The sequence below is a fragment of the Microbacterium sp. BG28 genome (assembly GCF_034044005.1).
Classification (GTDB): Bacteria; Actinomycetota; Actinomycetes; order Actinomycetales; family Microbacteriaceae; genus Microbacterium.
Genome location: NZ_JAXCHA010000001.1, coordinates 170,439 through 395,670 on the forward strand (window position 1 = coordinate 170,439; position 225,232 = coordinate 395,670).

Here is a 225,232-nt window from a genome sequence, read left to right on the forward strand (position 1 = left end):
CAGATCGCCCTGCAGATCGCCCTCCTCGTCGTGCTGTGGACGCCGTTGGGTTCGCGCTACTTCCGCTCGCGGGACACCGCGCCGGACCCCTTCGCCCCCTGAGAGCGGGCGAGCGAGGCGCGCACGAACCGTACGTGGAACACGCGCACGATCTCGATCGCACCGATGGCGCCGATCACGAACAGCGTCAGGGCGTACGCTCCCTCGCGGCCGGGATCGACCAGCTGGAAGAACTCGATCGACAACGGCACCGTGAACAGCGTGATCAGGGCGAGGAACATGACACCGATCACGATCACCTTGAAGCGGTTGAGCGGTCGCGACAGGATCGACAGGATCCAGATGCCGACGACGGCGAGGATGATCGTCGAGCCCGTGCGCAGCTGGTCTTCTCCGACGCCGATCGACCGGGCGACGAGCGCGTATCCGGTGAGTGTGAGCGCCACGATGAGCCCCGACGGAAGGGCGAAGGCCAGTGAGCGCGGCAGAAAGCCGGGGATGTACCGCCGGGCATTCGGCATGAGCGCGAGGAAGAACGCGGGGATGCCGATGGTCAGCCCGTCGGTGATGGACAGCTGGCGCGGCAGGAACGGGAACGACAGGACGAGCGTGCCGAACAGGATGGCCAACGCCGTCGCGTAGGCGGTCTTGGTGAGAAAGAGCATCGAGACGCGCTCGATGTTCGCGATGACCTGACGACCCTCGGCGACGACGTCCGGCAGGTGCGAGAACCTGCCGTCCAGCAGCACGAGGCGTGCGACGGCTTTCGTGGCAGCGGCACCGGAGTTCATCGCGATCCCCATGTCGGCGCTCTTGATGGCGAGCGCGTCGTTGACGCCGTCTCCCGTCATCGCAACGGTGTGGCCGCGGCTCTGCAGGGCGAGCACCATCGCCTTCTTCTGCTCGGGGGTGACCCGCCCGAACACGGTGTGCGTCTCGAGAATCTCGGCCAGCGCCTCCTGCTCGTCGGGGAGCGTGCGCGCGTCGTAACCCTCGGCGACATCGAGCCCCACATCGCGGGCGATGGCGGCGACCGTGCGCGGGTTGTCGCCCGAGATGATGCGCACCCCGACGCCCTGCGCGTGGAAGTACGAGAGGGTCTGCGCCGCATCCGCACGCACGCGCTCCCGGAACGTGACGACCGCGACGGGGCGGAGCGGGGTCGGAAGCCGTTCCTCCGTCACGTCTTGGTCGTCGAGTTCGACCGGCGCCTGCGCCAGCACCAGTGTGCGCAGTCCCCGCGAGGCGAGTCCGGTCACGAGCGCACCGAGGACGGATGCCGCATCGGTCGCCTCCTCGGGGAAGACCATCTCGGGGGCGCCGAGCACCCAGGTGTCGCCGGCCAGCGAAACCGCGCTCCACTTGCGGGCGGACGAGAAGCCGATCCGCGCGGTCGGCGCCGTGTCGGGCGCGTTCGGGTAGGGCTCCCGCAGACACCGCGCCGTCGCGTTGGCATCGGGAGCCGCGCCGTACCAGGCGAGCGCGTCCTCCCAGCCACCCGGGCCATCCGGCAGCGGATGCGCGGCGTCGAAGGTGATCTCCCCCTCGGTGAGGGTGCCGGTCTTGTCGAGGCAGATGACGTCGACCCTCGCGAGGCCCTCGACGGCCGGCAACTCGTTGACGAGCACCTGCTTGCCGGCGAGCTTGGCCGCCCCGACCGCGAAGGCGATGGAGGTCATGAGCACGAGACCCAACGGGATCATCGCCGTGAGCGAGGCGATGGTGTTGACGACCGCCTGCTCCCAGCGCCCCTCGGAGAAGATCACCGACCAGCCGCCCGCGACCATGACCTGCGCATTGAGCACGAGCAGCCCGATCGGGCCGATCCCCCAGCTCACCCACCTCAGCACGCGGTCGATGCCGGTGCGCAGCTCGCTGCGCACCATCGAGAAGCGCTTGGCCTCGGACTGGAAGCGATTCGCGTAGGAGTCCGCACCGACCTTGTCGACCCGCGCGTCGCCCTCCCCGCCCACGACGATCGATCCCGAGAGCACCTCATCACCGGGACGCTTGTCGACCGCATCCGATTCGCCGGTCAGCATCGACTCGTCGACCTGCAACGCGACGGAGCGCTCAAGCACGGCGTCCGCAGCGATCTGATCGCCCGCTCGCAGCACGAGCATGTCGCCGAGCACGACCTCCGCCGGCGCGATCTCCACCTCCCGACCCTCGCGTCGCACGCGGGCGCGCGGCGCGTTCAGCAGGGCGAGACGGTCGAGGGCGACCTTGGCGCGGAACTCCTGCACCGTGCCGATGATCGCGTTGGCGAAGGCGGCCAGTCCGAACAGGGCGTCCTGCCACCGGCCCACCAGCAGCAGCACGAGGAAGCAGGCGCCGACGATGCCGTTGAAGAGGGTGAACACGTTGGCGCGCACGATGTTCCAGACGCTGCGCGACGTGTCGGCATCGACCGTGTTACCGAGCCCCGCGGCGAGACGTCGGGCGGCCTCCTGCGCGTCGAGGCCGGTGTCCGGATCGGCGATCGACAGTGCCTGCTCGGATGGGCCCGCCCCCTGGTGCATGCGCTCACCCTATCCGCCTGCCGCGTGAACGCATCAGGGGGCCGCACCCTCTCGGATGCGGCCCCCTGATCTGCGTCGCGCGAGGCGTCAGCCCTTCGTCGCGCCGGCCAGCAGGCCGCGCACGAAGAACCGCTGCAGGGCGAAGAACACGATCAACGGAACGATGATCGAGATGAACGTACCCGCCGACTGGAGGTACCAGCGGTCGCCCCACGATCCGGACAGCGAGTTCAACGTCTGCGTCAGCGGCAGCGATGAGCTCGGCGCGAAGATCGTGGCCACCAGCAGGTCGTTCCACACCCACAGGAACTGGAAGATCGCGAACGACGCGATCGCCGGCATCGCCAGGGGCAGGATCATCCGGAAGAAGATCTGCCCGTGACCGGCCCCGTCGACGCGTGCCGCCTCGATCACCTCGCTCGGGATCTCCGAGATGAAGTTGTGCAGGAGGAAGATGGCCAGCGGCATGGCGAAGATCGCGTGAGCGATCCACACCGTCGCGAAGCTGTGCTCCACTCCGCGCAGCTCGAAGCCGGGGAAGACAGCGACACCGTTGATCTCGAGGCCGCGCGAGAACAGGCTGAGCAGCGGCACGAGGGCCATCTGGATCGGCACGATCTGCAGCGCGAAGACGAAGATGAACAGGCCGTTCTTGCCCTTGAAGTCGATCCAGGCGAACGCGTACGCCGCCAGCGATGCCAGCGCGATCGGGATGGCGGTGGCGGGGATGGCGATGGCGAGCGAGTTGAGGAAGGACTCTCCCAGCGTCAACGCGGTACCACCGGAGGTGAGCGCGTCGAAGTAGTTGTTGAGCGTGAACGCGGGGTCGACGAAGACCGTCCACCATCCGCTCGTCTGGGAGTCGGCACCAGGGCGGAACGAGGTGACGAAGAGGCTGAAGGTCGGGATGGTCCAGAAGATCGCGATGATGATCGCGATCAGCGTGGCCGTCTTCGACGTCATCCGCTTCTGCGCCGTCTTCTCGTTGCGGCGTGTGTCACGCGCGACCTTGCGCGCAGCCTTGGCGTCGAACGCCGGCGTGGTCGGGGCGGCGGCGCTCATCGGATCTCCTTCTGCTTGCGCATCTGACGCGCGTTGTAGATGATCAGCGGGAGCACGAACAGGAAGAGCACGACGGCGAGCGCCGAGGAGTGCCCGTAGCTCTGGAACCGCTGCTGCTGGTTGACCATCTCGAAGCCCAGCACCGACGTGTTCGACCGACCGCCGGTCATGACGGCGACGATGTCGTAGACCTTCAGCGAGGCGATCGTGATCGTCGTGAGGACGACGATCAGCGAGGAGCGGATGCCGGGAACGGTCACGTTCCTGAACCGCTGCCAGGCCGACGCGCCGTCGAGCTGCGCGGCCTCAAGCTGCTCCGTCGGGATGGCCTTGATGGCGGCCGAGAGGATGACCATCGCGAAGCCGGTCTGCGTCCACACGAACACGGCCAGCAGCGCGAAGGTGTTGACGAGCGGCTGCGCGTCCAGCCAGCCGACGGGCTGCCCGCCGAACATGGTCACGATCGCGTTGAGCAGACCGATCTGCTCGCCCTGGCGGTAGTCGTAGACGAACTTCCAGATGATGCCGGCGCCGACGAACGAGATCGCGACCGGCATGAACACGAGCACCTTCAGGATCTTCTCCCCGCGCGCGCGGTCGATGAACGCGGCGTACGCGAGGCCGATGATGGTCGACAGCGTCGGGGCGAACAACGCCCAGATGACCGTGTTGATGACCGACCAGAAGCCCTCGGGGTTCGTGAAGGTCCAGATGTAGTTCTCGAGGCCGACGAAGTTGTCACCCGTCTTGTCGAAGAACGACTGGAAGAACGTCGAGATCGCCGGGTAGATGAGTCCCAGCAGGAGCAGCAGCATCGCCGGGGCGAGGAACACGACGAGCTGGAACACGTATCCCGCGCCTTCGCGGGATCGATAGTCGGCGAAGAAGAGCAGGGCGCCAACGCCCAGTGCGATGGCCAGCACGTAGACGAGCGCGTTCTGGTAGGGACGCAGCAGCATGAAGGCGAGCAGCGGAATCGCGAAGCACGCGACGACGCGCAGCCACATGTACCCGCGTCCGCGACGGGGCGCGAACTCGATGAGCAGCAGGACGAGCCCGACCACGGCGCCGAACACGATCAGCACGATCGGGATCTGCACGATGGGGTTCAGACCGCCGAGCCAGATGAAGAAGCTGTTGAGGGAGAAGCCGAGCGAGGTCGGCGGTGCGTCGTCGACCTTCGGGCTCAGCCACAGAAGAAGGGCCGCCACAACGGCGAGAGCCGCGGCGGCGATGGCGATGATCGTGGCGATCTTGCGCGCACGGGGCGATTTCGGAGGCTGGAGCTCGTCATGGAAGACGAGCGGCTCCGTCGTTTTCGTCTGGGACATCTGGGTCCTTGTCCTCCGGGCGGCCGCCCGCGGGCGGGGCCGCGGGGCCGCCCGGCACAAGAACCGGACGACCCCGCGGTCGCGAGCGAGCCGACGGGATTAGTTGTCGTATCCCGCCTGGATGTCGCTGAGCACCTGGTCGACCGGACGACCGTCGATCCAGTTGACCATGCCCTTCCAGAACGAGCCCTGACCCACCGTGGCCGGCATCAGGTCGGAGGCGTCGAAGCGCACGACCGTGGACGGGTCCTGCAGCGTCTTCATGGCATCCGTCAGGAACTCGCTGGAGGCGAGCGACGGGTCGGCGCCCTTGTTGGCGGAGATGACGCCGCCGAGCTTGACGCGCGCGTCGGCGAACTCGGGAGTCGACATGTACTCCACGACCTTCTGCACGGCCTCGTCGTCGCTGAACGCGGTCACGAACTCGCCACCGGCCTCGACGTACTGCTCGCCGTCGGCGGTGATGCCGGGCAGCAGGAACGCGTAGACGTCACCGTCGGGCGCAACGGTCGGCGTGGCACCGGAGGCGGTCTTGGCCTCGAGGAAGTTCGCCGACAGGAACGATGCCTGGTGCGTCAGAGCGCAACGCCCGTCGGCGACCGCGGCCGCGACGTCACCGAAAGCGGTGGAGTTGATGCTCTTGACATCGCCGTAGCCCGCGTTCACGTAGTCGGGGTTCAGCAGGATCTTGCCGACGGCGTCGAACGCGTCCTTGATCTGCGGGTCGGTGAACTTGACCTCGTTGGCGACCCACTGGTCATACACGTCGGCACCGGACTGGCGCAGCACGAGGTCCTCGATCCAGTCCGTCCCCGGCCAACCGGATGCGGCGTCGGATGCGAAGCCTGCGCACCACGGGGCGGCACCGGTCTTGTCGCGGATGGTCTGGGTGAGCGTCAGCAGGTCGTCCCACGTCTTGGGAGCCTCGACACCCCACTCCTTGAAGCTGGCGGGCGAGTACCAGACGTAGCCCTTGACGTTGCCGAGCATCGGCGCCGCGTAGAAGGTGCCGTCGAGGCTGCCGTAGTTCTTCCAGTCCGCGGACCAGTACTCGTCGACGTTCTTGGAGACCGCGTCGGAGCCCTTCTTGACCTCACCGGTCTCGATGAGGGACTTGAGCAGACCCGGCTGCGGGACGATCGCGATGTCGGGGGCCGAGCCACCCGTCACCTTCGTCACGATGTTGCCCTCGAAGCTCTTGTCGCCCGTGTAGACGACCTTGATGCCGGTGTCGGCGGTGAACTGCTCGAAGGACTTGTTGAGCGCATCCGCCTCTCCACCGGTGATACCGCCGGCGATCTGGACCGTCGCGCCCTCGACCGAGCCGCCACCCTGGGACGAACTGGTCTCGGCACAGCCTGCGAGCGCAAGGCCGGCGACTCCCAACAGAGCCATCGGGACGAGCACCCGACGTCGCTGTGACCTGGTCATGTGATTCCTCCTCTTTGAGCACGCAGGAGCATCTTGCCCCGCGTATCGGCTTCACTCAGGAACCGATTCCACGCCACCGTAATCCAATCCCGCATCCGACACAACAGCGAACGATCACAACTCGATAACCTGCTATGGGAGCGCTCCCGAATTGATCCGAGGGGGTCATGGGAGCGCTCCCGCGTCTCTGGCACTATGTGGAACCGGTTCCCTATCGCCGCGAATTTGCCCTACCATGTGGAACGTCCCCACATCACCCGTCGAGGAAGAGGGTGGCTCTCATGAGCGGAATTGCCGACGTCGCGCGTCAGGCCGGTGTTTCCAAGTCCACGGCGTCACGCGCGCTCAGCGGTTCCGGCTACGTCTCTCAGGAAACGAGAGACCGGGTCACTCGTGCGGCCGAGATGCTGGGCTACGTCCCGTCGACCAACGCGCAGAGCCTGTCGACCGGGCGCACCCAGAACATCGGCGTGGTCATGCCCTACGTCAACAGGTGGTTCTTCGCTGAGGTGCTGGAGGGCATCCAGGCCGCACTTCTGGAGCGCGGCCTGGATCTGACCCTCTACGACGCCAAGCCCGGCAGCGACACCCGCGAGCGGATCTTCGAGAGCTTCCTCACGCGCAAACGGTTCGACGGACTGATCGCCGTCGGGCTCGAGCCCGAGGAGAACGAGCTGGACAGCATGCTCGCACTCGGCAAGCCCGTCGTGAGCGTCGTCGGCAACCACGAGCGCACCAGTGTCGTGACCCTCGACGATGCGCTGACCGCTCGGCGCGCCACCGAGCATCTGATCGAGCTCGGGCACCGCCGCATCGCCTTCCTGGGGGCGGGCTCGCGCACCCGCTGGCCGCACGTGGAGTCGTCGCGACTCGACGGCTACATGCAGTCCATGGCGGATGCGGGTTTGGCGGAGGAAGCCACCCACACCGAGTCGGAGCTCACACTGCCCGCCGGCTACGACGCCGCCGTCGAGCTGCTCAGCGACGCGCGCACGCGTCCCACCGCGATCGTCGCCGCCTGCGACGAGGTCGCCATCGGCGCCATCATCGCAGCCAGACGTCTCGGCCTGCACGTTCCGGCGGCGCTGAGCGTCATCGGCATCGACGACCACGAGTTCGCCGAGATGTTCGCGCTGACCACGTTTCGCCAGGTGCCGCGGGAGCAGGGTGCCGCGGCGGTCGAATTGCTCATGCGACAGATCCAGGACCCGACACTCGCTCCCGTCATCCAGCGCCTCAAGCCGCGACTGATCGTGCGCAGCTCCACCGGCCCGCTGCGCTCGGATCGCGCCACGGCCGACGCCACGGTGTGAACGAGGGCGCCGGCGCCGAAGCGCCGACGCCCTCGCGTCATCCGTCGTCGATCAGCTGCGTCGACGCACCGGCACGGCCCGCCCGACGATACCGAGCGCGATCAGCAGCGATGCGGCGAGCAATGCAGCCGCGATCCACTGCGTCTGGGCGCCGGTGGCGGCCAACGCTCCCGACCTGGGCGCGATGGAGACCGCCTGCCAGCCGATGACCTGACCGTTCTCGTCGAGCACCACGAGCCGGTGATCGCCCGTGAGTTCGGCGGGCAGGGTGACCGTGACGTTGCCCGCCGCATCCACCTGGTGCCATCCACCGAGCTGGCGCGGCGTCGAGTACAGCCAGACCGTCACCCAGTCGCCCGCGTACTGCGTACCGACGTGGATCGTGATCGTGGCTCCGGCGCGCAGCTCACCCGTGATGACCTTGATGAGATCCTGCAGCGCGGGCACGAGCTGGCTCGGGTCCACAGGCTGCGGCGTCGTGGTCGGCGGGGTGTCAGAGGTCACCTTCAGCGGCAGGCGCAGCTCCGTCCCCGTCTGCGGCGCCTGGAGGACGATCGTGCTGCCTGCCGGAGCGTCGGCGGGCACCGTGAAGGCGACCGTTGCCGCTCCGTTCTCTACGGCGACCGGATCGATGACGGCCGTGCTGCCCTCGATGCTCACCAGCAGCGAGGTCGTCTCCGGGCTGCCGAGCGAGGTGAGGTTCAGACCGCCCACCTGGAACGAGACCTGCGCACCGCGGGCGACGGATGCGGGAAGCCCCGTCACCTCGGCGCTGCGCGTTGCGTAGCTCGGCGAGACCGGGCTGTTCGCGGTCAGGTACGAGATCCAGGCGTCCCGGTCGATGAGACCCGAATCGCGCGTGTCGGTGCCCTCCTTGAAAGTGCGGAAGTTGTCGCCGCCGGTCAGCAGGAAGTTGAACGAGCCGATCCGGTACGAGCCCTTCGGATCGATCGGCTTCCCGTCGATCCAGACGCCCGTGATGTGGGATCCCTGCGGCGCATCCGCGTCGTAGGTGTAGGTCACGTTCTTCGACAGACCGAGAGCCAGGTAGGGACGAGACGGGATGGACCCGTCCGCGTTCGTCTGCCATTGCTCCTCGAGCACCTGCGTGAACTGGGCCCCCGTGAGGGTCGTCGTCCAGAGGTTGTTCACGAAGGGCAGCACCGCGTTCGCCTCGGCGAACGTGATCACGCCATCGTCGCCGCGCAGGAGCTCGGCACGAAGACCACCGGGGTTCACCACGCCGATCTCGGCGCCGCCGCGAAGCGGGTCGGACAGCGTCGCCACGAGCGAGTCGGCGACGAGGTTGCCGAGCGTCGACTGCGCCGCGCGGTTGTCGCGCGTGCCACCGGCGTAGACGCCACCCGTGTAGGCACCGCCCGTGAACGCGCTGGTGATGTCGGCGTTCACCGAACCGATCGGCTTGTCGCCGACGACCTTCGCGCGGGCGAGAGCTCCGTCCACGATCTTCTTGACCTCCGCCACCCGCGGGTAGGTGGCAACCAGCTGCGCGTCATCGGTCTTCGTCCGCTCGACGTTCTCCGCCTCGTACGAGACGACGTCGCCGCTGTCCGCGTCGACGTTGAGCACGACGTGTCCGATGTTCTCGCCGTAGCTTCCGGTCTGGACGACGGGACGGGTCTTTCCGGGCTCACCGGGAATCGGCGCGTTCCACGCGTACTTCATGTGCGTGTGACCCGTGAAGATCGCGTCGACGGATGCCGAGGTCTTCTGCACGATGTCCGTGAATGCCTTCCCCTCTTCGAGCTTCTCCGGCAGAGTCGCGACATCGACCTGACTGAAAGCCGCGCCCTCGTGGTACTCGGCCACGATCACGTCGACGTCGCCTTCTGCCTCGAGCTTCGCTGCGACGCGGTTGACCGCATCCACCGGGTCTCCGAACTCGATGTCCGTGATGCCTGCCGGCGTGACCAGCGTCGGCGTCTCCTCGGTGACGGCGCCGATGACCGCGACCGTGAGCCCGTCGACCTCGAAGGTGGCGTACTCGGGAAGCGCCGGCGTCATCGTGCCCTTCTTGTAGACGTTCGCGCCCAGGTACGTGAAGTCGGCGGCGGGCTGCACACGGTTCTTCAGATCCGCGAAGCCCTTGTCGAACTCGTGGTTGCCGACCGTCGATGCCTTCAGCTCGAGGGCGTTCAGCACATCGATCGTGGGCTGGTCGTCCTCGAAGGAGGAGGCGAACAGCGAGGCGCCGATGTTGTCACCGCTGGAGAGGAACAGCGTGTTGTCGTCGCCGTACTCGGCGCGCAGCTGCTCGACGGTGCCGGCGAACTTCACCGTGTTGGCGTCGATCCGACCGTGGAAGTCGTTGATGTTCAGCAGGTTGATCGGCACCGTCGGGTTCCACGCGACGCCCACCACGACGGGGTCGTGATCGCTGGAGCGATAGGGCGACACCTTGTAGAAGTTCGTCGCGTTGTAGTTGTACCGGCTGTACTCGAGCGCGATCGACTCCCCCGCGTTGATGTTCCACACATCTACGCCGGTGACCATCTTGGCCGCGGCGGGCGAGGCCAGCACGTGGTCGAGCGAGCCGCTGGCGCCCTCGAACGAGTACGTGTGCTTGCCCGTGCGCGAACCGAGGTCGGTGTACCCGGCCTCGTAGAGGACCTGCATCGGGTCTTCCTGCGTGTACGAGTTGAAGTCACCGAGCAGGAACACCCGGTCGGTTCCCGCGGCGGTCTTCTGCTCGGCGGCGAAGTCCACGAGCGCCTTGGCCTGGCGGACGCGGTCGCCGTTGAAGGCGCCCTGCTCGCCGTCGGCGTTGTCACCCGTCTGCTTCGGGTCGCTGTCGCCCTTCGACTTGAAGTGGTTCACGATCGCCAGGAACGCCGCATCCGTCTCGCCCTTCGGCGCGAAGGCCTGCGCGAGCGGACGGCGCGCGTTGACGAAGGCGTCGTCCAGATCGATGACCGACGGCCCGACCGGAGAGACGGCGGCCGCCTTGTAGATGAACGCGGTGCGGATGACGTCCTCACCCGAAGGCACCTGGGTCGGCGAGGGGACGAAGGCCCACTCGTCAGCGCCGAGATCCGCGTTCAGCGCGTCGACCAGGGTCGAGAGGGCCGCATCGCGGTTCTCGCCGAAGGCCGCCGAGTTCTCGATCTCTTCGAGCGAGATGACCTCGGTGCCGAGCGCGTTGATCGCGTCGACGATCTTGTCCTGCTGACGCTTCAGGCTGACCTCGGTCGCGGCGCCGCGCGGGCCGTTGTTCGGGCAGCGATTGGCCGTGATCGGGTCGCCGTCGCGGTCGGTGTAGACCGAGGTGCAGCCCACGTCCGCGGCCGTCGTCGTGAAGTAGTTCAGCACGTTGAAGCTGGCGATCGAGATGTCGCCGCCGACCGCGTCAGGGCCGGATGCGGCGCGCGCCGAGCCGATCGTCACGGGCAGCGGACCGCCTGCCTTGACCTGAGTGGTCGGCTGCAACTTCCAGGCGCCGTTGCGGTAGTCCAGGATCACCGGCTGCGTGAACGAGACCGCTCCACCGACGGTGACGTCGACGTCGGTCAGGTACGGCAGCGGAACGGCCTTGTTGGTGGTTCCACCCAGGAAGTTGATCGACGCGCCGTCGTCCAGCACGACACCGCGCGCGGCGTTGTCGGCCTCGACGGCTGCGGCCTCCGGCGTGCCCGGACGCGCGACGTCCGTCGGCGTGATCAGCGGCTTCTCGCCCGAGGCGAGCCCGATCTCCGCGAACTGGTTCGTCGTGTAGGTGTTGCTCACCGTGAACTGACCCTGCGGGGCGACGAGCATGCTCTCGAACTTCTCGCGGTCCGCCGGCGCGATGGGCCAGGCCAGCGGAACCGGGGTGACGGCCGCGACCTGCTCGTCGATCGTCGTGACGGATCCCGCCGAGACGTTGATCTGCGTGAGACCGCCGAACTCGCCGGCGACACCGGTCACCTCGACGTAGGCGCCCATCGGGGCCTTCGCGGCGATGGCCGCTCCGGCCTCTCCGCTTCCGCCGTAGACGAAAACGGCGTCGGATGCGGTGTGCGAGGCGTCGACCGCGCCGCCCGTGCCGGGCGTCTGGATCGTGAAGCCGTTGAAGCCGCCGGTCGCGTATGCGCCCGTGACGACGCCGCGGGTGGTGACGGCCTGGCCCGACAGCGGCGTCGCGTCACCCGTGCCCTGGATGTCGGCGATCGCCGTGACCGCGGGAGTGCCGGGGTCCGGGTCCGTGCCGGGATCGGGGTCGGTTCCCGGGTCGGGATCGGTGCCGGACGTCGCGGATGCCTGCGGAGTGATCTGCGCCGGGTGGCTGAAGTCGGCCACGTTGTCGTCGGAGTCGACGAAGTTCGTGCGCGCGAGCGAGTTGGGAACGCTGTTCGCACCGGCGACGGGGACCACATTCGTCTCGAAGGTCTTCGAGGCGCCGTAGCCCAGAAGATCGACGACGTGCGGCTGGCCCACGACGGAGCCCGTCGGAAGGGTCAGCGCCTCAGTGACATCGGCGAGGTAGATCGTGCCCGTCGTGCCGGAGGCGTTGAAGCCCTTGTCGAACGACAGGTCGGGGGTGACGGGGAGCGCGGCGCCCACGGCGCCGTTGCCGTTCCACGCGATCAGGTAGTAGTCGTCCGGCTCGATGACGCCGCTCAGCGGCTCGGTGACCGACGGCCCGCCGGTTCCATCGGCGGAACGGTACTGGAGCGACCAGCCGTCCAGGCTCTGCGCGGTCTCGCCGGCGTTGTACAGCTCGACGAACTTCTTGTTGAACGGAGCGTTGGCGCTTCCGCCCTTGAGGTACACCTCGTTGATGATGACGTCAGCGGGCTCGGCGGCGACGGCGACGGCGGGCACGAACATGCCTGCGACGACCGCGGTTCCGATCCCGAAGGCGAGCGCCGCGAGAGGACGCCTCGGCTGGGAGGGGGACATGGATCTCCTGAGGTTTTGCTGGGGGGACATTCAGGAGACTACGAAGAGAGGACCCCTCCGCGGCTTACGAGAAGATGACGGTTCGATGAGATTGCTCTCATCCGCGGGTGCTATGCGCGCGGACGCACGAAGGCCCCGGATGCGGCGAACGCATCCGGGGCCTTCGTGAAGAAGGTGTGGAACCTTACTTGAGGGTGACCGTCGCGCCGGCCTCTTCGAGAGCGGCCTTCGCCTTCTCGGCGGTCTCCTTGTTCGCGCCTTCAAGCACGGCCTTGGGGGCACCGTCGACGACGGCCTTGGCCTCGCCGAGGCCGAGCGAGGTGAGCTCGCGGACCGTCTTGATGACCTGGATCTTCTTGTCGCCAGCGGCCTCGAGGATGACGTCGAAGGAGTCCTTCTCCTCGACCTCTTCCGCGCCACCAGCAGCACCCGCAGCGCCGGCAACGGCGACGGGGGCGGCAGCGGTGACGTCGAACTTCTCCTCGAACGCCTTCACGAACTCGCTGAGCTCGACGAGGGTCAGGCCGGCAAACTGCTCGAGCAGCTCCTCAGTGGTGAGCTTCGCCATGATGTATCTCCTAGATAGGTGGGGGTGTGTGGGAAAGAGCTCGCCGGACGCTTACGCGGCCTCGGCGGTCTCCAGCTTTTCGCGAAGCGCGTCGATGGTGGCCGCAGCCTTGCCCATCGTCGCCTTCATCATGCCCGCGGCCTTCGCCAGCAGAACCTCACGGCTCTCCAGGGAGGCGTACTTGTTGACCTCGTCGGCACTCAGGGCGTTGCCCTCGAAGATGCCGCCCTTGATCACGAGAAGCGGGTTGGCCTTGGCGAAGTCACGCAGAGCCTTGGCGGTGGCGACGAAGTCACCGTGCACGAACGCCACGGCCGAGGGACCCTTGAGGTCCTCGTCCAGCGCCGTGATCCCCGCGTTGTTGGCGGCGATCTTGGTCAGCGTGTTCTTCACCACGGCGTAGCTCGCGTCCTGACGGATGCTGTTGCGCAGCTGCTTGAGCTGGGCAACCGTCAGACCGCGGTACTCGGTCAGCAGAACGGCAGTCGAGTCCTCGAAGTTCTTCGTGAGCTCGGCGACCGATGCATCCTTCTGCGCCATGGTCACTCCTTGATGTGAACGTGACACCCCGCGGTGGCGGAGCGTCGGCCTCGACCACCCGCACATGACAAAAGCTCCGGCGCAAGCGCACGGAGCTCGATTCCCGAAGGAGGAAGTTCAGTGTCACCTGCGCGGGCCCCTGCGTTGCAGAGCTTCGATCGCGGCACGTTTGCACGCACGGCGATGACCAGCGGTCTTTGGCTTATCACCAGAGTACGCCACGTCGCCCGTTGCCCCAAATCGCAGGCAGGCCGGCGCACCCGCGGCGCATGTCGCTCTCGGAGAGGTCGGCGACCGGGCGTACCCTCGAGAGGTGACACCCGAACTCGCCGCTCGCATCGTCGCGGACTCCCGCGATCGGGTGGCGTGGATCCGGGCGCGCTCACGCGGCATCACGGCGACGGATGTGGCGTCACTCACAAGTGAGCGGGCGATCGCGAAGGCCGCCGACCAGAAGCTGGGCGGCTCGAGATTCTCCGGCAACGCCTACACCGACCACGGCCGGCGGCGCGAGCCCGAGATCGCCGCCTGGGTCGCGGCGACCCACGGCATCCAGCCCTCGTCCGCACTGTTCCACGCGGTCGTGGAGAAACGGCACCTCGCGACCCCCGACGGCATCGCGGTCGACGCCGAGGGGCGGGTGACGCTGGCGGAGATCAAGACGACCAACAAGTCGTGGCGATCGATCCCCCGCGGTTACCTCCGCCAGGTGTGGTGGCAGCAGCACGTGCTCGGAGCCGACCGCACCCTCGTCGCCTGGGAGCAGCACGACGGCTTCGTTCCGGTCGACGACGAGCCGCGGTGCGCATGGGTCGAGCGCGACGAGGTCGAGATCGGCAAGCTCGTGCGCCTTGCGACCGCCCTGATCGACGAGCTGCACCTGCGCACCACACGCGGTCGCGCGCCCGCCCCGGTCCCGGAGGCTCCGCAGCGTCGCGAGTATCGCGCGCTCGTCTTCAGCGACTGACCCCGGCCGCCGGAACTCCCGCGCGCCCTCGCCCCCACCCCTCGCCGCCCCCCCGCTCCTCGCCGCCCCCCGCCCTCGTATCCGGGTTCGAGGGACGCGAAACGTTGCCGCGACCGCCGATTCGAGGCAATTCGGGTCCCTTGGACGCACAGCATCCGGGTTCGAGGGACGCGAAACGTCGCCCCGGAGGCCCACGCACCGCATCTCGGGTCCCTCGAACAGTTGGGGAATCCGTCGAGACGGATGGGAATAGTTGACGCGTCTCAACGATTGACCATATAGTTGACCCAACTCAATCGTTGACATACATCAACTTACTGCGCCGACGACGCCGCACCCGCCACCGAAGGATGCCGCTGTGACCACCTCCATCTCCCGACCGACGGACGCGTCGAGCAAGACCTCGCGTCGTCACGTCCTCGAAGCCCTGTCCGGCCTGCTGCTGGGCATGTTCGTGTCGATGCTCGCCTCGACCGTCGTCTCGACCTCGCTCCCCGTGATCATCCACGACCTCTCCGGGGACCAGAGCTCCTTCACCTGGGTCGTCACCGCGACCCTGCTGACCACCGCGATCACGACTCCCATCTGGGGCAAGCTCGCGGACCTCACCAACCGCAAGGTGCTGTACCAGCTGGCCATCGCGATCTTCGTGCTGGCCACCGCAGCCGCCGGGTTCTCGCAGAGCCCCGAGATGCTGATCGCGTTCCGCGCTGTGCAGGGCATCGGCGCCGGCGGCCTGGCGGCGCTCAGCCAGGTCATCATGTCGGACATCATCAGCCCGCGTGAGCGCGGGCGCTACATGGGCCTGTTCGGCGCCGTGATGGCGGTCGCGACCGTCGGCGGCCCCCTGCTCGGCGGCGTGATCACGGATGCCTGGGGCTGGCGCTGGAACTTCTTCGTCGCGCTCCCCTTCGCCGTCGCGGCTCTGCTCATCGTGCAGCGCACCCTCCACCTGCCCCAGCGCACACCGCGCAAGGTGTCGATCGACTACACGGGCATCGTTCTGCTGGCGACCGCCGTCTCGCTTCTGCTCATCTGGATCACCCTCGCCGGTAAGGACTTCGAGTGGTGGAGCCCGAACACGCTGTTCATGGTCGGCGGCGCGATCCTCGCAACGGTGCTGTTCATCGTCGTCGAACTGCGGGTGCGCGAACCCCTCATCCCGCTGACGCTCTTCCGCAACCGCACCTTCACCCTGGCCGTGATCGCATCGATCGCCACCGGTATCGCGATGTTCGGTGCGTCCGTGTACCTGAGCCAGTACATGCAGTCGGCTCGTGGGGCCACGCCGACCGAAGCCGGCGTCATGACCATCCCGATGATCGCGGGACTGCTCGTCGCATCGATGGGCGTTGGAGCACTCATCACCCGGTTCGGTCACTGGAAGCCCTACCTCATCGCGGGCGGGGTGCTTCTGACGGCGGGCTCCGCGCTGCTGTCGACGATCCACTACGACACGCCTTTCGCCCTCGTGTCGGTGTACATGTTCCTGTTGGGCGCCGGTGTCGGCATGACCATGCAGAACCTCGTGCTCGTCGTGCAGAACACCTCGCACCCCAGCGAGATCGGCGCCTCGAGCTCTGGAGTCACCTTCTTCCGCAGCCTCGGCGGCACGATCGGCGTCTCTGTGATGGGCGCCGCTCTGGCGACCCGCGTGACGGACCTGCTCACCGATCGCGCGGACGAGGTCCGCACGGTGCTGGCCGGGCTCGGCAAGGAGGGCGCAGCGTGGGCCACGCAGCTGAACTCGGGCACCCTGCCGCAGGTTGCGGCGATGCCCGAGCCGCTGCGGGTCATCTTCGAGGATGTGTACGCGAACGGCATCTCGCACGCGTTCCTCATCGCGGTGCCCGTCGCCGTCCTGAGCGTGCTGGCGATCGTCTTCCTCCCGAACACGCCCCTGACGCGGATGACGACGGCGGAGCGGGCGCACGCCTCCGAGGCGGATCTGGCGACGGTCTCGGTTCCCGAGGCCATGGCCACGCTGACCGCGACCGGCGCCATCACGACGCCGTCGGGCACGCCGGATGCGGACGACGAGCGCAAGTAGAGTGATGACGATGTCCGAGAAGTCGAGCGACGAGGAGCGCACCGAAGCCGTGCGTGCACTCGAGGCCCAGTTCAGCGACCTCATCGGACAGTTCCGTCGCGTCATCAGCGAGAACGCGCATCGCGTCAGCCCGGGACTCCTCCCCGGGGCGTACAAGGTCTTCACGACCATCGCCCGTCACGAGACCGTGACGCAGGCGACGCTGGCGGATCACCTGCTGCTGGACAAGGGGCAGCTGAGCCGGACGGTACGGGAGCTCGAGGCCCTCGGTCTCATCACACGTTCCCCGGATCCTGCCGATGGTCGCTCGAGCCTGCTCTCGCCCACCGCGTACGGGCTCGAGCGGCTCGCCGCCGCGCGCGCTCCGCAGGAGGGGGTGCTCGTGCGCGCACTGGAGAGCTGGGATGTCTCCGACATCGACAACCTTCGCCGCCTCCTCCAAGCGCTGATGGCCGGCATCAACCCCGACACGGTCTCCTGACGATCAGCAGGAGACCCCGCACCGGGATCCGGTGCGGGGGCTCCTGCTTCGTGGGCGAGGTCAGCCGGCGTGCACGGCGATCTCGTGCACGCGGGCGATCTTCGCTTCCGTCGTCGATGCGGACGGGTTGGTCACCACGAGCCTCAGCTGGTCGACGCCGGCGACGCCGACGGCGATCTCCCGCGCGCCCTGCGTGTTACCGGTGACCGTGGCCGCCGTCTGCCATCCGGCGCTCGTGTGGACCTCGACCGTGAAATCCACCAGCACCGTGCCGACGCTGCTGCCGTATCCGCTGTACAGCCCCACCGAAGCCACATCGAGCGGCTGGGCGAAGGTGAGTGTGGCCGTGGGGGTCGTGTCCCCCACCGCGGAGAGCCAGCGCCCCACGTCCGAGCAGTCGCCGTCGACCAGCTTCGTACCCGGTGTAGACGCGCTGTACTGCGAGGACACCTGCACACTCGCGCTGATCGCATCGTGATCCGCGCACGGGGACGTGTTGGGTGCGCCCGCCAGCCAGTCCTTCACGAACTGCCCCTGATGCTCGCCCGCGAGGATGTTCCAGTCGTAGTCGAACATCTGAGGCTTCCAGAAGTTGTCGAGGATCCAGGCCTGCCATCCGATCCAGGGACGCGCGTCCATGTACGAGCGGAACGGCACGCCCCAGTTCGTCGTGGTGCCCGCAGTGATCGAGTCCGAGAACTCACCCGGCGGGTTCCAGCCGAACTCGCTGACCACGACGGGCAACGTCTGGGCAGCGGTGCCGAACTTCTGGTCCAGCAGCGCTGTCGTCGGCGCCCCCTGGTTCGGGTAGAGGTGGTAGACGTAGGCGATGTTCCCACCGACGATGGGGTCGGTCAGCGCACCGTTGAGCATCGTGCTCCACTGCGGCGAGCCCATGAGCAAGAGGGTGTTCGGTGCGACATCGCGGATGCCGTCCACGACCGGCTGGATGTAGTCCTTCCAGGTCGTCCAGCTCGCCGGAGAGATCGGCTCGTTGAACACCTCGAACACCACGTTGGGATTCGAGCCGTAGAGGGGCGCGATGTAGTCCCAGAACCTCTCGACCGTCGAACGCGGCACGGCGCCGGCCGCATCCCCGTAGTTGCGCACGAGGTGCAGGTCGATGATGAGGTAGACACCGCGCTCCACCGCCTGAGCCACATAGGGGGCGATGTACTGGGCGTCGTAAGCGGCGAGATCCGTCGTCGCGCCGATCTCGGTGACCGGGAGTCGGACGACCCGTGAGTTCCAGTCCACCGCCACATCGATGAGCTCGGATGTGGGGCGCGCGTTGCAGTACTCGCACAGGTCGTTCTGCTCCGGCGCGAGAACGGAGACGCCGCGGAGGGCGACATCCTCGCCGTTCGCGTCGACGATGCGGTTTCCTTCGACCTGCAGTGCGGGCAGCGTCGCCGCCGCATCCGCCGCTGCGGCTTCGGACTCCGTGACCGCGTGCGCGGCGAGCGGTACGGACAGCACCGCGGCGGCGAGCGCCGCGGCGAATCCGAACGCCCAGCGCCGAGGGGCGCGTGAGGAGGATCGGTGCATGGTGTGTTCCCTTTCCTGTTCGTCGCGGGCCTCGTTGCCTACGACGCTTCCGGCCGGAGCCGGGAAGACCCTTCAGCCGGTGGGCACCGCCGCATCCCGCGACGCGGACTCCGGCTTCCAGTGATGCGTGCGCACCTCCTCGGGCCAACGCAGGCTGATCCCGAGCGTCCGGGTGAGCAGGCTCTGGTACTCCTCGAGCAGCCGCGGCTCGGCGCGGACGGCACGGGGCGGTCTGGCTCGCTGCAGGCTGAACGCGGCGAGCGCACCCACGGCCTCACCGATCGCCCACTCCACCGGGTGCAGTCGGTAGCACCCGTTCGTGATGTGGGTGGTTCCGATGTTCTTGCCCGCCGGAAGAAGATTGTCGACGCGCACCGGCAGGAGAGCGCCGAGGGGGATCTGGAACGGATACGACTCGATGTCGACATAGGTGCGACCGGCAGTGCTGGGATGCAGGTCGATCCGGTAGTGGCCGAGGCCGACACTGTCGGCGAAGAGCTCGCTGCCGACGCCCGCCCCGCGCGCCTCGACGCCGACATGCTGCTCCAACACGCGGAACTCGGTGAGCGCCCGCCGCGCTTCACGGATGTACGGCGCCTTCGCGTACCCGTCGGCCGTGCCGGTCACGTCGCCGCGCAGGCGCAGCCCCGGGTACCCCTCACCGCCGTCCTCGCGGGGAGCTTCCGTCTGCATCCAGTACAGGAATGACGCCGAGAGATCCCGGCTGGCGGCGAGCGCGCGCTCGCGCTGTTGCTCCCCTACGCCCAGCAGCGGAGCCTCCCAGTAGTCGATCTGCGGCCAGTTGACGAGTGAGACATCGGAGTCGATGGTGCCGTCGCGGAAGTTCTCCGCCGCCACCACCCGACGAAAGCGCCAGAGGTCGAACGGCACGTCGGGAGTCGGTCGCAGCTGAAAGATCGGCCGGGTGCGCACGCGCAAGCCGATGGGCTCGACGTCGACCCACGACAGCTGCGGTCCCGGCCAGAACGGATCCACGTGTGTGCGCCAGTGGTCGTATCGCGCGGGTTTGTCGCCCGTGTGGTCCTCCCCCGGTCGGTGCTCGAGCGCGAAACACCATGAGACAGCCTGCTGGTCCATCGGGTCCGCGGTCTCGGGCGCGTGCAGCTCGCCCGTATCGTCACGGCCCTCGGCGCCGATCACGTGCTCTACGCCGCCGAGTTCCAGCAGGTCACCCAATTCCGTGGCGTCGACGACGATCGGCGCCCGCAGCTCCTTCTCCGCCCCGTCGGCAGCGCGCACGGTGACCGAGCGGATGCGGTCGGCCACAAGCTCCACGGCGACGGGTCGATGCTCGAACAGCACGCGTAGCCGACCCGAAGCCAGCCACGGCGCGACCATCTCATCGATCACCGCAGCGGCGACCCGCGGCTCGTGGCAGAGGCGACTGACGATCCCCAGCCCAGGATCCAGCAGCGGGTCCGCCGCGACCTTCGGGGTCAGCGGGTAATTGCGGCGGTAGTACGCGCGCACCCGCTGCCGGAATTCGGCGTAGCCGGGCGACGCGTGCGGCCCCTCGATCCAGGCGTTCTCGTCCGGCGGCACGGCCTGGGCCGTGAGCTGCCCGCCGAGCCAGTCCGTCTCCTCGGTGAGCAGCACCCGAAGCCCCAATCGCAGCGCCGTCAGGGCCGCAGCGACACCACCGCATCCGCCGCCGACGATGAGCAGATCCGCGCCCGCGTCGCTCATGCGCCACGCTCCGTGCGCGCCTCGGCGACCGTGCCGCCCGCGACGAGGTCGCACCGCACCAACACACTCTCCCGGGGCGCCGTAGGGTCCTCGACCATGGCGATGAGCCGGTCGACGGCGATGCGGCCGATCTCCTTCCGCGGGATGCGCAGATCGCTCCAGCCTGCGCCGGTCGCCGCGGTGTCCTCCAGGACGGCGACCGACACGTCCCGCGGAACGGAGACCCCCCGCTCGGCGAGTCGCGCTCGCAGTGTTTCGGCGATCCGCTCCGATTCCACGACGACAGCGGTCGCGCGGCCGGTTGCGAGCGCATCGACGACGACGTCGGGAAGCCCCGCGACCTCGTCGGTGTAGCCCGGCGAGTCGTCGCGGAGCTTCAAGTGCTCCACGGCCTCCCGGTAGCCGGCGCGGCGGTCGTCGTAGGGCTCACCGCCGATGGAGTCCCTTACGTACGCGATGCTGCGGTGCCCGAGCGCATGCAGCCGCTCGACGATCTCGGCGGCGGCGCTCCAGTAGTCGGGCACGATGCAGGGGAACGGCGCGCCCGGAACGTCACGGCGGCCGATGTGGACGAAGGGATATCCGTCCTGCCAGAGCCTGGCGAGTTCCGCGCGGTCGGGGGTCATGCCGAGCAGGATGCTGCCGTCGGCGATGGTGAGTCGGTTGGTCTCGGCGCGATAGATGCGGCGGGTGCCCGAGCCGTCGCCCGTAGAGCTGAAGAGGACGAGGTCGTGTCCGCTCTCCTCCGCCCGCTCCTCGATGCCGAGCAGGAACTCGAAGTAGAAGGACTCGCGCGCGTGCGGGAACAACGGCTCGAACGTGTGGACGCCGAGCAGCTGGGTGCGCTTGCCGCGGAGGTTCCGCGCCACCGGGTTGGGCACGTATCCCAACTGCGCGATCGCCTCCTGCACCCGACGCCGCGTCTCCTCAGGGATTCGGGACGACGACGCGTCGCCGCTGATGACCCGGGATACGGCGGACTGCGAGACCCCCGCGAGGCGCGCGACATCGGCCTGGCGCGCGACGCGCCCACGAGGGGGGAGCGAGGAGTGATCGGTCATGCGGATGCCTCCGTCGGCGTCTCGAGGGTGGGGGCGGTCATCGAGGTGTCATCGATCAGGTCGGCGCGGCCGACCTGATGCAGCCAGCAGTCGGCCCAGTGCCCGTCCGGCTGCACCGTGCGCGGCGGCGCCTCGGTGCGGCAGCGCTCCATCGCGAACGGGCACCGCGGATGGAACCGGCACCCCTCGGGCGGCTCGATCAGGCTGGGGGGCTCGCCGAGGTCGTCGGCCGTCCCGAACAGCTCGTCGCGGTCGAGGACCGTGGCGCGGTGCGGATCGGGAGAGGACTCGACGAGCAGCTTCGTGTACGGGTGCTGGGGACGGGAGATGACCTCGTCCTTGGGCCCCGCCTCGACCATCTGCCCGGCGTACATGACGACGATGTCGTCGCACAGGTAGCGGGCGCTCGCGATGTCGTGCGTGATGTACAGCATCGCGAGACCGTCTTCGCGGCACAGGCGGTTCAGCAGGTTGAGCATCTCGAGCCGGATCGACACGTCGAGCATCGAGATCGGTTCGTCGCCGAGCAGCACGCGCGGTCTCACGGCGAGTGCCCGCGCGATCACCACGCGCTGGCGCTGCCCGCCGGAGAGCTCATGCGGGAACTTGTCCAGGAAATCGCGGGCGGGGCTGAGACTGACCCGTTCGAGCAGGGCGATCATCTGCTGCTCGCGCTCGGCACGCGTGGTCGCGCTCTGGTGCAGCCGGAGCGCCCGGTCGAGGTTGTGCCGCACTCGGTGAAGCGGGTTGAGCGAGCCGAAAGGGTCCTGGAAGATCAGCTGCACGGCCTTGCGGTAGGCCTTGTCCACGTTTCGTCCGGTCGCCACCGGCCGCCCGTCGAGCAGGATCTCGCCCGAGGTCGGCTCATAGAAGCGGGCCAGCATCCGAGCGAGCGTGGTCTTGCCGCTGCCGCTCTCGCCCACCACCGCGGTGACGCGCCCCGGGACGAGGCGGATACTCGCCCCCTCGACGGCGCGCACGATCGCGGAGCGGCCCACGGCGCCGGTCACCGTGAAGTGCTTGGAGACATCGATGGCCTCCAGAACCGCCTCGCTCATGCGGGGACCTCCTCATCGTGCAGGTGACAGGCGACCTCGCGGTCGCCACGCGTGCGCGGCAGCGGCAGTTCGCGCGCACACCGATCGAACGCGCGCGGACACCGCGGGGCGAACGAGCACCCGGCAGGCAGCGCCCGCAGATCCGGCGGCGTTCCGGGGATCCCCTCGAGCCGCGTGGCCGTCGCGTGCAGTGGCGGGAACGAGTCGCGCAGCCCCTTCGTGTAGGGGTGCAACGGCGAACGGTAGATCTCGGATGCGGCGGCCAGCTCCACCACCCTGCCCGCATACATCACGGCGATGCGATCCGCGAGCTCCAGCAGCAGCGAAAGGTCGTGGGTGACGAACACGACCGCGAAGCCGAACTCCCGGCGCAGACGCAGCACCTGCGCCAGGATCTGCCGCTGCATCACGACATCCACCGCCGTCGTGGGCTCGTCCATGACGATCAGCTCGGGACGGCACGCGAGCGCCAGGGCGATGGTGGCCCGCTGCCGCATCCCGCCGGAGAGCTCGTGCGGATAGCTGCGCACGCGGTCGGCGGAGATGCCGACGAGCGACAGCAGGTGGCGCGCCTGATCCCAGGCCGCCGCCTTCGAGAGGGAACGGTCGTGGGTGCGCAGCACATCCACGAACTGCGCACCCAGCCTCATGACGGGATTCAACGCATCCATCGCGCTCTGCAGCACGATCGACAGACGCGTCCAGCGCAGCTCCCGCAGTCTCTTGGGCGTGAGGGTCACGAGATCGATGACCTCACCGCCCTCACGCGGGTGGTACATGATGCGCCCGGCGGTCGTGACGGCCGGCGGACGCTGGAGGCGCGTGAGGGCCGTGATCAACGTCGACTTGCCCGATCCGGACTCCCCCACGACCCCGAGGATCTCGCCGCGGTGCAGGGAGAACGTCACGTCGGCGCAAGCGCGGGTGGGAGCGCCGAGGGAGGCGTACTCCACGCTGAGCTGGTCGACCTCCAGCAGGACCTCGTCATCGCGCTCGGACACGGACGCGGCCTCCGCACGGCTCTCGGCGGTGATGGTCATCTCAGGCTCCTTCCACGGCGACCGCGGCCCGACGCACGCGCGCCGTGCGCTTGGCGACGAGGCGCGATGCCGAACGCAGCTTGGGGTTGGCGAGCTCGTCCACGCCGAAGTTGATGAGGGCGGCGGCCGTGCCGACCAGTGCGATGCACAGCCCCGGCGGCACCAGCCACCACCAGAGTCCGCGGAGCACGGCGCTCTGTTGCTGAGCGGCTTGGATCATGGTCCCCCAGCTCACGGCGGAGGAGTCGGATACGCCGAGGAAGGCCAGACCTGCCTCGGCCATCACGCCGCCGATGAGACCGCCGAGGAACATCGACGCGATCCAGCCGTACAGATGCGGGAGCACCTCGGTGAAGATGAGGCGCGTGTGGGACTCTCCCATCATCCGCATCGCCTGCACGAAATCACGGCTGCTCACGCTCATCGCCTGCGCACGGAGGGTTCGGGCGCCGCCGGCCCAGCCGAAGACACCGATGATGACGGCGATCATGACGAGGCCGGTGCCCTGCAGGTATCCCGCCACCACGAAGATCAGCGGCAGCACGGGCATCACGAGGAAGAGGTTGGTCACGAAGTTCAGGGCCTGACCCGTGACACCGCGGAAGTAACCGGACGGCACGCCGACGAGGATGGCGAGGAGGGTGCCGATCGCCGCCGACAGGAAACCGACGAACATCGAGCCGCGCGCACCCTCGACGACCTGGGCGAGCACGTCCTGGCCGAACTGCGTGGTGCCCAGCAGGTGCTGGGGGCTCGGCGGCTGCGAGATGGCGGAGATGTCGTTGGCGCGCGCATCCAGTCCGAAGATGTCCAGCAGCAGTTGGCCGAACAGCGCCAGCAGGACGAAGAAGGCCAGCACGACGACACCGAAGGTCACCTTGCCGTTCGCGAAGAGACGGTACTTCACGTCACTTCTCCTCTCGCACACGCGGGTCGAGCCAGGCGTAGACGGAGTCCGCGATGAGGTTGGCCAACAGAACGGTGAGCGTCACGAGGAGGAAGACGCCCTGCATGACGGGGTAGTCGCGCTTCTGCAGCGCGGAGAAGAGCAGGTAGCCGATGCCGGGGTAGCTGAAGACGATCTCCGTCAGCAGCGCGCCGCCGACGACTCCGCCGAGCGCCATCGCGAAGCCCGTGAACTGCGGCAGCATGGCGTTGCGGGCGGCGTAGCGCCAGCGCACGCGCGACGACGACAACCCCTTCGCCTGGGCGAGCAGCACGTAGTCCTCACCGACCGTCGTGACGGTCATGTTGCGCATTCCGAGCATCCAGCCGCCGAAGGCGGAGAACACGATCGTCGCCGCCGGCAATGCGCCGTACTGCAGCGCGCTCAGAATGAAAGGCAGGTTGAACCCGATCGGAAGGTTGGGGTCGTAGCCGCCCGCGAGCGGGAACCACCCGAGGATGAAGCCGAAGTACCAGACGGCGAGCAGCGCGATCCAGAAGTACGGCACCGAGGACAGGAAGGTGGTGAGCGGGGTGACGATCGAGTCGAATCGCGATCCCGCCCTCCACCCGGCGGCGACGCCGAGGGCCGTGCCCAACAGGAAAGCGGCGATCGTCGTCGTGCCCACCAGCAGGAGGGTCCACGGCAGGCCCGTGGCCACGAGGTCCGCGACCGGCACGGGGAAGTTCACGATCGAGACGCCGAGGTCGAACCGCGACAGCTGCACGAGGTATGCGCCGTACTGCTCGAAGAGGTTCTCCTGCGGGTTGCCGAACAGGCCCTGGATGGATTGCAGCGTGGCCGGGGGCAGCGCCTGCCCGCTCACACGCTCCAGCTGATCGATGATCGCCGCCGAGGGGTCACCGGGCATCAGGCGCGGAATGACGAAGTTGAGCGTGATCGCTGCCCATGCTGCGGCCAGATAGAAGCCGAACCGGCGCAGCAGGAACATGCTCCGGCCGCGCCGGGGCCTCTTCTTGGCCGTCACCTGCGCCACGCTGACCGTGGCGGAGGTGACGGCGCCCGGTGCCAGGCTCATGATGCGGGAGTGAGCGAGAGGAGGGTGCGGATGGTGTCGGGCCCGAGGCTCGGGAAGGGCACCGCATCGAAGTCGTCCGGCGTCGGCCAACCCTTCCAGTGCGAGGCGTTCACATCGACGAACCAGTACGAGTTGTACAGCGGCGAGAACGGCACCTCGTCCACCACGATGCGCTGCATCTGCATCCCGAGGTCCTTCATCGTCGCCTCGTCCGCCGCCCGCGTCATCTGGCCGAGCACCTCATCGGTCTCGGAGTCGTTCCAGCGGCCGATGTTGGTGGCCGCGGCCGTACCGAGCGGCTCGACGTAACGGCTGTCGAGGAAGCTGTACACGCCGTACACGCCCGCTCCGCCGGTCGTCGCGATGGTCAGATCGAAGTCGCCGGTCTTCTGCTGGTCGTACAGGGTCGCACCCGGTGCGCCCGCGGGGGCGACGGTGACCCCGAGAACCTTCTTCCAGCTGTTGATCATGATGTCGGCGTACGCGTTCCAGCCGAAGTCCTGGTTGAACGAGAGTCGCGGCGTGAAGGTCTTGCCGTCCTTGACCAGCGCCCCGTCGACCACCTCGTAGCCGCTCGCCGCGAGGGCGGCGACCGCTGCGTCGGCGTCGACCTCCTGCACCATCCCCTGATATTCCGGGGCGATCCAGTCCGAGTAGATCTGGTCGACGAGGCCCGTGGGGCCGGCCTCGGTGCCCGGGCGATTCAGGGTGGCGGTGATGTCCGACCGAGGGATCGACATCGCGAAGGCGCGCCGCACGTTGACGTCGTCGAACGGCGCCTGCGCGGTGTTGTACATCATCGAGTACGCCCCGCCCGTGGCGTAGAGCTGGTAGAGGTTCGTTTCGGGGTTCTGGGCCACGAACTCCTGCTCGGCGTTGGGCCAGCCGGTCGGGGCCCAGTCGACGTCGCCGCGCAGCAGCTGAGCCTTCACGGTCTCGCCGCTGGTCGCGAGGATCTTCATGTAGGCCATGGGGAGCTTGCCACCCCAGTAGTCCTCGCGCGCCTTGAGGGTGACCTGCTGCGCGGCGAAGGCGTCGAGGGTGAAGGGACCCGTGCCCACCGGGTCGGGGTTGGTCCAGGTGGTCAGGTCCTGGTCTTTCCAGATGTGCTCGGGCACCATCGGCAGCGAGCTGGATGCGAACTGGTTCAGAGCGGCGAACGACGGTTCGTCGAAGGAGACCTGCACGGTGTCGTCGTCGACCTTCTCGACACCGGCGTACGTGACGCCGGCGAGGTTGAGTTCCGGACGCTCGAGCGGAAGCGAGAGGGAGTAGGCCACGTCATCGGCCGTCAGCGCCTCGCCGTCGGAGAAGGTCACGTCGTCGCGGATGTCGATCGTGAGCTGAGTGCCGGACTCGTCGAAATCGAGCGAGGCGGCAAGCCACGGTTCGACGACGGCGCCGTTGGCATAGTCGATGCGCGCGAGCGGCTCGTAGATGAGCTCCGCGTTCGGCGCCTTCTCGGTCGCGGGGCCGAGGACGTTGTAGTTGCGGACGTAGGTGGTGCCGCCATCCGACTTGCCGAAGATGATGGTGTCGGCTCTGGTTCCGCCCGCGGAGGTCGTGCCGGCCGTGCAGCCGGCGACGGCCACGAGTGCGGATGCCGCGAGGGCTACGGCGAGGACTCGTCTGGTGGTGCGCATTCCTGTCTCCTTCGACTGGATGTTCTCGGGGTGTCACCGCGGCGACGAGCCACGATGCTCTGATGCGGGAAGCACGCTGTTGTGCTCCGAAGGCCACCTCGTGTTCATTCGTATGAGCACCTGATTCATCGATCAGGAATGGATGCTTCTACGTATGAGCACGAGGCTATGAAGAAGACTGGACGAAGTCAAGACCTCGGCCGGGCTTCTTCGGTACTACTGGTTGCGGAAGGCGTCGTCGAAGGAGGCGGTGGGAGTGGGCCAGAGCAGGCTCCGGACGAACTCGACCGCTTGGGCGGCGCCGTGGCGGCGGTCCATGCCCGCGTCCTCCCACTCGATGGAGATGGGGCCGTCGTAGCCGATGGCTTCGAGGGCGCGGAAGGAGTCCTCCCAGGGCACGTCGCCGTGACCGGTGGAGACGAAGTCCCACCCCCGGCGAGGATCCCCCCACGGCAGGTGCGAACCCAACACTCCCGCCCGACCGTTACGGGGCCGCATCCTGGTGTCCTTGCAGTCCACGTGATAGATCCGGTCCTGGAAGTCCCAGATGAACCCGACCGGATCGATGTTCTGCCACATCATGTGCGACGGATCCCAATTGAACCCGAACGCGTCGCGGTGATCGATCGCCTCCAGCGCGCGCACAGAACTCCAATAGTCGTACGCGATCTCACCCGGATGCACCTCGTGCGCGAACCGCACCCCCTCCGAATCGAACACGTCGAGGATCGGATTCCACCGCGCCGCGAAATCCTCGAACCCACCCTCGATCACCGAGGCCGCAACCGGCGGGAACATCGCCACATACGGCCAGATCGACGACCCGGTGAACCCGACGACCGTGTCCACACCGAGCTTGCGGGCCACCCGCGCCGCCCGCTTCATGTCCTCCGCCGCCCGCTGACGCACACCCTCCGCGTCACCATCACCCCACACGTACTCGCGCACGATCGCCTCATGACGAAAATCGATCGGCGCATCACACACCGCCTGACCCGCCAGATGATTCGAGATCGCGAACACCCGAAGTCCGTACCGGTCGAGAATCTCCCGCCGCGACGCGACATACGCATCATCCACATCCGCACGACACAGATCCAGATGATCACCCGACGCCGCGATCTCCAACCCGTCAAACCCCCAAGACGCCGCCAAACCCGCCACCTCCTCGAACGGAAGATCCGCCCACTGCCCCGTAAACAAAGTGACGGGATGCGTGTTGGTCATAGCGACTCCTTCGATTTGAGCGAGGAGGCCCCTCGCGCGGTGACGGGGGCGACGTCGACCCAGCGACGCTCCCGGGCGGACGTGAGCACGGCGTCGGTGATCTCGGCGGCCCGCAGACCGTCGGCGAAGGTGGGCAGGCCGTCCGGGCTCGCACCCTCGAGCACCGCGTACGCGTCGGCGACGAAGGCGTTGAACGCGTCCTGGTAACCCATCGGGTGACCCGCCGGCACGAGCGAGAGCCCACGGTCACCTGGCGCATCCGGATCCCTGAGAACGAGCTGCGATCCCTCGCGGGAGCCGATCCACAGCTGCTCCGACCGCTCCTGAGCGAAGCGGAGGCTGCGCGACGAGCCGTGCAGCTCGAGAACGAGCCCGTTCTTGCGACCGGGGGCGAGCTGGCTGACCAGCAGCGTCCCCAGCGCCCCGCCCTCGAGTTCGACCATTACGGCAGCGATGTCCTCGTTGCCGACCGCCGCACCCGCCCGCGTCTCGAACACCGTCGAGGTGCGCGCCGAGAGAGCGACGATCCGTCGACCGGTGACGAACTCGAGCAGATCGCAGAGGTGGGAGCCGATGTCGGCGAAGGCGCGGGAGGCCCCGCCGGCGACCGCATCCACCCGCCAGTCGGTGTCGCCCGCATCCAGCAACCAGTCCTGAAGATACGCACCGTCGATCGTGAGGATGCGCCCGACAGCCCCCGTGGCGACGAGTTCACGCGCCTGGCGCACCACGGGGTGGTACCGGTACACGAACGGTACGGCCCCCGCGACGCCGGCCTCCTCGGCGGCGACGACGACCGCGCGCGCATCGTCCACCGAGGTGGCGAGGGGTTTCTCGCAGATCACGTGCTTGCCCGCGGCGAGCGCGGCCAGCGTCTGCTCCGCGTGGTCGCGGTTGGGGGTGCACACGTGCACCACATCGATGTCGTGCGCAGCGATGAGCTCTGCTGCATCCCTGGCCGGACGTCCGATCCCCAGGCGATCCGCGGCCTGGGCTGCGCGCTCGGGCGACGAGCTGGCGAGGGCGACCAGCCGCGCACCGGCGGCGCGCGCTGCACGAGAGTGCACGGCCGCCATGAAGCCGCCGCCCAGAAACCCGGCGCGCACCGGAGCGAACCCGGTCACAGCGTCGCCTGCCGCGGGTCACGGTCCTCTGGCACGAGGGGCAGGGCGTCGACGGTGCTCGCAACGGCCACCGCCGCCCCCGTCTGCACGGATTCGTCGATCGCCACCAGGGTGTCGAGCACGTGATAGCCCAGGCGGCCCGTGGCGATATGCGCGCCGCCGGTGCGAATGGCCCGTGCCATGTCCAGCACGCCGAGCCCTCGGCCCGCCTCAACGCCGACGGGCGCGACCGTCTCCCAGACCGGATCCGCGCCGCCGCGCGCGCGCCCCACGCGCACCTCGCCCCCGAAGGTATTGGGATCGGGCACGATGAGCGCTCCCTCCGTGCCGTTGATCTCGATGACTCCGCTGCGGGCCAGCACGGCGTCGAAGCTGAAGACGCTGTCGGCGGCCGCGCCGCTCTCGAAGCGGGTCAGCGCCTGGACGTGTGTCGGCACCTCGACGGGGAAGGTCTCTCCCACCCGGTTCCCCACTCGGATCTCGCGAGCGGTGCGGGAACGGGTTCCGAGCGCCATCACCCGATCGACCGCGCCGAAGACGCTCACGAGAGCCGAGACGTAGTACGGGCCCATGTCGAAGAGGGGCCCGGCGCCGCGGGCGAAGAGGAACTCCGGGTTGGGATGGAAGGTGTCGGGGCCGATGTACTGCATGGTCGTGTGCGCCGAGAGGGGGACGCCGATGTCGCCGCGCAGCACGGCGCGGCGCGCGGTCTGCATCCCCGGGCCGAGGATCGTATCCGGAGCGACGCCTACGCGTAGGCCCGCGGCATCAGCGGCGGCGAGCAGGGCGAGCGCACTCTCCCGGTCGATCCCGAGGGGCTTCTCCGACCAGACATGCTTGCCGGCGGCGATGGCCGCCGCGCTGACCGCGGCGTGCGCGGCGGGGATCGTGAGGTTGACGACGATCTCGACGTCGGAGTGGGCGAGCACATCCTCGGGCGCACCGGCGTGCGGCACCCCGTGGCGGGCCGCCTGGGCTGCCGCGCGAGCCGTGTCGAGGTCGCCGATCGCCGTCACGCGGACGTCCGGGAACGAGCCGAGGTTCTCGAGATAGGTGTCGCTGATCATGCCGGCGCCGATGACGCCGATGCCGACGGGCCCCGTGCCGGTCATCGGATGCCCGCTTCTGCGAGGAACGCGATGCCCGCCGCGAGGGCATCGAAGAGGTCGCCGTCGTACTCGTCGAACTCGAGCACGGCGAGTTCGAGCGAGCTCGCCGCCGCCAACGTCGCGGCGAGCGGTACCTCGCCCTGTCCCGCCGGCACCTGATCGAGGACACCCGGAGGCGAGTCCGGGAGGAAGGGATCGAACGCCGTGCTGCCGTCCTTGATGTGCAGGGCCCGCACCCGCCGCCCGAGTCGGGTGACCAGCGCGGGAACGTCCTGCCGCCCGACAGCGGCCCAGTATGCGTCGACCTCGAGGACGACGTCCTCTCGCAGGAGCGAGACGAAGAACTCGTAGGCGCTCCGGCCGTCGATCACGTGATGGAACTCCTGCGAGTGGTTGTGGTACCCGACGCGCAGACCTCGGGATGCGGCGACCGACGCCGCGTGATTCAGCCGGTCGGCCGTACGGCGCACCGCATCCTCGTCGCGCCAGTACTCGGCCCACACCATCGGCTCGAACACCGTGTGCGCCCCGAGCCGGTGCGCCGCATCGAACACCTCGTCCAGCGTCGCCGCGCTCCCCTCGCCCGCGCCCACCAGGGAAGCGTGGACGCTCGGGCTGCGCAGGCCGTGACGCGCGAGGGATTCCGCCAGCGCCGCACCCCCGCCGACGATGTCGTAGGCCTCCACCCGACGCACCCCGAGCCGGGCGAGGTGTGCGAAGGTCTCCTCCCGGTCAGCGGCCAGGTCGTCGCGCAGAGAGTACAGCTGAACAGCGAGTGCGGGTTCGGTCATGGGGAGGATCCTCGATTCTCTGACGCGACGGTGCGTCTGGGCGGGCGGCGATGCCACGCGATGGAGTTGACGAAAACCGACAGTAGTGCCGGTTTTGAAATTCGTCCACCCCCGCTAGGGTCATCCCCATGCCCGACACCCCGCCGCGCGGCTACGCCAGCGGCCGCAGACGCCGCGACCAGGTGGTGTCCGCCGCCTTCGCCGCGTTCGGAACCGTCGGATACCGGCAGACGAGCATGAGTCAGATCGCCGCGGACTGCGGCGTCTCACGCGCCGGGCTCGCGCACCATTTCCCCACCAAGGAGTCCCTCCTCGAGGCGGTGCTCGACGAACGGGATCGGCGCCACTCGCTGCGCTTCTTCGAGGGCGCACCCGGCCCGGGCCGCGACGGACTCGATCACTTCGCCCGACTCGTCGCACTCACCCGAGCCAATGCCACGACACCGGGAATCGTGAGTCTGTACGCCGCCCTCTCGGCCGAGGCGACCGATCCCACCCACCCCGCGCACTCCTACTTCGCGCGTCGATACAAGAACTCGAGGGAGCACCTCGCGCTCGCGGTGGATGACCTGCGTTCTCGCGGACTGCTGCGAGACAGCGCCGTCGACAGCTTTCGGCTGGCAGAGGAGATCATCGCGATCATGGATGGCCTGCAGATCCAGTGGCTCTACTCCCCCCGCACCGTCGACATGGCCGGCCGTCTGCGTGACCGTCTGAGCGAGATCATCCGCGTGGAGCTGCCGCCGGCGTCTCCCGCATCCTCCACGGCGCTGTGAGGTTCTCCGCACGGTGACACCGGGGTAACGCCCCCGAGACAAAGCCGCGATTGACTGAGGACAGTCACCGCATCGCATGGCCGATGCCTTCCGCAGCGAAAGGAGCGGCCGATGATCCCCCGACCGCTGAGACATGACGCCCCCTCCCCCGCGCCGATGCGGGCCGAGGACGTCCCGGCCCAGATGCGCGCCGCCGTCATCGACGCGACCGGAGCGCCGGAGCTCCTCCACGAGACCCAGCTGCCGGTTCCCCAGCCTGTCCTCGGCGAGCTGCTCGTGCGCGTGGTCGCCGCCGGAGTGAATCCCATCGACGCGAAGACGCGCGCGGGGCAGGGCGTGAGCGGAGCCATCGCGGCCTACCCCGCCGCGCTGGGTTTCGACTTCAGCGGCGTCGTGGTCGCGTCTCCGTTCGAGGCGCACCCGTTCCCCGCCGGCACGGAGGTCTTCGGAATGGTGCCCTTCCCCCGCACCGGCGGGACCTACGCCGAGTACGCGGTCGTGCCGTCCCAGTCCGTCGCCCGCAAGCCCGCATCGCTTTCGCACGTCGAGGCCGCCGGCATCCCCCTCGCCGCACTCACCGCGTGGGGCGTGGTCGTCGAGACCGCACACGCTCACGAGGGTCAGCGCGTGCTGATCCACGCCGGCAGCGGCGGCGTGGGCCACTTCGCCGTGCAGCTCGCCGCCTACTTCGGCGCGCACGTGACGGTCACCTCCTCCGCCCGCAACGCCGCGTGGCTCCGTGAGCTCGGCGCGTCCGTGGTCATCGATTACGCCACCACACGTTTCGAGGACGTCGTGGCGGACATGGACGTCGTGATCGACCTCGTCGCCAACACCGAGGACGAGGTCGGAACGCGCTCGCTCGGCGTCATTCGGCCCGGCGGCCTGTACATCATGGTGCCCAGCGGCGGCTGGCCCGGTTTCGCCGAGGCTGCGGCGGAGGCCGGGGTGCGCGCCACCGGCTACAAGGTCATCCCCGACGGCGACGTTCTCGCGACCCTCGCGCGGCTGCTCGACACCGGATCGATCCAGGTCTACGTCGACACCGTGTACGAGCTCGCGGATGCGGCCGAGGCTCACCGCGCGCTGGAGCGCGGCCGCACGCGGGGCAAGTCGGTGTTGCGCATCAGCGAGGCGTGATCGTCAGCGCCCTGCTCGCGGTCTCCGCCACTGCGTCTGCGACCGCATCCAGCAGCGAGGACGTCAGGTTCCACTGCTGCCAGTACAGCGGAACGTCGACAGGCGACCCGGGAAGCAGCACGAGCGAGCCGTCGGCGAGGTCCGATTCCGTCTGGAGATCGGGCAGCATCCCCCATCCGAGACCGCCGCGGACCGCGTCGGCGAACGCGTGCGAACCGGGCACGAAGTTGCGGGGCGGGGACGCGGGATCGACGCCCCGCTCGCGCAACCACCTGGTCTGCAGTTCGTCGCGGCGATCGTAGTCGACAACCCGGGCGTGCTCCGGCCCCAGATGCTCGAGCTCCCGCGCGCATGCCGGCGTTGCCACGGCACGGTAGCGCATCGCCCCGAGGGGACGCGCCCGGCATCCGGCCACGGGGTCGGCCCGGGACGTGACCGCGGCGACCACCCGCCCCGATGCGAGGAGCTCCGCGGTGAAGTCCTGATCGTCCCGGTGGAGATCGAAAACCGCGTCGCCCAGCGCGGCGACCTGCGACAGCGCGGCGACGAACCAGGTCGACAGCGAATCCGCGTTGACGGCGAGCGGCAGACTGACCGCCACCCGACTCTCCCCCTCGCCCGGCTCGCCCAGCTCTCGCAGCACATCGTGCGAGAGCAGCGCATACTGCCGAGCCAGACGCACCACAAGTTCACCGTCCGCGGTCGCGCGGGCGGGCTTCGACCGCACGAGCAGGACACGACCCAACCGCTCCTCGAGCGCACGGATGCGCTGACTGACCGCCGAGGGCGTGATGCGCAGTCGGCGAGCCGCCGCATCCATCGTGCCCGTGTCGACCACGGCCGCGAGCGTCGCCGCGAGGTCGGCGGGAAGATCCGTCATGAGCACAGCTTACGGCGGTGAAGTAATCCGAACTGGTGCTCATGCAGTGCCGAACATAACGTCGGAGTGTGTTCCCTTCGCTCGCCGCGGGCCTCGGCCTCGGCCTCTCGCTCATCGTCGCCATCGGCGCGCAGAACCTGTTCGTGCTGCGCCAAGGCATCCGGCGAGAGCACGTCCTCACCGTCGCACTCGTCTGCTCCGCCTCGGATGCGGCGCTCATCGCCGTCGGGGTGTCGGGCCTCGGGCTCGCACTCGAGGCCGCCCCGTGGGCGGTGCAGGTCGCGCGATGGGTGGGGGCAGCGTTCCTGCTCGCGTACGCCTTACTCGCCGCGCGCAGGGCATGGCAAGGCGGCGGTCTGCCCTCCGTCGACGCGACATCTGCACGAGAGGTGGTGACCACGGTGACGGATAGGGCAGACGAGGCGAGCGACGATGGTGCCACTGTGCAGACATCGCGCGCCGCCCCGCCCGTGGCGACCGCATCCATCCCGGACCGCACCTCGCGCACCGGGGCACTGCTCACATGCCTGGCGCTGACCTGGCTCAATCCGCACGTGTACCTCGACACCGTCTTCCTGCTCGGGTCCGTGGCGAGCACGCATGGCCACACCCGGTGGTGGTTCGCGGCTGGCGCGATGTTGGCGAGCCTGGCGTGGTTCTTCTCCCTCGCCTACGGCGCCCGGCTGCTCGGCCGGATGTTCACGTCGCCGAACGCGTGGCGGGTTCTCGACGGCATCATCGCCGTCGTGATGGCGCTGCTCGCGCTCAGCCTCATCCTCGGCGGCTGATCCGGGCGCAAGCCACGGCATCCTGCCACCCGCTCGTCATTCGCAACAGCCCGCAGCGTCGCCGGCCCATCCGCGGCACAATGTGCGCATGCGTCATGTCCGAGTGATCGTCAGCGGCGCCGTGCAGGGCGTCGGCTTCCGCTATTCCGCCCACGATGCCGCCGCTCGCCTCGGCGTCGCCGGATGGGTGAGGAACCGTCACGACGGCACGGTCGAGGCCGAGCTCCACGGCGAGGAAGGACGCGTGGATCGGATGATCGATTGGCTTCGCAAGGGGCCGCCTGCAGCGCACGTCGAGCGCGTGGAGGTCTCGGAGACCACTCCTACCGGGCCGCTCAGTTTCGACATCCGAGAAGACGCCTGAACATGCACGAAGGGCCCCGTCCGAAGACGGGGCCCTTCGTGTGAGACGTGTCTCAGACCAGTGCGTTGACGTCCAGCGGGATACCGGGGCCGAACGTGGTCGACACCGCACCCTTCTGGATGTAACGACCCTTGGAGCTGGACGGCTTCAGACGGACGATCTCCTCGAGAGCGGCCTTCAGGTTCTCGTCGAGCTGGTCGGCCGAGAACGAAGCCTTACCCACGACGAAGTGCACGTTGGCGTGCTTGTCGACGCGGAACTCGATCTTTCCGCCCTTGATCTCCTCGACGGCCTTGGCCGGGTTCGGGGTGACCGTGCCGGTCTTCGGGTTCGGCATGAGGCCACGGGGACCCAGGACCTTACCGAGGCGACCGACCTGGCCCATGAGCTCGGGGGTCGAGACGGCGGCGTCGAACGACGTGTAGCCGCCCGCGACCTTCTCGATCAGCTCGGCGCCGCCGACCTCGTCAGCGCCCGCAGCGAGAGCGGCCTCGGCGGCCGGGCCCGTCGCGAACACGATGACGCGGGCGGTCTTGCCCGTGCCGTGCGGGAGGATGACGGTGCCGCGCACCATCTGGTCCGCCTTGCGGGGGTCGACCGACAGCTTGAGGGCGACCTCGACGGTCGAGTCGAACTTCTTCGACCCGGTCTCCTTCGCGAGGGTCACAGCCTCGGTCGGGGTGTAGAACTTGTCGGCCTCGATCTTCTCGGCGGCCGCGCGGAATGCCTTGGACTTGGTAGCCATGTTCGTTATCTCCCTCAGTCCTCGACCGTGATGCCCATGGAGCGGGCGGTGCCGGCGATGATCAGCGAGGCAGCCTCGATGTCGTTCGCGTTCAGGTCGGGCATCTTCGTCTCGGCGATCTGGCGCACCTGGTCCTTGGTGAGCTTCGCAACCTTGACGGTGTGGGGGGTCTTCGATCCCTTGGCGACGCCTGCGGCCTTCTTGATGAGCTCCGCGGCAGGCGGGGTCTTCAGGATGAAGGTGAAGCTGCGGTCCTCGTAGACGGTGATCTCCACGGGGATGACGTTGCCGCGCTGCGACTCGGTCGCGGCGTTGTACGCCTTGCAGAACTCCATGATGTTGACGCCATGCTGACCGAGCGCGGGGCCGATCGGCGGCGCCGGGTTGGCTGCACCGGCGTTGATCTGAAGCTTGATCAGGCCGGTCACCTTCTTCTTCGGTGCCATTCTTCTTTCCTTTCATCGAGCGGATGCCGGATGCATCGGCTCTCCCGCATCCCATCGAGAGAAGCGGTTGTGGCAGCGCGCCGAAGCGGCACGCAAACCACAACACTCTACCGCATCACCGGGCGTGTCGCGGCATCCACCGGGACGACGAACGCCCCGCCGGCAGAGCCGGGCGGGGCGTTCGAGGAGCCGCCTACTTCAGCGCGCCGAAGATGCGCGGCGAGGTGCGAGCGTGCGTGACCTGCTCGTAGCTGTACGCCAGTCCGATCAACGTGCCCTCGGAGAAGTCCCGTCCGAGGAACTCGATGTTCGTTCCGACCGTCTGCCCACCTTCGCCCGTGCCCGATGCGCTCATCGGCACGGTCACCGCGGGAAGCCCGGTGTTCGGGCTCAGTCGCATGTACTTGGTGTCGATCGTGCCGTAGGCGTGCGTGCTGGGGTAGATGATCGCGTCGAGGTCGGCGTCGTCCATCATCTTCGTGACGAGCGCCTTGCCGGCCGCGATCTGGCGCGTGTGCGAGCCCTCGGCGCCGGCCCAGGCCTCGTACGTCTCGGGGGTGATGGCGTTGCGGGAGACGTAGGTGCTGCGGTAGCCGGGCACGAAGCTTCCGCTGTCGATGATGCCCTGCAGGCTGCGGGCGGTGACGTTTGGGTTCAGGTAGGACGCGATGTACTGGTCGAGGTCATGCTTGAACTCGTTGGTCGAGCCCGACCCCTCGCCGGTGACGGCGGTGAACTCGGCCGGAGGAGTGATCGTGACGACGGTCGCCCCCTGCGCGGTGAGCAGGTCGCGAGCCGCCGCGAAGCGCGTCGCGGTGTCGCCCGTGCCGCTCAGCGAACCGATCACACCGATCCGTGCGCCCTTGAGAGCGCCCGGGTCGAGGAACGACGCGTAGGACTCCGGAACCTTGCCGACCTGGCGTTGAGTGACGGCGTCGTTCTCATCCACGCCGACGACGGCGTCGAGCGCCAGCGCCGCATCCGTCACGCTGCGCGCGATCGGGCCGCCGGTGTCCTGCGAAAGGGCGAGGGGAATGATGCCGTCGCGGCTTGCGAGACCCACCGTGGGCCGGATGCCGACGAGCTGGTTGTAGGAGGAGGGCACGCGGATGGAGCCGCCCGTGTCGGTGCCGAAGCCGATGCCGGCGAGGTTCGCGGCGATGGCAGCTCCTGTCCCACCCGACGAACCGCCCGCCGTCTTGGTCGTGTCGTAGGGGCTTGCGACATACAGCGAGGAACCTGCCGGCTGGAAGGCGGAGAACTGCGAGCTGAACCCGTAGGCGAACTCGTCGAGGCTCGCCTTGGCGATGATGATCGCCCCGTCGGCCCGGAGTCCCTCGACCATGTGGGCGTCACCGGCGGTCTGGTTCCCGTTCCAGCAGCCGCAACCGCCGGTGGTGACCATGTCCTTCGTGTTGTAGTTGTCCTTGACCGCGACCGGCACGCCCAGCAGCATGCTGGTCATCCCGTGCGCGGCGCGCTCTGCATCGGCGGCTGCCGCCGCCTCGAGGGCGGTGCTGCTCGTCGTGATGATCGCGTTCAGGGGACGGGCGGTGTTCGTCGTGATGGCGGGGGCGGCGGGATCGACGGGGTACGGGATCACCGTGTCGTCGTAAGCCTTGATGCGCTTCAGGTAGGCCGTGGTGAGTTCCACCGAGGTGATCACGCCGGCGTTCATCGCCGCCTGCATGTCGACGGTAGAGGCCTCGATCAGCTCGAACGGGCCGTCGTCGTAGATCATGCGCTGCGACAGGGCGGCGAGGTCCGCGATCGTGATCGCACCGTCCACGTCCGTGTCGATTACGGCGATCTCCGGCCACGCGGCGTCGGCGGCCGTCACGCCGAGATAGCGCGCGGCGACGGCGAGGTCGTCGGCATCGACCTGACGGTCACCGGTGAGATCGAGTTCGGTGTAGTACGGAGCGAGCATCGCGGCGGATGCGGCGGGCTCCGGCTCGGCGAAGGCGGGCGCCACGGCCATGACGGCGGTGACGGTACCCAGTGCCGCTGCGGCGGCGATCGTGCGGGTCGTACGGGTGGACATGGACGCTCTCCTGGAAAACGCGAAGGTTGCGGGAACGACTGCGCGGCGACGGCTCATCGGGTGACCGCCCTGCGGCGGATGAGCAGCACGACGCCGAGCGCGACGACGGCGAGTGCGATCGCACCGACGACGAACCACGGCGTGGCGTCGACACCGGTGGTGGGCAGCGATTCGCTCGTGCCTGCGGCGGGCAGAGCGGCGGGCGTCGACGTGCCCGGCGACGGCGTCGTCGACGGCGGAGACGCGACGGCGGTGATGGCTGTGGTGGCCGGATCGATCGCTGTCACGTCGAGCGAGGCGGTGTCGCGCGCCGCACCGACGAGGTCGGCCGATACCAGCTCGATCACCGCGTCGCCTGCCGCGAGCGCCGTGAACGTGAGCGAGACGAGCGGCTGCGCGCCGACGAGTCCGGGCGAGGTGCCCAGGCGGCTGTGTGCGAGGTAGGCGACGCCACCGTCGGCATCCGCTGTCGCGTCACCGAAGCCGCCCTCAGGGAAGGTAGCGCTGCCTTCGTCGAACGAGAGCAGCTCGACGTCGTAGCCGAGCGCGAGGTCGTAGGCGTAGAGGTCTTCGACGTTGGCTGCGGCGATCGTGACGGTCACCGTGTCGCCGACCTCGGCGGCACTGGTCGCGGTGATCGTGACGCCTGCCGCGGTGGGAGCGGCATGGGCGGCGGGTGCGACGAGCAGCGTCGCGCCGAGCAGCGCCGCTGCGGCGGCCGTGGCCGCCGCGAGGCGGCGCGGGATGAATCTGGGCATGCGGGAGCGGATCCTTCCTGAGGGCCCGCGAAGCGCTCGGGTGCGCTGACGCGGAGGATGTCTGGTGCTCCTGCAGCGTCACAGGCCCGGATTTCCCGCTCGGGCTCTGGAGTGTTTCCACCAGGTAAAAGATGTACCGATCGGTTCACACCCTGGAGGCGCCGTGCACACCTGCCACCCCGCGGCGGAATGACGAACGCCCCGCCGGCAGAACCGGCGGGGCGTTCGAGGGGTCTGCGGGTCAGACCATCTTCGAGACCTGGTCGAACGACAGCTCGACCGGCGTCTCGCGCTCGAAGAGCGAGACGAGGACCGTGAGCTTGCCGCTCTCGGGCTTGATCTCGCTGATCGAGCCGGGAAGACCCGCGAACGAGCCCTCCTTGATGGTGATGGTCTCACCGATCTCGTAGTCGACCTCCGCCGCGATGACGCGGGCGGCCGCCGGGGCGGAGCTGCCGCCACCGGACTTCGCCGGGGCGACGTCCTTGATCTCGACGAGGCTCTTCAGCATGTTGAACGCCTCTTCGAAGCGCAGCGGCGTCGGGTTGTGGGCGTTGCCGACGAAGCCGGTGACGCCGGGCGTGTGGCGGACGACCGACCAGGTGTCCTCGTTGAGTTCCATGCGCACGAGCACGTAGCCCGGGATGCGCACGCGGGTGACCATCTTGCGCTGGCCGTTCTTGATCTCGACGACGTCTTCCATCGGGACCTCGACCTGATAGATGTCGTCCTCGACCTCGAGCGTCGACTTGCGCTGCTCGATGTTGGCCTTCACCTTGCGCTCGAAGCCGGCGTAGGAGTGGATGACATACCACTTGCCCTCGAGCGAGCGCAGTTCCTGACGGAACGCCTCGTAGGGATCGGCGTCCGCGTCGACCTCTTCCTCGACCTCGTCCACGGCGGCGGCCGCGTCATCGATCTCGGCCACGAACTCGGGGTCGAGCACGGGAGCGTCCGGCTCGCCGTTGATGTCGGGTCCGTCGTAGGGCGTCACTTCGTCGGCCTCCTCGGCTGCGCGCTCTGCTTCTTCTTCGGCGAGCGATTCGGTCAGCACCTCGGCTGCCGCTTCGGCCTCGGCGGCTTCGTCGATCTCCAGCGCGTCGTTCACGATCGCGTCGGCCTCGGGGTCTTCCACGTCGGCATCCGCGTCGTAACCGGTGTCGGAGTCCTCATCCTCGTCGTCGCCCTCGATGTGCAGCGCAACGTGCTCCGCAGCCTCGACGGAGCGCTCTTCGGCGGCGAGGGTGTTGCCCTCCTGCGCCTCGTCGTCCTCGCTGGACTGCTCGGCGGCGGTCGCCCAATCGGCGTCGTCGGTGTATTTCTCAGACACTTACGTACTCTCTCGTTCTGGTCTGCGGGTGGCGACACCCGCGCCTCGCGATGTCAGGCTCCGGGGACTCCGAAGACGACTGTCGTCAGCCAGACGAACACGACATCAAGTCCGTAGACCACCGCCATCATCACGATAACGAAGCCCAGGACGACGCCGGTGAACTTCACCAGCTCCTTGCGCGTCGGGGTGACGACCTTGCGAAGCTCCGCGAAGACCTGGCGGATGAAAATGACGATGCGCAGGAAGAAGTTGGGCTTCTTCTCGCGCACGGCACCGCCAGCGGCGACGACCTCGCCCTTCGGCTCGTCCTGGATCATGCACCCACCTGAATCGCTTACGTCGTGCCAGCATGCGCTGGCGCGCAGGGCGGACAGGAATCGAACCTGCAACCTGCGGTTTTGGAGACCGCTGCTCTGCCAATTGAGCTACCGCCCTAGAGACCCGGAGGTCTCGCGCCCGCACTCCTGCCGCGACCTGATCCGAAGGGATGTGTCGTCCCGATGACGGGCACGGCGAAAGAATGCAGACTTCAACTGCACGCTCAAGTGTACGGCATGGCACACGAGGGCGCGAACGCGCTCATCCCGGAAGGCAGGGCGAGAAGACCGCGATCACCACCGCGGGGCCCTCCGAGGCGAGGCTCACGGTAACGCCCTCCTCCGAGATCCAGCCCTGCCTTTCCGGGGAAGGGTCGGCGTCGGCGAGAGGTCGCCACACATCGGGATCCAGGCTTTCGCCGAGGTCGTCACGCACGCCTTCCGCCTCCGAGACGTCGGCCGCGACCGCGAGCACCCCGGTCGCCGTCAGCACGACCTGCTCGGTGTCGGCGGGACGCGAGCACGCCTGTGTGCGCGGCTCGGCGGTTTCCAGCGTTCGCAGCACCTGCGGGTCCACAGCCGATGCCTGAGCGACGAGATCGTCGAACACCTCGTTCATCCGGCGATCCGCCGCATCCGCATCCATCGACGAGCACGCGCTCAGCGCGAACACGGCGAGCAACGAGGCGGCGGCGAGGCCCGAGCGCGCCCTCACGGTCTCATCACCTCCAGCACCTCGTAATCCGCCGCCACGGGCTCCGTGACCTGGACGCCGAGCGACGCGAGATGATCCAGCAGCCACCCGTCGTACCAGCCCTCGACATCGCAGGGCGAGGAGGTGTCGACGTAGTCGGATGCCGGGATGCCGTAGACGTACACGGCGCGACAACTCGCGTCGGCCTCCAGTTCGGGGCCGTACTGGTCGTCGGTGACCCCGGCCCGATCAGCCGCGAGGAAGGCCGGATAGTAGTTCTGGTACTGGTACCAGTGCATGGCCTCGTGCACGAACACGGGCCAGACGGACGACTCCATGCCCGGATCCCATGCCAGGAACAACCAGCTCGGATACCGGGTGGAATAGCAGCCGCCGACGACGATCTCGTACCCGGTGCGTTCGGAGAGGTGATAACCGCAGTTCTCGTCCCCCGCATCGAAAGCGACCTGGACACGGTCCGCGCCGATCGAGGCCAGGAACGCACGCCCGTCCGGATCCGGCCCGGGCATCGCGCTCCCGCCGGGGTTCGGCACGGCCAGCAGCGGCGATTCGGTCCCCGTCTTCCACTCCTCGACCTGCGCGTGCTCGTCGTCCCAGGCACGACGATCGCTCTCGTAGTCGGCCGTCGCCTGCTGGGTGGCGCTCACCTTCTCGGAGGCTGCGGCGAACGTGTCGGCGATCGCCGACTCCTGCTCGGGGCTCATCACGCGCGAGGCGAGCAGTCGCTCCCGCTGCTGCCAGATGAGCCATGCTCCCCCCGCGCCGGCAGCGAGCAGGATGATGAGGACGAGACTCAGCGAGAGACCGACGATCCAGCCCGCGCCGCGACGGCGGCGCGGCGCGGCGGCAGGGACGGTCTGCGGAAGGACGGGCGGCGATCCGGCCTCCGGCGGGGCCGGATCGAACGTCACGCCATCGCCCCTTCGGTGGGCTCTGCGGCTCGCCGTTCGAAGGCGCGTCCGGTGGTGACCGATGGCGTGATGCGCACCAGGACGTCCTTGACGGTGGGAGCCCAGGGCGCCGAGGCGAGCGCTTCGAGCGCCGCGATCTCATCGGAGTGGTCGACGGCCGCTGCCGTTCCGCGCACGACCACGCTCCAGGCATCGTGCGCACTGTGGTCGTCGACCTCGAACAGCACCTCGTCACGGGCGGTGAGCTCGAGCAGTTTCGTACCCGGCGCGGTGCGGAACAGGATGCTGCGCCCGTCGAGCGCGTAGCCGACCGGGAACACGTCGATGCGCTCACCGATCCTGGTCACCAGGCGGCCGACCTCCTGCGTAGCGAGCAGGCGCCACATCGCCTCCTCGTCCAGCACCCGTACCCCATCCGCCTGCGTCGTGTCGCTCATGAGCCCATCCTGGCCCAACCGGCCCCCGCGCGCACGAGATCGTTCTCTCCCCAGGCGCTCAGATGCGCTCATGCTCCCGGAGTACGCTGAACCGGTCGCCGCCCACCACCCGATGGGCGGCGCTGTGACGAGGTTCGAGGAGCGACGGTGAACGAGGTGCCGGCCCCCCAGCAGTTCCAGGTGGATCTTCGCGGGGTGATCGATCTGCTCAGTCGGCACATCTACTCGAGCCCCCGTGTCTTCCTGCGCGAGCTCCTGCAGAACGCCGTCGACGCGATCGCCGCGCGTCGCGCGCTCGATGGCGGCGGCGGTCGCATCCGCATCACCCCGGCAGGGCTCGAAGCACCCGAGTTCATCATCCGCGACGACGGCATCGGCCTCACCGAGAGCGAGGTCGCCGATCTGCTGGCGACGGTGGGGCGCAGCTCCAAGCGCGACATCTTCGACCTTCCGCGCAGCGACTTCCTCGGTCAGTTCGGCATCGGGATGCTGTCGTGCTTCATGGTGTGCGACACCATCGTGATCCGCTCGCGAAGCGCCGCCGGAGGACCCGCCGTCGAGTGGGTCGGGCGTTCGGACGGGACCTTCGCCGTGCAGCCGTTCGACGGCGAGATGCCGGTCGGCACCAGCGTGCACCTGACCCCGCGCAGCGACAGCGTGTCGCTGCTCACGGCTGCGACGGTGTCGGAGCTCGCCGAGACGTTCGGCCGCTACCTGCCGGTTACGGTCGTGGTGGATCTGCCCGGCGGCGGCGAGACCACCGTGACCGAGCCCGCCCCCTTCCTCGACGGCGATCTGGAGACGCGGCTGGCATACGGCCGCGAACTGATCGGCGTCGAGCCGCTGGACGCGATCGAGCTGACGGTCGCCGCGACCCAGACCCGCGGCGTCGCCTACGTGCTGCCGTTCGCCCCGCCCCCCTCTGCACGTCAGAGCACCCGCGTATACCTGCGCCGGATGCTGCTGGCCGAGCGTGCCGACGACCTGCTCCCGGACTGGGCGTTCTTCGCGCGGGCGGTCATCGACTCAGGCGGGCTGCACCCGACCGCCAGCCGCGAGGCGCTCGTCGACGACGACGCGCTCGAGCAGACCCGCAGCGAGATCGGCGACGCGATCCGGCGATGGATCCTGGAGCTGGCGTTGCGCGAGCCGGCGCGGCTCGCGCAGTTCGTCGCCGTCCACGAGGTCGCCCTGAAATCGCTCGTCCGCCACGACGACGAGCTGGCCCGCTTCATCGTGCGCTGGCTCTCGGTCGAGACGACCGCGGGGCGCGTGCGGATCGAAGAGCTCGTGCGCCGCTCGCCGGAGGTGCGTTACGCCGAGACCGTCGACGAGTTCCGTCAGCTGGCGAGCATCGTGCCGCCCGGGACGCTTCTGGTCGACGGCGGCTACCTCTACGACGCCGAGCTCGTCCGCTTGCTGCCCGAGATCTTCCCCGAAGTCACCGTGGAGCGCGTCGAGGTCGGTGCCGAGATGGACCGGCTTGATCTGCCGCCGCTCGACGACCGCAACGCCGCCCTCGATCTCGAGCGCCGCGCTCGTGCTGCCCTCGGCGACGTCGACGTCTCCGTGCGCTCGTTCGAGCGTCGCGAGCTGCCCGGCCTGTTCGTCGCGGATCCGCAGGCGCTCCGGGCTCTCGACCGGGGGCGCGCCCGCGGCGCCGCAGGCTCGCTGTGGTCAGGCGTCCTCGACCGCGCCGAGAAGGCCGTCTCCGCAGCGGACGCGGATGCGGCACCGCCCGCCGCCAGGTTGTGCCTGAACTGGGGCAATCAGACCGTCCGCGCCCTCGCCGCGGCCGGCGACGCGGCCGTCTTCGACAGCGGCATCCGTCTGCTGCACGTGCAGTCGCTCCTCGCCGGCCATCACCCGCTCAGCCCGCGCGATCGCGCCGTGATGAGCACCTCACTCGCGGAGCTGCTCGACAGGGCACTCGCCGCCAGCCACGACCCGGAAGGAGCAACATGACCGGTTACGCGACCCGCATCCGATCGCTGTTCGACGAGATCGACCGCACGCCCTGGGGGCCCGCCGAGCGGGCATTGGTCGCCCAGGCGGTGGCGCTGGCGCAGGAGAGCGGCGACGAGCGCCTCGAGTACGAGGCGCGGATGCGGCAGACCGCCAGCGCCAACATGGGCGGCGACACGGATCTGATGCTCACCTCGTTCGCGTGGTGCCTGGGGCACCACGACGCCGACCCCGAGCGCTTCCCCGCCGAGCTGGAGCCGGCCGGCGACCTCATGTGGCACTACAAGTGGATGGCGGGCGCGCTCCGCGGCTCGCCCGAGTTCTCGTCCGAGCAGATCACGGCCGTGCTCGATGACATGCAGACGCATTACGAGCGCGCCGGTCACGGCATGAGCGGCGTGCTGATGGCGCGCTTCGAGGACGCGTGGTCGGCGGGACGCATCGACGAGGCGGCCGAGCTGCGACGTCGACTCGACGCCACGCCCCGCGACGAGTACAGCCACTGCGACGCCTGCACGCGCAGCCAGTTCGCCGGATTCTTCGCGGAGACCGGCGACGAGGCGGAGGCGATCCGTCTCGTCGAGGAGCTCGTGGAGGGCGGCTTCACCTGCGGCGAGGAGCCCGAGCACGCCCTCGCCCGCTCCCTCCTGCCCTACCTGCACGCCGGGCGCCCGGATGAGGCCCGGGCCGCGCATCTGCGCAGCTACCGCCTCGCGAAGGACAACGCCGACAACCTCTCGATCGTCGCGAAGAACATCGTCTTCTGCGCCATCACGGGCAACGAGGCACGCGCCCTCGCGCTCGTCGAGCGTCACCTGCCGTGGCTCACCCACGACGGACTGAATGCCAGCGCGCACCTGGAGGCGCTCGCGGCCTTCGCCGTTGCGTTGGATGCGGTCGCCGCCGCGGGGCATCCCGACGCCGCGGTGCGCGGCTCCGACGCCGAGGCGCTCGTCCCTCTCATCGGCGCTCACGAGGGTGTCTGGCCGGCCGCCGAGCTCGCCGCGCGCATGTGGGACGCCGCCGCCAGCATCGCGCAGGCCTTCGACGCTCGGAACGCGACCGACGCCCAGAGCGCCTGGCTCGCCGGACAGCGCGCGGTCGGCGCCGAGCGCTACGAGGTGCCGATCAGCTCCCACGACTTCGCCGCCCGGTCCTCCGTTCCCGCTCCCCGCACACCCGCGGAGCGCGTCGAGCGCGCGCTGACCCTGCACCAGCTGGGCTCGATCGCCTCCCTCGAGGCGATCGTCGAGGCGCTGGACGACGCGGACGTCGAGCAGCGGGTTGCGCTCACGCACGGGCTGCTCGCGGTGCTCATCGCGCTCGGTCGCCTCGACGAGGCCCAGGCCGCGCTACCGACGCGCATCGCCGCCCTCCGCGCGGCAGAACGCGTCGCGCAAGCGGAGCTGGAGGAGGAGCTGGGGCTCCTGCTCTACGGCGCCGACGCCGACGACGCGCCGGAGACTCTCCAGCGAGAGCTCGACGAGCGCCACGAGGCACCCGCCGGGGTGCGCGCGGACCTCCTCGCTACGATCGCCTTCCTCCGGCTCAAGGATCAGACGGCCACCGAGCCCGACGATCGTCGACGCACCGCGGAGATGTTCGCCGAGGCGGCGGAGCTGTTCGCCGAGGCCGGGGAGGCCGGCCCCTCGCACTCGCAGCGCTGGATGCAGGCGGACATGACGGCGGCGGCGGGAGACCTCCCCGAGGCCATGGCCCTGCTGGAGGCTCTCCTCGCGGAACACGACCTCAGCGACGCGCGTCGTGCGCGGGCCCTGCTGCTGCGCGCCCGCACCCGCGGCGCACTGACCGAGTACGCCGCGGGCGCCGCCGACGCCGACGAGGCGATACGCATCCATCTGCTGGCCGGTGCCGACGACCGGCTCGTGAGCGATGTCTTCTTCCTCGCGGGCGCACTGCACGAGGATGCGGGCGCCATGGTCGAGGCTGTCTCTCGCTACCGTGTCGCCACCGAGCGCCGGGAGGCCACGGGCGCTCCGGCGACGGACCTGCGCTTCCGGCTCGGCCGCGCCCTGTTGGGCGCGGGTCTCAGCGAGGAGGCCATCGAGGTGCTCGATCAGGTGCTGCAGGAGGAGACGGCCGCGGAGGAGCCCGCCGGCTCGCGTGCGATCACCGTCGGGCTGCTGACCCGTGCGTTCGAGCAGGCGGGACAGTTCGGCAACGCGCTGGGCGGCTGGGAGTTCGTCGCACAGCTGCACGAGGAGGCGGATGAGCCCGCCGCCCGTGCCTACGCCCTGAAGGAGCACGGACGGCTGCTCGGCCGCTTCGGCGAGATCGACGACGCGATCGACTCGTTGACGCAGGCCGTGGAGATCGTGCGCGGGGACGAGGAGCAGGTGGGCCTGCTGGCCGACGGCCTCCACACACTCGCGCAGGCGCACCAGCAGCGGGGAGAACTCGAGAAGGTGTTCTGCCTTTTGGACGAGGCCGTCGAGCTCGGACGGGCGAACGACGCCGCGTGGTTCGTCGCCGATGTGCTCGACACGCGCGCACGCGCTCTCGCCGCCGCCGAGCGCACGGACGAGGCCGTGGCCACCGCGCTGCAGGCGGCCGACGGCTTCGTCCAGGCCGGTGACGCGATGTCCGCCGGCCGCTCCGAGTTCGTTGCCGCGCGCATCCTGATGGGCGCGGAGCGCGCCGCGGATGCGGTCCCGCTCTACCGCGCGGCGATGGAGCACGCCGGTGACGACGAGGCACTGCGCCAGACCGCCGCCCTCGAGCTCGGTGACGTGCTGGAGAGCCTCGGCCGGCCGGCCGAGGCGGCCGAGGTCCGCGCGACGCTTCCGGCATGACGATGGTGGCGCGAGATCCTCGCCCCACCATCGTTCCGGCTCAGGCCGCGATGCGGATGAGCTTCTTGTTGACGAACTCGTCCGCCGCCAGCAGTCCCATCTCGCGGCCGGTACCCGACCGCTTGACGCCACCGAACGGCAACTCGGGGGAATCGGCCAGCACGCAGTTGACGTAGACCATGCCGGCCTCGATCCGATCCGCCACACGTTCCGCCTGCGCGGGGTCCGTCGTGTAGACGTAGGAGCCGAGCCCGAAGCTCGTATCGTTCGCCACGCGCACCGCATCCTCCTCACCCGAGACGCGGTAGACCACGCCTGCGGGCCCGAAGAGCTCCTCGCGGTAGACGTCCATCTCGGGCGTGACATCCGTGAGTACGGTGGGCGCATAGAACGCGCCCTCACGGGTGCCGCCGGTCACCAGGCGCGCACCCTGCGCGACGGCCGTGTCGACCTGCGCCTCGAGCCGCTCGGCGGCCGCGAGAGAAGAGAGGGGCCCGAGCAGGGTCTCTTCGGCGAAAGGATCGCCCATGGGCGTCTCTGCCATCGCGGCGGTGAACTTCTCGAGGAAGGCGTCATACAGCTCGTCGACCACGATGAAGCGCTTGGGCGCGTTGCAGGACTGCCCGTTGTTGTCCATGCGCGCCTCGACCGCGGCGGCGACCGTGGCATCCAGATCCGGGGTGGAGAGCACGATGAACGGGTCGGATCCGCCGAGCTCCAGCGCGACCTTCTTGAGGTTGCGACCGGCGATCTCCGCGACGGCGGCGCCGGCACGCTCCGAACCGGTGACCGAGACCCCCTGCACCCGCGGATCGGCGATGACGGTCGCCGCCTGCTCGTTGCTCGCGTAGAGGTTGAGGTACGCGCCCTCAGGCAGACCCGCATCCCGGTAGATCGACTCGATCGCCGCGGACGACTCCGGGCACTGCGGCGCGTGCTTGAGCAGGATGGTGTTGCCGAGCACCAGGTTCGGGGCCGCGAAGCGGGCAACCTGGTAGTAGGGGAAGTTCCACGGCATGATGCCCAGCAGCACCCCGAGCGAGGTCGGGCGGATCACGGCGGAGCCCTCGCCGAGGATGTCGATCGGCCGATCCGACGTGATCTGCTCGGCGTGGTCGGCGTAGAACTCGGTGATGTCGGCGGCGAAGTCCACCTCACCCAGGGCAGCGGCCAGGGGCTTGCCCATCTCCCGCACGGCGCTCGCGGCGAGCTCGTCGCGGCGCTCGCGGTGGAGTTCGGCCGCGCGCCGCACCAGCGCGGCGCGCTCGGCGACCGGCATCTCGCGCCAACGTCGGTAGGCACTCTCGGATGCGGCGAGCTTCTGTTCGAGTTCGACGTCGCTGAGGGCGGGGTAGGTGGCCAGCCGCTCACCGGTGGCCGGGTTCACGACCGCGTATTCGCTGCTCATTCGTCCTCCTTGGTTGTGGTCACAGTCTGCCCTCACCGCCGGCGGCGGCGCAGGCTCTCGGGCGCATCCAGGCTCAGCGTGCGTCCGCGGAAGAAGTCGGGACGCTTGACCGCCTGCCAGATCATGATCACGACACCCAGCAGAATGACGGTCACCCCCAGCACGAAGACGAGTCCCAGACCGAAGATCTGCGAGCCCGAGCCGTAGTCGGGATCCATCGAGTCGACCAGCGTCGTCACGAACAGCACCGCGAGGATGGCCCCGCCCACGAGAGGGAAGAGGAAGGTGAAGACGAAGGTGCGCACCGAGTCGAACCACTGCTTGCGGAAGTACCAGACGCACGCGAAGGCCGTCAGACCGTAGTAGAAGCAGATCATCATGCCGAGGGCGGTGATGGTGTCCCACAGCACGTTCTCGCTCACGAAGCGCATGACCGCGTAGAACACCGACGCCACGACGGACGCGACGATCGTCGCGAACCCCGGGGTGAAGAAGCGCGGACTCACCTTCGCGAACCGCTCCGGCAGTGCGCCGTAGTGCCCCATGGCAAGCAGTGTGCGCGCCGGCGATACGAACGTCGACTGCAGTGAGGAGGCGGAGCTGGTGAGCACCGCGAGCGACACGAGGGCGGCGAGCGGTCCGAGCACCGGACCCGACAGGTGGAAGAACACGTTGTCCTGGATGTCGGGGTTGCCGAGCCCGAACTCCCCGGTGCCGACACCGGCGAACATGATGAGCGAGACGGCGAGCAGCAGGTAGAGCGCGACGATGACGAGCACGGTGATGGTCGCCGCCCGTCCCGGCGTCTTGTCGGGGTCCTTGGTCTCCTCGTTCATGGTGAGGGTGACGTCCCAGCCCCAGAAGATGAAGATCGACAGCGAAAGGCCCGCGGCGAAGGAGCTGAACGACGAGACGGCGAACGGGTCGAACCACGACCAGTCGAACGGCGTCGCATCGAAGCCGTTGCCGTTGACCGTCTCGATGATCGCCGCGATCGCGAAGACGACCAGGACGACGACCTGGAATCCGACCAGCACGTACTGCAGCTTCTGCGTCGTCTGCATGTCGCGGTACGAGACGAAGGTCGCCGCCGCCATGAACGCGAGGCACACCAGGACGTTCACCCCCGGTTGCGCCGCGATGTCGGCGATCGAGGGATTCTGGGTGATCTGGGCGATGAGCAGGAACAGGAAGTCGACGGCGATTCCGGCGAGGTTGGAGAGCACGAGGATGGTGGCGGCCACCAGCCCCCACCCGGCCATCCAGCCGATCCACGGTCCGAAGGCGCGCGTGGCCCACGTGAACGATGTGCCGGAGTCCGGCATGCGCCGGTTCAACTCGCGGTAGCCGAACGCCACCAGCAGCATCGGGATGAAGCCGACCAGGATGATCGCCGGGACCTGCACGCCCACCGCCGAGACCGTGGGTCCCAGCGCCGCGGTCAGGGTGTAGGCGGGCGCGATGCAGGAGATGCCGATGACCACGGCGCCGATCAGGCCGACCGTTCCCGCGGAGAGCCCCTTCTTGGAGAGTCCGCCGGTCTCGGCAGCGACGGCCTGCGATTCGGGTGCGCTCATCATCGAGCCCCTTCTGCGTTGCGGGTGCGTGGCACCACGATCATGGGAACGGGCAGCACGTGCAGCATCTTCGCCGCCGTCGAGCCCAGGAACAGCCGACGCGGCTGCGCGAGCCGGCTCGAACCGACCATGGCGATCTCGCCCGGGAGCCATTGGATCTGCGACACCGCATCCTCGATGTCGGCGCCCTGCGCGCTGACGACGTCGGCGACGGATCCTTCGCCGAGCGAGGCGCGCGCCTGGGCGAGCACCGCCTCGGCATGCGTCGCCTCGGTGAGCCGAATGACGCCGGTGTCGACGCCCGCGGGCAGATCGACCGTTGCGAGCGACAACAGGCGCAGGGGCGCACCCGACGCGCTGGCCAGCCCCGCTGCCTCGGCCAGGAGCACGTCGCCGCCCGGCCGCGTGCCGATCGCGGCGGTGACCCGCTCGATGCCCACGGATGCGGCGATCTCGCGGGCACCCTCCGGAGCGAGGACGACCGGGACGTCGGAGGAGTGCATGAGCTCGTTGGCGACGGTACCCAGGCGGTGGCGTCCGCGGAGTCCGCCGTTCGCGGCGCCCACCACGATCATGCCGGCTCCGAACTCGGCAGCGGCAGCGATGAGGCCCTCGGCGAAGGACTCGCCGTAGCGGACGTGACGACCGTGGGCGACGGTGTCCTTGAGCGTCTCGGATGCTCGGGCCAGCCACTCCCGTGCCCGTTCCCGCACGAGCCGGTCGTACCCCGCGTCGGGCGGCGTGATGACCGAGCGCTCCCCCGGCAAGACCATCACGATCTCCAGCACCGATCCGGTCGCCGCCGCGAGCCGTGCCCCCAGCGCGAGCGCGTCGGCGCCCGCATCCGTCGCGGTGTAGCCGACGACCACCGGGGCGGCCATCAGCGCAGCTCCTCGAGGATCTCGGATGCGGCGCGGTGCCCCATCCGGATGGCGCCGTCGACGTGCTGGTAGCCGGCGCCGGCCATGTCGCTGCAGGCCAGGTGGATGGGCCCGACCGCCGTACGCAGGTCGGCGCCGTAGCGGTGGAGGCCGCCCAGGTCGAAGCTCGCCGCGTACGCGCCGCGGGTCCACTCCTCGCTGCCCCAGTCGCTCTCGTAGTAGACGATCGGGTTCTTGGCCTCGGCACCGTAGTAGTGCGACAGCGATTCGAGGATGCGTTCCTTGCGCTCGGCGGCGTCGAGGCGGAACAGATCGTCGGCGTTGCGGTCGGAGACGAAGCCGACGAGCGTGCCGCGCTCGTCGCCGTGGTTCGTGTTGTCGTACGCCTCGTGCGAGAGCTCGTACGGGCTGAATGCCGTGCCGGACAGCCCCTGCTCCCGCCAGAACGGACGGTCGTAGACGGCGTGCACCTTGATGACGAAGCCCATCGAGATGTGCTGGTGCATCTGCTGCTGCAGGCGCGGCAGCGGCGGCACGAAGGAGATGCGGGGGTACAGCACGGGCGCGAGGGCGAGGATGGCGCGGCGCGCGCGGACCGTGACGGATGCGGCCTCGGCCACGACCCCGCCCTCGTCCCAGGCCAGCGAGCGCACCGGCTGTTCCAGCAGCACGTCCTCGCCCAGGCGCTCCGCGAGCAGCAGCGGCACCTGCTGGAGTCCGCCCACGACGCGCTTGTCGAGGATGAAGTCCGCGTCGACGAGGTGTGAGTAGCTCCCGGCGCTGGCCGCCATGAGCAGCGACTGCAGGAGGGAGAAGGCGTGCGTCGGCTTGGTGAGCATCGCCGAGCCGGTCGCGAAGGCGAGGTTGCGCACCGCCTCGTCGTCGTCGGTCTGCGAACGCAGCCACGCGTCCCACGAGATGGTGTCCCACTCGGCGGCCTTCGGGTGAGCCCACGGACGGTCGGGGTCGATCTCGGCGACCATCGCGTCGAGGTCGGCGGTGATGCGTTCGATCTCGGCGGCCGTGTCGGGCGCGACCGGGAAGACGTCTCCCGTGAACCGCGTCACCGTGCCGTCGGGGCCGACGTAGACACTGTCGCCCTCGCGATAGCGCGAGAAGGTCGAGAGGCCGAGTTCTGCGACCGTGTCGATGAGCGCCTGCTGATCGGGCGACACCCACTGACCGCCGATCTCGAGCATCGCTCCCTCGATCGTGTCGGTCCACAGACGCCCGCCGACGCGATCACGCGCCTCGAGCACGGCGACCGACAGCCCGGCCTTGCGGAGGTCGTTCGCGGCGGTCAGCCCGGCAGCTCCCGCGCCGATGACGACGACGTCCCTGATGATCTCGGTGGTGCTCATCTCACTCCTTCGTGGTGCTCGGGTGTTGTGTCTCAGACGGCGGCGAGGGATGCGGCGAGGACGTCGAGTCCCTCGCCGAGGAGGTCGTCGTCGATAGAGAGGGGCGGCAGGAATCGGATCACGTTGCCGTAGGTGCCGCAGGTCAGCAGGATCACGCCCTCGGCGATGGCGGCCTTCGCGACCGCGGCGGCGAGCGCCGCATCCGGAGCCCCCGTCGCCGGGTCGACGAACTCGACCGCCACCATCGCGCCGCGGCCGCGGACGTCGCCGACGCGCGGGTCTGCCTTCTGGAGCGTCTCGAGGCGGGCGGTGAGGATCGCGCCGATCTCACGGGCTCGCTCGACGAGACCCTCGTGTTCGTACGCGTCGATCGCCGCGAGCGCTGCGGCGCAGGCGATCGGGTTGCCGCCGTAGGTGCCGCCGAGCCCGCCGGCGTGGGAGGCGTCCATGATCTCCGCCCGACCGGTGACGGCGGCGAGCGGCAGTCCGCCCGCAAGACCCTTGGCGGTCGTGACCAGGTCGGGCACGATGCCGAACCCGGCGCTCGCGAACATCTCGCCGGTGCGGGCGAAGCCGGTCTGCACCTCGTCCGCGATGAAGACGACGTTGTTCGCGCGGCACCAGTCCACGAGCGCTCTGAGGAACCCGTCGGCCGGAACGATGAAGCCGCCTTCTCCCTGGATGGGCTCGATGACGAGCGCCGCGAGGTTGTCCGCGCCGACCTGCTTCTCGATCATCGAGATCGCGCGCGCGGCCGCATCCGCGCCGCTCAGGCCGTCTCGGAAGGGGTACGACAGCGGGGCGCGGTAGATCTCGCCGGCGAAGGGGCCGAAGCCGCTCTTGTACGGCATCGCCTTCGCGGTGAGGGCCATCGTGAGGTTCGTGCGGCCGTGGTAGCCATGATCGAATGCGACGATCGCGGGCTTGCCGGTGTACTTGCGTGCGATCTTGACGGCGTTCTCCACGGCCTCGGCACCGGAGTTGAACAGTGCGGTGCGCTTGTCGTGATCGCCCGGAGTCAGCCGATTCAGGGCCTCGGCGACCGCGACGTACGAGTCGTAAGGCGAGATCATGAAGCAGGTGTGCGTGAACTGGGCCGCCTGCGCCCGCACGGCCGCCACGACGCCGGGGTGCGCATTGCCGACCGAGGTGACGGCGATACCGGAGCCGAGGTCGATGAGCGAGTTCCCGTCGGCGTCGACGACCACCCCACCGCCCGCGGCCACCGCCTGGATGGGCACCGTGTGACCGACGCCGGCGGGAACCGCCGCGGCCTTGCGCGCCAGGAGCTCCAGGGAGCGCGGGCCGGGGATGGCGGTGACGAGGCGCCGCTCCTGCGGCAGCGAGGGTCCGCCCAGGGGCGCGGTGGTGACGTCGGCGATGCTCATGGCCGCGAGCGTAGGGCGAACGCGGAGCGCGCCGCACTCGCCTGCCCGTACACGTGCGCGCACGAGATGCGCCACGATGTACAACATGAGTACGTCCCTCGGCGACAGCCCGACCCTCGGCTCCCTCCTCGCCCGGCGGGATCTGGACCTGCGTGCGGCGAGGGAGTTCGACGGCGCCACGCTCGCTGCGCGGGTGCAGGGCGTCCACAGCTCGGACCTCGCCGACCCGACGCCGTTCCTGGCGGAGGGGCTCGTGCTGCTCACGACCGGCACGCAGTTCCTCGGCTCCGACGACGATTCGTCCGACTTCGACGCCTACGTCGCCCGCCTCCGCGGACGCGGCATCACGGCCCTCGGCTTCGGCACCGAGGTGGTCCGCGAGGGCATCCCTCGCGGACTGGATGCGGCGTGCCGATCCCACGGACTCCCGCTGTTCGAGGTGCCCTACCGCACTCCGTTCATCGCCGTCGCCCGCGCCAACGCGCAGTCGATCGCCGCAGAGGAGTACGCGAGGCGCAGTTGGGCGCTCGCTGCGGGGCGCGCACTCTCGCTGGCGGCGCTGCGTGCCGATGGGCTCGCCGCGACCCTGGACGAGCTCGCGCGACAGCTGGGCGGCTGGGTCGGCATGTTCGATGCCGCAGGCGCCCTGACCCACGAGCATCCGGCGGCGACTTTGGATGCGGCCACGCGCGACGACCTGCGCGACGAGGTGTCGGCGCTGCTTCGCCGCGGCGCGCGGGCGGGGTCCTCGCTGCATATCGGTTCCACCCCGTTCCACGTGCAGACCCTCGGCCGCGGCGGGCGTCTGCGCGGCGCGATCGCCGTGTCGGCCGAGGTGTTCGACCGCGAGGCACGCGGGGTCGTGACGACGGCCGTCGCGATGGCGGGGCTCGCGCTCGAGCAGCGACAGACGCTCGCTCAGGCCACGACGGTGCTCCGAGCCGGGCTTGCCGAGGCGCTGCTGGCCGGCGACGGCGCACTCGTGCGGCGCGTGTCGAAGCCGCTGTGGGGGACGCTCGGCACGGGGGCGATCGCGATCGGTCTGACGAATGCCGAGGCCGCCCGCCGCGAAGACGTCCGCGAGTGGCTGGAGAGCGCCGTGGCCGCCCGAGGCGGCTCGTTGTTCTTCGGTCGGATCGAGGACGGACTGCTGCTGGCGGCGCCCGTGCGAGACGGGGTGTTCGCCGAACTCGCCGCGAAACTCGGCCTGCGAGTGGGCGTCTCCGCTCCCGCGACGCTCGACACGGTCGGCGTGGGCCTCTCGCAGGCCCGGGTCGCGCGGGAGCGCGCCTCGGCGGGATCGGCCGCGGCGTTCGCGGAAGTGCGCGGCGGCCTGCTCTCCTTTCTCGACGACGAGCGCGTCGGCGCGATCGCCCGCGCGGAGCTGGAACCTCTGCTGCGCCACGACGCTGAGCATGCGACCGCTCTCGTGGCCACCCTCGACGCATGGCTCGCAGCGGACACCGCCCACGAAGCCGCCGCCCGGGCGCTCGGCGTGCATCGGCACACCGTGCGGGCCCGTCTCGCCCTCACCGAACGCGTGCTCGGCGTCGACCTGTCCTCGTTCGCGGTGCGCGCGCAGCTCTGGCTCGCCCTCCGCGCGCTGGACTGACCGCCCCGACCGGGCCGAACGTCAGCCGCAGCCGCAGCTGGCGCGCACGAAGAGCGCCGGGGCGAACACTGCGTCGAAGGGCGAACCGTCCTCGGGGAGCGGACCGGCCGTCCCCGCGAGGATGCGGGCCGCGGCGCGCCCCATCGCCTCCATCGGCTGACGCACGGTGGTGAGCGCCGGCGTGCTCAGCCGCCCGGCGAGGATGCCGTCGAACCCGGTCACGATCACATCGTCGGGCACGCGGAAGCCCAGCTCGCGCACCACGTCCATGGCGGCCAGCGCGTTCTGATCCGTGGAGCACACGAGTGCCCGCGGCATCCGGCCGGCCGCAGCGAGCGCGTGCAGCTGCTCGGCCATCCGGTCGGGTCCACGCACCGTGGCATCGACCGGTTCGTCCTCCGGGGCGAGCCCCGCCTGGATGAGACTCTCCCGGTACTGGGCGAAGCGCTCCTCGCCGTCCCAGGAGTCCAGCCTCCCGACGAACGCGAACGAGCGCACGCCGTGCACGTCGAGCAGGTGCGCCATGATCTCGCGCATCCCCCCCGTGTTGTCGACACGCACGCGATGGTGGCCGTCCGCGGCGGGCGCGGCGGAGAACAGCACGATCGGTATCGATGAGGAGAATCGCGACAGCGCCGCCGCGGACCCCTCGGACGGGAAGATCGCGAGTCCGTCCACACGCCCAGCCGTGTCGGCGACCGAGACGTCGTTGTCGGAGCCGCTGCTGAGCATGACGGGCCTGCCCATCACCCAGCACTCCAGCGCGAATCCCCGCTGGACCTCATCCACGTACAGCGGGAACGCTCTCGGGTCGGCCAGCAGTTCGTCGTCGGTCTCGGTCCACGCAATGGTGCGCGGCCCCTCGAGATCGGGGCTGTGCAGGTCGCGCAGCGCCCGCACCCGCGCCTCCGGCTCGTGGGCCCGCTCGAGCATCAGGTCGAACGCGTGCAGGCCGAGGATGCCGGTGCGTCCGCGCGCGAGTCCCCGCGCCGACGCGCTGGGCGCGTAGCCGAGCCGCCTGGCCGCCTCCAGCACGCGCTCGCGCGTCGCATCGCTGAGCTGCTCGGGCCTGCGGAACGCGAAGGAGACGGAGGCGATGGACACACCCGCCTCCTGGGCGACGTCGTAGACCGTCGTGCGGCGCGTCCGCGGGCGTTCACTCACGCGTGCGACATCCTTCCCTGCGACAGGCCGTGCGTGCCCTAGGCGAGTCGCAGCCCGTGACGCACCGGGAACAGCGGGTCCCCCGTATCCGACGGTACATCCTCCCTCGACGCACGCACGGCTGCCATCGATCGCGGCAGCTCCACGGGCAGCCGCCCCTCGGGCCGCACGCGACCGGTCAGGGCGTCGATCACCGCGCGGGGAGAGCTGCCGTAGTCGACGACGATCGCCGCCGCATCCGCTACGAGCGGGGTGAGGATCGCGGGGCGGTCGATCGTGACCACCAGCACCAGCGGGCACTGCCTCGCGATCTGCTGCAGGCGATAGACGAGCCCGGGCGGGAAGTCCAGGGAGCCCTGGTGGAACCATGCCTCGAGGAACAGGTCGTCGCGCGCATCGAACGGCGCCTTGATCCGCACGATCGCGAGATCGGCGGATGCGGGATCCGCGACCGTCGGTCCGAGCTCGGCGACATCCGCGTCGGCGAACCCCTCGACGTACATCGCCGCCACCTTCGTCAGCGGAAGGGTCGCCCCCTCGGCTCCCTCGCGGTTGAGCAGGACGGTCAACGAGCGCGCCTGCGCCCGTTCCCCCGCAGCACGGAAGTCGGCGTTGCCGACGATCCGCTCAGCCGCGTCGACGTCGACGTAGGGGTCGTCGAACAGGCCGAGGGCGAACTTGACCCGGAGAAGCCGTCGCGCCGACTCGTCGATGCGCTCCTCGCTCACGCGACCCGAGCGCACGAGCTCCAGCAGCAGCTCGACGCACTCCTCGCCGCCGAACTGGTCGGCGCCCGCATCCAGGATCTTCGCCATGCGCTCGATCGGCGTGAGCGTCTCGACCCCCCACGCCCGCGCAGGCAGCACCTGGTCGCCGACGTGGTTGTCGTTCACGAGCTCCCAGTCCGTCACGACGACGCCGTCGTAGCCGAGTTCGCCGCGCAGCAGGTCGGTCACGATCTGCCGGTTGTAGCCGAACCCGACCTCCTCGATCTGCTCGCCGCCGCGCTCGAGGCCGACCGGCATCCCGTAGTACGGCATCATCCCCGCCGTCCCGCGTCGAATGGCCTCGCGGAACGGCTCGAGGTGGTATTCGAACATGCCCCCCGGGTAGACCTGCTCCCGGCCGTACGGGAAGTGGGCGTCCTCGCCGTCCTTCTGCGGGCCGCCGCCCGGGAAGTGCTTCGTCGTGCAGGCGACGCTTTCCGGCCCCAACCGGTCGCCCTGGAAGCCCTGGAGATAGGCTGCGGTGAACTCGGCGACGCGCTGCGCATCCTGGCCCAGCGTCTGCGCCTGACGTCCCCAGCGCGGTTCTGTCGCGAGATCGATCTGCGGGTGCAGCGCGGCGCGGATGCCGACGGCCACGTACTCCTGCCGCGCGATGTCGGCGAAGGCGCGCACCGTCTCGACGTCGTCGATGGCGGCGAGGCCGAGGCCCTCCGGCCATTGCGAGAACGGGCCGGCCGAGAAGGCGACCCCCGTGTTCTCCACGAATGCGTGGCGCGGATCCGTGCTGATGGTGACGGGTATGCCGTGCGGCGTCTGCTCCGCGAGCGCCTGGAGGGCGTTGTTCCACGTGGCCGCCTGCCGGGCGGTGCGGATGGCATGCACGTTGAAGTGGTTCATGTGCTTGTCCCGCACGACGGTCGTCGTCGGCGACTTGGAGATGCGCCCCGGGTGCTCGAGGAGCGCGCCGTCCTCGCCGACCTCGATGACCGTCTGGAACATGAGGCCGCACTTCTCCTCGAGGCTCAGTCGCCCGAGCAGGTCTTCCGTGCGCTCCTCGGGCGTCAATCGCGGATCCTCGTACGGATCCATGACTCCGTTGCCGTTCAGGTCGCGGTAGCGGGTGCCGTCGGGGGCGGTCGAGAAGGTCGCGGACATGGGGGCCTTTCTGGGGTGCGTGTCGACGATGCTCACTTGAGTCCCGTCGTCGCGACGCCCTGGATGAAGTAGCGCTGCAGGAACACGAACAGGAGGATGATCGGGGCGATCACCAGCACGGAGCCCGCGAGCAGCAGGCCGTAGTCGGTCGCGTTCTGCCCCGTCGCATAAAGAGAGATGGCGACGGGAAGGGTGTACATGTCCTCGCTCTGGGCGGCCACGAGCGGCCAGAGGAAGTTGTTCCAGGATGCGAGGAAGGTGAGGATGCCGAGCGTCGCCAGCGGCGGTCCGCACAGCGGCATCACGACGCGGGCGAAGATACGCAGCTCTCCCGCGCCGTCGATGCGCGCCGCCTCGAGCAGTTCGTCGGGGATGCCCAGCATGAACTGGCGCATGAGGAACACGCCCAGCGGCGTCGTGACGAACGGCAGGATCAGCGCGGCGTAACTGCTGGTGAGCCCGAACGAGGACACCATCACGAACAGCGGCACGAAGGTCACGATGCCCGGCACCATGAGCGTGATGAGCACGACGGCGAACAGCACCTTCTTGCCGGGGAAGTCCATCTTCGCCAGCGCATAGCCGACCATCGAGCAGAAGACGAGGTTGCCGAGCACGGTCAGCAGCGCCACGACGATGCTGTTCGTGAAGAACCGGCCGATGTCGAGCGGGCCGAACCACTGGGCGAAGTTGTCCCACGTGACCTGCTGCGGCAGCCAGGTCGGCGGGCGCTGCAGGATCTCGCTCTGCGTCTTGACAGAGCCCAGCAGCATCCAGACGAACGGGAGAACCCACACGATGAGGCCCGCGACCAGCACGGTGTAGGTGAGGGCACGCCCGGTGAGCGCGCGGCGAGCGCGGCGGGAGGCCATCGTCGTCGAGGTCATGATCTCCTCCTTCAGTCCTTCGAGCGCAGCAGCCGGAACTGCACGAGGCTCACGAGCGCGATCGCGAGGAACAGGATGTAGCTCGCAGCGGATGCGGTGCCGTACTCGCCGAAACCGAACTGCTTGAACGTGTAGTAGGCGACCGACAGCGTCGAGTCGAGCGGTCCGCCCTGGGTCATCACGAAGGCCTCCTCGAAGAACTGCAGGAAGCCGACCGAGATGAGCACCGCGCCCAGCAGCAGCGTCGGACGCAGCAGCGGCAAGGTGATCGCGGTGAGGCGGCGCCAGGCGGAGGCCCCGTCCATGACGGCCGCCTCCTTGACGTCGGTCGGGATCGCCTGGAGCCCGGCGAGGAAGATCACCATGAGCGTTCCGACGTTTCGCCAGACCGCCATCGCGATGAGCGAGGGCAGGGCCCAGGTGGTGTCGTTGAGCCAGTCGGGCCCCTGGATCCCCACCACGGCGAGTGCCGCGTTCAGCAGCCCCTCCGGCTGCAGGATGTACCGCCACACGACCGAGACCGCGACGATGCTCGTGACCACCGGCGCGTAGAACCCCACGCGGAGGAAGGAGACGATCCGCCCACCGCCGGAGTTCAGCGCCAGGGCCAGCGCGAGCGCCACGGCCATGGTCACCGGGATGCCGATCACCACGAAGGTCGCCGTGACGCCGGCCGACTTCAGGAAGGTGGGGTCTCCCAGCACGGCCAGGTACTGGTCGAGGCCGACGAAGTTGACCGCGAAGGGCGAGCGGATGTCCTGCGCGCGGAAGTCGGTGAACGACATCGCGAACGAGCCGACGATCGGCACGACCATGAAGGCCGCGAAGACGAGGACGAACGGGAGCGCGAACCCCCAGGCGATGAGGCCCTGACGCCGGCGACGGCTCGAGCGGCGGCCACCGCCGGCGCGACCGGAGCCGGCGACGGCCGCCCCGGTCGCGGCCAGTGATGTCTGCGTCATGGGATCAGTCCAGCCCCACCGCGTCGGCCTTGCTCTGCAGCTCCTTCATCGCATCGGCGGGGGTCATGGCTCCCAGACGCACCTTCTCGAGCACGGCGTCTCCGGCGGCGGCCACCTTCACCCATGTCGTCGTCGCCGGGACGGACTTCGCCGTCTCGAGCTGCGTGCCGAAGGCGGCGAGCGTCGGCTGCGAGGCGAGGGCGTCGTCCTTCCACGCCGCCTGAACGGCGGGGAGGTCGCCGGTCTGGTCGTACCAGCGCGCCTGCGTCTCGGGCTCGCTCAGCCACTGGGCGAGCTTCCACGCGGAGTTCGCGTTGTCGGAATCGTCGAACACGACGAGGTTCGAGCCGCCGCTGAACGAGGTGGAGGATTCCTTCGTCGGGAGCACCGCCGTCGCGAACTTCGAGGAGAAGTCCGCACCGCCGAGTTTCTCGAGCGAGCCGATCATGAAGGGCCCGTCGATGAGCATCGGGGTCCGGCCGGCGACGAAGTCCGCCTCCTGCGCCCCCGAGGACCGGTCCGCCGACGGGTTGGCGAGTCCGTCCGTGAAGAAGCTCTGGTAGTACTCGTACGCCTCGACCATCTCCGGGGTATCGAGCGTCCATTTCGAGCCGTCCTCGAGCGAGGCGCCGTTGGACCAGGGCATCCAGAGCGTCCCCTGGAAGGAGTCGTTCCCGGCAGGCAGGCGGATGCCGTACTCCGCCCCCGCCTTGGACTTCATGTCGGCGGCCATCTGGCTGAGCTCGTCCCATGTGGTGGGCGCGCTCGTCCAGCCGGCCTGCTCGGCCATGTCGGTGCGGTAGTAGAGCACGCGCGTGTCGACGTACCACGGCACGCCCGCCGCGCGATCTCCGACCTTGTTGGACTCGACGGCACCCGGGAAGGCGCCAGACGTGTCGAGATCGGTGGGGACGGTCTGGAACGCGTCGGCGAAGTCGGCCATCCAGGTCGAGCCCATCATGGCGATGTCGGGGGTGTTGCCGCTTGCGATCGCGGTCTGGAACTTGCTGTATGCGGAATCCCACGGGATGGCGGTGACGTCGACCTCGACGCCGGGGTTGGCCTCTTCGAACGTCTTGACGAAGTCAGGGAGAGCTTCGCCCTCCGTCCCCATCGCCCACATCGTGATCTTGCCCGTCGCGGGCTCGCTTCCGATGGTGGTCGCTTCCTGGGCCGCCGTTCCTGCGTCATCCGCTCGTCCGCATCCCGCCAGGCTGAGGGCGGCGACGGCGAGCAGCGCGACGGCGCCGAGCCGAACATGTTTCATGGTTCCTCCTTGAACGAGACACACCTGATGGCGTGGTCACTACGGTACTTAAGCGCTTAAGAGAGCGCAACCCCTGTCGACGGAAGGTGGACGGCACCCTCAGAGGGGACGCAGATAGCCGCGGACGAACTCGTCGAACAGAGCGACCATGTCGACCTCCTCGTCGAGGAGGAACTGCTGCTGGAGCCCGTCCATCACGGCGCTGATGAGCCGGCCGGCGCGGGCGGGATCGACGTCGGCGCGGATCTCCCCCGCGGCCTGCCCCGCTGCGATGATGCGCTCGGCGGATGCCGCCGAGTCTCGATAGCGGTCGACGAACTCCGCGTGCGCGGGATGGGCGGGATCGATCGCGTCCGCGGCCACCGTGGTGTACAGGGCGGAGAGACCACGGGGTGCGCTCTGGTTGTAGGCGACCACGTCCGCACTCTGCTCGATGAGCCTGTGCTCGGCGGGATCTCCGACCGCCGCTCGGATGCGCTCGTCGCGCTGCCGGAGCACCTCGACGAAGAGTTCCTCCTTGCTCGAGAAGTGGTGCAGCAGCCCCGCCGGCGTCACCCCCACCCCCCGTGCGATCGCCCGCAGCGAGCCCGCGTCGAACCCGCTGCGGGCGAACACGACGAGGGCCTCCTCGACGATCTGCTGGCGACGGGCTTGCCCCTTCGCGTAGCTGCCGCGCTTGCCGCGGGGCAGGGAGGAGACGGCGTCCTGCGCCGCCTCCTCCCGACTCGCGTCATCGGGTGTGCTCACCGCATCCCTCTCGTCATCGACCGCCGGACTCCCCCCAGCTCGAGCTGAAGACCTGCGCCCGCATCGCGGGCCGGAGCGTGCGCTCCATGTCACGATCCACGACGTAGTCCTTGAGGCTATCGCCGGTCAGCTCGTTCCCGATGGCGGCCATGATCATGGACTGGTCCAGTGAGAGGTAGCGCTCGGCGATCGTGCCGCTGTGCACTGCGACCGCGTCGTAGAAGCCGCCGGGCCCGTACGCGCCGAGGTCGTCCTCGATGCGCGAAAGGTTGTCGAGGGCGCCTTCACGGTCGTAGGGAAGGGCGAGGAAGCTCGCGTGCGGGGTCACCACGCCGTCGCCGAACTGCGGGTCGGGGTTGGTGCCCACCGAGCAGCCGGGCCGGTCGATGTCGACGTCGGTCTTCTCCCGATCGGAGGTGTAGCCGTCCGAGCGCATCCCCGCGAGGTCGACGCCGTACTCGGCATAGCCGCCGAACGGATCGCTGGCGGGCGAGAAGCCCCAGTAGCCGTAGCCGGCGTCCTGCCCGTGGCGCTCCTGCACCGCGACGGTGATCGGATGATTCAGCGCCCACGAGTTCTCTCCCCACTCGCTCTCGGGAATGAGCAGATCGGGCATGAGCGCCTCGAACATGCTGCCTCCCCAGCTGGGCACGAAGCTCATGCCGTCGTAGGAGTAGACCCCCTCCCAGACGTCGAAGCCGGCGTACGTGCGCGTGGTGCCGGTGGGCAGTTGCTCCTGCCAGGCCCAGTCGCAGCCCGGCGGCATCGTGCGATGCGTGCCGTACAGCGCCGTCGGCGGGATCTGCCCGTTCGCGATGCCCAGATACGTCGCGATGCGGCTCTCACTCACGGTCGTGTCGTAGTGGTGGCAGGTGTAGTACGCGGTCTCGCCCGAGCCGTTGTACATGGGCGCTTCGACGCTGCAACCCGTGGGCGGCGAGTCCCAGAACCCGCCGCGGTTCGTTCCGGCCGGAAGCCCGGCCGCACCCGCGGGATCGAAGAAGGCGCCGAAGTCCATCGACCGGTAAAGGGCGTCCGCCTGGCGGGCCAGGCTCGGCTCCGCCTCGCGCACGATGCGCAGGGATGCGGCGAGCCAGCCGTTGTCGACCGTGGACAGGAAGGGCTCGACGGGGTCGCCCGAATCGGGCCACGTCGTCAGCTTGACACCGGAAGCCGGGTCGTACCAGTTGTAGAACATGCCGCTGGCGTCGTTGCGCTCCAGATGGTCGAGCGTGTCGAGGGTCGCCCGCATGCGGTCACGGGCCTCCCGTCGATCGATCAGCCCGATGTCGCGGGCGGTCACCGTCGACCACAGATAGCCGCCGATGTTCGTCGGCGAGGTGTAGGCGCCCGCGCTCTGCAGCGCGCCGTCGATGTTGTCCGACGGCAGGCCGGTGTCAGGGTCCGTCATCGCGACCAGCGATGCCCAGGTGTCGGCGGCGTAGCGCTCCAATGTGCGGGTCTCGCTGGTGTCGTGGCCGTGGCCGTGGCCGTGACCTGTGGGCACCGCATCCGCCAGCGCGGGCGCCGCGGTCGTCACCGCCAGCACCGCCGCGGATGCGGTGGCCAGCACGAAACGGGTCGTCTTTCTCATCGTCGCTCTCCTCATCGAAAGCGGCTCCGGGGGGAACCGAGTCCCAAAACCCTTACACGTGATTGGTTTTCATTCAAGACCCCCGGACACCGGCGGCCGACCCCGGCGAGTGAGCACCCGCTCACTCGGCGGGGTCGGCGAGGTTCTCGGAGAGGATCTCGAGCACCTGGGCGCGGACGCGGGGCGAGCGCTCCCCCAGCTCCGCCGCGACGGCGTCCACGAGCACCTCGCCGAAGACGGCGTGCACGGCGCGGGATGTGTGCTCCAGCTCGTCGCGGAACGTCGCACCCGCCGGCGCCAGGACGAGGGAGAGGCCGGCGATCTCGGTCAGCGTGGACGCGACGAACGAGGTGATGAGAAGCACGGCCGCGCCGGCGGCGTCGGCGGCGCGGGCGGCGCGCACGCTCGCCTCGTTCGCCCCCGAGCCGCTGATCACGAGGCAGACGTCGTCGCTCGTGAGCTGACGGGCGGAGATCTGCTGTGCGATCGGGTCGGCGACGATCTCGGCGGGACGACCGACCGCGGTCAGCCGCATCGCGAGATCGCTCGCGAGCGGGGACGACAGGCCGTTGGCGACGACCAGCACCCGCCGGGCGCGGGCGATGCGCGACACGGCGGCGGCGACCGCATCCTCGGTCAGGAGTCCGGCCGACCCGACGAGCGCCTGCGCCGCACGGTCCATCGCCGTGCGCATGCGACCGAGGACGCCCACGCCGTGATCGGTCGCCGCATCCGGCTGCGCACCGAGCTCCGCGGCGAGGGCGACCCGCAGCTGGGGATACCCGCGGTAGCCGAGGCGCTGACACGCCCGCACGACGGAGGAGCGCGCGACGCCCGCCCGATCCGCGAGCTGCTGCGCCGTCAGTTCCACGACGACCTCCGGCTCCGACATGATCAGGTCGGCCACCCGCCGTTCGGTGGGTTGCAGGACGTTGCGCAGCGCGGCGATGCGCACGGTCGTGGCAGCGTCAGCGGACACGCGCACCCTCCATGATCCTGCGGCGGACCGCACCGCTGATCGCGTCGATCGTCATCGTCACCGCGATGACCACGATCAGCAGCATCCCCACCGTCGACCACTCACGGTACTGGGTGTACGTGGTCAGCATGTCGCCGATTCCGCCCACGCCGATCAGGCCCAGGACGGCGGACGAGCGGACGTTGATCTCGAACCGGTAGAGCCAGAACGACAGGAACGCCGGGACGGCCTGCGGCCACGCACCCCACCGCAGCACCTGCAGCGTGCTCCCGCCGGCGGCACGCGCCGCCTCGATCGGCCCCTGCGGCACCGCCTCGACCGCCTCGTATCCCCACTTGCCGAGCGTGCCGACGCCGTTGATCGCGAGAGCGAGGGCGCCTGTGAGCGGCGTGAGTCCCGTCATCGACAGGATGATGATCGCGAAGATGATCTCCGGAACCGCACGGATGACGGAGAAGACGAGGCGCAGCACCTCGCGCAGCCACACCGGTCCGAACCCGCGGGAGGCGAGCAGGCTCAGCGGCGTCGCGACGATCACGCCGAGCACGGTGCCGACCCAGGCCATCTCGACGCTGCGCCAGGTCTGCCAGAGAGCCTCGGGAAGCTTCGACCAGTCCGGGGCCGAGAACATGAGCCAGATGTAGCGCACGATCGCGGCGGGAAGCTCCCCCAGCCGCGACCATGTGATGTCGACGGACCAGAAGGCGGCGACGACGATCACCGTCACGCCGACGCCGACGCCGATCACGAGAGGTCGACGCGGTCGCTCGGGCAGCGCGAAGGCGGGCGCGGTGCGCGCCGGCGAGGTGTCGACCGCGCTCATACGAGCCTCCGTCGCACGGCGGCGCTCAGGGCGTCGAGAAGGACGACGAGCACGAGGATCTCCAAGATGATGAGCGAGAGCTGGTCGTAGCGGTAGTACGTGCGCACGGCGTCGATGAGCAGGCCGAGCCCGCCGGCACCGACGAGTCCCAGCACCGACGAGGCGCGGACGTTGAGCTCGAACACGTAGAGCGTCTGGGCGACGAACGCCGGCCAGGTATCCGGCAGGGCGAGGGTGCGGTTGATCTGCAGCTGGGTGCCGCCGGCCGCGCGGCCCGCCTCGATCGGGCCCGCATCCATCGCGTCGATCGACTCGGAGACGAGCTTGACGATGATCCCGACGTTGAAGAGCACGAGAGCGAGGATGCCGGGAAGCGCACCGACGCCGACCATGGCCACGAGCACGGCGGCCGACAGCAGGTCGGGGACGGCACGCACGACGTTCAGCACGGTGCGCACGGCGCCGCGCAGCCACGGATGCGGATTGGTCGGGCGGGCGGCGAGGAAGCTGAGCGGAAGCGAGACGAGCGCGCCGACGGCGGTTCCGATGACGGCCATCTGCAGCGTCTCCAGGAGCGGTCCGATCGTGCGCGGGAAGAACGACCAGTCGGGCTGCAACAGTCCCAGGACCTTGCTCGCGCCGTGCTGCCAGTTGCGGGCGATGCCGCTCAGGTCGAAGTCGATCCCGACGACGGGCAGGCACGTGAACACGGTGACCGCGGCGATGACGGCGGCGATCACCCAGCCCCGCCACCTGCCGCCGGGCCTGGGCGGCAGCTCGAGCGACGACGTGCTCACGAGCCCAGCCGATCCTCGGCCGTGACCGACCGGCCGTAGATCCCGGCGAAGTCGGCATCCGTGGCGTCGGCGGCGGAGCCGTCGTAGACGAGCTCGCCCGCCCGCATCCCGATCAGCCGTGTGCCGTACTCGCGTGCGAGGTCGAGAAGGTGGAGGTTCACCAGCACCGTCATGCCGAGCTCGCGGTTGATGCGGCGGAGGTCGCCCATCACGCCGTGCGCCGTGGGCGGGTCGAGGCTCGCGACGGGTTCGTCGGCGAGCACGATCCGCGGCTGCTGCGCGAGGGCGCGGGCGATCGCGACGCGCTGCTGCTGACCGCCCGAGAGCGCCGAGGCGCGGTCGTAGACCTTCGCCAGGATGCCGACGCGCTCGAGCGCCTCGTAGGCGAGCTGCTTGTCGGCCGTCGTGTAGGCGCCGAGGAGCGTGCGCCAGGTGGGGGTGTGCGTGAGTCGTCCGACGAGCACGTTGTTCAGGACGCTCGTGCGCCCGACGAGGTTGAAGCCCTGGAACACCATCCCGATGCCGCCGCGCAGACGCCGGAGCGTGCGGGGCCTCGCGCCCGCGAGTTCGGTGTCTCCGACCGTCAGCGAACCCGCGGAGATGGGGACGAGTCCGTTGATCGTGCGGATGAGGGTGGACTTGCCCGATCCGGAGAGCCCGACGATCGCCACCATCTCGCCGGCGGCGATGTCCAGGCTCACACCCCGCAGTCCCATCGTGCCGTTCGGGTAGCGCACCTGGACGTCGCGTAGGCGGATGGGCCAGGAGGCCGAGGCCGCGGCCCCGGCCTCCCGGTGGGGAGACGACGTCACTGCAGCCCCAGCTGCTGCGCCGCGCGGGCGACCACGTCGAGCGACGACGGGTCGGCGGGAGCGAGCTTGGTGATGGAGTAGATGCTCTGGAGCACCTTCGAGCCCTCGTCGGAGCTCGAGTACTCCTCGAGTGCGTCGGTGATCTTCTGCTGCAGTTCCGGCGAGAGGTCGGAGGTGAGGGCGACGCCGTCGTTGGGGATCTCGTCCGTCATCGCGAACACGACGACCTTCTGACCCACATCCGGGACGTCCTTCTTCACGATCGTGCGCGCGTCCCAGAAGCTGAAGCCGACCTCGGCGTCGCCGTTGTAGACCGCGAGGACGGATGCGTCGTTCGCGGTGACGGGGAGCTTCTCGATGTCGCTGTCGGTGTTGATGCCGGCCTCCTGCAGCGCCAGCACCGGATAGATGTAGCCGGCGGGAGACCCGGGACCGAGCATCGCGACCTTCGCACCCTTCACCTTGGTGATGGAGTCGAGACCGGCAGGCCCCGTCATCGCGTCGGCGCCGTTGCAGAAGAGCATCCCGTCGCGCTCGACGGGAGTGTCCTCGCAGTACTTGTCGGGGTTGTTCGTCATGAACTGCGCCGGGTAGGTGATGTTGCCGTTGCGCTCGGTCTGCAGCACGACCTTGGCGCCGTACTTGTCGCTCGCCTGCCAGAGCTGCAGCGAAGGCAGGAAGCCGATCTGGGCCTGGCCCGCACCCATCGCCTCGACCGCCGCCTGGTAGTCCTTCGCGACGACGCCCGTGACCGGGATGCCGAGCTTCTCGGTGAGCATGTCGGTCAGGGGCTTCGCGGTGTCGACGAGACCGTTCTGGTCCTGCGAGGGAACGAGCGCCAGCACGAGGGAGTCGGGGTCGGCCGCGGCACCGCTCGTTCCGGGGTCGGCCGAGCCGGCACAGCCGGCCAGGAGCAGGGATGCGGCCGCCACGAGGGCGGCTGCGGCGCCGAGGCGCAGGCGGGTGATGTTCATGTGGTGTCCTTCGGATCGGGGTGGTGTGCGGGTCGGTGGGCTCAGTCGACGCGGGCGGCGAGCGCCCAGCGGGAGATGTCGTCGAGGAGGTCGTCCAGGCGCGCGGCGCGATAGGTCGGTCGGGCGTCGGGAGCGGCGGATGCGCCCACGAGCGCCGTGGCGTGGCCGCGGGCGTGAACGGGGGCGAGGTCGTTGCGCCAGATGTCGCCGACGCTCAGGACGGGCCGGGCGGGGTCGAGCTCGTCGAGGAGCGCTTCCAGTCCCGCGGGCTTGGCCGCATCCGTGACGATCCGGTCGAAGCGCCCGGCGAGCCCCACCGCCGCGAGCGCTTCGGCCAGTCGCACATCGGGCGCGTTCGTGAGGAGGATCCGCTCCGCGTCGACCTCGTCGAGCAGCCGCGCGAGGCCCGCGGGCGTGCCGATCGGGGCGGCGGAGGTGGCCAGCATCCCGCGGCTCGCGCGGTAGCCGAACGCCAGGTGCGTCTCGTCGGCGCCTGCGCGCAGGGCGAGGATGCGGACGAGGTCGTAGCCGTCGACGGCGTCGTGCGCACTCGGGTCGCCGAGCCCCCGACGCACCTCGGCGACGAAGCTCTCCGGCAGACGACCGGCCGCGGCCACGGATGCGGCGTAGGCCAGCACGGGTCCGTCGCCGAGGGCGACGGTACCGTCGAAGTCGAAGATGAGAACAGGACGTGGCACGGGGCTCCTTCAGCTGGACGCTTCGTCCATGGTGAAGGAGGATTGTGGACGCAATGACCACGCCCGATGAACAGCCGGTTAAATCATCGACCGATCACGTGGATGCGGCGGCCCGCCGCGCCATCGACGACCCCAGCGCGGCACTCGCGCTCCTGCCCGGCGTCGCCGCATCCATTCGCCAGGATGCCGCGGGCGGCCTGTTCGACGCGTGGGAGCTCTCCTCGGTGGTGGATGAGAACACCCGGGAGCCGGTCGTGCCCGAGGCCCTCTTCCACCACCTGCACGCCGCGGCCGGTCTGGATGCGACCTGGCCCGCAGGCAACGCGGGCCTCGTGCACGTCTACGGGTACCTCTTCTCCCTCGCCGAGACGCCCTACGGACTCAAGCGCGAGCGGTGGCTGGATGCGGGGCTGGCCGCTGCCTACGGCGAGCGCACGCTCTTCCACGCCGAGGCCCTGATCGGCGGAGCCGTCTCCGTCACGCCGCTCGCGCGCATCACGGATGCCGCGCGCGCCCTGCTGGCCGAGCACACGGTGCGCGAGGAGCGGATCGGACCGGTACGCGCGCGGATCGCCATCGGGCGGCGCAGTGCATCCGGGCCCTTCGCCCTCGCCTACGCGATCGATCGCGGGGCAGGCGAGCGCCTCGTGACGACGTTCCCGATCTCCACCCCCGCCGAGACTCTCGCCGCCATCGACGCGGGGCCTCCCCGACTGCGCTGGAACGCGGTCGAATGAGGACCCCGCTCCCTCAGCCCGGTGAGTGCGCCTCGAGGAACTCGTAGACCTCGGTGGTGTCGACGCCGGGGAAGGCTCCGGTGGGCAGGGTCGCGAGCAGGGTGCGGGGCGTACGGACGTTGGGCCAGGAGTTCTCGCGCCAGGCACTCTCAAGCTCGGCCGGCGCGCGCCGGCAGCACACCTCGACCGAGTGCCGTGAGACTCCGCGGTTGGCGGTGTCTCGCCCCAGGAACCACTTCGTGTCCTCGAAGCGCACGCCGACGCTGATCGAGTGCGCCCCCTCGCTCGAGTGCTCGACACGGGCCGTGCACCAGTACGTGCCGTTGCCCGTGTCGGTGTACTGGTAGTAGGGGTTGAAGCGATCGTCGACATCGAAGACCACTCGGCTGGTCCACCGCCGGCAGCACATCTGCCCTTCGATCGCGCCGAGTCGGTCGGCCGGGAAGTTCACGTCGTCGTTCTCGTACGCCTTCGTGATGGTGCCCGACTCATGCACCTTGAGGAAGTGCACCGGGATGCCGAGGTGCACCGTCGCGAGGTTCGTGAAGCGGTGGGCGGCGGTCTCGTACGAGACCGAGTAGAGATCGCGCAGATCCTCGATCGAGATCGCCCTGTCGCCCTTGGCATCGGTGAGCACCGGGACGACGTGCGCTTCGGGGACGAGCAGGGCGCCCGTCAGGTAGTTGGTCTCGACCCGCTGGCGCAGGAACTCGGCGTAACTGGTGGGTTCGCGATGCCCGAGGATGCGGCTGGACAGCGCCTGCAGCACCGCCGTGCGCGCATCGCCCTTCGCGGCGACCCGGCTCGAGAGGTAGAGGCGCCCGTGCTTGAGGTCGGCGACGCTGCGAGTGGTCTGCGGCAGGTCGGGCACGTAGTGCAGCGTGAAGCCCAGGTGCGCCGCGATGTCGCTCGCCGATCGCTGCGTGAGCGGACCGCCGGGGTGCGCCACCGCATCCAGGATCGCCCGCGCTTCGGTCTCGAGGTCGGCGAAGTAGTTGTTCTGCTCGCGCATGAGATCGCGCAACTCGACGTTCGCGCGCCGCGCCTCCTCGGGCGTCGCGGAGCGCTCGTCGCGCAGTCGGTCGATCTCGCCGTGCAGAGCCAGCATCGCCCGCAGCGCCTCGTCGGGCACCGCCTTGCCGATGCGGAACGCGTCGATGCCGAGCGCCTGGAAGGTCTGCCCCTTCATCGCCCGCTGCAGAGCGATCTCCATGGCGGCGCGCTCGTCGAGCGGCTCGGCCTCCAGCAGCGCGTCGACCGTCGTCCCGAGCGCCTTCGCGATGGCCCGCAGCAGCGTGAGACGGGGCTCGCGCTTGCCGTTCTCGATCATCGACAGCTGGCTCGGTGCGCGCTCGACAGCGGACGCGAGCGCGTCGAGCGTCATGCCCTGCGCCGTGCGCAGTTGGCGGATGCGGCGCCCGATCGTCAGGGCGTCGGCATCGTCGGTCATCGGATCTTCTTCGATCGTCATGGATCGGGATTGTGTCACAAGAACAGAAGAACGAGCAATCTTCTCCCCGAAAACCTCGGTTCGAGTCCGCAATCTTCACCCACAGTGGTCACACGCCTCGGGACGACGACCGTCCCTTCGATCACAGGAGACCGACATGACCAGCACCGCCCCCTTCGCCCAGGGCCCGCTGCGCGCGGGTGACATGACGCAGACCGCCGCCGAGCTGCAGGAGATCTGGAACACGGATCCGCGCTGGGACGGCGTCGAGCGCACCTACTCGGCCGAGGACGTCATCCGCCTGCGCGGCTCGGTGCGCGAGGAGAACACGCTCGCCCGCCGCGGCGCGGAGAACCTCTGGAACCTGCTGCACACGGAGGACTACATCCGCGCACTCGGCGCCTACACCGGCGGACAGGCCGTGCAGCAGGTGCGCGCGGGCCTGAAAGCGATCTACCTGTCGGGATGGCAGGTCGCCGCCGACGGCAACCTCGCCGGCCAGACCTACCCCGATCAGAGCCTCTACCCCGCCAACTCGGTGCCGGCGGTCGTGCGCCGCATCAACAACGCGCTCATCCGCCAAGACCAGATCGAGCACGCCGAGGGCGAGATCACGCAGGACTGGCTCGCCCCCATCGTCGCCGACGCCGAGGCCGGCTTCGGCGGGCCGCTCAACGCCTACGAGCTCGCGCAGTCGCTCATCTCGGCCGGCGCCGCCGGCATCCACTGGGAGGACCAGCTCGCGAGCGAGAAGAAATGCGGCCACCTCGGCGGCAAGGTGCTCGTTCCCACGCAGCAGCACATCCGCACCCTCAACGCCGCGCGCCTGGCGGCGGATGTGGCGGGCGTCCCGACGGTCATCATCGCCCGCACCGACGCGCTCGCCGCCGACCTGCTCACGAGCGACGTCGATCCGCGCGATCAGGAGTTCACCACCGGCGAGCGCACCTCCGAGGGCTTCTACCGGGTGCGTCCCGGCATCGACGCGGTCATCAGCCGCGGCCTCGCCTTCGCGCCGTACGCCGACCTCATCTGGGTCGAGACCGGCGAGCCCGACATCGAGCTCGCCCGCGCGTTCGCCGCCGCCATCCACGAGCGCTACCCCGGCAAGCTCCTCGCCTACAACTGCTCGCCCAGCTTCAACTGGAAGCGGCACCTGAGCGACGAGCAGATCGCGACGTTCCAGCAGGACCTCGCCGACCTCGGCTACAAGTTCCAGTTCATCACCCTGGCCGGATTCCACGCCGTCAACTACGCCATGTTCGACCTCGCCGCCGGTTACGCCCAGCGCGCCATGAGCGCCTACGTCGAGCTGCAGGAGGCCGAGTTCGCCGCAGAGGCGCGCGGCTACACCGCCACCCGCCACCAGCGCGAAGCGGGCACCGGCTACTTCGACCACGTCTCGACCGCGCTCAACCCCGACAGCGCGACCCTGGCACTGGCCGGCTCCACCGAGACCGCCCAGTTCCACTGACCCCTCTTCCCTTTCCTCCCGCCTTCGAAAGGCAGTGCCATGACCCCCACCGCCACGGGCCTCGCGCCCGAGAGCACCCGCATCCGCGGCGACGAACGCCACCCCGGCACCGGCCCGATCGCCACCGGATCCCACCTCCCCGCCATCGAGGTCCGCGGCCCCCTCCGCGAGCGGTACGACGAGATCCTCACCCCCGAAGCCCTCGGCTTCCTGGCCGAGCTGCACGACCGCTTCGCCGGGCGCCGGCACGACCGGCTCGCGGACCGGATGCGGCGCCGCTACGAGATCGGCAACGGGCACGACCCTCGTTTCCGCGACGACACGGCCCGCATCCGCGATGACGCCTCCTGGCGCGTCGCCGGCGCCGGTCCCGGTCTCGAGGACCGCCGGGTCGAGATCACCGGCCCGACCGATCCGAAGATGACGATCAACGCCCTCAACTCCGGAGCGAAGGTCTGGCTGGCCGACCAGGAGGACGCCACGAGCCCCACCTGGCGCAACGTCATCGAGGGGCAGCTGTCGCTCTTCGACGCGATCCGCGGGCAGCTGTCGTTCACGAGCGCAGAGGGCAAGCGCTACGAGGTGACGGCCACCGAGACCCCGACGATCGTGATGCGCCCGCGCGGCTGGCACCTGGTCGAGGAGCACCTCGGGTTCACCGACCGCTCGGGCCGCACGCTCGCCGCATCCGGCTCGCTCGTGGACTTCGGCCTGTACGCGTTCCACAACGCGCATCGGCTGATCGAGAACGGCGCGGGCCCCTATTTCTACATCGCGAAGCTCGAGTCGAGCGAGGAGGCGAAGCTGTGGGACGACGTCTTCAGCTTCACCGAGCGACGGCTGGGTATCGCACACGGGACGATCCGCGCGACCGTGCTGATCGAGACGCTGCCGGCCGCGTTCGAGATGGAGGAGATCCTGTACGAACTGCGCGACCACTGCGCGGGGCTCAACGCCGGACGCTGGGACTACATCTTCTCGATCATCAAGAACTACCGCGGCCGCGGGGCGCGCTTCGTGCTCCCCGACCGCAGCGAGGTCACGATGACGGTGCCGTTCATGCGGGCGTACACCGAGCTGCTGGTGAAGACGTGCCACAAGCGCGGAGCCTTCGCCATCGGCGGCATGAGCGCCTTCATCCCGAATCGCCGCGACCCCGAGGTCACCGAGCGCGCCTTCGAGAAGGTCGCCGCCGACAAGAAGCGCGAGGCCGGCGACGGCTTCGACGGCACGTGGGTGGCGCATCCGGATCTGATCCCCGTGGCTCGCGCGGAGTTCGACGCCGTGCTCGGCGACCGGCCGAACCAGCTGGATCGTCAGCGTGACGACGTCGAGGTGACCGCCGCGCAGCTCATCGACGTGCACATCGGCCGCCCCATCACGGCGGCGGGCGTGCACGGGAACGTCTCGGTCGCCATCCGCTACATGGAGGCCTGGCTCCGAGGACTCGGCGCCGTCGCGATCGACAATCTGATGGAGGATGCGGCGACCGCCGAGATCAGCCGCTCGCAGGTGTGGCAGTGGATCCACCAGGACCGCTCGACGGAGGAGGGCACCCGCATCACCCGCGAGTACATCGAGGAGCTGATCGCGCAGGTGCTCGGCGAGGTGGAACGGCGTGACGGCGACCGGTTCGACGACGCGGCCGAGGTGTTCCGCGACGTCGCCCTGGGCGCGGAGTTCCCGTCGTTCCTGACGCTCGGCGCGTACTCGCGGTTCCTCGTCGAACGCTGATCGCTCCACAATCCCCGGCCGCTTCGCTCCTCGCGGGGCGGCCGGGGATTCTGCGTGCTCACGCCCGAACTCCTGCAAAAGACGACCGGACCGCCGTCGGTGCCGCCGAGCCGGCGGATCTGCAGGAGTTCGGGCGTCGACAGCACCCGCACCGCTCGCGCGGGCGCCATGGAAGTCAGGGCGCAAGGAGGGCGAGCATCTCCTCCGGAGCGACAGCGGCCCGCAGATCCGGACCCACGAGACGCCCGCATCCGTCGAGTTCCACTGTCGCCGTCGGGCCTCCCGGTGCCATCGGCAGCGGATGCAGGACCACCGTCGATGTGGCCTCCACCTCGCACGTCCCCGCGGGACCCGCCTCGCCGATGAGGGCGAGCACTCGCGCGGCGCCCTCGCGGTCGAGGTCGTCGACACCCGCGTACGGGAGCACCCCCTGGATGCTCACCACGGCCCCGTCGGCGGAAAGCGACGCCGGGGCGTATCGACAGACCCGCATCCCGGTCACCTCGTCAGCGGAGGGTAGCGGGGGCAGCGGCACGGGGACGGCCGTCGCGCCGGCCTCCGGGAGGACCCGATCGTGGTCGATGTCCACGCGCGGAAGCGTCTGGGCCACCACCAGGAGACTCGCCGTCGATGCGCACCCCGCGGCCGTCGCCTCGGCGGACTCGATGAGGCTGCCGCGCTGGAAACGCGACTCGACCAGGGCGAGCGCGGCGACCGCTTCCTCGATGCGCTCGAGCACATCGGGACGCGGCTTCGCGCATCCGTTACTCGGGTACGGCGCTCGCACGTAACGACTCTCGGCGTCGGCGAGCCACAGTTCCGGCCCGATCCACATGTCCGCGGTGCACGCGCCGAGACTCGGCGGGTCATCCGGCTCGGCGAGGGCCGCGAGCAGCTCGCTCAGATCGCCCTCGAACCGCTCGATCCGCGAACCCGCCCAGATGCCCTCCGCATCCGTCTCGGTGGCGAACGCTTCGCACCGGTAGAACGCCACCGGCACGAAGTCGTCGGGCACGGCGCCTGAGACCACGTCCGGATCCACTGCGCCGAACCCGTCGCCGCAGCGCAGCTCGTCGATAGGGACCGCGTCGGCGCGCGGCTCGCCCGACACGAACGGCAGCGCCCCCGCGCAGCCGGTCAGCGTCGCCGCCAGCAGCACCGCGATGATGGCCCCCGTCTTCCGCATCCCTCCACGCTAGGCACGCGGCAGGCCTCCCCGCGCAACGAAGCGCTAACGATCAGGGCACCGGACTCCTGCAGGATCGCCCCGATCAGCCGGCCGCCCCGCGGCGAACGCCCGTCCTGCAGGAGTTCGGGCTCAGCCGCGCGATGCGCGCCCGGCGGCGAACCCATCGGCGTAGCCGACCTGGCGCCCCATGGCGATCGCCTCGTCGGTGCCGAGGCGGAACATGTCGTGCTCGCCCGTGCGCGGCAGCGTGCGTGCGCCGGGGGTGTCGACCTCGTCGGTGACGTAGCGCGACAACCCACGGACGACAGCGACCGGCCGACCGGTGGCCTTCCCTTTGACGAGGTCGCCCGCCGAGGCGATCTCGTCGGCGACGACGGGCACCGTCACCACGAGGGGCCTGCCCTGCGCGTCGGTCCCGCCGCGCAGATCGTCGACGACCCGCATCCCCGCCGCGCCGATCGCGATGTCGGTCTGTCCGATACGCCAGGCGCGTCCCAGGGTGTCGCTCACGACGATGCCCATCCGTACCCCGAAGCGCTCCCTGAGCGCGGCGCACAGCGCGCGAGCCGACGCATCCGGATCGATCGGCAGCAGCAAGATCGTCCCCTCGGGAGTGTTGGACGCGTCCACGCCGGCCGCTGCTCCCACGACGCCGAGTCGGTTCTCCACGATCCGGGTGGTGCCACGCACCGCGACGACCCGTACGGTCTCCGCCGTGATCGCGTCCTCGCGATCGGATGCGGCCAGCTGGCGTCCCTCCGCCTTCGAGACGATCTTGGAGGTCACGACGAGGATGTCACCGTCGGCGATGCCGTCCGCATCCGCCGCGAGCGCGTCTCCGATGATCGTGGCGAGGTCGTCGCCTGCGGCGACCTCGGCGATACCGTCGAGGGCCCAGACCTGCATGCGGGGTGCGCTCACCCGATCATGTTTCCACACCCGCCCGGGGCGTTCGGCCCTGCTGCGGCGGACACTCCCCCGCTAGGCTCGAAGGGTGACCGAACGCGCTCCCGTCTCCCGCAAGCTCTCCGCCATCGCCGAATCCGCGACCCTCAAGGTCGATGCGAAGGCGAAGGCCCTGCAGGCCGCCGGACGCCCCGTCATCTCCTATGCCGCGGGCGAGCCCGACTTCCCGACGCCGCAGTTCATCGTGGATGCGGCCGCGGAGGCGCTGAAGGACCCGGCGAACTTCCGCTACACGCCCGCCGTCGGTCTGCCGGCGCTGCGTGAGGCGATCGCGGCGAAGACGCTCCGCGACTCCGGCCTCGAGGTCTCCCCCTCGCAGATCATCGTGACCAACGGCGGCAAGCAGTCCGTCTACCAGGCATTCCAGGCTGTCGTGAACCCGGGCGACGAGGTCCTGCTGCCCGCGCCGTACTGGACGACCTACCCCGAGACCATCCGCCTCGCCGACGGCGTGCCCGTCGAGGTGTTCGCCGGTGCGGACCAGGACTACAAGGTCACGGTCGACCAGCTCGAGGCCGCCCGTACCGAACGCACCACCGTGCTCGTTTTCGTCTCGCCGTCCAACCCCACCGGCAGCGTCTACACGCCGGAAGAGACGCGCGCGATCGGCGAGTGGGCCCTCGCGCACGGCATCTGGGTCATCACCGACGAGATCTACCAGAACCTCGTCTACGAAGGCGCCCGCGCGGTGTCCATCGTCGAGGCCGTGCCGGAGCTGGCCGGACAGACGATCCTCGTCAACGGTGTCGCGAAGACGTACGCGATGACCGGTTGGCGTGTGGGCTGGATGGTGGGCCCCGCCGACGCGATCAAGGTCGCCGGAAACCTCCAGTCGCACCTGACGAGCAACGTGAACAACATCGCGCAGCGCGCCGCACTCGCGGCTCTCACGGGCCCGCAGGACGAGGCCGAGACGATGCGGGTTGCGTTCGATCGTCGCCGCCGCCTCATCGTCGACGAGCTGTCGAAGATCGACGGGGTCACGGTTCCGAACCCGCTCGGCGCGTTCTACGTCTACCCCGACGTCCAGGGGCTGCTGGGCCGCGAATGGGAGGGCGTGACCCCGACGACGACGCTCGAGCTCGCGGACCTCATCCTGGAGAAGGCCGAGGTCGCCGTCGTTCCGGGCGAGGCGTTCGGACCATCCGGCTACCTGCGCCTCTCGTACGCGCTCGGCGACGACGCGCTGCTCGAGGGCGTGCGACGCCTGCAGCGCCTGTTCGCCTGACGCGGGGCCGGCGTCCTCAGCTTCTTCCGAGCGCAGCCGTGAGCTCGACCATCAGACCACGAGCGGCCTCTCGGCTGGATGCGGTCGTCTCGGCCTCGGCGGAGATCAGTCGAGTGAGCACCCACCGCGCTCCCATGAGCGCCTCCGACCCCGTGCTCGCGTACCGCGTGACGCCGTCGAGCTCGTCGGCCCAGCCGAGCATTCCCTCGATCCGCAGCCGTTCGGCGAAGGCGCTCAGCTGTCCCCAGAGATCGTCAGCCATCCGTCGTGTCCGTCGGGCGCGGTGCACCAGAGGAGGCTCCCGGAACCTCGATCGTGATCCGCGAGCCGCCCTCGATCACGCCGTGGCCCTTGTCGGGCGTGGGCGCGGGAACCGGGATCTCCTGCTCCGCCTCCCACACGAGCCGCGCCTCGTGCGCAGACGGATGGAAGAGCTCGTCGAATCCGAGCAGCCCGCCTGACGAGCCCGCATCCGCGCCGTCCGATCTCTGCCGGCGATGGGTGGAAACGCTCACGAGCACGAAGAGCAGCGGGATGCTCAGCACGAGGACGATGGTCCCCCACCCCAGCACGTCGCTCATGTCGGAGGAGTCAGTGCTGGTACGTGCCGTGGATGATGGCGCGGCCGAGGGTCTTGAACGCGAGGTTGAACGAGACCACGGCGGGTGAGGCGTCCGCATCCACCCCGAGCGTCGGCTCGGACACGGCGTGCACGACGAAGTAGTACCGGTGCACCTGGTCGCCCTCGGGCGGTGCGGCGCCCATGAAGCCCGCCTGTCCGCCGTCATTGCGCACGTGGAAGGCGCCGGCGGGAAGCTCGGCCGCGGCGGCTCCGGTGTCGAGGGACGTGATGGATGCGGGAACGTCGACGAGCACCCAGTGCCAGAAGCCGCTGGGGGTCGGAGCGTCGGGGTCGAAGCACGTGATGACGTAGGACTGCGTCCCCTCGGGAGCGCCCGACCACGACAGCTGCGGCGAGGTGTTGCCGAGGGCGGCGACCTGGTCGTCCTTCAGCGATGCGCCGTCGGTGACGTCGTCGCTGGTGACGGTGAACGAGGCCACCGCGGGAAGAAGCGGATAGGGGTCCGGCGTCTGGGGGCGGGTGAGATCGGTCATGGCACCGAGCCTACGCACGGGTCGTATGACTGCACAGGGAGTTGCGGGCTACGCGCGAGAGCCCTCGGCGCAGAGGGCGTCGCCGGCGGCGCTGCGGTAGTAGAGCACGGCGCGGCCGTAGCGGGCGCGATTGAGCAGCCCCGCCCGCGCCATCACCCGCAGGTGCTGGTTCACGGCGGAGGTCGACACCCCGAGCCGAAGCGCCAGGTCGGTCGAGGATGCGGGCTCGCCGAGCTCGGTGAGCAGCACGGCGCGCGTGCGGCCGAGCAGGTCGGTGACGGCCGCGGCATCCGGACCGACGGCGGTGGACCACATGGCTCCCTGACCGCGCGCGGGGTACATCACCGTCGGCGGCAGATCGTCGTCGATCGGGGTCGATACGCGCGCCGTGAAGATCGACGGCACGAGCGTCAGGCCGTCGCCCAGGACGGGACGATGACGCACAGCCGGGTTCCAGAGCCGCACATCCAGGTGCCGGCCGTCGTAACGCACCGCATCCGAGAGCCCGTTGAGCACCACCCCGATACCGGCCTGGGCGGCGATGCGTCCGCGGTAGGCGATGTCGGCCTGCATGACGGCGTGCATGCGCGCCCAGTGCGGGGCGAAGCAGAGATCCCACGCCGTCGCGAGCGCGCGCTGCAGCCGGGAGACGACGACGTCGTGACGCCCCTGGAACACGCGCGGAACGCTCCCGTGCACCTTCTCCAGATCCGCGTACAGGTGCGCCCGGCTGATCCGGCCGAGGTCGGCGAGCTCGTCTTCCAGAGACGTCAACGGCGACGAGGGGTGGGGGTTCACGAAGTCCGCGACCCACCGCTTGTCGTTCACGAGCGCCAGCAGCATCTCCTCGTCGAGCAGCGAGCGCACACCGGCGATGCGCTGGAGCCAGGGGCGCTGCAGCGGAAACCACTCCGGCTCGTACAGGGCGCGCAGCGCCAGGCCGAGCTCGGACAGCGGCGAGACGCCGAAGCGGATGGCGGACACATCCGCCGCTTCCATCTCGTACCGAATCATGAAGCCATAATCTACATCGATTGCACGATTACCCACCCGCTGCGGGAATGGAGAGGTGACGAGCACCACCCCCACCGTTCCCCTGCGCACACTCATCGCCGACGACCAGACCCTGCGTCGCCTGCTGACGATCACGCTCGTCGACACCCTCGGCCGAGGCGCCTTCTTCACGCTCACGACGCTCTATCTGACCCTCATCGTCGGAGTTCCCGCCTTGTCCGTGGGCATCGGGCTGACCATCGCCGGCGCCGTCGGCGTCGCGAGCTCGCTCGTCTTCGGGCACCTGGCCGACCGCTTCAGCGCCCGTCGGATGCTCCTCTGGCTGCATCTGCTGCAGGGGACGGCCCTCATCGGATACGTCCTCGTGCACGATCTGCTGACCCTCGTGATCGCCGCATCTCTGGTGACCCTCGCGCAGCAGGGCAACGCCAGCGTGCGTTCAGCCGTCGTCGGGCGGGCTTTCCTCGGCGAGGACCGTGTCCGCATCCGCGCGACGATGCGCACCGTCACCAACGTCGGCATCGGCGTGGGAACCGCGGTCGCCGCGATCCCCCTCGCGCTCGGCACGGCTTTCGCCTTTCAGCTCACGATGTCCATCGCGGGCGCCCTGTTCGTCGTGTCCGCGGTGCTGGTCACGGGCCTGTCCGCCGACCGCGTCGACGTGCGGCGCAGGTCGCCCGGCGAGGCGGATGCGGACACGGCAACCCAGAAGGGGCCGAGCCCGTACCGCGATGCGCGCTTCCTGTCGCTCACCGCGTTCATGGGCGTCTTCGGCATCCAGTTCGGGCTCTTCGAGGTCGGCGTGCCGCTGTGGGTCGTCGGGCACACCGTCGCCCCCGACGTGCTCGTGAGCCCGCTCCTGCTCGTGAACACGGTCGTGGTGGTCCTGCTGCAGGTGCGCATGAGCCGCGGCACCGGCACCTTCGCGGGGGCGGGGCGCGCCATGCGCAACGCGGGTGTGCTGATGGTGCTCGCTTGCGCCCTCTGGGCGGGCGGCGGCTGGGTCGGCGGCGACGGGTGGGGGCCGATCGCCGTCGCCGCCGTCATCCTGCTGGCGGCGGCTCTCGTGCACTCGCTCGCCGAGATCACCTCGAGCGCCGCCGGCTGGAGCCTGAGCTTCGACCTGGCCTCGCAGGATCGGATGGGCAGCTACCAGGGCGTCTACGGCACCGGCTACGCCCTCGGCGCGATGATCGCGCCCGCCGTCGTGACGATGACGGCGATCAATCTGGGCACGGCCGGATGGGCGATCCTGGCGGTGATGTTCGGCGGCGCGGCCGCGGGAGTGGTGGTCATCGCCCGCCGTGCCGCGCGCGATGCGGTGACGATCGGTTAGAGCTCGACGCCGACCAGCACGGGTTCGGGCTGGAGGATCAGGCCGAACTCCTGCTGCACCCGCTGCTGGATGAAGCGCGCGAGCTCGGCGATCTCGCCCGCCGTCGCCCCGCCGCGGTTCGTCAGCGCCAGGGCGTGCTTGCTCGACACCGCGGCGCGCGAGCGGCCGATGCGGAAGCCCTTGCCGATCCCCGCGTGCTCGATGAGCCACGCGGCGCTGACCTTCACGTCGATCGAACGCACCGGGGCCGGGGGGACGTAGCCGTCGAACTGGTCGAGCGGGATGACACGCACCGGTTCGATCTCGGGCTCGAGCGGCCATCTCGGACACTCCGCCGGAAGGGTGCGCGCGAACTCCTGCGAGACCACGGCGTTCTGGAAGAACGAGCCCGCGGAGCGCGTGTCGGCATCATCCGCATCGAGCACCATACCCTTGCTGCGGCGGGTGGCGAGCACGGTGTCGCGCACCTCGGCGAGCGAGACGACCGCATCCGCTCCCAGTCCCAGCGCCCGGCGCAGCTGCTCGCCGCGCACAGGCCCTGCGCCGTGACCGACCTGCTGCAGCTCGAGTGTGACCGAGAGGATCACGGCCCGACGGGCGGCGACGGATCCGTAGTGCTGCTTGAGCACCGAGGTGCGGAAGCCGAGATTCAAGTCGGTGGCGGGGACCGTGACGACATCGCCGGTGGACTCGTCGATGAGCTCGACGTCGACGAGGGTCTGCGAGATGTCCTGCCCGTACGCTCCGACGTTCTGCACGGGAGCCGCACCGACGGTGCCGGGGATGCCGCTCATCGCCTCGATGCCGGCGAGCCCCGCCGTCACGGTGTCGGCGACCAGCGCGTCCCAGTCGTGCCCCGCCTGCACCCGCAGACGCACGAAGCCCGCCCGAGGCGAGGCCAGCCGTTCGATGCCCCGGGTCAGCACACGCACCACGGTGCCGTCGAAGGGCTCGTCGCCGACCAGGAGGTTCGATCCGCCGCCGAGCACGAACCAGTCGTCGCCGTCGGCCCAGACCTCGCGCAGCGCGGCGATCAGCTCGTCCCGGGACCGCGCCTCGCGCATCCGCGCGGGGGCAGCGCCCGTGGCCAGCGTGGTCAGCTGCGCGAGCGGCAGCGGTTCTACGGCGGTCATGCCTCGCGGGTCACCCGCACCTGCGCCTTGCCCAGCACGGTCGTGTCGGCGTGGGTCACCGTGAGGTCGATGCGCAGCGTCTCGTCGTCGATCTGACCGACGGTGGCGACGACGCGCACGTCGGCTCCCGTCTCGGCATCGACGACGACGGGTCGCGTGAAGCGCACGCCGTACTCGCGGATGCGGCCGGAGTCTCCGAGCCACGGCACGATCGTCTCGACCGACAGGCCCATCGTGAGCATGCCGTGGGCGAGGACGCCGGGCAGCCCCACGCGGGCGGCGACGTCGTCGCGGAAGTGGATGGGGTTGAAGTCGCCCGACGCGCCCGCGTACCGCACGAGCGATTCGCGGGTCAGGTGCACGTCGCGCTCGGCGACGACCTGGCCGATCTCGTACGCGGTCATTCCTCGCCTCCGATCAGCAGGATGGAGGTGGCGGTCACGACGTGCGCGCCGGCCGCATCCGTCACCTCGGCCTCGCTCGTGACCATGGCGCCCTTGCCCACGGCGCGCACGCCCGTCACGCGCAGCTGCGCGGTGAGCTCGTCGCCGGCAATGATGGGGCGCGAGTAGCGGAAGCGCTGCTCGGCGTGGATCGTGCGCTCGAGAGCGATCCCCGAGTCGGGCTCTGCCAGCAGCTGTTGCAGCGTGAGGTCCTGGATCACCATCGCGAAGGTCGGCGGCGCGACGACGTCGGCGTAGCCGAGCGCCCGGGCAGCAGCCGGATCGGTGTGCTGCGGATCGGTGGCGAAGACGGCGCGGGCGAACTCGCGCACCTTCTCACGGCCGACGAGATAGGGCGGTGTCGGCTCGAAGGCGCGCTCGACGAGGGTGGGATTCACGGGCACAGCCCCATCCTACCGAGCGGCCTGCGAGCGGCCGCCGTCAGAAATCGCTCAGCGCTTGCGCCCGCGGACGGCCTTCATCGCCATCTGCGTGCCGATGAACACGAGGAACGCCGCGAACAGGACGTTGGCGACGAAGGGGTCGAGCAGCGTCGCGATCCACGCGCCGAGGGCCGTGGTCGTGCAGGCGGCGACGCCGACGAGGGCCGCGGCGACCAGGTCGACGTTCTTGCGACGCAGGTTCCCGATGGTCCCCGACAGGGCGGTCGGGATCATGAACAGCAGCGAGGTCCCCTTCGCCTCCAGGTCACTGGCGCCGAAGAGGAGTACGAGGATCGGGACGACGATCACGCCGCCGCCGACGCCGATGAGACCCGCCATGATGCCCGTGAACACACCCACCACGACGAGGGCGATGCCGGTGACGACCGTCACCTCGATGTGCGCATCACGGGAGGGGATGACGAAGAACAGGCTCGCGATCACCACGACGATGAAGGCCACGAAGCCCCACCGCAGCGCCGTCTGCGAGATCTTGGGCAGCAGCCACGTGCCGATCTGCGCGCCGACGACCGCTCCGACGGCGAGGAGGATGGCCGGCACGAGCGCGACCGAGCCGTGCACCGCGTACGAGATGACGCCGACGGCGGCGGTCGGCACGATGGCCGCGAGCGAGGTTCCTGCGGCCAGCCGCTGGTCGAACTTCAGGAACAGGACCAGCAGCGGGACGATCACCGTGCCGCCACCCACGCCGAACAGTCCGGACAGCAGGCCGGCCAGCAGCCCGGTCGCGATGCAGGTGAGGATGAAGGCCGGGGTGCGCGGGCGGAGCAGGCGTGCGGGGGCGTCGGTCACCGGGAGAGCCTACCGTCGCCCCCGTCGCGTCACTGCACCGACCACCCTCCGTCGGACGCGAGGATCACGCCGTTGATGTTGGCCGCGTCGTCCGAGAGCAGGAAGGTGATGGATGCGGCGAGTTGCTCCGCCGTGGCCACCGTAGGGATGAGCTGTTCGAACGGCGACACGCGGGCGCGGCCGGTCTCGGAGAGGTGCGGCGGCAGAGCGATGCCGGTGGCGACGGCACCCGGCGCCACGGCGTTGACGCGGATCCCGGCGGGGCCGTACATGAAGGCCGCCGACCTGGTGAGCCCGATCACGGCGTGCTTCGAGACGGTGTACGCGTTGCCTGCGGCATTGCCGCGCAACCCCGCTTCCGAGGTGACGTTGACGATCGCCCCGGTCCCGGCCGCGGTCATCCCGGGGATCACCGCACGCGACAGCTTGAAGGTGCCGGTGACGTTGACCGACATGACGCGCTCCCACACCGCATCCGTCGTCTCGCCGAGCGGCGAGAAGTCGTCCATGATCCCGGCGACGTTCGCCAGCCCGTCGATGCGCTCTCCGGCGGTCGCGACGATCCGGTCGACGGCGCCCTGGTCGGTGATGTCGCCGGCCACCGCCACGAGCTTCTCCCCGCCATGCGCCGCCACCAGCTCGTCCAGACGATCGGCGGAGATGTCGACGGCGACGACGCGGCCGTCCTCGCGGAGCACCCGCGACGCCACGGCGCGCCCGATCCCGGATGCGGCGCCCGTGACGATCACGGTGCGACCGGCGAAGCGGCCCGCGACCACGCGCTCGACCCACGGTGCAGGGCCCGTCTGCTCCGGCATCGTGCCTCCGTTCGCCTGACGGACGAGATCGTCGACGACCGACTGCGGCAGCTGCCCCTGACTCAGCGCGACGAGCTGTTGGAGCGGCTGCGATCGGACGGGGCCCAGCGCGTCCTCCGTCGTGCCCGATGCGGCGAGCAGCCCGCGGATGAGGTCGCCCCCGACGGGGTGATCCAGCCATTGCGCGATCGTGCTGTTCGCGGTCAACACCACACTCTCCGACATTGCAGAGCCCTTCTCTCGAGCGGGCCGTCGCCGTTCGACGGATAATCCCGCACGGGAAATACTACGCTCGTCGGGACCGGTACGCCCGGGCAAGATCGAGGAGACGGAGCCGACGTGACGCCAGAATCCCCCTCACGTCGAGGACGCGGCGAACGCGCGGGCCTGGACCGCGCCGCGATCCTCGACGCGGCACGGACGCTGCCCTCGGGGCAGCTCACGATGCAGGGCGTCGCCGACGCGCTCGGGGTCGACCGCAAGGCGCTCCATCACCACGTCCACGGACGCGAGGGCCTGCTCGAGCTTCTCGCCGAAGACGTGTTCCTCACCCGTATCGCGGCGCTCGAGATCCCCGCCGACGCCCCCTGGCCCGACGCCTGCCGCGCGTTCGCCGAGGGGATGCGGCAGTCATTGGTCGCTTCGGGCGCCCTCGTCGAGCACTTCCGCACGCTGTCGCGGGCGACGCTCGCCGCCGTCCGGCCGGCCGAGGTCGTGCTGGAGCGGCTGCTCGCCGGCGGGCTCGACGAGGTCGCCGCCGGACGAACCCTCCTGCTGTTGACGACCGTCGCCACGGGCTTCGCGCGAGAGGAGATCGCGGCAGCGGGGGCGGGCGGGCACCCACAGGTCGCGCAGTTCCGCGGGATGCTCCGCGAGACGGGCGCCGCGGAGCTCAGCGTGCTGCGCCGGCTCGACGGGAGCGGCTTCGACGCCTACGGCGACGCGCAGTTCGCCTTCGACGTCGACGCCGTCATCGCCGCCGTCGAGGTCCGCCTCGCCGGCTGAGCACCCGAACGCCAGCTACTCGCGCCCGGGGTCGACGGGTGTGAAGCCGGCGAGACCACCGCGCTTGAGCAGGCCCGCGACCGCCAGCGAGCCGGCGACCGCGAGGAAGATCGGCAGCAGCAGAGAGAACCCGGTGTCGGTGAACTCGATGATCAGGGCGATCGCGGTGAACGGGGCGCGCATGTTCGCGGCGAGGAAGGCGGCCGCGGCGACCACGGCGAGTCCCGTGCCGCTCGCCCCGGGCCAGAGCAGTGCCCACCCCGCTGCCGCAGCCGCCCCCAGCGCGGCACCGATCGCGACGGAGGGCTGCAGCGTTCCGCCGATGGCGCCCGCTCCGAGCGAGAGCGTGGTCGCGACGTACTTCAGCACCGCGAGGATGAGCAGGAACACGACCGGCTCGCTCAGCTCGAAGCCGGCGGTCGCCAATGCGCGGCCATTGCCGAGGATGAGCGGGAAGAACATGCCGACGGCGCCCACGGCGGCGAACACGAGCGGGAGCACGACGAGCAGCTTCCAGCCGGTGGGCCGGAAGGCGCTCAGTCGTTTGGTCGCCGCCACGAAACTGGTGGCGACGACTCCCATCACGGGTCCGACGACCACAGCCGCGACGAGCAGCGACGCGTTGACCTCGATCGATCCGAGGTCGTACAGCGACTGGTCGCCGACGAGCGGTCGCGCGACCAGGGTCGCGATCGCGCTGACCGCCAGCGCGGTCACAGCGGCGGCGATCGAGAACTCGCCGAGGAGGATCTCGACCGCGAACACCGCCCCGCCCAACGGCACGTTGTAGACGGCCGCGAGACCGGCCCCCGCGGCCGAGGCGATCAGGATGCGGCGCCAGCGCGGCGTCAGACGGAACCAGCCGACGACCTTCGACGATGCCATCGCGGCGAGCTCGCGCGGGGCCACCTCTTTGCCGATCGAGGCACCGAGCGCGACCGAGACGACCTGCAGGACGGTGTCGACGAAGGTCTCCAGCACGGGCATCGGTCGCCCCGCGACGCCCTGCTCGACGCTCGAGACCGGCCGCCCGAAGCGGCGGATGAGGTACCAGCCGGCGGCCGCGATGACGCCGGCAGCGCTGACCGTCACCAGCGGCAGCCAGAACTCGGATGGCGCAGCGAGACCGTCGAGGAAGGGGCCTCGACCCTCACCCCAGACGAGATGCTCGATCGAGTGGACGATCCAGACCAGCAGCAGCACGGCGAGACCGGTGCCGACGCCCGCGAGGACGGTCGCCGCGCCGATCCGCGTGAGGTGGCCGACGGCCGGGCGGAACCGCGTCGCGCTCACCGCAGCGTACGCCGGGAGCTGATCTGGCCGGTGTCGAACCCCATGAGGTGCAGGCCGCCGTGGAAGCGCGCGTGCTCGATCTTGATGCAGCGGTCCATGACGACGGTCAGGCCCTTGCTCTCACCGTAGCGCGCCGCATCCTCGTTCCAGATCCCGAGCTGCACCCACACGGCGGGCGCGCCGACCGCGAGGGCGTCGTCGATGACCGAGGGGATGTCGTCGGCGCGGCGGAAGACGTCCACGATGTCGGGCACCTCCGGCAACGAAGCGAGGTCGGGGTAGGCCGGCTGACCGAGGATCTCGGTGGCGTTCGGGTTCACGAAATACACCCGGTAGTCGCCGGACTGCAGAAGGTACGTGCCGACGAAGTAGCTGGAGCGCGCGGGGTTCGCCGAGGCGCCGACGATCGCGATGCTCTTCGCGGCGCGGAGGATCGCGAGGCGTTCCTTCGCGCCCGGCCCCTCCCACGTGCGCTGCGAGCGCAGCAGCTTGGCGAGGGGCGAACTGGCGGGCAGGGCGCACGTCAGTCCGTTGGGGAGGCGGGTCTCGACGGTCTCCTCGACGGCGGTCACGTCGTTCATCATGCCCCCTGCGCGGCGGCGAGGGCCTGGTCGAGGTCGTAGATGATGTCATCGACGTCTTCGATGCCGACGCTGATGCGCACGAGCCCCGGCAGCACGCCGCCGTCGATGAGCTGCTGCTCGGTCAGCTGCGCGTGGGTCGTGGACGCGGGGTGGATGACGAGCGTCTTCGCGTCGCCGATGTTGGCGAGGTGGCTGGCGAGATCGACCGACTCGATGAAGGTGCGCCCGGCCGCACGTCCACCCTTGACCCCGAAGCTGAAGACGGCGCCGGGCCCCTCCGGCAGGTACTTCTTGGCGCGGTCGTGATGGATGTGACCCGGAAGCCCGGCCCAGGTGACGTACTCGACGCGCGGGTCGGCGTCGAGCCATTCGGCCACGGCGCGCGCGTTCTCGACGTGCGCCTTCATGCGATACGGCAGCGTCTCCACGCCCTGCGCCAGCAGGAACGCCGAGTGCGGCGCGAGCGCCGGGCCGATGTCGCGCAGCTGTTCGGCGCGCAGGCGCGTGAGGAAGGCGTACTCGCCGAAGTTGCCCGACCACTCGAGCCCGCCGTAGCTCGGCACCGGCTCGGTGAACAGGGGGAAGCGCTCGCTCGACCAGTCGAAGCGGCCCGACTCGACGACGACGCCGCCGAGGGAGGTGCCGTGGCCGCCGAGGAACTTGGTGGCGGAGTGCACGACGATGTCGGCGCCCCACTCGATCGGACGACACAGATAGGGGGTGGCCACCGTCGAGTCGATGACGAGTGGAACACCGGCGGCGTGCGCCACGGCCGCGAGGCCTTCGATGTCGGCGACCTCGCCCGAGGGGTTGGCCACGGTCTCCGCGAAGACCGCCTTGGTGCGGTCGGTGATGGCGGCGGCGTAGTCGGCGGGATCCGCCGAGGCCACGAACGTCGTCTCCACGCCGAAGCGGCGCAGCGTCACGTCGAGCTGGGTGATGGAGCCGCCGTAGAGGTTGGCGCTGGCCACGATGTGATCGCCCGCCCCCGCGAGCGAGGCGAACGTGATGAACTGCGCCGAGAGCCCGCTCGAGGTGGCGACGGCGCCGAGACCCTGCTCGAGCGAGGCGATGCGTTCCTCGAACGACGCCGTCGTCGGGTTCGCCAGGCGACTGTAGATGTTGCCGTACTTCTGCAGCGCGAAGCGCGCAGCGGCATCCTCCGTGTCGTCGAAGACGAACGCCGAGGACTGGTAGATCGGCAGCGCACGGGCGCCGGTGACGGCGTCGGGGATGTTGCCGGCGTGGATGGCGCGCGTGCGGAAGCCGTATTCGCGATCGGCCATGAGGGCCCTTTCGAGGGGGGTGCGGGTTTCCCGCAGCCTACCGGCCGCTTCTCGCGGCCCCCATTCGTGTGTCGGCGTGCGTCGGCGCATACGCATCGGTCGCTATCGTCGGTGGCATGGAGGACTGGACCGAGCAGGCAGCCGAGGCGCTGGACAGGCTGACCGAGTCGGGGCTCGGCTCGCCCTGGATCGGCACCGCCCGCATCCTGTCGGCGACCCCGCCCTCTTCTCGGCGGCGCCACCAGAGCTGCACGGTCGAGTTGGCTCTCGCCGCGGAGGGTTTCGAGGGCGCGACGACATCGGCAGAGGTCGTCATCGACACCAGGTATTGGCCGGAGCCCGGCACGGTTCTGCCGGCGCGGTTCTCTCGCGCGCTGCCGCGCACGATCGACGTGGACTGGGAACAGCTGCGCTCAGCGCGGTGACAGCGACGGCGCCACCGGGATGCCGAAGACATGCCGGAGCGCGCTCTGCGCCGCCCACCATCCGCCGAGGCCGTGAACTCCGGGGCCGGGCGAGGTCGACGCCGAGCACAGGTAGACCCCCGGAAGCGGCGTGCGCCAGGGGTCGCTGCGCAGCACGGGGCGCTTGAGCAGCTGCGCGACGTCAGGAGTGCCTGCGGCGATGTCGCCGCCGGGGTAGTTCGGATTGTGCCGGGCAAGGTCCACGGCGGTGCGCGAGCGGGCGGCGAGGATCGTGTCGCGGAAGCCGGGTGCGAACCGTTCGATCTGGGCGACGACGACCTCCTCCCGGTCGACGTCGCTGCCGGCGGGCACGTGGGTATAGGCCCACAGGGTGTGGGCGCCGTCGGGAGCGCGCGTGCGGTCGAACAGCGAGGGCTGCGAGATGAGCACGTACGGACGCTCCGGCATCCGCCCGTGGACGACGTCGTTCTCGGCGGCGGCGATCTCGGCACGGGTACCGCCCAGGTGCACCGTGCCGGCCTGCGCCACCGCCGGATCCGCCCACGGGACGGGAGCGGAGAGCGCGAAGTCGACCTTGGCGACGCCGGCGCCGTAACGGAACCGGTCGAGTGCGGCCCGGTATGAGGGCGGCAGGTCGTCGCCTGCGATGCGCAGAAGCGCCGCAGGGGTGACGTCCAGCAGCACCGCGCGGGCCGGAGGCAGCTCCGCGAGCGAGCGCACCTCGTGATCGCGCACGACCTCGACCCCGTGATCACGCAGGTCCCCCACCATCGCGTCGATGATCGCCTGGCTGCCGCCGATCGGGATCGGCCAGCCGTGCGCGTGTGCGTAGGCGCCCAGCGCGAGCCCGGCCCCGGATGCGGCGAGGCTCGGCTGCGGCAGGATCGAGTGCGAGGCGACACCGGTGACGAGGGCGGGCGCCGCATCCTCACGGAACCTCCATCCCCACAGCGGCGATCCCTGATCGAGCACGCGCATGCCGAATCGCGCGGCGAACACGGGATCGGCGGGAAAGCGCAGCAGCGGCCCACCGGTCAGCTCGGCGAGTCGCGCGGTGTTCTCGGCGAGAGGGCGCATGAGCCGCGCATAGGCGGCGCCGTCGCGCCCCAGCTCCTCACTCGTGCGGTCGAGATCACGGTAGGCGAGCGCGGCACGCCGGCCGTCGAGCGGATGCGCGAACGAAACCTCGGGAACGACGAAGTCGACGCGCTCGGTGAGACCGAACGCCTGGAAGAACGCGGACTCGAAGGCGAGCGGATGCACGGCGGAGCACACGTCGTGGAGGAAGCCGGGCAGCGTCAGGCCCGCCGAGGACGCGCCGCCGCCGAGGGTCGCGGCGCGCTCGTAGACACGGACGGAGAGTCCGGCTCTGGCGAGGGTCACAGCAGCGGCGAGTCCGTTCGGACCCGATCCGACCACGATGACGTCGAGATCGCTCACTCTTCGATCATCCCCCTCTCGCGGCCCGACCCTCCGCCAGGAACGCCAATCGCTGCAGAGTCTCGGCGTTGCGCAGATGCAGCGGCGGGTTCAGGATCCAGCGCGGGATCCATGCTCCGGGGCCGGCGACCGCATCCTCCGTGATGCGCACCACGCATCCGTCCTCGCTCGGTCGAACCTCGATGACCACGCGCGCTTCACCCATCGGCCATCCGCGCGCACGGAGCACGATCCGCCGCGGCGCGTCGTACTCGCGCACCTCGGTGGTGTCGTCGATCAGCACGGGCCAGACGCCGAACGAGTGGTGCAGATGCGCCCCTTCGGCCGGCCAGGCATCGTCGACCGACCGCATCCGCGAGGCGCCCACGACCCACGAAGGGTACAGCCAGCCATCCGCCATCACGGCGAAGACTTCTTCGGGCGTGCAGGACATGCGACGGACATTGCGTGACATGGGCGGCCTCCGATCGTCGTTGCGCCACGCTAAGCGCGTCTGCTGCGAGCTCCGACGGGGTTGCCCTCCGCGGCTGCGGCCGCTATCCGGCTCGCCCTGTGGCACGCTGGAGACATGCGGATCGCAGTGACGGGATCATCGGGAAAGCTCGGACGCGTCGTCGTTCGCGAACTGGCCGCGGCCGGACACGAGGTCATCGGCCTCGACGTCGTCGGCGAGCGCGGACCCGGGTTCGTGCAGGTGGATCTGACCGATTACGGCCAGGTCGTCGACGCGCTCGGGTCGGTGAACGACCAGCACGACGGCGTCGACGCGCTCGTACATCTGGCCGCGGTTCCCGCGCCAGGCCTGCGCGCGGACGTCGCCGTCTTCCACAACAACATGACGGTGTCGTTCAATGTGCTGCACGCGGCGACCCGGCTCGGCATCCGCCGGATCGTCACCGCGTCGAGCGAGACCGTCCAGGGGCTCCCCTTCGACGTCCCGCCGCCCTACATCCCGGTCGACGAGGATTACCCCGCGCGGCCCGAGTCGGTGTACTCCCTCGTCAAGCACCTCGAGGAGCGGATGGCGATCGAGCTGGTGCGCTGGCATCCTGAGCTGTCGATCACGGCGCTGCGCTTCTCGAACGTCATGGTTCCCGAGGACTACGCCGAGTTCCCCTCCTTCAACGGGGACGCACGGGTGCGCAAGTGGAACCTGTGGAGCTACATCGACGCCCGCGACGGTGCCCAGGCCGTGCTCCGCGCGCTCGAGACGGCTCCGACCGGCTTCGATCACTTCCTGATCGCCGCGGCCGACACGGTCATGACGCGCCCCAACGCCGAGCTGATCGCCGAGGTGTTCCCGGACACCGAGGTGCGGGGCGAGGTCGGCGTGAACGACAGCTTGTTCTCCACGGCGAAGGCGCAGCGCCTGCTCGGCTACGCGCCGCGGCATTCCTGGCGCGATCACGCCTGAGGCTCAGGCGTCCGGCCGCACGGGCTTGCTCATCTGCACCGCCGTCACGCCGAACCCGAGCGACTCGTAGAGGCGGCGAGCCCGCTCGTTGAAGCCGAAGACGTTGAGCGCGAGCTCTCGCCCTCCCCGCTCGGCGACATACCGCTCGGCCAGGAGCATCGCCGCCCGGCCGTAGCCGCGCCCGCGATACGGTTCGTCGATCTCGACGTCCCACACCCACCACACGCCCTCATTGCCGCGCGGATGCGGGCCCAGCCACATCACCCCGACGGCGCGTCCCGCCGCCTCGACGTGGAGCACGTCGTGTCCCGCCGCGGGAAGCCCACCGGGGAAGAGCTCGGTGTACGACTCGGCGGCGATGCGCTCGGCGGTGGCACGGTCATCGCCGGCGCGCACGCGTTCCTCCGCGTACGCGCGATGCTGAACGGCGATCCACGCGGGGAACTCGTCGTCCGAGAAGCGGCGGAAGGTGACGTCGACCATGACTCCATCATCGCCGCAGCGGTCTTCGTAAGCTGGGCAGATGGACGATCACTCCGAACCCCGCTGGACAGTGATCGGTCGTTCCGTCGCGTACGACGGGCGGGTGACGCTGGTTGACCACACCGTCCTCCTCCCGGACGGTTCCCAGAGCTCCTATGAAGTCGACGAGAGTGTGCCCTTCTCCGTCGCCACTCTCGTCGTCGACGGCGCGGACGTTCTCCTCTCTCGTCAGTACCGCTACGCCATCGACCGCTGGATCTACGACCTTCCAGGCGGCGGCGGCCAGGCGGACGAGGACCCTCGCACAGCGGCACAGCGCGAGCTCGAAGAAGAGCTCGGCATCGTGCCCGATGATCTTCGGCACCTGCACACGTTCTTCATGAACCCTGGCCGCGCCGCCTGGCCGACTCATCTGTTCATTTCCACAGCCGGGTTCACCTGGGCTCGCCCCGATGCGTCGGATCCCGCCGAGCAGGTAAGGCTGGTGCGAATGCGGCTCGTGGAGCTCGATGCGCTGATCTCTCGGGGCCTCGTTGTCGATCCGCCGCTGATCGTTGCACGAGCGCTGGGTGCAGCGACTGGCTATCTGCCCCCGCTACGGCCCGTTGGAACGCGGTGAGATGCACGGCGCGTTCTCGATCATCGAGCACGGCGGCGATGTCGGAGGCCCTGCCTACGGTGAAGGTATGTTCAACGATGCGCCCCTCTTCGAAGAGGACCCCGACGCGGCGTTCGCGCGCGCTGCGGAGAGGGCCCCGGTCGAGCCCGAAGACGCGGTGGATCGTGTCGTCGAAGTCTCCGCGATGCTGTCCGTCTTCGCCGCCGAGCAGGTGTGGGCGATCGCCCAGATGCGCGCCGATGCGCACGCGGACGCGAAGCGCGCGGGCCGTCACGATCGCGGCATCGTCGAACGGTCGCTGCGCCTCGAGCTCGCGCAGGCGATCGGAGCCACCGAGGCTGCAGCAGACCGCCTGATCGCCCACGCCGTGGCGCTCGTCGAGCGGTACCCCGAGACCCTCGCCGCGCTGAGCCGTGCGCAGATCACCCAGCGGCACGCCGAGGCTCTCGTCGACGCCGTCGATCGCGCCGAGCCGTGGCTGCGCGAAGAGCTGGCCCCGCTCGCGCTCGAGCTCGCCGTGCGCCTGCCCATCGGTGTCTTCCGGCACGCCGTGCGCCGTCTCGTCGACGATGCCCGCGCCGTCACGCTGACCGAGCGGCAGCGCGAGGCTCTCGAAACGCGCCGGGTCGCGGTCGACGACGACCGCGACGGGATGGCGTGGCTCACCGTGTATCTGCCGACCGTCGAGGCGAGGGCGATCTTCGACCGCCTCACACGCACCGCCGCAGCCCTCATCGCCGCAGAGCCGACCGCATCCCACAGTCCCGAATGCTCCGTGGGTGACGAGGCGAACCGGCAGCGCACACTCGATCAGGCACGCGCCGATGTCGCGGCCGACCTCCTGATCGATGGTGAGGTGCCGCAACACGGCGAGCAGGCGCGCGGCATCCGCGCGACAGTCGCGGTCACGGTGCCCGTGCTCACCCTCCTCGGCAAGGGTGACAGTCCGGCCGTCGTCGACGGCGTCGGTCCCATCCCCCTCGCGACGGCTCGCGAGCTGTGCGGCGGGGCAGACGGATGGATGCGCGTGCTGACCCACCCCGAGACGGGCCTCGTCCTGTCGGTCGGGCGCACGCAGTACCGACCGCCGGCGAGCCTGCGACGGCTCGCACGGTGGCGCAGCGCGCGGTGCAGCGCCCCGGCTGCATGGTGCCGGCGAATCGGTGCGAGATCGACCACACCATCGCCTGGGAGCACGGCGGTTCGACCGCCGCCGACAACCTCACCCCGCTCTGCAAGGGCCACCACACTGTCAAACACCACGGCGGATGGAAGGTGCGGCAACTCGCGGATGCGTCCATCGAGTGGACGAGCCCGACGGGGCGCATGTACACCGTCGCGCCCGAGCGACGCACGCCCACGTTCATCGCAGACGCATCGCCACCCGGCGATCCGCCGTTCTGACCGGTCCGCCCGAATGTGCCGCGTTGCTCACAGCTGCAGGCCGGCCGCCAGTCTGCGCCCGTAGTCGGCGATCCACCGCCCCACGGGGAGCCGAGCCGCGTCGTACGAACGCAGCGCCTCGACGGGCGCCCGCTCGGCGAGCAGGCGCGCCAGCGTCAGCGCATCGGCGGCCGCCTTCGCCGCACCCATCGCGGTGTGAGGCCGCACCACGACGGCTGCGTCGCCCAGGAGGGCGACACGGCCGGCGGACATCCGTGGCGGGACGTAGTCGTAGATGGCCTGCAGGAAGGGATGCGGCTCCGCAGCCACCGCGTCGGCGAACGGTGGCGGGAGCAGCCGTGCCGCGTCATCCACGAGACCCTCGCGCAGGCCGGCCGGGAGCTGGCCCGGAGCCAGTGAGCCCGCATCCCGGCGCCGGCCCGATGCGTCCAGGAGGTCGTTCAACGCGCCGGCGGTCAGCGTGCGGTACCAGACCCAGTTGTAGCGGCGCCGACCCGGCTCGGTCTCGCCGCGCGGCCCGGGCACGAGGTAGCCGAGCACGTGTCCGCCACGCCCCGTGAAGAAGGCGAACCGTCCGGTCAACACCTCGGCGGCCTCCGACGGCAGCGCCGTCTCGGGAAGGAGTCCGCGCCAGGTGACGTAGCCGCTGTACGCGTTCGTCTTCTCCTCAGGTGCCACGAATCCGCGTACCGCCGAATGCAGGCCGTCGGCCCCGACGACGACATCGAACTCGCGCCGACCCCTCGGGCCGAGATCGAGGTACGCAACGCCCTGGGAGCATCCCGCCCCTGCGACGCGCGTCCCCGTGAGGTAGGCCGCATCCGGAAGCGTGGAGCGCAGGGTCTCGTAGAGCACATCCCACGAGAGCTGTGTCTGCGGCGTGGGATCACGGGAGACGATCCGCCCCGCGGGATCGAGAACGATGCGTTCGGAAGTCATGGTGCCGCGCGCCGCATCCGGGCGACCCACCGCTCGCAGGAGCGCGAGGATCTCGTCCTGCGCGACGAGCCCCGCCCCCCGGCCCGAGAGCCCGCTCGCCGAACGCTCGAAGACGGTGACGTCGTGACCAGCCCGAGTGAGCAGCGCCGCAACGCCGAGTCCACCGAGCGATCCGCCCGCGATGCCGATCCGCAGTCGCTCGTCCATCTGCACTGTCCTTCCTGAGATCCGTGGGATGAGGTCCGTGCGACGACGATAGGAACGGATACGGCCGCGCTGCTCCGACACGTGTCGAGGTCTCCTCCACGCGGATGGCCCGGTGCGGATGGCATGCTCGAATCACGGATGCGGCCACGAAGGCCGTATCCGTGGCGAGAAGAGGTCCGCATGCTCGAGACACGTCTGCCGTACGAGGATTGGCAGCCGACGAAGGAGACCCTGCACCGGTTCGTGCAGCTCGTCGGCAAACTTCGGCTCGCGCGCAGCGTGCGGCGCAACCACTGGTGGAACGTGCCGTTCCATCTCACCGGCGCCGGGATCACGACGCGTCCGATGGGTGCGGACCCGACATTCGCGGTCGACTTCGACTTCATCGATCACCGCCTGAGCGTGGTCACGAGCGACGGCGTCCGCACGTCGTTCTCGTTGCGGGGACTGTCCGTCGCAGACTTCCATGCGCACCTCGTCCGCGCCCTCGAGGGTGCCGATCTCGACGCCGCTCCGATCCTCGAGGCGAAGCCGTTCGACCTGCCCGACGCAGCCCGCCCGTTCCGCGACGACACCGAACACGACGTCTACGACCCCGCATCCGTCACTGCCTACTGGCGGCTGCTGTCGGATGCGGGGCTCGTGCTCGAGGAGTTCTGCGGTCGCTTCAGCGGCAAGACGAGCCCCGTGCATCACTTCTGGCACACGTTCGACATCGCCGCCACGCGCTTCTCCGACACCGTCGTGCCACACACCGACCAGGCCGACAGCGTCACGCGCGAGGCCTACTCGCGAGAGGTCGTCTCGTCGGGGTTCTGGTTCGGCGATGCGAGCGTGCCGGAGCCCGCGTTCTACTCCTACACGTCACCGGAGCCGGCAGGCATCGCACAGCGCCCGCTCCCCGATGGAGCGCTGTGGCTGGACCGCGGCAGGTCGCACCTCGCCGTGTACCCGCTCGCGCGCGCCCAGGCGACGGGCGACCCGCGGAGGGCGGCGCTCGACTTCTTCGAGGCCGCGTATCGCGCCGGAGCGGAGCTGGCCGGATGGGAGATCGCGCGCTACGCCTGCGTCGACGGTGTGACCGATCCCCTGCACGCCGCCGTCCGCAGCTGAGTGCGCGCCACCGCTCCCGCGCCGGATGCGGCAGGATGGTGCTGCGCGTGAGGGATGGGGGCCCGAGATGACGACGCACGACGACCCGACCGATCAACTGGTCCCGTTCGCCGACCTGCTCGACACCGGCGGAGACGACCCGCCGCCCGTCGATCGACGCGTGCGTCGTCGGCGCCGCTGGATCGTGGCGATCGTGCTGCTGGTCCTCGTGGCGCTCCCCCTCGCGGCGGGAGGCGGCTACACGGTCTGGGCGCTGAACGCCCCCTTGCCCTCCCCGGTGATGACCGCGGAGCAGCCGTCGGTTTCGACGCCCGGAGCGGTCGGCATCGCGATGCCGACCGAGGGCGCGTCGGCGCTCAGTGTGTCAGGCGGAGAGGCCTACCTCGGCGCGGGAGCCAGCGGCATCTGGACCTCGAGCGGCGGCGATGAGGCCCGCCCGCTGGCGAGCATCAGCAAACTCATCACGGCGCTCGTCGTGCTCGACGCGTCACCGCTGAGCGGCCCGGACGACCCCGGGCCCACGATCACGTTCTCGAAGACCGACCACGACCTGTACGACGAGTACTACGTCCAGGGCGCGACGATCCTCGCCATGCCGACCGGAAGTTCGATGTCGCTGCGCGACGCGTTGACGGCGATGCTGCTTCCCTCCGCGAGCAACTACGCGGATGCCGTCTCCACCTGGGCCTTCGGCTCGCGCAGCGGGTTCCTCGCGGCCGCACGCACCTGGCTCGACGCGCACGGAATGATGGGCACCACGATCGTGGAGCCCACGGGCATCAGCGCGCGCAACACCGGTACGCCCGGGGACCTGATCACCCTCGGCAAGCTGGCCGCATCCGAGCCGACGATCGCCGCGATCGCCGCGATGCCGTCCGCGCCGCTGGGAGATCTCGGCACCGTGAGCAACACGAACAACCTCTTGGGCGTCGACGGGATCACCGGTCTCAAGACGGGGAACCTCGGACCCGACAACTACAACCTGCTGTACACCTCGACGCTGGATGTGGGCATCGGCGAGCCGTTGCACATCACCGGCGTCGTGCTCGGGGTGTACTCCCGCAGCACCGTGGACAGCGTCGTGCGTGCGCAGCTGCAGAGCATCCGCGATGGGTTCCACGCGGTGCAGCTCGCCGAACAGGGGCAGCAGATCGGCTCCCTGTCGACCCGCTGGGGTTCACGTGCGGCCCTTGTCGTCGCTTCGGCACCCAGCATCCTGACCTGGTCGGACACCCCGATCACGGTCGCCATGGACGTCTCGGAACCCGCGACGTACACCGACGGCGAGGTCGTCGGCACGATCACGTGGACCGCGGGGCCGAACAGCACGACGGCCGATGTCGTCGTCTCGGGCGGCATCGAGCCGCCGACCGAGTGGTGGCGGCTCACCCACCCGGGACAGCTCGGCGGCGACTAGGCCACGATCTCTCGGAGCGCGTCCACGATCCGGGTCGCTCGGTGATCATCGACGGCCTCCATCCAGTTCGTGACGAACGAGAAGCCGACCCTGCTGTCGCGATCGGCGAACGCGACCTGCCCGCCCGCGCCGTCGTGGCCGAAGCTCGACGGTCCGAGATACCGCCGCGCCTCGGAGTCGAGCTGGAACCCCGCGCCCCAGCGCGGCCACGGCGGCGGCGCGTCGAAGAACGGCGCCCCCACCGTACGCTCGCGTGTAGCGGCGGCGACGGTGTCGTCGTCGAGCAGCCTCACTCCGTCTGTCTCGGCCACGGTCGCCGACCACATCGCGGCGACGGCGCGCGCCGTCGCGACGACCCCGGCGCCCGGAATAACGGCGGCCTGCACCGCCGGCGTGTTGAAGCCCTCCGCCTCACCCACGAGAGTGGGCGGCAACGCGCCGCCCAGGGTCATGGCGCGGTCGCCCCAGTCGATGACTCCGGATACGCGCTGAGTGGCCTGCTGCGCCACGAGCCCCTGGAGCGTGGGCCCCACGAACAGGTGCGCCGCAGAACCGGCGCGTTCGGCCGGCAGCCCGAGCCACGCATCCGCACCGAGCAGATCGGCCATCTCGCGGAACGCCGCAGCGGGGGCGACACCGCTCGCACGGCGCACGATCTCACCCGAGATCCAGCCGTGCGTCAACGCGTGGTACGCCCACGCCTCCCCCGGCTTCCACAGCGGCTCCTGCGCCGCGAGCAGCGCGGCGACGCGGTCGAAGTCGAGCAGATCGTCGGTCGCGAGGTCGACGCTCAGCGCCGGCACCCCCGCACGGTGGGCCAGCGCGTCTCCGACCGTCACCTCGTGCTTGCCGTGCCGGCCGAACTCGGGCCACAGCGCGGCCAGGGGACTGTCCAGATCGACACGTCCGGATGCCGCGAGCCGGGCGACGAGGATCGACATCAGGCCCTTCGAGCAGGAGAAGACCACCGACGGGGTGTCGCTCTCCCAGGGGCGGTCGATGCGCGCATCCGCGGAACCGGCCCAGAGGTCGACGACGCTGCGGCCCTCGACGCGGATCGCCAGCGCTCCGCCCATCCGCGGAAGCCCCTCGAACGCCGCCGCGAAGGCGTCGCCGACCGCCTCGAAGCCCGGGGCGATGTGGCCGTTGATCCCGATCATGCTGCGACCTCCTCGACGACGAGACGGTCGTTCTCCCACCGCACCGGAAGGGGATCCGACAGCGCGCCCACGAAGGCGCCGTCCGTCCCGATGTTCTCGAACGCGAGCATCACGTCGCGCCCGGCCGCATCCCGCGTGATGCGACCGCTGTAGAGCTTCTCGCTCGCGACGAGGACGGCCCGGTCGACCGGGTAGGGCCCGAGCGGGTCCTCGAGGGCCACCGCCCAGATCCCGCCCCGCGCACCGGTCCGCGCGCCGGCCAGGTGCGCGGAGTCGCAGGAGAAGATGAGCGCCCATCGGCCGTCGATCTGCACGAGCTGCGGGACTTCAAGGTGCGCGAAACCCGCACCGGGGAGGCTGAGCGGCGGACGCACCTCCCAGTGCGACAGGTCGCCCGAGCGGGCGTGTCCGATCACCCCGGTGTCGCGGTCACCATCTCCCACGACGCGCGCGGTGACGAGCATGTGCCACCCCTCCCCGGCGGGATCGGCGAAGACCCACGGGTCGCGCCACGCCTGTTCGTGCCAGGTGCCGTCATCGAGCGTCTCGTACCACCGCGGGTCCGCGGCGACGACGACGGAGGCATCCTTCGTCCAAGCGCCCGGCTCCGACGCGGACGCGGCCAGCACCGTCTCCACGTTCGTGTGCGCCGCGGGGTCGAGGAACCGCGAACCCGTATAGAACATCCGCCATGTCTGCGCCTCGCGGACGACGCTGCCCGTCCACGTGGCCGTCGCATCCGGCGCCTCCCCGCCCGACGGCTGGAGAACCGTGCCGTGCACGGTCCACGTGCGCAGGTCGGTGGAGGTGGCGTGACCGATCGTCGCGTTGCGATGGCGCAGATCGGGGTCTCCGAGCGAGGTCGGCGCCTGCAGGTAGTACATGTGATGGGTGTCGCCGTCGCGGGCGAACCAGAAGTCCCAGACCCAGTGGTCGGGCAGCGTGAACGTCACAGAGTTCTCCTCGTGAATGGGGAAGGGCGGCTCAGCCCTTGACGGCGCCTTGCACCAGCGCGCGGATGAACTGCCGCTGGAAGATGAGGAAGAGCACGACCGCAGGCGTGATGATGATCAGCGCTCCCGCGTTCAGCAGCGGGATGCTGAGCGAATACTGCCCCTGGAAGAAGGTCAGCGCACCCGCGACCGTCCGCTGCAGCGGGTCGGCGATGAGCACGACCGGCAGCAGGAACTGGTTCCACGTCCAGATGAACAACAGGATCGCCAGGGCGGAGAGCGCGGGCATCGCGAGAGGAAGCTGGATGCTGCGGAACTCGCGCCAGAGCGACGCTCCGTCGACCCGGGCCGCCTCGGAGAGCTCCCTGGGCACATTGATGAAGTGGGCCCGCATCCAGAACACGCCGAACGGCATGTACAGCCCGATGAGAGGGAAGATGACGGCCCACGGGGTGTTCACGGTACCGAGCGACTGCGCCTGGTAGTAGAGCGGGATGATGAGGGCCTCGAACGGGATCGTCAGGCCCAGGATGAAGAACACGAGCACTCCGCGGCCGAACCGGACCTGGAGCGATCCGAGCGCGAACCCGGCGAGGGTGGCGGCGATGAGGCTCGCCGGCACGACGCCGAGCACGATGAGCATGCTGGAGCCCATCAGCTGCCACACGTGGCCGGTCTCGAACGCGGTGGCGAAGTTGCCCCACTGCGGGTCGGTCGGCCAGGTGAGGCCGGTCGGGTTGCGGTCGGCGGGCTGCAGGGCGGCCGAGAACATGCTGACCAGCGGCAGCACGGTGACGATCACCGCCACGCTGAGCAGGAGGTAGCCGAGCACACGCTCGGTGCGGCTGGCGATCACGAGTCGCTCGCTCTCGAGAGTCGTTGGATGGGCAGGACGACGACGAGCACGAGCACCATCAGCACGATGCCGAAGGCGGATGCGAGACCGACGTCGCTCTGGGTGAACCCGATGCGGAAGATGGACAGGCCCGGCACGAGGGTGGCCCGGCCGGGCCCGCCCTGCGTCGAGGTGTAGATGATGTCGAAGCTGGACAGCGCGGCGATGACCGTGACGGTCACGAGCACGGCGATCTCCTGACGCAGCCCGGGGAGGGTGATGGTGAAGAACTCGCGCCACCACCCGGCGCCGTCGAGCCGGACCGCCTCGTAGAGCGAGACGTCGATCTTGCCGAGACCGGTGAGCAGCAGTACGGTGCACAGCCCCGTCAGCACCCAGGACCCGATGAGACCGACAGCGGGAAGAGCGGTGCCGTAGTCGGCGAGCCAGGGGCGAGTGATCCACCCGAGGCCCAGCCATCCCAGGATCTGGTTCACCGCGCCGGTCTGCGCGTACATCCACGACCAGGCGATACCCGCCGCGGCCAGCGGGATGATCTGCGGGAGGAAGAGCACCGTCTGCGCCGAGGCGGCGAACGCCTTCGACCGCAGTCCGCGGATGAGGGTCGCGAGCACCAGCCCCGCACCCACGGGGATGATCGTGAAGAACGCGATCAGCACGAAGGCGTTGCGGATGGCACCGAGCAGGTCGGGGTCGGTGAAGACGGTCAGGTAGTTGTCCACTCCCACCCAGCGAGCGACGCCGATCCCGTTCCAGTCGTAGAACGAGTACTGCACCCCCTGGATGAGGGGCCAGACGACGAAGGACACGTAAGCCGCGAGCGCCGGAACGAGCAGGAGCCAACCGGCGAGCGTCCCGCGCCGGGCGGCCGCTTTGGCGGCTGCCCGGCGCGGGGGTGCGGTCGTCGCCGCGGCGGTGCCGTCGGGTCGGGGTGCCGCTACAGCGGCGACCGCACGGTCGGTCATTTGCCGCCGACCTCCTTCTCGTAGAACGCCTGCACGCGGTCCACGAACTCCTTGCCGGTGATCTGGCTCGTCACCAGCAGCTGGGACTCGGGGATGATCGATCCGGCGTAGATACCGGCGGTCGTGTTGGCCATGAAGTCGACCTGGCCGTTCTCGGCGCCGATCTGCGCGGACATCGCGAGGGCATCCTCGATGAGCGAGCCGGACTCGACCTTCGGCTGCTCGAGCGACGGGTCGCCGCCGGGCGAGGCGCCGGTGACGTCGACGATGATCTGGCGCGCGGTCGGGTCGGTGTGCACCCAGTTGAGGAAGTACACGATCTCGTTCAGGTGCGCAGACCCTGCCGCCACCGAGAACGAGTTCGCCGCGCCCATGGCCACGTGGTCGCCTCCGGCCTCCACGGGCGGGACGAGGAAGAACGACACGTCGGAGCCGAGAGCCTTCTGGTAGTTCGCCGCCTCCCAGTTGCCGTTGAAGGTGAACAGACCCTCTCCCTCGCCGAACCGGCTCGTGAAGGTGAAGTAGTCGATCGCGTTGATGTCGGACGGGAAGTAGCCCGCATCCGCCCACTTGCGCACGAGCTCGGCGCCCTTGACGTTGCCCTCTTCGTCGTAGCGGGCGCCCGGCTCGTTGAACATCCATGACAGGAACTGGTCCTTGTCGACGTACTGGTTCATCGCCGCCTGCACGACGAAGTTGACGACGCCGTCCTTGTCGCCGGCCATGATCGGCAGGATGCCGGCGGCCTTGGCCTTGGCCATGTCGTCCTCGAGCTCGGCGAGCGTCTGCGGCGGTGCGTCGATCCCGAGCTGGGCGGCGAGCTTGTCGTTCATGTAGATGCCGGTGATGCTGTAGCCGAGCCCGAGCTGGTACAGCGAGCCCGAGCCGCGGATACCGTCCTCGCTCATCCGCAGCGGCGCGAGCTGCGAGGCGGGCCACGCATCCCAGCCGTAGGCGTCGAAGTACGGGTCGAGGTTGGCGACCAGGCCGTCGCGCACCGTGTCGCCCAGGGTGGGGAGGCGGATGAGGTCGGGCGGCGTCGCGCTCGCGAGCAGCTTCGGGGCGTTGGCCGTCAGGTTCTGGAACGTGTCACGGGTGATGGTGAAGGTCACGTTCGGGTGCTGCTTGGTGAACTCCTCGGTCAGCTTGTCGGTGACCGGGAACCCCGTCTCATCGGCGATCGTCAGCTCGACCGGGTCGGAGGTGAGCTCGGTCGAGACGGTGACGTCGTTCTGGGCGGCCGGCGCGGCGGCTCCCGGCGCGCAGGCCGTCAGCGCTGCTGCGGCGAGCCCGGTGATCGCCAGCAGGGCGACCGGCCCTGAGCGACGCAGGCGGCGGTGCGGTGTCGTGGTCATGGGGCGACTCCTTTGTCTGTGGTGCAAAAAACGGCTGCGGATGACGGGAACATCGGGTCATGTTCTCGCCGATCCGCGTGCTGAATGGATTTAGCACGCACATTGTGCGCATACTGGGTCCCCAGTGTCAATGTCCGCTCCGCGTACGCTGGGGGAGCATTCGAGGAGGTGTGCGTGGGCAAGCGAGTCACCCTTGCTGACGTCGCGCGCAAGGCCGGGCTGTCGCCGTCCGCGGCGTCGATGATCCTGAACGGCCGCCCCGACACCCGCTTGTCGGCCGACGCCCATGAGCGCGTGCACGCCGCCGCCTCCGAGCTCGGGTACCGGCCGAACGTCGCCGCCAGGGCGTTGCGCACCGACACGACCCACACGATCGGCTTCGTCTCCGATCACGTCGCCACGACCCGCTTCGCGAGCGGACTCATCAAGGGCTCCCTCGAAGCGGCGGAGGCGGCGGGGCACGTTGTGCTGGTCGCCGAGACCGGCGGCGAGCCCGAGCGCGAGGTCGAAGCCGTCTCGGCGCTCCTGGATCGTCAGGTCGACGGCATCATCTTCGCTTCCATGAGGGCCAGAGAGACCTTCGTGCCGCCCTTGCCCTCCCGCACGCGCATCGTGATGCTCAACGCGACGAACGACGTGCACACCTGCAGCGTGCTCCCCGACGAAGAGACCGGCGGCCGACGGGCGGTCGAGCTGCTCGCCGACGCCGGCATCACCGAGGGCATCGTGCTGCTCGGCTACGACGCCGAGGCGGAACGCGATGTGTTCCGCTCCGAGACGGTCGCCTCCCGCATCCGCGGCATGTCCGAGACCCTCCGCGAGCGCGGCATGACCCTCGCGCGCTCGGAGTCCATCTGGCTCTGGGAGCCCGCAAGTGGTCACGAGGTGATCTCACGGCTGCTGGCCGAGGGCGAGCGGCCGAAAGCGATCATCTGCCTCAACGACCGGCTCGCCTTCGGCGCCTCGCAGGCGCTGGCCGAGGCCGGCCTCGGCATCCCGGACGACGTGTCGCTCGTCTCCTTCGACAACGACGAGCTCGCGGCCTACCTGCGACCGGGCCTCACCACCATCGGGTTGCCGCACGAGGAGATGGGCCGCCGCGCGGTCGAACTCCTGCTCGAGCCGGACGGCCCGCCGCCCGGCATCCACCTCGTGGAGATGCCGGTGGTGGTGCGCGCGTCTATCCGGCCGGCCTGAACTAGGCGACGGGCGAGTACCCGATCAGCCAGGTCACCCCGAACGCGTCGCGGACCTGTCCGTCGACATCGCCCCAGGGACGCTCCCCCATGGCCTCGATGACGGTTCCCGTCGCGGCGAGCGCGTCGAACCATCGCCGGGACGTCGCCGCGTCGCCGGCACCCAGCAGCGCGAAAAGCACGCCGTGCACCTGGACGGATGCGGCGCCGTCGGCCGCATCCGAACCGAACAGGTCGACGGGGCCGCGCAGCTCGCCGTGCGCGATCCACGACGGCGCACCGTCCTGGCGGCCGAACTCGGCGAAGGTGTGAAGCTCCAGCTCACCGCCGAAGACGTCGCGGTAGGTCTTCAGCGCGTCCGCGGCGATGCCGGCGAACTGCAGGTACGGGACGGGGGCGGCCATTCCGGCAGGCTACCGCTCACCCCCGACCCGCGACGCGATCAGACCAGCCAGGCGCGCTCGTCGCCGCTGAAGCGGTTGACGGCGCCCGGGGTGGACGTCGCCCGCTCGTACATGCGTGAGAGACCGGGGATCACCGCCTGGTTGCGCTCGTCGAGGCGGTCCTGGCGCTCGATGATCTCGTCGAGGCGCTCGGCGAGCTCGGCCCGCGCGGCGCGCTCGTCGACCGTGATCACCTCGCCGCCGGCGACGACCACGCGACCCTGCACCATGACGATGTCGATCGAGGAGCCGTTCTCCGAGTAGACGAGTTGCAGGTCCAGCTTCTGACGGGGCGTGAAGGCCATGGTCTCCAGGTCGTAGATCACCAGGTCGGCCTGCTTGCCGACTTCGATCGAGCCGACGACGTCATCGAGCACGGCGCTGCGCGCTCCCCCGATCGTCGCGGCGGCCAGCACCTCTGCGACGGTGGGCCACTGGTCGATGGCCGGCTCGGTCACCTTGTGCAGCAGAGCGGCGGTCTTGACGACATCGAGCATCCGCGGTGAATCGCTGCTCGAGCAGCCGTCCGTACCCAGCCCGAGGTTGACTCCGGCGTTCTGGAGCTTTCGCCACGCGGCGATCCCCGAGCCGAGCTTGAGGTTGGAGATGGGGTTGTGGGAGATCGAGGTTCCCGCCGCAGCGACCGTCTGCATGTCGGCATCCGTGAGCCAGATCCCGTGGGCGAGCGTCGTGTTCGGCGAGAGCGCACCGATCGACGCCATGTAGGAGACGAGGCTCCCGCCGTACGACTCGTCTCCGGTGACCAGCTGCGTCTTGGTCTCGAGTACGTGGATGTGGCACTCCGCCGCGAACTCGAGCGCCATCTCGGTCGCCCCGGTCAGCAGCGCGGGCTCGCACCGCTGCGGGGCGGAGGGTGCGACCATGAACCGCAGCCGGCCGTTCGCGCGGCCGTGGTGGGCGGCGAAGGCCTCGCGGGCGAACCTCAGATACTCCTCGGTGGACGGCACATGCGCGGAGCGGATCTCGCGCACCACGTCGGCGGGCAGATACTCCTCGGCGAAGGGAACCGTGTCGAGGAAGGGGCGGTTGATGACGTGTCCCGAGACGTTCGCGCGCACGCCCAGCTGCTCGTAGGCGTCGAAGACCGCGGCGAGCTGCTCGTGATCCTGCCCCGGCGTCTCGAGAACGTCGTCGACGAGCGTCGTCACCCCGGCCTTGAGCGATTCGATGCCGAAGAGAGTCGTGCGAAGACGCACGAGGTCCGGCGCGACGCGGCTGTCGCCGAGGAGCGGATACGACATCGCCATCCACATCTCCAGCGGCAGATTGTCGTAGCGGCCCTTGTAGAACATCTCCCACGAGTGGGTGTGCGCGTTCACGAAACCGGGTGCGACCAGGCGGTCGCGACCCTCGATGATCTCGTCGCCGGGCTCGGGCGCCAGGTGCTCGCCGATCGCGACGATGACGCCGTCGGCGATCCGGATGCTGCGCACGAGCGGGGTGCTGCCCGAGATCGGATCCATGGTGATGACGTGGGCGTCGCGGATGAAGGTACTCATGGTGGTTCTCCGTCGAGGTGTGGGGCGGGTGCTGCGGGGATCCTCAGCGGGCGGATACGGTCTCGCGGGGCTCCGGGGTCGCCGCGAACTGCTGCGCCTCGACCCAGCGCCTGTGGCTGGTGCGGGCCAGCAGCCAGTAGGTGAGACCGGCGGCGACGCCGCCCGTGAGCCAGGAGATGTCGAGGCCGCCGAGCGCCTGCGACCCGAGGCCCTGCAGCGCCGGAACCATGCCGTTCAGGAACAGCCAGGTGAAGACGATCCCGACGAAGAAGGCGATCAATGCGCGCGGGTTGACGTCGGGCAGACGCTTCGATCCGACGGCGTCGAACAGGTGGTCGAACCGGCGCGATCGGCGCTCGAAGATGCCGTAGTGCACGAGCATGATGGCGCCCCACGTGGCGACCCAGCCGACCACGCCGACCAGCCACGCGTCGAGGGTCTGGGCCGCATCCTCCTGGAAGATGAAGAAGACGGCGGCCGCGAGCGAGAGCACTCCGACGAGGATGTTGAGCGCCTTGCGGCCGACCTTGAGATCGAGCGCCTGGGCGGCGACGCTGAAGCTGTAGATGTTGAGCACGTTGGTCGCGATGGGCCCGTGCAGCACGAGAAGCAGGACCGGGATGGCGAGGGCGCCGAAGTTCTCGACGATGAGCTGGCCGGGATCGACCGTGCCGTTCTTCGTGGCGAGGGAGGCTCCGAGCAGACCAAGCCAGATGACGGGGATGAACTGGCCCAGTGCGCTCGCGAGATAGAGCTTGCGGCGGGGCACGCTCGTGCTGATGAAGCGCGAGTAGTCCGCCGCGTAGGTCAGCCAGGTGATGCCCCAGCCGATGCCGATGGCGGTCATCACCGCCGACATCGCGACGATGCGGTCGCCACCGGCAAGCTGTGCGCCGGCGGGGCCCGCGTAGCCCCAGTCGATGTCGAGGAAGAACCACGCGACGATCGACATGATCACCAGCACGAGCACGGTCGGGGGCACCGTCCACCGCTCGAACGCCGCGATCGCCTTGTATCCGGCGAGCGCCACGCCCACCTGGATCGCCATGATGAGGGCGGCGATACCGATCTTCCAGCCGATGTTCGCCTGGGTCGGATCCAGCCATCCCAGTTCGCCGAGCAGGGCCGTCACGAGGTCGAGCACGATCCACGTGTTGACGGCGCACCATCCGATGACCACGACCGCCTGGATCACCGAGGGCAGGTAGTTGCCGCGGCGGCCGAACACGGCGCGGCCGAGGAGCATGCCGGTGACGCCGGTCTTCTGGCCGAACAGCACGAAGATGCCGAACAGGCCCATGCCGATCAGGTTGCCGATCACGAGCACGAGCATCGTGTCGAGCAGACTGAGACCCATGCTGATGCCGAGGGCTCCCAGCACCCAGTTGATGGGAGCGATGTTGGCCCCCATCCAGATCCAGAACTGACCCGAGACGCGGGACGTACGGGCGGACTCGGGGATCGGCTGGAGCGTCTCTTCGATGTCGTGCGGGCTGGCAGAAGACATGGGCGGTGTCCTTCTCGCGAGGTGGAGCGATCAGTGGAGCGGGTCGCCACCCAGCATGCGGCGGCGGTGTTTCCGCGCTCGCGGCGCTCTGTAAACTCGCGGTCACGGCGAATGGACAGAATGTATGCCCCTCCTGCTCGATCAGATCCTCGCGGACGCCGTCGTCCAGAAGACCGAACCCGAACTCGTCTGCGGCATCGCATCCGAGGTGGATGTGCGCTGGGTGCACGCGAGCGAACAGCTCGACATCGCCCCGCTCCTGCGCGGCGGGGAGCTCATCCTCATGGAGGGGGTCAACCTCGTCACGGCGGATGCGGCCCAGCTGCGGACCTACGTCGACACCCTGGTCGCACGCGACATCGCCGCGCTCGCCGTGGAGACGACACCCCGCCTCCCCCGCATCCCCGAGACGCTCGTGAAGCACGCGGAGGCGAGCGGCCTGCCGGTGATCCACCTGCGACGCCGGGTGCCGTTCGTGCAGATCTGCGAGAGCATCAACAGCCAGCTCGCCGACGTGAGCCTGCGGCGCCTGCGCATCGCCGATCAGATCTCCCTCGCCCTCTCCGAGGCGATCGAGAATCTGGCGAGCATCGACCAGCTTCTCGCTCTCATCCGCGATCGGGCGAACTCGTCCGCGCAGCTCACGTCGCTGTCCGGCCAGACCCTCGGCGTCGCGCTCGCCGACGCCGATACGCCGTCGCTCGGCATCGAGTACACCGCACCGGTGTCGTTCGGCGGCACGGTCGTCGCGACGCTCACGCTCCGGCCGGCGGCGGACGCCGACATCCACCTCATCTCGGGCGCGCTCTCACGGGCGCCCGAGATCCTCGCCATCGCGCTGCTGCGCACGCATCCGCTCTCTCCCCACGACCGGCGACGCAGCCGTTTCATCTCGCTGCTCGCGTCGAGCGGCCCGCGCACCTCCGCCGCCGAGCACGCGCGCGAGCTCACGACGCTGGCCGTGCGGCTGGGATTCGAGCCCGACGATCGGTTCATCCCGTTCGTCGTCGAACTCGACGACGCCTCGAACGTCGCGGCCGTGCAGGAGGCGATCGCCGCGATCTCGCCACGTTCGACCGGGCAGTTCACCGACGGCCAGTACGTCGGCATCGTGGGATTCGCGCCGTCATGGGACGCGCAGGACGTGCGCTGTGCGGTGACGGATGCGCTGCGCCACCTCGCCGCTCGCGGCGGAGTGCGCGCCGCGGTCGGACCCACCAGCGCGAGCGTGGACCGGGCCGTGCGCGCTGTGCGCTCCGCGAGGGAGAGCGTGCCGTACACGTCGGATGCGGACCCGGTGGTGGATGCGGCGAGCATCGCCGTGACGCGGCTCTGGCCGCTGCTGTCGCAGATCGAGCCGGTGGCGGAGTTCATCGACGAGCAGATCGGCGCCCTGCTCGATCGGGACGCCGTGTCGCACGGCGAGCTGTTCGACACGCTGCGCGCATTGGCGGCGAACCTCGGCAGCAAGACGGATGCGGCCGCATCCCTCGGCATCCATCGACAGACCTTCTACCAGCGCTTCGAGCGCATCACCGCCGTCCTCGGCCCTCTCGAGCCGGGATCGGCGCGGATCGGCGCCGTGCTCACCGCCGTGTTCCTCGAACAGGCACGGCGACAGGCGGCCGCTGCCGCCGACGCGAAGCAGGACGCTGCGAACCGCGCGAACGCGTGACGGCGCGGGTCAGGTCCGCTCCTCGCGCACGATGGCGGCGCCGGCGGTCAGCGCGCTGAGCTTTGAGAGCGCCACCTCCCGCGACAGCGGCGCCATGCCGCAGTTGGTGCTGGGCATCAGCTTGTCGGCGTCGACGTAGCGAAGCGCGTCGCGGAGGGTGCCGGCTACTTCGGCGGGCGTCTCGATCTCGTCGGTGGCGACGTCGATGGCGCCGAGCATGACCTTCTTGCCGCGCAGCAGCTCGATGAGCTCCATCGGCACGCGGGAGCCGTGGCTCTCGAGGGAGACGATGTCGATGGCCGAGCGCTGCAGGAGCGGGAAGGACTCCTCGTACTGGCGCCACTCGGACCCCAGCGTCTGCTTCCACCGGGTGTTCGCCTCGATCCCGTAGCCGTAGCAGATGTGCACGACGGTCTCGGCCTTCAGCCCCTGGGCTGCACGCTCCAGTGTGGCGACTCCCCAGTCACGCATCTCGTCGAAGAAGACGTTGAAGGCGGGCTCGTCGAACTGGATGACGTCGATGCCCGCCGCCTCCAGCTCCTTCGCCTCCTCGTTGAGGATGACGGCGAACTCCCACGCCAGCTTCTCGCGGCTCCGGTAATGGCGGTCGGCGAGCGTGTCGATCATCGTCATGGGGCCGGGAAGAGCCCACTTCAGAGGGCGATCCGTCTGCTGGCGGAGGAACCGCGCGTCGTCGACGAAGACGGGCTTCGTTCGGCTGACGGCGCCGACGACGGTCGGCACGCTGGCGTCGTAACGATCGCGGATGCGCACCGTCTCCCGCCGCGCGAAGTCGACCCCGTCGAGGTGCTCGATGAACGTCGTCACGAAGTGCTGCCGAGTCTGCTCGCCGTCACTGATGACGTCGATGCCTCGGCGCTGCTGCTCCTGCACGGCGATGCGCAGCGCATCCTGCTTGCCCTCGACGAGGGCCGCGCCCTCCAGCTCCCACGGCGACCAGAGCACCTCGGGCTTCGCGAGCCACGAGGGCTTGGGCAGGCTCCCGACGATCGCGGTCGGCAGCAGCGCGGGCGCCTGCGCGCGGGTCATCGCGCGAGCGCCGGCTCGAGACCGGCCCATCGTGCGAGCACCTCGCCGTAGGGCGTCAGGAAGTGCTCGGCCGCGTACGTGCCCTGGGTGATCGCCAGCTGCGCGCGCTCGACGCGGTCGTAGTCGACCTGCGTGCGCGAGAAGTCGCCGTGCTCCAGGCTCGGGCGGTAGACGCTGCCCGCGGCCGCGTTCGCGTTGTAGATCTCCGGGCGGTAGATCTTCTGGAAGCTCTCCATCGTGCTGATCGTGCCGACCAGCTGCAGGTTCGTGTAATCGTTGGCCAGGTCGCCGCGGAAGTAGAACGCGAGCGGCGCCGCGGCGCCCGCGGGCATGAAGTAGCGCACTCGCAGCCCCATCCGGGCGAAGTACTCGTCGGTCAGCGAGTACTCGCTCTGGAGGTATTCGACACCGAGCACCGGATGCGTGTTGTCGGTGCGACGGTAGGTCTTGCTCGTCGAGACACTGATGCAGATCACCGGCGGCGCCTCGAAGCGCGCACGGTAGGCGTCCGAGTTCAGGAACGCCTGGAACAGCGCACCGTGCAGGGCGCCGAAGTCGTCGGGGACGGTGAAGGCACCGGCATCCGCGTTGACGGCGGGCAAGCGCACGCTGAAGTCGAAGTCGCGGACGTAGGACGAGAAGTTGTTGCCGACGATCCCGTGATGGCGGATGCCGGTGTGCGAGTCGCGGATGTGGACGTCGAGCACTTCGAGCAGCGGGAAGTGGCGCTGTTCACCGTCGGCGGTCAACGCCGCGTCCACCGACACGATCTCGAGCTCGAGGGTGTAGCGGTCGCCGTTCGGGTTGTCCCACCGCGCGAGGTCGTTGCACCGGCGATCGATCATCGTCAGCACGTTGCGGAGGTTCTGCTGCCGGCCCTCTCCGCGCGCGAGGTTGGCGAAGTTCGTCGTGGCGCGGGAGTCGGCGGAGGGCGAGTAGTCCTCGTCGAACGGTGTCGTGGAGATACGGAACGTGAGCTCGTTCGTCATGCGCAGCCAATCTGGGTCTCGCGCGGCGGGTGGGTCGCGGGGTGTCGTGCCATCGTGCCGAGAATCTGCGCCCATCGGGTAATTCGGGGTGACTATGCGCTCCTATAGTCTTCGGCTATGGCAAAGACCACCGCCAGCATCTCGCTGCAGCAGCTCCATTACTTCGTGGAGGTGGCGGCGGAGGGCTCCATCTCGGCCGCGGCCGATCTGCTCTACGTCTCGCAGCCCACGATGTCGGCGGCGATGAAGGACCTCGAGACCCGGGTGGGGCGAGCCCTCCTCATCCGGTCGGCGCGCGGTGTGACGCTCACGGCCGACGGCACCGAGTTCCTCGGCTACGCCCGGCAGGTCGTCGAGCAGGTCGCGCTCCTCGAACAGCGCTACCTCGGCCGGCCCCCCGCCCGGCGCCTGCTCGGGGTCTCGACGCAGCACTACTCGTTCGCCGTGGACGCGTTCGTGCGGATGGTGCGGAGTTTCGGCGCCGCGGAGTACGAGTTCTCGCTCCGCGAGACGCGCACCTGGGACATCATCGAGGACGTCCGCACCCTGCGCAGCGAGATCGGCATCCTGTACCGCGACGACGTCAACCGGAACGTGATCAACAAGCTGCTCCGCGACGCGGGGCTCGCCTTCCATCCGCTGTTCTTCGCCGAGCCGCACATCTTCCTCGCCCGGAAGAACCCGCTCGCCGCACGGGGTCGCGCGACACTCGACGACCTCGCCGACCTGCCACGGCTCACCTTCGACCAGGGCGCGAACAACTCGTTCTACCTCGCCGAGGAGATCCTCTCGACCCTCTCCGCGAAGCAGGAGATCCGGGTGTCCGACCGCGCGACCATCTTCAACCTCATGATCGGTCTCGGCGGCTACACGATCTCCACCGGCATCATCAGCGACGACCTCGATCCCGAGATCGTCGCCGTCCCCCTCGAGGTCGACGAGAGGATCGAGATCGGCTGGATCGGCCAGGCCGCCCTCGGACTCACCGAGCAGGCGCAGCGCTACCTCGACGAGGTGCGGGCCGTGGTGTCGGGCTTCGGTGTGGAAGTGTTGGGGTAGGGGGGACGTGGTGACGGAAGTCGTCGAAGTCGAGGAGGCGCCGTACTCGCGTGAGCCTCGTGCCTGCGAGCGTCTGGCTCGAAGACGACCTCTGCGAGCAGGGGATGCACTTCAGCGCCCCGCGGCCCGTTCATCTCATGAGTCAGGCCTACATCGACGGCAAGAGCGACGACCCGGTCGGCGATACGGACTACTGGATTGCCGCGGCGTATGACCAGAACAGCCAGGTCCTCGGCACGGTCGCCGCACGCCCGGCCAATGATGCGTGGCAGCTCTATCCGCTCGATACTCGTGAGTCCGTCACTAACGGCATCGTGACGCACCCCGCTGCTGACCTGGTCGAACTGCGAATGACAGGCGGCGCCTTCTACGCCGTCGCGAACGACACCATCATCGGCCTCAACGAACCGGCGCTGACGATTGCCGCCACACCTCGTCCAGTCGCGGACGCTCAGCCCGACATCGCCGCCGCCTTCGCTCGCTCGTCGGGCGGCGGTGGAGCCGTGCCTGCGACCAATGCAGGCACGGTCCCAGTGATCGGATTCTCGGTCTTCGCGGCGCTCATCATCGGTGCTTCCGCGGTCTTCGGCGCATGTGACCGACGTGGCGGCCGAGGGGCAGTTCGCACGCAGGTCTAGCGGACGTAATAGACGGCTGCACCTCGATCCCCCCGAACGCGTTTTGCCCCCGGATGGACGTGTTTACGATCGTTGCTGGCATCCAAATATGGCGTGGGCATCAGGGGGCAAAACCCCCACTCAATTCGTGCAGAATTAGCGGGATTCCGCCTGCGATCTAATCGCTGCCGCCAATTGACATCGGTTGGTAGTTCCTACGGTTCTTTGATCCTCCGTCCGATTCGGTACGACACGCCGAGCATTTCGACGCGCGACTCGTCTCGTGGCTCTGCTCGCGCGAATACAGCGGATGCCGTTGCCACTGTCCGCGGTGCGACTCCCCAGCCGTAGGCTCGGTGTGCTTCCGGAGGGCCTGACCATCCCAGCAGTACACGATTCGGTGGGCAACTCGCTAGCGTTTTCGAAAATCACGACAATCATAGACACGGCACGGATCCCCTCCGATTATGAAACTGCTATGTGTCATAGCGTCCGAACAGAATGCGCAAAGATTGGATGAGGATGTCACGGAAAGTTGCAAGAAACGTCGCCACCGCGCTGTTCGCCGCCATTTTGGTCGCCGGAGTTGCTGGCCCCGCGGTAGCAGACGACAATCCCGATGCCGATCACGGGCAGGGGGATCCTGGCACCGTCGTCATCGACGGCCGCACCTTCGGGCCAGAGGACGGCGTGCAAGTCACCGAAGAATGGCTTCCGCTCCCGGAGCCCGGCTCTGGAGAAACCGTGGGCGTCGAGTGGGGAACGACCCCACCCTCCGGCACCATTACACCGATGGTGTACTGGGGTACGAGCTACGCGTACTCTGTTGAGACTGCCTTCGTGTGGTATTCGGGCTACGCAAAGGCTGCCGCAAACGTCTACCAAGGAGAGCGGATCATCCAGGTCTGCATCCAGTTCCAGCGTGGCGGTAAGGGTATCGCTGACCAGAGGTGCTCGACCGCGAGCAGTAACGGGTCCAGCTGGTCGGCAGGAGCAGAGGCGGTGTCCTACGCGACTGATTCTCTCGGACTCAACGATCCGCAGACGGTCATGTACATCAAGACTACGCGCATCAACCCTGGGATCATCTAGTCAGGCGATGAGCGGCTCAGGTCGCCCCGGCGGGTTCCGCTCATAGGCCCGCCGCGACCACAGTTCGTTGTGGCAGTTCGCCCAGGCGACGAGACGGGAGAGACTCACGCTTCGTCGTCTGGGCGATGTCGTAGGATGTCGCCAGGCTGGCAATTGAGTACTTGGCAAATGGCGTTGAGCGTTGTGAAGCGCACCGCCTTCGCGCGGCCGTTCTTGAGAACAAATACGTTGGCAGGCGTGATGCCTATCGCGGTGGCAAGATCAGCGACCGTGATGTTCGACTTCTTCAGCTGATCGTCGAGATGGACATCAATCGGCACTAGATCACTTCCTCCAGCTCCTCTTGGAAGCGTGTCGATTTGCGCAAGAGTCCACGCATCGCCCCCACTGCCAATGCGAACGCCGCCAGAAGCAGACCGGTTCCAATCAGTCCGTACATGATCAACGGTGGCGTGTATTCCTTGACAGTTAGCACTATGAAGGCCAAGACGACTAGCCCAAGAGCAACGAGAGCTGTTGCAATCAGGGCTCGAACCCACGACAACGCGCTTGTTGAGAATATTCTCTCCTGTTCGATAAGTGACACAAGGCGCCAGACGACTACTAGAGCCACTTGCGCGCACCCGATGAACAGAACGGACCAGAGCAGCGCCGGGACGAACATATCCCGAGCTTCAGGGTTGGCCTGAATGACCTCAAGCCCGAGAACTGGTACGAAGTAGGCCTCGATCAGAAGCGAGAAGACGAGCAGCAGAGCAAGGAACAAACGTATCGCCCAAAGGCCGACGAGTGGCATGCGAACTCCATCTGTATCGAAAAACGAGATATCGAATAACGATAGTGAATCATGCGGCACAGCTTCGTGCAACCGCAACCTCTCTACAACGCCCTGACCGCTCGCCCGTCAACGCTCCTCACCTGATCCTCAGGTCATCGAGGAGGCCGTGATCACGAGCGTCAAATGATCTCTCTTCGGCCCGTGTCCGCGACTTCGTACCGGTTCTGGCCGAACGATCGGCAAAGCAGAAGCTTGCCACGCGCGGAGCCCCCAGGCCCTGAACACTAGCGCGGGTGCGATTCGGTGGGAACGGTGCACGTCAAGATCTCAGCTGCGTGCGGACTGCTCGGCATCCTTCATGAGTGGCGCCCGGAGCGGGCTATCTATCTCCTGTGATGCGCGTATGAACGTTGGGAGAATATCCGTCCCAGTTTCCGTTCGCCGAGCTCCTTCTCTGGAACTCTGGGCGGGTTGTGTCGACGACACTGTGGAGGCTCTTATGAAACGGCCCGCGATCCGCATGCTTGTGCTCGCGTCGAGTCTGTGCGCCGTGGTGGCGCCGCTTCTCCTGAATGGACCCGCTGTGGCGGCTTCCCCGGAGAGGGCAGCCGAAGAACCGCGCCTTGCGGAAGAGGCGTTGCCGAGCTTTGACGTAACCTTTGATGCCGCGAATGGGCCGGTCGGCTTCGACGATGTGCAGGGCTTCTCAACCGCGCTGGGGGCGGAGCTGAAGGCGATCTCGTTCAGCGGGGCTGCTGGCATGGGAGAGCTGAGCGTTCTGGAGACCGACACGCCTGAGACGCTTGAGTACGAAGCTGAAGCGCTCTTTCGCAGCGTGAACGCTGACGTTCCCCCGGTCATCGGAGCAACCATCGAGGCGGCTCGTCCACTTGGCGGCGCGCGAGTCGACGTCGAAGGGATCACGGCGACCATCGTGGAGGCTCCTGAGCCGGCCCTTTCTCAGGAACGCACATTCCCCTCTAACTCGTCCAGACTTCCCGGTGAGGAGCTGTCAGTCGACACGTCTCCCAGCTCTCTCAGCGCGAGTGTGGTCAACGACTGGCCGCGGTGGTTTCCGTCTGATTGGCGGGCGGAAGGCTACAACCTAAATCGATGTACGCACCTCTCGAACGGTATCTGCGTCGGCTCGCAGCGCGTTGCAGCCCTGACTCAATCAGTTGTGTGGATGGACGACCACACACCCACTGCATGGCCCAGCCCCGACTGGGGGTTGGAGTTCGGAGTTGCGCTCTACAACTACTCGCGCTGTCCCAACAGCACAACGGTGAATTACGGCGAGAAATGGTGGCTCAACCCGGACTATGTTGACTGGTCGACGAACTTGCTGGAGAGCGCTAGCCCGGGCGCGGAAATCCAGGAGGTGTACCTCGACGACAATCGCTGGTTCGACGACTGCGCCGTCCTGACGCATGAGATAGGTGTCCGTCGCCCCGCCAGCTTGACCGCCGGCTACACGTACTCCTTCACTGTTCGGGCACCTCGCAACACGATGAGTCCGGATTCGTCGTTCTCGGCAGCATTCCAAGCGGTGCACGACGACTGCATTGGCGAGTGGAGCAACCGCTCAGACTGCATGGGACTTTGGAACACACCCTGGCCGTACTCGGGCCCCCAGGCCGTCACCGTCGTGAATGCCAGCCGACACCTGCTGTTCCCGAACTGCCATCGGATGCATGACAAGTGGGACGCACCTCTTTCCTGGGTCAACGGCGGGAACCGATTCATGCCGGCCCCGCTGAACTATTGGGACACGTGCTTCTACAACGACTGGAACTAACCCAATGAGGTATCGGACGACGGTGGCCGTCATTGGGCTCATCGCGCTCGCAGTCATGCCGGGGTGTTCTGCGACGCCGTCCGACTCGTGGCACCTGCGGCCGCTGAGTCTGAGCCGCGCTGCCGACGTTGTGCCTGCGACGGCGAGCGACCTGTTTGTTCCGGTGTCACTGGCGGCGGACGCTGCCGGCGGCGTATGGGCCACCAGTGGAAGCACGTGGACACACATCGACGCGGCAGGAGACGTCGATCGACAGTTCAGCTACGAGCCGTTCGAGCCCCCTTGGGTCATCGGCGCTGTCGATGTGGTCACTCCGACGCAACTCATCGCAGGCCGCACGTGGAGCGACGGCGGTTACTTCGGCGATCTCGTGCTCATCGACACGGTGACGCTCACGACGACGGAGCTCTCACACACCGAGCAGGCCGTCGGAGATCTGGTGGTGACAGGCCGTGAAGTGGTCTTCGTGAGCTACAAACAGGGCGAGACTGACACATTCGTGCTGAGGGCCGCGAACCTCGATGACGGGTCAGTAAGGGACGTGGTCTCTGTGCGCGGTGACGGCGCGACTGCCTCGATCGCCGACGATCCGGCCGGGAACGTCTACGTCGCCACTCGCGAGGCGGTCTACTCGCTCTCGCCGGACGCCGAAGCAGTCGAGACACTCGTCACGTACGTCAGTCCCGCACCGCAGGTCGTTGCAAGCTCGTCTGGCACCTTGGCCTGGGTTGCGATGCCGGGTGCCCAGGAGGAGACCTCCTACGTCATTGACGGCGGCTCGAGTCGTGCCCGTGAAATCATCGAGGCCCAAGCGGGCTGCGACACTTCGCGCCTGATGATCGGAAGGCCTAATGCTGAAGTGAGTCTCGGCGCGCTCTGCAATCCGAGCAGCATGGCGTGGCTGTCAGACGGCCGCCTCGTCGTCTCTGTCGGATCTGAAGGCGGAGCACCGATCGTCGTCGTTGCTCCTCCCGATCTCTAGGGGTGCGTGCGCTGCCCAACTGTCGAGCTGGCTGTCGTCAACAGCGGCCACTCGAGACGATGAGCTAAGCGACGTCGCCTAGCGCACGAGTCGACGGATCCTCACTCGCCGAACGACTCGGTGTCGCTGTCGGTCGTTTGGGGGACGCCCGCTGCGGGCTAGGTGAACAGTTGGTGAAGCCTCCCGTTTGCGTCAACATGCGAACTTCGCTCGCTGGATATCGTCAGAGGCGCACGAACGTGCATCTTCATATTTGGGGGAATGACAACATGAACGGAAACCGTACGCGTCGCAGTTGGTCGGTGAAGATCGCCGCAGGCTTCGCTATTGCAGCGGGAGTGGTTGCACTCTCGGTGACGCCCGCGACCGCAGTGGAAGTGCTGACGGGCGGCGCCAACTGCGGCAACTACTACGCAAACATCACGTCCACAAGTACGGGTCAGACGGAGCAGCGTCACTTCGGTGTTGGAGGCGCGGTGGCGTCGGCCTATTGGTACAACCCGACTTCAACGTTCCGCATCTCCGCCAAGTTCACGAACCTGACGCAGGGGCGCGTGTACTCCGACATGGTGATTGCGTCGGCCGGCCGGTCCTGCGACTACTAAGCACGGTGTCTGGCTTCACTACCGTACGGTCGCTGGGTCGTGGCGCTCTGCTGGCGGTTGCATCGACGGTTCTTGTACTGAATCTCGGCGCCTGCTCCGCGCCCGCTTCCGACCCGGCGCCGTCTCCATCGGGGCACGGGGCCCCGGAGGCGTCGTGGGCGGATCAGCAGTGGGAGCGTGCCGTTCAATCTGCCCCTGACCTGACGGACGGCGAAAGGCCCGACGTCGTCGAGGTTCGCACGATTGAGCCCAGCGAGGTGGGACGGGTGATGACGGAGTGCCTGCATGCCGCTGGCTTCCTGGACGTCGAGCTCACTCCTGATGGAGAGGGCTACACGACCTCGGCCGCTAACGCAGCCGAGGCCAAGGCTCTGGCGGTCGCGCAGTATGCATGTTGGGTGCAGTACCCGATCGACCCGAAGTACACGAAGCCGCTTACCGACGATCAGGTCAAGGCGCTCTTCGCGTACTTCGCCGGACCGTTGAGTGATTGCCTTCGCGAGCAGGGGTACGTACCTTCAACGCCGCCGAGCGAAGCCTCGTTCGTGGAAGCGTACAGTTCGGGCAACGCCTGGAATCCTCTGAATGAGGTGCTTGCTTCGCTTAGCCAGCAGGGTGAGATCCTGGCGCTCTCGCAGGCGTGCCCCAGTGTTCCCGAAGGACTGTATGGGTGAAGCAACCACGGTGAGCACGCGTCGTCCTTGGGCGCGCGTGCTCACCGTGGTTCTCGTCGTGGTGGTCGCCTCCGCTGCGGCATTCGCGGGTGGGTGGGCGCTCCGCGAGCTCGCAGCCCCCGTCGTCGTGGACGCTGCGGCGCCCGTCGTCTACGTGCCGATAGCAGAGGGCGAGGTGAAGTCCACGGTCACACTTGGCGCCACCAGCGCGTGGACTCGATCCGCCCTTGCCCCCAATAGTGCGGTTGGCGTCCTTACGTCGCTGCCAGAGGAAGGGCAGGAAGTGGCGGAGGGGAGCGTCCTGTACACCGTCGACCTTCGGCCGATCGTACTGGGCGTCGGCAGCATTCCGATGTTTCGGGACCTCGTTGAGGGTGCCTCGGGTGACGACGTTGAGCAGCTTCAAGCATTCCTGAGCAGACTCGGTTACTTCAACGCAACTCCGGACGGCGAGTTCGGAGGGCTTACCACTCGTGCAGTATCAATGTGGCAGCACGACCTCGGTGTTGAACGCACCTCGACCGTCAGGCGTGGTGACATCTTGTTCACCTCAGACGCGACTCTGCGTGTGGTGCGGACTGCGGACATGTCGGTGGGCGCCAATCTCTCGGGCGGCGAGGCGGTGCTGGAACGTCTCTCCCCGCAGCCCGAGATCTACTTGACGCTCACCGAGTCGCAGAAGTCCGTCGTGGCAGCGGGCATGCGAGTGATGATCGCCGACGCTGCCGGCGGGCAACGAGAGGGCACGGTGGGTGAGATCCGACCGGATCTGACCGATCCGACCAGAAGCCGCGCAATCCTGCTATCTGCAGACGGTGGACCGCTGTGCGCCGACTTCTGCGGAGCCCCCGGCACGGAGTCCTCATTCCTTGTCCAGGTGTACCAGGCGGGGCCGGTTTCTGGTCTCACAGTGCCCTCGACCGTGATCCGCACCAGTGGAACCGGGGAGACATTCGTTGTCGGCGAGGCGGGCCAGGACTTGCCGGTCACCGTTCTGCTGGCTGCGTCCGGTACCGCGGTGATTGAAGGCGATGGGCTCAGCGTCGGAATGCAGATCGCGGTGCCCGATGGGCGATGAGGTACTCGTCGCCCACGATGTCCGGTTCGCGTATCGGCCAAGCCTTCCACCCGTCATCGACGGCTTCAACGCGTCCTTCCGTCGAGGGAGCATGACGGCTGTTACCGGGAGAAGCGGGGTCGGGAAGTCGTCGCTTCTGTTCTTGCTTGGTCTCATGCTGTCGCCGGACAGCGGGGAGCTCACGATTCTGGGTGAACCGACGTCCACCACTTCCGACGCGTACCGCGCTCGCTTACGAGCGAGCCGCTTCGGGTTCGTCTTCCAAGACAGCTGCCTCGACCCTCGTCGCACGGTTTTGGACAACGTCCTTCAACCACTGGCCTTCCGTGGCGCGCGTCGAGCTGAGTGGAAGACGCGTGCGAGAGACCTGCTGGATCGGGTGGGCGTCAGCGTTCCCGTGGATAGGCGGCCTGGGGAGGTCTCTGGAGGCCAAGCGCAACGAATCGCACTGTGTCGCGCACTGTTGGCCGAGCCCGACATTGTTCTTGCCGACGAGCCCACAGGTAATCTCGACGCACGATCGGCCGCCGACGTCATGGGTGCGCTCAGATCCCGCGCGGAGGCCGGCTCCGCGGTCGTGATAGTCACGCATAGCGCGGAGGTGGAAGGACTCTGCGACGAGACGATCCATCTGGGCGGAGCGATGACGTGAGGGCTCTGCTCGGTGAGGCCGTACGCGATCTGCGATCACATGCAGGAACCGCCCTTGCCAGTGCTTTGGTCATTGCTGGGGTCGTTTTCGTAGTCTGTCTCACGTATGGCCGCGCTGTCGTTGCAGCACAGGACGCGCTTGCTATCGCCGATTCCGCTGCCACGCGAACGATCGCCGTTCAGGTTTCGCCGGGCACCGCCGTTCCCCTGAGCCAGGTGCGCAGTCTCGCGTCAGCATCGTCTGTAGGCACTGCACTCCTGCTGGGGCCTACACGCGACGTTCGTAGCGCATCTGCTGCCGGAACTCCGGTCGCGATGCGTGACTGTCTCCACGCAGTGGGCATGAGCTGCGATAACGACGCCGCCATCCCCATTGCCGTCGCATCCGCAGAAACCATCAAGGAGATGGGGTACGTGGACGGATTCGGCCCGATCGCTGACGGCGTGACGACCTTCAATCTGGAACCGAGTGACAGCACGCTCTTCGGTGTTGGGGGCCCGCTCGAAGGACAGATCGTGGCAGCGACCGCATCCGGCGCATCGAACTCTACCGACCCGTCCGTCGCGCTCATCGTGCTGCGGACAGTGTCAGCAACGGCAGTTGAACCCACTCTCTCCCTCGTGAGAGGCGCCTTCTCGGGTGTCGACCCGACCAGTTACACGATCGATGCACGCACCGACGTCATCGAGGCCGCCCAATCGGTCGATCAGAGCTTGCTTCAGAACACGCGCACTCAAGCTGCGCTGGCGCTCGGCGTGGCTGCGGCGATGGTCGCAGTATCCGAGTTCTCGGTGGCGCGGTCTCGCCGCAAACTAACCGGCCTTAAGCGGGCGCTGGGGGCAACACGCCTGCAGATCGCGGCTAGTGCCTGTTTCTCTGCTGCAATCTACGCACTGGCCGGCGTCTTGGCGGGGTGTGCGACAGCGGTGCTCTACAGCCTCCTCTCGGAGACTCCGCTACCCCCGATCTCGTTCATCGCCGCGACGTGCATCGTCGCCGTCCTGACTGTCGTTTCAGCTGCGCTGCTTCCTGCCATCTACTCGAGCGCGCGCCAACCGGCACGCGAACTGCGCACACCATGAAGCACGCCCCGGCTTGGCCCGAACGACCTACAGAACGTCTGTCTCCCAGCCCGCGAGCCTCAGCAAGGACTCCGCGTTGAACTCGGCTTCACCGTGGGTGATCCGCTGGCCATAGCGGTCGGTGTATGCACGTATGAGGACCTTCACGTTCTCCACTTCCTTCGCGCGGCGCGCGGTCGCTCGCGCCAGTTTCTGCTCGCTCAGCGCCGCGTCGGTGGGGTCGTAAGGCCAGTGTCGGAGTCGTTCGACCCGGAGAATCTCCGCGCGCAGGGCGTAGACGTGGGCCCAGAGTCGGGAGAGGAGCTCTTCGTGCTCAGCAGCATCCTTGCTTGAGACATCACCGACTCGGATAACCGGTGTATCACCACTCGCCTCCAAGGGAGGCGGAGCCGCACGATCGCGAGGGATGTAGTTCTGCGAATCGCGATGCAGCTGCCAGGCTAGTGCCGCGAGGATTTCGGGTTCTACTTGCTTTCGGAAATGCTCGGCGCCGCGGTCAATGACAGTGGCTGCGGCCTGTCGGCGTTTCGTGAGGTTCAGACCCCTGGTCCCGGGGGCGAGGCCAAACACGATCCTTGCCGCCGGTGCGAGTTTGTCGTCTGGGTAGTGAACGAGGAGACGGGCGAGGAGCTCGTCGAGCGCCTTCACACGGCTGAGTCGGTCGGACGGATCGACGCTACGTGCAGCGACGCCGCGAAGCCCAAGCAACGTGTCGTCCGCGAACGACGGCCCGACGGGAAGCCCGTCGGCGGCAATCTGTCGAAGCGCCTCCGCGATCTCGCCGACCTCCGGAGGAACGTCGTGTGTAATCACCCTGCTCCGTTCGATCCGGCCTGAAGCGAGCGTAGCCAGAGACTGCCCACATTCTGACCTCTCAAATGCCCACAGTTCCAGCGGAGACTCCTACCCGCGGCTCGGACCCGAGTCGCGAAACCCTAGGAGAGAGGCTCCGGTATGAACATCACGGAACTGATGCCGACTCGCAGCGCCCCGCTGTCGGGCGGAGCAGGCGGACTTACTCAGATGAGCATCGGTATGCAGAAGCTGACCCGCCGCGAGGTCGAGCACGTCCAGTCGCGGGCGATGGTCGCGAAGCTCGTCGAGGATGGGCGGGCATACCTCGCAAACACCATGCTCGAGCACGTGGGCGCCTTGACAGCGCTCGAGCAGCACCTGATCACCGTGGCGCCGCTCGGCGAGGCGCGGTATCGCGAGATCGTTGACAGCTACACGATCGGGGCAGGCGCGGCGCTCCGGCGGTGGGGTCAGTGATCATCGGCATCCTGGCGCTCACTGCACTGTTGCTCCTCCTCGTCGCCTGCACGGTGTACTACATCGGTATCGGAATCTGGAACGGCTGGGCCTGGCTCGTGGACTGGATCATGGCGCGCCGCCGGGCGCGGATCGAAGCAGAACTCGACCGGAAGCAGGAGGAGCTTCGCGAAGCAGTTCTGCGCCTCGCTGGAGCTCTCAGCACCGAGGCGCACGATGCCCGTCGGGCGCTGATCCGCGAGTCTTACCTCGCCTCCGGGCGTCTGCCGGAGCAGAAGTAGGCGACCGTCAACGTGGGGGCCGCCGCCCTCGCCGCTACGCGGCCCCCACGTTGATTTCTTCAACCTCACTTAACAACCCCGAACATGCACGATCGGACGGTTTACGTCCGGTCCCTCGTCCGTCATAACTCAGGGCAGCAGTCTCGGGCTCCGTTCGCGCCATGACGTCTTCGTCATGCATCGACGTTCGTCGCGCCCACAAAAGAGGCGGCTGCCAAAAGGAGGACTCAAATGACCAACAACACCAACACCACGCCGGACCCCGACCCGCCGGTCGAATCGCCGCGCAAGAGGTACCAAGCGCTCATCGTCGACGCACCCTGGCCCACAGGCCAGTCCGGGAAATACGGGGCCGCGAGCAAGTACCCGCTCATGACGCTCGACGCCATCGCCGCGATGCCCATCGGTGACCTCGCAGACGATAACGCGCACGTCTACTTCTGGTGCTATCCGTCCACACGCCACGTCGCGGAAGACATCTTGCGCGGCTGGGGATTCCGCTTCGTCGACGAGTTCGTCTGGGGCAAAGACCAAATGGGCCTCGGCCAGTACTTCCGCCATGCCCACGAAACGCTGCTGCTCGGCGTAAAGGGGAAGCTGCCCGTCCGGTTCAAGGGCCAGCGCAGCTTCGCGATGCTGCCCCGTCAGGACCACTCGCACAAGCCCGAGGAGATCCACCAGATGGTGATGCGCATGAGCCCCGGGCCCTACCTGGAACTCTTCGCTCGTCGACCGTTCCCTGGCTGGGACGTCTGGGGCAACCAGGTGGAGAGCGATATCTGCATTCCGGGCTACCCCGTGCCTAGCGACATCAAGGTCGACATCCCCGGCGATACCGCCGTCATCAACGACGAGGAGGCCGCCAATGCCTAATCGACTCCGCCGCCTCAACCGTCCTTCTCATATCCCGAATGGAGTGCACCATGTCCTCTTCCGACCGTGGCCCGCTGGAGACCGCGAAGGCCGTCGCCTGGAGCGTGTTCCTCGTCGCGCTACTTCTCTTCAGAGCCGTCTGGCTCGTTCAACAGGTCTGGGTGTGGCTGCTCGTCCTCCTCGTCGTCGTCCTGCTCGTGGGCTGGTTGGTGTGGTGGCTGCGAGCGCGCCGCGACCGCTGGTGACCCCATCACACGTGAACGGAGCCCACCGATGAGCCGGTCATCGTCACCGAAGCGGGGGCGCGGACGTCCGCCCCGCCAGTACCGCATCCGTGTCCGCGGAGAACGTCGCGAGCATCCGGACTACGACGCGCTCGCCCGCGCCCTCCTCGAGCACGCTGCCATAGAGGAAGCCGAGCGCCGCGACAAGGTCTCCGACAGCACCGCCACCGCGACGACCACGAAGATCGACGGTCTCAACACCTCAGTCGCCGACAACGCGATCGATGGGGATGCCGATGACTGAATCCTGGCGTCAGTTGCACTGGCCGCGCCCCTTCGACGCCGCCACCGCTCTCGGCTTCCTTGAGACGCTCGCCGCCGACGAAGCCCGTGGGCCGCTCGTGTTCGAAGCCCGCGCCGAAGGTGGCACCATCCGTCATCTGATGGGCGGGCACCGCACCACGGTCGCTGGCGTCAGCAGCAGCCTGCGGCGTCTCCTGCCTGGCGTCACCGTGACGGATCTGGAATCCGACCGCGTGCCGGTGGAACGGGCCGGGCGCGTGCGGATTCGTCAGCGGAACCTCGGTCTCAGCCTCGACACTACCGGAGCTGCCCTCCGCGCCCTCTACGCCGCCCTGTCAGGGGCAGTCGGGAAGGGGGACGTGCTGGTGCTACAAGTCATCCTCGGCGCCAGCGTTCCGCCGCAGCCGCTGCCGGCCTCGACGCCGGATCCGAACCTGAGCTTGTTCGACCTCATCATGAAGGGCAGCCGCCAGGCGCCGTTGGAGGTTCGGGCGGATCTGCGCGACAAGCTGGCTCAGTATCGGTTCCGCGCCACCATCCGTATCGGCGTCACCGCTGCCAGCCCCGTCCGACGTCGCCTCCTCGTCCACGCCGTCCTCGCCGCGCTACGACAGCTCCAAACGGGGTCGACCCGGATCGACCTCGCCTCCGACAGCCCCAAGCTGGTCGACGAAGCCGTCATCCCCGCGAAGAAGCCGCTGCGCCTCACCGCGGCCGAAGCCCTCTGCCTCGTAGGCTGGCCCACCGGCGATACCGCGCTCCCCGGCATGCCGTCGATCTACCCGCGACTCATCGCCCCACCCGCAGGCTTCACACCAAGCAGCGAGCGGGTGTTTGCCACCACCGACGCCCCCGGCCCGAGCCGTCCTGTCGGGATCTCGATGAAGGATGCCGTCCGGCACAGCCATGTCATGGGGCCCAACGGCGTCGGCAAGAGCACCGTGCTCCTCAACCTCATCGCCGCAGATGTCGCCGCGGGCCGAAGCGTTGTGGTCATCGATGCCAAACGCGACCTCGCCATGGACGTCCTTACCGTCATCCCTGAGGCGCGCTCGGGCGACGTTGTTGTCCTCGACCCGATCTCCCCCGAACCGGTCGGGCTGAACCCCTTCGCAGGAGCCGGCGACCAAGCGCCGCTCGTCGCTGACCGCCTCCTTTCCGTGTTCCGCGGTCTCTTCCCGTCGGCGTTCGGCCCACGTACCAGCGATGCTGTCCACGCTTCACTCCTGACGCTCGCTGGGCGGGAAGGTTCGACCTTGGCGAACCTCCCGCGCCTGCTCACCGACGCCCCGTACCGGCGCAGCTTCACGAAGACCGTTGTCGACCCGTCGTTGGTCGAGTTCTGGGCGCAGTACGACGCGATGAGCGCCGGAGCACGCTCGGCCATGATCGGCCCCGTCCTGACCCGCCTGCGCCAGTTCTTGCTTCGCCCCTCCATCCGCGCAGTACTCGATCAGGCAGCGCCGCGCTTCGACCTGCACGACCTTTTCGACAAGCCCCGCATTCTCGTGGTGCCGCTGAACAGAGGGCTCTTGGGGCCTGTTGCGGCAGAGCTGGTCGGTTCGCTGCTGGTCAGCCAGCTGTGGCAACAAACGCTCGCCCGCGCCGACGTGCCGAAGGAGCAGCGCCGCCCCGTCTCGATCTACCTCGACGAGGCGCAGATGTTCGTGAAGCACGAATCCGACCTCGGCGAAGCCCTGGAGCAATCTCGCTCGATGAACGTCGCCTGGCATCTAGCTCATCAGCACCGCGCCCAGATGCCCACGAACCTGCTCGCCGGCATCGCCGCCAACTCCCGCAACAAGATCCAGTTCCAGGCCGACCCCGCTGACGCCGCCGCCGTCACGAAGCACTCCGCCCTCACCCCGGAGGACGTCATGAAGCTGCCGCCGTTCCACGTCTACGTCGACCTCATGAGTGGTGGGGTGCAGTCTGGCTGGTTCTCAGCGGTCACCCTGCCGCCACCGGTTGCGATCTCCAACCCCGACGCCGTCCTGGCCGAAAGCCGCGCCCGTTACGGGGCCATTCCGACGGCAGCCGAGACGCCCGGCGCGGTGGCCACGGAGGGCGATGGCCACGGAGTGATGTCTGAACAACTGCAGATCGAAGAGAGTGATGCCGACACCGACGAGCCCATCGGTCGACGCCGAAAGGCCCGCCCATGACTACCCAACTCAAAGTCATCAGAAGAGGGGAACGGTGTCCGATCGCTCGTCCGTTCGACCGTCCGATCGCTGACACTTCCACCCAGCCTTTCCCGCGTCTTTCTGCGGCTCATGGCCCCAGTTGGGAGCGGACTACTCCGCCCTTGGCGGAGTCCCTGGACGCCCGCCAACCGGCCGAGTCCCTGTCGAGCACTACCCGTGACGCAAAGGGGCGCTCATGACAATGCGCCTGCCCCGCACCGGAGCCGGACCGTCGAAGCTGCTCCTGCTGCGATCCGAGCTCCTGCCCCGCGACGAAGACATCCTGACGTTCCTCAACCGGCACCGCTACGCCACCACCACCCAGCTCAGAGACGTCTTCTTCGCCGAGCACGCCACCCCAACCGCCGGCACTCGCGCCTGCATTCGCGTCCTCCACCGGCTGCTGCACCATCGGCTCGTCGCCCGCCTCGAGCGCCGCGTCGGCGGCAGCGTCCGGGGGTCTGCCGCCAGCATCTGGTATCTCGATGCGCCTGGCGAACGCCTCACCAGGCCGGAAGGCGCCCGCCGCCGCCGCTTCGCCGCCGTGTCCACACCCTTCCTGGCCCACACCCTCGCCGTCACGGAGACGCACGTCACCGTGATCCGCCACGCTCGCACTGGCGCGTTCAGTATCGGACGCATCGACGGCGAGCCCGACTCCTGGCGCCCGTTCGTCACCCGAGGCGGGACGGCCACGATCCTCAAGCCCGACCTCTACGCCCACCTCACCACCCCTGACTACGACGACCACTGGTACGTCGAGTTCGACCTCGGCACCGAGAGCCTGCCCGTCCTGCTCGCCAAGTGCCGTACCTACGCCGCCTACAAGGCCACCGGCCAGGCCCAGGCGGAACATGGGGTCTTCCCCCGGGTGCTCTGGCTTCTGCCCGCAGCGGCGCGCGTGGCCCGCCTCCGGGCCGCCATCCAGGCCGCCGCAGAGCTGGACGACCGATTGTTCGTCTGCGCGACGACCGACCAGCTCACCACGGTGCTCGACGACCCTGAGGCCCACCTGGTGATGACACCCGATACCCAGGAGAGGAGTACCCGATGAGCCCCGAAGTACCACCACCGGCAGACCGACGTCCGGAGGACCACTCCTGGAAAGACGACCGATTCGGACCCGAGGAAGCCGCCGTCATCGACGGAACACTCACCACCATCGATGACCCCGACCAAGCCCTGCGGGTGCTGCGGCTTACCAAAGAAGCGGGAGCAGGGTTCGCCGCCTACCTCCTCCTTCACGACACCGACGTCGCCACCAAGAACCTCGAGGAGGTCTTCTACCGCACCTACGTCGACGCCTGGGAGCAGTTCAGCCACTTCCGCCACGACGTCCTCGAAGGACTCGGCTGGCTGGACGCCGTAAAGGACGTCATCAGAACCCAGGGCATTCCCGAAGACCACCTCATCTGGAACTACGCGGCGATCGACAAGCAGATCCTCGACATCTACGACGTCGTCCGTCTCGACGGCTGGTGGCACGCGTTCTACAAGTAATCCCGCACTCACCGCATCCCTCACGCGATCGACAAGGATCGAGAGTTTTCCCCAGGTCAGTGATGCAAAAACCACGTCACCATGCATCTCGACATAAGAGGTGAAGTGAGCGTAAATCAAGGAGCTAAGTCCGCCGAAAGCGGGCAGAAAAGGAGAACAACATGACACAACAAGAACAGAACCCTCACCGCGAGGAGAACACCGTCCATCTACGCAACCAGGCAGTAGAGAAGTCGCCCCTACTCGTGGGGACGAAGCGACCCATTGCCGTCGACAGCTACTTCGCCCAGGCCCTCAGAGCGATTACATCGGGGTTGCTGGAAGCCGAAGCGGAAGAACACGGACGCTTGATCCGCGAAGGCAAGGCTCGCGCAAAGGCAGCGCGCCTCGCCGCACAGCGGGACAGCGTCACACCCACGAAAGCGAGCGCCTCACGCCCATGAGCAGTGACCTCGAACCGCGCACGGCGTCTGGACGTCGCCGCACCTCATTCGCTGGCTGGGAGCACCTCCTCGGCCTCGACGGATCTGCTCCGCCGGAGTTCGATCTCGGCATCCAGGGCCAAGCGGTCCTGTACCTCCGCGTATCGACTCCTCGGCAGATGCTCACTGCGATCGACATCGACGCCGACGGGAACTCCATCGCAACCCAGCGCGAGCTGTGCTTGGTTCGGGCGAAGCGGGTCAACGCCCCCGTCATAAAGGAGTTTCTGGAGCCAGGCAACTCGGCGCAGTCGATCGGCAAGCGTCCTGTGTTCCGAGAGCTTCTGCGCTACGTCGAGGAACACCCTGAGGTGGCGTACGTCGTGATTTACATGCGCTCGCGTGCCTTCAGGAATGCCGGTGACGCGGCGATCACGAAGCGCATCCTCGCTGGCATGGGCGTCAAGCTCATCTCCGCGAAGGAAGACTTCGGCGACGGCTACATGGCAGAGGCCATGGAAGCCGTCACGGACATCGTGAACGAAGTTCAGGTCCGCCAGAGCGGTGAGGACATTAAGCAGAAGCTGCTCAACAAGGCGAAGAACGGCGGCACCGTCGGTCGCGCCAAGCTCGGCTACATCAACGATCGCAAGGACTTCGACGGGCGCCTCGTCAACACGATCAGCATCGACGAACAACGCGCGCCACTCATCCGCTGGGCCTTCGAGCAGTACGCGACCGGCGAGTACAGCACCTCAAAGCTGGCCGCCATGCTCGCCGAACAGGGACTCACGACCCGCAAGTCCAGTAAGTGGCCCGAGCGTCCGCTCTCACGCAGCCAACTCGGTCAGATCCTCCGCGACCCTTACTACCTCGGCATGGTCACCTTCAAAGGACACGTCTACCCGGGGCGACACGAGGCACTCATCACCCCAGAGCTCTTCGACCGGGTCCAACAGGTCATCGACGCCCGCGTGAAGAGGGGACAACGTGACCGCGTCCACAACCACTTCGCCCGCGGCATGCTGCACTGCGGCCGCTGCCACGACGCCGGGCGCGAGCACCGCCTCATCTTCGCCGAGGCCAAGAATCACGCCAATCAGGTCTACGAGTACTTCCTCTGCCGAGGACGCCAAGACGGTCTCTGCGACCTGCCCTACCTCCCGACGAACGAACTTGAGCGCGCGCTGACCCGGGAGTTCGCCAGCCTCCGCCTCTCCCCCGACGCCATCGACGAAGCGAAAGGGAAAGTGCAAGCAGCACTCAACCACGTCCTCTCCCGTCACGCCGAGCAACGTGCGCGCTTGCAGAAGGAACTCAAGAAGCTCGACGTCCAAGAAGAACGCCTCGTCGACCTCGCAGCCGACGGAGCGCTCGCCACCGACAAGCTCCGCACTCGGCTCCGAGATTTGCAGGTGAAGAAGCACGAGATCCGTACCAGCCTGGACACCACTACCGAGTCGCTCCAGCAGCGCACCGAGATGGTGCTCAGCTACCTCGACCTGATGGCCCGACCCGATGCCCTCTTCATTGCAGCGACCGGCGCGGTCAAGCGCAAGCTCCTCGCCGCGTTCTTCTCCCGCATCTGGGTGGACGACGACGTCCACCAGTCCACAGTCGCCCGCGAGTTCCAACCGCTCGTCGCTGACATCCGCGACGCTGTGCTCAACAGTCCCAGCATGCCCGCCAATACAAGAAGCGCCGGAGAAAACTCCGGCGCTTCTGGATCCGAACACCTAGACCATTATCTCAAGGTCATTTGTTCGAGTATGAGTACTTTGGTAGCAGGAGCGGGGCTTGAACCCGCGACCTCACGATTATGAGTCGTGCGCTCTCACCAACTGAGCTACCCTGCCGCGACGTTCCGGCGGCGGACCACCGGATGCTGCGAGCCCCGAGTCAGGATTGAACTGACGACCCCTTCCTTACCATGGAAGTGCTCTGCCACTGAGCTATCGGGGCGCTGCCCGGAGCAATCCGGGCAACCAGAAAAGAATATCAGAGCCCAGGGCCCCGACGAAACACGGTCGGTCAGCCGCCGGCGTGCTGACGCAGCCACGGCAGCGGGTCGATCGCCGTCGTGCCGTTGTCGAGAACCTCGAAATGCAGGTGCGCACCGAACGAGTGGCCCGTGTCGCCCACACGACCGATGAACTGGCCCACCTTCACGGTGTCGCCGGTCTTCACCTGCAGCGAGCCGTACTGCATGTGGCCGTAGCGGGTCGAGACGAGCTTGCCGTCGATGACGTGATCGATGATGATCATCACGCCGTACCCGCCGCCGCTCTCCGTCGCGGTGCGCACGACGCCGTCGGCGACAGCCTGGATCTCGGCACCCTCGCCCGGCGTGAAGTCCAGGCCCTCGTGCATCGTGCCGTCACGCATCCCGAAGCCGTAGCTGATCGAGACGCCCACCTTGAACGGCCACTGGATGGGGCTGTTCGCGTTGTTGGTGAAGAAGTTCGAGTAGTGCGTGATGCCCGACTCGGCGGCGAGCTCCGCGGTCGACGCCGTGGAGTAGTCGCTGCGGTTCAAGGCGGTGACCTGCGCATCGGCCGGAGCCACGTACGCCTGGATCTCGTCGCTCGACAGCGCGCTGGAGGTGCCGGCTTTCGAACCGGTCGCGATCGAGACGGATGCGGCGGCGGAGTTGCCCGCACCCGAGACCGCCTCGGCGGGCGTCGTCATGCCGATCGCCAGCAGCCCGACGATTCCCATGGCACCGACAGTGGCGGATGCGGCCGTCGCACGCTTGAACGCCGCACCGCTGAAGCGGCGACGCTTCGCGGGAGCCGCCTCGGCGACCTCCGCCGCTGCGACGGGTTCATCGGCGATCGCGGCCGCGGCAACCTGGATGGGGGTCTCACCCGTGAAGGAGAAGAGCCGGGCAGCGGCCTCGAACTCGTCGGCGATCGCGTGCGCTTCGGCCTCGTCGGCGAGAACCGCCTCGGCGAACACACGCGCCTCGTCGTCGAGATCCGCCGCGACATCCGCGACGGGCAACTCGGCGGGGCCCGCCTCGGTCTCCGAGACGACCGACACGGTGTCGACGACCGGCAGGGCGACCGGTTCGTCGTCGATGGCGTCCAGCGCGACGTCGATGGGCGTCGCCGCGGCGACGGAGGCCTGGACGAGCGAACGGGCACGGCGGCGGGTCAGCGGCGCCTCAGCGGCGGGAGCCTCGGGCCCCGATACCGACAGCGTGACGTCGGCGGCCGCGACCGGCTCCGCAGGCATCGACAACGTGACCTCTGCGGCAGCGACCGGCTCCGGCACGACCTCGAGCACCAGCTCGGGCTCGGCGACGGGCGTCTCGGCGCGCTGCGCCGACCAGACCGGCGCGGGGCGCGCCGCCGCCTGGCGCGCGCGGAGCTGTGCGCGGGTGAGCGGAGCGACCGCATCCGAGGTCCCTGAAGAAGCCGCCTCAGTCGTGCGGTTCCGGCCGGAGCGTCGCGTGGGAGCGGTCTCCGCCTGGGGATCTAGGGGGGTCAAAACGTAGTCAGCCTCGGTCTCGGTCGCACGGGCAGCGACAGGGAAAACGGAAGGAGGTGCTCATCCTCGTTCGGGCGACGAAGATAACGAATAGGTAAACACTACAACCCGGAGCCTGAGAATGCCATGCGCGCGCATCAGTCTTCGAGGCGGGCGAGCAGAGCTGCGAACAGCCCCGGTGCCGCCGCGATCGTCATCTCGCGGTCGGCGCGCTTGCCGCCGAGTCCCGCCACGACCCCGCCGGCTTCCGCGACGATGAGGGCCCCTGCCGCGTGGTCCCACGGCCACAGACCCTTCTCGTAGTAGCCGTCGATGCGGCCGGCCGCGACACCGGTCAGATCCAGCGAGGCCGCACCGATTCTGCGTAGGTCGCGCGCGAGCGGCATCACCCCGGCGAGGCGCTCGAGCGCCGGCGCGTGGGTCGCCGGGTCGTATCCGAAGCCCGTGGCCAGCAGCGCACCCGCATCCGACGGCTCGGCGACGCGCAGCATCCGCTCGCCCTCGATCGACGACACGAGCCGCGCTCCTTCGCCCCTCGCCGCGGTGAAGAGCTCATCGACGGCGGGGTTGTAGACGGCGCCAGCCAACGCCTCCCACTGCTGCGGGTCGGGCTCCCCCGACACGGCCGCGATGCTCACGGCATAGGCCGGGATGCCGTAGGCGTAGTTGACGGTGCCGTCGATCGGGTCCACGACCCACGTGATGCCGGAGGAGGATGCGGCCACGCCGCCCTCCTCACCGAGGAAGCCGTCGTCGGGACGCGCCGCCGCGAGACGCTCACGCACCAGCTGCTCGACCTCGCGATCAGCGTCGGTCACGATGTCCGCCAGCGCAGACTTGGTTGCGGCGATCTGCACACCTTCGCGGCGCCGCCGGGCGGCGAGCGCCCCCGCCTCCTTCGCGACCTCGATGGCGAGCGATTGCAGATCCAGAGCGGAAGGCATGCTCCCACGCTACCGTCGCGCCGGGCGAGGGTCGGCCGTTAGCGTGGCGGCATGACCGTCATCGCACCGACCCATGACGTCGTGATCGTCGGCGGGGGCCACAACGCCCTCGTCGCCGCCGCCTACCTCGCCCGCGCCGGACGCTCGGTCGTGGTGCTGGAGCGCCTCGACCACACCGGAGGAGCGGCCGTCTCGGAATCTCCGTGGGCCGGCGTCTCGGCACGACTGTCGCGATACTCCTACCTCGTGAGCCTGCTGCCCGCCCGCATCGTCGACGACCTCGGACTGCGCCTGACCCTGCGGCGCCGGCGCTATTCCTCGTACACGCCCGACCCGGCCGACCCGGCGCGCGGCGTGCTCGTCGACACCGCTGACGCGCAGGCGACGGATGCGAGCTTCCGCCGCGCGACGGGCAGCGCCGTGGAGTCGGATCGCTACCGGCGGCTGAACGCGCGGCTCGCACCGCTGGCGCGTACGGTCTTCCCCTCCATGACCGAGCCACTGCCCACCGCATCCGCTCTGCGCACGGCGCTCGGCGACGACGCGCTGTGGGATGCGGTCACGACGCAGCCGCTGGGGACGCTGCTGCGGGAGAGTCTGGACACCGATCTCGCGCGCGGCATCGCGCTGACCGACGGACTCATCGGCACGTTCTCACACGCCGACGATCCTTCGCTGCGGCAGAACCGCTGCTACCTGTACCACGTGATCGGCGGCGGCACCGGGGACTGGGACGTGCCGGTCGGCGGGATGGGACACGTCAGCGCGGAGCTGGAGCGCGCCGCGCGCAACGCCGGCGCCGACATCCGCATCGGCGCCCCGGTCACGAGCGTGAGCCCCGACGGCGAAGTGCGCTACGGCGGGGAGGATGCGGGGGTCGTCACCGGGCGGCTCGTGCTCTCCGCCGTCGGGCCGGCCGTGCTCGACCACTTGCTCGCCGGGGCGGGGGCCGACGCCCCGCAACGACCCGAGCCTGAGGGCGCGCAGGTCAAGGTCAACATGCTTCTGCGCCGGCTCCCCCGACTCCACGACCGCCACGTCGCACCGGAGGCGGCGTTCGCGGGGACGTTCCACGTCAACGAGACGATGACCCAGCTGGACACCGCGTACACGGAGGCGGTCGCCGGCCGCATTCCCGACCCGCTGCCGGCCGAGATCTACTGCCACTCCCTCACCGATCGCTCGATCCTGGGGCCGGAGCTGCGCGAGGCCGGCGCGCAGACGCTCACCCTGTTCGGACTTCAGGTGCCGCATCGGCTCCTGAACGGCGCGGACCCCGACGCGATGCGCGCCACCCTGCTGGCGGCCGCGGAGCGCTCACTCGAGTCCGTGCTCGCCGAGCCTCTCGCCGACTGCATCTGGGAGACCCCGACCGGTGCGCCCTGCATCGAAGCGCGCACCACCGCGGACCTCGAGGAGTCGCTGGGCATGACCGGCGGCGACATCTTCCACGGTCCGCTGTCATGGCCGTGGCGTGAGGACGAGGCGGATGCGGCCTCCCCCGCCGAGACATGGGGCGTCGACACGGCACATTCCCGCATCCTCCGCTGCGGCTCCAGCGCCGCGCGCGGCGGCGCCGTCAGCGGCCTGGGCGGTCACAACGCGGCGATGGCCGCGCTCGCGCTGTTGCCCGGCTGATCACATGTAGGCGCTCCACACAGATCGCAGAGCCGGGCTGCGGGGTACGGCTGCTCAGCGCGGGGGCAGCGGCGGCGGGGGCGGGAAGCCCTCGTAGCCGGGCGCCGCGGGCGGCTCCGACGGCGTGACCGGCGCTGCGGATGCGGGCGGCTGGGAGCCGTACGCCGCCTCCACTGTGGGCGAGACCGCCGACGGCGCCTGGTGCCAACCCGTCGGGTATCCCGTGTAGTACGCCTGCCAGTCGGGCGAGCCGTCGGGGAGGGCCGGCAGCGGGGTGACGCGGTCGGCATAGGTCGGCCACGCCTGCGGAGCGGCGACCGGCCAGGTCGCAGGCGCCGCCTGGGGGCGCGGCGTCTTGGGGCCGAACAGCAGGTTGACCAGCGGAACCAGGGCGGTGCCGACGGCGGCCAGGATGGTCACGGCCACGACGATGCGCCAGTACACGTCGAAGAAGTCGACCCACTCCTGGATCGTCAGCGGCAGCACGAGCAGCACGACGAGGGCTGCGACGAGGCCGACGGTCACGTATCCGACGATGCGGTTGAACAGGGTGGGCACGCGCACGATGGCCTTGGTGTACAGACGCACGTGGAGCACCGCGAGCTGCACGATCAGCACGATCAACAGGAACGAGAGGAATCGCGTGAAGCTGGTGAGCCCCTCGCCGTAGCGGTATGCGTCGAAGGAGGGCCGCTCCGGCATCCAGATGAGGAAGGCGCCGACGATGAGGATCAGCACCCACGCGATCATGCTCGTCAGCACGAACCATCCGGGGCGCCTGGGAGCGAGGTGCGCGTCGAGGATCGAGACGCCGGCGAAGGCGGCGAGCAGGAAGATCGTGAGGAAGGCGCGTCCGACGATGCCGTTCTGAGAGCCGATGAGCACCCAGACGACGCTCACGAGCGCCGCGGCGATCAGAGCGCCGATGGCGACCCAGATGCCGGCCCGTACGAGACGGTTCGGGCTCGACGACTCGGTGGTCGGCGCGGCGGACGGTGCGACGGGCGGTTGCGGCGCGGACATCACGGCTCCCTTCGCGGGCGCCCCTCGCCCGCCCCCTCATCCTGGCATGCCAGCCCGATCCGCCGAGGAGGGTTGCGGGCGGCATGGAGTCCACCCCTAGGCTCGGTCACATGACGCCGAAGGGGGAAGGCGACCGCAGACAGGTGCGAAACACCGTCGCCGCGGCGACCCTGCTCACCGCGGGCACGCTCGCCCTCATCTGGTTCGCCGCCGTTCCGGTGGGATCCGGCGTATGCCCGGCCAGCGATCCGCCACCCACGAACTGTTGGGCGTCGTACCGGGCGGGAAGCGGCGTCGTCGCCTCACTCCTCACCCTTGTGCTCTACGCGGTCGCGGTGCTCATCGCGCTGCGGGGCACGAGCACTCAGCGCCGGCTGACCGTCGCGATCGTGGCGCTACTCGCTCTCATGCCCGCCGCCTCCTTCGTCGCGGTCGCGTTCTCACCCGGATTCACGATCGGCGCCGCATCCGACTCCGCGCCCCTCGGTCGATGGGAGGCGGACGGTGACGACGAGGTCCACCTGACATTCCTCCAGGACGGCACCTTCGGCGGATACGACGGCTGCAACGCGGTCGGCGGAGGGTGGGTCCTGTCGGAAGACACGGTCGTGTTCCGCGATGTCGGGCAGACACTCGTCGCCTGCGCGGAGACGACCGATCGACTCGGCGCCATGCGCAACGCCGTCGTCGACGGCGACAGCCTGCAGCTCTTCGACCGCGACGGCGCGCTGACGAACACACTCACTCGAGCGGGGCGCTGATTGCGGGAACGAGAAACGCCCCCACGAGGGGGGGCGCTTCTCACAGATGGTGGCGAGTGAGGGATTCGAACCCCCGAAGGCTACGCCGGCTGATTTACAGTCAGATCCCTTTGGCCGCTTGGGTAACTCGCCAAGTGCGCACCTGCCCAGCTTGTACAGTCGACCAGAGGCGCGATCTCCGATACTACCCCCTCGCCGACGTACTCAGAAATCCGCGGCGGGCCCGCGCGCGGCGGTTCAGGAGCCCTGATCGAGTCCCGACAGCGCGGAGGGCAGGCGCAGCAGCGCACCCTCGAAACGGCAGGTCGCGGCGGCGACTTCCATCGCCGTGTCCACCAGCGTCACCCACGCGGCTTCGTCACTCGGATGCTCGGACAGCAGCGACGCGACGGCGGAGGAGAGCACCGCATCGCCCGCCCCCATCGTGTCGATGATGGCACCGGGGACGGAGGCGATCGGGCGTTCGATCGCGACCGCATCCGTGACGACGCCCGCACCCTGCGCACCGCGCGTGGTCAGCACGGCCACCGCGCCGAGCTCCCGCATCCGGTCGCGCACGGTGTCGAGCGGCGCCGAGTACAGCAGCTCCGCGTCGTCGTCGCCGATCTTCACGAGGTCGGCGAGCGCGGCGAGCTCCTCGAAGCCCGCGACGAATGCGGCGCGATCGTGCATCATGCCCTCGCGCGGGTTCGGGTCGACCGCGAGCAGCCCGTCGGCGGCGCGCACCGCATCCGCGAGCTCGGCGGCCTGCGCCGCGTCGTCGAACGGGAAGCAGCTGACGACCGTGATCGCCGCATCCTGAATGACGCGACGCTCCTCGTCGCCGAAGTGGATGCGGCGGTTCCACGCCGCCTCGTTGAACACGTAGACCGGCTCCCCGCCTGCGTTGCGGGTGCTCACCGCGCGCGACGAGCCGTGCGGCGACGGGGTCGCCACCAGCTCGACGCCGAAGTCGTCGAGATAGGCGCGGATGCGGTCGCCGGGCTCGTCGTCGCCGACCATCGCGATCAGCGTGGTCGGAAGCCCCAGCCGGGCCAACCCGACGGCCACGTTCAGGGCCGCTCCCCCGACGAACTCGCGCACGCCGGCGTCGTCGCGCAACTCGTCGATCAGCGCATCTCCGATGACGACGACCCGTCCTGCTGCGGTCATGCCTGTTCCCCCTTCACGCGCCCGACGAACGCTTCAGCCCGTGCGCGTGTGCCATCGATACGGCGATCGACGCTCGCCCGGATCTCGCTCGGTGCGAGAGGGGCCGCCAACCGCACGGTCTCGTGGCACGACAGGTCGGCGCACATGTACGTGCCCACACTGTCACCGCTTTCGCCCGCCTCGCCCGCTCGGCGCGCGGTGAACAGCGCGACCTGATCTCCGGGCTGCATCGTGTGGCACAGGTTGCACATCGCCGACCGTGCGCGACCGTTGCCCTCCGCGGCGCGAAGCACCACACCCGCCGGACGACCCTCGGACTCGGTCACGAGGTAGCCCCGGCCGCGCGAGCGCGGGTCACGCCACGCCAGGAAGTCCAGGTGGTCCCAGTCGGTGAGCAAGAAGTCGTGCGGCATGGCAGCCACCCGGACTTCATCCGGCGCGGCGTTCACGAACGACTCGCGCACCTGTTCCTCCGTCAGAGCCCGCATGACACAAGTCTACGAATCGGCGCGGACGCCGGATGCGGGCCGCATCCGCCCGTGGAAGAATCGCGGCATGGCAGATTCCTCGTTCGACATCGTTTCCAAGATCGATCGGCAGGAGGCCGACAACGCCCTGAACCAGGCCCGCAAGGAAGTGGAGCAGCGCTACGACTTCAAGGGCACGGACGCCTCCATCGAGTGGAGCGGCGAGTCGATCCTCATCAAGGCCAACAGCGAAGACCGTGCGAACGCGGTGCTGGATGTCTTCCAGACCAAGCTCATCAAGCGCGGCATCTCGCTCAAGAGCCTGGAGTCGGGCGAGCCCACCGCCAGCGGCAAGGAGTACCGCATCGTCTCGACGCTGAAGGAAGGCATCTCGCAGGAGATCGCGAAGAAGATCGGCAAGATCATCCGCGACGAGGGCCCCAAGAGCGTCAAATCCCAGATCCAGGGTGACGAACTGCGCGTGCAGTCGAAGTCCCGCGACGACCTGCAGGAAGTCCAGCGGCTGCTGAAGGCCGCCGACCTCGACGTCGACCTGCAGTTCACCAACTACCGGTAACCGACGGCTGACGAACTTTCTCGTCACGGCCCGGCGGCTGCGACGTCTTCCTCGGTGACCGCACCTCGCGGCCACATCGAAAGGAAGACCATGACCTCTCCCGTCACCTCGCTCGACCAGCTGCCCGCCGAGTTCGCCCGCCGCTTCAACGCGCGCGACCTCACCGCCCTCACCGCGCTCAACACCCCCGGCGCCGTCTTCGTGCCGGCCCCGGGTCAGCCGGTCACGGGCGACGAGGCGGTCGCGGGCGCCCTGGAGCAGTTCCTCGCGATCGGCCTGCCGATCTCGATGACCGTGCGCAACGTGTTCGTCAACGGCGCCGTCGGCCTGGCGATCGCCGACTGGAAGCTCGAGGGAACCGCCGCCGACGGCAACCAGGTCTCGCTCGGCGGCAGCACGGCCGACGTCGCCGTCTACGACGACGAGCACGGCTGGTGCTACGCGATCGACAACCCGTTCGGCACCGTCTGAGCGTGAGGGGGCGGGGGTGGCGCTCGATCGCCGCCCCCGCTCACCGGCCGCGTAGGTAGGATTCTGCGCCATCCTCCGAACGAATGAACTCTCCTATGTCGTCAGCGTCCCCCATCCCGTCTGGCACGCACGCCGCCCTCGAGGCGATGATCCGCTCCGACCCGCAGCGACTGCGCCGGCGCTCGATCTCGCTGGGCATCGACCCGTCCGATGCGGACGATGTCGCGCAGGATGCGGTGATGCGCGCCTGGCGCGCGGTGGAACGCATCCACTCGCCCGAGCCCGGGCAGATGTGCTCGTGGCTGGACACGATCGCCCGGAACGCCGCCTACGACCTCGCCCGACAGCGACGCCGGCATCCGGTCGTTCCGATCGTCGACGACCGCAGCGACGACGCCGACACCGCCATCGACGTCGAAACGCGGCTCCTGCTCGCCGGCGCACTGTCGGCCATCAACGATCTCCCGGACGAACTTCGCCGGCCGCTTCTGCTGAGCGTCGTCGACGGCTTGTCCAGCACCCAGATCGCCGAGCGGCTGGGCCTGACCGCCGCCGCTGCGCGCCAGCGCGTGGCCCGCGCCCGCAAGGCACTCGCCGCGTGCCGCAAGGCGGGCATGGAGGAGGCGGGCTGAGAACCACCGCTCACCCCGCGTGAGAACGTCATGAGAGTCGTTTCACATTCTGCCGGGACCCGGTGAGGGGTGAGAGCCTGGGGCGAAGCAACACCGCGCGCCGGGGATGTTCGGGTCATCGTCGTCGCGTGAAGCGCGATGTCGTGTCGTGTAGCCCCTCCCCCTCGCGGGAGGGGCTTTCTCGTTGTTGGGCTCAGACCTGCAGTTTCAGGTCGGTGAGGCAGGTCGGGTCCTCGGGTCCGGTCGCGATGGACGAGACGGCGACCTCATCTCCGGCGCGCACGGTCAGCGTTGCCTCGATGCCGCGAGGCAGCCAGAAGCCGACGAATCCGTTGTCCGCCGCCACGAGAGTTTCATCGAGGATCGTGACGCCGGCGCCGTCGACCACCGTGACCTCGAACGCGCGTCCCCCGAGTTCGCCGCGACAGCTCGTCAGGTTGTGGAAGAAGCACTCGTGCGTCGAGACCTCGTACGGGGCTACCGACAGGTGGAACGAATCCTCGGGCAGGGGCTTATCGACCTCGCGGCCGTCGCCGGTGGTCAGCACCAGTGCGTCAGGGCGCACCGATGCCGAGTAGTCGGTCGCCCGATCGGAGACCGGAACCGCCTGCAGCGCGTCGATCGCCTGCACTGCGCTCATCGACTCGATCTCAGCGAAGGAGACGGCCGCGGATGGGACAGCGGGCGCTACAGGGCCGCTGCATGCGCTGAGCGCCGTCCCCGCGGCGAGGAGGATGGCGGCAAGCCCGAGAGAGAGGGAGGTTCGACGCTGCATGTCTCCCAGCCAAGCGTCCACGGGGAACGCCCGCATCGCGTCGCCCCGTTTCTATGACGGGAGAGGATGCGAAGTCGTCAGGCCGTGAGGTGCGAGATCAGGATCTGCGTACCGATGCCGATGAGCACAAGGCCGCCCACGATCTCGGCCGGACGACGGAAGCGGGTGCCGATGCGATGCCCGATGAGCACCGCGGCGAACGACAGCACGAAGGTCACCAGACCGATGGCGATGACCGCGATCCATACCGGGAAGTTGAGGAACGCGAAGCTCAAGCCCACGGCGAGCGCGTCGATGGAGGTCGCGACGGCGAGCACGATCGTCTCCCGCGTGGAGAGGCGGGTGCTTCCGGCTTCCGCGCCGTCCTTGTCGGGAGTCAGCGCCTCCCAGAGCATCTTGACGCCGACGGCGGCGAGCAGCGCGAAGGCGACCCAGTGGTCGAACGGCTCGATGAACGCGGCGAACGCGCTGCCGAGCAGGTATCCGAGCAGCGGCATGAGCGCCTGTGCGAGACCGAAGGCGAGCGCGAGCACCAGGGCGTTGCGGACGATCTGCGAGCGCAGCTGCAGGCCCTTGCCGAGAGCGACCGCGAAGGCATCGGCGGAGACGCCGACAGCGAGCAGGGGCAATGCCCAGAACGACATGACGCTCCTGGTGGGGTGGGTGGGAGGATGCGGGCGATGGCCCGCATCCTCCAGCCTGCCGATTTCGGAAAACCGAACTCAACTCCGCCGCGCGATTGTCAGCTTTTCGGCTTCCCCAACATCAGTGGAAGCGCGCGCGCACCCACTGCTCCAGCTCCGCATATGCGACGCGTCGCGGCTCGGGTGCTGAGAGGAACACGTCGTGCACCGCCCCCTGGATGCGCGCGACCGTCACGAGCGGACCAAGCTTGAGCGCGGCGCGCGCGATGTCGTCGACGACCAGCACGGAGTCGGTCGAGGTCATCTGCTCGCTCCAGCGGATGGGCGACGATGAGCGCGCAGAGAGCAGGACGAATGCGGGCGCTCCCACATCCACGCCCGCGGCGATGCGCGCGTGCCCCTCCAGCACGGCGTGCAGCCAGCCGGGATGCGTCGCGAAGCCCTGCGCCGGACGCCATTGCTCGCGATAGCCGGGAACCGGCAGCACGCCGAGTTCGGTCTGCGCCCGCGTGTAGAACCCGAGGTCGACGACGGGCTGCGACCCGCGCGGCTGAACGCGAGCCCGCGCTTGGATGAGGGGTGCGATGGCCTGACGCCCGAACGACCCGATCTGGAACTCCAGCCAGGGACTGTTGAGCACAATCGCGGACGCGGTGCCGCGGTGACGTGCCGACCAGAGCGACAGCGTCAAACCGCCCGTGGAATGCCCGAGGAGCACGAGGCGCCTGTTGTTGCGCGGCCCCATCGCGGCGAGCGCCGCCGCGATGTCGGCGTCGTACTCATCGAGGCTGTCGGCGTAGCCGGGAACCTGTCCCTCGCGCAGGCTCCGACCGTACCGGTGCAGGTCGAGGGCGTAGAAGCGCGCACCGAGTCGGGCCCAGAAACGCGCCAGCTCGGTCTGGAAGAAGTAGTCCGACCACCCGTGGACGTACAGCACGTCGACGTCGCGGAGGGGCGCGATCAGCCGGCCGAACGGATGCGGCAGGTGCCGCACGAGGGTCGCCACCAGCGGCCCGTCGTCCGCGGGAAGGTCCAGCGGCAGGGTCTGCTGCGCGAACCCGGGCCCGAGGATGTCGGGAACCCAGGCGTTCATGCCGTCAGCCTAGCGATGCGCGTCCGGGCAGCGACCGATCCGGCGGGAGTTCACTCGCCGCGCGAGATCGCCACCATCTCATCGCGCGGCACGACCTTGATGCGCGCCCGCTCCGCGGGAGCCCCGAGGGCGATCTCGTGCTCATCGAGCCGGTGCCACCCCTCGAGATCGGTCCAGCGCACGCCACGCTCGGCGAGCAGGGCGGGGATCGCCTCCGCAGACGCGTCCTCGGGCTGCCACCACGACGCCTGACCGTTGATGAGATGGCGCACGGTCTCCATCGCGTCGGACTTCGTGTGCCCGATCAGGCCCACCGGGCCGCGCTTGATCCAACCGGTCGCGTAGACGCCGGGGACGACCTCGTTCGAGTCGGGGTGGAGCACCTGACCCTCGAGGTTCGGAATGACACCGTGGCGCTCGTCGAACGGGAGGCCGGGAAGCGGCGAGCCGAAGTAGCCGACCGCGCGGTACAGCTGCTGGATCGGAACCTCGCGCAGCTCGCCCGTGCCGGCGACGCCGCCCTCGCCGTCAGGACGCGTGCGCTCGTAGACCAGCGCCGCGACACGGCCCGCCGCATCCTTCTTGACCTCGACGGGCTTGGCCCAGAAGTGCAGGTGCAGGCGGCGAGAAGCCTCACCGCCGGCGCCGTTCGCACCCGGACGAGTGCGCCACTCCTGCAGCACGCGGTCGATGACCTTGACCTGCTTGTTGCTCGCGATCGCGGCGAGCGAGGCCTCGTCGTAGTCGAAGTCCTCGTCGTAGACGACCATGTCGACGTCGCGCAGCTCGCCGAGCTCGCGCAGTTCGAGCGGCGTGAACTTCACCTGGGCGGGGCCACGGCGACCGAACACGTGGACGTCGGTGATGGTCGAGGCCTCGAGCCCGGCGTGCACGTTCTCCGGAATCTCGGTCGGCAGCAGATCGACGGCGTGCTTGGCGAGCATGCGCGTGATGTCGAGCGCGACGTTGCCGTTGCCGATGACGGCGACCGAGGAGGCATCCAGCGGCCAGGTGCGCGGCACATCGGGGTGTCCGTCGAACCAACTCACGAAGTCCGCAGCACCGTAGGAGCCCTCCGCGTCGATGCCCGGGATGTCGAGGTCCGCGTCGCGGATCGCGCCGGTGGCGAAGATCACCGCGTTGTAGTGCTTCTTGAGGTCGTCGAGGGTGATGTCCTCACCGAAGCGCACGTTGCCGAACAGGCGGATGTCGCCGCGGTCAAGTACGTCGCGGAGCGCGGTGATCACGCCCTTGATCCGGGGATGGTCGGGGGCGACGCCGTAGCGCACGAGGCCGTAGGGAGCGGGGAGGTGCTCGAACAGATCGATCGAGACGTCGAACGCGCGCTCTGCCTTCAGCAGGATGTCGGCCGCGTAGATACCCGCGGGTCCTGCGCCGACGATGGCCAGCCGGAGCTTGGTCATGGGAGTCCTTTCGAGGGATACAGCGGCGTCGGTGGCGACGCCTCGAGCGCTCTGGTTCGCAGGCGCGGAGATCAGCTGCTGCGGTCGGCGACCGCGTCGGCGAAGCGTGTGAGCGCCTCGCGGACCGCACCGCGCGGGAGCGGCTCCAGGGCGGCGACCGCCGCATCCGACCATTCGTGCGCGAGCGCGAGGGTCTGCTCGGTGGCGGCGTGCTCGCGCAGCTCGGCCAGCGGATCGTCCAGCAGCGACGGGTCGGCCCCGTCGGCGATCTGCGCCACGCCGGCGTCGATGCGCGCCAGCAGGTCGACGGATGCGGGATCGTCGAGACGGCCGAGCAACAGGTACGGCATGGTCGGCACGCCCGCGCGCAGGTCGGTGCCGGGCACCTTGCCGGTCTCTGCCGCATCCGCCGAGAGGTCGATGACGTCGTCGAGCAGCTGGAAGGCCACACCGACCTTCTCTCCGAAGGTCAGCAGCGGCTCTTCGTAGGCGAGGGGGGCGTGCGAGAAGAGCACACCGGCCTGCGCGGAGGCCGCGATCAGCGAGCCCGTCTTGTCGCTCAGCACCTGCAGGTAGAAGTCGACGGGGTCATCGCCCGCCTGAAGTCCGACGGTCTCGTGCATCTGCCCGAGCACGAGCCGCTCGAAGGTGTCGGCCTGCAGCTTCATGGCCTTGTCGCCCAGGCGCGACATGATCTGGCTCGCGCGGGAGAACAACAGGTCTCCGGTGAGGATGGCGACGCTGTTCCCCCAGACGGAGTGCGCGGCGGGCACGCCCCGGCGCACGTCCGCACCGTCCATGACGTCGTCGTGGTACAGCGATCCGAGGTGGGTGAGCTCGAGAGCGGATGCGGCGTCGATGACCTGCTCGTTGACGCCGTCGCCCAGCTGCGCGGTGAGCACCGTCAGCATCGGACGCACGCGCTTGCCGCCGGCCTCGTAGAGGTAGCGGCTCGTGGCGTCGGCGAGTGCGTCGGCAACGTGCAGCTCGTCGGCGAGGTGGGCCTCGACCTTGGCCAGGCCGTCTTCGACGGTCTTCTGCAGTCGGCGAGAGACGGGACCGGCGAAGACACGGTCAGCGAGGCCGAGTCTGCTCGCGAGGTGCGCGCCAGGCGCAGAGGGGCTCCGTGTCACTCCTCTAGCCTACCCGCGGGCCGGAGAGGCTCGCCCCGCTGCGGACCCTCAGTTCTGTGCGGGCTCGGCGAACGGTGCCCGCGCGCGGTGCAGCGCCACGATGCCGAACGTGAGGTCACGGTGCGCGACGTCGACCCAGCCCGCATCCCGGATCCAGCCGCTGAGCGTGCGCTGGTCGGGCCAGTCCTTGATCGACTCGTTGAGGTAGTCGTAGGCGTCCGCGTTCGAGCTGACACCGCGGGCCACGACGGGGAGGACGCGGTCGTTGTAGAAGCGGTAGAGACCGGCGAACAGCGGGTGCGGCGGGTGCGAGAACTCGCAGACGACCAGCCGGCCACCGGGCTTGGTCACGCGTCGCATCTCGGCGAGCGCCGCGTGCGGGTCGTTGACGTTGCGCAGACCGAACGAAATGGTGACGGTGTCGAACGATGCATCCTCGAACGGGAGGGCGGTGGCATCCGCCTCCTGGAAGGTGAGGTTCATGATGTGCCCGTGGCGCCTGACGCCCTCGGCGATCATCCCCGGCGAGAAGTCGGCGGCGACCACCTCCGCGCCGCTGCGGGCAAGTGCCACGGCGCTCGCGCCGGTGCCGGCGGCGAGATCGAGGATGCGCTGCCCGGCGCGCGGCGCGATCGCGCGCGTCGCCGCGACGCGCCACAGCCGGTCGTTGCCGAGGCTGAGCACCGTGTTGGTGCGGTCGTAACCGGCGGCGACCTCGTCGAACATGCCGCTGACACGGCCCGGATCCTTGCCGAGGTCGGCGCGGTGCTGGTCAGGGCTCTCGGTCACACCACCAGCCTAAGGCGTGCGTGCGCACCCCTCTCGCTGGGCCCTCCTCGAGCGGGGCGAGTCTAGGCTGGGAGGGTGATTCGTGCCTCGCGTCCTCGGCTGCTCGTCGAGACCCGCGAGATCGACCCGATCGACGATCTGCTCGCCTTCACCGACCCCGCCCGCCCGCTCGTGTGGCAGCGCCGGGGCGAGGGCATGGTGGGTCTCGGCGAGCCGCTCGCTCTGTCCTTCGCCTCCGAGTCCGACGCGCGCGCCGACCGCTGGCGCGAGCTCTCCGCCGCCGCCGTCGTAGACGATCCGCTCGAGATCCCCGGCACAGGCCTCGTCGCCTTCGGCGCCCTGCCCTTCGACCGACGCTCCGCACGGCCCGGCGCCCTGCTCGTTCCGCCCGTCGTCATCGGACGCCGCGACGGGCGATCCTGGCTCACCCGCATCCGCTGGAGCGACGAGGCGCCCCTCGCTCCCGCGGCGACGCCCTACGGCGCGCACTGGTCCGCCACCCTCGGCCCCGGTCGCCAGCATCCCGCCGGTTACATCGCCTCGGTGCGCGAGGCCGTCGCGGCGATCGCGGCGGGCGAGGTCAGCAAGGTCGTCCTCGCGCGAGACCTCGCGGGCACCGTGCCCGCCGGCTCCGACCTGCGCCGCCTCGTGCGCGCCCTCGCGTCCGGCTATCCCGACACGTGGGCCTTCGCCGTCGACGGGCTGATCGGCGCCAGCCCCGAGACGCTCGTGACCGTCGAGCAGGGCACCGTCACCGCCCGGGTGCTCGCGGGCACGACGGCACGCGGCGCGGATCCGGATGCGGATGCGGCGGCTGCCCTCGCCCTCGCCACGAGCACCAAGGATCAGGACGAGCATCAGTTCGCGGTGCGCAGCGTTCTGGCCGCGCTCGATCCGCACACCCGTGCGTTGCGCTCGAGCGAGCAGCCGTTCACTCTCAAGCTGCCGAACGTCTGGCACCTGGCGACCGACGTCGAGGGCGCGCTCTCCGACACGGCGTCGTCGCTGGATCTCGTCGCGGCGCTGCACCCGACGGCCGCCGTCGCCGGCACCCCCACGCCGGCGGCACTCGATGTCATCCGCCGTCTGGAGCCCTTCGACCGCGGTCGCTACGCGGGCCCGGTGGGATGGATCGACCAGGCCGGCGACGGGGAGTGGGCCATCGCCCTGCGGTGCGCACAGTTCGACACCCCGGATGCGGGTGGCGACGTCTCGCTCACCGCCTATGCCGGTGCGGGGATCGTCGCCGCGAGCGATCCCGAGTCCGAGCTGCTGGAGACGCGGGTGAAGTTCCGCCCGATCGTCGAAGCTCTGGCGTGAGCGCTCAGCGCTCCAGCGGCACCTCGATGAGCTGACGGCCGCCGGCGGGAGAGGTGAGCGCCTGGTCGAGCGCGGCCCGCGTCGTGATCCGTCGGTACTCCCACCCGTAGGCGAGAGCGAGATGCTCCAGCCGCACCGACTGCGGCGTGTACTGCACGCGGTCGATGGCGGCCGCATCCGCGACGCTCGCGACTTCGAGCCCGTCGAAGATCGTGCCGCCGCCGTCGTTCCCCACGATCACCTGGATGCGCGGCTCCGCCTCGGCCGCCGGCAGCAGCAGGGCGCCGACGTCGTGCAGCAGGGCGAGATCGCCCAGCAGCACGCGCGTCACGCCGGGGCGCCCCGCGTCCTGGCTCGCGATCGCCACGCCCGTCGCGGTCGCGACCGTGCCGTCGATGCCGGCGAGCCCGCGGTTCGCGTGCACCGGCACCTTCTTGCCGCCCAGCACCTGATCGGCGACGCGGACGAGGCGGGAGGACCCGAAGACCAGCCGGTCGTGGGGCCAGCTCGCGCGCCACACGGCATCGACGAGCGCCGCCCGATCGAGCGGGGCGCGCAACACGTCGAGTTCCGCGGAGACCGCCGACAGCCGCTCGCGCGGCACGGCGGAGGCGAGGCCGTCCGCGTCGGGCGCGGGCGGCGAGAGATCGACCGATGCGGCACGGGAGGCGCGCATCCACTCCCCCAGCCACACACGATCCGCGTCGCCGGGTGCGACGGCGACCGCGTCGGCGGCGGTCGTGCGACCGTTGAGATTGAGCGGCTCGCCGGGGCCGCGGATCGCGATGACCTCGACGTCGTCGCGACCGAGAAGAGCGGTGACCTCACGGCTGAGCGTCGGGTGTCCCCACACGACGGCGCGCTCGACGCGTCCCCCGAGCCCGGGATCCGACAGCGCCTGCCGGTAGCCGTGCACGAGCAGGCGCCCGAACCGGGCCCCGCTGACGATCTCCGCGATGAGCGGCCAGCCGCCCTCGTGCGACACGCGCTCGGCATCGGCTCCCGCATCCGCCCCCGCGATCACGACCGTGCGCGGCCCCTGCGACAACAGCACCGGAGCGGCTCCGGGCTCCTCGGGAACATCGGACTCGCCGATCCCGCCGCCGCCCTGGTAGAGGGCTCCGGATGCGGGCTCCTCCTCCTGCGCGGCGGAGGATTCGTCGGCGCCGGAGACGGCGAACCACGCGGGAAGGGCGCCGGCCAGCGGTTCACGGAAGGGCAGGTTGACGTGCACGGGACCAGCGGGGCGGGTGCCGGCGCCGAGAGCGGCGTCGAACGCGTCATCGGCGAGCCGACGGAACATCCGACTCTGCTCGGACGAACCGTCGGCGTCGATCGCGTCGGGCACCGGAGCGTCGATGTCGAGGCGGGTCGCGGGTTGGAAAAGCCCCGGCTGCCGCGTGGTCTGGTTCGCGCCGACGCCGCGCAGCTCCGGCGGCCGGTCGGCGGTGAGCAGCAACAGCGGAACGCCCGCGTGATGCGCCTCGAGGGCTGCCGGCATGAGGTTCGCGACGGCGGTTCCGGATGTGCACACCACGACCGCCGGAACACCGGATTCCCGCCCGATACCGAGGGCGGTGAAACCCGCGACCCGCTCGTCGATGCGAACGTGCACCCGCACGCGCCCCGACGTCTCGGCCGCCGCGGCGAGCAACGCGAGCGCCTGCGACCGCGAGCCAGGGCTCACCACGATGTGCTCGACGCCGCGCTCCATCAACTGCGCGAGCAGCGCCGCAGCCGCATCCGTCGCCGGCGCGCGGCCGGCGTCTTCGGACGTCGTCATCTCAGCGCGGCTCGTCCTCGTCGGGCCGATGCGGCGCGGGCCGCTCCGGCGCACCGGGCGCCTGGTCGTCGGAGTCGAGCTGAGCCAGCTCCTCCTCCAGACGGCGGATGCGCTCGTCCTGGTCGCTGATCGAGCCGATCGTGCGGAGGAAGTCCGGATCGTCGTCGGGCGCCCGCCGCACCGGCGCCGCGTTCTTGCGCGCACGCCCGGTCACGAACCACAGGATGCCGCCGACGACGGGCAGCAGGATCACGATGACCATCCAGGTGCCCTTGCTGACGCCACGGTGACGCGAGGCCGGTTGCACCGCGCAGTCCACGACCGTGTAGACCCAGAAGACGACGGCAACCAGCGCCAGAATGAGCAGGAGCCGGACCATTCCCCCATCCTAGGCCGCGCGGCCTGCACGGGCCCCGAGAGCGCAGGCGCTCGGCGCGTAGGATGAGGGGGTGAAGGCCCGTCCCGCGATCGTCTATTCGGTGCTGCGCGTTCTCGCGTTCCTGGTGCCGTTCGCGATCCTCATGCTCTTGCCCGTGTTCCGGGAGTTGTACTGGCTCGCGGCCATCTTCGCCGCGCTGATCGGACTGAGCCTGTCCATCCTCTTCCTGCGCCGGCCCCTCGCCGAGGCGACGGCCGATCTCGGCAAGCCCCGCGAGCCCCGCCGCCCGCTCGGTGCCGACGACGCCGAAGCTGAAGACGCCGCATCCGGCGACTGAGTCCTCAGCGCTCGCGTACCCGGCGCGAGCCGGGTCGGACCATGGCGGTCGCGTCGGGGGTGTCGAAGCCGAACTGCCGGTACAGGCCGTGCGCGTCTCCGGTGAAGAGCGTCCAGCGGAACTCGGCACCGGGGCCCTCGTCGATCATGGTGCGCACGAGGATCTTGCCGACACCGACCCCGCGTGCGGACGGGTCCACCACGACGTCGGCGAGATAGGCGTCGTTGACGCCGTCCGACACCGCGCGCGCGAAGCCCACCTGCGCCCCGGTCTGCTCGTCGTAGACGCCCACGACACGCCAGGCCCCGTCGATCTGCTGCTCGATCTGCTCCCGCGAACGCCACCGGTGCCAGTAGACCTCGCTCGAGAGCATCCGCCAGATCCAGTCGCGATCGAGCCGTGTCGGATCGGCATCCGCGACGAAGACCATCGCTGTCCGCCCCTCAGCCGTGGAGGGCCCAGAACACGAGCGCCGCGTACGCCAGCGAGCCGAGCGACGTGAGACTCAGTGCCACCACCAGCTCCTTCGGCTCGCGATACGTCCACACGATCAGCACCGCGGGAAGCACGAGCAGCAGCACGAGCAGCGTGAGCCACGCGGGCGGGTAGAACAGCGCCAGGAAGATCGAGATCGCGAAGGGCACGAGCACGATCACCGTGAACAGCACCTGCGTCGCCCGCTTGCCGATCCGCACGCTCAGCGTCTTCTTGCCGGCCTTCTTGTCGGGCTCGATGTCGCGCAGGTTGTTGGCCAGCAGTACGGCGCAGGCGAACAGGCCCGCGGCGACCGCGCCGAACCAGGCCTCCTGCGGTAGCGCCTGCACCTGCACCCAGGTCGTACCGAGGGTCGCGACGAGGCCGAAGAAGACGAAGACGACGACCTCGCCGAGGCCCGCGTAGCCGTAGGGCCGCTTGCCGCCGGTGTAGAACCACGCCCCGATGATGCAGACGGCCCCCACGGCCAGGAACCACCACTGCTGCGTGCGGATGGTGAGCGCGAGTCCCGCGAGAGCGGCCAACGCGAAGAAGGTCAGGGCGACGATCAGCACCGTGCGCGGCTTCGCCTTGCCCGCTCCCGTCAGACGAGCGGGCCCGACGCGGAAGTCGTCCGTGCCGCGGACGCCGTCGCTGTAGTCGTTGGCGAAGTTCACGCCGATCTGCAGGAGGACGGCGACGGCAAGACAGCCGAGCGCGAGCAGCCAGTGCAGGGCGTTGTCGATCACGAGCGCCGCACCTGTGCCCAGCAGCACCGGCGAGACGGCGAGCGGGAGCGTGCGGAGCCTCGCGCCCTCGATCCAATCCCCCACGCCTGCGCGGCGCACCGGACGTGGACCGACCTGCGCGCGCGCCTTCTGGGGATTGCCCGAGACGCCGGGTCGCTTCTTCTTGGTCTTACTGGCCACGAGCAGTAATCCTATTGCGGCGGCGTCAGCGCTCGATGAGCGCCCGCAGCGCCCGGCGGTCCGGCTTGCCGCTGGGAAGCAGCGGGAGGCTCGCGACGACCTCGATGCGATCGGGGCGCGCCGGTGCTCCGAGGTCGGCGCCGACGGCGGAGCGCACCTCGTCCAGGCGCGCGGATGCGGCCGCATCCGCCGGCACGACGACGACGGGCGACTCGCCCCACCGCTCGTGCGCCGCGCCCACCACGACCGCGTCGGCGAATCCGGGGAGTCCGCGCACGATGCGCTCGACCCGGTCGAGCGACACGTTGACTCCGCCGGAGACGATCACGTTGTCCAGGCGGCCGGTGACCCGCAGGCGTGCGTCCTCGAGCGAGCCGGCGTCTCCCGTGCGGTACCAGCGATGCCCCGCGTCGTCGCGCACGAAGGCGGCGGCCGTGCGTTCGGGATCGTCGCGGTACCCCTCAGCGAGCATCGGCCCCGACAGCTGCACCTCGCCGTCCGCGATCCGCACGCGGACGCCGTCCAGCGGAACGCCGTCGTACACGCATCCGCCGCTCGTCTCACTCGCCCCGTAGGTGCGCACGATGCGCGCTCCGAGGGATGAGGCCCGCTCGCGCACGGCATCCGGAAGCGCCTGTCCTCCGACGAGGATCGCCTCGAACGAGGCGAGGGCCGCACGCACCTCGGGCGCGTCGGCCGCGGCGATCAGCTGGGTCACCTGCGCCGGAACGAGCGAGGTGTAGGTCGGCGTGCGTGCGCCCTGCGCGGCGGAGGCCATGCCCCGCGCGGCGGCGATGAAACTGTCCACCGAGAAGTGGCCCTCGAGGATGGCCGGTTCATGCCCCGCCAGCAGCGAGCGCACGAGCACCTGCAGACCCGCCACGTAGGTTGCGGGCAGCGCCAGCAACCACGCGCCCTCCCCGATCCGCGCGGCGGTGGAGCTCGCGCTCGCGATGAGGGCGCTGCGGCTGAGCAGCACGTCCTTGGGGTAGCCGGTCGACCCCGAGGTCGTGACGACCGCCGCGACCCCCGCCGGCACCGGCACCGGCGCAGCGCCCCCGAGGTGCACAGCGGGGCCGGCGCCGTCGAGGGCCGCACGCACCGCCCCCAGCACCCCGCGGGCGCCGGGCGTCGCCGGCGGACGGGCGGTCAGTAGTGCCACGGGTACGGCGACCAGTCCGGCTCGCGCTTCTCGAGGAACGCGTCCCGCCCCTCGACCGCCTCGTCGGTGCCGTAGGCCAGGCGGGTCGCCTCACCGGCGAAGACCTGCTGCCCCACGAGCCCGTCGTCAACGGCGTTGAAGGCGAACTTCAGCATCCGGATCGCCGTCGGCGACTTGGTGAGGATCGTGCGCGCCATCGCGATGGCCTCGCGTTCGAGATCGGCGTGCGGCACGACACGGTTGACCGCACCCATCTCGTAGGCACGCTGAGCCGAGTACTCCTCCGCCAGGAAGAACACCTCGCGCGCAATCTTCTGGCCCACCTGGCGGGCCATGTACGCCGAGCCGTAACCCGCGTCGAACGAACCCACATCCGCATCCGTCTGCTTGAACCGGCCGTGCTCGGCCGAGGCGATCGACAGATCGGCGACGATGTGCAGCGAGTGGCCACCGCCGGCCGCCCAACCGGGGATCACGGCGATGACGACCTTCGGCATGAACCGGATCAGGCGCTGAACTTCGAGGATGTGCAGGCGCCCCGCCCGCGCCGGGTCGGCAACCGTCGCCTCGTCGTCGGAGTACTTGTAGCCGTCGCGCCCGCGGATGCGCTGGTCGCCGCCGGAGCAGAAGGCCCACCCGCCGTCCTTCGGGCTCGGGCCGTTGCCCGTGAGCAGGACGACCCCGATGCGGGGGTTCTGGCGAGCCGCATCCAACGCGCGGTAGAGCTCGTCCACCGTGTGCGGGCGGAAGGCGTTTCGCACCTCAGGGCGATCGAACGCGATGCGCGCGATGCGGCCGTCGCGCGAGACGTGCGCGGTGATGTCGGTGTAGGAATCCGCCCCGGGGGCGAGTTCCCACTCGGTCGGATCGAACAGCTCGGAGACGCTCACGCTCGCAATCCTAGTTGTCTCGCCAGCGCAAATCCTGTCGGCGAAAGTTGCAAATAATCTGCAGGATCAGACATCGTGCATGCCTGAAATGACGACAGAATTGCCCGATCCGGCAATTAATTGACCCAGGCGGCGCAATAATCGAGAGTATGGACGACAAGTACGAGATCCCGCGCCTCGACTTCGGAACGGAACTCGTTGCCACTCTCTTCGAGATCGAACGCCTCCGCGCCGACATCGGCACGGGCACCACGCCGTACGACACCTTCGTCGAGCTGCATCGCCTCTTCGACGTCGTGATGAGCGTGGTGTCGGCGAGAATCGAGGGCAACCACACGACTGTGTACGACGCCATCGAACAGGTCGGATCCGGCGTTGCCGCACAAGAGGACCACTTCCGAGAGATCTCCAACATCGCGGAGACTGCGAGATTCATCGACCGGATCGATCCGGCGGAGCCGCTGTCACACTCGTTCCTACGCGAACTGCATCGTCGCACCGTCGAGGACCTCCAGCGCGAAGGGGATCCCCATCCAGGCGCCTATCGCGAGGTAGACGTCGCCATGACCGGCTCGACCCATGTTCCCCCCAGTTGGGTGACGGTACACGCGGAGATGACGTCGCTACTCGACTTCGCCAACACCCCGCGCCCCTTGCATGAGCAGATGCTGCAGATCGCCATCGCTCACCATCGCTTCGTGTGGATCCACCCCTTCCAGAACGGCAACGGCCGCGTCTCCCGCCTCTTCACGTATGCCATGTTGCGCAAGACGATCTTCGCCACGCGCGGCTACAGCGCGCTCAACCCCACAGCCGTCTTCGGCAACCAGCGTGAGGCCTACATCGCCGCGCTGGAACGCGCTGATGATCTGAGCGACAGCGGCACCATCGCGTGGGCGGAGTTCTTCGTGCGAGGCATCCGCAACGACGTCGCGCGTCTCGTTGAGCTGCAGCAACACGACTTCGTGGTCGCTGAACTGGTCGGACCCGCTCTCGAATCCCTCCTTCGAGACGGTCTGATCTCACCACTGGAACGAGACGCGCTGCGCCTCACCCTCGAACGCGGAGTCGTCAAAGCGGGCGATCTCGAACCGGCTCTGCCCGGCACCGCGTCAGCGCGCTCGCGCGCCATACGCAGCCTGCTCGATCGACGCCTGCTGCAGCAGGCAGAAGAAGGTCCTCGCTTCTACCGGCTCTCACTCTCACGCGGTCCGCTCGCGCCGCGACTCATCCGCCGGTTGGATTCGCTCGGCTACCTGCCGTCCCTGCTGGCGGACGACTGAGAGCTCTCAGCCGTTCTTCGCGTCGCGCCAGCGCAGCCAGCGGCGGGCGATCTCCGGGTCGTAGTCGGGGCCGTTGAGTCCGAGCGTGAAGGTGCGCACGCCCGCGGCGAACAGCGCGTCGGCGTATTCCTCGTCGCGATCCTTGAGTTCGTTCGAGATCACGAGGTTCGAGACATCACGACCCTCGGCCTCCGCCCACTTCTCGATCACGCTGATCTTGTGCGCGATGTCCTCCGGCGCGACGAAGCTGTGCCAGATGTCGGCGTGACGCGCGACGAGACGCAGCGTCTTCTGCTCGCCCGCGCCGCCGATGAGGATCGGGATGCGGCGGGTCGGCGCCGGGTTCAGCTTGCCCCACCGCGTCGTCACGCGCCCGAGACCGTCGGCGAGGTCGTTCAGCCGCGAGCCGGCGGTGCCGAACTCGTAGCCGTACTCGTCGTAGTCGCGCTGGAACCAGCCCGAGCCCGTGCCGAAGATGAACCGCCCCTCGCCGCCCTTGGCGCTGATGTGGTCGATCGTGCGGGCCATATCCGCCTGCAGATCCGGGTTCCGGTAGCTGTTGCAGTTCACGAGCGCGCCGAACTCGACGCGCTCGGTCTGCTCGGCCCACGCGGCAAGCATGGTCCAGGACTCGAAATGCGCGCCGTCCGGGTCGCCGAACAGCGGATAGAAGTGGTCCCAGTTGAACAGGATGTCCACGCCCATGTCCTCGAACCGCACGACGGCGTCGCGGATGTCGGAGTAGGTGGCGTGCTGCGGCTGGAGCTGGAGCCCGAGGCGGACCGGCGTATCGAGAAGAGGCATGCCGTCAGCCTACGACCGCCAGCACAATGGAGCAGTGACTCCCGCACTCGCCGACATCCGCTCGAACCTCCACGTCGTCGCCCTTCCGCTGCGCACCCGCTTCCGCGGCATCGACGTGCGCGAGGCGCTCCTGTTCGAGGGACCCGCCGGGTGGGCGGAGTTCTCCCCCTTCACCGAGTACGACGATGAGGAGGCGGCGACGTGGCTGGCCGCGGCCATCGACTTCGCCTGGAACGCGCAGCCGGATGCGGTGCGCACCCGCATCCCGGTCAACGCCACCGTTCCCGCCGTCACCGCATCCGCCGTGGCGGAGGTCCTCAGCCACTTCGACGGCTGCCGCACCGCGAAGGTGAAGGTCGCCGAGGCCGGGCAGACTCTCACTGACGATGTGGCACGCGTCGCCGCGGTGCGCGAGGCGATGGGACCGGCGGGCCGCATCCGCATCGACGCGAACGGCGGGTGGAACGTCGACGAGGCCGAGCACGCGCTGCGTGAGCTCGCCGAGTACGACCTCGAGTACGCGGAGCAGCCCTGCGCGAGCGTGGCGGAGCTCGCCGAACTCCGCTGGCGCGTGCATCGTTCCGGCATCGACATCGCCGCCGACGAGAGCGTGCGCAAGGCCGCGGATCCGCTGCTCGTCGCCCGGGAGCAGGCGGCCGATCTGCTGGTCGTGAAGGCGGCGCCGCTGGGCGGTGTGCGCCGGACGCTGCGGATCGTCGCGGATGCGGGGCTTCCCGCCGTCGTCTCCAGCGCACTGGACACCTCGGTGGGACTCGGCATGGGGCTCGCCCTCGCGGCGGCACTCCCCGAGTTGGACTACGACTGCGGGCTGGGGACCGCGTCGCTGCTGGCGGCCGACGTGACCGCCGAGCCGCTGCGCGCCGCCGACGGCGCGATCGAGGTGCGGCGTGCGGTGCCGGACGCTGATCTGTTGCGCACGTATGCGGCTCCCGCCGCGCGCCGCGACTGGTGGAACGCTCGCCTCGAACGCTGCTTCGGGGTCGTGAGCGAGTCGGGTCTCACTCCGAGTCGGTGACCGCCGCCGCCAGCGTCGCGGTGCGCTGGGTCAGCAGACTCTTGATGGCCAGGGGCGCGAGGCCCGAGATCACCGCGAAGGCGCAGGTGGCGTCCCAGATGTCGAGCACCAGGCGCGCGAACTCGATCGCGGGGATGCGCAGCCGCAACCGGTACGCCCCCGCGACATCGGCGACGATATCCGCGACCCGCTCCGCCATGGCAGCCTCCCAGGCGAGGTAGGCCTCGGCGAGCCGCTTGTCGCGCATCGCGTTCGTACGGATCTCGCTCATCAGCACGACCCCCGTCGGCCCGTCGGTTCCGACGTCGAGGATGCTCGTGACCAGCTCGGCCACGGTGCGATGCACCGAAGCGTCCTCGCCGAGCTCGCGCACCCGCTCCGTCACCCGTTCCAGCTTCTGATCGGCGACCTGCTGCATGAGGCCCAGCAGAAGCTCCTCCTTCGAGGCGAAGTTGGAGTAGAAGGCGCCACGCGTGAAGCCGGCGCGCTCGCAGATCGCCTCGACGGATGCGCCTTCCAGGCCCAGTTCGGCGAAGACCTCGGATGCGGCGGCGAGAAGCCGCGCGCGGGTGTTCTCGCGGCTTCGGGGCACGGCAGGCTGCGTCACGATCTCTCCTTCCACCACATCCATGTGGTTCTCATCGATCACCCAGGTTCACCACGGAGGCGACTCTAGGATACACAGTTGTATCGGATACACTTCCGTATCGAACCCGCCCGATCACCTCGACCCACGGAGGCGCCGGTGTCCACGCTCCTGTACTCGCTCGGCCGCTGGTCGTACCGTCGCCCGTGGCGCGTCCTGATCGCCTGGCTGCTGCTGCTCGCCCTGGCCGGCGGCGGCGCCGCGGTGTTCTCGCAGGGCACCGACAACAGCTTCTCGATCCCGGGCACCGAATCGCAGGCGGGCCTGGAACAGCTCTCGCGCACCTTCCCCCAGGTCAGCGGCACCAACGCGCAGTTCGTCGTGGTCGCCGCCGACGGCGCGAAGATCACGGACGACGCCTACCGCACGCGCATCGAGGACACGATCTCGACGATCGAGAAGCTCGACGGCGTGCTCGCCGTCACAGACCCCTATGACGCGTCGATCACCGGCAGCATCTCCGACGATGACAGCGCAGCGATCGTGCGGATGCAGTTCGACGGTCAGGTGACCGACGTGCCGGAGTCCACGCGCACCGACCTGCAGTCCACCGTCGACGCGCTCGAGCCCGAGCTGCCCGCAGGATCGCAGGTGGCGCTCGGCGGCGACCTGTTCGCCGTCTCGCTGCCCGGCGTCACCGTCACCGAGCTCGTCGGACTGCTCATCGCGCTCGTCGTGCTGATCGTGACCTTCCGCTCGTTCGTCGTCGCGGGACTCCCGCTGATGACGGCGATCCTGGGGGTGGGTCTGTCGATGGCGCTCATCTTCGTGGCCACCGCGTTCGCCTCGGTGTCGTCGACGACACCGCTGCTCGCGCTCATGCTCGGTCTCGCGGTGGGCATCGACTACGCGCTGTTCATCATCTCGCGACATCAGGATCAGGTACGCGACGGCGCGGACCCCGAGGAGTCCGCGGCCCGGGCCACCGGCACTGCCGGCTCCGCCGTGCTCTTCGCCGGGATGACGGTGCTCATCGCGCTCATCGGCCTCGGTTTCGCCGGCATCCCGTTCCTGACGACGATGGGTGTCGCGGCGGCCGTCGCCGTCGCGATCGCCGTGCTCGTCGCCGTCACTCTGACCCCTGCGATGCTCGGCTTCGTGAAGGGTCGCGTGCGCGGCTGGAGCAGGCGCGACCGGCGCCCGGCGGCGGATGCGGCCGCTCCCGCCAGACGCGGTTTCTCGGCGCGGTGGGTGGCCATGGTGACGCGCCACCCCGTCGTGACCAGCGTGGCGGTCGTGGCGGTGCTCGGCGTGGCGGCGATCCCGGCGACGAGCCTCGCGCTCGCCCTCCCCAACGCCGGCCAGCTGCCCAAGGGCGACCCGGCTCGTGTCGCCTACGACCTGACGAGCGAGCACTTCGGTCCCGGCGCCAACGGTCCACTCATCATGACCGGGACGATCGTGACCTCGACCGACCCGCTCACCCTCATGAAGGACCTCGGCGACGAGATCTCCCGCATCCCTGGTGTGAAGGAGGTCGCCCTCGCGACCCCGAACCAGGCGGCGGACACCGGCATCGTGCAGATCGTGCCGGAGACCGCCCCGGACGACCCGGCCACCGCCGAGCTCGTGCGCGAGCTCCGCGCCCAGCATGACCGACTCCTCGACGAGTACGGCGTCGATCTCCAGGTCACCGGCTTCACGGCTGTGGCCATCGACATCTCCGACCGTCTGTCGGCGGCGCTGCTGCCCTTCGGCATCTTCGTCGTCGGACTCTCCCTCATCCTTCTGATGATCGTGTTCCGCTCCATCTGGGTGCCGGTCAAGGCCGCTCTCGGCTACCTGCTCTCGGTCGCCGCCTCGTTCGGCGTCGTCGCGGCCGTGTTCGAGTGGGGCTGGTTCGCCGACCTGTTGCACGTGGCGCGTGTCGGACCCGTCATCAGCTTCATGCCGATCGTGCTGATGGGTGTGCTGTTCGGCCTCGCGATGGATTACGAGGTGTTCCTCGTGTCCCGGATGCGGGAGGACTTCGTGCACGCCCGCCGCGACAACCCCGACCGCCCGGCGCGCGAGATCGCACTCGAAGCCGTGCGCAGCGGCTACACCGCATCCGCCCGCGTGGTGACGGCCGCCGCCATCATCATGTTCGCCGTCTTCGCGGCTTTCGTCCCCGAAGGCGATTCGAATCTCAAGCCGATCGCCCTCGGGCTCGCGACCGGAATCGCCATCGATGCGTTCCTCGTGCGCATGACGCTCGTTCCCGCCGTCATGGCGCTGCTCGGAGACAAGGCCTGGTGGATGCCGAAGTGGCTGGAGCGCGTGCTGCCGCACTTCGACATCGAGGGCGAGGCCGTCGAACGGGAGCTGTCGCTGCGCGACTGGGCGAGCACCGGCGCGGCCGTCGTCGTGGCCGACGGGCTCTCGCTGCGCACCGAGGCGAGGCCCGTGTTCGGTCCGGTGGACGCGACCGTCGACCCGGGCGAGGCGCTCGTGGTCGCGGCGGAGGATCCCGCCGCGACGCACGCACTGACGCTCGTCCTGGCGGGCCGGCTGAGCCCGAGCGAGGGCCGCCTTCGGGTCGCGGGCCACCTGCTGCCCGAGCGCGGCGCCTGGGTGCGGGCGCGCGCCGGGATGGCGCTGCTGGCAACCGCATCCGACCCCGTCGACGACCTCCGACACGCGCTGTCGGGCTCTCCCGCGGTCGTCGTGGTCGACGGCCTCGACCGCCTCGAGCGACTGCCTCACACCGAGCGCGACACGGCTCTGGCGCTGCTGCGCGACGCCGCGGCGCGACGACTCACGCTCGTCGCCACCGCCGTCGGGTCCGCATCCGACATCGCCGCCGCACGCACACTGCTCACCGACGCCGGGTACCGCACCGGCGAACCCGTCACCCTTCCCACGGCTCCCGCGGAGGTGCTCGCATGACCGTCCCCATCGAACGCTCCCACGCCCGACGTCCCGTCACCTGGCTGACCGTCCTCGGGATCGTGCTGCTGCCCGTCGTCATCGGCGGCCTCCTCGTCACCGCCCTTTACAACCCGGTCGAACGACTCGAGAACATGTCGGCGGCGATCGTGAACGACGACAAGCCGGTGGAGATCAACGGGCAGCTCGCGCCGCTCGGACGCCAGCTCACCGCGGGTCTCGTCGAGGGCTCGTCGGACGTGCCGAGCAACATCGACTGGACGATCTCCAACGACGAGGATGCGGCCGCGGGCCTCGCCGACGGCACCTACAGCGCCGTCATCACGATCCCCGAGAACTTCTCCGCCGCCGCCACCTCCACCGCCCCCGGCTCGACCCCGGAGCAGGCGACGATCTCGGTCGAGAGCGCACCGGACGGACGCGTGGTCGACCAGGCGATCACGGCGCAGATCACGCAGACCGCCGCATCCGTGTTCGGCAGCGCCGTCTCGAAGCAGTACCTGACGAACGTGCTGCTCGGTTTCACGACGCTGCACGACCAGCTGGGCGACGCGGCGAACGGTGCACAGCAGCTGGCCGATGGCTCCGCGAGCGCCGCCCAGGGCGCGACCGAGCTGTCCAGCGGCGTCGGTCAGCTCGCCACGGGCGCGGACCAGCTCGCCTCCGGCGCCGCGCAGGCCGCGACGGGAGCTGCCGCGCTGCCCGGTGGCGCGCAGCAGCTCGCCTCGGGGGCGCGCCAACTCTCGGACGGTGCCGGCAAGCTCGCGGTCGGTCTCGACAACGGCACGAACGATCAGCCCGACCTGAAGAAGGCGGCGGAGGCGACGGTGACGGCCGCGAAGAGTGCGCTCACCCAGACACAGGCCTTGGGCGCGAAGCTGGGCGAACTCGTGCAGGATTGCTACACGACCTATGGCCCCACGGCACCGCTCTGCGCCGAACTGCTCACCACGATCGGCGACAAGGCGAACCCGACGCCGAACACGATCGCCGGGATCGGCACGGCGGCCGGCACCGCCGCGGGCTACGGAGACGGGGTCGTCGCGGGAGTCTCGGAGGCCGCCGGCGGCGCGCGCGACCTGCAGTCCGGCGCGGGCGGTCTCGCGACGGGCGCCGATCAGCTCGCCGCGGGGGCGGCCCAGCTCTCGAGCGGGGTCTCACAGCTCGCGGGCGGTGCGAGCTCCCTGGCGAGCGGTGCGAACCAGGCATCCACCGGCGCCACGTCGCTCGCCGACGGCGTGACCCAGCTCTCCAGCGGCGCGGGTTCGCTCGCGACCGGGCTGGACACGGCCGTCGACCAGGTCCCGACGTACACCGACGAACAGGCGCAGCAGACCGCATCCGTCGTCGCCGAGCCCGTCTCGGCGCAGGGCATCGGCTCGAACCTCTTCGGCGCGGCGGCCATCCCGCTGCTCACCGCCCTGGTGCTCTGGTTCGGCGGTCTCGGTTCGTACGTCGCCTTCCAGGCGGTGTCCGCCCGGGCGCTCACGAGCCGCCGGTCGTCGGTGACGCTGGCGCTGCGCGCCTTCGCCCCCGGTGCCGTCCTCGGCGCCGTACAGGGTCTGCTCGTCGCCGGGGTCGTGCAGCTCGCGGCGAGCTACGACTGGGCGGACTGGTCGATCTTCGCGGCGATCTGCGTGGTCGCCGGCATCTCGTTTGCCGCCGTGAATCAGGCACTCGTGGCCGTGTTCGGCGGCGCGGGCCGGTGGATCGGAGCCATCATCGGCGCCTTCATCGTCGCCACGGGGGTCGTCTCCACGGTCCCCGGCGTGCTGACCTCGATCGCCTCCGTGCTGCCGGTGCAGCCCGCCTACGCCGCGATGCTCGGCGCGCTCACGAGCGCCGGCGGGGTGACGGCCGGCATCACGCTCCTCGTCGTGTGGCTGCTGCTGTCGCTCGTGGCGACGACGATCGTCGTCTCCCGTCGCCGCACCGTCTCGGCCCGCGCCGCCCTCGCCTGACCCCGGTGGTCGCGGGGGCACGGTCGCGGGGCGCGCGGGCGGCGACCCGGACCGGCCGGGCCCCCGGTCGGAGAAACGCACTTCCGTCGGAGGATCGACGCCGCATCCTCCGAGATCCGGCCACTTCTCCGACGCGCGGATGAGCCCCGACGCGCGGATGCGCCGGACGCCGGAACCGGAACCGGAGCCGGATGCGGCCGCCCGGCCGCCTGCACCTCGTGCCCCGGCAGCCCGAAGGCGCCGGGGCACGAGGTGCAGGGATGCGGATCAGCTGAGGCCGCTGTAGACGTGCAGGCCCTTGAAGAAGAGGTTCACGATCGTGAAGTTGAACATCACGGCGCTGAACCCGATGATCGACAGCCACGCCGACCGCGTGCCGCGCCACCCGCGCGTGGCGCGCGCGTGGATGTAGCCGGCGTAGAGCACCCAGATCACGAAGGTCCACACCTCTTTGGTGTCGAAGCCCCAATACCGCCCCCACGCGTCGTTGGCCCAGATGGAACCGGCGATGAGGGTGAAGGTCCAGAAGATGAAGCCCACGATCGCGAAGCGATAGGCGAGCGACTCGAGCGCGTCGGCACCGGGGAGGATGCGGAGGAACCGCGGGCCGGTCTTGGCGTCGGCGGCGGCGGCCTTGCGCTCACGTCGCGCCTGCAGCAGCTGGGTCACCGAGAGCGCGAACGCGAGCGCGAAGAAGGCTGTCGCCAGTGAAGCGACGAACACGTGCACCACGAGCCAGACGCTCTTCAGCGGGTCGGCCAGGGGCACGACGTCGACGTGGAGGAGCGTCGCCCAGCCCATCAACACGGCGACGAGCCCGGTGATGAACGCGCCCAGGAAGCGCAGGTCGTAGCGGAACAGCACGCCCAGATACACGGCCACGATGAGCACCGTGCCCGTCAGAGCGAACTCGTACATGTTCGACCACGGCACCCGCTCGGCGGCGATGCCGCGCAGCACCGCTCCGGTCACGTGGAAGAGGAACGCGAGCCACGTCAGCGATGTACCGATGCGCGCCCACACCGGACGCGAGCGGTCGCGTCCACGTGCCGAGAGGGATGCGGCGGCGCGCTCTTCGCTCGCACGCACCTGCGAGATCGTCTCGCCACCGGCGCCGACGAGCTCGCGCTCGCGCACGCGGGCATCCTGCCGGTCGACGGCGTCGGCGGAGCGGCGGGCGAGGTCGATCGTGTACGCGATGAACGCGAGGGCGTAGATCGCGACCGCGGTCCAGACGGTGAGCAGCGAGACCGCGTCGAGCGAGAGCTGTTCGGGCATGGGGTCAGTCTACTTTCGGGTCTGCGTCGGCGGACGGCCGATTCGCGTCGATGATCTCGCCCTCCGCCGCCTCGGCGAAGGCACGTCCGTGTCGATCGGCGAGTTGGTCGACCGCGACGGCGATCTGCGGGTCCTCCCCGCGCGCAAGGCCCGCGTACTCGATCAGCAGCGCGCCTTCGCGCGGGGTGACCTTCACCCACATCCGTCGGCGGGGCACGAACAGCGCCAGCAGGAGCGCGGCGAGCGCGATCACCGCGAAAAGCAGCACCCACGGTGCGCCGACGTCGTGGTGGATGGAGAGCGAGACGAACCGCGGCACGGCCTGGGAGTAGTCGGCGCCCGGCGAGCCAGAGTCCAGCGTGCCGTCTGTGACCTCGTTCTGACTCGGGTCGGCCGCGTTCTCGAACGTGATCGTGCCGAGGCCGTTGGGCAGATCGGTCGTCTGTCCCGGAAGCAGCTGGATCGAGGAGGTGTCCGTGCCGATGCCGGTGAGCTTCGTCATCCCGGTCGGATCCAGGGTGTAGACCGAGCGGGGCGTGCCGTCGTCGATTCCGAGGTCACCCTCGTAGACGTCGAGACTCAGCACGGGATAGATCAGATCGGGGTAGACCGAGGTGTACGCACCGGTGTCCAGCGGCTGCGCGGTCGGATAGAAGAACCCGACGAGACCGAGCTGCTGCGGCATGCCGTCGGCGATCTTGACCACGCCGAGCGAGGTCATGTTGTTGTTCTGGGGCAGGAAGGGCACGGCGTCGCGGAACACGACGTCGCCGTCGGCGTCGCGCACCGTGACGATCGGCGCGTAGCCGTTGCCCATCAGGTACACGCGGTCCCCCGCGATGTCGAGCGGGTGGTTGACGCGCACCTCGCCGTCCTGCGGGTCCTGGCCCGGCAGCTGGGTGGTCACGTGCGCCACGAAGTCGCCGGCCTGCCCGGCTGCCGCCGTGCCTGAGGGCTGATAGGTCACGTCGAACTTGTTGAGCGTGATCGAGTACGGCGAGAGCTGGTCGGCGTCGACGAAGCGTCCCGGGTTGAAGGACGAATAGTCCGTCAGCGCGTTCACGAAGCTCGTCCCCTGCACCATGGCCCGCTGACCGGTGTAGGTCAGCGCGCCGCCGACGCCCACCGCGATGAGCACACCCACGAGGGCGATGTGGAAGAGCAGGTTGCCCGTCTCGCGGAGGTATCCGCGCTCGGCCGACACCGACAGCGCGCCGCGGCCGTCGTAGCGCTCGACACGGTAGCGGGCGGTGCGCAGCTGCGCCGACGCCGAGGCGATCGCGTCCTCCGCCGCTGCGGCGGTATCCGTGCCCTCGGGCAGGCACACCAGGACCTCGCGGTGGTCGTCGAGGCGCGACAGACGCGCGGGAGTGCGCGGCGGACGCGCGCGCAACGCCTTCCAGTGGTGCCGCGTGCGCGGGATGACGCATCCGATGAGCGAGATGAACAGCAGGATGTAGATCGCCGAGAACCACGGCGAGCTGTAGACGTCGAACAGCTTGAACCAGTCGAGCACCGGGAAGAGGTCCGGGTTGTCGGCGCGGAACTGCGTCACACCGTTCGGGTCGGCAGAGCGCTGCGGGAAGATCGAGCCGGGAACCGCCGCGATCGCCAGCAGCAGCAGCAGCACGAGGGCCGTGCGCATGCTGGTCAGCTGCCGCCATCCCCACCGCAGCCACTCGATCGGCCCGAGGCGCGGCGACGTCACATCGTCGTCGCGGGCCGGAGCGGGGCGGCCGTCGACGTGGTCCGAGGGCCGGAGCGGCTCGGAGACGTCGGCTCGATCAGATGGGGAGCGGGACATTGACCAGCACCCCCTGCAACTGCGACATGAGTGAGCTCCAGACGCCGGTGACCATCAGCACACCGAGAACGATGAGCAGGACGCCGCCGAAGATGTTGATGGAACGGATGTGGCGGCGCAGGAACGACACCGACCTGCTGGCCCAGCCGAAGCCGGCCGCCAGGAGGAGGAAGGGGATGCCGAGCCCGAGCGAGTACGCGAGTCCGAGAACTGCGGCGCGGCCGGGGTCGCCCATGTTCCACGACAGCGCGAGGATCGTCGCGAGCGTGGGTCCGATGCACGGCGCCCAGCCGATGCCGAGGGCGAGGCCGAGCAGGGGCGCACCAACGAGCCCCAGGTTGCCGCGGACGTTGGGCTTGAAGGTGCGCTGCGCGAAGCCGAACAGGCCGATGAAGATGAGCCCCATGATGATCACGACCGCACCGAGCACGCGCGTGATGATGTCGGAGTACTCCAGGAAGAACCGACCGAGCGAGCCGCCCAGCACCGTCATCGCCATGAAGACCGCCGTGAACCCGGCGATGAACAGCAGGACGCTCAGCAGCAGGCGCCCGCGACCCTTGCGACCGGATGCGGTGCCCGCCGCCCCGCCGAGGAAGCCGAGGTAGCCGGGCACGAGCGGGAGCACGCAGGGCGAGAGGAAAGAGACGAGCCCCGCGGCGAGCGCCAGCGGGATCGCGACCCAGAGCGCTCCTTCGGCGACGATGCCGGTCACGAACCCTCCTTGAGGGCGTCGCGCACGAGCGTGGTGAGGATCGAGGCGTCGCCGAGCTCGCCGACGATGCGCGCGGCGACCCGGCCCTGCTTGTCGAGCACGAGGGTCGTCGGCGTCGCGGTGAGCGGCGTGGCGTCGGCGAAGGACAGCTTGAGCTTGCTGTCGTCGACCGCCATCAGGCTCGGGTAGCTGATGCCGTTGTCCTTGGCGAAGGATGCGGCCGTGGGCGCCTGGTCGTAGGTGTTGATGCCGAGGAACGACACGTTCTCACCCTGGAGGTCCTCGTACGACTTCTCCAAGCGTGGGGCCTCGACGATGCACGGACCGCACGCGGCGTACCAGAAGTTCACGACGAGAACCTGGCCGGCGTAGTCCTCGTTCGTCACCGTCTTGCCGCTGTCGCTCACCCCCGTGAACACGATGGGATCGGAACGCTCCGCCGGCGGGGTCTCGACGATCGGCACGCCGTCGGCGCCGATGTAGCCCTTGTTCGAGCCCTCCCGGTACTGGTCGGCGAGGGAGTCGTTGGCCGAGCAGGCGGCGAGGCTGACCGCGAGCGCGCCGGCGATCAGGGCTGCGGCGAGGCGACGGGGACGGAATCTCATACTGCTCCTACATCGACGGCGCCTTCGGCGGATGCGGGCTCCGCATAGGCGATCTCGCGCCAGGCTCCCGGACCGCCCTCGAAGCTCGTCACGCTCGACAGCGCGCAGCGCCGGGCGCGCGGGTCGTGCCGCAACGGGAGACCCGCGATCGCGAGGTGGGTCACCCAGATGGGTAGCTGGTGGCTGACGATGACGATGTCGCCCGCGGGGACCGCGTTCCACAGCTTCGCCATGGCCCGCTGCATCCGCGCGACGACCTCGGCGTAGGGCTCGCCCCAGCTCGGGACGGAAGGACGCGTCACGTGACGCCAGTTCAGGGGGTTGGCGAGGGCCCGCCGCATCCGCTTGCCTTCGAACACGTTCCACGGCTCGATCACGTCGGGCTCGACGACCGGCTCGAAACCGAAGAGTTCGGTGAACGGCTCTGCCGACTCGCGCGTGCGCTGCAACGGCGAGCAGACCAGCGCGGTGACGGGACGCCCCTCGGCCCGCACGTGCTCGGCGGCCTGGCGCGCCATGCGACGGCCCGCCGCGCTCAGCCGGAATTCGGGCAGCCGACCGTAGAGGACACGGTCGGGATTGTGGACCTCGCCATGGCGCACGAGGTGGAGGCGTTCGGCGGGCACCCCCCGATTTTACGTGGATGCCGGATATGAAGAGACTGAGCGTCAGCTGGTAGCGGTCAGTCGCGGGCGCCCACGCGGCGTCGGTGCGCGAGCAGCGACCGCACCCGGGCGAACACGAACCACGCGATACCCGCGGCGACGCCCACGATGACGATCACCTGGAACACCTCCGCGTACTGCTCGACGATGTGCCACGACTCGCCGAGGAAGTAGCCGGCGAGCACGAAGATCGCGTTCCACAGCAGGCTGCCCGCGGCCGTCAGCAGCACGAAGCGCCACAGCGGCATGCGGGTCACGCCCGCGGGAATCGAGATGAAGCTGCGGAACAGCGGCACCATCCGCCCGAAGAAGACGGCCTTGCCGCCGTGCTTGCGGAACCAGGCGACCGTGCGGTCGATGTCTTCGGGATGCAGCAGCGGCACCTTCGCCGCCACCCGGCGCAACCGCTCGATGCCGAGCCAGGCGCCGATGCCGTAGAGAGCGAGCGCACCCACCACGGAGCCCGCCGTCGTCCACAGGAGCGCTTCGGCGAGCGTGAACCCGCCGCGACTGGCCGTGACCCCCGCCATCGGGAGGATCGCCTCGCTCGGCAGCGGCGGGAAGACGCTCTCCAGAGCGATCGCGATTCCGGCGCCGATGGGGCCGATCCACTCCATCAGCCCGACCAGCGCATCCATCAGCTGACTCAACCAGGACTCGTTCGACGAGGCGCGGACAGGCAGAGCGACCTGGGTCATCGGGGTCCTCGAGACTCTCGGTGATCGGGCGAAGGATGTCGTGCGTCGCGCACACGGTATCCCCCGCCGGTGAACCGCGGCTGTGAGATCGCCCGCGGCCTCATCACCGCAGCGTCAGACGGCGGCCCACAGCAGGACGGCGCCCACGAGCCAGCTCACCGCGGCGAGGACGGTTCCCGCCAGCGGAACCCAGAAGGCGCGGCGACGCACGACGAGCAGCAGCACAGCGAAGAACGCGGTCAGCGCGAAGACGATCCACGGCACCGTGAACATGGTCCACGCTCCGCCCTGGAGCAGTGCCGTGCGGCACACGCGGCCGTCAGCACCGCATCCGGTGGAGGAAGAGGCCAGCAGGAGAGCGAGCGTCGATGCAACGGTCGCAACCGTGGCGTTCGCGACCAGCAGCACGATCGTGAGGACGATGTCCCACGCCTTCCGCCGCCGACGCGGCGTGGTGCGCCCCGTGTCGCCCGGCGGCTGCGGGGCGGGACGCTGCGGGCGCGGAGCCGGCTCCGGACGGACGGCGGCCGGGGCCCGGTCGGAGCCGACGCGGAACGACTCGGGCGGCAAGCGGAAGATCGCGGGTTCCTCGCCGGGGCGCTCACTGCTCACGCGGCCATCGTACGGGCGCCGGGCCCGGCCCGTAGACTGCTCTCTCGTGAGTGAACGCGTTCTGGTCAAGCAGCTGAAGTCCCTTCCCGCGGGAGGTGTCTCGGTGTCCGGATGGGTCGAGACCGTCCGCGATCAGAAGAAGGTGCAGTTCGTCATCCTGCGCGACGAGACCGGGGCGGTTCAGCTCGTGAACCCCGCGACCCGGGAGCTCGGCGAGGACGCGACGGCCGAGCAGGCTGCGGCGCTCGCGCTGACCGAGACGATCTCCAACCTCGCGACCGGAACGTTCCTGACGGTGACCGGCGAGCTCAAGCACGACGAGCGCGTCAAGCTCGGCGGCGTCGAGATCAAGATCGCGTCGCTGGAGATCGCGGCGGCCGCCCTGCCGGAGACGCCCATCGCCGCCGACAGCGGCCTCGACAAGCGCATGGACTGGCGCTTCATCGACCTGCGTCAGCGCCGCAACAACCTGATCTTCCGCATCCAGACGACCCTCGAGCACGCCATGCGCACCTACTGGGTGGAGCACGACTACGTCGAGATCCACTCTCCCAAGCTCATGTCCACGCCCGCCGAGGGCAACGCGGAGCTGTTCGCGCTCGAGTACTTCGGCGACCAGACGGCGTACCTGGCGCAGAGCCCGCAGCACTTCAAGCAGATGGCGCAGGCCGCCGGCTTCGGCAAGGTGTTCGAGATCGGCGACGTGTTCCGCGCCGACCCCAGCTTCACCAGCCGCCACGCGACCGAGTTCACCTCTGTCGACGCCGAGCTGTCGTGGATCGACTCCTACGAGGATGTCGCCGCGATGCAGGAGGAGCTGCTGGTGGCCGCCTTCACCGCGGTGAAGGAGAAGCACGGCGACGAGATCAAGGAGCTGTTCGACATCGACGTCGTCGTGCCGGCGCTCCCGTTCCCCCGCATCCCGCTCGCCGAGGCGCGCGAGATCGTGAAGGCGCGCGGCTACGACATCCCGCGCACCGACGGCGACCTCGACCCGGAGGGCGAGCGTCAGATCTCCGCGCACGTGCGCGAGACGTACGACCACCAGTTCGTGTTCATCACGGACTACCACCCCGAGATCCGGCCGTTCTACCACATGCGCAACGCCGAGACCGGGCTCACGAACAGCTACGACCTGCTGTTCAACGGCACCGAGATCACGACGGGCGCGCAGCGCGAGCACCGCATCGAGGTGCTCGAGGCGCAGGCGCTGGAGAAGGGGTTGTCGCTCGAGGGCCTCGAGCACTACCTCGACTTCTTCCGCTACGGCATCCCGCCCCACGGCGGCTTCGGCATGGGCCTTGCCCGCGTGCTGATGCTCATGCTCGGCCAGGACTCGATCCGTGAGGTGACCTTCCTCTTCCGCGGGCCCACGCGCCTCGCCCCCTGATCCGCCGCCGCTCTCGGCCCCCTCCCGGGTGCCCGAGTTGCGACGCAGGTGAGCAGATGCGCCGGATGCGGCGGCCCACCGTACTCGCCACGCTGCGTACACGACCCGTTCACCGCTGCTGTCGGCCCCCGTCACCGCCCCCTCATACCTTCCTCTCGTCCCGATGTGTCGCGCCCCTCGCGCGCGGCCGCATCGAACTACCCGAGAGGAATCCGCATGACCATCCGCTCCACTCGCCGCGGCCGCGCCGCAGCCGGGATCGCTCTGACGGCGATCGCTGCCGTCGCCCTCGCCGGCTGCGCCGGCACCGCCGAGGCCTCCTCCGACGACTCCTCGAAGGCCCAGTCCGCCACGAGTGTCGACGACTTCGGCACCTTCGCCGACCTCGAGGCCGCGGCGAAGGCCGAGGGCAAACTCAACGTGATCGCCCTGCCCCGCGACTGGGCCAACTACGGCGAGATCATCGATCTGTTCACCCAGCGCTACCCGGAGATCTCCGTCGAGGAGCAGTCGCCCGACATCTCCAGCGCCGAGGAGATCCAGGCCGCGAAGACCAACGAGGGCCTGGACACCGCCCCCGACGTGTTCGATCTGGGACTCACCGTCGCCCTGCAGAACACGGCGTCGTTCGCGCCCTACAAGGTGCAGACCTGGGACGACATCCCCGACGCCCTCAAGGAGCCGACGGGCCTGTTCGTCGGCGACTACGGCGGATACATGTCGGTCGGCTACGACTCGTCGCGTTTCCCCGCCCCGAAGAGTCTCGACGACCTGCTCGGCGACGAGTACCGCGGCGCGGTCGCCATCAACGGCGATCCGACGCAGGCCGGCGCGGCCTTCGCCGCGGTGGGCATGGCCACGGTGCAGTCCGGCGGGACGCTCGACGACTACCAGCCCGGCATCGACTTCTTCAGCAAGCTGAACGCCGCCGGCAACATGCTGAAGCTCGACGTGACCAGCGCGACCGTGGCCAGCGGTGAGACGCCCGTCGTCTTCGACTGGGACTACCTCAACGCGACCCACAACCAGAGCAACCCCAACTGGAAGGTCGTCGTCTTCGACGGCACAGGATACGCCGGCTACTACAACCAGGCGATCAACAAGAACGCCCCGCACCCGGCAGCGGCGCGCCTGTGGCAGGAGTTCCTCTACAGCGACGAGGTGCAGAACCTGTGGCTCGCCGGCGGCGCACGCCCGGCCCGCATGGACGCCATGCAGACCGCCGGAACGCTCGACGAGAAGCTGGCCGCGTCCCTGCCCGCGACGCCCGACAAGACCGTCGTGCCGACCGAGCAGCAGAGCACCGACGCCGGCACCCTGCTCGGTGAGAAGTGGGCCTCGGCCGTCTCGTGACCGCATCCGTCGTGGCCGACCGCGACACGCAGGACGCGCGCCCCGGCGCCGAGGAGCCCCAGGCTTCCCGGCGCCGGGGCGCCGCCCGTGACCTGTCCTGGCTCGGCCTTGCTCCGTTCGCGGCATACATCGCCCTCTTCCTCGCCCTGCCCACCGTGCTCGCCGTCGGCTCGGGGCTCTTCGATGCTCGCGGCGCGTTCACGCTCGACAACATCGCGGCACTCGGCGACCCCGTCATCCTCATGACCTTCTGGAACTCGACCTGGGTGTCGCTGCTTACGGCGGTACTGGGCGCGATCGTGGGCGCGATCGTCTGCTACGCGATGCTGGGGCTTCCCGAGACCGGCTTCGTGCGCAGCACGGTGGATGCGGCGTCCGGCGTCCTCGCGCAGTTCGGCGGCGTCATGCTCGCCTTCGTCATGGTCGCCGCCATCGGGACGCAGGGGGTCGTCACGCTGCTGCTGAAGAACGTGCTCGGCATCGACCCGTACGCCGACGGCGCCTGGATCTATTCCGTCCCCGGCCTCATCCCGGCGTACATCGTTTTCCAGGTGCCGCTCATGATCATCACCTTCATGCCGGCGCTCGCGGCGCTGAAGCCCCAGTGGGCCGAGGCCCACCAGACCCTCGGCGGCACGCCGCGCAGTTTCTGGCTGCATATCGGTTTGCCGGTGCTCGCGCCGTCCTTCCTCGCGAGCCTCCTGCTCCTGTTCGCGAACGCGTTCTCCTCGTACGCGACGGCCGCGGCGCTGGCGAGCCAGGGCTCGCAGATCGTGCCGCTGCAGATCCGCACGGCGCTCACGAGCGAGACCCTGCTCGGACGCGAGAACCTCGCGGGTGCCCTGGCGTTCGGCATGATCGTGGTCGTCGCCGTCGTGATGGGTGTGTACGCCCTCATCCAGCGTCGGGCAGCGAGGTGGCAGGCGTGAAGACCTTCGCCCCCTCCCCCCTCACCCGCTGGATCATCGGCATCGTCGTCGGTGTCGTCTTCGCCGTGCCGTTCGCCGCGACGGTGCTGTTCACGCTCGCGCCGCTGCCCGGCACCGACGCCCTCACCCCGACGCGGTGGCTGGCCGTCTTCGATCCCGCGAACGCCGCGAAGTACGCCCCGATCTGGACGGGCCTCGGCAACTCGCTCTCACTCGCGGCGGTCACCGTCGCCCTCGTGCTGTTCCTGTTCACGCCGACAATGGTGCTCGTCGCCCTGAAGTTCCCGCAGCTGCGTCGCGGCTTCGAGTTCCTGGCCCTGCTGCCGATCTCGATCCCCGCGATCGTGCTGGTCGTCGGCCTCGCCCCGATCTACCTGCAGATCGGCCGCACTCTCGGCACGGGGGCGTGGACACTCGCCTTCGCGTACGGCGTGCTCGTGCTGCCGTTCACATACCGCTCGATCCAGGCCTCGATCGACGCGATCGACATCAAGACGCTGTCCGAGGCCGCACGTACCCTCGGTGCGGGATGGTTCTCCGTGCTCGTGCGCGTCATCGTTCCCAACCTCCGACAGGGGCTGCTCGCCGCATCCCTCATCTCGGTCGCCGTCGTACTCGGCGAGTTCACGATCGCCTCGCTGCTGAACCGCCAGGTGCTGCAGACGGCACTCGTCCTCATCAACCGACAGGATGCGTGGGCCGCCGCCATCTTCACTCTGCTGGCACTCGCCTTCGCGTTCGTGCTGCTGCTCATCATCGGCCGGGCCGGACGCCTGGGCGCCGGAAGGAAGAACTCATGACCACGGCAGACACCCCGCTGCGGGGGCTCCCCTCGACCTCTGACAACATGCTGCTCGCGGAGGCGGGCTCGGGCACCCGCGTGCAGTTCCGCGGCGTCGTCAAGGACTACGGCGCGACGCGCGTGCTGCACGGCGTCGACCTCGACATCGCCCCCGGCGAGTTCGTGTCGCTGCTGGGCCCGTCGGGCTGCGGCAAGACCACCGCGTTGCGTGTCCTCGGCGGCCTCGAGCGCGCCACCGACGGAGCCGTGCTCCTCGCGGGACACGATGTATCGGGCGTCCCCACGAACAAGCGCGACATCGGCATGGTGTTCCAGTCGTACTCGCTCTTCCCGCATCTGCGGGTGCTCGAGAACACCGCCTTCGGCCTGCGTCGTCGCGGCGTCGGCAAGACCGAGGCCGCGCGGCGCGCGGGGGACGCGCTCGACCTCGTCGGCCTCGGCCATCTCGCCGACCGCTTCCCGCACCAGCTCTCGGGCGGCCAGCAGCAGCGTGTCGCGCTCGCGCGTGCACTCGTGACCGAGCCGCGGGTGCTGCTGCTCGACGAGCCGCTGTCGGCGCTCGATGCGAAGGTGCGCGTACAGCTGCGCGACGAGATCCGCCGCATCCAGTTGCGCCTCGGGATCACCACGGTGTTCGTGACGCACGATCAGGAGGAGGCGCTCGCGGTGTCCGACCGCATCGCCGTGATGAACGCGGGCCGCATCGACCAGATCGGTACGCCGGAAGAGCTGTATCTGAGGCCCGCCACGGCGCAGGTGGCGGCGTTCGTCGGTGTGTCGAGCCTGGTGCCGGGCACCGTCGTCGGCGACTTCGTGGACGTCTGGGACCAGCGTCTGCCGCTGCAGACGCTGGCGACTGCAGGCCCGGTCGACGTGTTCGTGCGCCCTGAGAACGTGCGCTTCACCGCATCCGATGCCCCCGGCATCGACGCAACCGTGCAGGAGAGCACGTTCCTGGGCAGCTTCCGGCGATCGGTCGTGCGCACGGCGGACGGCACCATGCTGAACGTGCAGCACGACGCCGGCGAGCGCGTACAGTACGGCGACGCGGTGCGGATCGCCCTCGATCCGGTGGCGGTCGCCACGCGTCCGCGCGACTGACCCAGCGCCCGACGCGCAGGCGCGGGCACGAAGTATCACCCGAGCCGGCACCGGCTGTCGAGTCGAGCGGCGGGTTCGGCCGCGCCCCGTAGCGTGGTCGGACCCGAAGGAGGACCATGCTCGACAACCCCTGGGCGCAGTTCGCCCTGATCCTGGCCATCGCCCTCGTCGCCGCCGCCCTGGTGACGGTCGCGGCGACCGTCTCCACCCGGCTGACCGGGCGCCGCAAGTCCTGGCCGAGTGGCCTCGTGCGCCGCGCGCGTGCACCGTTTCGCGCGCTCGCCTTCCTCGTCGCGACGTGGATCGCTGTGACGGCGGCTTTCCCGCTCCGCGATTGGCGTCCGCTGCTCGACCAGGCATTCACGATCCTCGTCATCGGCGCCACGGCGTGGCTCTTGGGTGCTCTCGTGGCCTTCACCACGGATCTCACCCTGGGCCGCTACCGCATCGATGTGCCCGACAACCGGCTCGCTCGCCGCATCCGCACCCAGACCTTGATCGTGAAGCGCCTTGCGATCGTGCTGATCGTCGTGCTCGCCATCGGCGCGGCGCTGCTCACCTTCCCCGCTGTCCGTGCGGTGGGCGCCAGCGTGCTGGCCTCTGCGGGTATCGCCTCGATCGTCGCGGGACTCGCGGCGCAGTCGGTGCTGGCCAACATCTTCGCCGGCCTGCAGATCGTGTTCAGCGACGCCCTGCGCGTCGATGACGTGGTCGTCGTCGAGGGCGAGTGGGGCCGCGTGGGCGAGATCACCCTCAGCTACGTCGTGCTGGATCTGTGGGATGAGCGCAGGCTCGTGCTGCCGTGCACGTACTTCACGACCACGCCGTTCCAGAACTGGACCCGTCGGGGCTCCGAGCTGCTCGGCGCCGTCGAACTCGACCTGGACTGGCGCGTCTCCCCCGCCCGGATGCGGGAACACCTCGACGAGGTGCTCGCGCACACCGACCTCTGGGACGGCCGCGCCAGCGTGCTCCAGGTGACCGAGGCCACCGGCGGCTACGTGCGCGTGCGCATCCTCGTGACCGCGCGGGACGCTCCGACGCTGTTCGACCTGCGTTGCCTCGTGCGGGAGGCGATGGTCACGTGGACGCAGGCCGCCATGCCCACGGCTCTGCCCGTCCAGCGGGTGCTCATGACGGAGCCGGGCGGTCCGGCCGCGCAGACGCACGAACCGACCCCCCAGGATGCGGGACTGTTCACCGGCAGCGCCGAGGCCGAGGCTCGCGCCGACACCTTCACGCAGGCGATCCCCGTCGTCTCAGGCGGGGACGAGCATGCTCAGAGCTCGAAGTCCACCGCGACGCGAGAGGAGACCACCGAGCGCACGTAGGTGACGACCTCCTGGTGGGCGGGGTGGTCGATGTACTCGCGCAGACCGTCGACGTCGTCGAAGTCGGCGACGATGGCCACGTCCCAGTTCTCGCCACCGAGCACATCCGGCCCCACGGAGATCGCGCGGATGCTGGGCACGACGCCATCGAGGGCGAGAAGCCGCGTGGTGATGCCGGCGGCGTCTTCGACGCGCTGATCGGCGTCGGTCGCGGCGAGTTTCCAAGCGACGATGTGGCGGATGGTCACAGTGATGCTCCTTCGGGGCGGGTGGCGTCCTCGACGGCGGTACGCAGCCGCTCGGGGTTCACACGCCAGTACGCGTGCAGGTCGTCATCGATCAGGACGACCGGGATCTTCTCGGCCCACTGCCGGTGCAGCGCCGCGTCGTCGAGGATGGACTTCTCCTCGAGCTGGATGCGGTCGGCCGCCTCGTCGGGGAGTTCGGCGAGCACATGCTCGATCACCCCGCGCGCGACGTCGCAGAGGTGGCAGCCTTCTTTGCCGATGAGCGTGATCGTTCTCACGCTCACATCCTAAATCGGGTATACGACCTCAGGACTCGACCGGGTAACCCGCAGCGATCCACTCTCCCGTGCCGCCGTCGACGTTCGTGGCCTCGTATCCGCGGGCTTCGAGCGCCTGCACGACACGCGCCGAGCGACCGCCCATCTGGCAGATGACGTCGAAAGGGCCCTCGGGCAGGCGATCGAGATTGTCGCCGATGGTCGACATGGGAACGTTGACCGCGCCGGGGACGTGGCCGGAGGCGAACTCCTCCACCTCTCGCACGTCGATGAGAGGAACGCCCTCGCGCTCGCGCAGCTGCTGCACCGTGATCGAATTCATATCACCAGGCTAGACCGCAGACACGAAGCGCCCGTCCAGGGGACAGGCGCTTGTGTCGATGCCGCTTACTTCTTGTTGCGGCGCTGGTGGCGAGTCTTGCGAAGCAGCTTGCGGTGCTTCTTCTTCGCCATGCGCTTGCGGCGCTTCTTGATGACAGAACCCACGGAAAACCTCACTGGTTGGCGGTCTGGGCGCAGGATGACCTGCTCCCGGGAACGAGGCACCGAAAAAATGCCTCGGATAAGTCTAGCCGACGTCGGCGATCGGCCGCTGCACGGCCTCTGTGACGGCGGATTCGGGCACCCGATAGCTGCGCCCGAAGCGCACGGCGGGCAGTTCGCCCGCGTGGACGAGACGGTACACCGTCATCTTCGACACGCGCATGATCTGCGCCACTTCGGCGACGGTGAGAAAGCGCACATCGGGCAACTCGGCCATGTCCCATCCTCCCCGGTGTTCAGCACACTCTAGGGCGAGGCATAGACGCGTGTAAACCGGAGTGACGCGCGTGACGACCGTGGCGGTCGTCAGCGACCGCGCTTGCCGAACGCCGCCGCGACAGCGCGGTTGACGGATGCGGCCGCGCGACCGACGGCCGCAGCCGCGTTCGCGGCCGGTTCCGGCAGCGTCGAGACGAACGCGGCCGTCGCATCCTCGTCCTCCGTGAGGAAGGGCATGAGCCACGCGTCGATCTCGTCGAGCGGCTCGCGGGAGAGACTGTAGTAGCGGTGCTGCCCCTCTTCGCGCACCGAAACGAGGTCGCTCTCGCGGAGCACCTTGAGGTGCTTCGACACCGTCGGCTGGCTCACGCCCAGCTCGCTCACGATGTGCGAGACGCTCGTGCCGTCTTCACCGGATGCCGAACGATCCAGCAGAAGGCGCAGGATGTCGCGCCGGGTCGCGTCCGCGATCACGCCGAAGATGTCCGCCATGCGCCTTAGGTTAGTCGGGCGCCGAGCGGAGTACCATGACACGGGTTCCGGTCGCAGACCACTCCGCATCTCCGAAGGGTCCCACGGATGACGTCCGACTCCGCGAGCTCGGCGACGCGGCGTCGGCTCAGCGCCGCGTGGGAGCGCATCAGCGACGCCGCCAAGACCTTCACGACCTCGTCGCCCGCCCGCTTCGCGGTCCTGATCTTCTCGGGTCTGATCCTGCTGTTCACGGCGCTCCTGTCGCTGCCCGCGATGGCGGCGAACGGCCGGGCCACCCCGCTCGCGGACGCCCTGTTCACCGCCGTGTCCACCATCTGCGTGACGGGCCTGTCGACGGTCAACATGGGCTCGCACTGGTCGCCGCTCGGTCAGGTCGTGATCTACATCGGCGTCAACGTCGGTGCGCTCGGCGTGCTGACCCTCGCCTCGATCCTCGGGCTCATCATCTCCCGCCGGCTTGGGCTGCGCGCGAAGCTCATCGCTGCCGGCGACAGCAACCCCATGCGTGTGCACGGCGGCCCCGTGAACGAGGGGCAGACCGTGCGCCTCGGCGAGGTCGGTGCGCTTCTTCGCACCGTCGCCCTCTCCACCCTCGTCATCGAGGCGGGTCTCGCGATCCTGCTGTACCCGTCGCTGCTCGCCGGGGGAGTCGATCCGATCACGGCTCTTTGGGAGGCGCCCTACTTCGCCGCGATGTCGTTCACGAACACCGGATTCACCCCCAACGCCGACGGTCTCGCACCGTTCTCGCACGACTACCTGTTCATGACGGTGCTGATGATCGGCGTGTTCCTGGGGTCCATCGGCTTCCCCGTGATCTTCACCCTGTGGCGGCATCAGTGGCACGTGCGCCACTGGTCGCTGCACACCAAACTCACGCTCATCACGACCGTCATCCTGTTCTTCGCCGGGGCCGTGGTGTTCGTGAGTCTGGAGTACGACAATCCGCTGACCTTCGGCGGGATGGATGCGTGGGACACGACCTTCCAGTCGTTCTTCCTGTCGGCGATGACACGCTCGGGCGGCTTCTCCGTCGTCGAGATCGGCGACCTCCACGGCTCCTCGCTGCTGGTCGGGTCCATGCTCATGTTCGTCGGCGGCGGGTCGGCATCGACGGCGGGCGGCATCAAGGTCACGACCCTCGCGGTGCTCGCCCTCAGCGTCTGGTCGGAGGCCAAGGGCCGTCCTTCGGTGCAGGCGTTCGGCCGCCGCATCCCGAGCGACGTGCAGCGCGTCGCGCTCTCGGTCGTGGCGTGGGGCGCGACGATCGTCGCCCTTTCCACGATCACCATCGCCCAGATCACGAAGGCGGATGTGGACAAGGTGCTGTTCGACGTCGTGTCGGGCTTCGCGACGGTCGGGCTGTCGACGGGGCTCACCAGCGATCTGCCGGATCCGGCGGTGTACGTGCTGGCGGCCACGATGTTCATGGGCCGCGTCGGCACCGTGACCCTGGCGGCGGCGGTGGCCGCATCCTCCCGCTCCCAGCTCTACTCGCTGCCGGTCGAGCGCCCCATCGTCGGCTGAACGATACTGCTCATCCGTTCGGATGACGCCCTCCGACGAAGGGTCGAAACCCCGCCGGGCGCCTTCTTCACGCGCTCGCCCGTCGCCTACCGTGAGGGCATGCCGAAGCTGCTTCCCCATCTGCTCCTGCCGATCGTCGCCGCCGTGGCGTTCGGCGCGTGGCTCGCAAGGGAGAGCCCACGGCTTCTCACGTACGCCGTGCCCATGCGGGATGAGACGTTCACGACGAGCCCCTATGGGCTGCTCTGCGCGATCGGTCTGGCCCTCGCGCTCGCGCTGACGCGGTGGCGACCGTCATGGAGCCTGGCGCTGATCGGCCTCGTCCTCGCCGCCCAGCTCTTCTTCTGGCCGGCGCGCTTCAGTCAGACCGCATGGACGGCCTACCTGATGCTGCTCCCCGTGGCATACGTCGTGGCGGGGCGTGTGGGCGAGCGCCGACGCGCCCTCCTGTGCGCCCTGCTCACCGGGGCGCTCGTCGTCGTCGCGCTTCTGACCGTGCCCGCACTGTCGTTTTCCGGCGTGGAAGGGACGATCCACGGCAAGTCCTGGTCGTCGGTCGAGGCGGCGCAGAACATGGCCTGGTGGTCCGCGCTGGCTCTTGCGGCAACCGTCGCCCTCTGGCGCGCGGGAAGCCGCCGTCAGCGGAACACGTCAGCGGCGCAACCCGCGGCTCCGGCCGTGCCAGACGAGAGCCTCGAAGGTCTCTCGGCGCGCGAACGCGAGGTGTTCCGCCTCGTCGCGCGCGGACTCTCCAACAGCGCCGTCGCCGCCCAGCTCGTGGTCTCCGAAGCCACGGTGAAGTCCCACCTCAGTTCCGCGCTCGCAAAGCTCGGGCTGAGCTCGCGCAGCGAGCTGATCGTCTACGCGTATGAACGGGGAGTCATCCGCCCCGGCGCGATCTGAATCGGCAGCCCGGTCGATGCGGGCGGAGCGATCGCCGTAATCTGTTGCCCATGGTTGAGAAGCTCCGCAACGACGCCCCCGTGCTCGTGATCGGCCTCGGTCGCTTCGGCGCCGCCTGTGCGGGCGAGCTCGACCGCCTGGATCGCGAGGTGCTGGCGATCGATGACAACCTCGATCTGGTGCAGAAGTGGTCGGAGCGGGTCACCCACACGGTGCAGGCGGATGCGCGCAACATCGAGGCGCTCACGCAGGTGGGCGCCGCGGACTTCCAGGTGGCGGTCGTCGCCGTCGGTTCGTCCATCGAGGCATCCGTGCTGATCACTGCGAACCTCGTCGACCTGAAGGTCCCGCAGATCTGGGCGAAGGCCGTGTCGCAGTCGCACGGCAAGATTCTCGCCCGCGTCGGCGCGAACCATGTCATCTACCCGGAGCGCGAGGCCGGCGAGCGCGTCGCGCACCTGGTGAGCGGTCGGATGCTGGACTTCATCCGCTTCGACGACGACTTCGTGCTCGCGAAGATGTACCCGCCGCGCTTCATCCGCGGTGTGGGCCTCAACGAGTCCGGCGTGCGTACCAAGTACAAGGTGACGGTCGTCGGGGTGAAGAGCCCCGGCAAGCCGTTCCGCTACGCCGAGGCCAACACGGTCGTCACCAACCACGACCTCATCATCGTCTCGGGGACGAACAGCGACATCGAGCGTTTCGCCTCCCTCGACCGCTGAGACTCAGCCGGCGGCGAGCTCGATGATGTCGGCCAGCGCGTCGGGCTGTGAGAGAAACGGGGAGTGGCTCGTGTCGAGCCGAGGCGCGGCGGAACCCGACCGCGCGGCCAGCGCCTCCTGGGCTGGCAGCGGGAAGATCGCATCCTGCTCGGTGATGACGTAGGTCGTCTCCTTGCTCCGCCAGGCCACCGACGTGACCGGATCGTGGAACGAGCGCACGGCCTGGGGCAGAAGCCTGGCGCTCGCGGCGGCGGCCGCATCGGGCGAGACATCGGCGAAGAAGAGTTCCCGTGGCGGACGGAGCTCGTCACCGGCGGTCGCGAGCAGCCCGTCGACGTGCCACCAGTCGGGCTCGACCCCGCCGACCGCGGCGAGCAACGACTCTCCCGCGTCGAGCGCGAACGCCGCGACGTAGACGATGTGCTGCACGTTCGGCGCGTCGGCCCCCTGCGTCACCGGGACGCCGCCGTAGGAATGGGCGACCACGACGACAGGACCGGCAATGGCGTCGATCGCCGCGCGAACCGCATCCGCGTCGTCCTGCATCCCGAGCCCCTCCTTGTGCGGCGCGTGCACGGTCGGGAGATCGATAGCGCGCACGTCCCATCCCCGCTCTGTCAACACGCGGATGAGTCCGTCCCAGCACCAGGCGCCGTGCCAGGCGCCGTGGACCAGGAGCAGGGTCGGTCGTACGGACATCGTCGTCTCGCTCTCGTTCGGGTCGGCGCATCCTTGACCGCGCCGCAGACCAGGCTCACGATAGGAGCACCCGCGGAGACCGAGCACTGGCGCTCGGCGAAAAGAGGTATCGATGGGCGAAACCGCCTCCGGCGTGCGCGTGCGCGGCACGACCCGCGGCCTTCCACCGGGTGCCGACTACGACCACTTCTGCTCCAGCCTCGCCGACGTGTACGTCGGCGTGCAGCCGCGTCGCCCCAGACTCGGTTCGTTCGACGCGGACTTCTCGCTGTACCGCACAGGCGCCACGGATGTCGGCATGATCTCCACACCGGGCGTGGACGCACGGCGTGACCGCGCATCGATCGCGCGGGTGCCCGACGACGCCGTCTTCATCAACCACAGCCTCAAGCCGTGGGGGCTCTCACAACGCGGTCGGACGTGGGACGTCGCCGCCCGCTCCGCCACCGTGCTCGAGAACGGGCTGCCCTTCGACGTTCTGGCCGACAAGCGCCGGCGGCTCGACCTCGTGACTGTTCGCATCCCGCGGGAGCACCTCTCGCCGCGCACCCTGCGGGCCCTCCCGTCGCTCGGCGACCGCCTCGCGCGCACCCCGCTCGGAGCGCAACTGGGCACGCAGGTCGGATTGCTGGCACAGGCCGCGAAGGCGGACCTGGCGCGGGTCGCCACGTCGATGAGCAGCTGCGTCATCGACCTGCTCGATGCGTTCGCCGCGGATGATCGCGACCCCTCGGCGCCCGTGAGGGCGCACGCGCTGCGCACCTATGCGCGTACCCGGCTCGCCGACCCGCACTTCGACCTCGCCGCCGCGGCGCGCGCGTTCGGCTGCACCCCGCGCACCATCCAGAACGCGTTCGCGCAGGATGGCGATACCTTCTCGGGATGGCTGCGGGCGGAGCGGCTCGACCGGGCGCGCGAGGAGCTTCGCACCACAGGACGTGGACGATCCGTCGCAGCGATCGCCCGCTCGAACGGATTCGCGGACGCGGGGACGTTCCACCGCGCCTATCGCGAGCGGTTCGGAACCACACCCGGCGCCAACCGCTGAGTCTCAGCCGCCGGCGGCGAGCTCCTTCGCCCGGGCGAGGGCGGCATCCGTCGCCTCGGCGAACACGCGGTCGAGATGGGCGTCCTGCAGCACGGCGACGGCCCGCTCGGTCGTCCCCTTCGGACTCGTGACACGTCGGCGCAGTTCGGCGGGGTCTTCGCCCGTGGCATCGAGCAGCGCCGCGGCCCCGACGAAGGTCTGCTCAGCCATCAGCCGGGCCGTGGCGGAGTCGAAGCCCTTTCCGACCGCCGCCTCGGTGAGCTTCTCGATGAGCAGGAACACGTAGGCGGGGCCGGAGCCGGAGATGGTCGACAGGGCGTCGATCTGTTCCTCGGCCACCTCGACGACGGCGCCCACGGTCTCGAACACCGCCCGCACGACTCCCATCACGCGATCGTCGGCGAGCGAGCCCGCAGCGAGCCCCGTGACGGCCTTGCCGACCACGGCCGGTGTGTTCGGCATGGATCGGACGACGATCGCCTCGGGTCCCAGGACCCGCTCGAACGTGGCGATCGTCACGCCTGCGGCGAGGCTCACCACGATCGTGCCGGGACGCAGGTGCGGGCCGATCTCGGCCAGCAGATCCGGGACCATGCCGGGCTTGACCCCGATCAGCACGACGTCGGCGGATGCGGCCGCGTCGGCATTCGCGGCGGCGTCGTCCTCGAGAGCGAGCGAGCGGATGCCGGGATCGGTCAGGAGCTCGGCCTTGGCGCGGCTGCGGTTGGTGACGACGACCTCGCCGGCGAGCGGGGAGGCTGCGACTCCCTGGGCGATGGCGCCGCCCATGGAGCCGGCACCGAGGATCGCGAGAGGGGGAAGCTGGCTCATTTTTCCACCCTACGACCCGGGGTCACTCCAGGCGCCACGGCTATCATCGAAACGGCCGGGGCCGTGATGTGCCCCCTCCTGGAGGCGTCCATGATCGAACCCACCAGCCCCCTGTTCGACGGCATCACCGCCCGACAGGTGGACACCGCACGTATCTCCGCGCGCGTTCTGCTGCGCGACGGCGATCGCAGCGACACCCCCGCCGAACGCACCGTCGTACTCCTGCACGGTCTGCTGTCGTCGTCGCTGATCTGGCAGGAGTTCATGGAGGATCTCCCGAGCGACCTGCGCGTCGTCGCGATCGACCTGCGCGGGTTCGGTGGCACGGAGTCGCTGCCGGTCGACGCCACCCGCGGAGTCGGCGACTTCGCGGACGACCTGCACGCCGTGCTCGACGCTCTCGGCGTCCGTGCGGCGCACCTGGTGGGCACCGATCTCGGCGCAGCGGTCGCGGCGCAGTACGCGCTCGACGGTCACGGTGCCCTGTCGCTGACGCTGCAGGCGCCCATCTCCCCCTACGGCCTGGGCGGTACCCGCCTGGACGGCACCGTGCTCACCGACGACGGCGCGGGAACCGGCGCCGCCACGGCGAACGCGGAGTTCGTGCGCCGGCTGACCGCCCGCGACAAGAGTGACGAGTCGCCGGCATCACCCCGGAGTGTCTTCCGCGCCGAGTTCGTCTCGGAGTCGTATCGGACGGCTCGCGAGGACATCTGGGTCGACGCGATGCTCTCCACCTCGACCGCGGGCGGCAACTATCCGGGCGACACGGTGTCGAGCCCGAACTGGCCGGGCGCGGCATCCGGCGATCTCGGCGTGCTCAACGCGCTCGCCCCCACCCACTTCGACCAGTCCGCACTCGCGCACCTCGGTGCACGCACCGCGGTGCTGTGGATCCACGGCGAGCTCGATGCGATCGTGTCGGACACCTCTTTCCTGGACCCGGCCCACCTCGGCTCGCTCGGGATCCTGCCGGACTGGCCGGGCGCGGATGTGGCGCCGAGCCAGCCGATGGTGTCGCAGACACGTGCCGTGCTGGATGCGGACGCCGCGACCGGAGCGGACGTGCGCGAACTCATCGTCGAGGGAGCCGGTCACCTCGTGCACCTCGAGCGTCCCGCCGCCGTGCGGCAGGCGCTGCTGGAGGTCATCGGATACATCGGGCACGCCCCGAACCCGGCACCTCCCACCGAGACGATCGTGCTCAAGTCCTCGGACTGAGCGCCGCGAGAGGGCAGACTGACTCCATGGAGTACTGCGTCTTCACGGAACCGCAAGAGGGGTTCGGCTACCGGGACCAGCTGGCCTTCGCGCAGCGCGCGGAGGAGCTCGGTTTCGACGGGTTCTTCCGCTCCGACCACTACATGCGGATGGCCCCCGGTGACCCGCTGCCCGGACCGACGGACGCCTGGACGAGCCTCGCGGGCCTCGCGCGGGAAACCTCCCGCATCCGCCTGGGCACGCTCGTCTCATCCGTGACCTACCGCGTGCCGGGCGTGCTCGCCGTACAGGTCGCGCAGGTCGACGACATGAGCGATGGGCGGGTCGAGCTGGGCCTCGGCACCGGCTGGTTCGCCGAGGAGCATGCCGCGTACGGCATCCCGTTCCCCGAGAAACGGTTCGGACTGCTGGAGGAGCAGCTCGAGATCCTCACCGGGATGTGGCAGACCTCCGTCGGCGAGACGTTCTCCTTCCACGGCGAGCACTACCGGCTCGATGAGAGCCCCGCTCTCCCGAAGCCGGTGCAGGAGCGCGTTCCGATCATCGTGGGCGGCGGCGGGCCGCGGCGGACGCCCGCCATCGCGGCGCGGTACGCGAGCGAGTTCAACATCGGATTCGCGACCGACGGGGTGATCGCGAAGAAGTTCCGCACCGTGCGCGCCGCGTGCGAGAGCATCGGACGCGACCCTGGGAGCCTGAAGCTCTCGGTCGCGCTGCCGACCATCGTCGGGCGCACCCCTGCAGACCGCGAACGACGCGCGGCCGCGATCGGGACGGATGCGGCGAGCTTCGACAACGGAGCCAACATCCTCGGCGATCCTGCCGCCGTACTCGACCGGGTCGAGCGACTGCGTGCGCTCGGCGCGGATCGCGTCTACTTCCAGCTCATGGACATGCGCGACCTCGAGCACCTCGATCTGCTGGGTTCCGAGTCACTGCCGCTGCTGCCACGATGAGGGCGGCGCCCAGCGGGCGCCACCCTCACCTCCGCTCAGCTCGCCTGCGCCGAGAAGAAGTCCCACATGACCGCGTTCGCATCGACCAGGTCGGTGGTGGCACCGAGCACCGAGGCGTAGGCGGCCTGCGCCTCGAGCGCGCGCCCGGGCCAGGTGTGCCCCATGCCGTCGATGACGTACGACACCACAGGTCCGGCCGCGCAGCCGGTGTAGGTCGTGACGCTCACGCCCCCGGTCGGTGAGTCGACGCTCGACGCGCCGCATCCGTCGATCGCGGCCCAACGTTCCACAGCCGTCTGCACGCCGTACTGCCAATAGCCCGCACCGCCGCCGTCATAGGGGTTGATGGGGTCGGCGGTGCCGGCGAAACTCAGCACCGGAGTCCCCGCGGCGGGATCGCAGGTCGCGGGGTCCGGCGCCCACCCGCCGTCGCTCTGCTCCTCCGGCACCCCGGCGCGCAGACCGTCGACGGGGGCGATGGCGTCGAACAGCCCGGGTCGCTCGCACGCCGTTGCGGAGATCATGCGACCGCCGCCGGAGTAGCCGGTAGCGAAGACATCGCCCACACAGCCCTCGGTCTTCACCCGATCGACAAGATCGGCCAGGAAGTCCACGTCGTTCGCGCTCTCCGTCGGCGTCCCCACTTCCGCGGTCGTCACGACGCCCGGCACGTTCCACGCCCAGAGACCGTCGGCGTTGCCCGGCACCGATCCCTGCGGCACGACGAGGACGAAGCCCTCTTCGGCCGCCGTCTGCTCCAGCTCGCTGACGTCCAGGATCAGATCGACGTTGTTGTTGGACCCGTGCAGCGCGAGCACAGCGGCCACCGGCGCCGTCCCCTCGGGCATGAACACGGACGCGTGGCGCTCAGCGCCCTCGAAGGTATAGTCCAGCGCGGTTCGTCCCGGTTCCCAGGCCGGCGCACACGCCGCGGACGGCGTCGGCGCGGCGTCCGGGCCGGCATCGGCGGCGCAGCCGGCAGCGGCGAGCGCGGCCACTGCGACGGCGGCCAGCGCTGCGCCGCGGCGCAGCGACGTGCGGTACTCGGTCATGGAGTCTCCCTCTTCTTCACTGATGACGGAGGCAGGGGTGACAACAAAAAAGACCCGGAGCACGACGATGCGTATCGTCGGTCTCCAGGTCTTGCCCTTGCGGTAACAACCCCGTACCCGTGCCTCTGCGGCGAGGCTCTTCGAGCGTAGCGGGAAGCGTCCCGGGTTCAGCGACGGGCTGTGAAGAACTCCTGGAGCTGCGCGGATGCGGCCTGCTCCGCCACTCCGCCGACGACCTCGACGCGATAGGGCAGACGGCGGTCACGCAGCAGGTCGTACATGGATCCCGCCGCGCCCGCCTTCTCATCCCACGCGCCGAAGACGACGCGGTCGACGCGCGCCTGCAGGATCGCACCCGCGCACATGACGCACGGCTCGAGGGTCACCACGAGGGTGCAGCCGCTGAGGTTCCAGGACCCGGTGGATGCGGCCGCGCGACGAAGGGCCACGACCTCAGCATGGGCGGTGGGGTCCCCCGTGAGCTCGCGCTCGTTGCGCCCCTCGGCGATCGTCCGTCCGTCGGCATCGAGCACGACTGCACCGACCGGGACGTCGCCGTCCGCCGAGGCGAGCTGCGCCAGCTCCAGCGCACGCGCCATGGCAGCGTCGTCCGCGGGTCGGGTGGGCAGATTCACCCGGCCAGACTAGCTCTGCGGCCCGCATCCGCGTGACGTAATCTGGACCCATGCGCCTGCACGTCGCCGACCACCCGCTCATCACGCACAAGCTCACGGTGCTGCGCGACAAGAACACCCCCTCCCCCGTGTTCCGTCAGCTCACGGAGGAGTTGCTGACCCTCCTCGCTTACGAGGCGACGCGCAACGTCCGGGTCGAGGAGCTCGAGATCGAGACACCGGTGACTTCCACGACGGGCGTCAAGATCTCCGAGCCGCGCCCCCTCGTCGTGCCGATCCTGCGCGCCGGCCTCGGCATGCTCGACGGCATGGTGAAGCTGCTGCCCACGGCCGAGATCGGCTTCCTCGGCATGGCGCGCAACGAGGAGACCCTGCAGCCGTACACCTACGCGGAGCGCCTGCCCGACGACCTCAGCGACCGCCAGTGCTTCGTGCTCGACCCGATGCTCGCCACCGGCGGATCGCTGGGCGCGGCGATCGACTTCCTCTTCGCCCGCGGCGCACAGGACGTCACCGCGATCTGCATCCTCGGTGCCCCCGAGGGCGTCGCGAAGATCGAAGAACTCGTCGGCGACCGCGACGTGACCCTCGTGCTCGGTGCGCTCGATGAGCGCCTGAACGAGAAGGGCTACATCGTGCCCGGCCTCGGTGACGCGGGCGACCGCCTCTACGGCACGGTCTGAGCCGGGCTCAGAGCCACTTCTTCTTGCGGAAGATCACCCACAGGGCGACAGCGAACGCTCCCATGCCGCCGACGGCGAGCGGGTAGCCGTACTCCCAGTGCAGTTCGGGCATGTTCTCGAAGTTCATGCCATAGATGCCGGCGATGAGACCCGGCGCGAAGATGATCGCCGCCCACGACGAGATCTTCTTGATCTCGTCGTTCTGCGCGAGGCTCGCCTCGGTCTGACGGCGCGCGACGAGCGCGGAGTGCACCGTCAGCGCCTTGTCCAGCAGCGCACGGAACCCCTCGATGCGGTCCGCGATGCGGATGACGTGGTCGAGCACGTCGCGGAGGTTGCGCTGCACCTCCAGGTCGACGTCGTACTTCTCGTAGCCGCGGCGCAACCACTCCAGCATCCCGGACATCGGCTGCACGGCACGCCCGAAGCTGATGACCTCACCGAACAGCTCGTAGATGCGTCGCGAGAGCGCATCGTCGTCACTGTCGCCGAAGAGCTGATCCTCGATCTCGTCGATGTCGTTCTCGATACCGGCGACGACCGGCTCGTACTCATCCACGACTCGGTCGAGGATCGCGTAGAGCACGGCCTCCGGCCCCAGCTCCAGCAGCTCCGGCTGGCGTTCGAGCCGCTGCCGGACGGCCGCAAGGTTCGGGGATTCGGCGTGGCGGATGGTCACCACGAAGCGGGGGCCCACGAACAGGTGCAGCTCGCCGAACTCGACGTGCTCGAGCTCGTCGTCGTAGTGGGCGGGACGCAGCACGACGAACAGGGTGTCGCCGTACCGCTCCACCTTCGAGCGCTGGTGGCCCTGCAGCGCGTCCTCGACCGCCAGCGGGTGCAGGCCGAACTCGCCGGCGACGCTCGCGAGTTCGGCGGGGCCGGGCCGATACATCCCGATCCAGGCGAACCCGTCATGGGCGTCGAGCAGTTCGTAGGTCTCGTCGAGGCTGCGCGGGGTCTCCACGCGGTGCCCCTGGACGTAGATGGCGTTGTCGATCAGAGTCATCGGATTCTCCGGTGGTGCGGGCGCCGCGAGGCGCCAGAGGATGTGGTTGCGCTCTCGCCAGGGCGCGGCCACCGCATCCCGTCTCTACCGGAGGGATGCGGCGGTGTGCGCCGTGGCGCACGAACTATCGCCGGCCATGGCCATCACCGCCTCTCTGTCTTCTCGGGTGGTCGTCTCTGCTGCGATCTGTCCCGCACGGGACGTGCCGTGCTCAGGCCGCTCAGCGGGCCCGGGCGATCATACCTCTCCCGGGTGACCGGCCCGCATCCGTGTCGCCGTGACCGGTGACGGCTCGTCCTCGCCGACCAGTCGGGCGAACGCACTCAGCCGCGCCACTCCCTCGGGGGTGCGCGGCAGGTCGTCGAGCAGGTCGGGCGAGAACACGACGTACGCGGCGAACTGCGCCCGCGAGACGGCCACATTCAGCCGGTTCTGCAACAGCAGGAACTCCAGGCCGCGCGGGGCATCGCGGCCCGAGGACGCGGCGAGCGACACGATCGCGACGACCGCCTCCTGGCCCTGGAACTTGTCGACTGTGCCCACCCGGATGCCGGCGAGACCAGCCGCCCCGAGCGCGTTCTCCACCTCGACCTGCTGGCCGTTGTAAGGCGTCACGACGATGACGTCCGCGGCGGTGAGAGGCCGCGCGACCGCCTCGCCGTCGTCCCGGCACGTCCAGGTGCGGCCGATCGTGTCGCGGACGATGCGCACCACTTCCGCGGCCTCCTCCGGCGCGGCGACCGCGTTGCCCGCGTGCACCACCGGCACCGGGTGCACGCCCGGTGCGACACCGTCCAGCGTGCGGGTGGCGGTCACGGGCGCGGACGCGAGTTCGCCGTCGTAGGAGAGCTCCGACACGGCGCCCGCGAGCGCGGGGTGCATCCGCCACGTGTGCGAGAGGAAGTAGCCGTGGGACGGGGGCAGCACCGCGGCGCCGTCCATGACCCACCCCAGCGCCGACTCGTCGACGGGTTCGGGATGCGTGCCCTGGCTGACCTGCGGCAGCTGCTGCGGGTCGCCGAGCAGCAGCAGGCGGTGCGCCGCCCGGGACACGGCGATCGTCGAAGCGAGGGAGAACTGACCTGCCTCGTCGATCACGAGCAGGTCGAGGCTGCGACGGGGAACGCGGCCGGCGTGGCTGAAGTCCCACGCGGTTCCGCCGACGACGAAGCCGCCCGGCCGGTCCTCGGCGAACGCCGCGAGTGCGTTCTTCTCGAACACCGTGAACGACACCGACTCCGCCTGGCTCGGGTCTTTGAGCGCCTTGCCGACGAGGTTGGAGGGGAGGCCCGCGTCCACGATCCGATCCAGCATGTGCTCCACGACGGCGTGCGACTGCGCGACGACACCCACACGGAAGCCGCGCTCGGCCACGAGGCGCGCGACGACGTGGGAACCCACGTAGGTCTTCCCCGTGCCGGGAGGGCCCTGCACGGCGAGATAGCTGTCATCGAGGTCGACGACGCTGCGGACGATGGCCGCGACGTCGTCGCCGGTCGAGGGCGTGAGCGCGGCCGTGGTGGTGCGCGGAGCGACGCGACGGAGGATGTCGGTGGCCGCATCGAGCGGGAAGTGCGGATCGGCGTCGATCAGGGTGTCGGCCCACGCATCGATCGCCGCCTGCTGGTTGCCGGCCGCGGGGGGAGCGGCGGGCGCGAGGGCGATCGGCAGATCCGACCACGTCTCGCCATCGGCGGCGAGCTCCTCCACGACGGCACCGTCATCGAGCGCCTCGACGATGCGCACCGCACGCGCCGCATGGATCCACCGCGGGGATGCCTCGCCGAAGGGCGCCGGGGTCGCGTACACGAGGAAGGGCTGGGTGCCGACGCTCAACCGCGTACCCGGCGCGGGGTCTCCCCGCAGCTCGAGGCGGCGACGCAAGGCTCGCTGGCGCCCCTGACCGGGTTGCCAGTCGTCGACGACACGCGTGCGCGCACCGTCGAGCACGACGACGTCACGGGTGTCCTCCCACAGTGACACCGGCTCGCGGAGCCGGAGGAAATGCGAGGCCCAGAAGGTCTTCGCCTCGCGCGGGTAGTAGTCGATCGCCGCGGCCCCGAGGCGAAGGGCCGCCGCATCCGCCTCGTCGTCGATGACGGCCGCTCGCCGCTGGAGGGCGACGGCGCGAAACGACGGCTCGTAGACGTCCTCACCGACGACCGGGTCCGCCGACGGGAAGAGGTGAGCCTCGCGCGCGCGGTCGACGAGCCAGTCCCGCAGGCGGAGCGTCGAGACGCAGTCGTCGCGGTTGTACTCGGCCAGATCATCGAGCACGAGCTGAGCCTCGGCACCCTGCCCCGCCTCGAGCAGCGCTCGCGCCTCGACGTAACGCACGATCGAGTCGTCGCCGCGCTGCACGTCACTCGTGCGGCGCTGGGCGCCCATGTACAGCGGCTCGAGCTTCTTGATCGAGTACGACCGGGAACCGACCCGCAGTGCTCGGCGGACGATCGGATACAGGTCGACGAAGACGCCGTCGCGCAGCAGACGGTCGACCTCGGCCTCGCGGGTCCCGTGGCGCGCGGCCATCGCCAGCAGGTGCGTCGGTTCGTAGGGCGCGTAATGGTAGATGTGCATGCCAGGATGCGCGCGCCGACGCAGATCGACGAAGTCGATGAACGTCTCGAGCGCCGCCCTCTCGTCGGTGAACGAATGCGCCCACAGCGCCGAGTACTGCTGCTCGGGATCGATCCAGCCGAAGAGATAATCGATCCCCCAATCGCCGGCCCCCTCTGTGTACAGCGGGTCTCCCTCGAAATCGAAGAAGAGATCGCCCGCATCGCGTCGTGGCAGAGCGGCGAGCGCCTGCGGCAGCACGACCTCGTAGCGGGGCACGGCGTCCGCGGGCACCGTTCCATCGGGTCCGGGCACGCCCGCGGGGCTCTCCAGCTGAAGACGGGCCTGCGTCCGCAGCGACGCGAAGACGTCGTCACTCATGCGCTCGGGTGGCCCCGCGGCTGCCGCCAGCTGGTCGATCGTCGTGATGCCGGCGGAACGCAGACGCTCACGCTGCACGGGGCGCATCCCGGCGACCAGCAGCAGGTCGCGATGCGCGGCGACCTCCGTCTCGCACGTCGCGCAACGCCCGCACGCCACGACACGCAGCGCTCCGCGGCTGTCTGCCCACGCGATCGGCTCGCCGGCGGCGCCCGCGGCGAGGTCGCGGTCGGCGATGAGCGCACGCAGGCGTGCGCGACGCTGCCGGTACACCGGCAGGAGGTCGCGCACCCGATGGGTGCTGACCGAGCCGTCGCCCAGCAGCAGCTCCACACGATCGGCCCGGCGGACGCCAGCCGCGTCGAGCTGATCGACGTATGCCGCCAGCTGCATCAAAGCGGTCACGCGCGCGTGGCGGGCGAGCTTGGTGTCCTGCACGATCCATGCGCCGTCGTCTGCGCGCACCAGGAAGTCGGCGAAGCCCACGAACTCGGCGGTTCGGAACGCGGCCTGGTAGACGACGTGGGCATCCGGGTCGTCGAGTGCGGCCACGGTCGCGGCGACCGCATCCGTCATCGCCGCTTCATCGCCCGAGCGTGTCTCGGGGATCTCGACGACCGCGTCGCCGAATTCGTCACGATAGCGCTGCAGCACGGCCAGCTCGTGCCGCGTGCCGAGCCTGGCCGCCCGCTCGAGCATGACGTCTTCGGGTTCGATGACTGCGGGGATGCGCCCCAGCCGCGCATCGAGCTGGCGCAACCACGCGAACTCGCACTCCGCGGCGGCCTTGAGGTCGCTCGCGCTCCACACCACGCGCCCGCCGTCGGACCCCGCAGGCTCGATGTATCGCATTCGCTCCCTTTCCTTCATCGACCCTAGTTGCGGCCGCCGACAGCGCCTCTCCGATAGCGCAACCCCGTTCCGCGGCACCGCGCGGGTGCCAGACTGTACACGTGAGCACGCACCTGCCCTTCACGAACCCCTACCGACACGGCTTCGCCCGCGTCGCCGCCGTCACGATCCCGGTCGGCGTGGCCGACCCCGCGACGAATGCGGAAGCCGTGATCGCCGAGGCGCGCGCCTGCCATGACGACGGCGTCGCCGTCGCACTCTTTCCCGAGCTGAGCCTCAGCGGCTACGCGATCGATGACCTCGTGCTGCAGGACCCCCTGCTGGATGCGGTGGCCGTCGCCGTCGAACGGATCGTCGCCGCATCCGTGGACCTCCGCCCCGTGCTGGCGGTCGGCGCGCCGCTGCGCCACGGCAACCGCCTGTACAACTGCGCGGTCGTCATCCACCGCGGCGAGATCCTCGGTGTCGCCCCGAAGTCGATGCTCCCGACCTACCGCGAGTTCTACGAGCGCCGCTGGTACGCACCGGGCGACGACCAGCGGGGCGGCGACATCCGCATCGGCGACCTCTACGCCCCCTTCGGACCCGACCTGCTGTTCGAGGCGTTGGATGTGGACGGGCTCGTCGTGCACGCCGAAGTCTGCGAGGACATGTGGGTTCCCGTGCCGCCCTCGTCCGAGGCCGCGCTCGCAGGGGCCACGGTGCTGCTGAACCTCAGCGGCAGCCCGATCACCATCGCCCGGGCCGACGACCGGAAGCTTCTCTCCCAGTCGCAGTCGCTGCGCTGCCTCGCCGCCTATGCCTACGCGGCGGCGGGCCGGGGCGAATCGACGAACGACGTCTCGTGGGACGGCCAGACCATGATCTACGAGGGCGGCCAGCTGCTCGTCGAGACGGATCGGTTCCCGGACGCGGCTCGCCGCAGCGTCGCCGACGTCGACCTGGACCGCCTGCGCCAGGACCGCCTGCGCCAGGGCACCTTCGATGACAACCGGCGCTCTCTCGCCGAGCGCGTGGGCGCGTTCCGCACGATCCACTTCCGTCTGGACCCGCCCGCCGACCTCTCCGGGCTGCGCCGCCCGGTCGCGCGATTCCCGTTCGTCCCGGCCGACCCCGCGCGCCTCGCGCAGGACTGCTACGAGGCCTTCAGCATCCAAGTCTCCGGACTCGAACAGCGGATGCGGGCGATCGGATCCCCGCGCCCCGTCATCGGCGTCTCGGGAGGCCTCGACTCCACGCACGCGCTCCTGGTCGTCGCCCGCGCGATGGACCGGATGGGGCGCCCGCGCAGCGAGATCCTCGCGTACACGATGCCGGGATTCGCGACCGGCGACGGCACCAAGTCCAACGCGATCGAACTCGCCGAGGCGATCGGTGCGACGATCGAGACGATCGACATCCGCCCCGCTGCCACCGAGATCCTGCGCGGCATCGGCCACCCCGCCGCCGAGGGCGAGCCGCTCTACGACGTCACGTTCGAGAACGTGCAGGCGGGGGTGCGCACCGACCTGCTGTTCCGCCTCGCGAACCGTCACGGCGGCATCGTCATCGGAACCTCGGACCTGTCCGAGCTGGCGCTCGGCTGGGCCACCTACGGCGTCGGCGACCAGATGAGCCACTACGCCGTCAACGCCGGCGTTCCCAAGACGCTGATCCAGCACCTCATCCGTTGGGTGATCGCAGACGGCGTCGGGATCGACGAGCGCACGGCGGCCGTGCTGCAGGCGGTCCTGGACACCGAGATCAGCCCCGAACTCGTCCCCGCGGACGAGGACGGCAAGGTGCAGTCGACCGAGGACGCCATCGGCCCGTACGCCCTCCACGACTTCACGCTGTTCCACATCCTGCGCTACGGGATGCGGCCCTCCAAGATCGCGTATCTGGCGGAGGTCGCGTTCGCCGACGCGGAGGCGGGACTCTGGCCGGCCGGATTCCCCGACGACGAGCGGTACGCCTACGACCGCGAGACGATCGTGCAGTGGCTGCGGGTGTTCCTCAGGCGCTATTTCGGGTTCGCCCAGTTCAAGCGCACCGCGATCCCCAACGGCCCGAAGGTGTCCCCCGCAGGATCGCTGTCGCCACGCGGGGACTGGCGAGCGCCGAGCGACGGGAACGCCGCCGCCTGGCTCAGCGAGTTGGATGCCGCGCTCGCGGACTGAGCAGGCCGAGTCTGCTCAGTCCTCCTCGGGAGCCCAGGCGAGCGTGATCACGAAGGCGTTCCGGGACAGATCCTGGATCGTGTAGCCCGTCGGCCGATCCCGCACCCATCCGCGGTGTCCGCCCTGGTCGAGCTTCACGGACGTGGCCGACAGCCGCGGTCCGCGCCCGTCGGCCGCGAGCACCGCCTGCGCCCGGCTCCAATGAGTGAGCAGATCCAGGTCGGTCGCGCCCTCCCACATCTGGCTCTGCGCCCGCATCACCGCGCGGGTGTGGGTGTCGGGGTGCAGGTCGCGCAGGTCGATCCCCACGCGGACGCCCGGCTCGCTCACCGCGACGACATTGGCCGCCCGGTACTCGGCGACGGTCACGACGAGATCGAGCTCCTCGCCGTCGAGCGAGGCGATCAGTCGCGTGTGATGGCCGAACGTCGTGGGCGCTTCGCGTTCGATGCGCACGGCGGCCGGGTCGACGCCGAGTCGCGCACCGATGATCGCCCGCGCCAGCAGACGCTTGCGGTCGTGCGCGGTGACCGAGGGGTCCCATCCGAGTCGAGCGTCGATTCCCGCCGGTGTGTCGAGAACGACCGATTCCATCGCTGCCTCCCGAGATCACGGGCACAGCCGTCTGCGCCCTGTCTTCGACCCTAGTCCGGCCCCGCCGCGAGGCCACCGGCTGATCCCGGAAGTAATGGGAATGGGCGGCGGCATCACCGTCTTGTTCATAGGGAGTGCGCGCACACTGACCGTGCGCAGCAGCGACGAAAGGACATCATGACCCGCATCGGACGCAGCGACCTCGACGTCTTCGGCCTCTCTCTCGGCGGCAACGTGTTCGGCTGGACGGCCGACCGCGATGCCTCCTTCGAGATCCTCGACACGTTCCACGACGGCGGCGGCAATTTCATCGACACCGCCGACGCCTACAGCGCGTGGGTGCCGGGCAACAAGGGAGGAGAGAGCGAGACGCTCATCGGCGAGTGGTTGGCGGCGCGCAAGCCCCGCGACATCGTCATCGCCACCAAGGTGAGCCAGCACCCGGAGTTCCGCGGCCTGTCCGCGAAGAACATCCGTGCGGCCGCGGAGGCGTCGCTGAAGCGACTCGGCGTCGAGACGATCGACCTGTACTACGCCCACTTCGACGACCCCGAAACGCCGCTCGAGGAGACCGTCGCCGCCTTCACCGACCTCGTCAACGACGGCCTCATCCGCTACACCGCCGTTTCCAACTACTCGGGCGACCGCATCCGTCAGTGGATCGAGCTCGCGCAGGCCGCGGGCGGACCGCTCCCGATCGCCGTTCAGCCGCACTACAACCTCGTGCACCGCAACGACGTGGAGGAGCACATCATCCCGGTCGCCGAGGAATTCGACCTCGCGCTCGTGCCGTATTACGGCCTGGCCTCCGGCTTCCTCACGGGCAAGTACCGTTCGGCGGATGCGGCGGGGGCGGGGTCCCCGCGGGCCGAGGGCGCCGCCAAGTACGCGACCCCGCAGGGGCTCGCGATCATCGATGCCCTCGAGCGCATCGGCGGCGAGCACGGCGTGTCGATCGCGGCGACGGCCCTCGCCTGGCTCCGCCAGCGGCCCACTGTCGTCGCCCCCATCGCGAGCGCCTCTCGCGCGTCGCAGGTCCCCGATCTGCTGACGAGCGTCGGCGTGGTGCTGACCAGCCAGCAGATCGCGGAGCTGGACCGCCTGTCCACCTGGCAGCCCGCCTCCTGAGCACGTCGAATGAGCCCGCGACGACCACGATCGTCGCGGGCTCGTCTACGCTCGCAGGGTGAGTCTTTTCGGTTCCGGTCCCAGCGACGACCAGGGCAAGCCCTCCGCCACCCGCATCGGCATCTGGATCGCCGTGGCCGGCGTCGGCCTCTTCTTCCTCATCTCGGGGATCATCGGCATCGTCAGCGGAGGCGGCAACTGATGCGTCTGCTCGTCGCGGCGCTCGAGAGCGAGGTCGTCGCCTTCCCCGCAGAGCTCGAGGGCTTCGACCGGCTCATCACCGGCCCCGGCAAGCTGCCCGCCGCCGTGAACCTCACGCGCGCGCTCAGCGCCGGCGACTACGAGGAGATCGTCGTGGTCGGCACCGCGGGTTGCATCGATCCGCTGCTGCAGGGGGATCTGCACGAGATCGCCGGCGCCATCCAGCACGACGTGACGGACCCCGACGGCGTCGTCGGTCAGCATCTGTCGCTTCCCGCGCGGGTGGGCCACGACCGCGAGGGTGTCGTCATCGCGACCGGCGACTCCTTCGTCGACGATGCCGAGACCGTCACGCTCATCCGGTCGCTGGGCGCAGGCCTCGTCGACATGGAGACGTATGCGTACTTCTGGGTCGCCGCCGAGTTCGGTGTGCCCATCCGGGTTCTCAAAGCGGTCTCCGACAACGCCCAGGACGACGCGATGACCGACTGGGATGCGGCTGTCACCGCCTGCAGCCACATCCTGCGCGAACGCATCCGCGCCGACTACGGAGTCTGATCCCGGGTCAGGATGCCGCGTCGGCGACCTTCTGGGACCGACGCCTCGCGCCGAGATCGGCCACGGCGATGACGAAGGCGACCGCGAGGAACAGCGCGACGGTCACCATCCCGAAGCCGTACGCGTCGTGGAACACGACCGCATCCTCGGCCGCGTGGCCGTCTTCGCGGTAGACCGTCGCGTAGAAGAGCGCGAGTGCGACCGCCGTTCCCACCGCGGTACCGATGCGCTGACCGAGCTGTCCGACCGAGCCCGCGAGCCCGCCCTCGCGCACGGGGATGTCGGCGAGGGTGAGGGTCTGGTTCGGCGAGACCACCAGGCCGCCGCCGATGCCGCCCAGGAGCATCGCCCCCGCCATGACGAACGGCGTGATGGAGTCCGGGACGTAGAGCGCGGTGGCCACGAGGCCGGCGACGCAGGCCAGCATCAGCCCGAGCCCCACGACGACGACGGGCCTGCCGAACCGCACGACGAGCGAGCCGCCGATGTATGAGGAGACGGCGCTGGCCAGCGCGAAGCCGATCGTGACCATGCCCGCGAAGACGGGTTCGATGTGCAGACCGCTCTGCAGGTAAAGGGTCGTCATGAGGAACATCGACGGGACCGCGGCGAAGTAGGTCGTCTGCAGCAGCGTGCCGTTGCGGTACGAGCCGATCCGGAAGAGCTTCAGCGGGATGAGCGGCTGCTTGCCGATGCGGGTGTAGCGCTGCTCCCACGCCACGAACCCGGCCGCGAAGAGCACGAACAGGACGAGCAGCCACCACCGTCGGGGGTCATCCCCCGGCGCACCCGTGGTGAACAGGAACGGCCACATGAGCGAGATCACGGTGAGGGCGAACAGGATGACGCCGACCGGGTCGAGAGCGAGCTTGCGGTGCGAGCGGGTTCGTGTGGCGGGCAGCAGCAGAGCCGCCAGCAGGATGGCGATCAGTCCGAGCGGCAGGTTCATCCAGAAGATCCACCGCCACCCGTCCTGAGGACCGCCCACGGCGATGAGCAGCCCGCCGAGGGTCGGCCCGAAGGCCGTCGCCACACCGATCGTGGCGCCGAACAAGCCGAAGGCGCGGCCACGCTCCTTGCCCTGGAAGAGCTGCTGGATGAGCCCGAGCACCTGGGGCATCTGGATGCCGGCCGCCGCTCCCTGCAGCAGGCGGGCGACCAGGAGCACCGCCGAGTTCGGCGCGAGCGCGCAGACCACGCTCATGGCGGTGAACAGCGTGAGTCCAACGAGGAAGAGAGCGCGGCGGGAGCGCTGGTCGCCGATGCGCCCCATCGGCACGAGGAACAGACCGAAGGTGAGGACGTAACCGGAGACGATGAGCTGCAACTCGGTCGCGCCGGCGGAGAAGGCCGTCTCGATCGACGGCAGGGCCACGTTGACTTTGGACAGGTCGAGGATCGTGAGACCGGCGACGGCGACGCACACCCAGAAGGCACGCCAACGCGCGGCGGAACTCAGCGGGATGTCGGTCGTGACCGGGTGCGCGGCGGATGCGCCGTCGGCCGCCACGCTCAGTCCCCGCTGCGGCTGAAGGCGGAGCGCAGCACGAGGAAGACGACGAGCGCGACAGCGGCGACGATGACGAGCTTGAAGACGAAGGCGATCACCGAGAACAGCAGGTTGACGAGGAACCAGCCGATCACGATCGATGCGATGACGGCCAGTACCGTCCACAGGGTGTTCTTGCTCACTCCTCCACCTTAGGCGCGCGTGTCGATCCGGGGCCCCGGCTTGCGTCGCACGACGATTCGTCGATCGTCGTCATCGCTGCCGGATGAAGCTCGGCCCCTGCGGCGTCGCCTCGATCGTCAGCTGGGCGGGCAACTGGTCCTTCATCGCCTCGACGTGGCTGATAACTCCCACTGTCCGGCCTCCCGCCCGGAGCTCGTCGAGGACGCTCATCGCGAGTTCGAGCGTCTCAGCGTCGAGCGAGCCGAATCCCTCGTCGATGAAGAGGGTGTCGAGCCGCATCCCGCCGGCGCGAGCGGTGACGACCTCAGCCAGCCCCAGCGCGAGCGACAGCGATGCGAGGAACGTCTCGCCGCCCGAGAGCGACTGCGGCGGGCGCAGCTGGCCGGTGAACGCATCCATGACCGCGATCCCGAGTCCGGATGCGGCGCCGCGAGCGGCCAGCGCATCGGAGTGGTGGAGGGTGTACCGGCCCGCCGACATCTCGGCCAGGCGCACGTTGGCCGCGATGACGATCTCCTCCAGCTCGGCCGCGAGCACGAACGTCTCGAGGGTCATCCGCCGCGTGTTCGGTGCGCGCCCGAGCAGGGTGTCGGCCAGACGCGTGACCACCGCCGTCTCGTGGGCGAGTTCGGCCACCGACGCGTAGGCGTCGTCGATGCGCACGACGAGATCGGACAACCGATCCGCCGTCGATTGGGCCCGGCTCAGTTCCGCGATCGCGTGCCCGCGCGCCCGGTCCGCCTCGTCGGCCTTCTGCCGCGCCAGACCGACCTCGACCGGCCCCTCCGGCACGCCGGCCAGCTCGAGCTGCAGTTCGAGCAGGCGCGCTCGCACCAGCGCGAGATCGCGCTCGTGCGTCTGGACCCGGTCGACGAGCGCCGCCGTGTCGGTGCGCGAGCGCAGGGCATCGGCAGCGTCCAGCGGATCGGCGAATCCTGCCCGCTCGGCTCCCTCGGCGACCTCGGCCACCGCGACATCCGCGGCTTCCTGGGCGATGCCGAGCGCCGCCCGCGCGCTACGCCGCCGGCGTGTCCGCTCTCGTCGTGCGATGAGCGCCGCGCGGCGGTCGGCCACGCTCTCGAACTCCTCGCGCGCACGCTCGACGGTCTGCGCGATCTCTTCCCGGCGCGCCGCCAGCGCGGTGACGCGCGTGGCCGCTTCCCGTTCGTCGACCGTCGCGCTCTCGACCGCCGCGGCGAGTTCGACCTGCTGCGTGTCGATCAGTGCGAGGTCGCGTTCGATCCCATCGAGACGCGCCTCGGCGTCACGGGCCCGCTGCAACGCCTCCTGGGCGTCGCCAAGCGCCCGGTCGAGCGCTTCGGCGTCGGCGCCTCCCGCGACGGAGCGGGCGTCGGTGAGCTCGTCGCGCAGACCACGGGCCTCCTCCGCCGCACGTGTCTCCTCTGCGCGCGCTCGCACGACGGCCGCTTCGGCTTCGGCAATCGTCTCGTCGGTCACCGCGTCGTGGGCGCGCGGCGCGGGATGCGGGTGCTCGGTCGAACCGCAGACGGCACAGGGCTCGCCGGGAACCAGTGCCGCCGCGAGTTCGCCCGCGCGCTCCGCGACGCGGCGACGCATCAGACGCGCGAGCGCCGCGGATGCCGCCGCCGACGCGTCGAGCGCGGCGGTGTAGGCGGCCTCGGCGGCGGTGAGTCGCGCATCCGCATCCGAGGCCCGCCGGCCCGCCTCCTGCCGCAGCCGCGCGGCCTCGACGGCGCTCTCCCCCTCCGCGATCCGGGCCGCCTGAACGGCGACTTCGGCCCGGGAGGCGAGCAGAGCCTCACGGCGAGCCGGCACTTCGGCCGTGTCGGCGGTCAGGCGTCGCAGCGCCTCCCCGGCATCGGCGAGGGCACCGTTCGCGAGCGCGAGCTCCGCATCCAGCGTCTCGAGCTGACGCTCGTTCTCGGCCGCGGCGTCGACCCGGGCGAGCTCGCCCGTCAGCTCTTCCTCGGCCGCGTCGAGATCCGCGTCCGGGTCCTCACCGGCAGCGAGCCACTCTTCATCGGCTGCTGCGGCCTCGGTCTCGGCAGCCCGGGCGGCGACACCCGTCCGGGCGGCGCGTTCGATGGCACCGCGCAGTGCCTCGGCGGCGACCGCGCGATCACGTTCGAGGCGTGCTTGCGCGACGCTGTCCGCCTCGGACTCGAGCGCCGCGAGCCGGGCATCCGCCTCGTCGCGGGCGCGTTGCGCTTGAAGCTGGCGCTCGCGCAGCGCGAGGTCGGCGGCGGCCGCGGTCCACGCCTCGTCGGCCTTCGCCCGCGCGATCTCGGTCGTCTCGACCCGGTAGCGCGCCCGCTCCGCCGCGGTGCGCACCGCCTCTCGCCGCGCGGCGAGATCATCGGATGCGGGAAGCTCGGCCTCGTCGTCGATCAGCAGCTCGGCTTCGGTCAGCAGCGCCTCGGCGTGCACGCCCCGCTCACTCAGCTTCTGCTGCGTCTCGCGCCGCCGGTCGTCGAGATCGCGGGCGTAGTCCTCGTAGCGCCGAGTGCCGAACAGGGTGCGCAGCAGTGCCTGGCGCTCGTCGTTTCGTGCCAGCAGGAAACGGGAGAACTTGTTCTGCGCGAGCAGGATGACCTGTTGGAACTGCTGCAGATTCAGTCCCAGCACCCGATCGAGGATCTCGGCGACATCCCGCGGTCGGGAGGCGCGACCGATCCAGGCCTCGTCGACGAGCTCGAACAGTTCGGCGCGCGCGGGCTCCGTCGTCATCCCGCCGCCGCGCAGCTTCGGGCGCGCATACTCGGGCGAACGGACGACCCTCCAGCGCACATCGCCCACCGTGAACTCGAGGCTCACCTCGGTGGGGTCGTCGGGCGAAGCATGGTCGCTGCGCAGACGCTTGTCGGGACCGTCGTAACGCGGGACGTTGCCGTAGAGCGCGAACGCGACACCGTCGAGAACGCTCGACTTCCCGGCGCCCGTGCGGCCGGTGATGAGGAAGATGCCGTCGTCGGCGAACGCGTCGAAGTCGACGATCTGCCGATCACGGAACGGACCGAAACCCGCCAGTTCGAGCCGGTGGAGCCTCACGCCCCGGCCTCGACGAGGGCGTCCTGCTTCTCGGCGAGCGTGCTGCGCAGCAGCTCGGCCTCGGCGGGTGACGCGGCTTCGCCCTCGCGGACGTGCCCGAGGAACGCGTCGATGAGCTCCCGGTCGCTGCGTGCCTGCCGAACGCGCTGGATGTAGCTGGCGGCCTGCCCGGCATCGGCGCGGTCGGGGACGTGCGCCACGCTCGCGCAGAACGGGAACCGCTGCTGCAGGCGGCGCATGACGTCGCGCTGCGGCAGCGCGTCGGTGTACTCCGCGCTCACCCATGCCGACTCGGCGTCGGCGAAACGCGGATCGGTGAGGAGGTCGTCCAGAGGCGCGCGCAGCACCTCGAGGCGGCGCGGGACGCTCACATCGCGCCAGGCGACCGACGCGAGCCCCGCCTCGTCGAGGTCGACGATCCAGACGCCCCGGCGGCGCCCCTTCTCGCCGAAGCCGTAGTGCAGCGGCGCACCCGCGTAGCGCACCCGGTCGCTGAGCTGCTGACGCCCGTGGATGTGGCCGAGCGCGACGTAGTCGGGCCCGTCGAACACCGACAGCGGCACGACATCGAGGGAGCCCTGCCGGATCTCGCGTTCGAGCCCCGGCGTCGCCTCGATCCCCGCCGCGAAGCAGTGCGAGACGACGACGGAGCGGCCCCCGCGCTCACCGCGGTCGGCGCGCACCAGATCCATCGCGTGCTGAAGGGTCTGCGCCTGGGTGCGCAGCTCGGCCTCCGGCCACAGATGACGTACCTGCGCGGGGGCGAGGTAGGGGATGCCGTAGACGTGCACCGGGCCGTGCTCGTCGTGCACCGTGATGGGCGCAGCGAGGCGGGTGGGATCGGTGAGAACGTGGATGCCGTCGCGCAGCAGCCGGGCCTGGAACCCGAGGCGTGCGGCCGAGTCGTGGTTGCCGCTGGTGACGATCACCTGTGCCCCCGCCTCGCGCAGCCCGACGAGAGCGTCTGTCAGCACCGTGTAGCACTCGGGCGCAGGGGCTGCCGAGTCGAAGACATCGCCGGCCACGATGACGAGGTCGCCCGACTCATCACTCACGATCGACACCATCTCGGCCAGCACGCCGCGCAAGGCATCGATCGTGGTGTAGCCGTGGAAGGTACGCCCGATGTGCCAGTCGGAGGTGTGCAGGATCCGCATGTGTTCACGGTACGGTCGCCCTCGGACACGGCGTCGGATGCTCGCCACAGTTCCGAAACATTGCCGCCGTAAGGTGGCGGACATGGCCATCCGCGACGTCTGCGTCGTCTACATCCTGCGCGGTCATGCGCAGGATGCGCAGGTGCTGCTCGGCTACAAGCGCACGGGCATGGGACTGGGTCGTGTCGTGGGCATCGGCGGCAACACCGAACCGGGCGAGAGCGTCGTCGACGCGGCCGTGCGGGAGGTTCGGGAGGAGACAGGGCTCGAGATCGACCCCGCGCTCCTGGAGCCGGTGGGCCGACTCGTCTACCGCTTCCCCTCACGCGACAGCTGGTCGCAGCGCTCGCACGTCTTCGTCTACCGCGCACCGGTGGCGGAGCCCGTCGAGACGGAAGAGATCGTGCCGGCCTGGTTCGGCCTCGACGAGGTGCCCTACGAGCGGATGTGGGACGACGCTCGCCGGTGGCTGCCTGCCGTTCTTCGCGGCGGCACGGCGCACGGGAGCTATACGTTCGGCGACGACCTCGCGACGGTCGTCGCCGAGTCGCCGGGCACACCCGCCGCGTGAGGATCAGGCGTTGACCCGCTCCGCGAGGCTCGCGAGTTCGTCGTCGTCGGTGTCGATGGCGGCGTCGTCGAAGCGCTGACGCAGCACCTCGATGACGCGCTCGATCGGTAGCCCCCTCACGTCGACGCGCGTCTGCGCGATGATCCCGTCGACCTTGTCCTGGCGCGTGGCGATGTGCTGGTCCATGACGGGCTCATCCTGCGTGCCTTCGGGGAACGATTCGGTGCTCATTCGGCGTCTCCCGTCGCCAGGTCGGGATCGGCGCCCTGCGACGGCTCGTCGGACTCCACCAGTTCCGGCGACGCCTCGGCGCGCTCGTTCTGCTCGGCGGCCTCCTCGTCGGCGGTGCCCTCCCAGCCGCCGGGCGGGTCGGCGTTGATCACGCCCTCGGGCAGATCGCGATCGTCCATGGCGCACTCCCTTTCGTCGGGTCCCAGCATCCCGGAACGCACGAGGGGGACCTCAGGGGATTGACGCCTGTGGACGGCGACGGTAGAGCGCTCAGACGCGCTGCTGAAGGATGCCCGCGCGCTCGGGATGAGCGGCGAACCAGTCGGCGACGTACCAGCACATCGGCACGATCTGACGGTCGCCCGACTGCTCGAGCAGGCTCACGGCACGCTCGACGATCTCGCCCGCGTAGCCGTGTCCGCGGAAGCTGGGAACGGTGAAGGCCCGCGTCATCGAGACACTGCGCCCGTCGTCGCGGTAGTCCAGGACGCTCACGAGGTCGTCGCCCAGATACAGCGCGTAGCGGGAGGCATCCGTCTGGTCTTCGAAGCGGAACTCGGTCACCCCGCCAGGCTACGCCGTCGGCGGGGCGACCGAGGCCGTCTCAACCGAGCTCGTCGGCGGGCGGGATCGCGCGCGTGCGCGCGAGACGCCGGTACCAGAGCCCCGAGTCCTTGACGGTGCGCTCGAGGGTGTCGAAGTCGACCCGCACCACACCGAACCGCTTGGCGTAGCCGTAGCCCCACTCGAAGTTGTCCAGCAGCGACCACACGAAGTATCCGCGCAGGTCCACGCCCTGCTCGAACGCCCGATGCGCGGCGGTGAGGTGGCGCTGCAGGTAGTCGACGCGCTCGGCGTCGTGGACCGCGCCATCCGGTGCCACGTCGTCCGCGAAGGCGGCCCCGTTCTCCGTGATCATGAGCGGCTGCGCCGGGAACTCGTCGCGAAGCGCGAGCAGCAGCTCCTCCAGTCCTTCCGGCGCGATGTTCCAGCCCATCTCCGTGTACGGCCCCGGCTGCTCGACGAACTCGACGAGCTGGTCGCTGCCCGGCCAGGCCGTCCCGCCCGCGCTCGCCTTGTGCCCGTCGTTCTGCTGGCGCGGCGAAGAGCCGTCCCACAGGCGCACGGTCGCCGTCGAGTAGTAGTTGACGCCGAGCACGTCGATCGGCTGGTTGATCCGCTCCAGGTCGCCGTCCTGCACGAACGACCAGTCCGTGACGGATGCGGTGTCCTCCAGCAGATCGGCGGGGTATTCGCCCTTCAGCATGGGATGCGTGAAGGCACGGTTCGCGAGCGCGTCGATGCGGCGCACCGCCTCCCCCGACCGCTCGCCCACGCCGCGCAGGACATGGAAGTTGAGGGTGACGGAGTACTGCGGATCACCCGTCGAGGTCGCGCGCAGCGCCTGGACGGCGCGGCCGTGGGCGAGGTTCAGGTGGTGCACGGCAGCGAGCGCCGCGGCGGGCTCGTGACGGCCGGGGGCGTGACCGCCCTGGCCGTAGCCGAGGTACGCCGAGCACCACGGCTCGTTCAGTGTCGTCCAGGTGTGCACCCGGTCGCCGAGTGCTGCACCCATGACCTCGGCGTAGCGCTCGAAGGCATCGGCGGTCGCCCGCACGGGCCAGCCGCCCGCATCCTCCAGCGGCTGCGGCAGGTCCCAGTGGTAGAGGGTCGCCACCGGACGGATGCCGCGCTCGAGGAGCCCGTCGACCAGCCGCGAGTAGAAATCGATGCCGGCTCGGTTGACCTCGCCCGTGCCGGCGGGCATGATCCGCGGCCACGCGATCGAGAACCGGTAGGCGTCCAGGCCGAGCTCGGCCATCAGGTCGAGGTCGCTCTCCCAGCGGTGGTAGTGGTCGCACGCCACATCGCCGGTGTCGCCGTTCCACACCCGACCGGGTGTGTGGCTGAAGGTGTCCCAGATCGAGGGGCCGCGACCGTCTTCTGCGGCGGCCCCCTCCACCTGATACGAGGCCGTGGCCGACCCGAACGTGAATCCGGAAGGGAATACCAGGCCGCTGTCTCGGAAATCCGCGTTGCCCGCGCTCATCGGGTCACCTCCGCAAGGTCTGCGCGCAGCGTCTCGCTGCGTCCGTCGGGCGTGGTCACGAGCACCTCGGCGATGCCTTCTCCGCCGGGGAACACCCGCAGCGTCAGCCCCTCCAGGTAATCGTAGTCAGGCCGGTCGCTCCGGGCGCCCCAGGGCAGGACGGCACCCGGACGCACGTACAGCGGCAGGGAATCGACGCCGTGACGCTCGCGGCGCCACCCGCCCCCGGCGCTCTCCCCGGTCAGCAGATGGGTCCACTCGCCCTCCGGCAGATAGAACTCCACGTCGCCGTCCGCCGAGAACACCGGTGCGACGAGCAGGTCGCCGCCGAGCATGTACTGGCGATCGAGGTGGGCGCAGGTCGGGTCGTCGGGGAACTCCATCGCCATCGGGCGCAGCAGCGGCACGCCGTCGGATGCGGCCTCCACGCCGCGCTGGAACAGATACGGCATGAGCCGCATCTTCAGCTGGGTGAAGATGCGCGTGACCTCGACCGCCTCGTCATCGAAGTTCCACGGCACGCGGTAGGACTCCGAGCCGTGGAAGCGACTGTGGGAGCTCAGCAGGCCGAAGGCCGTCCAGCGCTTGAACACCTCGGGGTCGGGGGTGCCCTCGAACCCGCCGATGTCGTGACTCCAGTGGGCGAAGCCGCTCCACGCGAGCGAGAGACCGCCGCGGAGCGTCTCCGCCATCGACACGAACGTCGACGTGCTGTCGCCGCCCCAGTGCACCGGCATGGACTGCCCGCCGGTGGTCGCCGACCGCGCGAACAGCACCGCGTCGTCCGCGCCGCGCGCCTCGACGAGCACCTCATGCACGGCCGCGTTGTACAGGTGGGTGTAGAGGTTGTGCATCCGGTCGGGAGCGCTGCCGTCGGCGTAGACGACATCGAGCGGGATGCGCTCGCCGAAGTCGGTCTTGAAGCAGTCCACGCCCTGCGCGACGAGCGCACGCAGCTTGTCCTGGTACCACCGGGTCGCGTCGGGGTTCGTGAAGTCCACGAGCCCCATGCCGGCCTGCCAGAGGTCCCACTGCCAGACCGAGCCGTCCGCACGCCGCACGAGGAAGCCCTGTGCGGCCGCCTCGGCGAACAGCGGCGAGCGCTGGGCGATGTACGGGTTGATCCACACGCACACGCGGAGGTCGCGCTCGTGAAGTCGCCGCAGCATCCCGTCGGGATCCGGAAACACCCTCGGGTCCCACTCGAAGTCGGACCAGTTGAACTCGCGCATCCAGAAGCAGTCGAAGTGGAAGACCGACACAGGCAGCTCGCGCGCGGCCATCTCGTCGATGAACGATGTGACCGTCGCCTCGTCGTAGTCCGTCGTGAAGCTCGTGGAGAGCCACAGCCCATACGACCAGGCGGGCACGATCGGCGGACGCCCGGTGAGCGCGGTGTAGCGCGTCAGCACGTCCTTGGGGGTCGGGCCGTCGATCACGAAGTACTCGAGCACCTCGCCGGGCACGGAGAACTGCACCCGTTCGACCGTCTCGGACCCGATCTCGTAGGAGACGTGTCCGGGGTCGTTCACGAGCACGCCGTAGCCGCGGCTGGACACGTAGAACGGGACATTCTTGTAGGCCTGCTCACTGGAGGTGCCGCCGTCGGCGTTCCAGATCTCGACGCTCTGCCCGTTCTTGATGACGGGTCCGAAGCGCTCGCCGAGACCGTAGATGAACTCGCCAACGCCGAGGTCGAGCTGCTCGTGGACGAACGTGTGCGCGCGGACGCTGCTGCCGCCTGCCCTGGCGTTGTCGACGATCCCCGGATCGACCTGGGCGTCGCCGGCGAGGGTGATGTACCCCTGTGCCTTGTGCCCGCTGCCGGTGAGGCGCTTGTCGCCGGAGAAGAACTCCAGCGACCATGGTGCCCCCGCGGCGATGCGCGCGGTGAGGGATCCGGTGCGCAGGCGCGCACCTGCCGCATCCGCCTCGACCTCTGCGACGCCGGACGCGGCCGCGATGCCGAAGGAGAGCGGCGGGGTGCCGCCGTCGTGGTGGACGATGCGCACGCGCACCACCCCTTCGGCGGGCGAGGAGAGCGTGACCGTCAGCGTCGCACGGTTCAAGGTGTCTCCCCGGCGCTCGATGACCTTCGTCGGCGCCGTGATCACCAGGCCGGGGCCATCGAGCGTGTCGGTCTCCCAGATGTCGTACGCCTCCTGTGCGTACAGGGCCGTGACGCCGGGACGCAGCTGCCAGAAACCATCGGTGAACTTCATTACTTGACTGCTCCTGCGGTGATGCCGCGCGTGAGGGTGCGCTGGAAGATGAGGAAGAAGAGAAGGGTGGGGATGAGCCCCAGCAGGGCGGAGGCGCTGGTCGTCGTGACGTCCATGAGCCGATCGCCCTGCAGGACGCTGATCGCGACCGGCACGGTCTGGTTGGCGTTGGACACCAGGAACGTCAGCGGGATGAGGAACTCGTTCCACGTCCAGATGAAGAAGAAGATGACGAGCACCGAGAGCGTCGGACGACTGATCGGGAAGACGACGCGCCACAGGATCTGCCAGCGGCTGGCGCCGTCCATCGCCGCGGCCTCCAGGACCTCCTTGGGGAAGGTGCCGTAGACCGAGGCGAGCAGATACGTGCCGAAGGCCGCCTGGATCACCGTGAAGATGATGATCACCGACCACACGTTGTTGTAGAGCCCGACCGCCTTGGAGAGGTAGTAGAGCGGGTACAGCAGCGCCTCCTGGGGCAGGAGGTTCGCGAGCAGGAACAGCAGCACGATCCAGCTGCGCCCGCGCACCCGTCCGATGCCGATCGCGAACGCGTTCAGCACCGAGATGAGCACGGCCAGCAGCGCCACCATCCCCGAGATGAAGAACGAGTTCCACACCTTCTCGGGGAAGTTGACGCGCTCCCAGAACGCGGCGAGACCCGTGAAGTCGATCTGGCTGGGCAGTGCGAGGGGTCCCCCGTTCGAATAGTCGGCGGGCGACTTGAAGGAGTTCACGAGGATCAGATAGAACGGCGCGATCACGACGATCGCCCCGACGATGACGAAGGCGAGCATCAGCCAGTCGATGCCGCGCGGGCGGGTCATGCCCCCGCGACCGCGACGCGGCGTGCGCGGGGCGCGACGCCCTTCGTCCTTCGTGGTGGTCACAGCCATGGTGACGGCCATCAGCGACCCTCCCTTTCCTTGCGCTCCGCCGCGTTCTGCGCGCGGATGAAGAGCACGGCGACGATCGCGATGACGATGGTGAGTGCGGTGGCGATGGTCGCGCCGTACCCGACCTGCTGCGCCTGGAAGAACTCGCTGTAGGCGTAGTACGCGGGCACGATCGTCGACGTCCCGGGGCCTCCACGGGTCAGCACGTAGACCGGGCCGAAGACTTTGAGGGCCGCGATCGTGCAGGTGAGGGTGACGACGAAGATCTCCGGGCGGATGATGCTCATGGTGATCGAGCGGAAGCGCTGGAACCAGTTCGCGCCGTCGAGCTCGGCGGCTTCGTAGAGCTCGGGATCGACACGCTGCAGGGCCGCCATGAAGACGACGATCGGATAACCGAGCTGCACCCAGACGAGCACGACCATGATCGCGCCGAGGGCCGTGTCGGGACTGCCGAGCCAGTTGTGTGCGAGCGATCCGAGACCGATGCTCTCGAGGATCGTGTTGAGGGCGCCGTCGTCGGGACGCAGCACCCAGCCGATGACGATACCGGCGATGGCCGCAGGGAGGATCTGCGGAAGGTAGTAGGTCGCGCGCAGGAAGCTGGCGAGACGCCCGCCGTACTTGCGGCCGACGACGTCGAACAGGAGTGCGGCGATGATGAGGCCCAGCACCGTGGGCAGGATCACCATGGCGACGATCATCCAGATGCTGTTGCCGAACGACGTCCAGAACTTGGTGTCGCCGAACAGGCGCACCCAGTTCTCGACTCCGATCCACTCCGGCGGCTTGATGCCGCGCCAGCTCGTGAAGGAGAGGTAAATGTTCCAGACGAGCGGGATCAGGATCACGACGCTCAGCAGGATCAGGCCGGGGATCAGGTAGAGCCAGTAGCCGGCGGATCCGCGCCCGCGCTGCGGGATCAGCGGCTCCTCGGGCAGGGGCTTGGCGCGCCGCGTTCTGGGCGGCCGCACGAACGGGACGGCGGACATGACCGTCTCCTCACTTGGTCGAAGGGATGGGGGTGGCGGAGGGGCGGGCGCCCCCCCGCCACCGGAGGTCAGCCGCGCAGGCTCGAGACGTACGACTCGTACTCGTCACCGAGTCCGGTCTGCACCTGCTCGGGCGTCGAGCTGCCGTTGGCGAGGTTCTGCAGCTGGGCGACGAGCGTGTCGTAGAACGTCGGCGTGGGCCAGTCCGGGTAGAACGAGAGGCCGTCGGAGTCGAGGATCGAGTTGAACGCGGTGATGAGCTCCTTGCTCTTCTCATCCGTGATGTCGGACTCGTTCGCCGCCACCGGAACGCCGCCGTTGTTGCCGATGATCGCCTGGATCTCGGGCCGCAGCGTGATGTCGATGAACTTGTAGGCCAGATCCTTGTTCTTCGCGTTCTCCGGAACGACCCACAGGTTGCCCGAGGAGCCGAGGCTCAGCTTGCTGCCGGGGAAGTTGAAGATGCCCCAGTCGTACCCGCTGATCTCCTCGGTGAAGCGGCCGTACCACCAGCTGCCCGACACGAAGATCGGGTAGTTGCCGGCGATGAATGCGGTGCCCGCATCCTCCGCCTTCATGCCCGCCACGTCCGGCGAGATGTAGCCGGCGTCGACGTACTCCTTGAGGGTGTCGGTCGCGTAGGTGATGGGCTCGTCGTTCCAGTCAACCGGGTTCTTGTAGAGCTGGTAGTCGTCGACCCACGAGCGGTCGGCCTTGCTCAGCGCCAGCTGGTACCAGAGCTGCCCGAGCGGGTACTCCGCGCCCGCCTCGGCGAGCGGTGTGATGCCCTTGGCGACGAACGCATCGAGCACCTTCACGAACTCGTCGTAGGTCGTCGGCACTTCGAGGCCCGCATCCGCGAAGGCCTTCTTGTTGTAGTAGACCGTGACGAACTCGCCGTAGTTCGGGATGCCGTACCAGGCGTCGCCGCCCATGACGCCGTCCTCGCTGTAACGGGCCGTGGTCTGCAGCGACGGGGCGAGCTTGTCGGCCCAGCCGTTCTCCTCGACCGCCGACGTGATATCGGTGAGCAGACCCTGGCTGGCAAGGAGACCGGCGGTCGCGTTGCCCTTGTTGTACTCCATGATGTCCGGCGCCTCGTCCGAGTTCAGCACCTGGCTGGCGGTGGAGCGGATCTGCTCGAAGCCCTTGGCCTCGAAGTCGACCTTGGCGCCGGTCTCGTCTTCGAAGACCTTGATCGCCTCGTCCCAGGCCTTGCCCATGGCACTGTCTTCACCCTCGTAGTGCCAGAGCGTGAGGGTGTTGGAGTCCTCCGGGCTGCCGCCGCCGCCCGAGCAGGCGCTGAGGGCGAGGGCAGCCACGGCGACGCCGCCGAGCAGGATGAGGGAGCGGTGTGTGGTGCGTGATGTGATGCGTGCCATCTTCGGCACTCCTTTCATGGTGACCGTCGGTGGTCAGGTGTTGCGGGACGGGCGAAGCGACCTATCGAAGCGCTTCGATAACGCACAGGAGAAGGGACGGAGAGAGGTGGGTCATCTCGACGGGGCGGCGACGGATCCGACGTCGAGGTAGTGAGGGGCAATGAGGTGCACGCCCGGTTCCGGAGCGGATCCGGACAGGGCGGCGACGGCGAGCTCGACGGCGAGCTCGCAGCTTTCGGCGGGAACGAGAGGGATGGAATCGAGCGGCGTGCTGAGGGCGGCGGTGTCGAACGAGGAGCCCACGGAGACGATCGAGATGTCCCCGGGAACGCTCAGTCCCGCATCCGCGAGCGCGTCGAGCACGCCCTGGTGGACGTCCTCCGCGCAGTGCAGCACGATCGCACTCACACCCTCGGCCAGCAGGCCCCGCACCGCGTCGCGGATCGTCGCGGTCGTCGGACGCGACTGCCCGGCGTAGCGGAAGGCGGTCGTGACCCCGCGGCGTTCGGCCGCTCGCTCGAAGCCTGCGCGCACGCGCGGCGGGAAGTTCGAGCGTTCGTAGGAGATCTCGGGGTGGCCGAGCATGCCGATCGAGCGATGGCCCGCATCGATCAGCCGATCGGCCGCGAGAGCGGCGGCGCGTTCGAAGTCGAGGTCCACGCACACAAGCGATTCCCGATCGTTCGGCACCCCGATGAAGATGCTGGGAAGGGCGATCTCGCGAGACAGCGCCACGCGGGCGTCGTCGGGCGCGACGTCGAGCACCAGGATCGCATCGACCAAGCCGCTGGCGGCCACCCGCCGCATCCCGGCCTGCGCGTCCTCGTCGGTCAGGAGCAGGATGTCGTAGTCGTTGCGCCGTGCCGCGACAGCCGTGGCCAGCACGAACGCCATGTGCGTCGGGGCGTGGGTGTCGATGCGCAGCGGTTCGGTGAGCGCGAAGATCTGCGTCCTGCGCCCCGCAAGCATGCGCGCGCCGGCGTTCGGGCTGTAGCCGAGCTCGGCGACGGCCTTCTCGATGCGACGGCGGGTGTCCACGGCAACGGGTCGTTTGCCGCTGAGCGCGTAGGAGACGGTCGAGATCGACACACCGGCGGCCTGCGCCACCTCGTTGATCGTGACCATCTCATCCTCTTCGCCGGGTTGGTCGAAGCGCTTCGACGCTGCTTCGTCCAGGACTGTAGAACACGATCGGATGCCAGCGCAACATGTTTCGCGGAGAAAACAACAAAATCGCGGCCACGGCCCGTTTGACGCAGACACGCCCGACACGTCATAATCGGCCACATGACTGACAATGCACGTTCTCTGTCCGCCTGGGAGGCGAACGGGACTGCCGGCTCCATGATGGCCGGCCGCATTGTCATGTGTTGTCGAATGTGCCGCTGACTCGGTCACCCCGTCCGACGTCGCCGCGTATCTGAAACGCCGCGCGTCCTCTGCATCCGCTCCGTGATGCTGCGCACCCGGCCCTGACCCTGGGCCGCGACTGACAACACGCGAATCGGGCACGAGTCCCGGTTCCCCTTCCGGCAAGGAATCCGCACATGTCCACTCCCGTTGCTCTCGACGACCGCTCCATCGCCCGCCCCGCCCTGCGTCTGGTCACCGACGCTCCCGCAGCGACCGCTCCGGCGTCTGCCGCCGCCGAGCGGAGTCTTCCCGCGGGCACCGCGCCGCGCGGCTTCGCGCTCTACGTCGGCTTCGACGAGGCAAAGGCCGCCGCCTCCGGCGTCTCCCTCGGCACGATCGTCGAAGCGCTCCGCCGCACGCTGCACGATCTCGCTCCCGCCGCAGAGACCTATGCGACCGTCGCTCTCGCCCCCATCGGCGCCGGTGGCCGCGACGTCGACGTCGTGCGCCTGGCGTTGCACGAGCCCTCCGCCGTCGCACGCACGAAGCCCGAGATCGACGTCGAGGAGCGCGCCGAGGCCGGCGTCGTCGTCGACATCTCGCGCAAGCGCGTCCTGATCGACGGCGAGTCCGCCGCCTTCACCTTCAAGGAGTTCGAGCTGCTGCAGTACCTCGTACTGCGTGAGGGCCGCACGATCGAGCGCGCCGAGCTGGTCGGCTCCCTCTGGCAGCAGGGCGACGCGGACGCTCCGGGCGAGCGCACGATCGACGTGCACGTGCGTCGCCTGCGGGCCAAGCTCGGGCGCTTCGAGGACATCGTGCGCACGGTGCGCGGAGTCGGCTACCGCTTCGACCGGCACGCCGACGTCGCCATCCGATACGGCCACGGCACGCCTTCCCCCGACCGGTTCTGAGCCGGTCGGTCCGCTGTCGGCGGGCCGACGTAGGGTGTGCACATGGATGCGGGCACGTCGATGATCGGGCGCCGCCCGCCTCGTTCCGCCGCACCCGAGCACGCGCAATTTCGCGAGAGCGTCTACCGACCTCGCGGCGAGCTGGATCTGCAGCGCACCGTCGTGTTCCAACGGCGCGGGGCGCACGACCCCACCCTCGTCGTGGACGGCCACGTCATCTGGCGCGCGAGCCGAACTCCCGAGGGCATCGCCACCCTCGCCCTCCGCGCGAGCGGCATCGGGATCCGCCTGGCGGCCTGGGGCCCCGGCGCCGGCTGGGCGCTCGACCAGGCACCCGCTCTGTGCGGCGCGGAGGACGACCGCGGCGACTTCGACGCATCCCGGCATCCGCTCATCGCGTCGGCGCACCATCGCCATCCCGGGCTGCGCCTGAGCCGAACCGATCTCGTCTTCGACGCCCTCGCGAGCGCGATCTTCGAGCAGAAGGTCACGGGCCTGCAGGCGTTCGGAGCCTGGCGCCGGATCGTCACCTGGTTCGGCGAGCGCGCGCCCGGCCCCACCCCGCGCCCGATGTTCGTGCCCCCCACCGTCGACCAATGGCGACGCATCCCCTCCTGGGCGTGGCACCGCGCAGGACTCGAGCCGCCGCAGTCGCGCGCCGTGGTCAAGGCTGCTGCACACGGCGACAGCCTCGTGCGTGCACTGGCGGAGGCCTCGGACAACGTCCGTCGAGATCGCATCCTGACGAGCCTTCCCGGCATCGGTCCGTGGACCTCGGCCGAGACCCGCATTCGCGCCTGGGGCGATGCGGACGCGGTGAGCGTCGGCGACTACCACCTCGCGCACGAGGTGGGGCACGCGCTTACGGGCCACCGTGTCGACGACGATGTCATGCTGGAGCTGCTCGCCCCGTGGGCGGGGCAGCGTCAGCGGGTGATCCGGCTGCTGGCGGCCAGCGGCGTGCACGAGCAGCGTCGCGGCGCGCGCCTCGCTCCCGAGGATCACCGAACGCGCTGAGTCGCGCACGCCCTACGCTGGGCGCATGACGAACTCGAGAACGGGCTGGCCGCGCGGTCGCACCATGTGGATCCTCGGCACGCTGGCGCTGTTCGCGGCGGGTGTCGTGGTCGGCATCGCCCTGGGCTCGGTCTGGATCGGCCTGCTCCTCGCTCTGATCGTGTCCATCGGATGGCTCATCGCCTACGAGTCGTGGCGGGGTCGCAACGTCGGCATCTACGACAGAGACGACGACGGCGCCCAGCTCTGAGCGCGCTGACTGCTTAGCGGGACAACGATCGTCGTAGATCTATGGCGTCATTGACGATCACGAAGCCTCGGTGCTGACGCGACGTAAGCGGGACGACCGGAGGAGTAGGTTCTCATCATGGTTTCTCAGTCTCTCCAGCGGTGGACGACTGAACGCGCCGCGGCCATGGACCGGATGGAGAGAGTACACACCGCGGTGACCGGCGGCCTGAGGGGCCGGCCCCGTGACGTCACGGAGCTTAATCACGCGCTTTTCTTGCGCCTCGCGGCGGAAGTCCAAGGGTACTGCCGAGACCTCCACGATGAGTCCATCGCAGCGATGCTCACGCCACAGCTTGTTCCCAACCAGACTCTTCGGGACACCTTCAGGCATGCGCTTGAGGATGGCCGCAAGTTGGGCACGGGGAACGCGGGGCCCGGCAACCTCGGTAGCGACTGGACAAGACTGTCTATGCAGCTGTGGCCCGACCTCAATACCACCTATCCGTCTCCCACGGATGGCGCCGCGGATTGGAACCGACGACTTGAGTGGCTGAACAACGCTCGCAATGGCATCGCCCACAACGACGTCGCCAAAGTCGCTGCTGCTCACTCAGCACATCCACTTACGCTCAATACCTTCCGCGTCATGCGGCGACGCTTCACCAAATTCGCGTATGGGATAGACAGTGTTACGCGCGCATACTTGAATGCAGCTACCGGCACCGCGCCGTGGTGATGAGGAGGGGATATGCCATCGCAAAACGGCCGCACCCGTCCGCACGCGAGCGAGCCACTCAGTCCGAAGACCGGCACTCCGGTGCGCGTACGATTCGGCAACCGGGACTCGACGGGCACGATCGTGGGGCGAACGATCACTGGCAGGTACAACGTCAAAATTGACATTGTCGGAGCCGATGAACCGGTAACGGCGAGCTACTCGCGTGAAGAGTTGCGCCTAGCCAACTGACTTCGGGATGTGGTGCGCACTTGACTGCCCAGCTCCGCGCCCGGGTCGAATCGCGCGCCACCCCTGGAGGGCGCGCACAGCGCGCTCCTAGGATGGGGCGCGTGACCACCACAGATCCCGCCCTGCCACCGATCGATCCCCCCGCCGCATCCGGACCTGCTCTGCAGCTTCGCGGCCTGACCAAGCGCTTCGGCGACAAGGTGGCCGTCGCGGGCATCGATCTCGATGTGCCGACCGGCTCGTTCTACGGGCTCGTCGGCCCCAACGGAGCGGGAAAGACGACGACGCTGTCGATGGCCACGGGCCTGCTGCGCCCCGATGCCGGAACCGCTGTCCTGCACGGGGTCGACGTGTGGCGCGACCCGGTCGCCGCGAAGGCGATGATCGGCAACCTCGCCGACGGCGTGCGCCTGTTCGACCGACTCACCGGTGAGCAGCTCATCACCTACACGGGGATGATGTTCGGCCTGGCGCGCGACGAGGTGGCCGCTCGCACCGCCGACCTGCTGACCCTCATGGATCTCACAGAAGCCGCCGGCACCGCCGTCGTCGACTACTCCGCCGGCATGACGAAGAAGGTCGCGCTCGCGTGCGCCCTCGTGCACGCGCCCCGCATCCTGGTGCTCGATGAGCCGTTCGAGTCGGTGGATCCGGTCTCGGCGGCGAACATCGAGGACGTGCTGCGCAGCTACGCCGGCAGCGGCGGCACGGTCATCGTCTCGAGTCACTCGATGGATCTCGTGCAGCGTATGTGCGACCACGTCGCGGTCATCGCGAGCGGACGCGTCCTGGCGGCGGGCACGATCGACGAGGTCCGGGCCGGCCAGAGCCTGCAGGATCGCTTCGTCGACCTCGTCGGCGGCCGTCACCACTCGGAGGGACCGCAGTGGTTGCGACTCTCCTGAAGCTGCGCTTCCGCGTCCTCGGCAACACCCTCGCCGCCAACCCGTGGCAGCTCGTCGGGTTCATCCTCGGCGGTCTCTGGGCCGTCGGGCTCCTGATCGGCGTGTGGATCGGACTGTTCGCGGCGGGCTTCGCCGGCCTCGATGTGGTGACGATGGTCGTGACCGCGGGCGGCGGAATCCTCGTGCTCGGCTGGGCGCTCGGGCCGTTGTTCGTCGCCGGCGTCGACACGACGCTCGATCCCGTCAAGCTCGCCCCGTTCCCCCTGACGACGAACAAGATGATGGTCGCCCTCACGGCCGCCGGGCTCACCGGCATCCCCGGCATCGCCTCGATCGCGGGCGCTCTCGGCCTCTTCCTCGCGCTGTGGCGCTGGCCGATCGCTCTCGTCGCCGCTCTCGTATGCATTCCGCTCGGCATCCTCACGTGCGTCGTCGTGTCGCGGCTCATCGCCGCGCTCAGTAGCAGCGCGGGCGGGAACCGCCGCACTCGAGAGCTCCTCGGCGGTCTCGCGTTCCTCGTGATCATGCTCGCCGGCCCCATCACGATCGGCATCATGAACCTGCTCGATGCGGGGGTCAGCGCCGCGGGCAGTTCCACCGACCGCATCGGTGGCATCATCTCCGCGGCCTCATGGACACCGATCGCCGCCGCGTGGGCGGTGCCGGCGACGCTCGCCTCGGGCGACATCCTCGGCGGCATCCTGAAGCTGTTGATCGGGGCAGCGACCCTGGTCCTCCTCTGGTGGCTGTGGCGACGTTCGCTGGCCGCGGCCCTGGTCTCGCCGCCGCGTGCTCGCACCGCCACGGTGAAGGCGGGCAAGATCGGCTGGTTCGGCCGTATGCCCACCGGCGGCACGGGCGCGACGTGGGCGCGTGCGCTGACGTACTGGCTGCACGACCCGCGTTACCTTCGTCAGCTCCTGGTGGTACCGGTGTTCCCGGTGCTCATGCTGTTCTACTCGGGCGGCGACCTGCGCAGTCCGATGTTCGCCTACTCCGCCGTGCTCGTCGCGTTCGTCCTGAGTGTCGTCTCCTACGCGGATGTGTCCTACGACGGCACCGCCTTCGCGACCGTGCTCGCCACCGGCGTGCGCGGTCGGCAGGACCGCGCGGGGCGTCTGCTCGCCGCCGCGGCGCTCGGGGTGCCGGTCACCATTGCGATCGCCGTCATCACGGTCGGGCTGTCCACGGAGTGGTCGTTGCTGGTTCCGGTGCTCGGCGCGAGTCTCGGTCTGCTGCTGACCGGATACGGTGTGTGCGCGATCAGCTCGGCATCGATCGTCCAGCCCGTCCCCGCTCCCGGTGACAGCCCGTTCAAGCGGGTGCCGGGAGCGAGCGTGGTGACGGCGCTGCTGATGTTCCTGATCTGGATCGGGATCGCGATCCTGTCGTTGCCCTCCCTCATCCCCGCGATCCTCGCCGGCGTGACGGGCGACGCGATGTGGGGATTCGTGGCGCTCGCGGCGGGCCTCGTTCTCGGCGTCGTGTTCGCGATCATCGGGGTGCTGGTGGGCGGCCGCGTCTTCGATCGCAATGCGCCCGCCCTCCTCGCGCAGTTGCAGAGCTTCAAGGGCGCCTGACCGCGCCGAGCATGAGGGTCCCGGAGCGCACGCTCCCGGGGCCCTCATTGCGTGGTGGTGTCAGGCGGGAAAGAGCTCCTCGAGCACGCGGATGACGCCGTGCTCCAGGTGCGAGGGCGCACGCAGCCGGGCGCGGGCGGCCACATCCGGGTGCGCATTCGCCATGGCGTACGAGTGGTAGGCCGCATCCATCATCTCGAGATCGTTCAGATAGTCACCGAAGACGGCGGTCTGCTCGGGTGAGACGTCCAGCACCTCCTGCAGGCGCTCGAGCGCGACGCCCTTGTTGATGCCACGGTTCATGACATCGACCCAGTGCGCGCCGGAGACGACGACCTGGTGGGTGCGGGCGATCTCGGACAGCGCCGGGCCCGCACCCTTCTCCGCGTCACCGAAGTCGTAGACGGCGATCTTGAGGATGTCGTCGTCGACCTCCCGAAGATCGGGCACATGCTCGAGCAGGGCGTAGTACTTCGCCGCCTCCGCGCGGAACGCGTGATCGTCGCGCTCGATGCACGCCGAACGCTTGCCGCAGAGCACGACGCCGACATCGTGGCTCATCCCCCGCACTCGACCGAGGACGTCGGCGACGAGAGCGTGGTCGAGGGTGTCGGAGGCCAGCTCCTCGCCGTCGCGCACGACGTACGCGCCGTTCTCGGCGATGAAGACCATCCCCTCGGCGTGATCTTCGAACTCGCGCCGCAGAGTCGCGTACTGGCGGCCGCTGGCCGGCGCGAAGAGGGCTCCGACGCGCCGCATCCGCTCCAGGATCGGCCACAGCCCGTCCGGGACGCGGCCGTCGCCGTCGAGGAGCGTGCCGTCCATGTCGACGGCGACCAGGCGGATGTCGGATGTGGGCTCACTCATCCCTCCATCCTCCCCGATCCGCTAGACACGAGGTCGCGACCGATTTGGAACCGATCCGACCCCTGCGGACAGTAAGGAGTATGGATTCTCTCGCGACCGACTCCGAAGACTGGAGTCGAGCCCGTGCCGGCGACAGGAACGCCTTCGCCCTTCTCGTGGACAGGCACGAGGATCGCCTCTTCCGGCGAGCAGTGCGCGTTCTGACCACGCGGGAAGACGCGAAGGATGCGGTCGCGATCGCGTTCTTCGAGCTCTGGCGGCATCGGGCCGCAGTACGGCTGGTCGACGGTTCACCGCTGCCGTGGCTGCTGACGACGGTCGTCCACGCAGCCCGGAACCTCGAGAGATCCACGCGACGATATCGCGTCGCGCTCAGCGGGATACGCCCGGAGAACGTGCCGGCGCCGCGTACGCCCGACGAGTCGGGGGTGCTTGCGGCACTGCGACGACTCAGCCGGCGCGAGCAGGAGGTATTGGTGCTCGTCGTACTCGAGGAATACAGCGAGGCGGAGACCGCCGTGGCCCTCGGCATTCCCGCAGGGACCGTGAAGTCCAGGCTCGCCCGAGCGAAAGCGCGACTGCGAACCGACATGGAAGGGCTGGTGTGACATGGCAGAGAACCTGACACCTCGCGAACACGGTGATCTCGTCACGGGTGTGATGGGAGGCATCGAGCGGATCGAGCACGCCCGCCGCACGCGCCGCCGTGCGTTCGCCGTCGTGACCGCCACCGCGGCCGTCGCCGTCGTCGTCTCGATCAGCGCCGCCGTATGGCTTGCTCCCCTCCCGCAGCAGGCGACCCCGCCGACGCCGACGATATCGGCCACCCCGACGCCCACACGGACCGCGACGCCCACGCCCACGCAAACGCCCACACCCGATCCCATGGCGACACCACCCGTCTCGGCGTCGCCCGCGGGCTGGGTGCTGAGGCCAGATGGTCTCGGTCCCGTGGAGCTCGGGATGCCGCTCGAACAGGCCGCGGCGGAGGTCGGCGGGATGACACTCGCGTGCGCAGGGGCGTACTACGGGTTCGACAGCTCGCTGTGGATCGCCGGCTGGCAGACCGATGTCGTGAACTCGGTGGAGTGGTACGCCCGCGACGGCGGCACCGTCGGCCCGCGCACGGCCGAGGGCATCGGAATCGGCTCGACGATCGATGAGGTGAGAGCCGCGTACCCTGACGGCGTCGACGTGAATCGCCAACGGCCTAACATCCAGGCCGGCAAGCTGTTCTTCCAGCTCAACACCGACTCCGGCTTGGTCGATGGCGTCGGCGTGACGAACACCGACGTCCCCTGGGAGTACTGCGGATGAACCGGCGCGCTCAGGCGGTCGCCGCCGCCTGGCCTGCGAGCGGGGCCGGCGTCTCGGCGTAGCTACGCGAGAGACGCCGGTACTGCGGCGACAGGAACGCGATGACGACGATCACCAGCATCACCAGGCTCGCCGCGACGAACACGAGCGCGATCCCCCGCGCCTCACCGTCGCCCAGCAGCCAGCGCCACCCGTCGCGACCCGCGTCGGTGCGCATGTAGGGGATGAGCCAGAACTCGGCGAGCGGGCCGATGAGGAAGGCGGAGATCGGAGCGGCCGCGGACTCGATGCTCGCCGCGAACCCGAACACGCGCCCCTGCGTCTCGTAGGGCACCACCCGCTGGATGATCGTCTGCTCGGCGGCCTCTGCCACCGGCATGAGTGCCATGAACACCAGCATCCCCACCGCGTACAACCACCACCATTCGCGGAGGGCGAAGGTGAGCCCCAGCACCGAGACGCCGACGTTCACCCACAGGAGCGTTCGCACAGGGTTCTTGCCGAGGCCGAACTTCGCGACGAGACCGCCGCCGATGATGAAGCCGATACTGGTGACACCGAGCACGATGCCCCACACCTCGACGCTGAAGAGCGTCAGACCGTACGGGTCCATGAGCGCCATGAAGACGCCGCCCACGAGGTTGTTGAATGTCGTGAACAGCAGGAGCGGCATGAGCCCGGGCACCGACCGGATGGCGGGCAGCACTCCGCGGAAGGTGAGCCGGCGAGGCGGCGCGTCCGGATCGTGCGCGACTCCTCGTTCGGGGATCGGGACGAACAGCAGATGGACGAAGGCGACGGCGGTCGCGACGATCGCGATGAAGACGGTCGACCCCATGCCGAGCAACCCCACCGACAGCCCCGAGAAGACGCTCGTGACCATGAACGCGACACCTTGGACGGCGCCCACGAGCCCGTTCGCGCGGTCGCGGCGCTCGCCCGGCACGAGAAGGGTGACCGTCGTGGACAGCGCGATGTTGCGGAGGTTCTCGACGACCCCGCCGATCAGGATGACGCCCGCGAACAGCCAGAACCACGGGCCGCCCCAGTCGATGAGCGCGGATGCGGGGAGTGCCAGGAAGAGGGCGCCCGCGAGCAGGTACGTGGCCAGGGTGATGAGGCTGGAGAGCACCATCACGGCCTTCTTCTTCATGTGGTCGACGATCGCCCCGAACACGACACCGAACACGGCCACCAGCAGCATGTAGCTGCCGCCGATGATGGAGGTGGCGAGCACGTTGCGGGTCTCGAGATAGGCCCAGAACGTGAGCGCGAACCAGAGGTAGCTGGTGGTCACGTTGGCGACGAGCGTGTTGGCCAGTACCTGGTAGAAGCTGCGCATGCGCGAGGTGCGGGCGTGCTCGGCCGTGTCGGGGCTTTCGAGCATGGCGGGCTCCGCTTCGCTGGATGGTGGGTCCATCATGACGCCGGGCGCCGACATGCGCGAGGCTTCGGGTTTTCCCGAACCCGGTCGTCGGGATTGCTCCGATGTGGCCCGGGCGGTGCGCCCCTACGTTGGAGACATGACTTCCGCAGCTCCCACCGTGCGACGCGCGAGGCGCTTCGCCCCGGCGCAGACCGCCGGGGCCATCGCCCAGCTCGCCGCGCTCGGCCTCATCGGCCCCTTCATCCTGAGCACCCTGTTCGGCCTGCTCGGCACCGGACTCGGGCTCGTGCCGGCCCTCGGCGTGGGTCTGATCGTGCTCGTCGGACTCGTCTACGTCATGTACGCGGTCGGGTGGCTGGAGATCGCGCGGATCGACGGGCTCTACGGACTCGGCCTCCCGGCCCCGCGCTTCAGCCCCCGACTCCGACCGGGCTTCGGCGGCTACCTGCTGTCGCTCTGGCACCAGTTCATCGATCCCTCGATGTGGCGGGCGCTGGCCAACACGGCGATCGCCACCGTCATGGGCGTCACCGTCATCAGTCTCGTCTCGATCGTCACCGGCGCGATCGGCGTCGCCTTCGCACCCCTCTCGGGAGCCGACGAGGTGTGGGTCGGGGTGGGCATGGTCCCCGCCGGCTGGGCTCCGGTGGTGGGGATCCTGACCGCGCTGCTCGCACTGGCCGCCACCGTCGGACTCGGCATGTTGCACGGCGTGATCAGCCGCGCCATCCTCGGCCGCTCCCGCACGGCGATGCTGGCGCAGGCGGCGCGCACCTCCGACGCACAGCGGGCCGGCGCCATCCGCGCCGCCGATGTCGAACGCACCCGCATCGAACGGGACCTGCATGACGGCGTCCAGCCGCGTCTCGTCTCGGTGGGCATGACCCTGGGACTCGCCCAGCAGAAGATCGACGACGACCCGACGGCCGCCAAGGCGCTCCTCGAAGAGGCGCACACCTCCACGAAGGCCGCGATCACCGAACTGCGCCAGCTGGCCCGCGGCATCCACGCCTCCGTGCTCGACGACCGTGGACTGGATGCGGCCCTGTCCGCCCTCGCGGCCCGCTCGCACGTGCCGGTGGCGCTGGACGTACGCGTGGACGGCCGATGCTCCCGAGAGGCCGAGACCGCGGTGTACTTCGCGATCGCCGAGTCGCTCACCAACGCGGCAAAGCACTCGCGTGCCGCCGAGTGCCGTGTGGTCGTCCGCGTCCGCGACGGCGGCACGCTCTGGGCCCGCATCGAGGACAACGGCATCGGCGGTGCGCGGGTGCTGCCCGGCGGCGGCCTCGACGGGATCTCCAACCGCATCCTCGCCGCCGGCGGCAACGTCCGCCTCGACAGCCCGCAGGGCGGGCCGACCGCTCTGGAGGTGAGTGTGCCGTGCGCATCCTGATCTGCGAGGACTCCGTCCTGCTTCGCGAAGGACTCGTCCGACTGCTGGCGGACGCCGGACACGACGTGGTCGCAGCCCTCCCGGACGCGAGCGAACTCGACGAGAGCGTCGTCGCCACCGATCCGGAGCTCTGCATCCTCGATGTGCGCCTCCCCCCGACGTACACCGACGAGGGCATCCGTGCGGCGCTGCGCCTGCGCGCGGCGCACCCGCAGCTACCCGTGCTCGTGCTCTCGCAGTACGTCGAAGAGAGGTATGCGAGCGAGCTGATCGCGGCGAACGGCGGAGCGCTCGGCTATCTGCTGAAGGACCGGGTCGCGGATGTCGCCGACTTCCTCGACACGGTGCGCCGAATCGGCGGCGGAGCGACCGTGCTCGACCCCGAGGTCATCGCGCAACTGCTGAATCGCCGCACCCGCGACGAGCGGATGCAGCGGCTCACCGAGCGCGAGTCGACGGTTCTGGCGCTCATCGCCGAGGGGCGGTCGAACCAGTCGATCGCAGCGACCCTCTTCCTCTCAGAGGCATCCGTCGAGAAGCACATCACCGCCATCTTCCAGAAGCTCGAACTCGAGCCCGGCGAATCGGGCAACCGCCGCGTTCTCGCCGCCCTCGCGCACGTCGAGCACGGCGCCGGCGAGACCGGCCCGCAGACACCTCAGACAGGAGCATCACGATGACCACGCTCACCCCTCCCCCTGCGACTCCCGACGAGGCCGCGCCCTCGAGCACGGCGACGCCGCCCCGGCATCCGGCCGGCAAGGCCGTCGCGATCACGGCGATCGTCATCGGCGCCGTCATCCTGGGCGGGACCGTGGTCTCGGGCGCCGCCAACGCCGTCACCTCCTCGCTACCGACTTCCTCGCAGACGCTCACCGCGTCGACCGCCGGCGTCACCGAGGTCGACGTGGATGCCAGCGCGGCGCTGTTCGAACTGCGGTTCGACGACGTCGACGAGGCTCGGCTCGAGGTGACGTCCGGCCGATCCGCGTGGCGGATGGAGCGTGACGGCGACGAGCTGAAGATCAGC

The 225,232-nt window shown here is 69.3% G+C and carries 219 protein-coding genes, 4 tRNA genes and 2 pseudogenes (2 of these 225 only partly in view); 88 read left to right on the forward strand and 137 right to left on the reverse strand.

Features of this window, described 5'->3' with window-relative positions:
- Positions 1–102: the 3' portion of a hypothetical protein gene (locus SK224_RS00870; protein WP_320432967.1), read on the forward strand. The gene continues 321 nt to the left of window position 1, outside the view; only the last 102 of its 423 coding nucleotides appear in the window; the start codon falls outside the window, past its left edge; the stop codon is at positions 100–102.
- On the opposite strand, the gene SK224_RS00875 is transcribed toward SK224_RS00870, so the two are convergent.
- From SK224_RS00875 to SK224_RS00890, 4 genes are all read right to left on the reverse strand, one after another.
- Entirely contained in the window at positions 57–2,522 is a 2,466-nt protein-coding gene (locus tag SK224_RS00875) for an HAD-IC family P-type ATPase (RefSeq protein WP_320432968.1), read from the reverse strand. The genes SK224_RS00870 and SK224_RS00875 overlap by 46 nt on opposite strands.
- Before the next feature lie 87 nt (positions 2,523–2,609).
- Entirely contained in the window at positions 2,610–3,584 is a 975-nt protein-coding gene (locus SK224_RS00880) for a carbohydrate ABC transporter permease (RefSeq protein ID WP_320432969.1), read from the reverse strand.
- Complete coding sequence (locus tag SK224_RS00885; protein ID WP_320432970.1) at positions 3,581–4,915, reverse strand: sugar ABC transporter permease; 1,335 nt, start codon at positions 4,913–4,915, stop codon at positions 3,581–3,583. The genes SK224_RS00880 and SK224_RS00885 overlap by 4 nt, the downstream gene beginning before the upstream one ends.
- 99 nt (positions 4,916–5,014) lie before the next feature.
- Entirely contained in the window at positions 5,015–6,346 is a 1,332-nt protein-coding gene (locus tag SK224_RS00890; RefSeq protein ID WP_320432971.1) for an ABC transporter substrate-binding protein, read from the reverse strand.
- A 281-nt stretch (positions 6,347–6,627) separates the two neighbouring features.
- Between SK224_RS00890 and SK224_RS00895 the strand changes: the two genes are divergently transcribed.
- Positions 6,628–7,659 carry a LacI family DNA-binding transcriptional regulator gene (locus tag SK224_RS00895; protein ID WP_320432972.1) on the forward strand — a complete coding sequence of 344 codons (1,032 nt, stop codon included), beginning with the start codon at positions 6,628–6,630 and terminating at the stop codon, positions 7,657–7,659.
- A 51-nt stretch (positions 7,660–7,710) separates the two neighbouring features.
- On the opposite strand, the gene SK224_RS00900 is transcribed toward SK224_RS00895, so the two are convergent.
- From SK224_RS00900 to rplJ, 3 genes are all read right to left on the reverse strand, one after another.
- Complete coding sequence (locus tag SK224_RS00900; protein WP_320432973.1) at positions 7,711–12,558, reverse strand: ExeM/NucH family extracellular endonuclease; 4,848 nt, start codon at positions 12,556–12,558, stop codon at positions 7,711–7,713.
- 184 nt (positions 12,559–12,742) lie between these two features.
- Positions 12,743–13,126 carry a 50S ribosomal protein L7/L12 gene (gene rplL, locus SK224_RS00905; RefSeq protein ID WP_036290173.1) on the reverse strand — a complete coding sequence of 128 codons (384 nt, stop codon included), beginning with the start codon at positions 13,124–13,126 and terminating at the stop codon, positions 12,743–12,745.
- A gap of 51 nt (positions 13,127–13,177) precedes the next feature.
- A complete protein-coding gene (gene rplJ, locus SK224_RS00910) occupies positions 13,178–13,666 on the reverse strand; it encodes a 50S ribosomal protein L10 (protein WP_137417805.1) in 489 nt (162 codons plus the stop codon).
- 313 nt (positions 13,667–13,979) lie between these two features.
- Here rplJ and SK224_RS00915 point away from each other — a divergent pair, with 313 nt between their 5' ends.
- From SK224_RS00915 to SK224_RS00925, 3 genes are all read left to right on the forward strand, one after another.
- On the forward strand, positions 13,980–14,633 hold the full coding sequence (locus SK224_RS00915; RefSeq protein WP_320432974.1) for a YqaJ viral recombinase family protein: 654 nt from the start codon (positions 13,980–13,982) through the stop codon (positions 14,631–14,633).
- Positions 14,634–14,991: 358 nt separating this feature from the next.
- A complete protein-coding gene (locus SK224_RS00920; RefSeq protein WP_320432975.1) occupies positions 14,992–16,683 on the forward strand; it encodes an MDR family MFS transporter in 1,692 nt (563 codons plus the stop codon).
- A gap of 10 nt (positions 16,684–16,693) precedes the next feature.
- Positions 16,694–17,164 carry a MarR family winged helix-turn-helix transcriptional regulator gene (locus SK224_RS00925; RefSeq protein ID WP_320432976.1) on the forward strand — a complete coding sequence of 157 codons (471 nt, stop codon included), beginning with the start codon at positions 16,694–16,696 and terminating at the stop codon, positions 17,162–17,164.
- 60 nt (positions 17,165–17,224) lie between these two features.
- Here the strand turns inward: SK224_RS00925 and SK224_RS00930 are convergent, their stop codons facing one another.
- From SK224_RS00930 to SK224_RS00985, 12 genes are all read right to left on the reverse strand, one after another.
- Entirely contained in the window at positions 17,225–18,712 is a 1,488-nt protein-coding gene (locus SK224_RS00930; RefSeq protein WP_320432977.1) for a glycoside hydrolase family 5 protein, read from the reverse strand.
- A 72-nt stretch (positions 18,713–18,784) separates the two neighbouring features.
- On the reverse strand, positions 18,785–20,419 hold the full coding sequence (locus SK224_RS00935; protein ID WP_320432978.1) for an FAD-dependent oxidoreductase: 1,635 nt from the start codon (positions 20,417–20,419) through the stop codon (positions 18,785–18,787).
- Positions 20,416–21,480, reverse strand: a complete 1,065-nt coding sequence (locus tag SK224_RS00940) for a LacI family DNA-binding transcriptional regulator (protein WP_320432979.1) — start codon at positions 21,478–21,480, stop codon at positions 20,416–20,418. The genes SK224_RS00935 and SK224_RS00940 overlap by 4 nt, the downstream gene beginning before the upstream one ends.
- Positions 21,477–22,538: an ABC transporter ATP-binding protein gene (locus SK224_RS00945; RefSeq protein WP_320432980.1), complete on the reverse strand. Its 1,062-nt coding sequence runs from the start codon at positions 22,536–22,538 to the stop codon at positions 21,477–21,479. The genes SK224_RS00940 and SK224_RS00945 overlap by 4 nt, the downstream gene beginning before the upstream one ends.
- On the reverse strand, positions 22,535–23,578 hold the full coding sequence (locus SK224_RS00950) for an ABC transporter ATP-binding protein (protein ID WP_320432981.1): 1,044 nt from the start codon (positions 23,576–23,578) through the stop codon (positions 22,535–22,537). Before SK224_RS00950 ends, SK224_RS00945 begins: the two co-directional genes overlap by 4 nt.
- A gap of 1 nt (position 23,579) precedes the next feature.
- Complete coding sequence (locus SK224_RS00955) at positions 23,580–24,485, reverse strand: ABC transporter permease (RefSeq protein WP_274286088.1); 906 nt, start codon at positions 24,483–24,485, stop codon at positions 23,580–23,582.
- Between the two features lies 1 nt (position 24,486).
- A complete protein-coding gene (locus tag SK224_RS00960; protein WP_320432982.1) occupies positions 24,487–25,563 on the reverse strand; it encodes an ABC transporter permease in 1,077 nt (358 codons plus the stop codon).
- Complete coding sequence (locus SK224_RS00965; RefSeq protein ID WP_320432983.1) at positions 25,560–27,206, reverse strand: ABC transporter substrate-binding protein; 1,647 nt, start codon at positions 27,204–27,206, stop codon at positions 25,560–25,562. Before SK224_RS00965 ends, SK224_RS00960 begins: the two co-directional genes overlap by 4 nt.
- 216 nt (positions 27,207–27,422) lie before the next feature.
- A complete protein-coding gene (locus SK224_RS00970; protein WP_320432984.1) occupies positions 27,423–28,433 on the reverse strand; it encodes a sugar phosphate isomerase/epimerase family protein in 1,011 nt (336 codons plus the stop codon).
- Entirely contained in the window at positions 28,430–29,557 is a 1,128-nt protein-coding gene (locus SK224_RS00975; protein ID WP_320432985.1) for a Gfo/Idh/MocA family oxidoreductase, read from the reverse strand. Before SK224_RS00975 ends, SK224_RS00970 begins: the two co-directional genes overlap by 4 nt.
- Complete coding sequence (locus SK224_RS00980) at positions 29,554–30,669, reverse strand: Gfo/Idh/MocA family oxidoreductase (protein WP_320432986.1); 1,116 nt, start codon at positions 30,667–30,669, stop codon at positions 29,554–29,556. The genes SK224_RS00975 and SK224_RS00980 overlap by 4 nt, the downstream gene beginning before the upstream one ends.
- Entirely contained in the window at positions 30,666–31,457 is a 792-nt protein-coding gene (locus SK224_RS00985; RefSeq protein WP_320432987.1) for a sugar phosphate isomerase/epimerase, read from the reverse strand. The genes SK224_RS00980 and SK224_RS00985 overlap by 4 nt, the downstream gene beginning before the upstream one ends.
- Before the next feature lie 128 nt (positions 31,458–31,585).
- Between SK224_RS00985 and SK224_RS00990 the strand changes: the two genes are divergently transcribed.
- Both SK224_RS00990 and SK224_RS00995 read left to right on the forward strand, forming a co-directional pair.
- Positions 31,586–32,233 carry a TetR/AcrR family transcriptional regulator gene (locus SK224_RS00990; protein ID WP_320432988.1) on the forward strand — a complete coding sequence of 216 codons (648 nt, stop codon included), beginning with the start codon at positions 31,586–31,588 and terminating at the stop codon, positions 32,231–32,233.
- Between the two features lie 111 nt (positions 32,234–32,344).
- Positions 32,345–33,373: an NADP-dependent oxidoreductase gene (locus tag SK224_RS00995; RefSeq protein ID WP_320432989.1), complete on the forward strand. Its 1,029-nt coding sequence runs from the start codon at positions 32,345–32,347 to the stop codon at positions 33,371–33,373.
- Here SK224_RS00995 and SK224_RS01000 read toward each other — a convergent pair.
- Positions 33,360–34,253, reverse strand: coding sequence for a LysR family transcriptional regulator ArgP (locus SK224_RS01000; protein ID WP_320432990.1), 894 nt, complete (start codon positions 34,251–34,253; stop codon positions 33,360–33,362). The genes SK224_RS00995 and SK224_RS01000 overlap by 14 nt on opposite strands.
- A 68-nt stretch (positions 34,254–34,321) precedes the next feature.
- Here SK224_RS01000 and SK224_RS01005 point away from each other — a divergent pair, with 68 nt between their 5' ends.
- The gene (locus tag SK224_RS01005; RefSeq protein WP_320432991.1) at positions 34,322–35,041 is read left to right on the forward strand and encodes a LysE/ArgO family amino acid transporter; all 720 of its coding nucleotides are present in this window, start codon (positions 34,322–34,324) and stop codon (positions 35,039–35,041) included.
- A gap of 88 nt (positions 35,042–35,129) precedes the next feature.
- Positions 35,130–35,405 (forward strand): acylphosphatase, encoded by a 276-nt coding sequence (locus SK224_RS01010; RefSeq protein WP_320432992.1) that lies wholly within the window; start codon positions 35,130–35,132, stop codon positions 35,403–35,405.
- A gap of 52 nt (positions 35,406–35,457) precedes the next feature.
- Here SK224_RS01010 and rplA read toward each other — a convergent pair whose 3' ends face one another.
- The 10 genes from rplA to SK224_RS01060 all read right to left on the reverse strand — a co-directional run bounded on the left by rplA (position 35,458) and on the right by SK224_RS01060 (position 43,111).
- Positions 35,458–36,150 (reverse strand): 50S ribosomal protein L1, encoded by a 693-nt coding sequence (gene rplA / locus SK224_RS01015; RefSeq protein WP_137417827.1) that lies wholly within the window; start codon positions 36,148–36,150, stop codon positions 35,458–35,460.
- Positions 36,151–36,164: 14 nt separating this feature from the next.
- On the reverse strand, positions 36,165–36,596 hold the full coding sequence (gene rplK / locus SK224_RS01020; protein WP_137417828.1) for a 50S ribosomal protein L11: 432 nt from the start codon (positions 36,594–36,596) through the stop codon (positions 36,165–36,167).
- A gap of 193 nt (positions 36,597–36,789) precedes the next feature.
- Positions 36,790–38,640, reverse strand: coding sequence for an amidase family protein (locus tag SK224_RS01025; protein ID WP_320432993.1), 1,851 nt, complete (start codon positions 38,638–38,640; stop codon positions 36,790–36,792).
- 53 nt (positions 38,641–38,693) lie between these two features.
- Positions 38,694–39,398 (reverse strand): cohesin domain-containing protein, encoded by a 705-nt coding sequence (locus tag SK224_RS01030; protein ID WP_320432994.1) that lies wholly within the window; start codon positions 39,396–39,398, stop codon positions 38,694–38,696.
- A gap of 241 nt (positions 39,399–39,639) precedes the next feature.
- A complete protein-coding gene (nusG, locus tag SK224_RS01035; protein WP_307323147.1) occupies positions 39,640–40,728 on the reverse strand; it encodes a transcription termination/antitermination protein NusG in 1,089 nt (362 codons plus the stop codon).
- A 53-nt stretch (positions 40,729–40,781) separates the two neighbouring features.
- Complete coding sequence (gene secE / locus SK224_RS01040; protein ID WP_320432995.1) at positions 40,782–41,048, reverse strand: preprotein translocase subunit SecE; 267 nt, start codon at positions 41,046–41,048, stop codon at positions 40,782–40,784.
- Between the two features lie 45 nt (positions 41,049–41,093).
- A tRNA-Trp gene (locus SK224_RS01045) sits at positions 41,094–41,166 on the reverse strand.
- Positions 41,167–41,310: 144 nt separating this feature from the next.
- Positions 41,311–41,763, reverse strand: coding sequence for a hypothetical protein (locus tag SK224_RS01050; protein ID WP_320432996.1), 453 nt, complete (start codon positions 41,761–41,763; stop codon positions 41,311–41,313).
- Positions 41,760–42,674: a hypothetical protein gene (locus SK224_RS01055; RefSeq protein ID WP_320432997.1), complete on the reverse strand. Its 915-nt coding sequence runs from the start codon at positions 42,672–42,674 to the stop codon at positions 41,760–41,762. Before SK224_RS01055 ends, SK224_RS01050 begins: the two co-directional genes overlap by 4 nt.
- Entirely contained in the window at positions 42,671–43,111 is a 441-nt protein-coding gene (locus tag SK224_RS01060) for a pyridoxamine 5'-phosphate oxidase family protein (RefSeq protein ID WP_320432998.1), read from the reverse strand. The genes SK224_RS01055 and SK224_RS01060 overlap by 4 nt, the downstream gene beginning before the upstream one ends.
- A 147-nt stretch (positions 43,112–43,258) precedes the next feature.
- Between SK224_RS01060 and SK224_RS01065 the strand changes: the two genes are divergently transcribed.
- Positions 43,259–45,076 carry an HSP90 family protein gene (locus SK224_RS01065; protein WP_320432999.1) on the forward strand — a complete coding sequence of 606 codons (1,818 nt, stop codon included), beginning with the start codon at positions 43,259–43,261 and terminating at the stop codon, positions 45,074–45,076.
- Complete coding sequence (locus tag SK224_RS01070) at positions 45,073–47,889, forward strand: hypothetical protein (RefSeq protein WP_320433000.1); 2,817 nt, start codon at positions 45,073–45,075, stop codon at positions 47,887–47,889. Before SK224_RS01065 ends, SK224_RS01070 begins: the two co-directional genes overlap by 4 nt.
- 40 nt (positions 47,890–47,929) lie before the next feature.
- Here SK224_RS01070 and SK224_RS01075 read toward each other — a convergent pair whose 3' ends face one another.
- The 5 genes from SK224_RS01075 to gabT are packed head-to-tail and all read right to left on the reverse strand — an operon-like array spanning position 47,930 to position 54,504.
- Positions 47,930–49,297, reverse strand: coding sequence for an NAD-dependent succinate-semialdehyde dehydrogenase (locus tag SK224_RS01075; protein ID WP_320433001.1), 1,368 nt, complete (start codon positions 49,295–49,297; stop codon positions 47,930–47,932).
- Positions 49,298–49,329: 32 nt separating this feature from the next.
- Positions 49,330–50,877 (reverse strand): APC family permease, encoded by a 1,548-nt coding sequence (locus SK224_RS01080; RefSeq protein WP_320433002.1) that lies wholly within the window; start codon positions 50,875–50,877, stop codon positions 49,330–49,332.
- A complete protein-coding gene (locus SK224_RS01085; RefSeq protein ID WP_320433003.1) occupies positions 50,874–51,755 on the reverse strand; it encodes a universal stress protein in 882 nt (293 codons plus the stop codon). Before SK224_RS01085 ends, SK224_RS01080 begins: the two co-directional genes overlap by 4 nt.
- Positions 51,755–53,116, reverse strand: coding sequence for an NAD(P)/FAD-dependent oxidoreductase (locus tag SK224_RS01090; RefSeq protein WP_320433004.1), 1,362 nt, complete (start codon positions 53,114–53,116; stop codon positions 51,755–51,757). Before SK224_RS01090 ends, SK224_RS01085 begins: the two co-directional genes overlap by 1 nt.
- 32 nt (positions 53,117–53,148) lie before the next feature.
- Positions 53,149–54,504: a 4-aminobutyrate--2-oxoglutarate transaminase gene (gabT, locus tag SK224_RS01095; RefSeq protein WP_320433005.1), complete on the reverse strand. Its 1,356-nt coding sequence runs from the start codon at positions 54,502–54,504 to the stop codon at positions 53,149–53,151.
- 85 nt (positions 54,505–54,589) lie between these two features.
- On the opposite strand from gabT, the gene SK224_RS01100 reads away from it, so the two are divergent.
- The gene (locus SK224_RS01100; RefSeq protein ID WP_320433006.1) at positions 54,590–56,116 is read left to right on the forward strand and encodes a helix-turn-helix domain-containing protein; all 1,527 of its coding nucleotides are present in this window, start codon (positions 54,590–54,592) and stop codon (positions 56,114–56,116) included.
- A 21-nt stretch (positions 56,117–56,137) separates the two neighbouring features.
- Here SK224_RS01100 and SK224_RS01105 read toward each other — a convergent pair whose 3' ends face one another.
- The 13 genes from SK224_RS01105 to SK224_RS01165 all read right to left on the reverse strand — a co-directional run bounded on the left by SK224_RS01105 (position 56,138) and on the right by SK224_RS01165 (position 69,703).
- Positions 56,138–57,280 carry a LacI family DNA-binding transcriptional regulator gene (locus SK224_RS01105; protein ID WP_320433007.1) on the reverse strand — a complete coding sequence of 381 codons (1,143 nt, stop codon included), beginning with the start codon at positions 57,278–57,280 and terminating at the stop codon, positions 56,138–56,140.
- 38 nt (positions 57,281–57,318) lie between these two features.
- On the reverse strand, positions 57,319–59,163 hold the full coding sequence (locus tag SK224_RS01110; RefSeq protein WP_320433008.1) for a glycoside hydrolase family 3 protein: 1,845 nt from the start codon (positions 59,161–59,163) through the stop codon (positions 57,319–57,321).
- Between the two features lie 32 nt (positions 59,164–59,195).
- Positions 59,196–60,050 (reverse strand): carbohydrate ABC transporter permease, encoded by an 855-nt coding sequence (locus SK224_RS01115; RefSeq protein WP_320433009.1) that lies wholly within the window; start codon positions 60,048–60,050, stop codon positions 59,196–59,198.
- A gap of 11 nt (positions 60,051–60,061) precedes the next feature.
- Positions 60,062–61,012, reverse strand: a complete 951-nt coding sequence (locus tag SK224_RS01120; RefSeq protein WP_320433010.1) for a sugar ABC transporter permease — start codon at positions 61,010–61,012, stop codon at positions 60,062–60,064.
- A gap of 4 nt (positions 61,013–61,016) precedes the next feature.
- Entirely contained in the window at positions 61,017–62,279 is a 1,263-nt protein-coding gene (locus SK224_RS01125; protein WP_320433011.1) for a sugar ABC transporter substrate-binding protein, read from the reverse strand.
- Between the two features lie 99 nt (positions 62,280–62,378).
- On the reverse strand, positions 62,379–63,026 hold the full coding sequence (locus SK224_RS01130; protein WP_320433012.1) for a TetR/AcrR family transcriptional regulator: 648 nt from the start codon (positions 63,024–63,026) through the stop codon (positions 62,379–62,381).
- Between the two features lie 13 nt (positions 63,027–63,039).
- Positions 63,040–64,620, reverse strand: coding sequence for a glucoamylase family protein (locus SK224_RS01135; protein WP_320433013.1), 1,581 nt, complete (start codon positions 64,618–64,620; stop codon positions 63,040–63,042).
- 121 nt (positions 64,621–64,741) lie between these two features.
- Positions 64,742–65,599, reverse strand: coding sequence for a MurR/RpiR family transcriptional regulator (locus SK224_RS01140; protein ID WP_320433014.1), 858 nt, complete (start codon positions 65,597–65,599; stop codon positions 64,742–64,744).
- Positions 65,589–66,422: a phosphonate ABC transporter, permease protein PhnE gene (phnE, locus tag SK224_RS01145; protein ID WP_320433015.1), complete on the reverse strand. Its 834-nt coding sequence runs from the start codon at positions 66,420–66,422 to the stop codon at positions 65,589–65,591. The genes SK224_RS01140 and phnE (SK224_RS01145) overlap by 11 nt, the downstream gene beginning before the upstream one ends.
- Positions 66,419–67,219, reverse strand: a complete 801-nt coding sequence (gene phnE / locus SK224_RS01150) for a phosphonate ABC transporter, permease protein PhnE (RefSeq protein WP_320433016.1) — start codon at positions 67,217–67,219, stop codon at positions 66,419–66,421. Before phnE (SK224_RS01150) ends, phnE (SK224_RS01145) begins: the two co-directional genes overlap by 4 nt.
- Positions 67,216–68,031, reverse strand: coding sequence for a phosphonate ABC transporter ATP-binding protein (phnC, locus tag SK224_RS01155; protein ID WP_320433017.1), 816 nt, complete (start codon positions 68,029–68,031; stop codon positions 67,216–67,218). The genes phnE (SK224_RS01150) and phnC overlap by 4 nt, the downstream gene beginning before the upstream one ends.
- Complete coding sequence (gene phnD / locus SK224_RS01160; RefSeq protein WP_320433018.1) at positions 68,028–69,005, reverse strand: phosphate/phosphite/phosphonate ABC transporter substrate-binding protein; 978 nt, start codon at positions 69,003–69,005, stop codon at positions 68,028–68,030. Before phnD ends, phnC begins: the two co-directional genes overlap by 4 nt.
- Before the next feature lie 41 nt (positions 69,006–69,046).
- Positions 69,047–69,703 carry a hydrolase gene (locus SK224_RS01165; RefSeq protein WP_320433019.1) on the reverse strand — a complete coding sequence of 219 codons (657 nt, stop codon included), beginning with the start codon at positions 69,701–69,703 and terminating at the stop codon, positions 69,047–69,049.
- Positions 69,704–69,756: 53 nt separating this feature from the next.
- Between SK224_RS01165 and SK224_RS01170 the strand changes: the two genes are divergently transcribed.
- Positions 69,757–70,440 (forward strand): amino acid deaminase, encoded by a 684-nt coding sequence (locus SK224_RS01170; protein WP_320433020.1) that lies wholly within the window; start codon positions 69,757–69,759, stop codon positions 70,438–70,440.
- Positions 70,441–70,453: 13 nt separating this feature from the next.
- Here the strand turns inward: SK224_RS01170 and SK224_RS01175 are convergent, their stop codons facing one another.
- Positions 70,454–71,911 carry a helix-turn-helix domain-containing protein gene (locus tag SK224_RS01175; RefSeq protein WP_320433021.1) on the reverse strand — a complete coding sequence of 486 codons (1,458 nt, stop codon included), beginning with the start codon at positions 71,909–71,911 and terminating at the stop codon, positions 70,454–70,456.
- Between the two features lie 136 nt (positions 71,912–72,047).
- Here SK224_RS01175 and aceA point away from each other — a divergent pair, with 136 nt between their 5' ends.
- Positions 72,048–73,364 carry an isocitrate lyase gene (gene aceA / locus SK224_RS01180; RefSeq protein WP_320433022.1) on the forward strand — a complete coding sequence of 439 codons (1,317 nt, stop codon included), beginning with the start codon at positions 72,048–72,050 and terminating at the stop codon, positions 73,362–73,364.
- A 39-nt stretch (positions 73,365–73,403) separates the two neighbouring features.
- Positions 73,404–75,098: a malate synthase A gene (aceB, locus tag SK224_RS01185; RefSeq protein WP_320433023.1), complete on the forward strand. Its 1,695-nt coding sequence runs from the start codon at positions 73,404–73,406 to the stop codon at positions 75,096–75,098.
- 175 nt (positions 75,099–75,273) lie between these two features.
- Here aceB and SK224_RS01190 read toward each other — a convergent pair whose 3' ends face one another.
- Positions 75,274–76,284 (reverse strand): hypothetical protein, encoded by a 1,011-nt coding sequence (locus SK224_RS01190; protein ID WP_320433024.1) that lies wholly within the window; start codon positions 76,282–76,284, stop codon positions 75,274–75,276.
- A gap of 132 nt (positions 76,285–76,416) precedes the next feature.
- Positions 76,417–77,208, reverse strand: coding sequence for a coenzyme F420-0:L-glutamate ligase (locus tag SK224_RS01195; RefSeq protein WP_320433025.1), 792 nt, complete (start codon positions 77,206–77,208; stop codon positions 76,417–76,419).
- Between the two features lie 73 nt (positions 77,209–77,281).
- Between SK224_RS01195 and SK224_RS01200 the strand changes: the two genes are divergently transcribed.
- Positions 77,282–78,481 (forward strand): pyridoxal phosphate-dependent aminotransferase, encoded by a 1,200-nt coding sequence (locus SK224_RS01200; protein WP_320433026.1) that lies wholly within the window; start codon positions 77,282–77,284, stop codon positions 78,479–78,481.
- Between the two features lie 16 nt (positions 78,482–78,497).
- Here SK224_RS01200 and SK224_RS01205 read toward each other — a convergent pair whose 3' ends face one another.
- Genes SK224_RS01205 through SK224_RS01220 form a run of 4 tightly spaced genes read right to left on the reverse strand, consistent with a single transcriptional unit; the run spans position 78,498 to position 80,611 of the window.
- Positions 78,498–78,743 (reverse strand): hypothetical protein, encoded by a 246-nt coding sequence (locus SK224_RS01205; protein WP_320433027.1) that lies wholly within the window; start codon positions 78,741–78,743, stop codon positions 78,498–78,500.
- Positions 78,736–79,062, reverse strand: a complete 327-nt coding sequence (locus SK224_RS01210) for a hypothetical protein (protein ID WP_320433028.1) — start codon at positions 79,060–79,062, stop codon at positions 78,736–78,738. The genes SK224_RS01205 and SK224_RS01210 overlap by 8 nt, the downstream gene beginning before the upstream one ends.
- Positions 79,063–79,072: 10 nt before the next feature.
- Entirely contained in the window at positions 79,073–79,597 is a 525-nt protein-coding gene (locus SK224_RS01215) for a YbhB/YbcL family Raf kinase inhibitor-like protein (RefSeq protein ID WP_320433029.1), read from the reverse strand.
- Between the two features lie 48 nt (positions 79,598–79,645).
- Positions 79,646–80,611, reverse strand: coding sequence for an ArsR/SmtB family transcription factor (locus tag SK224_RS01220; protein WP_320433030.1), 966 nt, complete (start codon positions 80,609–80,611; stop codon positions 79,646–79,648).
- A 55-nt stretch (positions 80,612–80,666) separates the two neighbouring features.
- Between SK224_RS01220 and SK224_RS01225 the strand changes: the two genes are divergently transcribed.
- Positions 80,667–81,947, forward strand: a complete 1,281-nt coding sequence (locus SK224_RS01225) for an MFS transporter (RefSeq protein WP_320433031.1) — start codon at positions 80,667–80,669, stop codon at positions 81,945–81,947.
- Here SK224_RS01225 and SK224_RS01230 read toward each other — a convergent pair.
- Genes SK224_RS01230 through SK224_RS01250 form a run of 5 tightly spaced genes read right to left on the reverse strand, consistent with a single transcriptional unit; the run spans position 81,944 to position 85,822 of the window.
- A complete protein-coding gene (locus tag SK224_RS01230; RefSeq protein ID WP_320433032.1) occupies positions 81,944–83,080 on the reverse strand; it encodes a UDP-N-acetylmuramate dehydrogenase in 1,137 nt (378 codons plus the stop codon). The genes SK224_RS01225 and SK224_RS01230 overlap by 4 nt on opposite strands.
- The gene (locus SK224_RS01235) at positions 83,077–83,484 is read right to left on the reverse strand and encodes a MaoC/PaaZ C-terminal domain-containing protein (protein WP_320433033.1); all 408 of its coding nucleotides are present in this window, start codon (positions 83,482–83,484) and stop codon (positions 83,077–83,079) included. Before SK224_RS01235 ends, SK224_RS01230 begins: the two co-directional genes overlap by 4 nt.
- Positions 83,481–83,927 (reverse strand): MaoC family dehydratase N-terminal domain-containing protein, encoded by a 447-nt coding sequence (locus SK224_RS01240; RefSeq protein WP_320433034.1) that lies wholly within the window; start codon positions 83,925–83,927, stop codon positions 83,481–83,483. The genes SK224_RS01235 and SK224_RS01240 overlap by 4 nt, the downstream gene beginning before the upstream one ends.
- A gap of 48 nt (positions 83,928–83,975) precedes the next feature.
- Entirely contained in the window at positions 83,976–84,779 is an 804-nt protein-coding gene (locus SK224_RS01245) for a sulfite exporter TauE/SafE family protein (RefSeq protein ID WP_413816746.1), read from the reverse strand.
- A gap of 29 nt (positions 84,780–84,808) precedes the next feature.
- Positions 84,809–85,822 carry an SDR family NAD(P)-dependent oxidoreductase gene (locus SK224_RS01250; RefSeq protein WP_320433035.1) on the reverse strand — a complete coding sequence of 338 codons (1,014 nt, stop codon included), beginning with the start codon at positions 85,820–85,822 and terminating at the stop codon, positions 84,809–84,811.
- A gap of 114 nt (positions 85,823–85,936) precedes the next feature.
- On the opposite strand from SK224_RS01250, the gene SK224_RS01255 reads away from it, so the two are divergent.
- Positions 85,937–86,602, forward strand: a complete 666-nt coding sequence (locus tag SK224_RS01255; RefSeq protein WP_320433036.1) for a hypothetical protein — start codon at positions 85,937–85,939, stop codon at positions 86,600–86,602.
- Between the two features lie 15 nt (positions 86,603–86,617).
- Here the strand turns inward: SK224_RS01255 and SK224_RS01260 are convergent, their stop codons facing one another.
- The 3 genes from SK224_RS01260 to SK224_RS01270 are packed head-to-tail and all read right to left on the reverse strand — an operon-like array spanning position 86,618 to position 89,765.
- Positions 86,618–87,895: a chloride channel protein gene (locus SK224_RS01260; protein ID WP_320433037.1), complete on the reverse strand. Its 1,278-nt coding sequence runs from the start codon at positions 87,893–87,895 to the stop codon at positions 86,618–86,620.
- Positions 87,892–88,476 carry a CoA-binding protein gene (locus tag SK224_RS01265; RefSeq protein WP_320433038.1) on the reverse strand — a complete coding sequence of 195 codons (585 nt, stop codon included), beginning with the start codon at positions 88,474–88,476 and terminating at the stop codon, positions 87,892–87,894. Before SK224_RS01265 ends, SK224_RS01260 begins: the two co-directional genes overlap by 4 nt.
- Positions 88,476–89,765, reverse strand: coding sequence for an O-acetylhomoserine aminocarboxypropyltransferase/cysteine synthase family protein (locus SK224_RS01270; protein ID WP_320433039.1), 1,290 nt, complete (start codon positions 89,763–89,765; stop codon positions 88,476–88,478). Before SK224_RS01270 ends, SK224_RS01265 begins: the two co-directional genes overlap by 1 nt.
- A gap of 116 nt (positions 89,766–89,881) precedes the next feature.
- Between SK224_RS01270 and SK224_RS01275 the strand changes: the two genes are divergently transcribed.
- Complete coding sequence (locus SK224_RS01275; RefSeq protein ID WP_320433040.1) at positions 89,882–90,190, forward strand: hypothetical protein; 309 nt, start codon at positions 89,882–89,884, stop codon at positions 90,188–90,190.
- Here the strand turns inward: SK224_RS01275 and SK224_RS01280 are convergent.
- On the reverse strand, positions 90,179–91,630 hold the full coding sequence (locus SK224_RS01280; RefSeq protein WP_320433041.1) for an NAD(P)/FAD-dependent oxidoreductase: 1,452 nt from the start codon (positions 91,628–91,630) through the stop codon (positions 90,179–90,181). The genes SK224_RS01275 and SK224_RS01280 overlap by 12 nt on opposite strands.
- Positions 91,631–91,637: 7 nt before the next feature.
- On the reverse strand, positions 91,638–92,084 hold the full coding sequence (locus SK224_RS01285; protein WP_320433042.1) for an SRPBCC family protein: 447 nt from the start codon (positions 92,082–92,084) through the stop codon (positions 91,638–91,640).
- 114 nt (positions 92,085–92,198) lie between these two features.
- Between SK224_RS01285 and SK224_RS01290 the strand changes: the two genes are divergently transcribed.
- On the forward strand, positions 92,199–93,044 hold the full coding sequence (locus tag SK224_RS01290) for an NAD(P)-dependent oxidoreductase (protein ID WP_320433043.1): 846 nt from the start codon (positions 92,199–92,201) through the stop codon (positions 93,042–93,044).
- 3 nt (positions 93,045–93,047) lie between these two features.
- On the opposite strand, the gene SK224_RS01295 is transcribed toward SK224_RS01290, so the two are convergent.
- Entirely contained in the window at positions 93,048–93,527 is a 480-nt protein-coding gene (locus SK224_RS01295; protein WP_320433044.1) for a GNAT family N-acetyltransferase, read from the reverse strand.
- A gap of 40 nt (positions 93,528–93,567) precedes the next feature.
- Between SK224_RS01295 and SK224_RS01300 the strand changes: the two genes are divergently transcribed.
- The 3 genes and pseudogenes from SK224_RS01300 to SK224_RS01310 all read left to right on the forward strand — a co-directional run bounded on the left by SK224_RS01300 (position 93,568) and on the right by SK224_RS01310 (position 95,550).
- The gene (locus tag SK224_RS01300; protein ID WP_320433045.1) at positions 93,568–94,146 is read left to right on the forward strand and encodes an NUDIX hydrolase; all 579 of its coding nucleotides are present in this window, start codon (positions 93,568–93,570) and stop codon (positions 94,144–94,146) included.
- A gap of 229 nt (positions 94,147–94,375) precedes the next feature.
- Positions 94,376–95,206, forward strand: a pseudogene (locus SK224_RS01305) (DUF222 domain-containing protein); the annotation flags it as partial.
- 86 nt (positions 95,207–95,292) lie between these two features.
- Positions 95,293–95,550, forward strand: coding sequence for an HNH endonuclease signature motif containing protein (locus SK224_RS01310; protein WP_320433777.1), 258 nt, complete (start codon positions 95,293–95,295; stop codon positions 95,548–95,550).
- 27 nt (positions 95,551–95,577) lie between these two features.
- On the opposite strand, the gene SK224_RS01315 is transcribed toward SK224_RS01310, so the two are convergent.
- Positions 95,578–96,696: an FAD-dependent monooxygenase gene (locus tag SK224_RS01315; RefSeq protein WP_320433046.1), complete on the reverse strand. Its 1,119-nt coding sequence runs from the start codon at positions 96,694–96,696 to the stop codon at positions 95,578–95,580.
- 180 nt (positions 96,697–96,876) lie between these two features.
- Between SK224_RS01315 and SK224_RS01320 the strand changes: the two genes are divergently transcribed.
- The gene (locus tag SK224_RS01320; protein WP_320433047.1) at positions 96,877–97,809 is read left to right on the forward strand and encodes a DUF5996 family protein; all 933 of its coding nucleotides are present in this window, start codon (positions 96,877–96,879) and stop codon (positions 97,807–97,809) included.
- Positions 97,810–97,876: 67 nt separating this feature from the next.
- Complete coding sequence (locus SK224_RS01325) at positions 97,877–99,226, forward strand: serine hydrolase (protein ID WP_320433048.1); 1,350 nt, start codon at positions 97,877–97,879, stop codon at positions 99,224–99,226.
- Here the strand turns inward: SK224_RS01325 and SK224_RS01330 are convergent.
- Genes SK224_RS01330 through SK224_RS01350 form a run of 5 tightly spaced genes read right to left on the reverse strand, consistent with a single transcriptional unit; the run spans position 99,223 to position 104,515 of the window.
- Positions 99,223–100,386, reverse strand: a complete 1,164-nt coding sequence (locus SK224_RS01330; RefSeq protein ID WP_320433049.1) for a serine hydrolase domain-containing protein — start codon at positions 100,384–100,386, stop codon at positions 99,223–99,225. The two genes, SK224_RS01325 and SK224_RS01330, sit on opposite strands and share 4 nt — an antisense overlap.
- On the reverse strand, positions 100,383–101,339 hold the full coding sequence (locus tag SK224_RS01335) for a glycosyl hydrolase family 32 (RefSeq protein ID WP_320433050.1): 957 nt from the start codon (positions 101,337–101,339) through the stop codon (positions 100,383–100,385). The genes SK224_RS01330 and SK224_RS01335 overlap by 4 nt, the downstream gene beginning before the upstream one ends.
- Before the next feature lie 31 nt (positions 101,340–101,370).
- On the reverse strand, positions 101,371–102,195 hold the full coding sequence (locus SK224_RS01340) for a carbohydrate ABC transporter permease (RefSeq protein ID WP_137417886.1): 825 nt from the start codon (positions 102,193–102,195) through the stop codon (positions 101,371–101,373).
- Complete coding sequence (locus tag SK224_RS01345; protein WP_234074684.1) at positions 102,192–103,160, reverse strand: carbohydrate ABC transporter permease; 969 nt, start codon at positions 103,158–103,160, stop codon at positions 102,192–102,194. The genes SK224_RS01340 and SK224_RS01345 overlap by 4 nt, the downstream gene beginning before the upstream one ends.
- Entirely contained in the window at positions 103,157–104,515 is a 1,359-nt protein-coding gene (locus SK224_RS01350) for an ABC transporter substrate-binding protein (protein ID WP_320433051.1), read from the reverse strand. The genes SK224_RS01345 and SK224_RS01350 overlap by 4 nt, the downstream gene beginning before the upstream one ends.
- Positions 104,516–104,689: 174 nt before the next feature.
- Here SK224_RS01350 and SK224_RS01355 point away from each other — a divergent pair, with 174 nt between their 5' ends.
- Positions 104,690–105,712 carry a LacI family DNA-binding transcriptional regulator gene (locus tag SK224_RS01355; RefSeq protein ID WP_320433052.1) on the forward strand — a complete coding sequence of 341 codons (1,023 nt, stop codon included), beginning with the start codon at positions 104,690–104,692 and terminating at the stop codon, positions 105,710–105,712.
- A gap of 1 nt (position 105,713) precedes the next feature.
- Here SK224_RS01355 and SK224_RS01360 read toward each other — a convergent pair whose 3' ends face one another.
- Genes SK224_RS01360 through SK224_RS01370 form a run of 3 tightly spaced genes read right to left on the reverse strand, consistent with a single transcriptional unit; the run spans position 105,714 to position 109,181 of the window.
- The gene (locus SK224_RS01360; RefSeq protein WP_320433053.1) at positions 105,714–106,115 is read right to left on the reverse strand and encodes a VOC family protein; all 402 of its coding nucleotides are present in this window, start codon (positions 106,113–106,115) and stop codon (positions 105,714–105,716) included.
- A gap of 38 nt (positions 106,116–106,153) precedes the next feature.
- Positions 106,154–107,674, reverse strand: a complete 1,521-nt coding sequence (locus SK224_RS01365; protein ID WP_320433054.1) for an amidohydrolase family protein — start codon at positions 107,672–107,674, stop codon at positions 106,154–106,156.
- A gap of 43 nt (positions 107,675–107,717) precedes the next feature.
- A complete protein-coding gene (locus tag SK224_RS01370) occupies positions 107,718–109,181 on the reverse strand; it encodes a cytosine permease (protein ID WP_320433055.1) in 1,464 nt (487 codons plus the stop codon).
- 124 nt (positions 109,182–109,305) lie between these two features.
- On the opposite strand from SK224_RS01370, the gene SK224_RS01375 reads away from it, so the two are divergent.
- A complete protein-coding gene (locus SK224_RS01375) occupies positions 109,306–110,856 on the forward strand; it encodes a PucR family transcriptional regulator (protein WP_320433056.1) in 1,551 nt (516 codons plus the stop codon).
- A 9-nt stretch (positions 110,857–110,865) separates the two neighbouring features.
- On the opposite strand, the gene SK224_RS01380 is transcribed toward SK224_RS01375, so the two are convergent.
- Both SK224_RS01380 and SK224_RS01385 read right to left on the reverse strand, forming a co-directional pair.
- The gene (locus SK224_RS01380) at positions 110,866–111,906 is read right to left on the reverse strand and encodes a methionine synthase (protein ID WP_320433057.1); all 1,041 of its coding nucleotides are present in this window, start codon (positions 111,904–111,906) and stop codon (positions 110,866–110,868) included.
- Positions 111,903–112,895 carry a putative oxygenase MesX gene (locus SK224_RS01385; RefSeq protein WP_320433058.1) on the reverse strand — a complete coding sequence of 331 codons (993 nt, stop codon included), beginning with the start codon at positions 112,893–112,895 and terminating at the stop codon, positions 111,903–111,905. The genes SK224_RS01380 and SK224_RS01385 overlap by 4 nt, the downstream gene beginning before the upstream one ends.
- 117 nt (positions 112,896–113,012) lie before the next feature.
- Between SK224_RS01385 and SK224_RS01390 the strand changes: the two genes are divergently transcribed.
- From SK224_RS01390 to SK224_RS01400, 3 genes are all read left to right on the forward strand, one after another.
- Complete coding sequence (locus SK224_RS01390; protein ID WP_320433059.1) at positions 113,013–113,954, forward strand: LysR family transcriptional regulator; 942 nt, start codon at positions 113,013–113,015, stop codon at positions 113,952–113,954.
- 137 nt (positions 113,955–114,091) lie between these two features.
- Positions 114,092–114,592 carry a hypothetical protein gene (locus SK224_RS01395; protein ID WP_320433060.1) on the forward strand — a complete coding sequence of 167 codons (501 nt, stop codon included), beginning with the start codon at positions 114,092–114,094 and terminating at the stop codon, positions 114,590–114,592.
- Between the two features lie 501 nt (positions 114,593–115,093).
- Positions 115,094–115,663: a hypothetical protein gene (locus SK224_RS01400; RefSeq protein WP_320433061.1), complete on the forward strand. Its 570-nt coding sequence runs from the start codon at positions 115,094–115,096 to the stop codon at positions 115,661–115,663.
- Positions 115,664–115,767: 104 nt separating this feature from the next.
- On the opposite strand, the gene SK224_RS01405 is transcribed toward SK224_RS01400, so the two are convergent.
- Together SK224_RS01405 and SK224_RS01410 are read right to left on the reverse strand one after the other, a co-directional pair.
- Positions 115,768–115,983: a helix-turn-helix transcriptional regulator gene (locus tag SK224_RS01405; RefSeq protein WP_320433062.1), complete on the reverse strand. Its 216-nt coding sequence runs from the start codon at positions 115,981–115,983 to the stop codon at positions 115,768–115,770.
- Positions 115,983–116,459 carry a DUF2975 domain-containing protein gene (locus SK224_RS01410; RefSeq protein WP_320433063.1) on the reverse strand — a complete coding sequence of 159 codons (477 nt, stop codon included), beginning with the start codon at positions 116,457–116,459 and terminating at the stop codon, positions 115,983–115,985. The genes SK224_RS01405 and SK224_RS01410 overlap by 1 nt, the downstream gene beginning before the upstream one ends.
- A gap of 170 nt (positions 116,460–116,629) precedes the next feature.
- Between SK224_RS01410 and SK224_RS16755 the strand changes: the two are divergent.
- The 8 genes and pseudogenes from SK224_RS16755 to SK224_RS01445 all read left to right on the forward strand — a co-directional run.
- A pseudogene (locus SK224_RS16755) lies at positions 116,630–116,722 on the forward strand (three-helix bundle dimerization domain-containing protein); the annotation flags it as partial.
- Between the two features lie 218 nt (positions 116,723–116,940).
- On the forward strand, positions 116,941–118,239 hold the full coding sequence (locus tag SK224_RS01415) for a hypothetical protein (RefSeq protein ID WP_320433064.1): 1,299 nt from the start codon (positions 116,941–116,943) through the stop codon (positions 118,237–118,239).
- 130 nt (positions 118,240–118,369) lie between these two features.
- Positions 118,370–119,221 carry a hypothetical protein gene (locus SK224_RS01420; RefSeq protein ID WP_320433065.1) on the forward strand — a complete coding sequence of 284 codons (852 nt, stop codon included), beginning with the start codon at positions 118,370–118,372 and terminating at the stop codon, positions 119,219–119,221.
- A 269-nt stretch (positions 119,222–119,490) separates the two neighbouring features.
- Entirely contained in the window at positions 119,491–119,826 is a 336-nt protein-coding gene (locus SK224_RS01425) for a hypothetical protein (protein ID WP_320433066.1), read from the forward strand.
- Positions 119,827–119,831: 5 nt separating this feature from the next.
- Positions 119,832–120,500, forward strand: a complete 669-nt coding sequence (locus tag SK224_RS01430) for a hypothetical protein (RefSeq protein ID WP_320433067.1) — start codon at positions 119,832–119,834, stop codon at positions 120,498–120,500.
- Between the two features lie 10 nt (positions 120,501–120,510).
- Positions 120,511–121,578: a peptidoglycan-binding domain-containing protein gene (locus SK224_RS01435; RefSeq protein WP_320433068.1), complete on the forward strand. Its 1,068-nt coding sequence runs from the start codon at positions 120,511–120,513 to the stop codon at positions 121,576–121,578.
- Entirely contained in the window at positions 121,568–122,230 is a 663-nt protein-coding gene (locus tag SK224_RS01440; RefSeq protein WP_320433069.1) for an ABC transporter ATP-binding protein, read from the forward strand. The genes SK224_RS01435 and SK224_RS01440 overlap by 11 nt, the downstream gene beginning before the upstream one ends.
- A gap of 341 nt (positions 122,231–122,571) precedes the next feature.
- Positions 122,572–123,312: an ABC transporter permease gene (locus SK224_RS01445; protein WP_320433070.1), complete on the forward strand. Its 741-nt coding sequence runs from the start codon at positions 122,572–122,574 to the stop codon at positions 123,310–123,312.
- A 27-nt stretch (positions 123,313–123,339) separates the two neighbouring features.
- On the opposite strand, the gene SK224_RS01450 is transcribed toward SK224_RS01445, so the two are convergent.
- Positions 123,340–124,125 carry a hypothetical protein gene (locus SK224_RS01450; protein WP_320433071.1) on the reverse strand — a complete coding sequence of 262 codons (786 nt, stop codon included), beginning with the start codon at positions 124,123–124,125 and terminating at the stop codon, positions 123,340–123,342.
- A gap of 141 nt (positions 124,126–124,266) precedes the next feature.
- Between SK224_RS01450 and SK224_RS01455 the strand changes: the two genes are divergently transcribed.
- The 10 genes from SK224_RS01455 (at position 124,267) to SK224_RS16760 (ending at position 132,196) form a co-directional block, all read left to right on the forward strand.
- Positions 124,267–124,584, forward strand: coding sequence for a hypothetical protein (locus tag SK224_RS01455; protein ID WP_320433072.1), 318 nt, complete (start codon positions 124,267–124,269; stop codon positions 124,582–124,584).
- Positions 124,581–124,865, forward strand: a complete 285-nt coding sequence (locus SK224_RS01460; protein ID WP_320433073.1) for a hypothetical protein — start codon at positions 124,581–124,583, stop codon at positions 124,863–124,865. Before SK224_RS01455 ends, SK224_RS01460 begins: the two co-directional genes overlap by 4 nt.
- A gap of 231 nt (positions 124,866–125,096) precedes the next feature.
- The gene (locus SK224_RS01465; protein ID WP_320433074.1) at positions 125,097–125,738 is read left to right on the forward strand and encodes an MT-A70 family methyltransferase; all 642 of its coding nucleotides are present in this window, start codon (positions 125,097–125,099) and stop codon (positions 125,736–125,738) included.
- Between the two features lie 50 nt (positions 125,739–125,788).
- Positions 125,789–125,983, forward strand: a complete 195-nt coding sequence (locus SK224_RS01470; protein ID WP_320433075.1) for a hypothetical protein — start codon at positions 125,789–125,791, stop codon at positions 125,981–125,983.
- Between the two features lie 28 nt (positions 125,984–126,011).
- Positions 126,012–126,266: a hypothetical protein gene (locus SK224_RS01475; protein ID WP_320433076.1), complete on the forward strand. Its 255-nt coding sequence runs from the start codon at positions 126,012–126,014 to the stop codon at positions 126,264–126,266.
- The gene (locus SK224_RS01480; protein WP_320433077.1) at positions 126,259–128,430 is read left to right on the forward strand and encodes a hypothetical protein; all 2,172 of its coding nucleotides are present in this window, start codon (positions 126,259–126,261) and stop codon (positions 128,428–128,430) included. The genes SK224_RS01475 and SK224_RS01480 overlap by 8 nt, the downstream gene beginning before the upstream one ends.
- A gap of 217 nt (positions 128,431–128,647) precedes the next feature.
- Positions 128,648–129,505 (forward strand): replication-relaxation family protein, encoded by an 858-nt coding sequence (locus SK224_RS01485; RefSeq protein WP_320433078.1) that lies wholly within the window; start codon positions 128,648–128,650, stop codon positions 129,503–129,505.
- Positions 129,502–129,951: a hypothetical protein gene (locus SK224_RS01490; RefSeq protein WP_320433079.1), complete on the forward strand. Its 450-nt coding sequence runs from the start codon at positions 129,502–129,504 to the stop codon at positions 129,949–129,951. Before SK224_RS01485 ends, SK224_RS01490 begins: the two co-directional genes overlap by 4 nt.
- Before the next feature lie 161 nt (positions 129,952–130,112).
- The gene (locus SK224_RS01495) at positions 130,113–130,394 is read left to right on the forward strand and encodes a hypothetical protein (protein WP_320433080.1); all 282 of its coding nucleotides are present in this window, start codon (positions 130,113–130,115) and stop codon (positions 130,392–130,394) included.
- A gap of 158 nt (positions 130,395–130,552) precedes the next feature.
- On the forward strand, positions 130,553–132,196 hold the full coding sequence (locus SK224_RS16760) for a recombinase family protein (RefSeq protein ID WP_413816756.1): 1,644 nt from the start codon (positions 130,553–130,555) through the stop codon (positions 132,194–132,196).
- On the opposite strand, the gene SK224_RS01510 is transcribed toward SK224_RS16760, so the two are convergent.
- From SK224_RS01510 to SK224_RS01525, 4 genes are all read right to left on the reverse strand, one after another.
- Positions 132,153–132,229 (reverse strand) — tRNA-Met (locus tag SK224_RS01510). The genes SK224_RS16760 and SK224_RS01510 overlap by 44 nt on opposite strands.
- Before the next feature lie 34 nt (positions 132,230–132,263).
- Positions 132,264–132,335, reverse strand: a tRNA-Thr gene (locus SK224_RS01515).
- 69 nt (positions 132,336–132,404) lie between these two features.
- On the reverse strand, positions 132,405–133,865 hold the full coding sequence (locus SK224_RS01520; RefSeq protein WP_320433083.1) for a M23 family metallopeptidase: 1,461 nt from the start codon (positions 133,863–133,865) through the stop codon (positions 132,405–132,407).
- A gap of 137 nt (positions 133,866–134,002) precedes the next feature.
- Positions 134,003–134,809 carry an inositol monophosphatase family protein gene (locus tag SK224_RS01525; protein ID WP_320433084.1) on the reverse strand — a complete coding sequence of 269 codons (807 nt, stop codon included), beginning with the start codon at positions 134,807–134,809 and terminating at the stop codon, positions 134,003–134,005.
- Between the two features lie 51 nt (positions 134,810–134,860).
- Here SK224_RS01525 and SK224_RS01530 point away from each other — a divergent pair, with 51 nt between their 5' ends.
- Positions 134,861–136,447, forward strand: coding sequence for an NAD(P)/FAD-dependent oxidoreductase (locus tag SK224_RS01530; protein WP_320433085.1), 1,587 nt, complete (start codon positions 134,861–134,863; stop codon positions 136,445–136,447).
- Between the two features lie 54 nt (positions 136,448–136,501).
- Here the strand turns inward: SK224_RS01530 and SK224_RS01535 are convergent, their stop codons facing one another.
- Positions 136,502–137,470, reverse strand: a complete 969-nt coding sequence (locus SK224_RS01535) for a hypothetical protein (protein WP_320433086.1) — start codon at positions 137,468–137,470, stop codon at positions 136,502–136,504.
- A gap of 110 nt (positions 137,471–137,580) precedes the next feature.
- Between SK224_RS01535 and SK224_RS01540 the strand changes: the two genes are divergently transcribed.
- Entirely contained in the window at positions 137,581–138,231 is a 651-nt protein-coding gene (locus SK224_RS01540; RefSeq protein WP_320433087.1) for an META domain-containing protein, read from the forward strand.
- 47 nt (positions 138,232–138,278) lie between these two features.
- Here the strand turns inward: SK224_RS01540 and SK224_RS01545 are convergent.
- The 3 genes from SK224_RS01545 to SK224_RS01555 all read right to left on the reverse strand — a co-directional run bounded on the left by SK224_RS01545 (position 138,279) and on the right by SK224_RS01555 (position 139,871).
- A tRNA-Tyr gene (locus tag SK224_RS01545) sits at positions 138,279–138,363 on the reverse strand.
- A gap of 105 nt (positions 138,364–138,468) precedes the next feature.
- Positions 138,469–139,383, reverse strand: coding sequence for a PfkB family carbohydrate kinase (locus tag SK224_RS01550; protein WP_320433088.1), 915 nt, complete (start codon positions 139,381–139,383; stop codon positions 138,469–138,471).
- On the reverse strand, positions 139,380–139,871 hold the full coding sequence (locus SK224_RS01555) for an FBP domain-containing protein (RefSeq protein WP_320433089.1): 492 nt from the start codon (positions 139,869–139,871) through the stop codon (positions 139,380–139,382). The genes SK224_RS01550 and SK224_RS01555 overlap by 4 nt, the downstream gene beginning before the upstream one ends.
- A gap of 67 nt (positions 139,872–139,938) precedes the next feature.
- On the opposite strand from SK224_RS01555, the gene SK224_RS01560 reads away from it, so the two are divergent.
- The 3 genes from SK224_RS01560 (at position 139,939) to SK224_RS01570 (ending at position 141,530) form a co-directional block, all read left to right on the forward strand.
- Entirely contained in the window at positions 139,939–140,427 is a 489-nt protein-coding gene (locus tag SK224_RS01560; RefSeq protein ID WP_137417904.1) for a YajQ family cyclic di-GMP-binding protein, read from the forward strand.
- A 90-nt stretch (positions 140,428–140,517) separates the two neighbouring features.
- Complete coding sequence (locus tag SK224_RS01565) at positions 140,518–140,898, forward strand: YybH family protein (protein WP_320433090.1); 381 nt, start codon at positions 140,518–140,520, stop codon at positions 140,896–140,898.
- Between the two features lie 95 nt (positions 140,899–140,993).
- Positions 140,994–141,530, forward strand: coding sequence for a sigma-70 family RNA polymerase sigma factor (locus tag SK224_RS01570; protein ID WP_320433091.1), 537 nt, complete (start codon positions 140,994–140,996; stop codon positions 141,528–141,530).
- A gap of 193 nt (positions 141,531–141,723) precedes the next feature.
- Here SK224_RS01570 and SK224_RS01575 read toward each other — a convergent pair whose 3' ends face one another.
- From SK224_RS01575 to SK224_RS01600, 6 genes are all read right to left on the reverse strand, one after another.
- Complete coding sequence (locus SK224_RS01575; protein WP_320433092.1) at positions 141,724–142,170, reverse strand: CueP family metal-binding protein; 447 nt, start codon at positions 142,168–142,170, stop codon at positions 141,724–141,726.
- A 212-nt stretch (positions 142,171–142,382) separates the two neighbouring features.
- Entirely contained in the window at positions 142,383–142,949 is a 567-nt protein-coding gene (locus SK224_RS01580; RefSeq protein ID WP_320433093.1) for a manganese efflux pump MntP family protein, read from the reverse strand.
- Between the two features lie 121 nt (positions 142,950–143,070).
- Positions 143,071–144,042: an alpha/beta hydrolase gene (locus tag SK224_RS01585; RefSeq protein ID WP_320433094.1), complete on the reverse strand. Its 972-nt coding sequence runs from the start codon at positions 144,040–144,042 to the stop codon at positions 143,071–143,073.
- A gap of 50 nt (positions 144,043–144,092) precedes the next feature.
- Positions 144,093–145,466 carry an FAD-dependent oxidoreductase gene (locus tag SK224_RS01590; RefSeq protein WP_320433095.1) on the reverse strand — a complete coding sequence of 458 codons (1,374 nt, stop codon included), beginning with the start codon at positions 145,464–145,466 and terminating at the stop codon, positions 144,093–144,095.
- 71 nt (positions 145,467–145,537) lie between these two features.
- The gene (locus SK224_RS01595; protein ID WP_320433096.1) at positions 145,538–146,599 is read right to left on the reverse strand and encodes a polyprenyl synthetase family protein; all 1,062 of its coding nucleotides are present in this window, start codon (positions 146,597–146,599) and stop codon (positions 145,538–145,540) included.
- Positions 146,600–146,647: 48 nt separating this feature from the next.
- The gene (locus tag SK224_RS01600) at positions 146,648–147,325 is read right to left on the reverse strand and encodes a class I SAM-dependent methyltransferase (protein ID WP_234075530.1); all 678 of its coding nucleotides are present in this window, start codon (positions 147,323–147,325) and stop codon (positions 146,648–146,650) included.
- A 141-nt stretch (positions 147,326–147,466) separates the two neighbouring features.
- On the opposite strand from SK224_RS01600, the gene SK224_RS01605 reads away from it, so the two are divergent.
- A complete protein-coding gene (locus SK224_RS01605) occupies positions 147,467–148,708 on the forward strand; it encodes an isochorismate synthase (protein ID WP_320433778.1) in 1,242 nt (413 codons plus the stop codon).
- Positions 148,709–148,712: 4 nt separating this feature from the next.
- Here the strand turns inward: SK224_RS01605 and menD are convergent, their stop codons facing one another.
- Positions 148,713–150,491 carry a 2-succinyl-5-enolpyruvyl-6-hydroxy-3-cyclohexene-1-carboxylic-acid synthase gene (gene menD, locus SK224_RS01610; protein ID WP_320433097.1) on the reverse strand — a complete coding sequence of 593 codons (1,779 nt, stop codon included), beginning with the start codon at positions 150,489–150,491 and terminating at the stop codon, positions 148,713–148,715.
- A 1-nt stretch (position 150,492) separates the two neighbouring features.
- Complete coding sequence (locus tag SK224_RS01615; protein ID WP_320433098.1) at positions 150,493–150,870, reverse strand: PLDc N-terminal domain-containing protein; 378 nt, start codon at positions 150,868–150,870, stop codon at positions 150,493–150,495.
- A 70-nt stretch (positions 150,871–150,940) separates the two neighbouring features.
- On the opposite strand from SK224_RS01615, the gene SK224_RS01620 reads away from it, so the two are divergent.
- Complete coding sequence (locus SK224_RS01620) at positions 150,941–151,207, forward strand: DUF4229 domain-containing protein (protein ID WP_234074613.1); 267 nt, start codon at positions 150,941–150,943, stop codon at positions 151,205–151,207.
- A gap of 4 nt (positions 151,208–151,211) precedes the next feature.
- Here the strand turns inward: SK224_RS01620 and SK224_RS01625 are convergent, their stop codons facing one another.
- From SK224_RS01625 to SK224_RS01640, 4 genes are read right to left on the reverse strand one after another with little or no spacing between them, the layout of a single operon-like run.
- Complete coding sequence (locus SK224_RS01625; protein WP_320433099.1) at positions 151,212–151,637, reverse strand: GNAT family N-acetyltransferase; 426 nt, start codon at positions 151,635–151,637, stop codon at positions 151,212–151,214.
- A 13-nt stretch (positions 151,638–151,650) separates the two neighbouring features.
- On the reverse strand, positions 151,651–152,610 hold the full coding sequence (locus SK224_RS01630) for a 1,4-dihydroxy-2-naphthoate polyprenyltransferase (protein WP_413816747.1): 960 nt from the start codon (positions 152,608–152,610) through the stop codon (positions 151,651–151,653).
- A 25-nt stretch (positions 152,611–152,635) separates the two neighbouring features.
- A complete protein-coding gene (locus SK224_RS01635) occupies positions 152,636–153,763 on the reverse strand; it encodes an AMP-binding protein (protein ID WP_320433780.1) in 1,128 nt (375 codons plus the stop codon).
- Entirely contained in the window at positions 153,760–154,662 is a 903-nt protein-coding gene (locus SK224_RS01640) for a 1,4-dihydroxy-2-naphthoyl-CoA synthase (RefSeq protein WP_320433100.1), read from the reverse strand. The genes SK224_RS01635 and SK224_RS01640 overlap by 4 nt, the downstream gene beginning before the upstream one ends.
- Positions 154,663–154,811: 149 nt before the next feature.
- On the opposite strand from SK224_RS01640, the gene SK224_RS01645 reads away from it, so the two are divergent.
- A complete protein-coding gene (locus tag SK224_RS01645; protein WP_320433101.1) occupies positions 154,812–155,945 on the forward strand; it encodes a Fic family protein in 1,134 nt (377 codons plus the stop codon).
- 6 nt (positions 155,946–155,951) lie between these two features.
- On the opposite strand, the gene SK224_RS01650 is transcribed toward SK224_RS01645, so the two are convergent.
- A complete protein-coding gene (locus SK224_RS01650; protein ID WP_320433102.1) occupies positions 155,952–156,749 on the reverse strand; it encodes an LLM class F420-dependent oxidoreductase in 798 nt (265 codons plus the stop codon).
- A gap of 34 nt (positions 156,750–156,783) precedes the next feature.
- On the opposite strand from SK224_RS01650, the gene SK224_RS01655 reads away from it, so the two are divergent.
- Positions 156,784–157,785 (forward strand): o-succinylbenzoate synthase, encoded by a 1,002-nt coding sequence (locus tag SK224_RS01655; RefSeq protein ID WP_320433103.1) that lies wholly within the window; start codon positions 156,784–156,786, stop codon positions 157,783–157,785.
- Here the strand turns inward: SK224_RS01655 and SK224_RS01660 are convergent.
- Positions 157,769–158,392, reverse strand: coding sequence for a TetR/AcrR family transcriptional regulator (locus SK224_RS01660; protein ID WP_320433104.1), 624 nt, complete (start codon positions 158,390–158,392; stop codon positions 157,769–157,771). The two genes, SK224_RS01655 and SK224_RS01660, sit on opposite strands and share 17 nt — an antisense overlap.
- Positions 158,393–158,530: 138 nt before the next feature.
- Between SK224_RS01660 and SK224_RS01665 the strand changes: the two genes are divergently transcribed.
- Both SK224_RS01665 and SK224_RS01670 read left to right on the forward strand, forming a co-directional pair.
- Positions 158,531–161,299: an efflux RND transporter permease subunit gene (locus SK224_RS01665; RefSeq protein ID WP_320433105.1), complete on the forward strand. Its 2,769-nt coding sequence runs from the start codon at positions 158,531–158,533 to the stop codon at positions 161,297–161,299.
- Positions 161,296–163,260, forward strand: a complete 1,965-nt coding sequence (locus SK224_RS01670; protein ID WP_320433106.1) for a YhgE/Pip family protein — start codon at positions 161,296–161,298, stop codon at positions 163,258–163,260. Before SK224_RS01665 ends, SK224_RS01670 begins: the two co-directional genes overlap by 4 nt.
- A 267-nt stretch (positions 163,261–163,527) precedes the next feature.
- Here the strand turns inward: SK224_RS01670 and ccsB are convergent, their stop codons facing one another.
- From ccsB to SK224_RS01705, 7 genes are all read right to left on the reverse strand, one after another.
- Complete coding sequence (ccsB, locus tag SK224_RS01675) at positions 163,528–164,538, reverse strand: c-type cytochrome biogenesis protein CcsB (RefSeq protein WP_320433107.1); 1,011 nt, start codon at positions 164,536–164,538, stop codon at positions 163,528–163,530.
- Positions 164,539–164,542: 4 nt separating this feature from the next.
- Positions 164,543–166,342, reverse strand: coding sequence for a cytochrome c biogenesis protein ResB (locus SK224_RS01680; RefSeq protein ID WP_320433108.1), 1,800 nt, complete (start codon positions 166,340–166,342; stop codon positions 164,543–164,545).
- The gene (locus SK224_RS01685) at positions 166,323–167,057 is read right to left on the reverse strand and encodes a cytochrome c biogenesis CcdA family protein (protein ID WP_320433109.1); all 735 of its coding nucleotides are present in this window, start codon (positions 167,055–167,057) and stop codon (positions 166,323–166,325) included. Before SK224_RS01685 ends, SK224_RS01680 begins: the two co-directional genes overlap by 20 nt.
- The gene (locus tag SK224_RS01690) at positions 167,054–167,662 is read right to left on the reverse strand and encodes a TlpA disulfide reductase family protein (RefSeq protein WP_320433110.1); all 609 of its coding nucleotides are present in this window, start codon (positions 167,660–167,662) and stop codon (positions 167,054–167,056) included. The genes SK224_RS01685 and SK224_RS01690 overlap by 4 nt, the downstream gene beginning before the upstream one ends.
- A complete protein-coding gene (locus SK224_RS01695) occupies positions 167,659–168,288 on the reverse strand; it encodes a histidine phosphatase family protein (protein ID WP_320433111.1) in 630 nt (209 codons plus the stop codon). Before SK224_RS01695 ends, SK224_RS01690 begins: the two co-directional genes overlap by 4 nt.
- A 56-nt stretch (positions 168,289–168,344) precedes the next feature.
- A complete protein-coding gene (locus tag SK224_RS01700; RefSeq protein WP_320433112.1) occupies positions 168,345–169,025 on the reverse strand; it encodes a DedA family protein in 681 nt (226 codons plus the stop codon).
- 114 nt (positions 169,026–169,139) lie between these two features.
- Positions 169,140–169,637 carry a DUF6264 family protein gene (locus SK224_RS01705; protein ID WP_320433113.1) on the reverse strand — a complete coding sequence of 166 codons (498 nt, stop codon included), beginning with the start codon at positions 169,635–169,637 and terminating at the stop codon, positions 169,140–169,142.
- A 46-nt stretch (positions 169,638–169,683) separates the two neighbouring features.
- On the opposite strand from SK224_RS01705, the gene aspS reads away from it, so the two are divergent.
- From aspS to SK224_RS01735, 6 genes are all read left to right on the forward strand, one after another.
- Positions 169,684–171,027, forward strand: a complete 1,344-nt coding sequence (aspS, locus tag SK224_RS01710) for an aspartate--tRNA(Asn) ligase (RefSeq protein ID WP_320433114.1) — start codon at positions 169,684–169,686, stop codon at positions 171,025–171,027.
- 216 nt (positions 171,028–171,243) lie between these two features.
- Positions 171,244–172,380 (forward strand): ABC transporter substrate-binding protein, encoded by a 1,137-nt coding sequence (locus tag SK224_RS01715; RefSeq protein WP_320433115.1) that lies wholly within the window; start codon positions 171,244–171,246, stop codon positions 172,378–172,380.
- A 92-nt stretch (positions 172,381–172,472) separates the two neighbouring features.
- Positions 172,473–173,309 carry an ABC transporter permease gene (locus SK224_RS01720; protein ID WP_320433781.1) on the forward strand — a complete coding sequence of 279 codons (837 nt, stop codon included), beginning with the start codon at positions 172,473–172,475 and terminating at the stop codon, positions 173,307–173,309.
- On the forward strand, positions 173,306–174,109 hold the full coding sequence (locus tag SK224_RS01725) for an ABC transporter permease (protein ID WP_320433116.1): 804 nt from the start codon (positions 173,306–173,308) through the stop codon (positions 174,107–174,109). Before SK224_RS01720 ends, SK224_RS01725 begins: the two co-directional genes overlap by 4 nt.
- Complete coding sequence (locus SK224_RS01730; RefSeq protein ID WP_320433117.1) at positions 174,106–175,212, forward strand: ABC transporter ATP-binding protein; 1,107 nt, start codon at positions 174,106–174,108, stop codon at positions 175,210–175,212. Before SK224_RS01725 ends, SK224_RS01730 begins: the two co-directional genes overlap by 4 nt.
- Positions 175,213–175,328: 116 nt before the next feature.
- Positions 175,329–176,543 carry a mechanosensitive ion channel family protein gene (locus SK224_RS01735; protein ID WP_320433118.1) on the forward strand — a complete coding sequence of 405 codons (1,215 nt, stop codon included), beginning with the start codon at positions 175,329–175,331 and terminating at the stop codon, positions 176,541–176,543.
- Here the strand turns inward: SK224_RS01735 and SK224_RS01740 are convergent.
- From SK224_RS01740 to SK224_RS01765, 6 genes are all read right to left on the reverse strand, one after another.
- Positions 176,492–176,791 carry a Dabb family protein gene (locus tag SK224_RS01740; RefSeq protein WP_320433119.1) on the reverse strand — a complete coding sequence of 100 codons (300 nt, stop codon included), beginning with the start codon at positions 176,789–176,791 and terminating at the stop codon, positions 176,492–176,494. The genes SK224_RS01735 and SK224_RS01740 overlap by 52 nt on opposite strands.
- Positions 176,788–177,075, reverse strand: coding sequence for a glutaredoxin family protein (locus SK224_RS01745; protein WP_413816748.1), 288 nt, complete (start codon positions 177,073–177,075; stop codon positions 176,788–176,790). The genes SK224_RS01740 and SK224_RS01745 overlap by 4 nt, the downstream gene beginning before the upstream one ends.
- A 22-nt stretch (positions 177,076–177,097) precedes the next feature.
- On the reverse strand, positions 177,098–177,391 hold the full coding sequence (locus tag SK224_RS01750; protein ID WP_137417930.1) for a rhodanese-like domain-containing protein: 294 nt from the start codon (positions 177,389–177,391) through the stop codon (positions 177,098–177,100).
- A gap of 65 nt (positions 177,392–177,456) precedes the next feature.
- Complete coding sequence (locus SK224_RS01755; RefSeq protein ID WP_003792170.1) at positions 177,457–177,555, reverse strand: 30S ribosomal protein bS22; 99 nt, start codon at positions 177,553–177,555, stop codon at positions 177,457–177,459.
- 82 nt (positions 177,556–177,637) lie between these two features.
- Positions 177,638–177,829 (reverse strand): helix-turn-helix domain-containing protein, encoded by a 192-nt coding sequence (locus tag SK224_RS01760; protein ID WP_137417931.1) that lies wholly within the window; start codon positions 177,827–177,829, stop codon positions 177,638–177,640.
- Positions 177,830–177,918: 89 nt separating this feature from the next.
- The gene (locus tag SK224_RS01765; RefSeq protein ID WP_243233648.1) at positions 177,919–178,323 is read right to left on the reverse strand and encodes an ArsR/SmtB family transcription factor; all 405 of its coding nucleotides are present in this window, start codon (positions 178,321–178,323) and stop codon (positions 177,919–177,921) included.
- Positions 178,324–178,410: 87 nt separating this feature from the next.
- Between SK224_RS01765 and SK224_RS01770 the strand changes: the two genes are divergently transcribed.
- From SK224_RS01770 to SK224_RS01780, 3 genes are all read left to right on the forward strand, one after another.
- Positions 178,411–179,853 (forward strand): TrkH family potassium uptake protein, encoded by a 1,443-nt coding sequence (locus SK224_RS01770; RefSeq protein ID WP_320433121.1) that lies wholly within the window; start codon positions 178,411–178,413, stop codon positions 179,851–179,853.
- Between the two features lie 99 nt (positions 179,854–179,952).
- On the forward strand, positions 179,953–180,756 hold the full coding sequence (locus SK224_RS01775) for a response regulator transcription factor (protein ID WP_320433122.1): 804 nt from the start codon (positions 179,953–179,955) through the stop codon (positions 180,754–180,756).
- A gap of 50 nt (positions 180,757–180,806) precedes the next feature.
- Positions 180,807–181,478 carry a potassium channel family protein gene (locus SK224_RS01780; RefSeq protein ID WP_137417935.1) on the forward strand — a complete coding sequence of 224 codons (672 nt, stop codon included), beginning with the start codon at positions 180,807–180,809 and terminating at the stop codon, positions 181,476–181,478.
- 3 nt (positions 181,479–181,481) lie between these two features.
- Here the strand turns inward: SK224_RS01780 and SK224_RS01785 are convergent, their stop codons facing one another.
- Positions 181,482–182,177, reverse strand: coding sequence for an alpha/beta hydrolase (locus SK224_RS01785; protein WP_320433123.1), 696 nt, complete (start codon positions 182,175–182,177; stop codon positions 181,482–181,484).
- A 112-nt stretch (positions 182,178–182,289) separates the two neighbouring features.
- Between SK224_RS01785 and SK224_RS01790 the strand changes: the two genes are divergently transcribed.
- Complete coding sequence (locus SK224_RS01790) at positions 182,290–183,225, forward strand: AraC family transcriptional regulator (protein WP_320433124.1); 936 nt, start codon at positions 182,290–182,292, stop codon at positions 183,223–183,225.
- Between the two features lie 3 nt (positions 183,226–183,228).
- On the opposite strand, the gene proC is transcribed toward SK224_RS01790, so the two are convergent.
- Positions 183,229–184,056 (reverse strand): pyrroline-5-carboxylate reductase, encoded by an 828-nt coding sequence (proC, locus tag SK224_RS01795; RefSeq protein ID WP_320433125.1) that lies wholly within the window; start codon positions 184,054–184,056, stop codon positions 183,229–183,231.
- Positions 184,057–184,146: 90 nt separating this feature from the next.
- Between proC and SK224_RS01800 the strand changes: the two genes are divergently transcribed.
- Positions 184,147–185,277, forward strand: a complete 1,131-nt coding sequence (locus tag SK224_RS01800) for an alpha/beta hydrolase (protein WP_320433126.1) — start codon at positions 184,147–184,149, stop codon at positions 185,275–185,277.
- 26 nt (positions 185,278–185,303) lie between these two features.
- A complete protein-coding gene (locus SK224_RS01805; RefSeq protein WP_320433127.1) occupies positions 185,304–186,233 on the forward strand; it encodes an LLM class F420-dependent oxidoreductase in 930 nt (309 codons plus the stop codon).
- 35 nt (positions 186,234–186,268) lie between these two features.
- Here the strand turns inward: SK224_RS01805 and SK224_RS01810 are convergent, their stop codons facing one another.
- Together SK224_RS01810 and tadA are read right to left on the reverse strand one after the other, a co-directional pair.
- Positions 186,269–187,285 (reverse strand): hypothetical protein, encoded by a 1,017-nt coding sequence (locus SK224_RS01810; protein ID WP_320433128.1) that lies wholly within the window; start codon positions 187,283–187,285, stop codon positions 186,269–186,271.
- Between the two features lie 167 nt (positions 187,286–187,452).
- Positions 187,453–187,884: a tRNA adenosine(34) deaminase TadA gene (gene tadA / locus SK224_RS01815; protein WP_320433782.1), complete on the reverse strand. Its 432-nt coding sequence runs from the start codon at positions 187,882–187,884 to the stop codon at positions 187,453–187,455.
- Positions 187,885–187,970: 86 nt separating this feature from the next.
- On the opposite strand from tadA, the gene upp reads away from it, so the two are divergent.
- Positions 187,971–188,603, forward strand: a complete 633-nt coding sequence (gene upp / locus SK224_RS01820; protein WP_320433129.1) for a uracil phosphoribosyltransferase — start codon at positions 187,971–187,973, stop codon at positions 188,601–188,603.
- A 7-nt stretch (positions 188,604–188,610) separates the two neighbouring features.
- Here upp and SK224_RS01825 read toward each other — a convergent pair whose 3' ends face one another.
- Positions 188,611–189,612, reverse strand: coding sequence for a magnesium and cobalt transport protein CorA (locus SK224_RS01825; protein ID WP_320433130.1), 1,002 nt, complete (start codon positions 189,610–189,612; stop codon positions 188,611–188,613).
- 237 nt (positions 189,613–189,849) lie between these two features.
- Complete coding sequence (locus SK224_RS01830) at positions 189,850–193,404, reverse strand: TM0106 family RecB-like putative nuclease (protein WP_320433131.1); 3,555 nt, start codon at positions 193,402–193,404, stop codon at positions 189,850–189,852.
- A gap of 101 nt (positions 193,405–193,505) precedes the next feature.
- Between SK224_RS01830 and SK224_RS01835 the strand changes: the two genes are divergently transcribed.
- A complete protein-coding gene (locus tag SK224_RS01835; protein WP_320433132.1) occupies positions 193,506–195,563 on the forward strand; it encodes an NAD(+) synthase in 2,058 nt (685 codons plus the stop codon).
- Positions 195,564–195,578: 15 nt separating this feature from the next.
- On the opposite strand, the gene SK224_RS01840 is transcribed toward SK224_RS01835, so the two are convergent.
- Positions 195,579–196,157 carry a hypothetical protein gene (locus tag SK224_RS01840; protein WP_320433133.1) on the reverse strand — a complete coding sequence of 193 codons (579 nt, stop codon included), beginning with the start codon at positions 196,155–196,157 and terminating at the stop codon, positions 195,579–195,581.
- Between the two features lie 177 nt (positions 196,158–196,334).
- Between SK224_RS01840 and SK224_RS01845 the strand changes: the two genes are divergently transcribed.
- The 3 genes from SK224_RS01845 to SK224_RS01855 are packed head-to-tail and all read left to right on the forward strand — an operon-like array spanning position 196,335 to position 198,044.
- Positions 196,335–197,285, forward strand: a complete 951-nt coding sequence (locus SK224_RS01845; RefSeq protein WP_320433134.1) for an aldo/keto reductase — start codon at positions 196,335–196,337, stop codon at positions 197,283–197,285.
- 58 nt (positions 197,286–197,343) lie between these two features.
- On the forward strand, positions 197,344–197,487 hold the full coding sequence (locus SK224_RS01850) for a hypothetical protein (protein ID WP_161594077.1): 144 nt from the start codon (positions 197,344–197,346) through the stop codon (positions 197,485–197,487).
- On the forward strand, positions 197,487–198,044 hold the full coding sequence (locus SK224_RS01855) for a nucleoside phosphorylase (protein ID WP_320433135.1): 558 nt from the start codon (positions 197,487–197,489) through the stop codon (positions 198,042–198,044). The genes SK224_RS01850 and SK224_RS01855 overlap by 1 nt, the downstream gene beginning before the upstream one ends.
- 7 nt (positions 198,045–198,051) lie before the next feature.
- Here SK224_RS01855 and SK224_RS01860 read toward each other — a convergent pair whose 3' ends face one another.
- From SK224_RS01860 to SK224_RS01875, 4 genes are all read right to left on the reverse strand, one after another.
- Positions 198,052–199,554 carry an MFS transporter gene (locus tag SK224_RS01860; protein ID WP_413816749.1) on the reverse strand — a complete coding sequence of 501 codons (1,503 nt, stop codon included), beginning with the start codon at positions 199,552–199,554 and terminating at the stop codon, positions 198,052–198,054.
- Between the two features lie 2 nt (positions 199,555–199,556).
- Positions 199,557–199,736 (reverse strand): hypothetical protein, encoded by a 180-nt coding sequence (locus SK224_RS01865; RefSeq protein ID WP_307322828.1) that lies wholly within the window; start codon positions 199,734–199,736, stop codon positions 199,557–199,559.
- Positions 199,737–199,806: 70 nt separating this feature from the next.
- Positions 199,807–202,767 carry an SMC family ATPase gene (locus SK224_RS01870; protein ID WP_320433136.1) on the reverse strand — a complete coding sequence of 987 codons (2,961 nt, stop codon included), beginning with the start codon at positions 202,765–202,767 and terminating at the stop codon, positions 199,807–199,809.
- Positions 202,764–203,924, reverse strand: a complete 1,161-nt coding sequence (locus tag SK224_RS01875; RefSeq protein WP_320433137.1) for an exonuclease SbcCD subunit D — start codon at positions 203,922–203,924, stop codon at positions 202,764–202,766. The genes SK224_RS01870 and SK224_RS01875 overlap by 4 nt, the downstream gene beginning before the upstream one ends.
- 82 nt (positions 203,925–204,006) lie before the next feature.
- Here SK224_RS01875 and SK224_RS01880 point away from each other — a divergent pair, with 82 nt between their 5' ends.
- The gene (locus SK224_RS01880) at positions 204,007–204,495 is read left to right on the forward strand and encodes an 8-oxo-dGTP diphosphatase (RefSeq protein ID WP_320433138.1); all 489 of its coding nucleotides are present in this window, start codon (positions 204,007–204,009) and stop codon (positions 204,493–204,495) included.
- A gap of 3 nt (positions 204,496–204,498) precedes the next feature.
- Here the strand turns inward: SK224_RS01880 and SK224_RS01885 are convergent, their stop codons facing one another.
- The 9 genes from SK224_RS01885 to SK224_RS01925 all read right to left on the reverse strand — a co-directional run bounded on the left by SK224_RS01885 (position 204,499) and on the right by SK224_RS01925 (position 213,393).
- Positions 204,499–204,726: a hypothetical protein gene (locus SK224_RS01885; RefSeq protein WP_320433139.1), complete on the reverse strand. Its 228-nt coding sequence runs from the start codon at positions 204,724–204,726 to the stop codon at positions 204,499–204,501.
- Complete coding sequence (locus tag SK224_RS01890) at positions 204,723–204,905, reverse strand: hypothetical protein (RefSeq protein ID WP_320433140.1); 183 nt, start codon at positions 204,903–204,905, stop codon at positions 204,723–204,725. The genes SK224_RS01885 and SK224_RS01890 overlap by 4 nt, the downstream gene beginning before the upstream one ends.
- Before the next feature lie 91 nt (positions 204,906–204,996).
- Positions 204,997–205,290, reverse strand: coding sequence for a GNAT family N-acetyltransferase (locus SK224_RS01895; protein ID WP_320433141.1), 294 nt, complete (start codon positions 205,288–205,290; stop codon positions 204,997–204,999).
- 40 nt (positions 205,291–205,330) lie between these two features.
- A complete protein-coding gene (locus tag SK224_RS01900) occupies positions 205,331–206,776 on the reverse strand; it encodes a GH1 family beta-glucosidase (RefSeq protein ID WP_320433142.1) in 1,446 nt (481 codons plus the stop codon).
- Positions 206,773–208,998, reverse strand: coding sequence for an alpha-xylosidase (gene yicI / locus SK224_RS01905; RefSeq protein WP_320433143.1), 2,226 nt, complete (start codon positions 208,996–208,998; stop codon positions 206,773–206,775). The genes SK224_RS01900 and yicI overlap by 4 nt, the downstream gene beginning before the upstream one ends.
- Entirely contained in the window at positions 208,998–209,906 is a 909-nt protein-coding gene (locus tag SK224_RS01910) for a carbohydrate ABC transporter permease (protein WP_413816750.1), read from the reverse strand. Before SK224_RS01910 ends, yicI begins: the two co-directional genes overlap by 1 nt.
- Positions 209,906–210,886 carry a sugar ABC transporter permease gene (locus SK224_RS01915; RefSeq protein WP_320433144.1) on the reverse strand — a complete coding sequence of 327 codons (981 nt, stop codon included), beginning with the start codon at positions 210,884–210,886 and terminating at the stop codon, positions 209,906–209,908. The genes SK224_RS01910 and SK224_RS01915 overlap by 1 nt, the downstream gene beginning before the upstream one ends.
- Positions 210,887–210,954: 68 nt before the next feature.
- Positions 210,955–212,268: an ABC transporter substrate-binding protein gene (locus SK224_RS01920; RefSeq protein ID WP_320433145.1), complete on the reverse strand. Its 1,314-nt coding sequence runs from the start codon at positions 212,266–212,268 to the stop codon at positions 210,955–210,957.
- A gap of 111 nt (positions 212,269–212,379) precedes the next feature.
- Entirely contained in the window at positions 212,380–213,393 is a 1,014-nt protein-coding gene (locus tag SK224_RS01925; RefSeq protein WP_320433146.1) for a LacI family DNA-binding transcriptional regulator, read from the reverse strand.
- A 422-nt stretch (positions 213,394–213,815) separates the two neighbouring features.
- Here SK224_RS01925 and SK224_RS01930 point away from each other — a divergent pair, with 422 nt between their 5' ends.
- The 6 genes from SK224_RS01930 (at position 213,816) to SK224_RS01955 (ending at position 219,235) form a co-directional block, all read left to right on the forward strand.
- Positions 213,816–214,535: a winged helix-turn-helix domain-containing protein gene (locus SK224_RS01930; RefSeq protein WP_320433147.1), complete on the forward strand. Its 720-nt coding sequence runs from the start codon at positions 213,816–213,818 to the stop codon at positions 214,533–214,535.
- Between the two features lie 60 nt (positions 214,536–214,595).
- A complete protein-coding gene (locus SK224_RS01935; RefSeq protein WP_320433784.1) occupies positions 214,596–215,552 on the forward strand; it encodes a DNA-3-methyladenine glycosylase 2 family protein in 957 nt (318 codons plus the stop codon).
- A 25-nt stretch (positions 215,553–215,577) separates the two neighbouring features.
- Positions 215,578–215,802 (forward strand): hypothetical protein, encoded by a 225-nt coding sequence (locus SK224_RS01940; RefSeq protein WP_307322803.1) that lies wholly within the window; start codon positions 215,578–215,580, stop codon positions 215,800–215,802.
- Positions 215,803–215,919: 117 nt separating this feature from the next.
- Positions 215,920–216,519, forward strand: a complete 600-nt coding sequence (locus SK224_RS01945) for a hypothetical protein (RefSeq protein ID WP_137417962.1) — start codon at positions 215,920–215,922, stop codon at positions 216,517–216,519.
- Between the two features lie 323 nt (positions 216,520–216,842).
- Positions 216,843–217,655, forward strand: a complete 813-nt coding sequence (locus SK224_RS01950; RefSeq protein ID WP_137417963.1) for an ABC transporter ATP-binding protein — start codon at positions 216,843–216,845, stop codon at positions 217,653–217,655.
- Entirely contained in the window at positions 217,637–219,235 is a 1,599-nt protein-coding gene (locus SK224_RS01955) for a hypothetical protein (protein WP_320433148.1), read from the forward strand. The genes SK224_RS01950 and SK224_RS01955 overlap by 19 nt, the downstream gene beginning before the upstream one ends.
- 60 nt (positions 219,236–219,295) lie before the next feature.
- Here SK224_RS01955 and SK224_RS01960 read toward each other — a convergent pair whose 3' ends face one another.
- Positions 219,296–220,102: a Cof-type HAD-IIB family hydrolase gene (locus SK224_RS01960; RefSeq protein ID WP_320433149.1), complete on the reverse strand. Its 807-nt coding sequence runs from the start codon at positions 220,100–220,102 to the stop codon at positions 219,296–219,298.
- Positions 220,103–220,182: 80 nt separating this feature from the next.
- Here SK224_RS01960 and SK224_RS01965 point away from each other — a divergent pair, with 80 nt between their 5' ends.
- On the forward strand, positions 220,183–220,710 hold the full coding sequence (locus SK224_RS01965) for an RNA polymerase sigma factor (RefSeq protein WP_320433150.1): 528 nt from the start codon (positions 220,183–220,185) through the stop codon (positions 220,708–220,710).
- Between the two features lies 1 nt (position 220,711).
- On the forward strand, positions 220,712–221,419 hold the full coding sequence (locus tag SK224_RS01970) for a hypothetical protein (RefSeq protein WP_320433151.1): 708 nt from the start codon (positions 220,712–220,714) through the stop codon (positions 221,417–221,419).
- 10 nt (positions 221,420–221,429) lie between these two features.
- Here SK224_RS01970 and SK224_RS01975 read toward each other — a convergent pair whose 3' ends face one another.
- The gene (locus SK224_RS01975) at positions 221,430–222,860 is read right to left on the reverse strand and encodes an MFS transporter (RefSeq protein ID WP_413816751.1); all 1,431 of its coding nucleotides are present in this window, start codon (positions 222,858–222,860) and stop codon (positions 221,430–221,432) included.
- A gap of 82 nt (positions 222,861–222,942) precedes the next feature.
- Between SK224_RS01975 and SK224_RS01980 the strand changes: the two genes are divergently transcribed.
- The 3 genes in view from SK224_RS01980 to SK224_RS01990 are tightly spaced (each overlapping or abutting the next) and all read left to right on the forward strand, a layout consistent with a single transcriptional unit that may run on beyond the window.
- Positions 222,943–224,202, forward strand: a complete 1,260-nt coding sequence (locus tag SK224_RS01980) for a sensor histidine kinase (protein WP_320433152.1) — start codon at positions 222,943–222,945, stop codon at positions 224,200–224,202.
- On the forward strand, positions 224,190–224,882 hold the full coding sequence (locus SK224_RS01985; protein ID WP_320433153.1) for a response regulator transcription factor: 693 nt from the start codon (positions 224,190–224,192) through the stop codon (positions 224,880–224,882). The genes SK224_RS01980 and SK224_RS01985 overlap by 13 nt, the downstream gene beginning before the upstream one ends.
- On the forward strand, positions 224,879–225,232 hold the beginning of the coding sequence (locus tag SK224_RS01990; RefSeq protein WP_320433154.1) for a hypothetical protein. 495 nt of this gene lie beyond the right edge of the window; 354 of the gene's 849 nt are visible here — the first part of the coding sequence; its start codon is at positions 224,879–224,881; its stop codon lies off the right edge, out of view. The genes SK224_RS01985 and SK224_RS01990 overlap by 4 nt, the downstream gene beginning before the upstream one ends.

Bases quoted from the DNA above. Each gene is read 5' to 3' on its own strand.
- SK224_RS00875 (WP_320432968.1), bottom strand. From the start codon at position 2,522: ATGCACCAGGGGGCGGGCCCATCCGAGCAGGCACTGTCGATCGCCGAT.
- SK224_RS00880 (WP_320432969.1), bottom strand. From the start codon at position 3,584: ATGAGCGCCGCCGCCCCGACCACGCCGGCGTTCGACGCCAAGGCTGCG.
- SK224_RS00885 (WP_320432970.1), bottom strand. From the start codon at position 4,915: ATGTCCCAGACGAAAACGACGGAGCCGCTCGTCTTCCATGACGAGCTC.
- SK224_RS00890 (WP_320432971.1), bottom strand. From the start codon at position 6,346: ATGACCAGGTCACAGCGACGTCGGGTGCTCGTCCCGATGGCTCTGTTG.
- SK224_RS00895 (WP_320432972.1), top strand. From the start codon at position 6,628: ATGAGCGGAATTGCCGACGTCGCGCGTCAGGCCGGTGTTTCCAAGTCC.
- SK224_RS00900 (WP_320432973.1), bottom strand. From the start codon at position 12,558: ATGTCCCCCTCCCAGCCGAGGCGTCCTCTCGCGGCGCTCGCCTTCGGG.
- rplL (WP_036290173.1), bottom strand. From the start codon at position 13,126: ATGGCGAAGCTCACCACTGAGGAGCTGCTCGAGCAGTTTGCCGGCCTG.
- rplJ (WP_137417805.1), bottom strand. From the start codon at position 13,666: ATGGCGCAGAAGGATGCATCGGTCGCCGAGCTCACGAAGAACTTCGAG.
- SK224_RS00925 (WP_320432976.1), top strand. From the start codon at position 16,694: ATGTCCGAGAAGTCGAGCGACGAGGAGCGCACCGAAGCCGTGCGTGCA.
- SK224_RS00930 (WP_320432977.1), bottom strand. From the start codon at position 18,712: ATGCACCGATCCTCCTCACGCGCCCCTCGGCGCTGGGCGTTCGGATTC.
- SK224_RS00935 (WP_320432978.1), bottom strand. From the start codon at position 20,419: ATGAGCGACGCGGGCGCGGATCTGCTCATCGTCGGCGGCGGATGCGGT.
- SK224_RS00940 (WP_320432979.1), bottom strand. From the start codon at position 21,480: ATGACCGATCACTCCTCGCTCCCCCCTCGTGGGCGCGTCGCGCGCCAG.
- SK224_RS00945 (WP_320432980.1), bottom strand. From the start codon at position 22,538: ATGAGCGAGGCGGTTCTGGAGGCCATCGATGTCTCCAAGCACTTCACG.
- SK224_RS00950 (WP_320432981.1), bottom strand. From the start codon at position 23,578: ATGACCATCACCGCCGAGAGCCGTGCGGAGGCCGCGTCCGTGTCCGAG.
- SK224_RS00960 (WP_320432982.1), bottom strand. From the start codon at position 25,563: ATGAGCCTGGCACCGGGCGCCGTCACCTCCGCCACGGTCAGCGTGGCG.
- SK224_RS00965 (WP_320432983.1), bottom strand. From the start codon at position 27,206: ATGCGCACCACCAGACGAGTCCTCGCCGTAGCCCTCGCGGCATCCGCA.
- SK224_RS00970 (WP_320432984.1), bottom strand. From the start codon at position 28,433: ATGACCAACACGCATCCCGTCACTTTGTTTACGGGGCAGTGGGCGGAT.
- SK224_RS00980 (WP_320432986.1), bottom strand. From the start codon at position 30,669: ATGACCGGCACGGGGCCCGTCGGCATCGGCGTCATCGGCGCCGGCATG.
- SK224_RS00985 (WP_320432987.1), bottom strand. From the start codon at position 31,457: ATGACCGAACCCGCACTCGCTGTTCAGCTGTACTCTCTGCGCGACGAC.
- SK224_RS00990 (WP_320432988.1), top strand. From the start codon at position 31,586: ATGCCCGACACCCCGCCGCGCGGCTACGCCAGCGGCCGCAGACGCCGC.
- SK224_RS00995 (WP_320432989.1), top strand. From the start codon at position 32,345: ATGATCCCCCGACCGCTGAGACATGACGCCCCCTCCCCCGCGCCGATG.
- SK224_RS01000 (WP_320432990.1), bottom strand. From the start codon at position 34,253: ATGACGGATCTTCCCGCCGACCTCGCGGCGACGCTCGCGGCCGTGGTC.
- SK224_RS01010 (WP_320432992.1), top strand. From the start codon at position 35,130: ATGCGTCATGTCCGAGTGATCGTCAGCGGCGCCGTGCAGGGCGTCGGC.
- rplA (WP_137417827.1), bottom strand. From the start codon at position 36,150: ATGGCTACCAAGTCCAAGGCATTCCGCGCGGCCGCCGAGAAGATCGAG.
- rplK (WP_137417828.1), bottom strand. From the start codon at position 36,596: ATGGCACCGAAGAAGAAGGTGACCGGCCTGATCAAGCTTCAGATCAAC.
- SK224_RS01025 (WP_320432993.1), bottom strand. From the start codon at position 38,640: ATGTCCACCCGTACGACCCGCACGATCGCCGCCGCAGCGGCACTGGGT.
- SK224_RS01030 (WP_320432994.1), bottom strand. From the start codon at position 39,398: ATGCCCAGATTCATCCCGCGCCGCCTCGCGGCGGCCACGGCCGCCGCA.
- secE (WP_320432995.1), bottom strand. From the start codon at position 41,048: ATGATCCAGGACGAGCCGAAGGGCGAGGTCGTCGCCGCTGGCGGTGCC.
- SK224_RS01060 (WP_320432998.1), bottom strand. From the start codon at position 43,111: ATGAGCGACACGACGCAGGCGGATGGGGTACGGGTGCTGGACGAGGAG.
- SK224_RS01070 (WP_320433000.1), top strand. From the start codon at position 45,073: ATGACCGGTTACGCGACCCGCATCCGATCGCTGTTCGACGAGATCGAC.
- SK224_RS01075 (WP_320433001.1), bottom strand. From the start codon at position 49,297: ATGAGCAGCGAATACGCGGTCGTGAACCCGGCCACCGGTGAGCGGCTG.
- SK224_RS01080 (WP_320433002.1), bottom strand. From the start codon at position 50,877: ATGATGAGCGCACCCGAATCGCAGGCCGTCGCTGCCGAGACCGGCGGA.
- SK224_RS01085 (WP_320433003.1), bottom strand. From the start codon at position 51,755: ATGGCCGCCCCGGTGGTCGTCGGCTACACCGCGACGGATGCGGGCGCC.
- SK224_RS01090 (WP_320433004.1), bottom strand. From the start codon at position 53,116: ATGAGCACCACCGAGATCATCAGGGACGTCGTCGTCATCGGCGCGGGA.
- gabT (WP_320433005.1), bottom strand. From the start codon at position 54,504: ATGAGCATCGCCGACGTCACCACCGCGCCCCTGGGCGGACCCTCGCTG.
- SK224_RS01100 (WP_320433006.1), top strand. From the start codon at position 54,590: ATGAGTACGTCCCTCGGCGACAGCCCGACCCTCGGCTCCCTCCTCGCC.
- SK224_RS01110 (WP_320433008.1), bottom strand. From the start codon at position 59,163: ATGTCCGCGACCTTCTCGACCGCCCCCGACGGCACCCGCTACCGCGAC.
- SK224_RS01115 (WP_320433009.1), bottom strand. From the start codon at position 60,050: ATGACCTCGACGACGATGGCCTCCCGCCGCGCTCGCCGCGCGCTCACC.
- SK224_RS01120 (WP_320433010.1), bottom strand. From the start codon at position 61,012: ATGACGCAGACATCACTGGCCGCGACCGGGGCGGCCGTCGCCGGCTCC.
- SK224_RS01125 (WP_320433011.1), bottom strand. From the start codon at position 62,279: ATGAAACATGTTCGGCTCGGCGCCGTCGCGCTGCTCGCCGTCGCCGCC.
- SK224_RS01135 (WP_320433013.1), bottom strand. From the start codon at position 64,620: ATGAGAAAGACGACCCGTTTCGTGCTGGCCACCGCATCCGCGGCGGTG.
- phnE (WP_320433015.1), bottom strand. From the start codon at position 66,422: ATGAGCGCGGTCGACACCTCGCCGGCGCGCACCGCGCCCGCCTTCGCG.
- phnD (WP_320433018.1), bottom strand. From the start codon at position 69,005: ATGAACATCACCCGCCTGCGCCTCGGCGCCGCAGCCGCCCTCGTGGCG.
- SK224_RS01170 (WP_320433020.1), top strand. From the start codon at position 69,757: ATGACCACGCCCGATGAACAGCCGGTTAAATCATCGACCGATCACGTG.
- SK224_RS01175 (WP_320433021.1), bottom strand. From the start codon at position 71,911: ATGACGATCGAAGAAGATCCGATGACCGACGATGCCGACGCCCTGACG.
- aceA (WP_320433022.1), top strand. From the start codon at position 72,048: ATGACCAGCACCGCCCCCTTCGCCCAGGGCCCGCTGCGCGCGGGTGAC.
- aceB (WP_320433023.1), top strand. From the start codon at position 73,404: ATGACCCCCACCGCCACGGGCCTCGCGCCCGAGAGCACCCGCATCCGC.
- SK224_RS01190 (WP_320433024.1), bottom strand. From the start codon at position 76,284: ATGCGGAAGACGGGGGCCATCATCGCGGTGCTGCTGGCGGCGACGCTG.
- SK224_RS01205 (WP_320433027.1), bottom strand. From the start codon at position 78,743: ATGGCTGACGATCTCTGGGGACAGCTGAGCGCCTTCGCCGAACGGCTG.
- SK224_RS01210 (WP_320433028.1), bottom strand. From the start codon at position 79,062: ATGAGCGACGTGCTGGGGTGGGGGACCATCGTCCTCGTGCTGAGCATC.
- SK224_RS01215 (WP_320433029.1), bottom strand. From the start codon at position 79,597: ATGACCGATCTCACCCGCCCCCAGACGCCGGACCCCTATCCGCTTCTT.
- SK224_RS01220 (WP_320433030.1), bottom strand. From the start codon at position 80,611: ATGATTCGGTACGAGATGGAAGCGGCGGATGTGTCCGCCATCCGCTTC.
- SK224_RS01230 (WP_320433032.1), bottom strand. From the start codon at position 83,080: ATGACCGCCGTAGAACCGCTGCCGCTCGCGCAGCTGACCACGCTGGCC.
- SK224_RS01235 (WP_320433033.1), bottom strand. From the start codon at position 83,484: ATGACCGCGTACGAGATCGGCCAGGTCGTCGCCGAGCGCGACGTGCAC.
- SK224_RS01250 (WP_320433035.1), bottom strand. From the start codon at position 85,822: ATGTCGGAGAGTGTGGTGTTGACCGCGAACAGCACGATCGCGCAATGG.
- SK224_RS01265 (WP_320433038.1), bottom strand. From the start codon at position 88,476: ATGAACGACGTGACCGCCGTCGAGGAGACCGTCGAGACCCGCCTCCCC.
- SK224_RS01270 (WP_320433039.1), bottom strand. From the start codon at position 89,765: ATGGCCGATCGCGAATACGGCTTCCGCACGCGCGCCATCCACGCCGGC.
- SK224_RS01275 (WP_320433040.1), top strand. From the start codon at position 89,882: ATGGAGGACTGGACCGAGCAGGCAGCCGAGGCGCTGGACAGGCTGACC.
- SK224_RS01285 (WP_320433042.1), bottom strand. From the start codon at position 92,084: ATGTCACGCAATGTCCGTCGCATGTCCTGCACGCCCGAAGAAGTCTTC.
- SK224_RS01290 (WP_320433043.1), top strand. From the start codon at position 92,199: ATGCGGATCGCAGTGACGGGATCATCGGGAAAGCTCGGACGCGTCGTC.
- SK224_RS01295 (WP_320433044.1), bottom strand. From the start codon at position 93,527: ATGGTCGACGTCACCTTCCGCCGCTTCTCGGACGACGAGTTCCCCGCG.
- SK224_RS01300 (WP_320433045.1), top strand. From the start codon at position 93,568: ATGGACGATCACTCCGAACCCCGCTGGACAGTGATCGGTCGTTCCGTC.
- SK224_RS01310 (WP_320433777.1), top strand. From the start codon at position 95,293: ATGGTGCCGGCGAATCGGTGCGAGATCGACCACACCATCGCCTGGGAG.
- SK224_RS01315 (WP_320433046.1), bottom strand. From the start codon at position 96,696: ATGGACGAGCGACTGCGGATCGGCATCGCGGGCGGATCGCTCGGTGGA.
- SK224_RS01320 (WP_320433047.1), top strand. From the start codon at position 96,877: ATGCTCGAGACACGTCTGCCGTACGAGGATTGGCAGCCGACGAAGGAG.
- SK224_RS01325 (WP_320433048.1), top strand. From the start codon at position 97,877: ATGACGACGCACGACGACCCGACCGATCAACTGGTCCCGTTCGCCGAC.
- SK224_RS01330 (WP_320433049.1), bottom strand. From the start codon at position 100,386: ATGATCGGGATCAACGGCCACATCGCCCCGGGCTTCGAGGCGGTCGGC.
- SK224_RS01345 (WP_234074684.1), bottom strand. From the start codon at position 103,160: ATGACCGACCGTGCGGTCGCCGCTGTAGCGGCACCCCGACCCGACGGC.
- SK224_RS01350 (WP_320433051.1), bottom strand. From the start codon at position 104,515: ATGACCACGACACCGCACCGCCGCCTGCGTCGCTCAGGGCCGGTCGCC.
- SK224_RS01360 (WP_320433053.1), bottom strand. From the start codon at position 106,115: ATGGCCGCCCCCGTCCCGTACCTGCAGTTCGCCGGCATCGCCGCGGAC.
- SK224_RS01365 (WP_320433054.1), bottom strand. From the start codon at position 107,674: ATGAGTACCTTCATCCGCGACGCCCACGTCATCACCATGGATCCGATC.
- SK224_RS01370 (WP_320433055.1), bottom strand. From the start codon at position 109,181: ATGTCTTCTGCCAGCCCGCACGACATCGAAGAGACGCTCCAGCCGATC.
- SK224_RS01375 (WP_320433056.1), top strand. From the start codon at position 109,306: ATGCCCCTCCTGCTCGATCAGATCCTCGCGGACGCCGTCGTCCAGAAG.
- SK224_RS01380 (WP_320433057.1), bottom strand. From the start codon at position 111,906: ATGACCCGCGCGCAGGCGCCCGCGCTGCTGCCGACCGCGATCGTCGGG.
- SK224_RS01385 (WP_320433058.1), bottom strand. From the start codon at position 112,895: ATGACGAACGAGCTCACGTTCCGTATCTCCACGACACCGTTCGACGAG.
- SK224_RS01390 (WP_320433059.1), top strand. From the start codon at position 113,013: ATGGCAAAGACCACCGCCAGCATCTCGCTGCAGCAGCTCCATTACTTC.
- SK224_RS01395 (WP_320433060.1), top strand. From the start codon at position 114,092: ATGAGTCAGGCCTACATCGACGGCAAGAGCGACGACCCGGTCGGCGAT.
- SK224_RS01400 (WP_320433061.1), top strand. From the start codon at position 115,094: ATGTCACGGAAAGTTGCAAGAAACGTCGCCACCGCGCTGTTCGCCGCC.
- SK224_RS01410 (WP_320433063.1), bottom strand. From the start codon at position 116,459: ATGCCACTCGTCGGCCTTTGGGCGATACGTTTGTTCCTTGCTCTGCTG.
- SK224_RS01415 (WP_320433064.1), top strand. From the start codon at position 116,941: ATGAAACGGCCCGCGATCCGCATGCTTGTGCTCGCGTCGAGTCTGTGC.
- SK224_RS01425 (WP_320433066.1), top strand. From the start codon at position 119,491: ATGAACGGAAACCGTACGCGTCGCAGTTGGTCGGTGAAGATCGCCGCA.
- SK224_RS01440 (WP_320433069.1), top strand. From the start codon at position 121,568: ATGGGCGATGAGGTACTCGTCGCCCACGATGTCCGGTTCGCGTATCGG.
- SK224_RS01445 (WP_320433070.1), top strand. From the start codon at position 122,572: ATGAGCTGCGATAACGACGCCGCCATCCCCATTGCCGTCGCATCCGCA.
- SK224_RS01455 (WP_320433072.1), top strand. From the start codon at position 124,267: ATGAACATCACGGAACTGATGCCGACTCGCAGCGCCCCGCTGTCGGGC.
- SK224_RS01465 (WP_320433074.1), top strand. From the start codon at position 125,097: ATGACCAACAACACCAACACCACGCCGGACCCCGACCCGCCGGTCGAA.
- SK224_RS01470 (WP_320433075.1), top strand. From the start codon at position 125,789: ATGTCCTCTTCCGACCGTGGCCCGCTGGAGACCGCGAAGGCCGTCGCC.
- SK224_RS01475 (WP_320433076.1), top strand. From the start codon at position 126,012: ATGAGCCGGTCATCGTCACCGAAGCGGGGGCGCGGACGTCCGCCCCGC.
- SK224_RS01480 (WP_320433077.1), top strand. From the start codon at position 126,259: ATGACTGAATCCTGGCGTCAGTTGCACTGGCCGCGCCCCTTCGACGCC.
- SK224_RS01485 (WP_320433078.1), top strand. From the start codon at position 128,648: ATGACAATGCGCCTGCCCCGCACCGGAGCCGGACCGTCGAAGCTGCTC.
- SK224_RS01490 (WP_320433079.1), top strand. From the start codon at position 129,502: ATGAGCCCCGAAGTACCACCACCGGCAGACCGACGTCCGGAGGACCAC.
- SK224_RS01495 (WP_320433080.1), top strand. From the start codon at position 130,113: ATGACACAACAAGAACAGAACCCTCACCGCGAGGAGAACACCGTCCAT.
- SK224_RS16760 (WP_413816756.1), top strand. From the start codon at position 130,553: ATGCTCACTGCGATCGACATCGACGCCGACGGGAACTCCATCGCAACC.
- SK224_RS01525 (WP_320433084.1), bottom strand. From the start codon at position 134,809: ATGCCTTCCGCTCTGGATCTGCAATCGCTCGCCATCGAGGTCGCGAAG.
- SK224_RS01530 (WP_320433085.1), top strand. From the start codon at position 134,861: ATGACCGTCATCGCACCGACCCATGACGTCGTGATCGTCGGCGGGGGC.
- SK224_RS01535 (WP_320433086.1), bottom strand. From the start codon at position 137,470: ATGTCCGCGCCGCAACCGCCCGTCGCACCGTCCGCCGCGCCGACCACC.
- SK224_RS01540 (WP_320433087.1), top strand. From the start codon at position 137,581: ATGACGCCGAAGGGGGAAGGCGACCGCAGACAGGTGCGAAACACCGTC.
- SK224_RS01550 (WP_320433088.1), bottom strand. From the start codon at position 139,383: ATGACCGCAGCAGGACGGGTCGTCGTCATCGGAGATGCGCTGATCGAC.
- SK224_RS01555 (WP_320433089.1), bottom strand. From the start codon at position 139,871: ATGCGGGCTCTGACGGAGGAACAGGTGCGCGAGTCGTTCGTGAACGCC.
- SK224_RS01560 (WP_137417904.1), top strand. From the start codon at position 139,939: ATGGCAGATTCCTCGTTCGACATCGTTTCCAAGATCGATCGGCAGGAG.
- SK224_RS01565 (WP_320433090.1), top strand. From the start codon at position 140,518: ATGACCTCTCCCGTCACCTCGCTCGACCAGCTGCCCGCCGAGTTCGCC.
- SK224_RS01570 (WP_320433091.1), top strand. From the start codon at position 140,994: ATGTCGTCAGCGTCCCCCATCCCGTCTGGCACGCACGCCGCCCTCGAG.
- SK224_RS01575 (WP_320433092.1), bottom strand. From the start codon at position 142,170: ATGAGCGCAGTGCAGGCGATCGACGCGCTGCAGGCGGTTCCGGTCTCC.
- SK224_RS01580 (WP_320433093.1), bottom strand. From the start codon at position 142,949: ATGTCGTTCTGGGCATTGCCCCTGCTCGCTGTCGGCGTCTCCGCCGAT.
- SK224_RS01585 (WP_320433094.1), bottom strand. From the start codon at position 144,042: ATGAACGCCTGGGTTCCCGACATCCTCGGGCCCGGGTTCGCGCAGCAG.
- SK224_RS01590 (WP_320433095.1), bottom strand. From the start codon at position 145,466: ATGACCAAGCTCCGGCTGGCCATCGTCGGCGCAGGACCCGCGGGTATC.
- SK224_RS01600 (WP_234075530.1), bottom strand. From the start codon at position 147,325: ATGTTCGACGAGGTCGCCGCCGGTTACGACCGCACCAACACGGTGCTC.
- menD (WP_320433097.1), bottom strand. From the start codon at position 150,491: ATGACGACGTCCGAAGACGCCGGCCGCGCGCCGGCGACGGATGCGGCT.
- SK224_RS01615 (WP_320433098.1), bottom strand. From the start codon at position 150,870: ATGGTCCGGCTCCTGCTCATTCTGGCGCTGGTTGCCGTCGTCTTCTGG.
- SK224_RS01625 (WP_320433099.1), bottom strand. From the start codon at position 151,637: ATGGTCTTCGTCGCGGATGCCGATCCGACACGGCTCGATCGCGACTGG.
- SK224_RS01645 (WP_320433101.1), top strand. From the start codon at position 154,812: ATGGACGACAAGTACGAGATCCCGCGCCTCGACTTCGGAACGGAACTC.
- SK224_RS01650 (WP_320433102.1), bottom strand. From the start codon at position 156,749: ATGCCTCTTCTCGATACGCCGGTCCGCCTCGGGCTCCAGCTCCAGCCG.
- SK224_RS01670 (WP_320433106.1), top strand. From the start codon at position 161,296: ATGACCGTCCCCATCGAACGCTCCCACGCCCGACGTCCCGTCACCTGG.
- ccsB (WP_320433107.1), bottom strand. From the start codon at position 164,538: ATGCCCGAACAGCTCTCGCTCGACGCGGTCTCGCTGCTCACCGTCTGG.
- SK224_RS01680 (WP_320433108.1), bottom strand. From the start codon at position 166,342: ATGTCCCGCTCCCCATCTGATCGAGCCGACGTCTCCGAGCCGCTCCGG.
- SK224_RS01690 (WP_320433110.1), bottom strand. From the start codon at position 167,662: ATGAGATTCCGTCCCCGTCGCCTCGCCGCAGCCCTGATCGCCGGCGCG.
- SK224_RS01700 (WP_320433112.1), bottom strand. From the start codon at position 169,025: ATGACCCAGGTCGCTCTGCCTGTCCGCGCCTCGTCGAACGAGTCCTGG.
- SK224_RS01715 (WP_320433115.1), top strand. From the start codon at position 171,244: ATGACCATCCGCTCCACTCGCCGCGGCCGCGCCGCAGCCGGGATCGCT.
- SK224_RS01730 (WP_320433117.1), top strand. From the start codon at position 174,106: ATGACCACGGCAGACACCCCGCTGCGGGGGCTCCCCTCGACCTCTGAC.
- SK224_RS01735 (WP_320433118.1), top strand. From the start codon at position 175,329: ATGCTCGACAACCCCTGGGCGCAGTTCGCCCTGATCCTGGCCATCGCC.
- SK224_RS01750 (WP_137417930.1), bottom strand. From the start codon at position 177,391: ATGAATTCGATCACGGTGCAGCAGCTGCGCGAGCGCGAGGGCGTTCCT.
- SK224_RS01760 (WP_137417931.1), bottom strand. From the start codon at position 177,829: ATGGCCGAGTTGCCCGATGTGCGCTTTCTCACCGTCGCCGAAGTGGCG.
- SK224_RS01765 (WP_243233648.1), bottom strand. From the start codon at position 178,323: ATGGCGGACATCTTCGGCGTGATCGCGGACGCGACCCGGCGCGACATC.
- SK224_RS01770 (WP_320433121.1), top strand. From the start codon at position 178,411: ATGACGTCCGACTCCGCGAGCTCGGCGACGCGGCGTCGGCTCAGCGCC.
- SK224_RS01775 (WP_320433122.1), top strand. From the start codon at position 179,953: ATGCCGAAGCTGCTTCCCCATCTGCTCCTGCCGATCGTCGCCGCCGTG.
- SK224_RS01780 (WP_137417935.1), top strand. From the start codon at position 180,807: ATGGTTGAGAAGCTCCGCAACGACGCCCCCGTGCTCGTGATCGGCCTC.
- SK224_RS01785 (WP_320433123.1), bottom strand. From the start codon at position 182,177: ATGTCCGTACGACCGACCCTGCTCCTGGTCCACGGCGCCTGGCACGGC.
- SK224_RS01790 (WP_320433124.1), top strand. From the start codon at position 182,290: ATGGGCGAAACCGCCTCCGGCGTGCGCGTGCGCGGCACGACCCGCGGC.
- proC (WP_320433125.1), bottom strand. From the start codon at position 184,056: ATGAGCCAGCTTCCCCCTCTCGCGATCCTCGGTGCCGGCTCCATGGGC.
- SK224_RS01800 (WP_320433126.1), top strand. From the start codon at position 184,147: ATGATCGAACCCACCAGCCCCCTGTTCGACGGCATCACCGCCCGACAG.
- SK224_RS01805 (WP_320433127.1), top strand. From the start codon at position 185,304: ATGGAGTACTGCGTCTTCACGGAACCGCAAGAGGGGTTCGGCTACCGG.
- SK224_RS01810 (WP_320433128.1), bottom strand. From the start codon at position 187,285: ATGACCGAGTACCGCACGTCGCTGCGCCGCGGCGCAGCGCTGGCCGCC.
- tadA (WP_320433782.1), bottom strand. From the start codon at position 187,884: ATGGCGCGTGCGCTGGAGCTGGCGCAGCTCGCCTCGGCGGACGGCGAC.
- upp (WP_320433129.1), top strand. From the start codon at position 187,971: ATGCGCCTGCACGTCGCCGACCACCCGCTCATCACGCACAAGCTCACG.
- SK224_RS01825 (WP_320433130.1), bottom strand. From the start codon at position 189,612: ATGACTCTGATCGACAACGCCATCTACGTCCAGGGGCACCGCGTGGAG.
- SK224_RS01830 (WP_320433131.1), bottom strand. From the start codon at position 193,404: ATGCGATACATCGAGCCTGCGGGGTCCGACGGCGGGCGCGTGGTGTGG.
- SK224_RS01840 (WP_320433133.1), bottom strand. From the start codon at position 196,157: ATGGAATCGGTCGTTCTCGACACACCGGCGGGAATCGACGCTCGACTC.
- SK224_RS01845 (WP_320433134.1), top strand. From the start codon at position 196,335: ATGACCCGCATCGGACGCAGCGACCTCGACGTCTTCGGCCTCTCTCTC.
- SK224_RS01855 (WP_320433135.1), top strand. From the start codon at position 197,487: ATGCGTCTGCTCGTCGCGGCGCTCGAGAGCGAGGTCGTCGCCTTCCCC.
- SK224_RS01875 (WP_320433137.1), bottom strand. From the start codon at position 203,924: ATGCGGATCCTGCACACCTCCGACTGGCACATCGGGCGTACCTTCCAC.
- SK224_RS01880 (WP_320433138.1), top strand. From the start codon at position 204,007: ATGGCCATCCGCGACGTCTGCGTCGTCTACATCCTGCGCGGTCATGCG.
- SK224_RS01885 (WP_320433139.1), bottom strand. From the start codon at position 204,726: ATGAGCACCGAATCGTTCCCCGAAGGCACGCAGGATGAGCCCGTCATG.
- SK224_RS01890 (WP_320433140.1), bottom strand. From the start codon at position 204,905: ATGGACGATCGCGATCTGCCCGAGGGCGTGATCAACGCCGACCCGCCC.
- SK224_RS01900 (WP_320433142.1), bottom strand. From the start codon at position 206,776: ATGAGCGCGGGCAACGCGGATTTCCGAGACAGCGGCCTGGTATTCCCT.
- yicI (WP_320433143.1), bottom strand. From the start codon at position 208,998: ATGAAGTTCACCGATGGTTTCTGGCAGCTGCGTCCCGGCGTCACGGCC.
- SK224_RS01910 (WP_413816750.1), bottom strand. From the start codon at position 209,906: ATGGCCGTCACCATGGCTGTGACCACCACGAAGGACGAAGGGCGTCGC.
- SK224_RS01915 (WP_320433144.1), bottom strand. From the start codon at position 210,886: ATGTCCGCCGTCCCGTTCGTGCGGCCGCCCAGAACGCGGCGCGCCAAG.
- SK224_RS01920 (WP_320433145.1), bottom strand. From the start codon at position 212,268: ATGGCACGCATCACATCACGCACCACACACCGCTCCCTCATCCTGCTC.
- SK224_RS01925 (WP_320433146.1), bottom strand. From the start codon at position 213,393: ATGGTCACGATCAACGAGGTGGCGCAGGCCGCCGGTGTGTCGATCTCG.
- SK224_RS01930 (WP_320433147.1), top strand. From the start codon at position 213,816: ATGTCCACTCCCGTTGCTCTCGACGACCGCTCCATCGCCCGCCCCGCC.
- SK224_RS01935 (WP_320433784.1), top strand. From the start codon at position 214,596: ATGATCGGGCGCCGCCCGCCTCGTTCCGCCGCACCCGAGCACGCGCAA.
- SK224_RS01940 (WP_307322803.1), top strand. From the start codon at position 215,578: ATGACGAACTCGAGAACGGGCTGGCCGCGCGGTCGCACCATGTGGATC.
- SK224_RS01945 (WP_137417962.1), top strand. From the start codon at position 215,920: ATGGTTTCTCAGTCTCTCCAGCGGTGGACGACTGAACGCGCCGCGGCC.
- SK224_RS01950 (WP_137417963.1), top strand. From the start codon at position 216,843: ATGGGGCGCGTGACCACCACAGATCCCGCCCTGCCACCGATCGATCCC.
- SK224_RS01960 (WP_320433149.1), bottom strand. From the start codon at position 220,102: ATGAGTGAGCCCACATCCGACATCCGCCTGGTCGCCGTCGACATGGAC.
- SK224_RS01965 (WP_320433150.1), top strand. From the start codon at position 220,183: ATGGATTCTCTCGCGACCGACTCCGAAGACTGGAGTCGAGCCCGTGCC.
- SK224_RS01970 (WP_320433151.1), top strand. From the start codon at position 220,712: ATGGCAGAGAACCTGACACCTCGCGAACACGGTGATCTCGTCACGGGT.
- SK224_RS01975 (WP_413816751.1), bottom strand. From the start codon at position 222,860: ATGTCGGCGCCCGGCGTCATGATGGACCCACCATCCAGCGAAGCGGAG.
- SK224_RS01980 (WP_320433152.1), top strand. From the start codon at position 222,943: ATGACTTCCGCAGCTCCCACCGTGCGACGCGCGAGGCGCTTCGCCCCG.